We start from the raw sequence: 225,301 nt of genomic DNA, 5'->3' as shown, positions 1-225,301 counted from the left end.
CCGCCACCGGGTGTTCGCGGCCGGTGGCCAGGTCGAGGACGTACAGGCGCCAGGGTGCGCGCGGGCCGGGGGAGACCCGCTTCTTGAACGCGATCCGGGTGCCGTCGGGGGAGAGGGACGGGCACTCCACGTTCTCGCGGAGCGCGCGGGCGGACCAGGCCGCCACGTCGCCCTCGACGAGGTGGGTGCGCCCGCCGGTCGACACGGTGGCGTAGAAGCGGTTGTCGTCGGCGGCGAAGGTGACGCCCCAGTAGTTGACGTCGGGGGCGTGGTGGCGCCGGCCGCCGAGGGTCAGCGGGATCTGCTCGATGTTCTTCACCAGGTAGCCGGTGCGCAGGTCGAGGAGTGAGGTGCGGGTGGAGAAGGCCGAGCGGGCGTACGAGTCGCCGGTGGTGAACATCGTCCAGGCGAGCATCGAGCCGGAGGCGGAGACCCGGGCCCGGCTGGGGATGCCCGGCAGGCCGATCCGGCGCACCTCGCGCAGCTCCCGGTCGAGCACGAGCGCGTACGAGCGGGCCGGGACGCCCGGCCTGCGCTGGAGGCAGAGGGCGGTGTTCCCGGCCGCGTGGAAGCGGTCGCAGGCAGGGCCGCGGGCCGCCCGGCCGCCGGGCGCGGCCGGGTCGACGCGGGCGACCCGGCCGGTGGCGGAGTCCCGGGCGTAGAGCGCGCCGGCCCCGCCGTCCAGGACGAAGCCGGGTTCGGCGGCCCGGTCGACGGCCGCCGCGCGGCCCGAGGCCGCCCGCAGCGTGTAGGCGGTGGCCCCGCCGCCGAGCAGCAGCAGCGCGAGCACGATGATCCACACGCGGGTGCGGGTCGTGGCGTCGGTCAGGGCGGACATGGGTCAGTCGGTCCTCTCACGGAGGTCGCGGGGCTCGGGGACGGGGCCGGGGTCGCGGGGGAGGAGGCGGGCGGCGCAGCAGACGGCGGCGGCGAGTGCGACGAGGGCGCAGACGAGCGCGGTCCCCGGGCCGCTCGCGGTCCACAGGGCGCCGAAGGCGACGGCGGCGCCGACGCGGGCCAGCGCCTGGGCGGTCTGGACGAGGGCGAGCCCGCTCGCCCGCCGCCCCTCGGTGAGGAAGGGGCCGGCCAGCGCCATCAGGACGCCGTCGGTCGCGGCGTAGAAGCCCCCGAGCAGGACGAGGACGCCGGGCAGGACGACCGCGTCGGGCAGCGGGACGAGGAGGAGGCCGTACGCGAGGAACAGCGCCCCGTGCCCGTACAGGAGGGGGCCGCGCCGGCCGAGGCGGTCGGCGAGCCGGCCGGCCGGGACGGCGAGCAGCAGGAAGACGGCGGCGGCGCCGAGCGGCAGGAAGGGGAACCAGGTCGGGTCGAGGGCGAGCCGGCGCTGCAGCAGGAGGTAGAGGAACGAGTCGCCGACGGTGGCCGCCCCGAGGAGCGCGGCACAGAGCACGATCCGGCGGAGGCCGGGGGAGCGGAGCGCGGCGAGCGGCACGGCACGCGCGCGTGCCGCCGGCCGCGGGGCGGGGGCGGTGCGGCGCGCGCGGCCGGGGACGAGCAGGAGCCACAGCAGCACGCCGAAGGCCCCGGCGCAGAAGCTGACGGCGAAGACGGCGTCGTACGCGTCGGCCGTCGCCCACAGCAGGGCGAAGGCGGCGAGCGGGCCGAGGAGGGCGCCGGTGGTGTCCATGGCGCGGTGGACGCCGAAGGCACGGCCGAGGTCCTCGGGCGGACTGTGCAGGGTGATCAGGGCGTCGCGCGGGGCGGTGCGGACGCCCTTGCCGAGCCGGTCGGCGGCGAGGGCCCCGGCGATGCCGCCGGTGGCGCCGCCGGCGAGGAGCAGGCCCAGCCGGGAGAGGGCGGAGAGGGCGTAGCCGAGGCCGCCGACCGTCTTGTGCCGCCCGCCGCGGTCGGCGGTGGCGCCGCCGAGGAGCCGTACGAGGGCGGTGGCGCCGGTCGACAGCCCGTCGAGCAGCCCGAACTGGAGGGGGGAGAGGCCGAGTCCGAGGACCAGGTACAGCGGCAGGACGGCGGTCACCATCTCGGAGGAGACGTCGGTGACCAGGCTGACCGTGCCGAGCGCGAGGACGGTGCCGGGGACGCGCCGCCGGACCCCCTGGGGGGCGGGCGGCGCGTCCGGGCGACCGGTGGTCGCGAGGTACATCAGTGGCAGGTGTAGGTCGGGGCGGAGTCCTTGACCCGGTCGTCGACGCCGACGTACTGCCAGGTGTAGGTGGTGTCGGTGAGGTCCAGCCTCAGCACCCCGTAGGTGCCGCTGATCCGCTTCTGGCTGTTCGGCTGGACGGTCTCGATGTCGTAGGGCTCGGCGCCGCCCATGCCGCCGACGATTTCGACGATGCCGCCGGCGGTGGCCCGCCCGTCGGGGTCCTGCGGGGCGAAGCGCTCGTAGTGGTGGTCGTGGCCGTTCAGGACGAGGTCGGCCCCGGCGGCGTACAGGATCTTCCACACCGGCTTGGAGACGGGGTCGTTGCCGTGGCCGCCGGAGGAGTACAGCGGGTGGTGGAAGTAGGCGGCGACGCAGCCCTTGGTGTTCCGGGCGAGGTCGTCCTTGAGCCACTGGATCTGCGCGGGGTCGTCGAAGGAGTTGGAGTCGAGGGCGACGAAGTGCCAGTTGCCCTGGTCGTAGCTGTAGTACGGCTCGCCCTGCGGGTAGGCGATCGAGCCGAAGTACGCCTTGTAGCCGGCGAGCGGGCCGGCCGGGTCGTACGTCTCGTGGTTGCCGGGGACGGGACGGGTCTTCGCCTTGAAGGCGCCCCAGCTCTTGTCGTAGTAGTTCCGGAAGTCCGACAGCAGGGCGTCGTCGTACTGGTTGTCACCCATCGTCAGGTAGAAGGCGGGCGCGAGCCGCTGGGCCAGGGCCGCCGTCTTCGGGTGGGCGCAGGAGCTGCTGGAGGCCGTGCACTGTGCGGCGATGTCACCGGCGGCGACCACCGTGAAGGAGCCGGTGGGCGGGGGCGTCGTGCCGCTGGTGCCGTACACCTCCACCGTGTAGAGCGAGTAGCCGTACGGGGTGCCGCGCGCCGTCCCGTAGACGCGCAGGTGGCGGCCCTGTCCGGTCAGCCCGGTCCAGTCGTCGGTGCCGCCGTTCCCCGCGGTCTCGGTGGCGAGGCGGGTCCAGGCGACGCCGTCGGCGGAGATCTCCACGCGGTACGCCGTGGCGTAGGCGGTCTCCCAGACGAGCTTGACGCGGGAGACGGTGGCGGACGGCCCGAGGTCGACGCGGAGCCACTGCGGGTCGACGCCCTCGGCGCTGGCCCAGCGGGTGGCGGAGTCGCCGTCGAAGGCCTTCTCCGGTCCGAAGGTGCCGTCCTCGACCGACGACGACGTGGCCGGACGGCCCTGGGAGATCAGGGTGTCGGCGGCGGCCCCGGCCCGGTCGGGCAGGGCGAGCAGGAGTCCGCCGACGAGCAGCAGCACGGCGGCGAGCACGAGGGAGAAGGGGGTGGTGGTGCGGCGGGGTGGGGCGGAGGCGGACAGGCGCATACCTGGGCTCCCTGGCCTGAGGGGGAGAGCTGGACACCGTGCCGGGGCACCACGGCGTGGGCCGTCCGCGCCCAAGGGCGAACACCCTGGGACATGGGCGCGGACGACCGACCGCGTGGCGCTCGGGGCGCCACACGACGGGGTGGTGCTCGGCGGCCGGGTCAGAGCTCTCGCTGAGCGCGTCACGTCCCTCGGGGAGGGCCGCCGCGCCGGGCCGCTGCCGGGATGCTAGCCGATAGTAAGGTTTCCTACCAGACTCCGCGTCACCCCATGGCCTCCTCGGGAGCCTCCGCGGTCCGCAGCGTGCCGTCCTCGATCCGCAGCCGGCGGTCCACCCCGATCTCGGCGAGGAACCGCTCGTCGTGGCTGACCACGAGGAACGCGCCCCGGTACGACTGGAGCGCGCCCTCCAGCTGGCCCACGCCGACGAGGTCGAGGTTGTTCGTCGGCTCGTCAAGCAGCAGCAGTTGCGGGGCCGGTTCGGCGTACAGCACACAGGCGAGGGTGGCCCGCAACAGCTCACCGCCGGACAGGACCCCGACCGGCAGATGCGCCCCGGCGCCCCGGAAGAGGAAGCGGGCGAGCAGGTTCATCCGCTCCGCCTCGGGCCGCTCGGGCGCGAACGCGGCGAAGTTCTCCGCCACCGTCCGCCCGGCGTCGAGCAGGTCGAGCCGCTGCGAGAGGACGGCGACGCGTCCGCCGCCCCGCTTGATCCGCCCCGCGTCCGGGGCGAGTTCACCGGCGACGATCCTCATCAGGGTGGTCTTCCCCGAGCCGTTGGCGCCGGTGAGCGCGATCCGCTCGGGACCGCGCACGGACAGGTCGACACCGCCCGCGCCGAACAGCTCGCGGCCGTCGTGCCGGACCCGCAGCCCCTCGCCGAGGAACAGGTCGCGCCCGGCGGGCACCTGCGTGTCCGGCAGGTCGAGGACCAGCCGCTGCTCGTCCCTGAGCGCCCGCCCGGCCTCGTCGAGCCGGGCCTGCGCCTCGCCGACGCGGGAGGCGTGGGTCTGCCCGGCCCGGCCGGCGGACTCCTGGGCGCCGCGCTTCATGGTGCCGGCGAAGATCTTGGGGAGGCCGGCGTTCTTGAGGTTGCGGGCGGCGTTGCTCGCCCGCCGCTCGGCCCGCTCGCGGGCCTGCTGCAACTCCCGCTTCTCGCGCTTCAGTTCCTGTTCGGCGTGGCGCACGTTCTTCTCCGCGACGTCCTGTTCGGCGCGCACCGCCTCCTCGTAGGAGGTGAAGTCGCCGCCGTACAGGCGCAGCCGGGAGGAGCCGAGCTCGGCGATGGAGTCCATGCGGTCGAGCAGCGCCCGGTCGTGGGCGACGACCAGGAGGAGGCCGTCGAAGTCGGACAGCGCGTCGTACAGCTTGTGCCGGGCCTCCAGGTCGAGGTTGTTGGTCGGCTCGTCGAGCAGCAGCACGTCGGGCCGCCTCAGGAGCTGCGCGGCGAGCCCGAGGGAGACGATCTGGCCGCCGCTGAGGGTGCCGAGGGCGCGGTCGAGGGCGAGCGCGCCGAGCCCGAGCCGGTCGAGCTGGGCGCGGGTGCGCTCCTCGATGTCCCAGTCGTCGCCGATGGTGGCGAAGTGCTCCTCGGCGACGTCGCCGGACTCGACGGCGTCCAGGGCGCGGATGACGTGGGCGACGCCGAGGACGTCGGCGACGGTGAGGCCGGCGGTCAGCGGGAGGCTCTGCGGCAGGTGGCCGAGGGTCCCGTCGACCGTGACGGAGCCCCCGGTGGGCCGCAGCTCGCCGGCGATGAGCTTCAGGAGGGTGCTCTTCCCGGAGCCGTTCGGCGCGACCAGGCCCGTACGGCCGGCGGTCAGGCTGAAGGACAGCTCGTCGAAGACGGGGGTGTCGTCGGGCCAGGAGAAGGAGAGGCCGGAGCAGACGACGGTGGCGTGGGACATGAAGGTGACCTCGCGGGGAGGGAGGGGGCGGCGGCGGGCGCGCGGACACGGCTCCGCCCCGGGCAGACGGGGGACTGAGTGCTGGGGTACGACGAACGGGCCACCCCGGTGTGCGCTCCTCGGCGCGTCCGGTGGCCGTCAGATCCGGATCTCACCCGGAGATGTCGTCGTCACCCGCCACGTCTGCTGCTCTCCTCGATACACGATCAACGTCCCCACCAGCGTAACAGCCGGACCCCGCGGACCGGCGGGAATTCACGCCCGGGGCGAGGGCGCGGCGGGGTGCGGGTGGGCCTTGGCGAGGGTGCAGACGCCGTCGGCGCACCGCCGCTCCAGACGGCCCCGGGAGATCGTCTGCGCCAGGCCGACCGCCCAGCAGGTGGGGCAGCCGCGGAAGGCGATCAGGGCCAGCGGGGCGGCGAGCAGGCTGACGGGCCCGGCCACCGGCACCAGCGCGACCGCCCCGATGACCAGTCCGAATCCGAGCGCGCCGCGCGCGAGGTGGCGGGGGACGGAGCTGCTCGCGTAGTCGGGGCCCTGGGGAGTGGTGGTGGTCATGGGTGCGGGTCTCCTTCGGAGGGGCGGGCCCCGGGGGCCGGGTCCGGGGCCGTCAGGGAGTGGCGGAGGGCGGTGCGGGCGCGGTGGAGGCGCGACTTCATCGCCGCGTCGCTCAGGCCGAGGGCGCGGGCCACGGCCCTGCCGGGCAGGCCCTGGACGTCCCGCATGATCAGGACCTGCCGCTGGTCGCGGGGGAGGGCGGCGACGGCGGCGGCGATCCGCCGCGCCTCCAGGCGGTGCAGGACGGCCTCCTCGGCGGAGGGTTCCGAGGCCGCCTCGGGCCCGGCCTCCGGCTCCTCGCCCCACCGGACGAGCCGGCGCACGTGCCGGAGGCATTCGTTGCGCACGATGCGGAACATCCACGAGGCGAGCGCCCCGGACGCCCGCAGGGTGCCGATCTTCCGGTACAGGGTGATCAGCGCCTCCTGCGCCGCGTCCTCCGCGTCCTGCGGCGAGGCGCACAGGGAGAGGGCGAACTTCCGCACGTGCGGCTGGGATTCCAGGACGACGGTGGTCAGCGAGGCGACGTCGCCGTCCTGCGCCGCCTTGACCAGCCGCTCGTCGGGCCAGGAGAAGGGTCGGTTCATGTGCTCATCCTCGTCGTGTTCCGCGGACTCCGGGGCCGGGACCGGGCGGGGTCAGGCCCGGCTCCGGTACCGCCGCAGCAGGTGCCAGGAGCAGGCTCCGACGAGGACCGCTCCGACGACGACGAGGGTGGTGACCAGCATGGTGTCTCCTTCCGGCGACCGGCCCGTGCGGCCGGTACGGGGATAGGAGACGGCGGGACCCGAAAAGGATTCGCCCCCGCCGCGGAAATCTTCCGTGGCGGGGGCGCGTCCCCCTCGGGGGAGCCGGGCCGGTCCGGCCGGTCAGACCGGCAGGCGCGTCAGGAGGCCCGCGAAGTCCGTGCCCGGCGGGAGGGTGCCGAAGGCGAGGCCCTGGTCGCCGGAGAGGCGCGACGCGCAGAAGGCGTCGGCCACCGCCGCCGGGGCGTGCCGGACGAGCAGCGAGCCCTGGAGGACCAGCGCGGCCCGCTCGGCGACCCGGCGGGCGCGCACCGGGGCGTCCTCGGTGAGGCGCAGCTCGCCCTGGAGGGCGGTCCAGGCCGCGTCGAGCCGCCGGTCGGCGCCGGACGCGGCCTCCACCTCCGTACGGAAGGCGTCCAGGGCCTCCGGTTCGCGGGCCAGGGCGCGCAGCAGGTCGAGGGCGCTGACGTTGCCGGAGCCCTCCCAGATGCTGTTGAGCGGGGCCTCGCGGTACATGCGCGGCATGCCTGACGCCTCGTCGTAGCCGTTGCCGCCGAGGCACTCCAGGGCCTCGGCGACCGCGGCCGGCTGCCGCTTGCAGACCCAGTACTTGCCGACGGCGGTGGCCAGCCGGAGGAAGGCGCGCTCGCGCTCGTCGCCGAGGCGGGCGCGGTCGGCGGCGCCGGCCAGGCGCAGGCCGAGGGTGGTGGCCGCCTCCGATTCGAGGGCCAGGTCGCCGAGGACGTTGCGCATCAGCGGCTGGTCGATCAGCGTGGCGCCGAACGCCGAGCGGTGGCGGGCGTGGTGGGCGGCCTGCGCGAGCGCGCCGCGGATGCCGGCGGCGGAGCCGAGCACACAGTCCAGGCGGGTCATCGTCACCATGTCGATGATGGTCCGCACGCCCTTGCCCTCGGTGCCGACGAGCCATGCGACCGTGTCGTCGAACTCCGGCTCGCTGGAGGCGTTGGAGCGGTTGCCGAGCTTGTCCTTGAGCCGCTGGATGCGGAAGGTGTTGCGGCTGCCGTCGGGCAGGACGCGCGGGACGAGGAAGCAGGAGAGCCCACCGGGCGCCTGCGCGAGGACGAGGAAGAGGTCGTTCATCGGCGCGCTGGTGAACCACTTGTGGCCGCGCAACCGCCAGGTGCCGTCCGGGAGTTCGGTGGCGGTGGTGGTGTTGGCGCGGACGTCGCTGCCGCCCTGCTTCTCGGTCATGCCCATCCCGGCGAGCAGCCCGCGCTTCTCCGTCGGGGTGCGCAGGCCGGGCTCGTACGACCGGCTGGTGAGCAGCGGCACGTACGTCTTCGCGAGCTCGGGGGAGTGGCGCAGCGCGGGGACGACGGCGTACGTCATCGAGACCGGGCACAGGTGGCCCGGTTCCAGCATGGTGGCGAGCATGAAGCTGCCGGCGCGCGCCACATGGGCGCCGGGCCGCTCGTCGGCCCAGGCGGCGCCGGCGATGCCCTCGCCCACGGAGAGGTCCATCAGCCGGTGGTACGCCGGGTGGAACTCGACCTCGTCGATCCGGTTGCCGTACCGGTCGTGGGTGCGCAGCTCGGGCTCGTTGCGGTTGGCCTGGTCGGCCCAGTGCTGGGCCTCCTCGCCGGTGACGACCCGGCCGAAGCGGTGCAGGTCCTCCAGGTGCCAGCCGGCGCCCTCCCGGACGACGCCTTCGAGCAGCACCGGGTCGTCGGCGGCGTCGTGGCCGGTGAGCGGCGGGGTCTGGTTGGTGACGGTGTGCGTCACGGCGGTGGGGCGGCTCTGGGGAGTGCTCGGGGCGGGGCCGGAGCCGGGAGTCGTGGTCACGGTGTGCGCTCCTCAGGAAGGCGGGTGTCGGGCGGACGGGGAAGGGCGACGTGTGCGTGTGCGTCTGCGTCTGCGGGGGTGAATGCCGGTGCCGGTGCCGGTGCCGGTGCCGGTGTCGGTGTCGGATGGCGAAGGTGGCGGTGGTCAGGGCGCGGGGGCGCCCGCGCAGCGCAGCGCCATCGCGGTGAGTTCGGCGAGGAGGGCGTCGGTGGTGGAAGTGCCCGGGGCGCCGAGCGGGTCGACGAGGACCTCGCCGACCGCGCCGGTGAGCGCGGCGGCGGTGATCTCCCCGTTCTGCTCCGGCAGTACGCCCTGCGCGATGCCCTCGCGCACCACCTCGGCGAAGAGCGCGCGGTAGCGGCGCCGGTAGTCGAGCCGCTCGGCGCCGACGGCGGGCTCGGCCGGGGCGGCGAGCAGGGCGTAGGCGAGCCCGCGGTTCTCCAGGGCGCGGCGGGCGAAGACCCGGACGCCGCGGCTGAGCCGCTCGACGGGGTCGCCGGGCTCGGCCAGGACCTCGCCGAGGACCTCGACCTCGCGCCCGGCGGCGCGCCGGAAGACCTCCACGGCGAGCGCCGCCTTGGAGGGGAAGTGCTGGTAGACGGAGCCGGCCGCGATGCCGGCGGCGTCGGCGACGGCCGTCACGGACGCCTGGGCCCAGCCCACTTCGGCGACGACGGAGGTGGCGCAGGCGACCAGGTGCTCCCGGGCGGTTTCGAGCCGGCGGAGCTCGGCGGGGGTCTTGCGGTAGGCCATGGAAGAAGTGAACCACCATTCAGAATTTCCCGCCAGGGTGCGGAGGCCCGGTGGCGCCGGCTGTCGGTGGCGTCTGGTTGCATGCCCGGCGTGAACCTGCCACGCCATGACGACGAAGCCCCCGACGGCACGCCCGCCGAAACCCTCGCCGAAACCTCCGCCGACACCCCCTCCGAAGCGCTCGAATCGCTCCTCGGCTGGCTGCGGCGCCGCGTCTGGACCGACTCCGACGAGCTCTGCTGTGCCGAGCCCGGCCACCCCGACGGGCACGTCTGCGGGACGGCGCCGGAGGGCGAGGCCGCGTTCGACGCCCTCCGGCGGGCGCTCGTCGAGCGGTACGGGCGGGCGCGGGACCTCGCGCGGGACGGGGCCGTCGACCCGTCCGTCACCGACCTCACCGGGCTGCCGCTGCTCGCGCCCTTCGGGGACGGGGTGGTCGGCATGCGGGGCTGGTCGCACGGCGGACGGTGGATCGGCCTCGGAGCCGTACGGGGTCCGCTCGGCGTCCGGCCCGTGCTGGTCGTCGCGGAGGGCCGGAGCGCGGCCTCCGGGATCCCCGAGGGGTCCACCTGGCTGGGCGGGGTCCTCGCCGCGACCGGCCGGAGCCTGGGCGGGCCCCGCCACGCGGTCGACTGGGCGGCGGTGGAGGACCGGCTCGGCACGGCGCTTCCCGTCGACTACAAACAGCTCGCCGAGGTCTTCGGCGAGGGCGCCTTCGACGGCTACCTCCGGCTGTACGTGCCCGGCTCGGACGGGAGCGGTCCGGGTGGGCGCGGCTCGGGCGGGAGCGGCTCGGACCTGGCCGGGAACGCGTTCCGGCTGGCCGACCACGCGCGCGTGCACGGCGGCACGCTCTGGGAGCCGTACGAGGTGTACCCGGCGCCCGGCGGCCTGCTCCCGTGGGGGGACACGGAGCAGGCCGACACGTTCTACTGGCTCACCGAGGGCCGCGATCCCGACCGCTGGCCGATCGTCGCCGTCGAGGACGACTACGACTCCTGGGTCAGGTTCGACGGCACGATCACCGAGTTCCTGTACCGCCTGCTCACCGACCGGCACCACCCCTTCTCCACCGCCCGGTACTTCGACCGGCACTGGTTCGAGTCGTACGGGGAGGAGGACGTGGAGCCGGACCCTACGGGGTGACCGCGATGTTGGTCAGGCCGCTCGTGGCGCCGCGCACGGTGTTCGAGGCGTGGACGACGTTGAGCCGGCCCGGGCACTTCGACGTCGACGTGACCTTGACGGCGTACGCCCCCGCCCCGCCCAGGTCCGAGTCGTTGCCGCGCCAGACGTTGCCGCAGCCGTTCGGGAAGGCGGGCGTGGTGGCCGGGTTGTGGGTCTCGTATCCGTTGGCGAAGGTGCCCGGCGGGGTGAACGTGCCGGTGTTGTCCTCGATGAGGTAGTCGACGCCCTTCACGTCGATCCACGAGTCCGCCGAGTTCTGGCCGGTGATCCCGCGCCCGTCGAAGGTGTTGCCGCGGATGACGCCGCCGAAGGTGCCCTCCTTGACGTCGATCGCCTCGGCGGCGACGTTCGGGCCGATGCGGTTGTTCTCCACCCGCACCCGGTCCGAGCGGTCGGCGCCGCCCTCGTTGCCGTGGCAGCCCCAGTTGGAGCCTGCCGAGCCGATGTACACGCCCTCGCCGTAGCCCGGCTGGACCAGGCCCGTCTCCTCGACCGTCGAGTCGCGGAGCACGCCGTCCGCCGAGGAGCGGCGGAAGTGCACGCCCTCCTCCTCGACGCGGTGCACGTGAAGGCCGTCCGCCGTCACGTGCGGGGAGGCGTCGACGACCAGGCCCTTCTTGGAGTCCCGGACGGTGAAGCCCTCCAGGTTCCAGTACGGCGCCCCGTACAGCCACAGGCCGTAGCCCGGGTCCCAGCCGGCGGTCGGGACGGGGCAGGAGGGGCCGCTGCCGCTGGGCCCGTCGTTGACGAGCACCGCCGTGCGCGGGCCGGTGAGCGTGATCGGCCGGTCCGCCGCGCCGGGCCGCTGCGCGACGAAGGAGCCCCGGTACTCGCCGGGGGCCATCCGGATCGTCTGCCCGGGAACGGCCGAGGCGAGCGCGGCCCGGAGCTCCGCCGCCGTGGCGACGTCGACGAGGGGACCGGTGGGCGGGGTGGTGGTGGGGGTGGGAGTCGGCGTCGGTGTCGGCGTTGGTGTCGGGGTCTGCGTGGGTGTCGGGGTCGGCGTCGCGGTCGTGGGTGTGGGTGTGGGCGTCGGGGTGCCGCCCGCGCACGGGGCGCCGTTGACCGTGCAGTTGAGCGGGAGGCCGAGGCCGCTCGCGTTGAAGCCGAAGCCCTGCGTCCCGCCCGGGGCGACCGAGCCGTTCCAGGAGACGTTGGTGAAGGTGTAGTGCCGGCCGCTCTGGGTCTTCGTCGCCGACCAGTGGCTGCTGACCGAGGTCCCCTCGGGGAGGTCGAACTCGACCGTCCAGCCGGTCGCGGGAGCGTCCCCGGAGTTCGCCACGGTCACGTCGGCGCCGTAGCCGCTGCTCCAGACGCTCGCCCGGGCGACCGAGGCCGTGAGGGCGGGGGCGGTGTCGGCGCGGGCCGACGGGGTCGGCAGCCCCGCGGCGACCAGGCCGGCGAGGGCCGTCGCGGCCGCGGCCGGAATCGCTCTGCGCATGGTGGGTCGTCTCCTCGTGCCGGATGCCTGTTGTAAGTAAAGCTTCCTTACTGTTGCGGGCACGTCAACGGAGTCGGCGGGTCGATCCTCCGCGCGCAAGGATCCGAACGCATCCCGAACGCACCCCGGACAGGGCCCACTTCGCGCCACAGCGGGGCGACGACCCGACCGGTGGCGCGCTGTCGCCCCGCGCCACCGCGCCCCTACAGTGCGAGGTGACCGCGCGCCACCCCTCCCCGCACGCGAGGGCGTGCGGACGCCGAACAGGAGCCGCTCCGTGGGCATCCCCGAACTCGACCCCGACCTCGTGGCCCGGTGGCACGCCGACGGGGGCGAGCTGGTCGACCTGCTCACCCTCGTACGCGAACGGCTCGGCGGCATCGGCGCGTTCCGCCCCGCGCCCGGTGCCCCGCCCACCGTGCTCGTCACCGACCCCGACGCCGTCCGGCACGTCCTGGCCCAGCACCCCGACCGGTACGTCAAGCGCTCGCACCGCGCCCGCGTCCTCGTCGGCGACGGCGTCCTCTCCGCCACAGGCGAGGCCTGGCAGCGCCAACGCCGCCTCCTCCAGTCCCAGTTCACCGGCCCCGGGATGCGCCGCTACGAGGAGCGGATCGCCGCCGCCGCCCGCGTGACGGCCGCGCGCTGGGAGGCGTACGCCCGCACCGGGGAGGTCTTCGACCTCGGCGACGAGATGCGGCGCTTCGCCCTCGACACCATCTGGCGCGCCCTCACCGGCCACCCGCTCGACCCGGACACCGAGGGGGAACTCGCCGCCGTCGCCGCCGTGGTGGCCGTCCTGCCGAGCCTGCCCGCCGACACGTTCGCCGCCCAGACGGCCGTCGCCTCCGACATCGCCCGGATCGACGCCGTCGCCGAACGGGCCGTCCACGCCGCCCGCGACGCCGGTGCCGGACCCGACGGCCCCGGGCTGCTGCGCGTCCTCGTCGAGGCCGCCGAGACCCGGCCCGAGTACACCGACCGGCTCATCCGCGACGAGATCGTCACCCTCCTCGTGGCCGGGCACGAGACCACCGCCACCACCCTGACCTGGCTGTACCTCCTCCTCGACCGCCACCCCGAGGCCCGGGAACAGGCCCTCGCCGCCGGCCCCGAGGGCTCGCCCGAACGGCAGCGGGCCGTACAGGCGCTCGTCCACGAGACGCTCCGGCTCTACCCCTCCGCCTGGATCCTGCCCCGGCACGCCCCCGAGGCCGACACCCTCGCCGGCCACGCCCTGCCCGCCGGAACCGACCTCCTCGTCTGCCCCTACCTCACCCACCGCGACCCCGAACTCTGGCCCGAACCAGAGGACTTCGACCCCACCCGCTTCACCACCCCCGGCCGCCGCCCCGGACACCCCGGCGCCTACCTGCCGTTCGGCATCGGCCCCCGCGCCTGCCTGGGCCTCCAGTTCGCCCTCCGGGAGTCCGTCACCCTCCTCGAACACCTGTTGCCGGGCCACGTCCCCCGTTTCCGCTCCCACCCCGCCCGCACCGCGTACGGCCTCACCGTCCGCCCCGACGGCCCCACCCCCGCCGCCCTTTCCGGCGCCCGGGAGGAACCTCACGCTCCGATGCGCTAACCTCCCGGCTTGTCCCAGGCGCGGGAACGGCCCGGAAGAGGCGGGCGGGGCGGGAGAAGACAGGTGACGCAGTTCGAGGACCAGGTGCCCTTCGTGGCGCGGCTGGAATCCGACGACAGGCAGACGCTGTTACGCAGCGGAAGCCCCCTCGTCTTCCCCGCCCGCCAGATCCTCCTACGCGAGCACGAACCCTCCACGCACGTCCTCGTCATCCTCTCCGGCTGGGCCAAGGTGACCTCCGCCGCGCCCAACGGCTACGAGGCGCTCCTCGCCCTCCGCGGCCCCGGCGACATCGTCGGCGAACAGGCCCTCCTCAGCGGCCGGCCCCGGGGCGCCACCGTCACCGCCCTCGAACAGGTCGACGCCCTCGCCTTCGACGCCGACCGCTTCGGCACCCTGCTCGACGAACGCCCCGGCATCGCCCGCAAGTTGCTCGCGCTCACCGCCGACCGCACCCGCGACAGCGACCGCCGCCGCGTCCAGTACGCCTCGCTCAACGTGCAGGAACGCCTCGCGCTGCTGCTCCTCGAACTCATCCGCACCCACGGCGAGGAGTCCGCCGACGGCGTCCAGCTCACCGCCGGACTCACCCAGAGCGAACTCGCGGGCTCCGTCGGCGCCTCCCGCGAGGCCGTCGCACGCCTCCTCAAGCAGCTGCGCGAACGCGGCATCGTACGCACCGGCCGGCGCGGCCTCGTCGTCGTACGACCTGACGTACTCCGCCGGATAGCGCGCGCCGGAACCACCTGAGCGCGCCCCCGGGGCGCCCCCGCGTCACCCCCCCCACGTGCCCCGGACGCCTCCGCGCGCCCCCCGCGACGCACCCCCGGCGTTCTGTGCACACGGTCACAGACGCGGTGTGCCCGCTGCCGTCGCCCCGATCCCCCCGCGACTGACATCGTCGCGAATGTCCCCACGGCCCCACCGAAGGCCCCGTCACCAGTGGAAGGCGTCCATGCGCGAGCCCGTCAACAGGACCATCCTGCTCCTCGACATCGAGAAGTTCAGCCGCCGCGACGACGTGGTGCAGGCCGTGCTCCGCCGCCGCCTGAACAACCTCGTCGACCAGACGCTGGAGGCGGCCGGCGTCGAGCCCACCCAGCAGTACCGCGAGGACCGGGGCGACGGCCTGATCGTGCTCCTCAGCGGGGACGTCGCCAAGACCGCCCTGCTGCGCGCCCTCCTCACCACCGCCCCCGACCTGCTCCACGAGCACAACCTGCTCGCCTCGGACAGCGCGCAGATGCGGCTGCGGATGGTCCTCGCCGCGGGCGAGGTCGCCCACGACCCCCACGCCAGGACCACCGGCGGCATCGTGGGCCACGACCTCAACCAGGCGTGCCGGCTGCTCGACGCCGACGTCCTGCGCGCGGCGCTCGCCGCCCGCCCCCACGAGCACGCCGTCCTCGCCGTCAGCGCGCCCGTCTACGAGGGCATCGTCCGGCACGGACACCGGGGCGTCCGGCCGGAGCTGTTCCGGTCCGCCGGCGTGCCGGTGAAGGACGGCGTACTCGCCGCCTGGATCCACCAGGGCGCCGGGGAGTCGGCTGACCCCGAGCCCGGGCACGCCCCGGAAGCCGGGGCCGCGCCCGGTCCCGTACCGCAGGCGTCGCCGGCCGAACCCGGCGCGCCCGCACGGGAGTCGGAGCCGGAGCGCGCGCCTGAGCCGAAGCCGGAGCCGGAGCCCGCGCGGTCCGCGCCCGTCTTCCACTTCCACGGCGCCCCCGTCGTCCACGGCTCCTTCGTCGCCGGTGACCAGCACGGCGTCAGCGGCGGCACCGTCCACGGCGACGTCGTCCTCGGCGGCACCGAAGGGAGCCAGGCGTGAGCGTCCCCCAGGAACAGCCCCCCGCCCCCGGCGAGCCGGGCGCCCCGCCGCCCGAGGGCGCACCCGCCGCCGACGCGGCCACGGAGACGCAGTACGACGGCACCGACACCGACACCGAGACCGAGTACGCCTGGCACTCCCGCCGCGACCTCTACCGGCACAGCCCCGGGTTCATGCTCGGCCACTCCGCCCGCATCGGCGGCTCCGTCGTCGCCGGCGACCAGCACGGGGTGAGCGGCGGCCACGTCACCGGCGACGTCGTCCTCGGCAGCAAGGTCGAGTACCACCTCGGCGGGGACACCGAGGAGCGCTCCGGCGAGATCCCCGCCTCCGAAGTCGAGGACCTCGCCCGGCACTTCGTGCGGCCGCGCGCCGAGGACGGGGACGGTGCCGCCGGCCAGGAGGGGCAGGAGGGCCAGGAGGAGGACGGGCCGTTCGGGCGCGCCCTCGACGTGCTGAGGACGCGCCGCGTCGTGATCCTCTCCGGACCCGCCACCACCGGACGCCGCACCGCCGCCCTGATGCTGCTGCGCGAGGCCGGCGCCCGCTCCTACCGCGCCCTCGACCCGGGGCTCGGCGCGGGCCGGCTCGCCGGAGAACTCCGCGACGGCTGCGGCCACGTCGTCGCCGACTTCGCCGCCACCCCCGAACGCCCCCTGCTCGAACACCACCTCCGCGCCCTCGGCGAACGGCTCCAGGCGACCGGCGGCCACCTCGTCCTCGTCACCGGACCGCACCCCGCCGTCCCCGCCGGCATCGGCCACGTGGCGTGGCGGCCGCCCGAGCCCGAGGCCCTGCTCGCCGGACACCTGCGCACCCGGGACCTGGCGGGCCGGGACGTCGCCGAACTCCTCGGACTCGCCGAGGTGAAGGCGGTCCTCGCCCACCACCGGCCGGTCGCCGAGACCGCCCGCTTCGCCGACCACGTCGCCGGTCACGCCCGCGGGACGGTCACGCTCGCCGCGCTCGGATCCTTCGGGCACGTCGCGGCCGAACGGCAGGTCCGCGCCTGGTTCGACAGCGGTGAACACACCCTCCACGACAAGGCGTTCCTCATCGCCCTGGCCACCTTCGACGAGGCCCCCTACCCGCTCACCGCCGAACTCGGCGACAGCCTGTACGGACTCCTCCAGCGCATCGAGAACCCCGGCGAACCGGCCCGCATCCCCGTCTTCGGTACCTCCAGCGCCCAGCGCGTCGAACAGGCCCTCGCCGAGAGGTACCAGGAGCCGGAGCAGACCGAGTGGGGACCGGTCCTCCAGACCAAGGTCCAGTTCCGCGACAAGCTCACCGCGCTCACCCTGCTCCGCGAGGTCTGGACCGGCCACCCCTCCTCCCGCCCCGCCCTCGTCACCTGGCTGCGACGGCTCGCCGACGACCCCCGGCCCGTCGTCCGCACCCGGGCCGCCGCCACCGCCGCCGTCATGCTCCAGGCCGACCTGCCGTCCGCCATGGCGCTCCTCGTACGCGGCTGGGCGGGCGACCGCAGGCTGCGGGCCCGGCTCGCCGCCGCCAACGCGCTCGCCCTCGCCCACCACCTCGGCGCCCCGCACGTCTCCCGCGTCCTCGCCGAGTGGTGCACCGCCCCCGACCACCGGCTGCGCTGGACCGCCGTCCGCGCCTACGCCCTCGTCGGCGACGCCTTCCCCCACGAGGCCCTGCTCGCCCTCACCGAGGCCGTACGGGGCATGGAGGCGCGCGGCGGGCCGGTCCGCGGCTGGGCGGAGGAGCGCGACGAACTCGCCCAGTCCGCCGCCGCCCTCCTCCTCGCGGGCGGACAGGAGGCGGCCGGCCGGGGCGACTGGAGCGCCGCCGCCGACCTGTGGGTCGACCTGCCGGGCCTCGCCCGCGGCGCCACCCGCGACTTCGTGCTGCGTGCCCTCGTGCACGCCTGCGGCCCCACCGACGGCCCCGACGGCTTCGGCCGCCCGCTGCTGCTCGACCTGTTCGGCCGGGCCGACCCCACCCCCGGAACGGACGGGGCGGCCCTGCGCCAGGCCCTCGCCGCGCTCTGGCGCAGCGTCCTCAACGACCCCGTCTGCTCGGCGTCCGGACTCCACGTGCTGCGCGTCTGGGTCCGGTCCGCGGACTCCGACCCGGACGCCGAGGCCGCGCTCGCCGGGCTGCTGCCGCTCCTCGCCGTCTCCGTCGAGGACCACCGCCGGCTCGCCTACCTCCTGGAGAACCTGCGGGCCGAACCGGTCGACCCCGCCCTCGGCCCCGTGCCGGTGGCGGTCGCCCTCCGGCTGCGCGACGCCCTCTCCGGAGCGAGGCCCTCCGCCACCGCCGGCCCTTCCGATCCCTCCGGCCCCTCGTACGAACCGTTCCAAGGAGCAGCGTCACGATGATGAACCAGCCGCCCCAGTGGCAGCAGGACGCCCACCGTCACACCGTCCTCGCCGACCCCGTGATCACGATCCAGGAGCTGTCCCGCTTCAAGCCGCTGCGGGCCACCCGGATCGACCACGCGCTCGTCTTCACCACCGCGCAGGGAGCGCTCGACGCCTTCCTGCCGCCGAGCCGCCCCAGCCGCACCGAGCTCGCCACCCGCCGCTGGACGAGCGTGTACGAGGTCGACACCGGGCGCCACGAGTCGACCGCCGTGCTCGCCCTCGCCAGCCAGAACGACGCCTTCCTCTTCGAGGTCTCGCTCGACTGCACCTGGCAGGTGACCGACCCGGCCGCGTTCGTCGCCAGCGGAGAGCGCAACGTGCCCGCCCTCGTACAGCGTTCCGTCGAGCAGATCCTCCGGCCCGTGCTCCGCGGCTACCCGATGGAGGACAGCGCCGCCGCCGAACTCCACGCCCGCAAGGCCCTCGAAGGAGCCGGACCGATCGGCGCGCCGGCCGGGCTCGCCGTCCACTGCGGCCTCCAGATCCGGCGCGACGAGGCCACCCTCGAACAGGCCCGGCGGCTGCGGGAGATCGCGTTCGCCGAGGAGCAGCTCGAACCCCGGCACGGCCTCCTCATGCGCGAGGACGAACTCGCCGCGCAGCGCGCCCTCGCGCAGGGCCGGCAGCAGCACCAGGTCGAGCTCGAACGCCAGGCCCTCGACCACGAACGCCGGGTCGCCCGAGGGAACCAGGACCTCGAACTCCAGGCGATCGAGGCGCAGAAGATCGACTTCTACGCGTACTACCTGGAGCGCGGCGGCCCCGCCGCCATGGCCTTCCAGCTCGCCCGCCACCCCGAGGACACCCGCCTCATCATGGAGAACCTCCGGGCCGACCAGCTCCGCCTGATGGACAACCAGCTCAACGTCGCCCTCCAGGCGCTCGGCGGCGGGCCCGGCGGCCTGGAGGAGCACCAGATGGACGAACCGCGGCGGCTCGCGGCGAACGTCATGAAGGAGGTCCTCAGCGCGAAGCTGTACCAGGGCGGCGACCGCCGGCTGCCCCCCGGCACGGCCGATCCGACGCCCCCGGAAGCAGCCCCGGTCCCGCCCCAGGCACCCCCGCCACCGGCAGAGGCCGACGAGGCGGGCGAGGCGGGCGAGGTCTTCGGCTACCCGACGCCCCCCGGGCCGCCGCGATGAGCACCACCCCGCAGCCGCAGCCGACGCCCGCCTCGGTACCGGGGCGGCGCACGGCCGAACGCCTCCTCGCCGAACTGCGCCTGGAGGCCGCCCGCGCCGACACCAAGGGCTCCGTCCTCGTGGCCGCGCAGGGCATGGCCGCGGCCGCGCTCGTGGGCGTGCTCGCCGTACGCGGCTGGCACCCCACGCAGCTCGCGCTCCTGGGCCAGGTGATGTGGTGGACGGGCGCCACCTGCTTCCTCGTCTCCCTGATCGCCCTGCTCATGGCCGTCGTCCCCCGCTACCGCGCGGTCGACTGGACCCCCGGCGCGCCGCTCACCCACTTCGCCGACATCAGGGGCGCCGCACGCCACGGCCGGGCGGCCCTGGAGGAAGCGCTGCGGGAGACCGACCGCTCACCGGACTCCGCCGTCCTCACCTCCCTCATCGAGAACAGCCGGATCGTCTCGATCAAGTACGGCTGGCTGCGCGCCGGCATGGCCGGCTTCACCGTGGCCCTGGTCCTCCTCCCGGGCGCCCTCCTGACCGGCTGACCACCCCGCCCACCACCCCAGGAGCCCCACCATGCCCGACCCCACACCCCCACAGCCCACCCCCGACCCACCTCAGCCCCCACCCCCATCGCAGACGGCTCCCGCCCACCCGGGGGTGCCTCCGCAGTACCCCGGGGAAGCGCCCCCGTCGTACCCCGGGGAGACGGTTCCGGCCTCGCGGAGCCGGATGGCCCCACCCCACCCGGAGGAGCTGTCCCCGGAGTCACCGGGGGATGTGCCTTCGTCGTTACCGGCCGAGGCCCCGGCCTACCCGGGGCGGATGGCCCCGTCGTACCCGGGAAAGGTGCCTCCGGGTGACTCGGGGGAGGCGCCTCCGGCTGACCCGCGGAGGCTGTTCCTGGAGTCCCTGGGAGAGACGGCTCCGGCCCACCAGGGGCGGACGTCCTCGTCGTACCCGGGGGAGGCGGCTCCGACGGACCTGCGGGAGGCACCTCCGGAGTACCCGGGAGACACGGCTCCGGCCCACCGGGGGCAGATGCCCCCGCAGTACCCGGGGGCGATGGTCCCGCCGTACCCGAAGGAGGTGGCCCCGGCTGACCCGGGGGCGGTGTCCCCCGAGTACCCGGGGGAGGTGGCTTCGGCCCACCAGGGGCAGATGCCCTCGTCGTTGTACCTGGGGGAGGTGCCCCCGCCGTACCCGGGGGAGGCGGCTCCGGCCTACCCGGGTGAGGTGTCCTCGTCGTACCCGGAGGATGTGCACCCGCCGTACCCAGGGGACCCGGCCCCGGCCTACCCGGGGCGGATCGCCCCGGCGTACCCGGGGGAGGCGCCCCCGTCCTTCCCGGGGGAGGTGCCTCCGCCGCAGTACCCCGTGGCGGGCCCGCCTGCGTATCCGGGCGACGCGCCTCCGGAGTCGGGTGTGCCGACGGATCCGGAGGAGGCGCCCCCGGCGTACCCGGAAGGGGCGCCCTCGCCGGACCCGGGCGGGGCACTCCCGCCGTCCCCGGATGACGCTCCTCTGGCGTACCCCGGTCAGCCGGTGGCCCCGCGGCTCACCGGTGAGGCAGCGGCCCCGTCGTACCCGGGCACCCCTTCCCTGGGGCCCGCCGCGCCGTGGTCCGGCTCGGTCGTAGGGGAGGCTCCGGTGGCGGGGGCGGGCGGGTCTCCGCTTCCGCCGGTTCCCCCTCTTCCGACTGTACCGCCCGCTCTTCCGGCCCCGTACGGAGGCGGGTTCGGCGGGGACCGGGACGATCTCGAACTGGACACCGGGCGACGGGTGGTGAAGGCACGTCAGCGAGGCCTCGACGGGGCCGCGTTGTCGCATCTGCTGCTGACCGTGCCGATCGGGCTCATCAGTCTGGGGGTCGTCACCTTCGCGTCGGCGATCGTCCACATCGCGCTCGGTGTCGTCGTGCCTATCGCCTGGCTGCTCTCCGGCCCGCTCGTCTTCAACCGGCGGGTGGAAACGGCCATCGCGCAGCGGATGTTCGGGATGCGGCGGCCGTCGCCGGAGGAGGCGCGGCGGCTCGACGCGGTGTGGGAGCAGGTCACCCGGCGCGCGGGGGTCGACCGGGAGAACTACGAGCTCTGGGTCCAGGAGCGGGCCGAGCTGAACGCGACCGCGGCCGCGGGCCACATCGTCGCCGTCACCCGGCACGCTCTGGACAGGCTGTCCAACACCCGGCTCGCCGCGGTGCTCGCGCACGAGCTCGGGCACCACGTGGGCGGGCACACCTGGGCCGCGATGCTGGCCGACTGGTACGCGATGCCGGCCCGCGTGGCCGGGCGGCTGATCCTGGCGCTGATCGTGTTCCTGTTCGGGGTCAGGAACAAGGCGGGCTTCGCCTGCGGAGGCTGCCTCACCCTGATGATCGGCTGGTTCCTCTTCAACCTGACCGTCGTCCAGGGCATGTGGTGGCTGGTCGTACCGGTCACGGTCGCGCCGCTGCTCATCGCGTGGCTGCACCGCCACGCCGAGTTCAAGGCGGACGCCTACGCCGTGGGCCTCGGCTTCGGCGAGGCGCTGGAGGACGTCCTCCTGCGGGAGGGGCGGGGCGAGGGGGCGGCCGCATGGCCCCCCGGGACGCCCGCACCACCGATGCCCGCACCACCGATGCCCGCACCACCGATGCCCGCACCACCGACGGCCGCCCCGCCGGACCGCACCCCGTCCGCTCCCCGGTCCGCTCACGCCAACGTCGAGGCCCGGTTGCGCAACGTGCGGCTCGTCATGAGCGGGCAGCTGCGCCGGTGAGAGCCCGGTCCGGCGGCCGTGCGCGGGGGGCATGGCCGCCGGACCGACCCTTCCCGAAGGGGTGGTCGGGTCAGCGGAGGACGGACGAGAAGGAGTCCAGCTGGATCCAGGTCACCGGGTTGGACGTCTGGGGGCCGTACACCTTGAGGGCGCGTGCCGTGTTCGCCTCCACGCGGATCGCGTTGATGCCCTGGCTGTTGTTGCGCGGCACGACGCCCCGGGTCAGCTTGGGCGGGACGATCGTGGCCGGCAGCGTGCCGAGCGTGGCGTCGGCGGTGAGGTTGCAGGTGAGGGTGCCGCGCAGCTGGAGGAACTCGGTGCCGGCGAGGCGGATGACCCGGGCCTGCAGCGGGGCGGCGGCGTCGGGGGTGATCCCGGCCGCGGGGGTGATGGTGGTCCAGTCGACGACGGTCTGGCAGCCGTCGACCACCTCCGCAGCGGCCGGCGTGGCCGTCGCGAGCGGGACGGCGACCGCCGCGACGGGCGCGGCGAGCGCGGCGGCGAGCAGGGAGCGGCGGCTGGTCGACGCCGAGGGCGACGTGGTCATGAAGTGGTCCTCTGGGTAAGGGGAGTCGTAACGGTGACGAGGGGGCGGCGCGTCAGCGCCAGGCGACGGAGACGCCGTCCAGGTCGATCCAGGTGATCGCGTTGTCGGCGTAGGCGCCGTACGCCCACAGCTCGCCCTTGACGTTCACCTCGACACGGCACACGCAGCGCCCGGTGTTGTTGTTCCGCGGCACGTTCTGCCGGGTCTGCCGGGTCGGGCGGAGCCGGTGCGGCAGGGTCGCGATCCTGCCGTCCGCGGTGAGGTCGCAGGTGAGGGTGCCGCGCAGCTGGAGGTAGGTGGTGCCGGCGAGGGCGACGAGCCGGCCGCGCGGGCGCTCGGCCCCCGCGGTGACGCCGGTGGCGAGCGTCAGGTCCTCCCAGTCGGACAGGACCTTCACGCCGTCGACGGCGGGCTTGGTCGGGTACCAGCAGACCGTGACGTCGCGCGAGCCCGTCGTGCCGGGCACGGTGTTGCTGAAGCCGAACAGCAGCCGCGTCTCCTGCGTCGCCGGGTCGACCTCGACCGCCACGCCCTCCGGCTCGCGCCGCTCCAGGCCGTCCGCGCCGGTGACGACCTGCCGGTCGAGGCGCTGCCCGGTCGTCCAGTCGTACGAGGTCATGAAGGCGATCCCGGGGAAGGCGCTCGGCACCGTGTCCGGGTAGGTCTCCGCGTCGTACGGCGCCCAGTGGTACGCGTACAGCACGTCCCCCAGCGTCTGGTAGCCCTGCGAGGTGAGGGTCTTCTCCAGCGGGTACGGCGACGGCACGGCCGGCGTGACGTCCTCGCCGGCCGGCATGACGAAGGTCGTACCGACGGGCGTCCAGTCACCGGCGGCCGCGAGGTTCGCGTCGTACCGGGTGAAATGCCGCTTTCCGTCCTTGTGGTACATGACGGTCAGCAGGCCGGTGGTCGGGTCGAGCGAGGGGCCCGTGCCCGCCGTGGAGCCCGGCGGCGTGAACTTCTGCGCCTGCGGGATCGCCGCCGCGTCGAGCACCCCGCCCACCACGAACTTGAACCGCGTCACGCTCTTCCCGAACGCGACGCCGCTGCTGGTGACGTGCACCGGACCGCACTCGGTCCAGAGGTAGCTGTCCGCGCCCACCGGCTGGCAGCCCATGGAGAGCCCGTGGCCGAAGCCCTTCAGCTGCATGGAGCCGGTGACCGCGCCCGTCGCCCGGTTGATCCGGTTCAGGTACATGTTGCCGGAGTCGCCCGGCGCGGTGGCCGACGACTCCAGCTGGAGCACGAAGACGTGTCCGTTGACGGTGTCGGTGGCTATCGCCTGCGGAGCGGGGCCCTGCACCAGGTCCACCGTCTGGATGAGCCTGCCGGTGACGCCCGACAGGTCGACGCCGTTGGCGTCCGTGAATCCCATGTTCTCTCTCCCCCGCGGGTCCCCTCCGGACCCACGTCCCGCAGATCATCACACGAGGGGTCCCGGCCCCGGACGGCGAGGCCCGGGCCGCCCCGCTCCGGCCCCCGCGCCCCCTCTGTTACGTTGACGGGCGCCCCGCCCGACGAGAGGAAGCGACCCCACCATGGCCCTCATCCACCGCACCACCATGCGGCCGACCAAGCTGGAGCTCCTCGCCGACTGGCTGCCGACCCGCGCCTGGTACGCGGCCGGTCCGCACGCCCCGGCGCCGGCGAAGGCCGGCGGGTTCCGGCTCGACGACCCCGAGGGCGAGGTCGGCGTCGAGTTCATGGTCGTCACCGACGGCGAGGGCCCGGACGCGGTCGCCTACCTGGTGCCGCTGACGTACCGGGGCAAGCCCCTCGACGGCGCCGAGCACGCCCTCATCGGCACCTCCGAGCACGGCGTCCTCGGCACCCGCTGGATCTACGACGGCGCCCACGACCCGGTCCTCGTCGGCGAGTTGTACGCCCTCCTCGCCGGCCGGGCCGTACCCCAGCAGCAGTCCGTCAGCGACGCCGTCGACCCGACCGTCGCCGCCGCCCTCGACGCCGCCGCCGTCACCACCGGGGACGCCGAGCCGCTGGAAGCCGTCGACGGCGCCGGCCACACCGACATCCGCGTCCGCGTGGGCGGCGACGGGGCCGAGCCCCTCACCCTGCGCCTCCGGCGCGTCCTGCGCCCGGCCGGCGGGGACGGGGAGCACGGAGAGGACGCCGCCCTCGGCGGCGTCACCGCCGAGTGGACCCCCGCCGGCGCCGAGGGCGGCGAAGACACCCCCGTACGCGGCGCGTTCGTGACCGTCCACCGCCCCTGAGGCGCGGGAGGCCCGGGCTCAGGGGCGCAGCGCCGTCGCCAGCTGGGCGCGGGAGCGGACGTCCAGCTTCTGGTAGATGCGGGTCAAACGGGCCTCCACCGTCTTCACGCTCAGGAAGAGCTTGGCCGCCGCCTCCTGGTTCGAGGCGCCCTGCCCCACCAGCCGGGCGAGCCGCAGCTCCGCCTCGGTCAGCGAGGCCAGCGCCGTGGCGGTCTCGTCGCCGCCCGGCGCCGCCCCGGGCAGCTCCCCGGCCGGCGCCTCCGTGGCCAGCGCCAGCCAGGGCGCGGCCCCCGCCCGCTCGAAGACGGTGGCCGCCGCGTGCAGCGCGGTCTGCGCCGCCGAGCGCCGCCGCCGCTTGCGCTCCACCCGGGCCAGCGCCATCAGCGCCCGCCCCTGCTCCAGCGGCAGGCCCGCCTCCGCGAACCGGCTCGCCGTCCCGGTCAGCAGCTCCGCCGCCTCGTCCGTCCGGCCCTCCGCCGCCAGGCACAGCGCCTGCGCCCGGTCGCAGCCCAGCAGCACCGTGGACCGGCCCAGGCGCGCGGCGACCGGACGCACCTCGGCGAGCACCGCGAGCGCGTCCTCCACGGCGTCGTGCGCGAGCAGCGCCTCCGCCAGCTCCTCGTGCCAGCGCAGCATCGACGGGTCGACAGTCGACTGCGCCCGCTCGTCGGTCTGCACCCGTCGCAGCGTCTCCAGGGCCGCCGCCACGTCGCCGTTGATCAGCTGGACGCGCCCGAGGGCGTACCGGCTGCGCGAGAGGAAGACCCGGTCGCCCTCCTCCTCCGAGGCCTGCACGCTCCGGCGCGCGTAGCTGGCCGCCCGGCCCAGGCTGCCGCCCGCGGTCTCGGCGAGCGCCAGCGCGTACCAGGCGGGGCCGGGGGAGAGACCGGCCTCCAGGGTGAGCGCCAGCGACTGGCCCGCGTGCGCGAGCGCCGCCCCGCAGGCGCCGATCCGCGACTCGATCTCGGCGAGCGTGCGGAAGAGTTCGATGGCGTCCTCGACCGAGCCGCGCCGCTGCACCAGCGGCAGCAGCGCGTTCAGCTCGTCGCGGGCGTCGACCAGCCGGTCGTCGAAAAGGGCATGACGGATCGTCAGGATCCGGGCGGCGTTGCGGATGCCCAACGGCCGCTCGGCGAGCTCCAGTTCACGGGCCCGGGCCAGGACCGGCTCGGCGTCGGGGGAACCGAGCGCCCGCTCCATGCGGGCCTGGACGGTCAGCGCCTGCGCGGCCGTCCGAGGGTCGCCGACCGAGGCGGCGAGCGCCGCCGACTCCATGGCCGCCATCCTGGAACGCTCCGGATCGCCGTCCGCGAGCACGTACTTGACGGCGAGGCGCAGCTGCACGGCGGCCCGGAGCGCGGTCTCGCCCTCCGAGTCCTCCATCGCGTGCACGTACATGTCGTCGAGGTCGGTGAGGCCCTGCCCCGCCGTGTCCAGGACCGCGAGGCGGGCCCGCACCCGGTCGGTGGGGGAGGCGTCCCGGGCGAGCAGGTCCGTGGTGGCCCGCATGGCGAGGTCGGCACGGGCGGCCCTGGCCGCCTCCTCGGCCGCGTCCACGAGGCGAGCGATCCGCCGCGCCCCGTCCCGTCCGGGCGTCGACTCGGCGGCCAGCAGGGCCAGTTCGGCGGCGAGCGCGTTGTTGCCGCGCCGCCGGGCGGTCTCCGCGGCGGCCGCCACCTCGGCCGCCAGCTCCTCGTCGGGCCGGTCGGAGGCGAGCGCCCGGTGGCGTACCGCCTCCACCGGGTCGTCCACGACCTCGGCGAGCGCCGCGTGGCCGGCGCTGCGCTCCGCCCAGCAGGCGTCGTGCACCAGCGTGGAGGGCAGCAGCCCGGCGGTGAAGACGAGCGAGCCGTCCTCGGCGAGCGACACGAGCCCGGCCCGCTCGGCCGCCGCGAGGTCCGCCTCCGCGTTGGGCCGTCCGGCGCGCCGCACCAGCGTCGCCGAGGGGCGCAGGGCCAGGGCCGCGAGCAGCAGGGTGGCCCGGACCGGCGGGGGAGCGGCGCCCAGGAGCTGGCGGGCGAGGTCGCGGGCGCGGCCCGAGAGGGTCAGCGCCTCCGCGTGGTGGACGGGCGTGCGGGCGTCGGCGAGGGAGCGGCCGACGGCGAGCGCGAGCCGCGGGTTGCCGCCGCTCGCGCGGTGGATGCGGCCGGCCATCCGGGACGGCAGCCGGTGGTGGATGAGGAGTTCGGCGATCTCGTCGGCCTGGAGCGGCGGCACGAGCAGCAGGTCGGCCTCGGACGGCACCCACAGGTGCGCGGAGTGCCCCGCGCCCGACCGGCCCGGGTGTCCGGCGGCGCCGGTGCCGGGCTCCGGGGCGTCGGCGCGGTGGGTGTCCCCGTACGGCTCCGGGGTCTCGACCGCGATCACCCGCAGCGACGGCGGCGCGAGGTGGAGGGCGAAGCGGAGCAGGTCGGTGCTGTCGGGGTCGAGGAACTCGGCGCCGTCGACGACGAGCAGCACCGGACCGCGCGAGGTCAGCGCGCGCAGGATGCGGGCGATGCCCAGGCGCAGCGCGATCGGGTCCCAGCCGCCCTGCTGGATGGGGGCCTCGCGGCAGAGCATCGCGACGGCGGTCCGCTGAGGCCCCGGCAGGTCGTCGAAGACGCCGGAGGCGAAGACCCCGGCGGGGAGCGCGTCGGCGGCGGGCACCGGGCCGCCGGGGGCGGCGGAGGTGGTGGGGGCCGGGCCGTCCTCGCCCGCGAGGCGCTCACCGGCGCGCGGGATCGTTTCGGCGGCGCGCGGGCCCGGCCAGGCGACGGTGCTGGCGACGGAGGCGACCAGGGCGGCCGCGGCGGCGCCGGGTATCGCGCGGTCGGCGGGGAGCGCGGCGAGCCACAGCACGGTCTCGCCGCGGGCCTCGGCCCGGGCGGCGGCGGCCAGCGCGACCTCGGTCTTCCCGACGCCGGCGGGGCCCGTGAGCAGGGCCCGGCCGCGCGCGTGGAGGACGGATTCGAGGCGGGCGAGCAGTTCCTCGCGGCCCACCGGGGCCGGGGGTCCGGCCGTGCCGGGGGTGCGTGCGGGCAGGGGGCCGTTCGGAACCGTCGTCACCTGGTCGCCACCTCCGCCCGTGGGCCCCGCCCATGAGCCCTGCGCAGAGGATACGGAGCCCACCGCTTCCGTCCAGGGTCCGTGTCCGGCATACGGACACCCGACACCGGGCGGATACCTTTCCGGAACCCGGCGACGCCCCCGTGGTGTAGACCACGAGGGCGTCGCTGACCAGCGATGATGCTGGTGTGGGGGGTGGTGTCAGAACGATGGAGCGGAGGCTCAGAAGGTGAGACTCCAGGAGTCGATGTAGCCGGTGTCACCCGTGGCCACATCGCGGACCCGCAGCTGCCAGGTGCCGTTGGCGACCTCGCTGGAGGCGTCGACCGTGTACGTCGTGAGGACGTTGTCGGCGCTGTCCGAGCCGGAGGAGGCCTTCAGGTTGCGCACGGTGCCGTCGGGGGCGACCAGGTCGACGACCAGGTCACCGCGCCAGGTGTGCTTGATGTCCACGCCGACCTTGAGGGCGGCGGGGGCGTTGCCGGTGCGGCCGGTGACGGCGATCGAGGACGACACGGTGGTGTTGTCCGAGATCGTCACGTTGTTCGAGTTGGTGAAGACGGTGCCCGGCTGGGTGGTGGTGCCGGTGACCGCGTCCACGGTCTTGGCCGCGTCGGCGATGCCGGTGCCGCAGCCGCCGGAGCAGGTGCCGGGCAGCGGGCGGGCGTTGCTCTTGATCGCCGTCTCGATCTCGGCCGGGGTGAGCGCGCTCTTGGCCGACTTCAGGAGGGCGGCGAGGCCGGCGATGTGCGGCGCGGCCATGGAGGTGCCCTGGTAGGGCTCGTAGTTCTCGGTCGACTGGGTCGTCGCGCCCGAGTTCAGCGTGGAGTAGATCGCGTTCTCGGGGGTGGTGACGGTGCCGGGCGTGTCGGTGGCGTTGCGGGTCTCGCCGCCGGGGGCGGACACGTCCACGAGGGTGCCGTAGTTGGAGTAGTACGACCGGGAGCCGGCGCGGTTGGTCGACGCCACGGTGATGACGTTCGAGCAGTTCGCGGGCGTGAAGCCGGAGGTGTTGGCGTTGCTGTTGCCCGCGGCGACGACGACGGTGGTACCGCGCGAGACGGCGCCGTTGATCGCGGTCTGGTAGACGCTCGGGCAGGAGGAGCTGGCGCCGCCGAGGCTCAGGTTGATGACCTTGGCCGGCGTCGGGTTGGCCGGGACGCCGGGGACGGTGCCGCCGGAGGCCCAGGTGATGGCGTCGGCGATGTCGGCGGACGAGCCGCCGCACTTGCCGAGCACCCGCACGGGCTGGATCTTCGCGTTGTACGCGATGCCCGCGATGCCCTTGGTGTTGTTCGTGACGGCGCCGATGGTGCCGGCCACGTGGGTGCCGTGCCAGGAGGAGCTCGACGCCTTGGAGCCGGTGCCGCACTCGCCGTCGGTGGCGTTCCAGTCGCCCTCGTCCTTGGCGTCCGCGTCGCGGCCGTTGCCGTCGCGGGCGTCGGCGGACGTGGAGATGAAGTCGTAGCCGGAGACGACGTTGGACGCCAGGTCCGTGTGGGCCGCGTAGCCGGTGTCGATGACGGCGACGGTCACGCCGGTGCCGGTCGTCTTGTCCCAGGCCGACGGGACGTTCATGCCGCCGGTGGCCTCGAAGAGGTCCCACTGCTTGGCGTAGTCGGTGTCGTTCGGGGCCACGGCCATGGCGTAGGCGCGGACGTCCGGCTCGACGGTCGCGACGGACGGGTCGGCGCGGAAGGCGGCCATGACCTCGTTCACGTCCTGCGGGGTGGCGGTCTCGCCCAGGTCGACCAGGGCGCCGCCGCCGGCGAGGCGACGCTCGAAGGAGAGCTCCTCGCCCGTCTTCGCGGCCTTCTCGGCGGTGTCGGTCTTCGCGGCCGCGTTGGAACCGGCCTCGGCCGCCTGGGTCTTGTAGGTCACGATGACCTTCTCGACCGGGGCGGTGGGAAGCGCCTGCATGCTCTGCGAAGCCGGAGCCGGAGCGGGCTTCGGGGAAGGAGCGGCCGGGGCGGCGGCGAACGCCCCGGTGGTGGTGACAGCGGCACCGATGATCGCGGCGGTGGCGACCACGGATATGACTCTCCGCCTGGAACCGTTCAAAGTGCTGGCCCTTTCGAGTACGACGTGGTTGCGGGCAGTGGCGGCGGCGCGGGAGGCACGGAGCGAAGTGGGGTCGCCGTCGTGTTCCCTGGGCTGGGGGGCCCGTGCGCCGCCACCGGCGCCGACGGCCCGGGTCAAGGCCGTCCCCGGCGGGGTCTCCCCGCATGCACCTGTCACATGTCAGATGCGATGCGGGGGATGATATCCGCCGGTGCGGAGGACAGTAGGGAACGCGAAGGTGAACGCGATACGGGGAAAACCCTTGTCACCCCTCACCCCCGGGGAGGGGGTCCCCCAAGGGGGTCCACCCGCGAAGCCCGAGGTCCCGGCCACGGCGCACCCCGAGCGCCCCCGATGCGCCCCTCCCGCGACCGAACTGGCCGAATCCGACCCGTTCGCGGGCACACGAAGGGGCGCGCGAGGGGAGCGTACGCCTCCTGGTGCGGGCTCGTGTACGCGGGGGTGGTGGTGAGGGGTGAGGGGTGCGGCGTCCGGGAGGCCGGATGTTGGATCCGGTATCCGAAAGGCTGGATGTCGGATCCGGTATCCGGAGGGCTGGATGTCGGATCCGATCTCCGGGAGATTGGATGTCGGATCCGATCTCCGGAGGTTGGATATGGGATCCGACATCCGGAGGACTGGACGTTGGATCCGATCTCCGGGATATCGGATCCAGTCCGGCCGGCCCTCACGCGTCGGATACCGGATCCGGCGCCCCCTCAGCCGAGTTCGAGCGTCGTCACCCCGAAGACCCGCTCCCGGGCGACCGGCCGCACCGGGCCCGTGTACATACGGGCCGTCTCGAAGGTCGGGGTGAGGCCGCGCTCTTCGGCGATGCGGGCCGCGGCCGGGTTCGTCTCGGGCATGTCGACGGCGATGGCCCGTGCCCCGAAGTCGCGGGCGGCCCCGGCGAGCGCGTCGAGGAGGGCCGCGGCGTCCGCGGGGCCGTCCGCGAACAGCGGTCCCACGCGGGCCTCGTCCTGGCAGGGGCGGACGACGCCGTAGCCGGTCACCCGCCCGTCGACGACCCGCGCGAGCGCGCGGTGCCCCGGGGTCGTCAGCCAGGCGGAGAGGAACCGGGGCCGCTCGGCGTGGTGGCAGGCGGAGTCGTACGCCGCGAGCAGGGCGGGATCGATCCGTTCGGCCGGCACCACTCCGGTCACCGGGCGCTCCGGGGGTGGGAATTCTCCGACATATCGGGCGGTCCGGTAGGCGGTGACGAAGCCGGAGCGCCGGTAGTTGTCCTGCTGCGCGGGCACCCCGTCGAGTCCCACCACCCGGCCGCCCGCGTGGGCCAGGCCCGCCCGCCAGGTGGCGATCCCGAGGCCCTGGCCGCGGAGTTCGGGGCGGACGAGGTAGAAGCCGAGGAAGGCGTACGCCTCCCCGTAGGTGACGACGGAGACGGCGGAGACCGGCTCCCCGTCGAGCCGTCCCAGGAAGAAGCCGGCCGGATCCTGCGCGAAGAAGGCGTCCGCGTCCGCGCGGCCGGGGTTCCAGCCCTCCTCCGCGCACCAGGACCGCACGAGTTCCCACTCGGCGCGGGTGGCGGGGGCGACGGCGACGGTACCGGGGGAGCGAGGGGTCATGGCCGGCCTTCCGGGGAGGGGGGCGGTGGGCGCGGCGCCCGCGCGGCCTCGGCACGCGCCGCCGCCGGACCCCCGCCCAGGGGCGCGTCGCCGCACCCCAAATCGGTCAAAGCGCCCCACCCTAGCGTTCCCTGAGGGGCTCCCCGATGGGCCGCCGATCGTTTCCGGCCGGGTCAGCCCACCAGCCGGAGGCGGGTGTCCGCGACGGTGAGCCGCACGGTCTGGCCCCAGGTCAGGTCGAGCGCGTCGGACTCGACGCCGTCGCCGAAGGCGACCAGGCGGTCGGACTCGACGGTGAGCCGCAGCCCCTGTCCGGGGCCGATGAGCCCCTCGACCCGGCTCGTGCCGGTCGTCGGCGAGGGCCACGCCTCGCGCACGAACCAGGCGAGGCGCGGTTCGCCCGGCCCGGGCAGGGCGAGTCCGCTGGAGCGCTGCTGCCAGAGCGAGCGGAGCCAGCCGGTGGCGCCGGTGCCAGTCCCGGCGAGCACCCCGGAGGACGCCTGCGCCTCAGGGGCCCCGCCCTCCGTGCCGCTCCCTCCGCCGCCGCCCCGCTCGCGGCCGCCGTCCACCGGGGCGTCGAGCGTGTACCGGGCGGTCTGATGACCCGGCGGGCCCACGTAGATCTCGTTGAGCGCGAGCAGCCGCTGCCCGTCGTCGGTGGCCGCCGCGACCATGGTCAGCTCGTCCGCGGCGGCCCCGGCCCCGGCCGCGTACGGCAGCAGCCGGCGGGCGTCGGCGGGCCGGTGCCGGACGAGGACGCCGGCGTTGCGTCCCGGGTCCGCGTCGATGCCGACGACGGGCTGCCCGGCGAGGTACTTGGCGGTGTTGGCGACGAGCCCGTCCTGGCCGACGACCACGACCACGTCCTCGGGGCCGAAGAGGAACCTGTCCAGATCCGCGCGCTCGACCCGGGTCTGCCGCCAGGCCAGCGGTACGGCTCCGGCGACGGCCGCCAGCGCCCGCCGTGTCCGCTCGTGCCGTTCGCGGACCTCGTCGGCCGAGCGTCCGCGCGCGGCGAGGAAGAACGCGGCCTGCCCGTGCGTCCCGTGCCGGGCGAGCAGCTCCTCGTACTCCGTCCTGCGGTGCACGAGGACCGCCCGGGGCGCGAGGCTCACGCGCCCGCCCCGCCGCCGTGCCCGCCGCTGCCGCCGCCGAGCTTCGCGAGGAGGCCGGTGAGGACGTCGGGGGAGAGGGTGAGGTGCTCGATCCGGGGCAGCTGCTCGGCGGCCCGGGTGAGCGCCATGGCCCGGAGGACGGCCGGCTCGGCCGCGGCGTGCGCCTGGAGCCAGGCCGTCTGCGCGGCGGCCCGCGCCTCGCCGACCTCGCGCGCCGCCTCCGCCTCGGCCCGGGCCAGCCGCACCTTCCGTACGGCCTCGGCCTCGGCCCGTACCGCGTCGGCGGCGGCCGACTCCTCGGCCTCGCGCCGGGCGTTGGTGCCGCGCTGCTCGACGAGCCGCTCCTCCTGGCGGGCCAGCTCGATCTTGCTGGCGAGTTCGTTCTCGGCGATGGTCCGCTCGCGTTCGACCGCGACGGCGCGGCGTTCGTACGTGGCCCGGTCGGCCTCCTGCTGGATCTGCTCGCGCGCGGGGGTGCGCAGGGCGCGCTCGACCTCGGGTTCCGGCCGGAGCGCGACGACGCGGACGGCGACCACCTCGATGCCGGTGGCGGGCAGCCGGGGCTCGGTGGCGAGCCCGTCCGTGATCCGCTCGCGCACCGCCGCCACGCCGTCCACGAGCGCCTGGGCGAGCGAGGTGCGGGCGAGCACGTCGAGGGCGTGCTGCTGGGCGGTCTCGGTCAGCAGGGTCGCGATCTGCTCCAGCGGGGTGCCGCGCCAGACGCCGGTGTCGGGGTCGATGGAGAAGTCGAGCCGGGCGGCGGCGGTCGCCGGGTCCCCGATCCGGTACGTGACGGTGGACTGCACGCTCACGTCCTGGAAGTCCGCGGTCCTGGCGTGGAACGCCATCGCGAGCTCCCGGTCGTCCACCGGCACCTCGGAGAGCGCCGCGCTCAGCGGCCGGAACCAGAAGCTGAGTCCGGCCCCGTCGTGCGCGAGCCTGCCGCCCCGCTGGTGCCGGATGTGCGCGGTGGGCGCGGAGCGGAGATGGCGCCAGCCGGCCCGCCGGGTGATGTCGGCCATGAGAGAACCCCCTTGTCGTCGCCATGACGATAGGCCCGGAGGCCGCTTGTCGTCAAGGTGACGTTAAGGGGGTGGGGGGTGCGTTCAGCGGGCGGGCTCCGCCTCCGGTACGGGGGCGAGCGCGCCGCCCAGCGCCCCGGCGAGGCTCGTGGACCCGCCCGGCTCCGGCGCGAGCCCGCCGGGACCGGGCGCGGCGCCGGAGCCCGCCGCCGCGAGCGGCGCGCCCGGAGCGTCCGCCGCCCCGGACCCCCGCCCCGCCTCCATCGGCCCCGCCTGCGCCGGCATCTGCGCGGCTTCCTGTGACGGTGACGGCGACGGTGACGGCGCCGGCGTGCCCGTCGTGAGCAGGACCACGCCCCGGGCCGCGACCAGCGCGCCCGCCGCGGCGGCCAGCCAGCCCCACGCGCCCGCGCGGAAGGTCTCGCCGAGCAGCGCCACGCCGAGGACGGCCGCCGCGGCCGGGTTGGAGAGGTTCACGACCGCGAGCGGGGCGGCCAGGCCGCCCTGGTAGGCGGTCTGGGAGAGGAGCAGGCCGCCCATGGCGAAAGCGGAGATCAGCAGGGCGAGCGTGGCGGTCTGCCACCAGGCCGGGGTGCCGCCGGGCAGGCCGAGGGTCAGCGCGGCCGTGAGGGTCTGGGTGAGGGCCGACGCCACGCCCGAGGCGACGCCGGAAGCCGTGGCGTGACCGAGCCCGCCGGCCCGCACCCCGCCCCGCGCCGCGCCGCCCTCCGTACGCCCGGTCCGCCGGCCGCCGGCGAGCACCGCGATCAGCAGGGCCGTCGCCGCGGCGACCACCAGGGACTCCCGCAGGCTCAGCGCCTCGCCGGGCGCGGCCGGACCGGTCACCGCGACGAGGCCGACCAGGCCCGCCAGGGTCCACAGCGCGCCCCGCCACTCGGTGCGGGTCACCCGCCGGCGGGCGGTGTACGCGCCCAGGGGCAGCGCCGCCACCAGCGTCAGCGCGCCGAGCGGCTGCACCAGCGTGAGGGGTCCGTAGTGCAGGGCGGCGACGTGGGCGAGGGCGCCCGCCGCGTTGAGGCCGACGGCCCACCACCACTGGCCGCGCGTGAGCAGCGCCCGCAGCGCCCCGCGCCCCGTGGGGGTGGAGGGGGCGGCGGCGAGCCGGGCCTGGGCGACGGCGGCGAGCGCGTAGCCGGCGGCGGAGACGAGTGAGAGGAGCACCGCGAGGACGGTGCCCGCGACGCCGTTCATCGCCGCGCCCCGGACGGTACGGCCCCGGTCCCGGTCCCGGCGGTGGACTCCCGCCGGGGGCGGGGCACCCGTGGGGCGTCGGGCGCGGCGGGCGTCGCGGCGGACTGCCCGGGCGACGGTACGACGAGCAGCGCGAAGCCGAGCAGGACGGCCGCGGCGACCGCGTCCAGCCAGTAGTGGTTGGCCGTGCCGACGATCACCAGGAGCGTGATCGCCGGGTGCAGCAGCCACCACCAGCGCAGCGGCGAGCGGGTCGCGGCGATCAGGCCGATCGCCACCATCAGCGCCCAGCCGAAGTGCAGCGACGGCATCGCGGCGAACTGGTTCGCCATGGAGTCCGTCTCGGGGACCGCGCCGTACACGGACGGGCCGTAGACCCGCGCGGTGTCCACGAGGCCGCTCTCGGCGAGCAGCCGGGGCGGCGCGAGCGGGATCAGGATGTGCAGCGCGAGCGCCGCGCCGGTGACCAGCGCCAGGACGCGCCGGGACCACACGTAGTGCGCGGGGCGGCGCCAGTAGAGCCAGGCGAGGAAGGCGATCGTGGCCGGGAAGTGCACGGCCGCGTAGTAGGTGTTCGCGGCCCGGATCAGCGGCTCGGCGTGCAGCAGGAGCTGCTGGACGGCGCCCTCGCCGGGGATGTGGAGGGCGCGCTCGGCGTCCCACACGAGGTCGGCGTTGCGGAAGGCGCGGGACTCGTGGCCGTTGGCGAGCAGCCGGCCGAACTTGTAGACGAGGAAGAGCCCGGTGACGAGCAGCAGCTCGCGCAGGAGCGGTGGTCGCCCGCCCTCCGCCGGGGAAGCGGGGCGGAGCCCGCGTGCCCCGCGTATCCGGGTAGCCATGGCGCGGCACTTCCCATCCGTCAATCGGTCAAATGTGCAACAAACGGAGGAACTCTAGATCCGATTTCATCGAGACGCAAGCGTCTCGATACGTTTGCGTCTCGATTGTGCACCCCCTACTCTCGTATGTGCAGGGAAGAGGGAGCTCGCGCCCCGCGCGCAGAGCCCCGGAGGTATCCGGGAGGGACCGATGTCCACACAGGCCGCCACCGCCGCCGCCCGCCGCAGCAAGATCACGCCGGAGCGCGAGGCGGAGCTGTACGAGGCCGTGCTCTGCCTCCTGCGCGAAGGCGGCTACGACGCGGTGACCATGGAGGGCGTCGCGGCCCGCACCAAGTGCGGCAAGGCCACCCTCTATCGGCAGTGGGGCACCAAGCCGCAGCTCGTCACCGCCGCCCTCGCCGCCCGCCGCTGCGGGGTCTTCACCGGGATCGACACCGGCAGCCTCGCCGGCGACCTCCACGAGGCCGCCCGCATCGCCTCCGCCCGCCACGAGCACGACACCGAACTCATGGAGGCCGTCGCCCAGGCGTACCTCCACCACCCCGACCTGCGCGCCGCCATCCGCGAGATCGTCATCGCCCCCGAGGTCGCCGCCATCGACGCCGTCGTGCACCGCGCCGTCGCGCGCGGCGAGGTCGCCGCCGACAACCCGGCCATCGCCTTCGTCGCCCCCAGCTTCATGGGCCTGCTCCGCATCGAACGGCTCCTGGAGGACCGCTTCCCCGACGCCTCCGCCGCCCGCGCGTTCGTCGACGCCGTCCTGCTGCCCGTCCTGCGCGTCGACGGGTGACGCGCCCCGGGCGCGCGCACCCTGGAGCCATGCCCGCCACCACCCCCGACGTCCGCGTCCGCCGCGTCTACGACGCCCCGTCCCCCGACGACGGGATCCGCGTCCTCGTCGACCGCCTCTGGCCCCGCGGCCTCGCCAAGGCCGACGCCCACATCGACGAATGGCCGAAAGCCCTCACCCCGTCCACGGAACTCCGCCGCTGGTACCACGGCCCCGGCGAGGGCGACTACGACGAGTTCCGCCGCCGCTACGAGGCCGAACTCGCCGCCCCCGAAGCGGCCGCCTCCCTCGACCGCCTCCGCACCCTCGCCGCGACCGAGACCCTCACCCTCCTCACCGCCACCAAACACCCCGAGACCAGCCACACCACGGTCCTGCGGGAGGAACTGACTGCCTAGCGCCCGGCCGCCCCGACCGTGAGCCGGGGCGCCTCCCCACGGGCGTCCACCGGCTCGCCCCGCTCCACCCGGCCGGCCAGCTCCCCGGCCCAGCGCAGCAGCCCGGTGACGTCCACCCCGTACGTGGCGCCGCCCCCGTCCGCGTACCCGCCGACCCGTCCGGCACCCCGCCGCAGCAGCCGCGCCCCGCCCGTCGCGTTCCCCCGGGCGGCGTGCGTCAGCCCCACGGCCAGCTGCGCGAGCCCCTGCCACAGCTCCCGCTCGCCGCCGGGCCCCGACTTCCAGGCGTCCTCGAACACCTCGTGCGCGTGGAACGGCATCCCGGCGTCCAGCAGCCGCTGCGCCTCCCGCACGGTCTCCTCGGGCGCCCGCACCACCCCCTCGGGCTGCCGCGCCACCCCCGCCGCCCCGTACGGCAGCGGCCGCCCCAGCCCGTCCCGGGGCCGGGCGCTGCGCGCCCGCCCCTCCGCGTCACGGTCCCGGCCGCTCGCCGGCCCTCCGGATTCCTCGCTCACCCGGCCATTCTCCGCCCCCGCCGGCCGGAGTGTGATCGCCACCCGTGGAGTGAGGTAATGTTCTCCTGCACGCCGACGCGGGGAACACCCCGCCACCGACGGGCACCGGGACGTGGCGCAGCTTGGTAGCGCACTTGACTGGGGGTCAAGGGGTCGCAGGTTCAAATCCTGTCGTCCCGACCATGCGGAAACGCAGGTCGGAGGCCGTTCTCTCATCTATGAGAGGGCGGCCTTTCGTGCGTCCGGGGGCGCGGTGGTCGCAGTGAGTCGCACGCCCGCGCCGGGGCCGGTTCACCAGGGCGCTGGAGGCGGGGCGGTTCGGGAGCGGAGTCGGCCGAGGGCGCGGAGGCGGTGGAGGTGGTCGCGCGGTGGTCGCAGCCATGCTGATCGCCCGCCTGATATCCCCGGCATGGCCTGGGCCCCGTGGACCCCGTGGGCCGTGCCCGTTCCGACTCAGCCAAGGACCGGTTCCGCCATGAGCGTTTCCCCCACCCTCAGCGTCGGCGAAGCGAAGGCCCGCCTGCCCCAGTTGACCGTCGTTGACGTCCGGACTCCCGGCGAATTCACCTCCGGTCATCTGCCGGACTCCGTCAACGTCCCCCTCGACCGGATCGAGCGGAGCCTGCCCGAGCTCCGGCAGGCCGCCGAGAGGGGCGTCCTGTTGCTGGTGTGCGCCTCCGGAGCCCGCTCCGGGAAGGCCGCGGCGGCCCTCGCCGCGCACGGGGTCCCCGCTGCCGGCCTCACCGGCGGCACCAGCGCCTGGACGGCCGCCGGCCACGGCCTCCATTCCCCGGACGGCCCGGCCCGGGCCGTGTGGGGGATGGAACGCCAGGTCCGCTGCACCGCGGGCGCCGTCGTGCTGCTCGGCCTGCTCCTCGGGCTGTTCGTGCACCCGGCCTTCCAGCTGCTGTCCGCGGCGATCGCCGCAGGCTTGGTGTTCTCCGCGCTCACCGACACCTGCGGCATGGCGGTGGTCCTCGGCCGACTGCCGTTCAACCGCCGCGGCATTGAGGCCCGCCTGTGACCGAGCCGACCGGTACCCCCAACCGCCGCGACCCCTACGAGGGGTTCCCGGGCCACGTGGGCCGCACCTTCGCCGAGTCCGAACCCACCTGGCCGCCGCGGCGCACGCCCGGCGGCGGCGCCCCGGCGCAGAACTCCACACGGCAGGTAGGCGGCGACGGCGCGGGGCCTGCTCGGCCGTGTCCCGGGTGGGGAATCCGTCGCGGCGCACCATGGTGCGGCGGCGGTCCGGGGCGGGGATATCGACGGCGAAGTCGCAGGTGCCGTGCTCGCTGACGGCCGCCTCGGCGAGAGCCTCGACGTCCTCGACGCCGGAGGGGCGGCCGGCATGGTCAGCGGAGGGAGAACACGGCGGCGATCAGCGGGCTGAGTGGTCTGCCTCGCAAGTCCTTCGGGGGTTGGCTGCGAGGTTGGCCGTCGGCACGCCTGTGGTGAGGCGGCGAGGTGGATCCGGCATGCGGTGTCGAGGGCGTTCTCGAGGGTGCCGCTTGGACTGTCAGTGGGCGGGAGGGCGGCTGGTCGGCGGCGGGGTGGTTCGCCCGGGCCTGCCTCGTCCCGGCCGCGGCTGGGACGAGGTGGCGGTGTGGCTTCGGCGGTCAGGCGTCGGGCCGTGCTTCGAGGAATGCGAGGGCCCTGGCCACGAACGCGTCGTGGTACTGGAAGATGCCTCCGTGTCCGGCGTCCGGGTAGAGGGGGACGAGTTCGCCCCGGGGCAGCCGGGCGGCGAGGTCGAGGGTGTTCTCGCTCGGCACCATCCGGTCGCTCTCGCCGTTGGCCACCAGGACTGGCTGGCGGATGCGGGACAGGTCGGCCGGCGGCTGGAGGCCCCACCGGTGGATGGCCTTCAGCTGGGCGCGGAACGACGTCGGCGAGATGGCTTTGTCGCGGTGGTCCGTGCGCTCCTTCAGCCGTTCCAGGAAGGCGCGCGCTTCGCGTCGGCCGTGGTCGGTGTCGGTGAAGAAGAGGAACTGCTTGGGGTCCTTGCGGGTGAGGACGCCCTTCAGGATGTCCCGGAGGGTGAGTGCGGTGACCTTGTCGATGCCCGGGCCTCCGGCGGGGCCGGTGCCCGCGAGGACGACTTTGCGCACCAGCCGCGGTTCCTCGGCTGCGATGACCTGGGCGATGAAGCCGCCCATCGACAGGCCGAGCAGGTCGACCTGCTCGAAGCCCAGGGCTCGGATGAACAGCACCGCGTCGCGGGCCATCGCTTCGATGGTGTCGGGGGTGGAGCCGCCCGACGCGCCGACTCCGCGGTTGTCGAAGGCGATCACCTGGCGCCGGGTGGCGAGTCCGTCGATGACGCGCGGGTCCCAGTTGTCCAGGACGGCGGTCAGGTGGTGGAGCAGGATCAGCGGTACGCCGTCTCCTTCCGGGCCGAGCCGCCGGTAGACGAAGTCGACGCCGCGCACGGACACCGAACGGGTCGGCACGTCCTTGTACGACGACGGGGCGGGCGTGGGGGTGGCGGAACTGCGCGGTGCGCTCATGATCGGTTCCTGGGGGTGTGGAAGATGGGGGCCGGGGGGAAGGTCTTCTCGCTGCCCGGGGCCTGGCGGTGGTGTGGCGGGGTCCGGTGCTCACACCGTCGCGATGACGACCTTGCCGGCCTTGGCGCGGCCCTTCTCCGCATACTCCATGGCTTCGCGGGTCTGCTCGAAGGGGAAGACACGGGCGACGACGGGGCGGATCTTCCCGGCGTCGACGAGCTGGGTGAGTTCGCGCAGCTGGTCCCCGTCGGCCTTCATGAACAGGAAGGAGTAGGTCACGCCCCGGCGCCTGGCCTGACGCCGGGTCCTGAAGCTCAGCGCGTTCATCGCCTGCCGCAGAACCGGGTTCGCGCCCAGCTCGCGGGCGAAGTCCGCGTCGGGCGGCCCGGCGATGCTGATGACCTTCCCGCCTGGCTTGAGGACCCGCAGCGACTTCTCCAGGGTCTTGCCGCCGAGGGTGTCCAGGACGACGTCGTAGCCGTCCAGGACCTCCTCGAAGTCCTGGGCGCGGTAGTCGATGACGACGTCTGCGCCGAGTTCCTCGACCAGGGCGGCGTTGGCCGCGCTCGCGGTGGTGGCCACGTGTGCGCCCAAGTGCCTGGCCAGCTGGAGGGCGATGGTGCCCACTCCGCCGGCGCCCGCGTGGATCAGTACCTTCTGGCCCGGCCGGACCTGCGCCCTCTCGACCAGCGCCTGCCACGAGGTGAGGGCTACCAGGGGAAGGGAGGCGGCCTCCGCCATGGTGAGCGTGGCCGGCTTGAGAGCCAGGTCGTTCTGGTGGACGGCGATGAGTTCGGCGAAGGTGCCGATGCGGTCCTTGTCGGGCCGGGCGTAGACCTCGTCACCCACCGCGAACCGGGTGACGGCCGAGCCGACCCGGATCACCACGCCGGCGAGGTCGTTGCCCAGCACGAGGGGGAGACGGTACGGGAGGATCAGCTTGAAGTCGCCGTCGCGGATCTTGAAGTCCAGCGGGTTGACGCTCGACGCGTGGATCTTGACCAGCACGTCGTCGGCGCCCGGCTCGGGATCGGGCATCTCGGCGGCGCGCACCGCGGACTCGTCACCGTACTTCTCGATCAGATAGGTCTTCATCGCCGTCTTCCTGTCTCGTCCGCACAGGGACGGGATCTCCGCTCGCTCGGGGCTGCCCCGCTACGAGCTGCTTTCTGGTGTTCACTGCTGGTTCATGACGCCCCGCGCCGATGCGGCGGGGCGTGCCTCACGCCGTGTTCGGCGATGCGGCAAGGCTCCGCTTCACGTGCCGGGTGGTCTCGTCGGCGAGGATCTCGGGCAGTCCCCGTTCGATGCCGGACAGGGCCTGGGCGGCGACCTCGGCGGGGTCGGTCTTCTGGTCGGCGGGAACGCCGGCGGCCATGTCGGTGTCCATGTATCCGACGTGCAGTGCCGTGACGGTGATGCCGCGAGGCGCCAGTTCCTCCCGGGTCGCGCCGCTCAGCGCCCATGCCGCGGCCTTCGCCGCGGCGTAGGCGCCGAGGCCGGCCGGGTGCAGCCAGGACAGGACCGACAGCACGTTGAGCACGGCGCCGCCACCGTTGGACTCGATGACCGGGGCGAAAGCCCGCGTCACGGCCAGCGGGCCGAAGAAGTTCACCTCCATCTCCAGACGTACCGCGCCCGGGCTGCCCGTCATGAGGGGCGTTCCGGTGGAGACGCCCGCGTTGTTGACCAGCAGCGTCGCGTCGGACGCGGTACGAGCCGCCGCACGGATCGACGCCTCGTCCGTCACGTCGAGCCGCAGTGGGACGACACCCGGAAGGTCCACCGTCTCGGGGCGGCGGGCCGCCGCGTACACCTTGGCTCCGCGCTGCGCGAGCTGGGCGGCCAGATGCCGCCCGAGCCCCCGGTTGGCGCCGGTGACCACCGCGACCGCGTCCTTCAGTTCCATGAGCACTCCCGCGATGAGGGCGGTGACGACCGCCTAATAGATTATGTTCGACATCTAAATCTCAGTCTAGAATAGATTTCACTCGACATCCAACTGGGAGGGTGACTGATGGGCCGCGTATCGCAGGCACAGGCACAGGAGAACCGCCGCCGGGTCGTGGAAACCGCTTCCCGGCTGCTCCGGGAACAGGGCACCCACCTCAGCGTCGCCGACCTCATGAAGGCGGCCGGCCTGACCCACGGCGGCTTCTACAAGCAGTTCGCCTCCAAGGAGGCGCTCATCGACGAAGCCACTGCCCGCGCGTTCGCCGAACTCGCCCAGCACCACAAGGATGGGCTCGATCAGTACGCCGGGCAGCGCGACGCCGCCCAGCGGGCGCTGATCGACACCTACCTCTCCGTCGATCACCGCGACAGTGCGGCAGACGGGTGCCCTGCCGCCGCGCTCGCCACCGACATGGCCCGCGACGGAGGGGAAAGCGAGGCCCGCCGCGTCTACACCCAGGGAGTGGGCGACTTCGCCGACTTCCTCGCCACCAAGGACCAGGACGGCATCACCCGCCTGTGCACCATGCTCGGCGCACTCGTCCTGTCCCGGGCGACCAAGGGCTCCCCGCTCTCCGAGGAGATCCTCACCGCCGCACGCGAGGCACTGACGGCCACCAACTGACCGCAGACACGGTCGCCGGCTCGACTTGCCCGGGCGGTCCGCGAGGGCGCGACGGCACGCCCCCGTTCCCGTGACGGTCAGGAGGCCCCTCGGGACGCGTAGGCGCGGATGTCGGCGTCGGGGTCGGTGCTGGCCGCGGCGAGGGCGGTGCGGGCTTCGGGGACGGCGCGGTGGGAGAGGAGGGAGAGGACGGCGGCCTTGCGGACGTCCGCGTACGGATCGGCCAAGGTCTTGGCGAGGGCGGGGACCGCCTCGGCGGACAGGGCCGAGCGCAGGGCGGTGGCGGCGCCGGCCCGGACCTGCCACGCGGGGTCGGCGAGTGCCGCCGCGGCCCGCGCGGCGTACCCGGGCGGGCATCCGGTCGCGGCCAGGGCGCCCAGGGCGGCGGCCCGGACCAGTGGGTCGGGGTCGTCCAGGAGTGGGTCGAGGGGGTCCGGCGCCGGAGCGTGCACGGCCGCGAGGCCGCGGGCCACCGCGACCCGGACCTCACGGGCCGGGTCGGTGGCGGCCACCGCCAGTTCCGGCACCGCGTCCACCGAGACCAGGGCGCGGACGGCGGTGACGCGGACGTCCATGTCGACGTCGGAGAGCGCGGCGGCGTACACCCCGGCGTCGCCCAGCCGCAGCGTCCGCAGCACGTCGAGAGCGGCGGCGCGCACGCCTGAGTCATCGACTCCCAGGGCCGCCCGCAGTCCGTCCCCCAGCTCCGGTCCGGCGGGCAGTACCTCGACGAGCTCGCGCAGCGTGGCCGCGGCAGCGGCCCGGACCCGGGGTGCGGTGTCCCGCAGGCGCGCGGCGAGCGCGGGGCCGGCGTCGGCTGGAAGCGTCTCGCCGAGGGCGGCGACGGCCGCCGCCCGCACCACGGGATCGGCGTCCGCCAGGTAGGGACGGAGCGCGTCCAGGTCGGGGGACTCCTCGGCGAGGGAGAGGAGGCGGAGCAGGGTGCCGCAGTATTGCGCCACCTGATGGACCGTGTACACCGCTCTGACCTGAGGTTTCATGGGGCGGTCGGCGAGATCCGCCACCGGGCGACCACCACGTGGACCCATCGGTGACCACGATGCGAACGGCACGCCGATGTGCGGCCCGGCGGCAACCGGCCCCCGACGGCGCCGGTGTGAAGGTCCAGCAGGATCGCGGCCGTCCCACCCCGTCGGCGGTGCCGTTCAGTACGTCGGCGCCGTCCACAGCACGGTGGAGGCATGGGCCGCCGTCCGGCTGTCACCCCCGACCAGGCCGTGCCCCCCCCGGGTCGGCGTGGCGGTCGCATTGCGGGGCCATGAAATCCGGCCACCGTTTTCGGCCGTCTCGGCGGCGTGGCGCACTGTGGTCGGAAGTGGGGAAACCCCAGTTCGCAGTGGGTGCGCAGAGGCAGTCGCGGGTCTCGGTCGAGGTCCCTCCGGGGGTCTTCGGCGGGGGTTGACCGGGGGTGGGTGCGCTGCCAGGCTCCGAGCCATGACCGCGAACGCACTCCTCGCTCCGCGGCTCGACATCTCCGGCCCGTGCACCGCGCCGGACGGGTGTCCGGGCCGCTGTCCGGCCCCGCACCGCGCCTGAGCCCGGCTGCTCCAGGCCCCACGGCACGGCGGTGCCCCGCGTCGGCGGCCTCTCTGCCCCGTGCCCCTGCTGAACGGTGCCTCCTCGGCCCCCGGTTCGCGAGGCGCGGCCCGCGCGTTTCCCCGTACCCGCATCGCGTCGATACCGCGCTGCCTCCTGCCTGCCGGGCCGCCCCGTACCCCCATTCTCCTTCCGCTGCGGAAACAACTCGTCCGCCCTGAACAGGGAGTTCTCATGGCCTCTGCCTCTGCCTCTGCCATTGCCGCGACGGCAACCGCGACCACCTCCGTCACCGTCGCGAAGATCGGTGGCCGCATCGGAGCCGAGCTCGGCGGCGTACGGCTCGCCGGAGACCTGCCCGCCGCCACCGTCGCCGAGATCCGCGCCGCGCTCCTCGCCCACAAGGTCGTCTTCTTCCGCGGTCAGGACCACCTCGACGAAGCCGGCCACGAGGCCTTCGCCCGGCTGTTCGGTGCCCCGGTCGCACACCCCACCGTCCCGTCCGCGGACGGCCGTTACGCCCTCGGCATCGACTCCCACCACGGCGCCCGCGCCAACCAGTGGCACACCGACGTCACCTTCGTCCCCGCCTACCCGGCCTTCTCCATCCTGCGGGCCGTGACCATCCCCCCGTACGGCGGCAACACCCTGTGGGCCAACACCGCCACCGCCTACTCCAACCTCCCGGAACCGCTGCGGGCCCTCGCCGACAGCCTGCGCGCCGTCCACTCCAACGAGTACGACTACGCCGCCCTCAAGCCCGACGCGCTGCCCGAGGCCCTGGCCCAGTACCGCGAGGTCTTCACCTCCACGAAGTTCCTCACCGAGCACCCGGTGGTCCGCGTCCACCCCGAGACCGGTGAACGCACCCTGCTGCTCGGCAACTTCGTCCAGCGCATCCAGGGCCTCACCGGCCGCGACTCCCGCATCCTGCAGGACCTCTTCCAGGCCCACATCGAGAGCCCCGAGAACACCGTCCGCTGGCAGTGGCAGGCAGGCGACGTGGCCATCTGGGACAACCGCGCCACCCAGCACTACGGCGTGGACGACTCCGACGACCACGAGCGCACCCTGCGGCGGGTCACCGTCGACGGCGACGTCCCGGTCGGCACCGACGGGGAGCCGTCCCGCCTGATCAGCCCTGCGAGCGTCCCGGAACCGGCCTTCGGCATCGCCTCCGGAGCCTCTGCCCTGGCCTCGGGCACCGCCGCCTGACCGTCCGTCCCCGTACGACGCCCAAGGAGCCCCCGTGCCCCAGCTGCTCGCCATCACCGGCAGCCCCTCCGCCCACTCCCGTACCGCCGTCGTCGCCGACCACGTGCTGCGCCGCCTCTCCTACGCCGGCTTCGACACCGCGCACCTCGCCGTCCGCGAACTCCCCGCCGCCGACCTGCTCTCCGCCCGCCGCGGTGAGCCGGAGATCCGCCGTGCCCTGGACGCCGTCGCCGAGGCCGACGGCATCGTCATCGCGACCCCGGTCTACAAGGCCTCGTACACCGGACTGCTCAAGGCCTTCCTCGATCTGCTCCCGCAGGACGGCCTCGCGGGCAGGACGGTCCTGCCGCTCGTCACCGGCGGCAGCCTCGCCCACGTCCTGACCATCGACTACGCCCTGCGCCCCGTGCTCGCCGCTCTCGGCGCCCGGCACGTCACCGCCGGCCGGTTCGTCCTGGACTCCTCCGTCGAGCGCGGCTCCGGCCCCGACCGGCTGCGGCCCGAGGTCGAGCTGGACCTCTCCCAGGCCGTCGACGAGTTCGCGGACGCCGTGCGCGCCGCGGACGCCACGACGCTCACCGCCACCGCGCTCACCGCCACGACGCTCACCGCCACCGCGCTCACCGCCGCCCCGTAATACAGCCCGCCCCGCGACCAGTACCCACAAGGACCCGTCATGCCCGCATCCCTCGCCTCGACCTCCACCTCCCGACGCCAGTTCCTGACCCTGCTCGGCATCTCGGCGGCCGCGGTGAGCTGCGGCACGGCCACCGCCACCGGCGGTGGATCCGGCTCGCAGGTCAAGACCCTGAAGTACCAGGGCTCGGTCGGCGCGGTCACGCTCCCCGAACTCGCCGCGGCCCTCGGTTACTTGGAGGACGTCAAGCTCGACTGGATCGGCAACACCACCAGCGGCCCGCAGGACATCCAGACCGCCGCCACCGGCCAGACCCACTTCGGCAGCGCCTTCAACGGCGCGGTCATCAAGCTCGCCGCCGGCAAGGCGCCGATCAAGGCCGTCATCTCCTCCTACGGCTCGGACCAGTACTCCTACGCCGGCTACTTCGTCCTGGAGGACAGCCCGATCCGCTCCGCCCGCGACCTGATCGGCAAGAAGGTCGGCATGAACACCCTCGGCGCCCACTACCAGGCGCTGCTCGACACCTACCTCGCCCGCAACGGCCTCTCCAAGGCGGACGCGGCCAAGGTCGAACCCCTGGTGGTGCCGCCCGTCAACACCGAACAGGCCCTGCGCGCGAAGCAGATCGAGGTCGGGGTGCTCACCGGCATCCTGCGCGACAAGGCCGTCGCCTCCGGCGGCATCCGCCCGCTGTTCACCGACGTGGAGCTGCTCGGCCCGTTCAGCGCGGGCACCTACATCATGACCGAGCGCTTCATCAAGCAGAACCCGGACACCGTACGGACCTTCGTGACGGGTGTGGCCAAGGCCATCGAGTGGTCCCGCACCACCCCGCGCGAGGAGGTCGTCGCCCGGATGACGGAGATCGTCAAGAAGCGCGGCCGCAACGAGGACACCACCGCCCTGCAGTACTGGCGCTCCTTCGGGATCGCCGAGACGGGCGGCCGGATACCCGACAAGGAGTTCCAGCTGTGGCTCGACTGGCTCGGCGAGCGCGGCGAGATCAAGAAGGGGCAGTTCACGCCGTCCGACCTCTACACCAACGAGTTCAACGGCTACGGAAGGGGCTGAGATCCGACATGGCGAAGATCGTGTTCGAGGGAGTGCGCAAGACCTTCGGGGACTTCACCGCGCTCGACGGCATCGACCTGGAGATCCGCAGCGGGGAGTTCCTCGTGGTCGTCGGCCCCAGCGGCTGCGGCAAGTCCACGCTCCTCGACCTCCTCGGCGGACTCTCGGCCCCCACGGCCGGACGGATCCTGCTCGACGGCGAGGAGGTCACCGGGCCGGGCCTGGACCGGGGCATCGTCTTCCAGCAGTACGCGCTGCTGCCGTGGCGCACCGCCCGGGGAAACGTCGAGTTCGGCCTGGAGGCCACCGGTGTGCCGCGCCGGCAACGCGCCGCCCGGGCGCGGGAGTTCCTGGACCTGGTCGGGCTGACCGGCTTCGAGGACCGGCATCCGCACCAGCTCTCCGGCGGCATGCGCCAGCGCGTCGCCATCGCCCGCTCGCTGGCGTACGACCCGGACGTGCTGCTGATGGACGAGCCGTTCGCCGCGCTCGACGCGCAGACCCGCGAGTCCCTGCAGGACGAGCTGCGCCGCATCTGGCAGAGCACCGGCAAGACCGTCGTCTTCATCACGCACGGCATCGAGGAAGCCGTCTACCTCGGGCAGCGGGTGGCCGTCATGACCTCCCGGCCCGGCCGGGTCAAGGAGGTCGTCCCGGTCTCCTTCGGCGACCGCGACGGACTGCTGGGGGAGGCCCTGCGGTCCAGCCCGGAGTTCGCCCGCTACCGGCACGAGATCTGGAACCTCCTCCACGACGAGGTGGCCCGCGCCCAGAAACTGGAGAAGGAGGCGGCAGCCGTATGACCACCGGAACCGACACCACCGCCCTGGCGGCCGCGGGCCTCACGGCCCCGGCTCCGGCGCCGGCCGAGACCGCCCCCGCCGTGGGGAACGCCGAGGGGACCGCCCGGGCCGGAGCCCCGGTCCTCAAGTCCCCGGCCCCGGCCGCCGTCGCAGGGCCCCCCGAGAAACCCGCCCCCGCCCCCACCCGTACGAAGTCCGGCGCACTGGCCGTCGTACGCGGCCTGAAGGCCGTCGCCGTCCGGACCGCCGCCCTCCTCGCCCTGACCGCCCTCTGGGAGATCGCCCCGCGCGCCGGCCTGGTCGACGCCACCTTCCTGCCCCCCATCAGCGAGGTGGCCGTCGCCTGGTGGGAGCTGGCCGGCGACGGCCAGCTCGCCGACCACACCCAGGCCAGCCTGATCCGCTCCTTCGGCGGCTTCGCCATCGCCGTGGCCGTAGCCGTCCCGCTCGGCCTGCTCATCGGCTGGTACCGGCCCCTCGCCGACTTCCTCGGGCCCCTGCTGGAGGTCTTCCGCAACACCGCGGCCCTCGCGCTGCTCCCGGTCTTCGTGCTGCTCCTCGGCATCGGCGAGACCTCGAAGGTGTCGATCGTGGTCTACGCCTGCCTCTGGCCCGTCCTGCTCAACACCATCAGCGCCGTCCGGAACGCCGACCCCACCCTGATCCGGCTCGCCCGGTCCATGGACCTCTCCACGCCGCGCCTGTTCCAGAAGGTGATCCTCCCGGCCTCCGTACCGGCGATCTTCACCGGTATCCGGCTCGCCGGCGCCGTCTCCATCCTCGTCCTCGTGGCCGCCGAGATGATCGGCGCGAAAGCGGGACTCGGCTATCTGATCAACGCCTCGCAGTTCAACTTCGCGATCCCGCAGATGTACGCGGGGATCGTCACGATCTCCGCGATCGGCGTCGCCTTCAACCAGCTCCTCGTCACCGTCGAACGCCGCCTCAGCCTCTGGCGCGTCCCCACCTCCTCCTAGGGAATCCCACATGAGCGACCAGACGCCCCGGACCCTCCACCTCAACGCCTTCCTCATGAACGCCGGGCACCACGATGCCGCCTGGCGCCACCCCGGCAGCACCCCCGAGCGGATCACCGACCTGCGGTACTTCCAGGAGCTCGCCCGCACCGCCGAGCGCGGACGGCTCGACTCGATCTTCTTCGCCGACGGTGTCGCGCTCTGGGGGAAGGCCCGCTACAACGCCGTAGGCGGGTTCGAGCCGCTCACCCTGCTCTCCGCGATCGCCGCCGTCACCGAGCACATCGGGCTGATCGCCACCGTCTCCACCACCTTCAACGAGCCCTTCAACCTCGCCCGCAAGTTCGCCTCCCTCGACCACATCAGCGGCGGCCGCGCCGGCTGGAACATCGTCACCTCGGGCAGCGTCGACGAGGCCCGGAACTTCAACCGCGACGAGCACCTGGAGCACGCCCGCCGCTACGAGCGCGCCCGCGAGTTCCTCGACGTCGCCACCAAGCTCTGGGACAGCTGGGAGGACGACGCGATCGTCCTCGACAAGGAGCGCGGGATCTACGCCGACACCGACAAGCTCCACCCGGCCGCCCACCGCGGCGAGCACTTCGGCGTCGCCGGCCCGCTGAACGTGCCACGCTCCCCGCAGGGGTACCCGCTGCTCGTGCAGGCGGGATCCTCCGAGTCCGGGAAGGAGTTCGCCGCCCAGTACGCCGAGGCCGTCTTCACCGCCCAGCAGACCCTCGCCGACGGCCGGACCTTCTACAAGGACCTCAAGTCCCGCCTGGCGAAGTACGGCCGTGCCGAGGAGGACCTGCTCGTCCTGCCCGGCATCGCCCCCGTCATCGGTTCCACCGAGGCCGAGGCCAGGGCCCTGGAGCAGGAGCTCACCGACCTCCAGATCCCGGAGTACGGCCTCGCCCAGCTCTCCGGCATGCTGGGCGTGGACCTCACCGCCCTGCCCCTTGACGGCCCGCTGCCCGAACTCCCCGACGAGCGGGACATCAACGGCAACAAGAGCCGTTTCACCCTCGTCGCCGAACTGGCCCGCCGCGACGGGCTCACGCTGCGCGAGCTGATCGCCCGCCTCGGCGCGGGCCGCGGCCACCGGGTCTTCGCCGGCACCCCCGAGCAGATCGCCGACGAACTGGAGGAGTGGTTCACCCGAGGAGCCGCCGACGGGTTCAACATCATGGCGCCCGTCCTGCCCACCGGCCTGACCGACTTCGTCGACCAGGTCGTGCCGATCCTCCAGCGGCGCGGCCTCTTCCGTACCGAGTACACCGGCCGCACCCTGCGCGAGAACTACGGCCTGCCGCGCCCCGCCAACCGCTACACGAGGGAGCCGGTGTGAGCGATCACCTCACCGAGGTGCTCGTCGTCGGCGGTGGGCCCGCCTCGGACTGAGTCGCTCACCGGCGCAGGTCGGAGGCCGTTCCCTCGTTCGTGGGAGGACGGCCTTCCGCGTGTTCGGGGCGGGTCTCGGAGCCGTCGTCGAGGCGCGGCCCGTGGCCGTCGACCGCGACCCGGCCGAGCGCGCTCGGGCGCTGCGGGCGTGCCGCGTGCCGGAGGGGCGCCCGGGGCGTCGCGGGTTAGGATCCTGCGGCCTTCGACCGTTCGTGGACCAGGAGTCAGCCCTATGCACCGCTTCGATGTCGAGACCCTGGCGGCGGGACGGTGGCGGAACGGCGGGGGTGTGACGCGGGAGATCGTCTCCTGGCCGGCGGGGGCCGCGGACTTCGCGTGGCGGGCGAGCGTCGCCGACATCGAGGCGGACGGGCCGTTCTCGGCGTTTCCCGGGGTCGACCGGACGTTCACGCTGCTCGCCGGCGGGGGCGTGCGGCTGACGGCGCCGGGGGGTTTCGACCGGACGGCGCGGCGGGAGGAGCCGCTCGCCTTTCCCGGTGACCTGGAGCTGACCGCCGAACTGGCCGCGGAACCGCCCGGTGGCGCCTGCCGCGTGCTGAACCTCATGGTGCGGCGGGGGCGCTGGACGGTCCGGGTGGAGCGCGTCACCGGTGCCGTCGCGCCGCCGGCCGGTCACGCCGGGGTGCTCCTCGTGCGGCACGGGCTCTGGCGTGCCGGCGGGGAGGAGCACCCGCTGTCCGCGGATCGGGGCGTGTGGTGGGGAGGGGACGAGGGCGCCGGGGGAGCGGGCATCGTGCCGCTGTCCTCCGGCGCCGTCGCCCTGTGGGCGGATCTCGCGCCAGGGTCCGGCTACTGACGGTACGTCGAGAGGAAGCGGCCGATGCGGTTGATGGCCGTCTCCAGGTCGTCGGCGCGCGGCAGCGTGACGAAGCGGAAGTGGTCGGGGCGCGGCCAGTTGAAGCCGGTGCCCTGCACGATGTGGATCTTCTCGCGCAGCAGCAGGTCGAGGACGAGCCGTTCGTCGTCGACGATCTTGTGCACGGCCGGGTCCAGCTTGGCGAAGGCGTAGAGGGCGCCCTTGGGCTTGACGCAGCTGACGCCCGGGATCTCGTTCAGCGCCTGCCAGGCGACGTCGCGCTGCTCGGTGAGCCTGCCGCTCGGCAGGGTCAGGTCGTGGATCGACTGGTGGCCGCCGAGCGCGGCCTGGACGGCGTACTGCGCCGGCACGTTGGGGCACAGGCGCATGCCGGCCAGCATGGTCAGCCCCTCCAGGTAGTCCGCGGCCTGGTCCTTGGGGCCGGAGACGACCAGCCAGCCGCTGCGGAAACCGGCCACCCGGTAGGACTTGGAGAGGCCGTTGAAGGTGAGCGTCAGGACGTCGTCGGCGAGCGCGGCGAGGCAGTGGTGCTCGGCGTCGTCGTAGAGGATCTTGTCGTAGATCTCGTCGGCCAGCACCATCAGGCCGTGGCGGCGGGCGAGTTCGAGGATCCCTTCCAGGAGCTCCTTCGAATAGACCGCGCCCGTGGGGTTGTTGGGGTTGATGACGACGATGGCCTTGGTGCGGTCGGTGATCTTCGACGCGATGTCGTCGAGGTCGGGGAACCAGTCCGCCTCCTCGTCGCACAGGTAGTGCACGGCCCGGCCGCCGGCGAAGCGCACGACCGCCGTCCACAGCGGGTAGTCGGGCATCGGCACGAGGACCTCGTCGCCGTCGTCCACCAGCGCCTGCACGGCCATCTGGATCAGCTCGGAGGCGCCGTTGCCGAGGTAGACGTCGTCGACGGTCACGCCCGCGACGCCGCGCTGCTGGTAGTACTGCATCACCGCGCGCCGGGCCGGGAGGATGCCCCGGGAGTCGCTGTAGCCGTGCGCGTTGGGCAGGTTGCGGATGATGTCCTGGAGGATCTCCTCCGGCACCTCGAAGCCGAACGGCGCGGGGTTGCCGGTGTTCAGCCGCAGGACGCTGTGACCCGCCTCCTCCAGGGCGTTGGCCTGGTCGACGACCGGGCCCCGGATCTCGTAGCACACGTCCTTCAACTTGCTGGACTGTCGAAACGTCATCTGCGGCCTCCCGACCGTCACTGTCACCGTCATCCGCGCCGCTGCGGCTGCTTTGTTCTACCAAGTTCCCACTTGGAAAGTCCAACCTTTTGGCTATGCTGGCCACCATGCCACGCCGAAGCTACGACCAGTACTGCGCCGTCGCCCGAGCCCTCGACGCGGTGGGGGAGCGCTGGAGTCTGCTGATCGTCCGGGAGCTGCTGCACGGCCCGCGGCGGTACACCGACCTCCACGCCGACCTCCCCGGCGTCTCCACCGACATCCTCGCCAGCCGGCTCAAGCAGCTGGAGGGCGAGGAACTGGTCGAGCGCCGCCGCCTGGAGCGGCCCGCCAACGCGACCGTCTACCAGCTCACCGCGCGCGGCGCCGAACTCCGCCCGGTCGTCGAGGCCCTGGCCGCCTGGGGCCTCGACGCGCTCGGCACCCCCCGCCCGACGGACGCCGTCCGCACCCACTGGTTCACCGGGGAATGACACGGGAGGGAACCTTTCCTCCCGCGCCGCCGTCTTCCCTTCCGAAGCGGTGATCCATCGTGTGCGAGCCGAGCGAGGTGCCATGCGGACGAACGACCCGAACACCCTGGAGACCACCCTGGCCGACGGCCGGCGGATGACCCTCTCCCTGCCCGCCACGAACGCCGGCTGGGCCGCCGACGGACTCGCCGCGCTGCGTCCCGTGCGCCCCACCCACACCGGCCGCGGCGAGGAGCCGCCCGCCCTGCCCGAGCGCCCCGCCCTCCCGATGGAGGTCGCCCTCCTGGGCTTCGCGCTCTAGCCGACCCACGGGGCGGCGGAGCGGGTGCCGTGGCCGTGCCGCCGTGGTGTCCTGGAAGGTGAGGGGGCGGACCGTCGCCTCACGAGGAGGAAGGGTCATGGCGATCCTCGTCCACGCCGTCCTCGACGGAGTCACCACGGAGCAGTACGACACGCTCAACGCCCGGCTCCAGTCGACACCCGAGATCTTCGACGGGTGCATCTCGCACGCGTGCGTGCCGACCGAGAGCGGCCTGGAGATCTTCGACCTCTGGGAGAGCGGAGAGCAGATGAAGGCCTTCGCCGAGAAGATGATGCCCATCGCGACCGGCCTCGGCTGGCCGGAAGGGCCGATGCCGCGCGTGGTGGACGTCCACCACCACTGGGTACCGGGCGCGGGCGGCTGACGGCCGCCGCCCGGCCGCGGCCCCCGGCCGTGCCCGTACGGCGCACCGCTCACGCCCGCCGCACGACAGCGCGCGCTTCAGCGCACCCGTACTCGTACACATACCCGCACTCGTACGCGTACGACAACGGTGTGGCCGGCCTGCCGTGCCGCACGTGCTGCCCGTGCTCGACGGGACGGGCGGGTTACGGTCGCCGGTATGGCCGATGATCGACGCGGATGGCTGCGGTGTCTGCTCGCCGGAGCGGTGTTCGTGGTGTGCATGGCCGGCACCACGCTCCCCACCCCGCTCTACCCCCTCTACCAGGAGGAGTTCGGCTTCTCCGAACTCACCGTCACCGTGGTGTACGCCGTGTACGCCTTCGGCGTCCTCGCCGTGCTCCTCCTCGCCGGCAACGCCTCCGACACCATCGGCAGGCGCCCCACCCTGAGCTGGGGCCTCGCCTTCGCCGCCGCGAGCGCCGTCTGCTTCCTCTGCGCCGACGCCCTCGGCTGGCTGTACGCGGGCCGGCTGCTCTCCGGCCTCTCCGCGGGCCTCTTCACCGGCGCCGCCACCGTCTACGTCATCGAGCTGGCCCCGCCCGGCGGCACCGCCCGCGCCACCCTCGTCGCGACCGCCGCGAACATGGGCGGCCTCGGCTGCGGCCCCCTCCTCGCCGGACTCCTCGCCGAGTACGCCCCCGAGCCCCTGCTGCTGCCGTTCGCCGTCCACCTGGCCCTCGTCGCGCTCTCCGCCCTGGTGCTGTGGTGGCTGCCCGAGACGGTGGCGGAACGCCGGCCGCTCAGCGCCGTACGCCCCCGCAAGCCCGCCCTGCCGGCCCGCGTCCGGGCGGTGTTCGTGCCCGCGGCCGTCGCCTCCTTCGTGGGCTTCGCCCTCTTCGGCGTCTTCACCTCCGTCAGCCCCGCCTTCCTCGCCCGCTACCTCCACGTCGACGACCACGCCGTCAGCGGCCTCGTCGTCGCCCTCGCCTTCTTCGCCTCCACCGCCGGACAGGTCGCCGCCGGCCGCGTCGGCGCCGACCGCTCACTGCCGCTGGGCTGCGCCGTCCTGCTCGCCGGACTGCTCCTGCTCGCCCTCGCCCTCGCCACCGACCACCTGCTCTTCATCGTGCTCGCCGCCCTCGTCGGCGGCACCGGTCAGGGCCTCGCCTTCCGCGCCGCGCTCTCCGCGGTCGCCGCCGCCTCGCCGCCCGACCAGCGGGCCGCCGTCATCTCCTCGCTCTTCGTCGCCGCGTACACCGGCATCTCCCTCCCGGTGATCGGCGTCGGCCTGCTGGCCGACCCCCTCGGCCTGGAGGGCGCGGGGCTCGTCTTCATCGCCTGCATGCTGGTCCTCGTCGCCACGGCCGGCGCCTACCTCCTGCGGCGCGCCCGCGCCGGGACTAGCGCCGGCCCCACACCGTGAGCATCCCGGCCGACAGCGCCGCGCACTCCTCCGACTCCAGATACCGCACCGCCTCGTCGAGGCCCGCGTCGTCCACCAGGCCCGTCGCCACCATCGCCGCCCTGCTCCGCTCCCAGGTGTCCGCCCAGAACCGGCTGATGGGGCTGCCCGGCAGCAGCGGCGGCACATGGATCTCCGCCCCCACCTCCCGCAGCCCGGCGGCCCGCAGCCACGCGGGGGAGGACGGCACCCAGGAGACGTCGGTGCCGATGGTGTCCCGCAGCCCCCGCCACATCGCCCGCATCGCCCGGGTGTACGGCGTCTCCGGCGCCCCCCCGCTCGTCAGGTCGACGGCGTCGCTCAGCACCAGCACCCCGCCGGGCTCGACCAGTTCGGCGAGCCGGGCCACCGTCCGCTCCCGCCCGGGCAGGTGCATCAGGACGAACCGCGCGTGCACCAGCCGGAACCGCCCGGGGGCGAAGTCCGGGGCCGTCACATCGGCCTCCAGCACGTCGAGCCCCGGCACGGGCCGTTCGGCGAGGAACCGCACGTCCCGGTCGACCGCGAGCACACTCGCCACGCCCGCCTCGGTGAGGAGCCGCCGGGACACCGTGCCCGTCCCGGCCCCCACGTCGAGGCAACGCCAACCGGGCCCGGCCCCGAGCGCCCTCAGCCGCGTCAGGCTGACATCGTCGTAGGCGAGCGCCCCGTAGTCGATCCGCCGCCCCTCGCCCGCCGCCTCCGGCGGGAACACGTCCTCGCCGTACCGCCCGCCCCCACCGGCTCGGGACGGCCGGCGGTCGTGGTCGCGGTCCGGGTCGTGGTCGGGGCCGCGTCCGGGGTCGTGGTCGGGGTCGGATCCACGTGATTCCATGCACCGATCGTGCGCCGCCCCGGTCACCCGGCACCCACCCGAGGCGGCCGTTCGGCTCAAGCGGCGTCCGGGGCCGTCCGGGCCTCCGGCGCCCCCGTCAGATGGACCAGCATCAGCGCGTGGTCCGCGCGCGCCAGCTCGCGGCCCTGGCCGTCGGTCAGCCGCCCGGTGACCCGGTAGAGGCCGCAGTGGGCCCGGCCGACCGGCATCCGCCGGGGCGGCAGCCGCACCTCGTACGGCCCGCCGCGGCGGAAGCCGCCGAGCTGCGTCCGGGTGGTGACCGGCGGCTGCTCGTCCCCGGTGCGCCGCTCCTCGAAGGCGAGCCCGTCGACCGCCCGGCCCACCAGGAAGGTCAGGCCGACGCTCACCACCGCGCCCTCCGGGACCTTCAGCGGACCGGCCTCCTCGGCCGGGCCGCCCAGGCCCACCACGAGCCGTCCCCGCTCCTCCGTGTGCAGGGACACGTCGAGGAGCCGGAAGCCGGGTCCGGAGCCGCTCACGGCGTCACGGGTCCGTCGTCGTGGGGCGGCGGGGCGTCACGCCGTGGCATCCCGCCCGGCGCGGCCGGGGGCATGCCGCCCGCCGGCCGGTCCTCGCCCGGCGGCATCCCGTACTCCGGCAGGTCCGCGCCCGGCTCGCCGCCGGCGCTGTCTCCGGGGCGCAGCCGCCCGCGCCAGCCGCCCGTCGCCTGCTCGCGGTCCTCGATGAACTCCTTGAACCGGTGCAGGTCACCCTCGACCCGCTGCTCCACGAACCCCATCGCCTGCGCGGCGCGGTCGGCGAGCCCGGAGGGCTCCACCTCCATCTTGAGCCGTACGAGGGTGTGCTCGTCGTCGACCCGTTCGAAGGTGACGACGCCCTTCTGCCGCACGTCCCCGCCGACCGTCCGCCACGCGATCCGCTGGTCGGGGAGCTGGTCGACGATCTCCGTGTCGAACTCGCGGCTCGCGCCCGCGACCCTGGTCCGCCAGTGGCAGAGCCGGTCGTCGAGCTGCCGGACCTCCTCGACCCCGTCCATGAAACGCGGAAACTCCTCGAACTGCGTCCACTGGTCGTAGACCTGCCGCAGCGGGGCCTCCACCTCGATCGTGTCGTACACCATGCCGGTCATCTCCCTGGTCGGGGCGCGGCTACCCGCGCCCGGATCCCGTAACCCTCGGGCCGTAGGGTGAGTGCCGTACGCGAGGAGAGGGCAGGAGGACCGGATGGCCGGGGAGACGGTGAACGAGGTGCTGGCCGAGCTGGCCGCCCTGGAGGACCCCCGGATGCGCGAGGTCAACGCGCGGCACGGCGACGACCACGGGGTGAACCTCGCCCGGCTGCGCGCGGTCGCCAAGCGGCTCGGGATCCGGCACGAGCTCGCCCGCGAGCTGTGGGCGAGCGGCGACACCGCCGCCCGGCTCCTCGCCACGCTCGTCTGCCGCCCCAAGGAGTACGAGCGCGACGAGCTCGACGCGATGCTCCGCGCGGCACGGGCCCCCAAGGTCCACGACTGGCTCGTGAACTACGTCGTGAAGAAGAGCCGCCACACCGAGGAGCTCCGCGTGGCCTGGCTCGCCGACGCCGACCCGGGCGTCGCGAGCGCCGGCTGGGCGCTCACCACCGAGCGGGTCGCGACGCGGCCCGACGGCCTCGATCTCGACGGCCTCCTCGACACGGTCGAGGCGGAGATGAAGGACGCCCCCGACCGGCTCCAGTGGGCGATGAACCACTGCCTCGCCCAGATCGGCATCGAACACCCCGCCCTGCGCGAGCGGGCCCTCGCCGTCGGGGAACGCCTGGGGGTCCTCAAGGACTACCCGACCCCCAAGGGCTGCACCTCCCCCTACGCCCCGGTCTGGATCGCCGAGATGGTCCGCCGCCGCGAGGGCTAGGCCGGAGGCGACCGGCCGCGGCGGCTGCCTGGCGCCGGGGTCTCAGCCCGGTCGGCCCGGCAGGTCGGCGTCCAGTTCGCTCAGCTCGCGCGGGTCCAGCGTGAGCTCCGCCGCCCTGGCGGAGTCGGTGATGGAGGCGGGGCGGGAGGCTCCGGGCACCGGGAGCATCGCGGGGGAGCGGGCCAGCAGCCATGCCAGGGCGACCCGCTGGGGGCTGACCTCGCGGCCGGCGGCGACGCGGTGGAAGGCCGTGCCGGCGGAGGTGGGGCCGGAGGGGCCGTCGAGGGAGCTGCGGGAGATGCCGCCGAGGGGGCTCCAGGGCAGGAAGGCGAGGCCGAGGCGTTCGCACAGCCGCAGTTCGGGCTCGCTGTCGCGGACGGCGGGCGAGTACCGGTTCTGGACGGAGACGAGTCCGTCGCCGAGGATCCGGTGCGCCTCGTGGATCTGGGCGGTGGTGACGTTGGAGACGCCGGCGGCGCGGATCGTGCCGGCGTCGAGCAGCTCGCGCAGCGCGCCGACGGAGTCCGCCCAGGGCACGGCCGGGTCCGGCTTGTGCAGCTGGTACAGGCCGATCGCGTCGGTGCCCAGGCGCCTGGCGGAGGCTTCGGCGGCCCGCTTCAGGTGGGCGGGGGTTGCGTCGACGGTCCAGCTGCCGTCGCCGGGGCGGCCGCGGCCGCCCTTGGTGGCCACCAGGACCCGCGAGGTGTCGCCGCCGTACCGGGCCAGGGCGCGGGCGACGAGCAGCTCGTTGTGGCCCGTCTCGCCGGCGTGCCAGTGGTAGCTGTCGGCGGTGTCGAGGAGGGTGACGCCGGCGTCGAGGGCGGCGTGGAGGGTGGCGAGGGCCCGGTTCTCGTCCGGGCGGTGCTCGATGGACAGTGGCATGGCGCCCAGGCCGATGACGCTGACGGTGGTGTGGGCGAGGGTGCGGTAGCGCATGGGGCCTCGTTCGTCAGGGGGCGGGAGCGGGGGACACGGCGAGGGCCTCGGCGGCGGCGCCGGGCAGCCAGTCGGCGGTGCGGGAGAAGCGGAAGCCGAGCGCCTTCGCGCGGGCGTTGTCCAGGGCGTAGTGGCGGTCGAAGGAGAACGGCGAGGCCTCGGCGCCCGCCGGGACGGTCCGGTACACGGCCTCCCGGCCGGCCGCCGTGGCCACGGTCCCGGCGAGGCCGTACACGTCGAGCAGGCCGTCGGAGCAGGCGTTGACCGGGCCGGTGAAGCCGGCCGTGGCCGCCCACTCCAGCAGCTCGGCCAGCTCCTCGTAGTGGAGGAAGACCGTCGGCAGCGCCCGGGCGTGCACGGCGATCTCCTCGCCCCGGGCGATCCGGCCGGCGTAGTGCGCCAGCCGGCCGGTGAACTCCCGCGCCCCGCCGCCGAGCACATGGGCGGCGCGCACGGTGGCGAAGGCGAAGCCGCCCGCGCGGGCGAGGACGGCCTCGGCCTGCCGCTTGCCCTCGGCGTAGTGCGCCTCCAGGTAGGCGTCGTCGTGCCAGGGGAGGTCCATGGCCACCCGCCAGGCGGCCGGGTCCACGCTCTCCTCCGGCACGGGCGTCCCCGGGGGCACGGCGGGCAGGGCGGCGGTGGCGGGGTCGTAGACCTCGATCGTGGAGGTCATCACGTAGCGCCGGGTGCGGCCGGCGAAGACGCGGGCGGCGACGGCGGCCTGGACGGGGCTGTAGCAGACCTGGTCCACCACGACGTCGAAGGCCCGGCCGGCGAGGGCGGCGGTCAGGGCGGCCTCGTCGTCGCGGTCGACGACGAGGTGCTCGACGCCGGCGGGCGGCGCGGCCGAGCCCCGGTTGATCACGGTGACCCGGTGGCCCGCCGCGCGCGCCCGCTCGACGAGGAGCTTTCCGAAGTACCGGCTTCCGCCGATGACGCAGATCCTTTGCATGCCCTCATCCTGGAGACCTATCGTCATCAGCAGAAGTACCGGCTTTCTGGCCTCGTATGAAGGAAAACTGTTGATCGACGTGCAGCGGCTCCGTGTCCTGCGTGCGGTGGCGGAGCACGGCAGCTTCAACCGGGCGGCCGCGGCCCTCCACCTGACCCCCTCGGCCGTCTCCCAGCAGGTGGCCGCCCTGGAGCGCGGCCTCGGCGCCCAGGTCGTCGCGCGCAGCACCCGCGGCGTGACGCTCACCCGGGCCGGCCGGATCATGCTGGGCGCCGCCGAGACCGTCGCCGCGGAGCTGGAGCACGCGCGGCAGCGGATCGCCGCGCTCGGCACCGGCCGCACCCAGCTGACCGTCGCCGCCTTCACCAGCGGCGGCAGGCTCCTGCTGCCCGCCGCCCTCACCCGGCTCATGGCGGACCATCCCCGCACCGTGCTCCACGTCAGGGAGGGCGAACCCGAGGACACCCTGCCGCTGGTGCGCCAGGGCGCCGTGGACCTCGCCCTCGCCTACCACTTCGACGGCCCGCTCCCGGTCGGTCCGGGCGCCTCCTCCGGCCTGGAGTGGACGCCGCTCCTGGAGGACCCGTTGCACGTCGTCCTGCCGCGGGGGCACCGGCTGGCCCGTCGCGACGCGCTCGACCTGACGGACCTGGCCGCCGAACCCTGGGTGCTCGGCTGCCTGAAGACCGAGGCGTACCTGCGGCGCTTCGCCGAGCGCGCGGGCTTCGATCCGGAGATCCGCGGGACCACCACCGACTACTTCTTCGCCCGCTCCCTCGTCGCCGCGGGCATGGGGATCTCCCTGGTCCCCTCCATCGCGCTCGTCCCCGAGGTCCCGGGGGTGCGCGCCGTCCCGATCACGCCGCCGGGCCCGGTCCGGCACATCGGCGTCGCCGCGCTCGGCGGCCGTGACCGGCCCGACGTCACCGCGCTCGTCCGGGCGCTGCGCGAGGAGGCGGCGCGGCACGGCGGGCGGTGAGCCGGCGAGGACGGACGGCGGACGGGCGGTCCCTCCGCGCCCGTTCGCGTCCGGACCGTTGACGGCCCCGCGCTCCGGACACCAGGATGGGCCCACATGTATGGGAGCGCTCCCACTCTCGGCGTCACGGCGGCGTACCGGGGGCGCGCGCTCCGTCGAATCCCCCACGAGGAGCGGACGTTGAACCGACGCAGAACCGCCCTGCTGTCCCTGACGGCCCTGCTGGCGGCAGGCCTGAGCGCCGTGCCCGCGGGCACGGCCGGGGCGGACGAGGTGGAGCAGATCGTGAACGGCGCCTTCGACGACGGCACCGCCCCCTGGTGGACGAGCGGCGTCACCGCCGGCCCGGCCGACGGCGGGCTCTGCGCCGACGTGCCCGGCGGCACCGTGAACCGCTGGGACGCCGGGGTCGGCCAGAACGACCTCACGCTCGCCGCGGGCGAGACCTACCGCATCGCCTTCCGCGCCACCGGAACCCCGGCGGGCCACTCCGTCCGCGCCGTCGTCGGCCTCCAAGTCGCCCCGTACGACGCCTATTACGAGGTCGTGCCGCAGCTCAGCGTCTCCGGCGACAGCTACGCCTACACCTTCACCTCCCCGGTCGACACCACCCAGGGGCAGGTCGCCTTCCAGCTCGGCGGCGCCGCCGACGCCTGGCGGTTCTGCCTCGACGACGTCTCCCTCCTCGGCGGGGTGCCGCCGGAGAAGTACGAGCCCGACACCGGCCCCCGCGTCCGGGTCAACCAGGTCGGCTACCTGCCCCGGGGCCCCAAGAACGCCACCCTCGTCACCGAGGCGACCACCCGGCTGCCCTGGCGCCTCGACGACGCGGACGGCACCGCCGTCGCGCGCGGCTGGACCGTCCCGCGCGGCGTCGACGCCTCCTCCGGGCAGAACGTCCACTCCCTCGACTTCGGCCGATACCGGGAGCGGGGAACGGACTTCACCCTCACCGTCGACGGCGAGACCAGCCACCCCTTCGACATCGGAACCGCCGCCTACGACCGACTGCGCCTGGACGCGGCGAAGTTCTACTACACCCAGCGCAGCGGAACCCCCATCCGCGAGGACCTGCGCCCCGGTTACGGCCGCGCGGCCGGCCACGTCGGCACCGCCCCCAACCAGGGCGACACCCGGGTCCCCTGCCAGCCGGGCGTCTGTGACCACACCCTCGACGTCAGCGGCGGCTGGTACGACGCCGGCGACCACGGCAAGTACGTCGTCAACGGCGGCATCTCCGTCTGGCAGCTCCTCTCCACCCACGAGCGCGCCCGGCACGCCCGCACCGGCGACGCCGAGGCGCTCGGCGACGGCACCCTCGCCCTCCCCGAGAGCGGCAACGGCGTCCCCGACCTCCTCGACGAGGCCCGCTGGGAGCTGGACTTCCTCCTCAAGATGCAGGTCCCCGAGGGCGAACCGCTCGCCGGCATGGCCCACCACAAGATCCACGACGAGCAGTGGACCGGGCTGCCCCTGCTGCCCTCCGACGACCCGCAGAAGCGCGAGCTCCACCCGCCGACCACCGCCGCCACCCTCAACCTCGCCGCCACCGCCGCCCAAGCGGCCCGCGTCTACGAGGAGTTCGACCCCCGCTTCGCGGCCACCGCGCTGACCGCCGCCCGCAAGGCCTGGGCCGCCGCCCTCGCCCACCCCGACGTCCTCGCCTCCGAGAGCGACGGCGTCGGCGGCGGCACCTACGCCGACGCCGACGTCTCCGACGAGTTCTACTGGGCCGCGGCCGAGCTCTACCTCACCACCGGGGAACGGCAGTTCAAGGACCACGTCCTCGCCTCGCCCGTCCACACCGCCGACATCTTCGGCGCCGTCGGCTTCGACTGGGCCAGGACGGCCGTCCCCGCCCGCCTCGACCTCGCCACCGTCCCCAGCCGCCTCCCCGGCCGCGACCGGGTCCGCGCCTCCGTCCGCGCCGGAGCCGACCGCTACCTGGCCACCCTCAAGGCCCACCCCTACGGCATGCCGTACGCCCCCGAGGGCCAGCGGTACGACTGGGGCTCCACGCACCAGATCCTCAACAACGCCGTCGTCCTCGCCACCGCCTACGACCTCACCGGTGCCGCCGCCTACCGCGACGGCGCCGTCCAGAGCATGGACTACGTCCTCGGCCGCAACGCCCTGAACCTCTCCTACGTCACCGGCTACGGCGAGGTCAGCGCCCGGAACCAGCACAGCCGCTGGTACGCCCACCAGCTCGACCCCGCGCTGCCGCACCCGCCCGCCGGCTCGCTCTCCGGCGGCCCGAACTCCAGCATCCAGGACCCGCTGGCGCAGGCGAAACTCCAGGGCTGCACCGGGCAGTTCTGCTACATCGACGACATCCAGTCCTGGTCCACCAACGAACTGACCATCAACTGGAACTCCGCCCTGACCTGGATGGCGTCCTTCGTCGCCGACCAGGGCTAGCCGGCCCCCGGCACCGCCCCCGTCCCCGCCCTCTGCGCCCGGAAGGCACGCCGGTAGGCGGCGGGGGTGGTGCGCACGGCCTCGTGGAAACGACGGCGGAGGTTCACGGCCGAGGAGAGGCCCACCCGGTGGGCGACAGTCTCCACCGGCAGGTCCGTCTCCTCCAGGAGCGCCCGGGCCGCCGCGATCCGCCGGTCGAGGAGCCAGCGCCCCGGGCTGATGCCCAGCTGCTCGCCGAAGCGCCGGGTCAGCGTCCGGGGCGAGACCCGGGCGCGGGCCGCCATGTCCGCGACGGACAGCGGCTGTTCGAGCCGCTCGCCCAGCCACTCCAGGAGCGGCGCCAGCGAGTCGGCCACCGGCCCGGCCGCCGGCGGCTCGGCGTACTGGAGCTGGCAGCCCTCCCGGTGCGGCGGCATCACCAGCCGCCGGGCGATCCGCGTCGCGTACCCGGCGCCCCGGTCCGCGCTCACCAGGTGCAGGCACAGGTCCACGCCGGCCGCGCCGCCCGCACTGGTGGCGACGTCGCCGTGGTCCACGTACAGCACCGCCGGGTCGACCCGCACCCGGGGGAACCGGGAGGCCAGTTCGGCCGCGCGGGACCAGTGGGTGGCGGCCCGCCGCCCGTCCAGGAGCCCGGCGGCGGCGAGCACGAACGCCCCCGCGCACAGGCCGACGACCCGCGCCCCGCGCGCGTGCGCCCGCCGCACCGCCGCGACCACGGCGGGCGGCACCTCGCTCCCGGCCCCGGGCCCCCACCCCGGCACCAGCACCGTGTCCGCGTCCTCCAGCGCGTCGAGCCCCGCGCCGACCAGGAGGTCGTAACCGGCCTCGGTGCGCACGGCCCCCGGCCGCTCCGCGCAGACCTCGAAGGCGTACCGCGCCGGCACCTCGGGCCCGTGGTCGCCCAGGACCGCGGACGCGCAGGCCAGCGGGAAGACCGGCTGCGGCGGCATCAGCAGCGCCACGACCCGGTGCGGGACGGGGAGTTCGGACCGGGGCGGCGGCGAGGTCATGGCGCGAAAGTACCCCATCGTGTCGTTCGGGACACTGGGGACCGTCAAAGGTCCGGACCAGCATCGTCGGGTGACCACCGAGCAGTCAGAACAGCAGACCACCCACGCCCTCCCGGCCGGCCCCCAGGACTCCCCGACTCCCTTGTGGGACCGCCGGTTCGGCCTCTACTTCACCGCCCGCGCGGTCTCCCTCCTCGGGGACGCGATGATGCCCGTGGCCGCCGCGCTCGCCGTCGGCGCGCTGTACGGCGTGACCGGCGTCGGCCTCGTCCTCGGCGCCTGGACCGGCACCTTCGTCCTCCTGGTCCTCTTCGGCGGCGTCCTCTCCGACCGCTTCGGCGCCCGCCGGATGATGGTCGGCGCCGACCTCGTACGCGTCGCCACCCAAGGAGTCCTGGCCGTCGCCTTCTTCACCGGCAGGCCGCCGTTCTGGCTGCTCGTCGCCATGGCGGCGGTGGCCGGGGCGGCCGTCGCGATGTTCCTGCCCGGGGTGAACGGCATGGTCCCGCACGTCGCCCGCGACCCGCACCGGGCCAACGCCACCCTCAAGGTCGCCGACGCGCTCGCCCACCTCCTCGGCCCGGCCCTCGCGGGCCTCCTGATCGTCGTCACCGACGCCGGCACGGTGTACGCCATCGACGCCGCCACCTTCCTCGTCAGCGCCCTCTGCCTCGCCCTGCTGCGCCTCGCCCCACAGGCCGCCGATTCCTCCCAGGCGAAGGGGAGTTCACTCCGGAGGGATCTGCGCCGAGGGTGGCGGGAGTTCCGCGCCCGCACCTGGATGTGGGCGGTCGTCCTCGTCTGGGTCGTCCACGGCGTGCTCGTCTTCGGCCCGCTGGTGCCGCTCGGCTCGGCCCTGATCGGCGACCGCCTCGGCCCGGACGCGTACGGCCTGGCCGTCTCCTTCCTCGGCGCGGGGACCGTGCTGGGCGGACTGCTGGCCCTCCGGCTGCGCCCCGGCCGCCCCCTCGCCGCCGGAGCGGGCGCGATGCTCCTCTACGGCGCGCTGCCGCTCGCGATCGCCCTGGACGCGCGGCTGCCCGTCCTCCTCGCCGCGCACGCGCTGGCCGGGGCGGCGCTCGCCTTCTGGTCGGTGATGTGGGCCACCAGCGTGCAGACCCACACCCCGCCCGAGGTCCTCAACCGCGTCAGCGCCTACGAACTCGCCGGCTCGGTCTCCGGCATCTCCGCCGGCCAGCTCCTCGCGGGCCCCGCCACCGCCCTCACCAGCCCCCACCACTTCCTGCTCCTGTCGGCGGCGACGTGCGTGGCGGCGAGCGCCGCCCTGCTGGCCGTCCCGGCGATCCGCGGGCTCCGCCGCGCGCAGGGCACCTGAGCGCGGGGAGGCTACTCCTCCGACCCGGCGGGCGGCTCGTCCCAGTCCCAGGCGCCGACGTACGCGGCCGTGCCGGTGCGCCGGGCCTCCGCGAAGGCGGTGAGGCGGGCGAAGTCGCGCGGCGGCATCAGGGGCCGCCACCGGGGGAGCGGCAGGACGCGCACCTCGTCGTGTTCCTCCGGGTCGAGCACGAGGCCCTCGATCTGCCGGTCGGTGAGGCGCCCGCCGTCGAAGACGTACCCGGCGGTCGCCAGCGGCCACGCGGCTCCCGGAAGCCCGAAGACGGCGGCCAGCAGCCGGGGCGGCCCGTGCACCACGAGCCCCGTCTCCTCCTCCGTCTCCCGCACGGCGGTCCGCCACGGCCGTTCCCCCGCCTCGGCGGTGCCGCCCGGCAACTGCCAGGGGTGGCCCGGGCTGTAGACGGCGTGGAGCTGCACGGGCCGGTCGTCCATGTCGGTGAAGTACACGGCGCCGAAGAGGGTTGCCTTGGGCAGCGTCGCGACGAACTCGTCGACCGGGAGCATCTCCCGGCACCCCGCCGGGGCGGCGGCGGGGGCGGGGGAGGGCAGGGGGTGCATGTCGGGGCCTCCGGGGTGGGGGGAGCGGAGCGGCTTCGCCGGGTTCAACGAGCCCGCCCCGCTCGGAGTGCACAGCGGTTTCGGCCGTGCGCCCGCCCGCCACCTGCGGATACCGAGGAGTAGGGTGGACGCGCGTCCGACCGCCACGACCCCGAAAGGCCGCCCATGAGCGAGCAGACCGTCGCCCCCGTCGTCCGCCGCGTCGACGAGCGCCACCGGTACGAGATCCTCGTCGACGGCGCCCGGGCCGGGCTGACCGCCTACCGGGACCGCGACGACCGCCGTGTCTTCTTCCACACCGAGGTCGACGAGGCCTACGCGGGCCAGGGCCTGGCGGCGATCCTCGTCCAGCGGGCCCTGGACGACGTACGCGCCTCCGGCATGCGGATCGTGCCGGTCTGCCCGTACGTCGCCAAGTTCCTCAAGAAGCACGAGGAGTTCGCGGACATCACCGACCCGGTCACCCCCGACGTCCTCCAGTGGCTGGACGCCCGCCTGGGCCGTTAGGGGCCGCTAGGGCCCCTGCCCCCTGGGCGAAGGGTCAGACTCCGCCCGGGCCCGGGATCAGCCGGGCGCGTTCGTTGCGGTCCCAGCCCGACCACAGTTCGTCGTCCGCGCAGTAGCCGCAGTCCGGGCCGAAGAAGAACCCGCGCGCGTTCTCGTCGTCCATCAGCCAGAACCGCAGCCACGCCGTGGTCGGCGCGCGGAAGTCGCCGCCGTCCCCGATGGACGACAGGTGTCCGGCGCCCCGTACCTCCCCGTACACGGCCGGCAGGTGGTCCGAGTCGCGGTACAGCGCCTTCACCAGCGCCGGCCACACCGTCAGGTCGCGCTCACCGGCGAGGTAGAAGACCGGTACGCCGGTGAGGTCGGGGTCCGTCAGCGGCCCCGGCTGGATCGGGACCGCCGTGTCCACGCGCGCGTCGACCGCCGCGTTCACCGCCGCCGCCCCGCCCTGCGAGTGCCCCGCCGAGCCGATGCGCGCCAGGTCGACCCGGCCGAAGTACTCGCTGCCCGGGTCGGCGTTCCGCCGCTCCAGGACGTCGATGCCGGCCCGCATGCTCAGCGCGAAGTTCGAGGTGGGCGTGTTGGCCGCGGCGACGATGAAGCCGTGGCTCGCCCAGTGCCGCAGCAGCGAGCTGTAGATCCCGGGCACGGCCCCCGTGCCGTTCCCCCAGATCACCACCGGGTGCCGCTCGCCCGACGCCCCCATCGCGCGCGGGTGGTAGAAGGTGTGCACCACCTCGATGTCGACGTCCACCTCGTAGGGGCCGGGCCGGTCCCAGTCGGTTCCGACCGGCGGGATCCCCGCGGCCGTGGCCGGCGCCGTGGCCGTCGTCGTCGTGTCAGGCTCCGCCGTCGCGGCCGGTGTCGTACCGAGCGTCAGCAGCAGGCCCAGCAGCAGGCCGCCCAGCAGGCGGCTCGTTCTCCCTGGCATGGGAACTCCTCCGTCGTTCCGTGGGGTCGCGCGTCCTCGCGACCGTGGCCAGGGACATCGTGGAGCGGCCCGCCCCGCCTGTCTGTGCGCGCGGGCCCAGTCCTGCGGGAGCGGGACTGTGCACATGCCCAGCCCGGCGGGAGCGTCAGTCGCCCGCCGCGGCGGCCGCGGCGGCGGTGGCCCTCGCCCGCAGGGTCAGCGTCGTGTACAGCCCGCCGGAGACCACCAGGCCCACGAGCCACCCGTAGTCGTCGAGCGGCGCCAGGAAGGGCAGCGGCGGATCCTCGCCCGCCCCGCCCACCGCGAGCACCCCGCCCGCCAGGAAGGCCGCGACGGCCCGCCAGTTCCAGCCGCCCGCGTACCAGTACGCGCCCCCGCGCCGGTACAGCTCGGCCGGGCGCAGCCGGGTCCTGCGGACGACCCAGTACTCGGCGACGAGGATGCCGGACACGGTGCCGAAGAAGCCCTCGACCGTGTCCGCCCACTCGACCACCGGGTAGTCGCCGGTGTCGCGCGTCTGCCACACGACCGCCGAGCCGATGAGCGCCGCCACCACGGCCGCCCCCCGGAAGCGGAGCAGCGACGGGACGGTGCTCGACAGGTCGTACGCCGCCGAGACCAGGTTCATCCCCAGGTTGGTGCAGAGCGTGGCGACGAGCAGCATGACGACGGCGAGCAGGGTGCCGCCGGGCATGTCGCCCAGGGCGTGCCGCACCAGCGGCCCGGAGCCGGCCTCGTACCCGGACCCGGAGATCAGCGCCATCGTGTACAGCAGCATGCCCGTCATCACGAGCGCGAGCAGCCCCGCGACGCCCGGGCGCGGCCCGGAGCCCGTCCCCTCCGTCCGCCGGCGGGCGCCGCCCAGGTGCACGAGGTCGGGCACGGTCAGGCCGACCGCCGCGAACAGGGCCGTCGCGGAGGCCAGGGCCGGCGCGGCCGCCCGCCAGAAGTCCGCGCCCCAGCCGATCGGCCGCTCGGGCACGGGCAGCATCGGTCCCTCCGGGTACACGTACACCCGGAGGTAGGTCACCAGGAGGCCCAGGATCAGCACCGGCGCGGCGAGGTTCGCGAAGACGCGCAGCCCGCTCGGCCCCGTGGTGATGATCCACAGCTGGACGCCGACGAAGACGAGGAACGCCGGACCCAGGAAGCCGCCGAAGTCGTAGAAGTCGTCCCCGGCCGCGAGGAGCATGAGGCCCTGCACGGCCAGGTCCGCCTGGAAGCCGAACCACACGCACGCGGAGGCGAAGCGGAGCATCGCGGGCAGCGCGGCGCCCCGGATGCCGAAGGCGCTGCGCGCGAAGACCGCGAAGGGCACCCCGTACCGGTCCCCGGCGTGCTCCACCAGGAACGACGGCAGCAGGACGAGCAGTTGGGCGATGCCGCAGATCAGCAGGGTCTGCTGCCAGGAGAACCGGTCCTGGCCGGGCATCCCCGAGAGCATCAGGTGCGCGAGGCTCCAGGACACGCAGACCCAGACGGCGGCGAAGTCCCACCAGTGCCAGCGGAACTCCCCGGACCCGGCGGGCAGCAGGTCGGCGTTGGCGTACCTCGGGTCGGGCGCTCCCGGCGCCTGAGCGGGTTCCCGCGCCCCCTGTGCGTACGGATCCGGTAACGCGCTCACACGCTCCCCCCACAACCCCCTGGTCGCACTCCCGTCATCGTCCCACGAACTCCCGCTCGGGGCACAGGAGTCCGCGTTGACGCCCGCCGTTGACTTGTGTGACGGACGGGGCGGGTTGTCAAGAGGGGGCCGGTGGGGTCGACGTGGCCGGAACGCATGCCGTCCGATCGGGGTGCCGGGGTACCCCGATGCCCCCACCGGCCCGCTTGCCGCCCCGCCGCCCCCACGCGTGGCGGAAAGTCGACCGATCGGGCGGTAAACCGGCCCGCGAACAAGATCACTGCATCGAGGTAATGCCCCTCGGCTCCCCGGGCAAAGCGTGCTGACGGACCGTTACTGTTCCCCGGGTCTGGACGGACGGCCTGACCACCTCCCCCCAGACCACCTCCCTCCGTACCTCCATTCCTCCCCTTCGACCGGCCCGGCGTGCCGCCGTGCCCGGTCACACCCTCGCTAAGGAGAGACCGGTCCGATGACCGTCGACACCAGCCCGGAAGCCCAGGCGGCACCCCCGCAGCAGTCCCTCAGCACCCACGCCGCGCGGAACCTCGCCTCCACGACCAAGTCCGCCCCGCAGATGCAGGAGATCACCTCCCGCTGGCTGCTGCGGACGCTCCCGTGGGTGGAGACCAAGGGCGGCGCCTACCGGGTCAACCGCCGCCTCAGCTACACCGTCGGCGACGGCCGGGTGGAGTTCGTCCAGGACGGCGCCACCGTCCGCGTGATCCCCCGCGAGCTCGGCGAACTCGCCCTGCTCCGCGGCTTCGACGACGTCGAGGTGCTCACCGCGCTCGCCGACCGCTGCGTCCAGCGCGACTTCTCCGCCGGCGAGATCATCGTCACCCGCGGCAACCCGGCCGGGGAGATCCACCTCCTCGCCCACGGCCGCGTCGCCCAGACCTCCGAGGGACCCTACGACGAGGACGTCGCCGTCGCCGTGCTCGGCGACGGCGACCGCTTCGGCGAGAACGCCCTGCTCGACGCCGACGCCACCTGGGACTACACGGCCACCGCCGAGACCGCGGGCACCCTCCTCACCCTCTCGCGCGCCGACTTCGCCGCCGTCATGGCGAACGCCCCGGCCCTCCAGGCCCACATCCAGGCGTTCTCCAGCCTCCCCGACCAGGCGCAGAACAAGCACGGCGAGGCCGAGATCGCGATGTCCTCCGGGCACGTCGGCGAGGCCGTCCTCCCCGGCGCCTTCGTGGACTACGAGCTCAAGCCGCGCGAGTACGAGCTCTCCGTCGCGCAGACCATCCTCAAGGTCCACACCCGCGTCGCCGACCTCTACAACGGCCCGCACAACCAGACGGAGGAGCAGCTCCGCCTGACCATCGAGGCCCTCCGCGAGCGCCAGGAGCACGAGCTCGTCAACAACCGCGAGTTCGGCCTGCTGCACAACGCCGACTTCAAGCAGCGCATCCAGACCCACTCCGGCCCGCCCACCCCGGACGACATGGACGAGCTGCTCAGCCGCCGCCGGGGCACCAAGCTCTTCCTCGCCCACCCGCGCACCATCGCCGCCATCGGCCGCGAGTTCAACGCCCGCGGGCTCTACCCGGACCACGTCGACCTCGGCGGCCAGTCCGTGCCGGCCTGGCGCGGCGTCCCGATCCTGCCCTGCAACAAGATCCCGATCACCAAGGAGCAGACCAGCTCCATCATCGCCATGCGTACCGGCGAGGAGAACCAGGGCGTCATCGGCCTGCGCCAGACCGGCATCCCGGAGGAGTTCGAGCCCGGCCTCTCCGTCCGCTTCATGGGCATCAGCGAGCAGGCGATCATGTCGTACCTCGTCACCACCTACTACTCCGCCGCCGTCCTCGTGCCGGACGCCCTCGGCGTGATGGAGAACGTGCAGATCGCCCGCCGCCGCGACTGACACCCCGTCCGTCCCGGATCCGGGACGGACCACCCCACCCAGCAAGGAGCTGACGGATGCCCGACCCCGGGCTCTCCCCCCTGCCGGCGCACCCGCCCGCGGCGGCGGCCCGCCTCGGGGCCGACGTCCTCGCCGCGGCGCTCGCCGGCCCGGCCGCCGAGGCGCCCGCGCCGGCCGCCGCGCCCCGCTGGATCCCCGGCGGACCCAGCGGACTCGGCACGACCGCCCTCTCCCTCGCCCGTCCGGCGGCGGTCCCGGAAGCGCTCCCCGTGCCCGTCCCGGCGCCGGACGCCCTTCCGGAGCCCGCCGGGCCGCCGTCCGCCGCCCCCTCGGCGGCGGAGTGCCGGCCCATCCCGGGCCTCTACTTCCACCCCGTCCCCGACCCCGACCCCGTCCGCGTGGACGAGGTCAGCCGCCGGATCAAGGACTGGGCCCTGGACGAGGTCCAGCTCTACCCGGAGGAGTGGGAGGGGCAGTTCGACGGCTTCTCCGTCGGGCGCTACATGGTGGCCTGCCACCCCGACGCCCCGACCGTCGACCACCTCATGCTCGCCACCCGGCTCATGGTCGCGGAGAACGCCGTCGACGACTGCTACTGCGAGGACCACGGCGGCTCGCCGATCGGCCTCGGCGGCCGTCTCCTCATGGCGCACACCGCGCTCGACCCCGTGCACACCACCCCGGAGTACGCGCCGGCGTGGGCGGAATCGCTCGGCTCGGACGCCCCGCGCCGCGCCTACCGCTCCGCCATGGACTACTTCGTCCGGGCGGCCTCGCCCTCCCAGTCCGACCGCTTCCGGCACGACATGGCCCGGCTCCACATGGGCTACCTCGCCGAAGCTGCCTGGGCCGAGACCGACCACGTGCCCGAGGTGTGGGAGTACCTGGCCATGCGCCAGTTCAACAACTTCCGCCCCTGTCCCACCATCACCGACACCGTCGGCGGCTACGAACTGCCGGCGGACCTGCACGCCAGGCCGGAGATGCAGCGGGTCATCGCCCTCGCGGGCAACGCGACGACCATCGTGAACGACCTGTACTCCTACACCAAGGAACTCTCCAGCCCCGGCGTCCACCTCAACCTGCCGGTGGTGCTCGCCGAGCGGGAGAAGCTCTCCGAGCGCGACGCCTACCTCAAGGCGATCGAGGTCCACAACGACCTCATGCACGCCTTCGAGGCCGCCGCCGCCGAGGTGGCCGCCGCCTTCCCCGTCCCCACCGTGCTGCGCTTCCTCAAGGGCGTCGCCGTCTGGGTCGACGGCAACCACTACTGGCACCAGACCAACACGTTCCGCTACAGCCTGCCCGACTTCTGGTAATCACCGTCCCGCAAGAAATGGATTTCTCTGTGACCACCGAGCTGACCTCCACCGACGCCTCCGCGATCATCCCCGGCCCGGCGACGCCGTACCAGGGCGACATCGCCCGCTACTGGAACGCCGAGGCGCGGCCCGTGAACCTGCGCCTCGGTGACGTGGACGGCCTCTACCACCACCACTACGGCATCGGCGCCGTCGACCACGCCTCCCTCGGCACCCCCGAGGACAGCGAGTACGAGAAGAAGCTCATCGCCGAGCTGCACCGTCTGGAGTCCGCCCAGGCCGAGGTCCTCCTCGACCACCTCGGCACCGTCACCCCCGCCGACACCCTCGTCGACGCCGGCTGCGGCCGCGGCGGCTCCAGCGTCATGGCCCACCAGCGCTTCGGCTGCAAGGTCGAGGGCGTCACCCTCTCCTCCACCCAGGCGGAGTTCGGCAACCGGCGCGCCCGCGAGCTCGGCATCGACGACCACGTCCGCGCCCAGGTCTGCAACATGCTCGACACCCCGTTCGAGAAGGGCTCCGTCACCGCCTCCTGGAACAACGAGTCCAGCATGTACGTCGACCTCGACGACCTGATGGCCGAGCACTCCCGCTTCCTCAAGGTCGGCGGCCGCTACGTCACCATCACCGGCTGCTGGAACCCGAAGTACGGCCAGCCCTCCAAGTGGGTGTCCCAGATCAACGCCCACTTCGAGTGCAACATCCACTCGCGCCGCGAGTACCTGAAGGCGATGGCCGACCACCGCCTGGTGCCCCAGGCCGTGATCGACCTGACCCCCGACACGCTGCCCTACTGGGAGCTGCGCGCCACCTCGTCGCTGGTCACCGGCATCGAGGAGGCGTTCATCGAGTCGTACAAGGACGGCTCCTTCCAGTACGTGCTGATCGCCGCCGACCGCGTCTGATCCCCTGCGCGGCCGGTCAACGGCCGGGTCCGTCCACCACGACGGGCCCGGCCCTCAGCGCTGCCCGGCGCGCGCCGCGTTCCAGCCGGCCAGCTCCGCCGGACGGTCCGTGATCACCCCGTCCACCCCCAGCTCGGCGAGCGCCCGCCAGCGCGCCGGCGCGTCGACCGTCCACACGTTCACCGCCACCCCCGCCGCACGCAGCTCCGCCACCACACCCGGCCGGGCCGACAGACCCCGGTCCGACACGTGGTACGCGGCCAGGCCGAGGTCCCGCGCCACCGCCACCGGATCCTCGTCGAGCCGGTCCCGCAGCAGCGCCCGCGGCAGCTCCGGCGCCAGCTCCCGCGCGTACCGCAGCGACACCGCGTCGAAGCTCTGCACCACCACCCGCTCCGCCATCCGCTGCTCCCGCACGTCCCGCACGATCCGCGCCACCTCCGCCCGGGTGTGCGCGCCCTTGACCTCCAGGAGCAGCCGCCCGCCCCGCTCCCGCAGGTCCGCCAGCTGCGCGGCGAGCGTCGGCACCCGGGCCCCGGCGAAGGACGGCGCGAACCAGGCACCCGCGTCCAGCGCGTCCAGCTCCGCCGAGGTCAGCTCCCGCACCGCGCCCGAACCGTCGGTCGTCCGGTCCACCGTCGCGTCGTGCACCACGTACGGCACCCCGTCCCGGCTCGGCCGGACGTCGTTCTCGATCCACTCCGCCCCGCCCCGGCGCGCCACCTCGCCCGCGACCAGCGTGTTCTCGGGCGCCGCCGAGGACGCGCCCCGGTGGGCGATCACCGTGAGGGTACGGGCCGGGGCCGCGGTCGGCGCGGGGGCGGCCACCAGGAGCGCGGCCAGCGCGGCACCGGCGAGCGCGGCGCGGCGGCGGAGGCGTACGGGAGTCACGGCCGGTGACCCTACCGGCGGCCCCGGACCGTACCGCCGCGACGCACCGGTGCCGAACCCCTCGGTGATGCGTCCGGGTCTGCGGCATCGTGGGAGGGCGCCCGGAGCCGTGCCATGGGGGACACCGGCCGGGCCGAGAGACAAGGGGACGCCACCCATGGACCACGGGACACGACCGAGACCCGTCGGCGCGGAGCGGGACGGCATGCCGGACAGGCCCGGACGCGGCCGGGGCGTGCTCGAAGGCGCCTTCGCCCTCCTCGACGCGCTGCGCCGCCGCGGCGACGAGGCGGGCGTCACCGAACTCGCCCTCGCCTGCGGGGTGCCGAAGGGCAGCGCCCACCGGCTGCTCGACCAGCTCGTCACCGTCGGCGCGGTGGAGCGGTGCGGCTCCCGCTACCGCGTCGGACCGCAGCTCTACCGCCTCGGACAGGCGTGGGAGCCGCACCCGGGGCTCCGGCTCGCGGCCCGGCTGCCGGTGCAGCGGCTGCGCGCCGCGACCGGCGCCAGCGTCGTCCTCGCCGTGCTCCGCGAGGACCAGGCCATCGTCGTCGCCTCCGCCCCGGGCGAGCTGGAACCGCTGGTGCCGGTGCGCGACGGCACCGCGTTCCGGCTCGACACCGCCGCCGGACACGCCCTGCGCGGACCGCTCAGGGGCGGGCCGGTCCTCGACCGGGAGGACGTGATGGACGGCGTGTGCTGCGCCGCCTTCCCCGTCCGGGGCCGGGACGGGCGGACCGTCGCCGCGCTCGCCGCGATGGTGCCGGCCGGGCGACGGCTCGACGCGCTCGGCGAGGCCGTCGCCGGCGCGGGGGCCGCCCTCGGCCGCGCCCTGGCCCGCGGGGTGCCGCACCGGTCCGTCCCGCCGGCCGCGCTCGCCCCCTGATCCCGGTTCCGTTGAGCGGAACGCGCGTAGAGCGAGGCCCGGGCCCGACGGCACAGTAGGGGACGTGCCGGGGGAACGGCACGGAAGAGAAGCGAACGAACACCTTCGGGGGAGACACACCATGCGCAAGAACCGGGCCGCACGCATCGCCGCCACCGCCCTCCTCGGACTCGGCAGCCTCGCCGCCTTCGCCGGCACCGCCCACGCCGAGCCGATCGACTACGTGCGGATCGAACTCGTCGAGCTGCACTGCCAGAAGAACAGCGAGGGCGACCACGACGAGGCCTACCTCAAGATCACCGACGCCAACGGCAACGCCGTCAAGGTCTGGCCGGGCAACGGCCTCAAGTACCAGACCATGGGAACCGGTTACGTCCGCTCCATGGCCGACGGCAACGGCAGCGCCGCGCTCATCCTGGGCAAGCAGCAGGCCCGCACCCTGACGCTGTGGGACTACGACTCCACCAGCGGCGACGACAAGCTGGGCGCCACCCTCGTCACCGGCAGCGAGGCCGGCGCCGAGACCCAGTGGCGCAGCGTGGAGGGCTCCGGCGGGATCTACGTCATCGGCTACCGGGTCATCGACATCTGATCATTCGCCAGAAAGGCCTGGTGGCGGTGCCGGTGACGACCGGCACGGCCACCAGGCCGTGGGCTCAGACCGCGTCGGGCGCCTGCAGCTCGCCCGAGCGGGCCACGCCCGCGTACCAGCGGGCGCTGGTCTTCGGGGTGCGCCGCAGGGTGTCGTAGTCGACGTGGACCATGCCGAACCGCTTCGCGTAGCCGTACGCCCACTCGAAGTTGTCGAGGAGCGACCACAGGTAGTAGCCGCGGACGTCGATGCCGTCGGCGATCGCCCGGTGCACCTCCGCCAGGTGCGCGTGCACGTAGGCGGTGCGCTCCGGGTCGTGCACCCCGCCGTCCTCGCCGACCACGTCCTCGTACGCGGCGCCGTTCTCGCTGATCACCAGCGGCAGCCCCGGGTACGCCTCCGAGGTTCGGCGCAGCAGGTCGTACAGGCCGCTCGGGTCCACCGGCCAGCCCATCGCCGTCCGCTCGCCGGGCGCGCGGTGGAAGGCGACCGAGTCGGCGCCCGGCCACGGCGAGTGGGCGCTGTCGCCGTGCCCGTCGTCCTGCGGCTTCTCCTCGCCCTCGGCGACGTGCGCCACGAGCGTGGGCGCGTAGTAGTTGATGGCGAGGAAGTCCAGCGGCTGGTTGGCCGTCGCCGTGTCGCCGGGCTGCACGAAGGACCAGTCGGTCAGGTGGCGGGTGTCGGCGATCAGGTCCTCGGGGTAGGCGCCCTCCAGCATCGGGCCGAGCCAGACGCGGTTGCCGACGGCGTCGATCCGGCGGGCCGCCTCCACGTCCTCGGCGGCGCCGCTGCGCGCCCGCACCTCGTGAAGGTTGAGCGAGACCGCGATCTGACGGTCCGCCGGCAGCGAGGCGCGCAGCGCCTGGACGGCGAGCCCGTGGCCGAGGTTGAGGTGGTGCGCGGCGCGCAGCGCGGCGACCGGGTCGGTGCGGCCGGGGGCGTGCACCCCGGAGCCGTACCCGAGGAAGGCGCTGCACCAGGGCTCGTTGAGCGTGGTCCACCGCTTGACGCGGTCGCCGACGGCGTCGGCGACGATCCCCGCGTACTCGGCGAACCGCTCGGCCGTCGCCCGCTCGGGCCAGCCGCCCGCGTCCTCCAGCTCCTGCGGCAGGTCCCAGTGGTAGAGGGTGAGGGCCGGCTCGATGCCGGCGGCGAGCAGCTCGTCGACGAGCGACCGGTAGAAGTCCAGGCCCTTCTGGACGGCCGGGCCCCGGCCGGTGGGCTGGACGCGGGACCAGGAGACGGAGAACCGGTAGGCGTTCAGGCCGAGTTCGGCCATGAGCCCGACGTCCTCGCGGAAGCGGTGGTAGTGGTCGACGGCCACGTCCCCGGTGTGGCCCTCGAAGACCTTGCCGGGGGTGTGGGAGAAGGTGTCCCAGATGGACGGGGTGCGGCCGTCCTCACGGGCGGCCCCCTCGATCTGGTAGGCGGCGGTCGCCGCGCCCCAGAGGAAGTCGGAGGGGAACGTGCGGGTGGCGGTGAGCGGCCGGGTCTCGGACGCGGTCATAGGAGGGCGCTCCCAACGCGGGGTACGGGTCGGCCCGTGACGGGTCCGGCGACTGCGGCGGACCCGTACGGAGCCGAGAGGGTGGCGGTACGGAGAGGAGGGCGGCCGGTCAGCTCTTGACCGCGCCGGCGGTGATGCCGCCCACGATGTGCTTGCCCAGGAAGGCGAAGACCAGCAGCAGCGGCACGGTCGATATCAGCGCGCCGGTCAGGACGATCGCGTGGTCGACGGTGTGGTTGCCCGCGCCGAGGCCGGCGAGCGCGACCTGGAGGGTCGGGTTGCCGTCCGGGGTGAGCGCGATGAAGGGCCAGAAGAAGTCGTTCCAGGCCTGCACGAAGACGAGCATGCCGAGCACCGCCATCGCCGGGCGGGCCACCGGGAAGACCACGTGCCAGATGATCCGCAGGCTGTGCGCCCCGTCCATGCGGGCCGCCTCGACCAGCTCGACGGGGAGCGCCTCGACGAGGAACTGGCGCATGAAGAAGACGCCGAAGGCCGCGACGAGCGAGGGCAGTACGACCGACTGGAGCTGGTCGAACCAGCCGAGGTCGGTGATGATCTGGTACAGCGGGATGACGCTGAGCTGCGGCGGGATGGTCATCGTGGCGACCACCAGCGAGAGCAGCATGCCACGCCCCTTGAAGGGCAGTTTGGCGAAGGCGAAGCCGGCGAGCGTGGAGAAGAGGACGGTGGAGGCGGCCACCAGGCTCGCCACGACCGTGGTGTTGATCAGCGCCTCGCCCATGTCGACCTGGTCCCAGGCGAAGGTGAGGTTGTCGAGGAGACGGGAGCCGGGCAGCAGCGGCGCGGGGGCCTGGACCACCCGGTCGCCGGTGTGCGAGGCGGCGACCACGTTCCAGTACAGCGGGAAGAGCGAGACCACCGTGGCGATGACGAGCAGCACGTAGGTGAGCGGTCCCGCGTGGTGCTGCCGGCCCGCGGTCTGGCGGAAGCGGCGGCGCGGCGGGCGCTCTCCGGCCGTCTTCGGTTCGACGGCGGGCGTGGAGTCGAGGGTGCGGGCCATGGGTCAGTCCCCCAGCTTCTTGCGGTTGCGGCGGGAGACGAGGGCCTGGATGCCGCCGATGAGCAGCAGGAGCGCCAGCATGACCCAGGCGATCGCCGAGGCGGAGCCCAGCGCGCCGGTGATCCAGCCCTTTTCGTACATCAGGAGGCTCAGGGTCTGGAACTGGTGGCCGCTGCCGCCGCTGATGCCGACGCTGCCGCCGAAGAGCATCGGCTCGCCGAAGAGCTGGGTGGCGCCGATGGTGGAGACGATGATCGTGAAGAAGATCGTCGGCCGGATGGAGGGGATGGTGACGCTGAGGAACTGGCGCCAGCGGGAGGCGCCGTCGAGCGAGGCGGCCTCGTAGAGGTCCTGCGGCACGGCCTGCATGGCGGCCAGGTAGATCAGCGCGTTGTAGCCGGTCCAGCGCCAGGTGACGATGACGGAGATCGCGATCTGCGCCGGCCACTTGGAGTTCTTCCAGTCGATCGGCCCGATCCCGAACCAGTCGAGCAGGCTGTTGATCATGCCGTAGTCGGTGTTGAAGAGCTGGGCGAAGACCAGCGTCGCCGCCGCGATCGAGGTGGCGTACGGGGCGAGGATCGCGACCCGGAAGAAGCCGCGGCCGCGGAGCTTGTAGTTCAGCAGGTGGGCGAGGCCGAGGGCCATCAGCAGCTGCGGGACGGTGGAGATGACACCGATGGTGAAGGTGTTGAGGAGCGCGTTCCAGAAGAACTCGCTGGTGGCGAGGTCGGTGTAGTTCTCCAGGCCCTTCCACTCGGGGGTGCCGCCGAGCTCGACCCGGTTGAGCGAGAGCCAGCCCGTGTAGATCAGCGGGAAGAGGCCGAAGGCGGCGAAGGTGAGGAAGAAGGGCGTGATGAAGACGTACGGGATCGCCTTGACGTCCCAGCGGTAGAGGGTGCTGCGCCAGCCGCCCGGGCCGGAGCGGCGGCGCCGGCCGCGCGGGGCGGGCGGGGAGGGCGGTGCGGGGGGCGGCGGGGTGCCGCCCCGCTCCGCCCGTACGGAGGTGGCCACGGGTGGCGTCCTTCCAGGTCGATGCGTGCGGTGGTGCGGACGGCGCCGGCCCGCCGCCGGCAGGTGGCGGCGGGCCGGCACGCGGTCCCCGCTACTGCTGGATCTTGTCGTCGACCAGCTTCTTGACGTTCTCCCAGGCCTTGGCCGGGTCGGTGCCGCGCTGCTCGATGTCGAGGATGCCGTTGTCGGTGAGGAAGGTCTTCACCTGGCCGTCGTAGCGGCTGATGACGGCGGGGGTGATGCCGGCCGCCGCCGAGGAGAAGATCTTGCCGACCGGGGTGTCGCCGAAGTACGGCAGCTTGGCGTTCTGCACCGCCGGGGAGAGGAGGGTGTCCTTGGAGGACGGGATGTTGCCGTTCACCGCGAAGACCTTGGCGTGCTGCTCGGGGGCGGTCAGCCAGGCCGCGAGCTCGGCGGCCTCCTTCGGGTGCTTGCTCGCCTTGGGAACGCCGAGGAAGGCGCCGCCCCAGTTGCCGGCGACCGGCGGCGCGGCGATGTCCCACTTGCCCTGGTTGGCGGGGCCGGCCTGGTCCTTGATGATGCCGGTCATCCAGGACGGGCAGGCGACGGTGGCGAACTTGGAGTTCTTGAAGGCGGCGTTCCAGGTGCCCGCCTCGTCGAACTGGCGCAGCTTGGCGGTGAGTCCGCCCTCGGCGGCCTTGACGCCGAGCTCCCAGGCCTTCTTCACGCCGGGGCTGTTCTCCCAGTCGAGCTTCCCGCTGGAGTCGGCGTACTGGACGGGGTCGCTGGAGAGCACCGCGTTGAACAGGCCGCTCGCGGAGTCGTGGAAGGCGGTGCCGGCGGGCGCCTTCTTCTTGTACGTCTCACCGACCGTGAGGAACTTCGCCCAGTCGCCGCTCCACAGCTTGCCGACCTCTTCGCGCTCGGTGGGCAGTCCGGCCTTGGCGAAGAGGTCCTTGTTGTAGCAGACCGCCATGGGGCCGATGTCGGTGCCGAGGCCGATGACCTTGCCGTCGGCGGTGGTGGCCTGCTTGACCTTCCAGTCGAGGAACTTGGAGGTGTCGGCGCCGCCCTCCTTGACGACGTCCAGCCACTTGGCGGCCATGGTCGGGCCGGTGGCCTCGGCGATGTAGCCGACCTCGATCGCCTGGATGTCGGCGGTGCCGCTGTTCTGGGAGAGGCGCAGCTTCAGGGTGTCCCAGTACTTCTGACCGTCGGAGACGTTCGACTCCTCGATCTTGATGTTCGGGTGGAGCCGCTCGTACTCGGCGTAGAGCTTCGCGCCGGTCTTGTTGTCGTAGCCGAACGAGCCGAAGGTGCCGACGCGCAGGGTGATCTTCCCGCCGTCCTTCCCGGCCTCGTCGTCCTTGTCGCTTCCGCAACCGGTGAGCAGGACCGTCCCGGTCACCACTGCGGCGACCGCCGCGGCGGCCGTGCGGCGTCCGCGTCTGCTGCTGGAAGTGCCCATTCCACTCTCCTCGTCCAAGGTGGTGCTCGTTGTGCGCCAAGAGGTCCGGCCGGCTGCTCGCGGCTCGGCGGGCCCTGCGCGGACCTGATGCAGGCTGTGCCGCCCCCCGATGGGAGCGCTCCCACGTCGTTGCCGGAAGGTTGCCGCCGGGTGGGTGGGGGTGTCAAGACATGAACGCGGATTCGTTACCGGAAGGTGTTCCGCGGGTTTCCGGAGCCCCCGGCGCCGGTCTTCACGTCATCTCCTGAACGCGCGCGTGGCGGATTCGCGTCGCCGTACTCTAGGGTGGGAGCGCTCCCATCCCGGTGTGCCCGGCTCTGGCGAGCGGCACGAGGTCCGACGAGGGGAGCACGGCGACGGTGAACGGACGGCAGAACAGCAGACCCACCCTGGAGCAGGTCGCGGCCCGCGCCGGAGTCGGCCGGGGCACCGTCTCGCGGGTCATCAACGGCTCCCCGCGCGTCAGCGAACAGACCCGCGCCGCCGTGGCCCGGGCCGTCGCCGAACTCGGCTACGTCCCCAACCAGGCCGCCCGCGCCCTCGCCGGCAGCCGCACGGACGCCGTCGCCCTCGTCATCCCCGAGGCCGAGGCGCGGCTCTTCGCCGAGCCCTACTTCCTTGACCTCATCCGCGGCGTCAGCGCCGAACTGGCCGAGGCCGACAAGCAGTTGCTGCTCACCCTGGTCCGCAGCGAACAGGAGCGGCAGCGCTTCGAGCAGTACCTCGCCGCCCAGCGCGTCGACGGCGTCCTGCTCGCCTCCGTGCACGGCGACGACCCGCTCCCCGACCGCGTCCGCGAACTCGGCATCCCGGTCGTCATGAACGGCCGCCGCTCCGAAGCCGAATCCGTCGCGTACGTCGACTCCGACAACATCGGCGCCGGCCGCGCCGCCGTCGCCCACCTCGTCGGCCGCGGGCGGCAGCGCATCGCCACCGTCACCGGCCCCCTGGACATGTACGTGGCCCGGGCCCGCCTCGGCGGCTACCGCGCCGGCCTGGCGGAGGCGGGCCACGCCCCCGACGAGGGCCTGGTCGCCGCCGGCGACTTCACCGAGGACGGCGGCCGCTCGGCCATGCGCGAGCTCCTGGAGCGCCGCCCCGGCCTGGACGCCGTCTTCGCCGCGTCCGACGTCATGGCCGCCGGCGCCCGGGCCGCCCTCCGCGAGGCCGGCCGGCGCGTCCCCGAGGACGTCGCCCTCGTCGGCGTCGACGACTCCCCGGTCGCCCGCCTCATGGACCCGCCGCTCACCAGCGTCCGCCAGCCCATCGAGGAGATGGGCCGCACCATGGCCCGCATGCTCCTCGACGACGCCTCGGGCACCCGGGAGGACACCCCGAAGCGCGTCCTGCCGACGGAACTGGTGGTCCGGGAGTCCTGCTGACGGGATTCCCGCCGACGGGTCTTCTGCCGGGGGGCGTCTCGCCGACGGGCCCTTTGGCGGGGGCGCCTTGCCCACGGGCCACTTGCCGAGGTGCCACCCGCCGGCGGACGGCATGCGAGAGGCCGGACGGGGTTCCCGGACCCGTCCGGCCTTGGTCGCTTCCCCACGGGGGCGCCGTCCCGGTCCCGCCGGGCCGGGACGGCGCCCCCTGTGAGGGGTTACAGCGCGGGGTGCGCGTTCTTCATGAGCTCCTGGAACTGGGCCGAGAACCACTGGCCCGAGATCGGGGCGTCGGGGAGCGCGCCGGACATGCTGTTGCCGTTACGGGCGTTGCCCGTGTAGGTCGGGTCGCACATGCGGTCGAAGCCCTTGCCCTCGGTGTTCGGGATCTCCTTCGACGCGCCGTCGGACTCGCCCGGGGGCTTCATCCAGACGTACGCGTCGATGCCCGCGGCGGGAGCCGCCTGGGGCCGCTCGCCGAGGCCGGCGCCGGACTGGTTGCACCAGTTGCCGAGGTGGATGCGACGGTCGTAACGGCCGCCGTTCACATAGGTGTCGACGCTGGTCAGGGCACCCGGGCCGGTGGGCCGGGCGGTGCCGCCCCAGCCGTTGCGGGAGGTGTCGATCAGCATGCCGAGCTTGCTGTCGAAGCCGAGCGAGACGAGCTTGTCGCGCATCGCCTGGGCGTAGGACAGCTCGTCCGTGTACTGGTTCCAGTCGATCCACTTCGACGTGCGCACGGAGGTGCCGTTGACGCTGTCGGAGATCTTGAAGTGGTCCTCCTTCAGGGCGCTGTAGTTGGCCGTGTTCACGATGAAGCCGTGGACGTTGGCGACCGTGGAGCCCTCGGCGGTCGCGGCCGTCTTGAACAGCTCGGCGGAGGGACCGAAGTTGGAGTCCCAGCCCAGCCAGCCGTGGTGGCCCGCGTCGACGTAGTTGTAGACGTTGGGGATCGCGCCGAGCTTGTTGAGCGCGTAGCCGACGCCCTTGATGTAGTTGCCGTTCGCCTTCATCACGTCGCAGTTCTCGGTCGCGGTGGGGCGGCCGGAGACGTTGGTGACGAGGTTCGGGAGCGAGTCGATCTCGACCGTGGTGACGATCCGCAGGCCCGCGTACTTCGGGTCGGCGAGGATCGCGGCGATCGGGTCGATGTACTCGCTCTTGTAGCGGTCGATCTCCGTCGGGCCCAGCTCGCCGTTGGAGGCGAGCGCGGCACAGTCGCGGCCGGGCAGGTTGTAGACGACCAGCTGGACGACCAGCTCGCCGGAGCCCTTCTGCACCAGGGCCTCGTCGAGGTGGGCGCGCAGGCCCCGGGCGCCGGGCGTGCCGTTGATGGCGGCGATGCGGTCCATCCAGACGCCGGTGGGCTGGTCGGCGATCCGGCTGCCGCCCGGCTCCGCCGCGGCCTTGGCGCGCCAGTCCGGGTTGACGTACACCTTGGCCCCGGCGTACGGGTTGTCGGCCTTCGCGCCCGGCGGGGTGGTGGGCGGCGTCGTCGGCGGGGTCGTCGGCGGCGTGGTGGGCGGCGTGGTCGGCGGGTCGGTCGGCTGGGTGGCGGTGTTGCAGGTGACGCCGTTCAGCTTGAAGGTGGCGGGCACCGCGTTGGTGCCGCTGTAGGAGCCGTTGAAGCCGAAGGACGTCGAACCGCCGGTCGCGAGCGCCCCGTTGTAGGACATGCTCTTGGCGGTGACGGCGGCGCCGGACTGGGTGATGGTGGCGTTCCAGCCCTGGGTCACCTGCTGGTTGCCGGCGTAGGACCACTCCAGGGTCCACGAGGACGTCGGGTCACCGGTGTTGGTGACGACGACGTTGGCGCCGAAGCCGGTGCTCCACTGGTTGGTGACGGAGTAGTCCACCTTGCAGCCGGGGGTGGCTGCGCCGGCGGTGGAGCCGAAGACCGTGGCGGTCGCTCCGGACGCTGCGATGAGGCCGAGGGCCGCCAGGAGGGCGGTACGGCTGGTGCGGCTCATGGGGGTGGTGATTCCTTTCTGGGGATTCTTCGGATGTACGGGACCGGCGGAGGTCACGGGGCGAGGGCGCGCAGGTGGTCGCGCAGCCCGATGCCGAATGCGGTGGGGGTGCCGTCGTACGAGGTGATCAGCGCGGGACCGGAGTTGCAGTTCCAGGTGTTCCAGGTCCAGCCCAGGTACGAGAGCCCGCGGTCGTCGAACCACTTCATGACGCGGTCGACGAACGCGTGTCCGCAGGTGTTCTCGCCGATCTCGCCCGCGAGGAGGGGCACTTGTGCGGCCACGGGGGCGAGGGTGTCGTTCCAGCACGTCTCGGTGGAACAGGTGTTGAAGTTGTAGACGTGCCAGGCGGCGGCCAGGTTGGCCGCCGGATCCGTGGGGCGGTACGTGAGCCACTGGCTCAGGTCGTTGGAGTACGCGATGCCCGGGACGAGGACGAGGTTCTTCGCCCCCGTGGCGCGGACCGCGTCCACCAGGTCCTGCATGCCGGCGACCTCGTACCCGATGCCGGGGCAGGTGCCGCCGTCGCGCCAGCAGGTCCATGCCTGGGTCGCGGTGGAGGTCGCCCGGTCCGGATAGGGCTCGTTGAAGAGGTCGAGGACGACCCGCTTGTCGTTCTTGAAGGTGTTCGCCACCGAGGTCCAGAACGCCGGGGTGTACTGGGCGTTCGGCATCGGCTTCTGGCAGCTGGCGTGCACGTCGGCGCAGCCGGAGGAGTTTCCGGTGTACTGGCCGTGGGTCCAGTGCAGTTCGACGACCGGGGTCATGCCGTGGGCGAGGACCTTGGTCACCAGGTCCTTGACGGCGTCGATGTAGTTCGTGCCCCGGTACTCGGGCTTGATGTTGTCCAGGCCCAGCCAGCACTCCTCGTTGAGGGGGATGCGGACCGTGTTGGCCTTCCAGTCGGCGATCGCCTTGACGGACGCGTCGTCGACCGGACCGTCCCAGATGCCGTAGCCCTGCACGCACATGAACTCGCCGCCGGAGCGGTTGACCCCGAGGAGCCGGCGGACCGCACCGTTCTGGTCGGTGAACTTGTTGCCGGTGACGGTGAGTTCGGGCGCGCCGGAGACCGGGGTGGGCGGCGGCGAGGTGGGCGGGGTGGTGGGTGGTGTGGTCGGGGGAGTGGTGGGCGGGGTGGTCGGAGGGTCGGTCGGGGGAGTCGTGGGCGGAGTGGTCGGAGGCGTACTGGTGGGCGGAGTGGTCGGCCCGTCCACGTTGCAGGGCACACCGCCGAGCGTGAACGCGGTCGGGGCCGTGTTGGCCCCCGTCCACGAGGCGATGAAGCCCGTCGTCACCTGCGCGCCGGAGCCGAGAGAGGCGTTCCAGCTCTCGTTGGCGACGGTCACGGCGGCGCCGGACTGGGTCCACTTGCCGCCCCAGCCCTGGCTGACCTGCTGGCCGGCCGGGAAGGAGAAGCCGAGGCTCCAGCCGTTCAGCGCCGTGCTGTTGTTCGTGACGGTGACGGCACCCTGGAAGCCTCCGGTCCACTGGTTGGTGACCGAGTACTCCACGGTGCAGACGGGTGCGGCCGCGGCTCCTGAGGCCGTACCCACGACGGCGAGCGCGGTGCTCGCCATCGTGACCGCTGCCCCTGAGAGCAGCGCGGTGAGACGTGGGGGTCGTCGCATGAGCGAGTCCTCGCAGCGAGGGCACGCTTCCTACGGCGTGCCGACTGGATGGAATCGCTCCCACTGGTCGGGCAGACCGTAGCGGCAACGGCGGCCAAGCAAAAGAGGAGTTGGGGAAATTGCTCGTCGTTTGCCTTCGACTCTTCACGCATCTTGACGTGGTTGCGTCACGCTTGCACAGTGGGAGCGCTCCCACTGGTTCATGGCTTGTTCACGCACCCCCCGTACGGCGCGTTTCCCCGCACCACGACCGCGCTCCGTACGGTCCGCTCTTCGCACCACCCCGACCTCCCGAGCCGCGAGGAGATCCACCCGCATGCAACGCCTGAGACCACGCCGCCCACGCAGGCACCTGACCGCCCTGACCGCCGCGCTCTCGCTCCCCCTCGGCCTGCTGGCCGCCGGCGCCGGAGCCGGCACCGCGCAGGCCGCCGCCATCGCGTGCAGCGTCGACTACAAGACCAACGACTGGGGTTCGGGCTTCACCGCCGAACTCACCCTGACCAACCGGGGCACCGCCGCCATCGACGGCTGGACCCTCACCTACTCCTACGCCGGTGACCAGAAGCTCACCAACGGCTGGAGCGGGGTCTGGTCACAGACCGGCAAGAACGTCACCGTCACCAACGCCGGCTGGAACGGCACGATCGCCGCCGGCGCCGCCGTCACGGCCGGCGGCCAGTTCACGTACAGCGGCGCCAACGCGGCCCCGACGGACTTCGCCGTCAACGGCACGTTCTGCGCCGGTGCCCACCAGCCGCCGGTCGCCGTCCTCACCAGCCCCGCCGCCGGCGCGGTCTACGCCCAGGGCGACGCCGTCCCGCTCGCGGCCACCGCCGCCGGGGCCGACGGCGCCACCGTCGACAAGGTCGAGTTCTACAGCGACACGACCCTGCTCGGCACCGACACCACCGCGCCCTTCACCTACAGCGCGGCGGGCCTCGCCACCGGCGCCCACTCGCTCTACGCCAAGGCGTACGACAGCCAGGGCGCCTCCGGCGAGTCCGCCCCGGTCGGCATCACCGTCGCCGCCGGCCCCGCGCTCGTCGCGACCCCCGGCCAGCTGGCCGTCCGCCAGGGCTCCACCGGCACCTTCGACCTCAGGCTGTCGAAGGCCCCGACGGCGAACGTGACCGTCACCGTGGCCCGCGCCTCGGGCAACACCGGTCTGACGGCCTCCCCGGCCACGCTCACCTTCACCCCGGCGAACTGGAACACCGCCCAGAAGGTGACCGTCACCGCCGCCGCGACCGGCACCGGCGTCGCCGTCTTCACCGCGACCGCCCCCGGCCACGCCGCCGCGGAGATCCAGGCCACCCAGCTCGCCGCGGACTCCACGTACGACGCCCGCTTCCTCGACCTGTACGGGAAGATCACCAACCCGGCCAACGGCTACTTCTCGCCCGAGGGCATCCCGTACCACTCCGTCGAGACCCTGATCGTCGAGGCCCCCGACCACGGGCACGAGACGACCTCGGAGGCGTACAGCTACCTCATCTGGCTCCAGGCCATGTACGGCAAGATCACCGGCGACTGGACCAAGTTCAACGGCGCGTGGGACGTCATGGAGAAGTTCATGATCCCGACCCACGCCGACCAGCCGACGAACTCCTCCTACAACGCCTCGAAGCCCGCCACCTACGCCCCCGAGTGGGACCTCCCCTCGCAGTACCCGGCGCGCCTCGACTCCGGCGTCACCTCCGGCTCCGACCCGATCGCGGCCGAGCTGAAGAGCGCCTACGGCACCGACGACATCTACGGCATGCACTGGATCCAGGACGTCGACAACGTCTACGGCTTCGGCAACGAGCCCGGCAAGTGCTCCGCCGGACCGACGGCGACCGGCCCCTCCTACATCAACACCTTCCAGCGCGGCCCGCAGGAGTCGGTCTGGGAGACCGTCACCCACCCGACCTGCGACAACTTCTCCTACGGCGGCAAGAACGGCTACCTCGACATCTTCACCGGGGACGCCTCCTACGCCAAGCAGTGGAAGTACACCAACGCCCCCGACGCCGACGCCCGCGCCGTCCAGGCCGCCTACTGGGCCGACCTCTGGGCCAAGGAGCAGGGCAAGGGCGCGCAGGTCTCCGCCACCGTCGGCAAGGCCGCCAAGATGGGCGACTACCTGCGGTACGCGATGTTCGACAAGTACTTCAAGAAGATCGGGAACTGCGTCGGCCCGACCGCCTGCCCGGCCGGCACCGGCAAGGACAGCGCCCACTACCTGATGTCCTGGTACTACGCCTGGGGCGGCGCCGTCGACACCTCCGCCGGCTGGTCGTGGCGCATCGGATCCAGCCACAACCACAGCGGCTACCAGAACCCGCTCGCCGCGTACGCGCTCAGCGAGTACGCCCCGCTCAAGCCCAAGTCGGCGACCGGGCAGGCGGACTGGGCGACCAGCCTCGACCGGCAGCTGGAGTTCTACCGCTGGCTCCAGTCCAGCGAGGGCGCCATCGCGGGCGGCGCCACCAACAGCTGGCAGGGCCGCTACGCCACCCCGCCGGCCGGCACCCCCACCTTCCACGGCATGTACTACGACGAGAAGCCCGTCTACCACGACCCGGCGTCGAACCAGTGGTTCGGCTTCCAGGCCTGGTCCATGGAGCGCGTCGCCGAGTACTACCAGCAGACCGGTGACACCGCCGCGAAGACCGTCCTCGACAAGTGGGTCTCCTGGGCGCTGTCCAAGACCACCGTCAACCCCGACGGCACCTTCCGCATCCCGTCCACCCTCCAGTGGTCCGGCGCGCCCGACACCTGGAACGCGGCGAACCCCGGCGCCAACAACGGCCTGCACGTCACCGTCGCCGACTACACCAACGACGTCGGCGTCGCCGCCGCCTACGCCAAGACCCTCACCTACTACGCGGCCAAGTCCGGCCACGCGGAGGCCAAGCGGGTCGCCAAGGCCCTGCTCGACGGCATGTGGGACCACCACCAGGACCCGCTCGGCATCGCCGTCGAGGAGACCCGCGCCGACTACAACCGCTTCGACGACCCGGTCTACGTCCCGAGCGGCTGGACCGGCGTGATGCCGAACGGCGACACGGTGAACAACACCTCCACCTTCGCCTCGATCCGCTCCTTCTACCAGGACGACCCGGCCTGGCCGAAGATCGAGGCCTACCTGGCGGGCGGCGCCGCCCCCGTCTTCACCTACCACCGGTTCTGGGCCCAGGCGGACATCGCCCTGGCCATGGGCTCGTACGCGGAGCTGCTCGAATAACAGCCCGCCCCGCGAGAGCGGGCTCCGCGTACGACGAGGCCGGGCGGTCCCCGAAGGGGGCCCGCCCGGCCTTCGGCTTGGGCGGGTGGGGATCCGGGATCCGGGATCCGGGAGATTGGATCCGAGATCCAGGGTTCGGGATCCCGGAGGTTGGATCCAGGATCCGAGCTCTTGGATCCAACCTCCCGGATCCAACCTCCCGGATCCAACCTCCCGGATCCAACCTCCCGGATCCAACCTCCCGGATCCAACCTCCCGGATCCGATCTCCCGGATCCGGGATCCAGTCCGCCGGTGATCCATTGACCCGGCGCCGACCCCCCTCTTACGTTCTCGTTCGGACATGCGGCCATTGGTCGAAATCTCGAACGAGAGGATTCTTCGTGTCACTTCCCGAGCGCACCGCCCGCTTCACCCTCGACCCCGACTTCACCGTCGGCCCCGTCGACCCCCGCCTCTTCGGCTCCTTCGTCGAGCACCTCGGGCGCTGTGTCTACACCGGCGTCTACGAGCCGGGGCACCCCGCCGCCGACGCCGACGGCCTGCGCACCGACGTCCTCGATCTCGTGCGCGAGCTGGGGGTGACGGCCGTCCGCTACCCCGGCGGGAACTTCGTCTCGGGGTACCGGTGGGAGGACGGTGTGGGGCCGGCCGAGGAGCGGCCGCGGCGGCTGGACGTCGCCTGGCGGTCGACCGAGTCGAACCGCTTCGGGCTGAGCGAGTTCATGGGGTTCCTGCGGAAGCTGGGGCCGCAGGCCGAGCCGATGATGGCTGTGAACCTCGGCACCCGGGGCATCGCGGAGGCGATGGATCTGGTCGAGTACGCCAACCACCCCGGCGGCACGGCCCTCTCCGATCTGCGGGTGAGTCACGGCGACAAGGACCCGTTCGGCATCCGCCTGTGGTGTCTGGGGAACGAGATGGACGGCACCTGGCAGACGGGGCAGAAGACCGCCGAGGAGTACGGCCGGCTCGCCGCCCAGACGGCCCGGGCGCTGCGCCAGATCGACCCGGACCTGGAACTCGTCGCCTGTGGCAGCTCCGCCCGTGACCTGCCGACCTTCGCGGCCTGGGAGGCGACGGTGCTGGCGGAGGCGTACGAGGTCGTCGATCACGTCTCGCTGCACGCCTACTACGAGGAGACGGACGGCGACCGGGACTCCTTCCTCGCCTCCGCCGTGCACATGGAGGCGTTCATCGAGGAGGTCGTCGCCACCTGCGACCACGTGGCCGCCCGGCTGAAGTCGGAGAAGCGGCTCACGCTCTCGTTCGACGAGTGGAACGTCTGGTACCAGCGCCGTCCCAACCCGCACCCCTTCGAGGACTGGCAGGAGGCGCCGCGGCTCCTGGAGGACGTCTACACGGTCACCGACGCGGTCGTCTTCGGCTCGCTCGTCATCACGCTGCTGCGGCACGCCGACCGGATCGCCGTGGCCTGCCTCGCCCAGCTGGTGAACGTGATCGCGCCGATCATGACCGAGCCGGGCGGGCCCGCGTGGCGGCAGACGACCTTCTTCCCGTTCGCCCAGGCGGCGCGGTACGGGCGGGGGACCGTGCTCGACGTGCGGCCGGTCTCGCCGGCGTACCGCACCGAGAAGTACGGCGAGGTGCCGCTGCTGCACGCGACCGCCGTGCGGGCGGAGGACGGGAGCGTGACGGTCTTCGCCGTCAACCGCGACCGGCACCGGGCGCTGCCGCTCGACGTGACCCTGCGCGGCTTCGGCCTGACGGAGGTGGTGGAGCACAGCGCGCTCGCCGACGCCGATCCGGAGGCCCGCAACACCCTGGCCGCGCCCGACCGGGTGGTGCCCCACGCGGTGGCCGGCACGGAGCTCGTGGGCGGGGTCCTGAGGGCCGTCCTGGAGCCGATGTCCTGGAACGTCATCCGCCTGGCCTGACCGGCCCGTTTTTGAATCCTTTCACTGTGGTGGGGTGCGCCCGGGGTTCGAAGCGCTTCGAAAGATCCTGTCCGAAGCGTTGACGTGGCTGACGGGCGACCCTACGGTGACCCAGCAAGCGCTTTCCTGAAACGTTCTAATCACGCGCGGGAGGACGAACTGTGCGTACTCATGGCACTGTCGACCGTCGGAGTCTGCTGAAGATCACGGGTGGCTCGGTGGCGGCACTCGGCCTGACCGCGGCGGGCTGCGGAGGAGGCTCCGACTCCGCCAACGGCGACGGAACCGTCACCATCCGGTACACCTGGTGGGGCTCCGACGACCGCGCCAAGCGGATCAACCAGTCGATCGCCCTCTTCGAGAAGAAGTACCCGAAAATCAAGGTGAAGACCGACTTCCAGCCGTACGCGGACTTCTGGAAGAAGTTCAACACCCAGGCGTCCGGCGGCAATGCGCCCGACGTCTTCCAGAACGCCATCGGCTTCCTGCGCAAGTACGACGCCAAGAACGTCCTCCTCGACCTGCGCGAGCAGGTCGAGGCCGGGAACCTCCGCCTGGAGGGCTTCCGGGCCGGCCTGGAGAAGTTCGGCGAGGTCGACGGCAAGCTCGTCGGCGTCCCCGTCGGCTCCAACTCGATGGCCCTCGTCATCGACGAGACCGTCTTCGCCAAGGCCAAGGTCACCCCCAAGCCCGGCTGGACCTGGGACGAGTACCACGAAGCCCTGGCCAAGATCCACGAGACGGCCGGCCGGGCCGGCGACGCCGGACCCTACGGGATCATGTACCTGTACGACCTGTACCTGCGCCAGCAGGGCAAGGCCTTCTTCACCTCCTCCGGACTCGGCTTCACCGAGGCCGATCTGACGGACTGGTGGAACAAGGCCGCCGAGCGCGTGAAGTCGGGCGTCTACGCCGACCCGAAGAAGACCATCCAGGCCAAGCCGAAGTCGGCCGTCACCGCCGAACTCGCCGGCTGCGAATTCACCTGGGACAACTTCACCGTCCGGTACACCTCCGAGGGCAAGAGCCAGTACGGCCTCGCGCCCATCCCCACCACCGACGGCAAGCGCACCGGCCAGTACCTCGGTTCGCTCATGCTCAGCGCCTCCAAGCGCACCAAGCACCCCAAGGAAGTCGCCCAGTTCATCGACTTCATGGTCCACGACCCCGAGGTCGGCAAGATCATGGGCTACGACCGCGGAGTCCCCGCCACGGAGGCGCAGAACGCGGCCTACGTCCCCACCGACGAGGTCGGCAAGCAGATCGCCGCGTACGAGAAGCAGCTCGTCGAGAGCCGCGTCCTGGAGCCGATCACCCCGCACCCGGCCGGCGCCGACGTCTGCGAGGCGGCCTTCCTGCGCCTGTCCGAGGAGATGTCCCTCGGCACCCGGACCGTCGCCGACGCGGTGAAGCAGTACTTCACCGAGGCGAAGACGGCCCTCTCGGCCTGATGGACGCCGCCGTGACCACCGTACCGAACCCCGCCGCGCCGGAGTCCCCGGCGGCCCCGCCGGGGGAGGGGGCCGCGCCCGCGGTCCCCTCCCCCCGGGGCGGGCTCCCCCGCCGTACGGCGGGCCGCGCCCCCGGGCGCCGCAACGCCCGCGAGAACCTCGCCGGCTACCTCTTCATGTCCCCCTGGATCACCGGCTTCCTGCTGCTGACCGCGGGGCCCATGGCCGTCTCGCTCTACTTCGCCTTCACCGACTACAACCTCTTCGACGCCCCCCGCTGGATCGGGCTCGACAACTTCACCGAGATGTTCGGCGACCCCCGCTGGCGCACCTCCGTCGAGGTCACCGGCTGGTACGTGGTCCTCGGCACCCCGCTGAAGCTGGCCGCCGCCCTCGGCGTCGCCGTCCTCCTCAACCAGAGCCGGCGCGGACAGGGCTTCTACCGGGCCGCGTTCTACGCCCCCTCGCTCATCGGCGCCAGCGTCTCCATCGCCATCGTCTGGCGCGCCCTCTTCGCCGACAACGCGCCCGTCGACCGTGCCCAGCAGCTGATCGGCCTCGACCCGGGCGGCTGGATCGGCGACCCCGACAAGATCATCTACGCTCTGGTGGCGCTCACCGTCTGGCAGTTCGGCGCGCCCATGGTCATCTTCCTCGCCGGGCTCAAGCAGGTGCCCCGCGAGCTGTACGAGGCCGCGCAGATGGACGGCGCGGGACCGTGGCGCAGGTTCTGGAACATCACCCTGCCGATGATCTCCCCGGTGCTCTTCTTCAACGTGCTCCTGGAGACCATCCACTCCTTCCAGATCTTCGGCTCCGCCTACATCATCGGCAGCCAGGGCAACGCCTGCGGTCCGGCCGACGGCACGCTCGTCTACACCTGCTACCTCTACGTCCAGGGCTTCGAGAACAGCCGGATGGGCCTCGCCTCCGCCATGGCCTGGATGCTGCTGCTCGCCGTCGGCCTGGTCACGGCGGTCCTGTTCTGGTCCCAGCGGCGCTGGGTGCACTACGAGGAGGGGGGCCGATGAGCCTCGTCCGTACCGGGGCCGGGGCGCGGGGCCTGCGCGCCGGGTCTCTCGCCTGGCACCTCGGCTCGCTCGCCGTCCTCGCGGTGGTGCTCTACCCGGTGATGTGGGTGATCGGCGGGTCGTTCAAGCCGAACGACGAGATCGTCGGCAGCCTGAACGTCCTCCCGACGGACCCCATCACCGACAACTACCGGCGGCTCGCCGACGGCATCGCCGACATCCCCATCTCCACCTTCTTCGGCAACTCGCTCTTCCTGGCGCTCGCTTCGGTCGTCGGCGTGCTGGTCTCCAGCTCGCTCGCCGCCTACGCCTTCGCCAAGATCGGCTTCGCCGGCCGCAATCTGCTCTTCACGCTGATGATCGGCACCCTGCTGCTGCCGTACCACGTGCTGCTCATCCCGCAGTACGTGCTGTTCCAGAAGCTCGAACTCATCAACACGTACACGCCGTTGCTGCTCGGCAAGTACCTCGCCACGGACGCCTTCTTCGTCTTCCTGATGGTGCAGTTCATGCGCGGACTGCCGAAGGAGCTGGACGAGGCGGCGCGGCTCGACGGGTGCGGGCACCTGCGGACGTACTGGTCGATCGTGCTGCCGCTGTGCCGGCCTGCGCTGATCACCAGCGCGATCTTCACCTTCATCAACGCGTGGAACGACTTCATGGGCCCGCTGATCTACCTCAACGAACCCGAGAAGTACACCGTGTCGCTGGGCCTCAAGATGTTCGTCGACCAGGACGGCGTCGCCAACTACGGCGGCATGATCGCGATGTCGCTGGTGGCGCTGCTGCCCGTGGTCGCCTTCTTCCTCGCCTTCCAGCGGTACCTGATCGACGGCATGGCCACCTCGGGGCTCAAGTGACCACCGCCGGTGCCCCGGTGCGCGGCGCGCGCTTCCTCGCCCGCTTCGCCGTCTTCGCCGAGTGCCTGCTGACGGGGGTGTGGATCGCCGTCGCCGCGCTCCCGCTCGTCACCCTGCCGGCGGCGCTCGCCGCCGGCGCGGGGCACCTGCGGCGCACCGTCGAGGACGAGGAGACCGGGCTGCGCTCCTTCGCCGCCGAGGTGCGCGGCGCCCTGCGGGGCGGCGGCTGGGCGGTCGGCCTGGCGTGGTGGGCGGCGCTCGCCCTGGTCGGGGCCGACCTCGCGCTCGTACGGGCGCTGCCGGTGCCCGGCGGGCGCGCGGCCGGGGCCCTCGCGATCCTCGCGGTGCTCTGGGCGACCGTCACCGTGCTCCGGGCGGCCACCGCCTGGCGGCCCGGCGCGGCCTGGCGGGCGCTGCTCCCGGGCGCCTGGCGCCGCTCGCTGCGGGACCCGGCCGGCTCCCTGCTCGTCGTCTGCGGCATGGCGGTCGTCGCCGCCTCCGCCTGGTTCTCCGCCCCGCTGGCGCTGCCCGCCCTGGGCCTCCTGGTCGCCGGGGCCCTCGCCGCCGAGCGCCGCACGGGCGTCCTCGCGGGCGCCTGACCCCACCTGCCCCTCCCGGGGCGGGGGGCTCCCCGGGCCGGGATCGCCCTGCCGGAGGATCGGGCCCTGGGCCCGATCGCCGCGGCCCCGTCCGCCGGGCCCGTGCGGGCACGCGGACCGCCGGACCACCGCACGCCGGACCGCGCGCCCGGCTCCGTACCCACGCGCGGACGCGTCCACGCGCACACGTACCCGTGCACCTCTCCACCCCCGTACCCCGTTACCCGTACCCCCGTATCCCCGCGCCTCCTCCCCTCCCCCCGGGCGTGCCGCAGGCGTGCCCTCGAAAGGAGTTCACGTGTCCTCGATACCTCGTCGTTCCCTCCTCAAGGCGGCGGCCGTCGCCGGTGCCGCCGCCCAGTTCAGCTGGGTGCTCGGGCGGAGCGAGGCGCAGGCCGCGCCCGCCGCCGAGCCGGCCGCCGAGGAGCGGCCCGCGAGCATCACGTGGCTGGAGCCGGGTGGGCTCGGTGCCGCCGGCGGGTCGACCTTCGGCGTCGCCTGGCCCAAGGGCGTGCACCCGGGGGACCGGGAGTTCGCGCTCACCACCGCCGACGGCGCCCCCGTGCCCGTACAGACGTGGACCACCGCCCGCTGGCCCGACGGGTCGCTGAAGTGGACCGCGCACGCGGTCGGGCCCGAGGCGGCGGGGGCCGAGCGGTACGCGCTCGCGCCCGGCGCGCCCGCGGCCGGCGCGCGGCAGGTCGCCGTCACCGAGACCGACCGCAGGATCACCGTCGACACCGGTGCCGTCAAGGCCGTGCTGTGGAAGGACGGCGGCAAGCTCGTCGAGTCCCTCACCCGCGACGGCGTGCGGATCGCCACCGACGGGCGGCTCGTGCTGCTGCGGCAGAGCGACCTCGACGACGGCGACCAGGGCAACGCCAAGTGGGAGCGGTTCGACGGGGAGATCTCCGGCGCCGTCGTCGAACAGGCGGGACCCGTGCGGGCCGTGGTCCGGATCGACGGCAAGCACCGCAAGGGGAGCCGTAGTTGGCTGCCCTTCTCCGTGCGGCTCTACTTCTACGCCGGCTCCGAGGCCCTCCGGATGATCCACACGATCACCTACGACGGCGACCAGAACAAGGACTTCATCCGCGGCCTCGGCGTCCGCTTCACCGTTCCGATGCGCGACGCCTTCTACGACCGGCACGTCCGCCTCGCCGGCGAGGGCGCGGGCTTCCTCACCGAGGCCGTCCAGGGCATCACCGGTCTGCGCCGCGATCCCGGCGCCGCCGTCCGTGCCGCGCAGGTCAAGGGGGAGAGGCTGCCCGACCCGGCCACCTGGGACCAGCGGGTCACCAGCCGGCTGCAGTACATCCCCACGTGGGGCGACTACACGCTCTCGCAGCTCACCGCCGACGGGTTCGGGATCCGCAAGCGCACCGAGGACGGTCACGGCTGGATCCCCGCCGGCGGCGGTCGGCGCGCCGCCGGCTTCGGCTACGTCGGTGGCGTGAGCGGCGGGCTCTCCTTCGGGCTGCGGGACTTCTGGCAGAAGCACCCCGCCCAGCTCGACGTCCGGGGCGCCGCGGGCGACGAGGCCGAGGTCACCCTCTGGCTCTGGTCGCCCGAGGCGCAGCCCATGGACCTGCGCTTCTACCACGACGGCATGGGCCAGGACACCTTCCCCGAGCAGCTCGAAGGCCTCAACATCACCTACGAGGACTACGAGCCCGGCTTCGGGACCCCCTACGGCATCGCCCGCACCAGCGAGCTGATGTTCTGGGCCAACGCCGCCACCCCGACCGCGACCGCCCTCGTCGCCCAGGCCGCCGCGGTCCGTGTCCCGCCGCAGCTCGCCGCGAGCCCCGAGGACCTCGTCCGCGCCCGCGTCTTCGGCGGACTGTTCTCGCCGGTCGACCGCTCCACCCCCGCGAAGGCGCGGATCGAGGACCGGCTCGACTACCTCTTCGCCTACTACAAGGACCAGGCCGAGCAGCGCCGTTGGTACGGCTTCTGGGATTACGGCGACATCATGCACACGTACGACGAGGACCGGCACCAGTGGCGGTACGACGTCGGCGGCTACGCCTGGGACAACTCCGAGCTCTCGCCCGACCTGTGGCTCTGGTACGCCTACCTGCGCTCCGGCCGCGCCGACGTCTTCCGCTTCGCCGAGGCCATGACCCGGCACACCGGCGAGGTCGACGTCTACCACCTGGGCCAGTGGGCCGGACTCGGCACCCGCCACGGCGTCCAGCACTTCGCGTGCAGCGCCAAGCAGCAGCGGATCTCGACCGCCGTCTACCGCCGGCCCTACTACTTCCTCACCGCCGACGAGCGCGTCGGCGACCTCATGCACGACTTGGTCGACTCCGACGAGACCTTCCTCGTCCTCGACCCCATCCGCAAGATCCGCACCGAGCCCTACACCCCCGACCGCCACGCGCTCTCCATCGGCTTCGGCACCGACTGGAGCGGTCTCGCCGCAGCCTGGCTCACCGAGTGGGAGCGCGGCGGGCCCAAGGCGGCGAAGGCGGAGGCCCGGCTGCGTTCCACCATGGAGACGATCGCCGCCCAGCCCAACGGCTTCGTGCAGGGCACGGGCCTCTACGACCTCGACACCGGGCGCTTCGCGGTCGCCGAGCAGCCCGTCGTCGGCGTCTCCCACCTCTCCGCCATGTTCGGGCTCGTCGAGATGTGCGCGGAGCTCATCGACCTCGTCGACATGCCGGACTTCAGGTCCGCCTGGCTCGACTACTGCCGTTACTTCAACGCCTCCAAGACCGAGCAGGCCGCCCGCTACGGCAAGAACTTCGGCACCCTCCTCCTCTTCCAGGGCCACTCCCGCCAGGACGCCTACGCCGCCGCCCAGCTGAACGACGCCCAGCTGGCCCAGCGCGCCTGGGCCAAGTTCGACAAGAGCGACGGCTACACGTCCGCGATGGTCTGGGACAAGACGCCCGTCCAGGGGCCGGCCGCCCTCGAACCCGGCTACGAGCACCTCTGGATCAGCACCAACACCACCGCCCTCTACGGCCTCGCCGCCATCCAGAACCTCGCCCTCGTCGGCGACCACCTCCCCAAGTGACCGACAGGAGAAGTCCGATGAAGAGGACCGTGGTCCTCGCGGCGAGCCTGCTCGCGCTCCTCGCCGCCACCGCGCCCGCCACCGCCCACGCCGACACCCCGTACGGCCAGGGCCTCGACCACTGCGCCCCGGTCGCCGGAAGCGCCGCCCTCGCCTGCCGCTTCGACCTGCCGCCCGGCACGTACGACGTCACCGTCACCCTCGGCGGCGACACCGCGGGTGCGACCGCGATCAGCGGCGAGACCCGGCGCGCCCTGCTCGCCGAGACCCCGACCGGGGCCGGCGAACGGGTCCGCCGCTCCTTCACCGTCGACGTCCGCGACCCCGAGGGCGAGCCCACCGGCGCCGCCGGCACCCCCGGCCTCGGCCTGCTGCTCGACGGTGCCGCCCCGAGGGTCGAGGCCCTCCGGGTCACCCCAGCCCCCACGGCCACCCGCCTCTTCCTGATCGGCGACTCCACCGTCTGCGACCAGCCGGACGACCCGTACACCGGCTGGGGCCAGCGGCTCCCCGTCCACCTGAAGCGGGGGGTGGCCGTCGCCAACCACGCCGACGGCGGCGAGAGCACCGTCACCTTCCTCGCGAACCCGGCCCTCTTCGACCGGGTGGAGGCCGCGATCCGGCCCGGCGACCCGGTCCTGATCCAGCTCGCCCACAACGACAAGCAGACCGACGCCGCCGGCTACCGGGCCAACCTCACCACCCTGGTGGAGCGGGTGCGGGCCCGGGGCGGCGAGCCCGTCCTCGTCACCCCGATCGTCCGCCGCTGGTTCAACGCGGACGGCACCCTGGACAACGGCATCGCCCTGCTCGTCAACGGCCTCGGCGTCGACCACCCGGCCGAGATCCGGGCCCTCGCCGCCTCCCTGTCCACCCCGCTGATCGACCTCACGGCCCTCACCAAGGCCCGCGTCGAACAGCTCGGCCCCGAGCCCTCCAAGGCGCTCTACCTGACGACCGAGAAGCGGGACAACACCCACACCTCGGTCCGCGGCGCCACCGAGTACGCGGCGCTCGTCGCCGCCGAGTTGAGGACCCAGGGCCTGCTGCCGGAGCGGGCGCTCCGCTAGGCCTGCCCGGCGGATCAGGACCGGACACGCCCCGGCGTCGGGGCCGGGCTCAGACGTCGCGGTGGCGGACCGCCGCCACCGCGACGGCGAGCCCGGCCACGCCCCAGACGCCGAGGACCGTCCACGCCTCCGCCGCCGTCGCCGGGTACTTCTCCACGACCGGCAGCGCCGGGTCGCGGACGAGCGTCGCCCAGGCGTCCAGGGGCAGCAGATGGCCCGTCTCCCTGACCCAGCGGTACGTGTCGCCCTGGAACAGCGCGGGCAGCAGCAGGAGCACGCCGATCACCGTGACGGCGGCCCCGGCCGCGTGGCGTACAAGGGCCCCCGCCGCCATGCCCACGAGCCCGCACACCGGCGCGAGCAGCGCGGACGCGACGACGGCCCGCGCCGCGCCGGGATCCGACAGCGAAAGCCCGCCGTGGTCCCGCAGCAGGGCCTGGGTCGCCGCGAACGACGCCAGGGCCACACCGGCGCCGAAGACCAGCAGCACCGCCGTCACCACGACCGCCTTCGCCGCGACGACCGACCGCCGGTCCGGCACGGCGGCGAACGTGGTGCGCGCCAGGCCCGTCGCGTACTCGCCGGACAGCGCGGCCGCGCCGAGGCAGGCGGCGAGCACCATCAGCAACTGCCAGGCGGGATCGACGAACGCGGTCCCGAGCGCGTCGAACGCGAAGGGAGCGGCGTCGGGCGCGCCGTCCGGTCCCGGGCGCGGGCCCCGGTCGAGCCGGTCGGCGTTCGACCGGGCCGCGTTGACGCAGATCCCGGTCACCACGAGGCCGCCCACGCCGAGGACGTACGGGGTCGAGCGCAGCGACCACAGTTTGATCCACTCCGAGCGGAGCAGGTGCCGGAAGAGCGCCGGCGCCGGCGGCGGGGCGAGGTGGCGGGCGGGTGCGGTGGCGTTCATCGGGCGGACTCCTCACGGCCGGACACGGGTACGCGCGGGGAAGCGACCGGGTGTTCCGGGTGTTCCGGCCCCGGCCCGGCGGTCTCCGGGGCGCCGAACTCGACGCGGTCGGCGGTCAGTTCCAGGAAGACCTCCTCCAGCGAGGCGGTCCGCGCGGTCAGCGCGTGCAGCCGTACCCGGTGCGCGTGCGCGAGGTCGCCGACGCGCTCGGCGCTCACGCCGGTCACCGTCAAGGCGCCGTCGTCCGTCTCCCGGAGCGCCGCCCCGGGCTCGGCGCGCAGCGCGCCGGCGAGGGCCGCCGGGTCCGGGGTGCGGACCGTGACGGCCGTGCCCCCGCCCCGCGCGGCGAAGACGGCGAGCGGCTCCGCGGCGACGATCCGGCCCCGGCCCACCACCAGCAGGTCGTCGGCGGTGTGCTCCATCTCGCCCATGAGGTGGCTGGAGACCAGGACCGCCCGGCCCTCGGCGGCCAGCGACCGGAACAGGCCGCGCACCCACCGCACGCCCTCCGGGTCGAGGCCGTTGAGCGGTTCGTCGAAGAGCAGGACGGGAGGGTCGCCGAGGAGCGCGGCGGCGATCCCGAGCCGCTGCTTCATGCCCAGGGAGAAGCCGCCGATGCGCCGGCCGGCCGCCGTGGCGAGCCCGGCCGTCCCGAGGACCTCCTCGACCCGGCGGGCCGGCAGGCCGTTGCCGTGGGCCAGCGCGGAGAGGTGGGCGCGGGCGGTACGGCCCCCGTGAACGTCGTGGGCGTCGAGGAGGGCGCCGACGTGCCGGAGGCCGCGCGGCCGGTCGCGGAACGGCCGCCCGTCGACCGTCACCGTGCCGGAGGTCGGCGCGGTCAGGCCGAGGATCATCCGCAGGGTGGTGGACTTGCCCGCCCCGTTGGGGCCGAGGAAGCCGGTCACCCGGCCCGGCCGGACGGTGAAGGACAGCCGGTCGACGGCCGTGACGGGTCCGTAGCGTCTGGTGAGTGCGTTCGCTTCGATCACGCCGTCCACGCTGCCGCCGGACCGCCCCTCCCGGCATCGGCCGGCGGGCGCGCTCCGGGGACCGCCCTGCCGCCCACGGGCGTAAGCCCCCGGGCCGATGCGCCGTTCCCGGGCCCTTCCTAGGATTCCCGCATGACCGTTCCCCCGGCCGTGACCCATGTGCTCACCTGGGCCGCCGCCCTCGCCTACCTCGCGGTGCCGACCGTCGTGGTCCTGCACACCGCGGAGCCCACCGGGACACGCCTGGTGCTCCCCGTGCTGTCGGCGGCGCTGGTCGTCCCGCTCTTCCCGCGCCGCCCCGGGATCGCGCTCGGCGCGCTGCTCGCCGGTTCGGCCTCGGCCGCGGTCGCGGCCTCCTCGCGGATCGCCGCCCTGTACCCGCCCGGCACGACCGCCGGCTGGCAGCTCGGCCAGACGCAGGCGCTCCTCGCCGCCCTCGGTGTGGCGTACGTGGCCGCCACCCGCAGGCCCCGCGCCGCCGCCGCGGCGGCCGCCGCGACCCTCGCCGTCCAGGCCCTCTCCCTGGCGTTCGCGCGCACCGGCGCGGACACGTACGTCTCGCACCTCGTCGTCCTCGGGCTCACCACGGCGCTGGCGTGGACGGCCGGCCACCTGCTGCGCGAGCGGCGCCGGCACGCCCGGGAGCTGCGGTCCAGGGAGGCGGCCGAGGCGGTCACGGCGGAACGGCTCCGCATCGCCCGCGAGCTGCACGACATGGTGGCCCACAGCATCGGCGTCATCACCATCCAGGCCGGTGTGGGCCGCCGGGTCGCCGGGGCACGGCCGGAGGAGGCGCACCGGGCGCTCGCCGCGATCGAGAGCACCGGGAAGGACACCCTGGCCGGGCTGCGCCGGATGCTCGTCGCCCTCCGCGCGGACGACCCCGAGGCCGCGCCGCGCGAAGCCGCGCCCGGCCTCGCGGACCTCGACCGGCTCGTCGAGGCCACCGCCGGCGCGGGCGTGCGCGTCGGCCTGGAGCGGCGCGGCACGCCCCGCGGGCTCCCGCCGGACGTGGAACTCGCCGCGTACCGGATCGTGCAGGAAGGAGTCACCAACGTGGTGCGGCACGCGCACACCGACGCCTGCCGGGTCGTCGTCGACCTGAGCGGCGACGCGGTCAGCGTCGAGATCACGGACGACGGCCCCGGCCTCCCGGCCCGGAGCGGCGGCCGCGGGGACGGCCGGCGGGGATCCGGCGCCGGCTACGGCATCACCGGCATGCGCGAGCGGGCCGCGCTCCTGCGCGGCGAGTTCACGGCCGGACCGCGGCCGGGCGGCGGCTTCCGCGTCGCGGCCCGCCTGCCCGTCCCGGAGGAGGCCCGGTGACGGCCGCCCCGGTCCGGGTCCTCCTCGTCGACGACCAGCCCCTCATCAGGGCGGGACTGCGCCTGCTCGCCGCCGAGACGACCGACCTGGACGTGGTCGGCGAGGCCGCCGACGGCGCCGAGGCGGTCGCCCTGGCCGAGCGGACCCGGCCCGACGTGGTGCTGATGGACGTACGGATGCCGGGCATGGACGGCATCGAGGCGACCCGGCTCATCTCCCAGGGCCCCAGCGGCGCCCGGGTGCTGGTCCTGACCACCTTCGACGACGACGAGAACGTGTACGGGGCGCTGCGCGCCGGAGCGTGCGGCTTCCTCGTCAAGGACATGGACCTCGACGACATCCTGGGCGCCGTCCGGGTGGTCGCGGGCGGGGACGCGCTGATCGCCCCGGCCGTGACCACCCGTCTCATCGCCGCCTTCGCCCGGCCGCCCGCGCCCGCCGCCCCCGCCACCCGGCCCCTCCCGGAGGCCGTCACCGACCGCGAGCGGGAGGTGCTCACCCTCGTGGGGCGCGGACTGTCCAACCACGAGATCGCCGGGGAGCTCTTCATCAGCCCGGCCACCGCCAAGGCCCATGTGGCCCGGCTGCTCGGCCGGCTCGCCGCCCGCGACCGCGTCCACCTGGTGATTCTCGCCTACGAGTTCGGCCTGGTGGCCCCCGGCCGGTGAGCCGCGGGCGGCCGTAGGATGCCGCTGATCACCGCCGCCGTGCCGGTCACGGCGGCGACACCGCATTCCCGGGGGGAACAGTCCATGGACGCCTACAACATTCCCGTCGGGCCCGCCGCCGTGCGCGGGCCCCGCTACAGATTCCGCAATCCGGCCGGGCCCGCGCTCGTCGTGCAGTCGCTGATCGCCACCCAGGCGCTCACCGACGTGTACGTGATCGCGTCCGGCGGCAAGGACTCGCCCTGGCTCTCCGAGGGGATGGTCCCCCTCCCGGCCGTGCTCCAGGTGGCGTGCTGGATCTCCTTCCTCGTCTGGTTCCACCGCGCCCGCTGCAACGCCGAGGTGCTCGCCCCCGGCAGCCACACGTACGGCCCGGGCTTCGCCCTCGGCGCCTGGATCATCCCGCTCGCCATGTGGTGGCTGCCGCGCCGCATCACCCTCGACATCCGCCGGGCCGGCGGCCCGGCGCGCGACGCCTGGCTGATCAACGCCTGGTGGTTCGTCTGGCTCTGCGACGGGCCCCTGTCGGTCGCCTTCCACTTCCTGGTCCTCGGCCACTTCGACTACCGCAACCCCGTCGACCAGAGCCTCAACATCCTGTGCGCGGTCCTCGCGATCGCGGTGATCCGGCGGGTGACGTCCGGTCAGCCCGCCGGTCCGCTGCCCTACTTCAACATGACCTGAGCGGCGCGAAGACGAGCGAGAAGGACGCCGGGGCCGCCTCCAGGCGGTGCTCCGGCAGCACGCCCGGGCCGCAGGACTGGGACCCGATGCCGTGCAGCGCGTGGTCCAGGTTCAGCCACAGCGTGCCGCCCGGCACCAGGTCCGCGCGGTGCGCGGCGGCGTCCAGCTCCGCGTGCGTCCAGCGGCGGGCGGTGAACCAGAACGACGGCTCGCCCTCGACCCGCAGTCCCGTCCCGCCGCCCGTCAGCTCCAGCCACCGGGTGTCGATCCGGGCGCCGTTCTCCTGCGGGCGCACGTACGGGGTCTGCAGTCCGGCCACCGTGGCCCCCCAGAGCCCGAGCCGGGCCGCCGCGCGGGTGTCCGGGTACGCCTCGCCGGGGCCGCCGCCGTACCAGTCGGCCCGGTCGAGCGCGGCCGGAAGGCCCAGCCGGACGCCGAGCCGGGGGAGCGGCACCGGCCAGTCGCCCTCGGGCACCACGTCCACGCCGAGCCGCACCGCCGTGCCGTCCGAGGCCCAGCGGTACGTGACGGCGAGCCCGATGTCGCGGGCCGCGGGCGCCACCCGGGTCCGTACCGTCACCCGCTCCCCGTCCACGTCCACCCCGTCCGTGCGGTGCCGCATCCGGTGCAGGCCCAGCTCCCGCCACAGCGGGCCGAAGCGGGTGTCGGGCTGCCACGGAGCGCCCTCGTCGTTGTCCGTCGGCGCCCGCCACACGTCGAGGCCGAAGCCGGTGACCGGCTGCCCCGCCAGGACCAGGGGCACGCCGGTGCGCGCGTCGAGGACCGCCGGACCGAGGGTGATCCGGCCCCCGTCCGCGACGGCGGCGACCCGCGCGCCGAGGCGCCGGGCCCGCCGCGGTGCCGCCGCCGGCAGCTGGCCCCAGGCGACCTCGTGCCCGGCCGGTGCCCAGGCCGTGGCCTTGGCGAGCAGCGCGCGTACCGTCCACACGCCCTCGGCGCCGGCCGGGTGCTCCGGCACCGGCGGCAGCTCCACCTCCGCCTGCTCGCCGGATTCCAGCGGAGGGACGTCCAGGGCGCCTTCCGCCACCACCGCGCCGTCCGCCAGGAACTCCCACGCGAAGGCGTACCCCGACAGGTCCGCCACGTCGTGGAGGTTGGTCACCCGGGCCGTGCCCGGCCGGCCGCCCGGCGCGATCCGCACCGGCTCGATCACCTTCTTGTACGCGGCCAGGCCCGGCGAGGGCGTGCGGTCGGGGAAGAGCAGGCCGTCACAGACGAAGTTCCCGTCGTGCAGCTCCTCGCCGAAGTCGCCGCCGTAGCCGTACCCGTGGACCGGGTGCGCCAGGCCGTGGTCGATCCACTCCCACACGAAGCCGCCCTGGCAGCGCTCGTACCGTTCGAAGAGCCGCTGGTACTCGTCGAGTCCGCCGGGGCCGTTGCCCATCGCGTGCGCGTACTCGCACAGGATGAAGGGGAGTTCGCGGCGGCGTTCCGGTCCTTCGTCCGCGCGCCGGCCGATCTCCTCGACCTCGGCGTGCGGCGGGTACATCCGGGAGTACACGTCCACGTCGGCGCAGGAGCGGTCGCCCTCGTAGTGCACCGGCCGCGAGGGGTCCCGGTCGTGGATCCAGCGCGCCATCGCGCCGAGGCCGGCGCCCGTGCCGCACTCGTTGCCGAGCGACCACAGCACCACCGACGGGTGGTTCTTGTCCCGCTCGACCAGCCGGGCCGCCCGGTCGAGCAGCGCGGGCGTCCACCGCTCGTCGTCCACCGGATTGCCGCGCCAGCCCAGCTCCTCGAAGCCGTGCGTCTCCAGGTCGCCCTCGTCGATCACCCAAAGCCCGTACGCGTCGCACAGGTCGAGGAAGGCCGGATGCGGCGGATAGTGCGAGGTCCGTACGGCGTTGAGATTGTGGCGCTTCATCAACTCGACGTCGGCGCGCATCGTTCCGAATTCGAGCGTGCGGCCGGTCTCGGGGTGGAACTCGTGCCGGTTCACGCCCCGGAAGAGGATCCGCCGCCCGTTCGCCTTCAGGACGCCGTCCTCCACGTACACCGAACGGAAGCCGATCCGCAGCCCGATCCGCTCCCCGCCGGCCGTCAGCTCCCCCTCGTACAGCCGGGGCACCTCGGCGCTCCACGGCTCCACCGGCACCGTGACGGACTCGCCGGCCGCCAGGTCGAGCCCCAGCTCCGGCACCCGCACCCGGGCGGGCACGTCGCAGTCGACCCGCAGCTCGCCGGTGCCCGTCGCGTGGTCGTACGAGGCGTGCACGAAGAAGTCGCCGGGCGCGCCGGCCGGCCGGTGCAGCAGCGTCACCTCCCGGAAGATGCCGGGCAGCCACCACTGGTCCTGGTCCTCCAGGTACGACCCCGAGGACCACTGGTGCACGCGGACCGCGAGCACGTTGTCCCGCTCCCGCAGCAGCTCCCCGACCGCGAACTCGTGCGCGAGCCGCGACCCCTTGAACCAGCCCAGCTCCGTGCCGTTCAGCCACACCCGGGCACAGGACTCGACGCCGTCGAAGCGGAGCACCGCCCCGCCCTCCGCCGGCCAGCCGTCCGGCAGGTCGAACCGGCGCAGATGGTCCCCGGTCGGGTTCTCGTCGGGCACGTGCGGCGGGTCGACCGGGAAGGGGTAGAGGACGTTCGTGTACGCGGGCCCGCCGAACTCCCCGCCCTCGCCCTGGAGCACCCAGTGACCCGGCACGGAGACGGTCCGCCAGCCGCCGGCGTCGAACCCCGGCGCGGCGAAGGAGGCGTCGGCCGCGTCGGCGGCGGGGGAGAGGCGGAACGCCCAGTCGCCGCCGAGCGGCAGGCGCGCGGCGTCCGAGTCCCCCGTCCAGGCGCGCGGCGGCAGCGTGCCCCGCTCGGGGGCGAAGGAGGTGTACCAGGGCAGATCGGTCATGGTGTTCCCAGGGAGAGGTGGGGTGCGGAGCAGGGGGAAGTGGGGGCGGGGAGGAGGACCACCCGCCAGAAAGCGCTTGCGCGACCGGTTCCATCCCACCGCCCCGCGCGCCCCCGCACAACCCCACCCGGGCCACCGGCCCTTGGACTCTTCGCGCCCCGCCTGGACAGTCCGTCGAGCGGCCGCTTAGGGTCGGGGGTCCCTGTCGTCGACGGGCACCCCCACCCACCCGGAGAACCCCCGGACCAGCCGAGGAGCGCGCACGTGGTCACCCTCGCCGACGTCGCCCGTCACGCCGGTGTGTCGGCCAGCACGGTCAGCTACGTCCTCAGCGGCAAGCGCTCCATCTCCGCCGCCACCCGCGAGCGCATCAAGGACGCCATCGACGAGCTCGGCTACCGCCCGCACGCCGGTGCCCGCGCCCTCGCCGGCGGCCAGACCAGCATCCTCGCCCTGATGATGCCGCTGCGCACCGGCCTCTACGTGCCGGTGATGATGGAGATCGCCATGGCCGTCACCACCACGGCCCGCGCCCACGGCTACGACGTGCTGCTGCTCACCGGCGAGGAGGGCCCCGAGGCCGTCCGCCGCGTCGAGGGCAGCGCCGTCGCCGACGGCATGATCGTCATGGACGTCGAACTCGACGACCCCCGCCTGCCGCTGCTCCGTGAGGCCGAACGGCCCTCCGTCCTCATCGGCCTGCCCGCCGACACCGCCGGACTCGACTGCGTCGACCTCGACTTCGCCGCCGCCGGCGCCCGCTGCGTCGACCACCTCGCCGGCCTCGGCCACCGCCGCCTCGCCGTCCTCGGCGAACCCCCCGCCGTCTACGCCCGCGGTACCGGCTACGCCGAGCGCACCCTCACCGGCGTCCGCGACGCCGCCGCCGGGCACGGCCTCGACCTGCTCCACCGGCCCGTCGAGGGCACCTACGCGGCCGTCTCCGCCGCCGTCACCCGCATCTTCGAGGAACGCCCCGGCACCACCGCCCTCCTCGTGCAGAACGAGGCCGCCGTCGAACCGCTCCTCGCCGTCCTGCGCCACCAGGGCAGGGCCGTCCCCGAGGACGTCTCGGTGGCCGCCGTCTGCCCCGACCAGGTCGCCGCCCACGCCTCCGTACCGCTCACCGCCGTCGCCGTGCCCGCCCAGGACATGGGACGGATCGCCGTCGAGCGGCTCGTCGCCCGGCTGCGCGGCGAGCCCGCCCGCGGCACCGAACTCCTCGCCCCCCGCCTGACCGTCCGCGCCGCCACCGGCCCGGCGCCCACCGCCCCCAGGGACGGCCGTGCCCGTCGCTGACCCCGGCGAGGAGCGCGACGGCGCCGCCGAGTTCCGCGACTTCTTCGACCGCCACTACGCCGAACTCGCCCGCCTCGCCCACCTCCTGACCGGCGAGACCGACGCCGCCGACGACCTCGCCGCCGACGCCATGCTCGCCCTCTGGCACCGCTGGGACCGGGTCCGCGCCGCCGAACACCCCGCCGCCTACGCGCGGGGCGTCGTCGCCAACCTCGTCCGCACCCGCATCCGCGGCACCGTCCGCGAGCGCCGCCGCATCGCCGCCTTCTGGGACCGCCGCCCCGAGCACACCGAGGACCCGGACGTACCCGCCGTCGTCGACGTACGGACCGCGCTGCGCGCCCTGCCCTTCCGTAAGCGCGCCTGCGTCGTCCTGCGCCACGCCTTCGACCTCTCCGAGCGCGACACCGCCCTGGCCCTCGGCGTCTCCGTCGGCACGGTCAAGAGCCAGACCGCCAAGGGGATGGCCGAACTCCAGAAGCTGCTCGACGGACGGGCCGCCACCGAACTCGCCGCGGGGAGGCGCTGATGGACGAGACACGCCTGCGCGGCGAACTGCGCGGGGCGGCGGCCGCGCACCGCCCCGACCACGCCCGGATGCTGGCCCGCGTCGAGCGCGGCATGGCCGCCCCGCCGCCCGGCCGCGCCGTGCCGCCCCGCCGCCGCTGGACGGTCGCGGTCGCCGTGGCCGCCACCGTCGCCGGGGTCCTCGGCCTCGGCGGCCTCGCCGTCACCACCCTCCAGGACCGGCCCGCGCCCCCGCCGGTCGCCACCGTGCCCGGCCCGGCGGCCCGCGCGGCCGGCACCATCGACGCCGGCAGCAACCGCTGGTGGGCGCAGAGCGACCTCGCCGTCACCACGGACGCCGAGGTCAGCGCCCTCACCGTCGAGCTGCGCGTCGCCCTCACCGGCGGCGTCGTCCGCACCGGCCACTGGCAGACCCGTCCCGCCGACGACTTCACGGTCACGGTCACGGAGGAACCCGGCGCCCTCGTCTACCGCTGGACGCTGAAGGAGGGCCGCGCGGTCCCCGCCGGCCCGCACACCTTCGCCGCCCAGTACAACCACGCCGAAGGCACCCGCGACGCCTCCGCCGACACCTACTCCGTCGTGCTCACCGCCCCCGACGGCGGCCGGACGACCCTCCGGGGAGGCTTCGGCCGACCCCCGGGAGAGCGGCCTTGAAACGTTTCGAAGCGTTTCGGCACAGGAGGCAACCCTTTCCCCACCCCGCGGCGACCTACGGCTGCCCCCCCACAGCCATCGAAGGAGCCGCACCATGCAGAACCACCCCGTCCGCCGCCGGACCGTCCTCGGCGCGGCCGTCGCCGCCGGAGCCCTCGCCGCCACCGCCGCCGGGACCGCCGGGGCGGCCGGCTTCGGCTGGAGCGACGACGGCGCGAACTACGTCCTCGACACCGGCGCCGGACTCGTCTTCAAGGTCTCCAAGACCAACGGCGACCTCACCTCCCTCGTCTACAAGGGCAAGGAGTACGAGAGCTACGGCGGCAAGCACTCCCACGTCGAGTCGGGCCTCGGCGCCTCCACCGTCACGCTCAGGCAGGTCGGCGCGACGATCCTCGTCACCGTCGTCCACGGCACCCTGCGCCACTACTACGCGGCCCGCTCCGGCCACAACAACGTCTACCTGTGGACCGACAAGGCCGACACGTCCTTCACCGCCACCCGCTTCATCGCCCGCCTCAAGCCCGGCGTCTTCCCCAACGAGGGCCCCGACTCCTGGGTCGAGGGCGCCGACACCGTCATCGAGGCCGGCGACGTCTGGCAGCGCGCCGACGGACACACCCGGTCCAAGCACTACTCCGGCGTCTGCGTCATGGACTACGACCACGTCGGCTACACCACCGGCTCCGTCGGCCTCTGGATGATCCGCTCCAACCACGAGAAGGCCTCCGGCGGCCCCTTCTACCGCTCGCTGCTGCGCCACTCCAACGAACTGGGCGTCGGACTCTACGAGATCCTCCACTACAACCAGTCGCAGACCGAGGCCATGCGCTTCGGCCTCCAGGGGCCGTACCTCCTCGCCTTCACCGACGGCGGCACCCCCGACCCCGCGCTCTTTCCCGCCGCGCACGACACCAGCTGGGCCGACGGGCTCGGCATCCCCGGCTGGGTCGGCCCCGCCGGACGCGGCCGGGTCGCCGGCGTCGGCCTGAGGAACATGGACCCGAACCACCCGTACACCATCGGCTTCGCCAACGCCGACGCCCAGTACTGGACCCGGGCGACCGCCGGCACCGGCGCGTACTCCTGCCGCGGCATGCTGCCCGGCACGTACACGCTCACCGTCTACAAGGGCGAACTCGCCGTCCACACCACGACGGTGACCGTCACCGCCGGCGCCGCCACCGCCCTGCACACGCTCACGATCACCGGCGACCCGAGCACCGCGCCCGCCGTCTGGCGGCTCGGCGACTGGGACGGCACCCCCGCCGGCTTCAAGAACGCGCAGCTCATGACCGTCGCCCACCCGGCCGACGTGCGGGCCGCCGCCTGGACGGGGAACGTCGTCGTCGACGGCGCCGACCCGGCCTCCGCCGTGCCCTGTTACCTCTGGAAGGGCGTCAACGACGGCTTCCTGGTCTACTTCCGGCTCACCGCCGCCCAGGCCGCCGCCGCGCACACCCTGCGGATCGGCGTCACCACCGCCTTCCTCAACGGCCGCCCCCAGGTCACCGTCAACGACTCCTGGGTCTCCGCGATCCCGTCACCGCCCGCCCAGCCGTCGACCCGCTCCCTCACCACCGGCTCGTACCGGGGCAACAACCACACCTTCACCTACAGCGTCCCCGCGAGCGCGTGGAGGGCGGACCCGTCCCAGTACAACGTGCTCCGGCTGAACGTCGTCAGTGGTTCGACCGGAACAGGCTTCCTGAGCCCGGGCACCGCCCTCGACTGCGTGGACCTGCTCGTCTGACGGCTAGTCCATCGTCGAACCGATCGTCGTCGACCCCGTCGTCAGGAACGTCGTCGCCGGCAGCGAACCGTCCGCCTTCCTCGCCCCGTACGCGCTCGTCGGGTCGGTGGAGAGGAACGCGGGCGTGGCGATCCCGGAGTCCCAGTTGTTGCCCTGGGAGACGACCGACGAACCGGCCGCCACCGAACCGCCGCCGTTGGAGACGGCGAGGTTCTTGCCGAGGCGGGCCGCGCCCGTCGCGAAGTAGTACCCCTTGTTCCCGTTGGCGTAGGCGGTCGTCCGGTTGATCTGGATCGCGCCCTTGTTGCTGTTCTCGGTGAAGCCGTTGCCCGCGTTGCCCCAGGCGGCCGAGTTGTTGACGACATGGGCGACGACCTCGCCGTCCCCGCCCAGCTTGTAGCCGTTGCCGTCGCCCGCGAAGGCCGAGTCGGACCAGCGGTTCTTCCCGTTCCCGTACGCCCAGGTGTGCTCGACCGTCACCGGGCTCGACCAGGACCACAGGTCGATGCCGTCGTCCGAGTTGTTGTAAAGCCGGGCCCCGGTGATCAGATTCCCGCTGCCCGAGCCGTACTTGACCGCCACACCGTCCGCGTTCTCCCCGTGGGTGGCGGCGTCGTAGTGCCCGTACGAGTCGAGGTTGCGGACCACGTTGTCGTTCGTGTCGGCGCCGGTGAGCGTGAAGCCGGAGTCGCCGCCGTCGATCGTCCTGATCCGGTTCCATTGGGTCCCCGTGCAGGAGGTGCAGACGACCGCGCTGTCGGGGGAGTTCTGGAAGGTGAGGTCGTTCACCGTCCAGTGATCGGCGGTGAGTTTGAAGATCCACGACCCGGCCGGCAGGTTCGAGCCGTCGATCCTGACCGTCTCCGTCCCGTACGGGCGCAGCGTGATCCGGCTCGACGCGGTGCCGTTCGCGGTCGACTGGAGGGTGGCCGTCGGGTAGTAGGTGCCGCCCCGGATCTGGATGACGGTGCCGGGCGTGGCGTTCTTCACCGCGTTCGCCAGGTCCGTCGACGTCGAGACGGTGACGGTCGCGGCCTGCGCCGGGGAGGCGAGGGCGGTGAGTCCGGCCGCCGCGAGGGCGGCGGCCACGAGCAGGGTGAGACCGCGGGAGGTACGAGACATGACGTGCGGGTCCTCTCGTAGGGGGGAGTGGCGGGGGAGGATCAGAGGCAGAGGGTGCCGTCCGGGGTCCAGTCGCCCAGGTACGCGGCCGGGGTCGCGGCGGCGGCCTGCGCGGCCGTCAGCAGCGGGCGGTTCTCCGGGACGGTGACCTCCGCGCCCCGGCCCGTGTTGCGGTACTCCGCGAAGCGCTGCTGCTGCCACGGGTACTCGGCCCGCATGTTCGCGTACGGCGCCGCCGCGTCGGTCCCCGCGGACAGCACGCTCTCGCGCACCACCAGCGACGGCCAGGCCGTCGTGTCCGAGCCGGGCACCCACGGGCGGGCCAGCTTGTAGTAGCCGTCCGGGGCCTCGCTGGTCACCCGGCAGCGGGTGGCGAGGAAGCCGTACGGGTTGGCGCGGGCCGTGGAGGGCGCGAAGACGAAGCCGTACGGGGCGCCGGCCAGGTCGGGGCGGACCAGCGTCCGGAAGTGGCAGTGCTCGAAGACCGCGGTGGCCCGCCCGAAGACGAAGTCGACGTCGCCCTCGACGTAGCAGTGCGCGTAGTACTGCCGGGCGAAGGCCGTCAGGGACATCGAGTCCGCGTACAGGGTGTCCTGGTGGCCCAGGAAGCGGCAGTGGAAGAACGCCGAGCGGTCGCCCTGCGCCTTCAGCGCCACCGCCTGCGTGCCCGGGTTCCCCGGCAGGTCGGTGCGGAGGAAGTCGTTGGCGAAGGTGACCGCGTGCGCGGTGAAGTCCGCCGCCTGGAGGGTGACCGTCGCCGACCCGGTGGTGCCGTACGTGCCGGAGCCGTCCGGCTTCGGGGTGCCCGCGGCGTTGTCGTAGACCACGACCACGTCCTTGGCGTCCCCGCTCGCCCCGATCCACGTCATGCCGGTCCGGGCGGCGGTCACCACGACCGTCTCCCGGTACGTGCCCGGCGCCAGGACCAGCGTCCACCCGGTCCCGGACGCGGCGCTCACCGCGGCCTGGACGGAGGTGTGGTCGCCGAGGCCGCCGGGGTGGACGTACAGCGTCCGCGCGGAGAGCCGCGCGGCGGGCGAACCGTACCGCCCGAACGGACCGGCGGCCACGGAGGCGGCGGCGGGCGCCGCCGGCAGGGCGAGGGCGGCGAGCGCCGCGCCGGCGCCGGCGAGGAAGGCACGGCGGCCCGGGGAGGACGTGCGGGGAGGGCGCGAGGGCATGCGGAAGCTCCTGCGGAGAAGGCCGGGGAAGGCCGGAGAAGGAAGACCGGAGAGGGTGCGGAAGGACCGGGCCGGGGCGGGCGCGACGGGACGGGGGTGCCGCGCTCCGCCCCGGCCCGGGGCAGGGGGCTCGCTCAGCGAAGGCGGCCGGAGCCGGCGTGGACGCCGACGAGGAACGGGACGGCCAGCGGGTGGTCCACCCGGGTGCGCAGCGTGGGCGTCCAGCCCGCGTCGCCGCGCAGCGTCTCCTCGGGGAACTGCTCGTTGTGGACGGCCAGCAGGTCGGCCGGGCGCCCGTTGACGTAGTTGCCGGTGGTGGTGACGGGCGCGTCCTTCCACTTCTTCAGGATCTGCCCGGCGGGCACCTCGGAGCCGAGCGTGAAGGCGTTCTTCTCGGCGTACAGCTGCGACTCCTGGCCGATGCCCAGGCTGTACACGTAGTTCGTGTCCGGCACCTTGTAGTGGTTGTTGTACGCGTCGACCTGGCCGAAGCGGACGCGCGGGGCACGCTCCACGACGCCGTCGAAGAGGTTGTGGTGGAGGGTGACGCGGAGCCTGCCGCGGTCGGTGGCGCCCGCGCTGTCGCTGTTGCCGATCATCAGCGTCTTGTCGTGGTCGGTGAAGACGTTCCACGAGACGGTGACGAGGTCGGCGCCGCGCACCACGTCCAGTTCGCCGTCGTGCTGCTGGTACACCTCGCCGTAGTACGCGGGCAGCGAGCTGTCCGGGTAGCGGCCGTCGGTGAAGGTGTTGTGGTCGATCCAGACGTGGGTGGAGCCGTACACGACCAGGCTGTCGTACTCCGAGTTCCAGGCGCCGGTGGCGCCGTCGGTCGGGTCCCACTGCGGGAAGCAGTCGAGCGGGCTCTCCAGCTTCAGGTTGCGGATCACCACGTTGTCGACGCCGGTGACCTGCAGGCTGCCGCCGAGGATCGTCGCGTCCCGGCCGACGCCCACGAGGGTGGTGTTGGCGGGCACCTTGACCTTGATGGCCTGGCCCTGGGCGGTGGCGGAGGCGGCGCGCGCCTGCTCCTGCGGGCCGCTGACCTCGGTCTCGTACCCCCACACGGCGGGGTCGTAGTCGGCGAGGTACCGCTGGAAGTCGTAGCCGGGGGCCTCGAAGGCGGCGCAGCCGGCCTCGACGGCGTCCAGGGTGCCGGCGACCTTGACGATCCGGGGCTCGGTGCCGGGGACGGCGAGCGCGGCCCGCAGCTCGGCCCAGGTGGTGACGGTGAAGACGCGGGAGGCGTCGGCGGCGGCGCCGCCGGTGGTGCCGGTGCCGTCGGAGGCCCAGCCGTCACCGGCGGGGAGGGCGGCGCGGGCCGGGTCGGAGCCCGTGGGGTGGCCGGAGTGGGCGCCGGCGGCGGGCGCGGTGACGGTGAGGACGAGGGCGGCGGCGGCCACCGCCCCGAGCTTCGTGGTTCTGTTCACGCGCGGTTCTCCTCAGGGTGCGGACGGGGCGGCCGGAGGCCAGGTGATCCGGTCGGTGGGGATGTCGTCGTCGAGCCGGCGGGTCTCGCGCGGGGCGAGGACCCGGGTGCGGAGCAGTTCACGGGCCACGAGCCGGGCCACCTCGATCGCGCCGGGCGGATTGAAGTGGGTGTTGTCCTGTTCGGTGGCGGTCCAGTTGAAGTACGTCTTGGTCGCCTCGGGGCCGAGCCGCTGCCACAGCGCCAGGGACAGCGCCTCGATGTCGAGGAGCGGTGCGCCGGAGGCGGCGGCCACCGCGCGGGCGGCGGCCGGGTAGTCGCCGAGCGAGCGCTGGGCGGTGCCGGCGGCGTCGAAGCGGCGCCGCTCGACGGAGGTCGCGATCACCGGGAGGGCGCCCCGGGAGCGGGCGGCCTCGACGAAGACCCGCAGGTTGTCCTGGTAGGCGCCCCAGGGGGCGGCGTACCGGGTGGGGTCGGTGGACTTGGAGTCGTTGTGGCCGAACTGGACGAGCAGCACGTCCCCCGGGCGGAGCGCGTCCGTGATCGGGTCGAGCCGTCCCTCGTCGAGGAAGCTCTTGGTGGAGCGCCCGTTGACGGCGTGGTTGGAGACGGTGGTCTCGCGGTGCAGGAAGAACGGGAGGGCCATGCCCCAGCCGGTCTCGGGGGCCGCGTCGGCGTACTTCTGCGCGGCGGTGGAGTCCCCGGCGACGAAGAGGGTGCGGGGGCGTCGGGGGGAGGACCCGGCGGAGGCGTCCTCGGTGCGGGCGGCGGCCGGCCGGGCGGCCAGGGCGAGCACCAGGCCCGCCCCGGCCGCGACCGCCTCACGGCGGCCGACCGTCACTTCTGCTGCTGCTTCCACTCGGCCTGGGCCTCGTTGAGCTGCTCGGCGAGGGTGTCGGCGAACTGCTTCGCCGTCATCGAACCCAGCAGCACCTTCTGGAAGTTGGCCTCGTTGTCGGCCTTGGAGATGGTGTTCCAGTCGGGCAGGTAGTAGGGCAGCTGGACGATGGTCGCCTTGCCGCTGAAGAGGACCTCGGCGGCGAGCTTGGTCGGCTCGGACTCCTTGAGCCACGGGTCCTGCGCGGCCTCGGTGTGGGCGGGGATGGCGCCGGCGGACTTGTTCCACTTGGAGTTGGACTCGTGGGAGGCCGCGAACTCGATGAACTTCCAGGCGGCGGCCTTGTTCTTGCTGCTGGAGAAGAGGCCGAGGCCGTCGACCGGGTTGGACACCATCACCCGGGTGCCGTCGTCGAGCGTCGGGTTCGGTATGCCGCGGAACTTCTCGGTGCCGAGGGCCTTCACGTGGTCCTGGTAGGAGCCGAGGTTGTGGTTCAGCATGCCGATCTGGCCGCTGTCCCACTGGGCGACCATCTTGGTGAAGTCGTTGTTGACGTCGGCCGCCGGGGTGGTCTTCTTGAACAGGGCCGCGTACTTCTCCAGGGCGGCCACGTTCTTCGGGTCGTTGACGGTGGTCTTGTCGCCTTCCCAGAAGCTCTGGATGCCGCTCTGGCCGTACATGGCGTCGAGGGCCTGGGCGATGGAGCCGGCGCCGCCGCGGATGGTGTAGCCGAACTGGTTCTTGTCCTTGGCGGTGAGCTTCTCGGCCGCCGCGTAGAACGCCGACCAGGTGGACGGCTCCTGGAGACCGGCCGCCTTGAAGAGGTCGGTGCGGTAGTAGAGGACGCCGTTGCTGGCGGAGGTCGGGACGGTGAAGAGCTTGTCCTGGCCGCCGGCCGCCTTCACGGACTCGACCATGCCGGGGTTCAGCTTGCCGAACAGGGAGCTCTTCTCGATCCGCTCGTCGAGCGGCTCCAGCGCGTTCTGCGCGGCGATCCCGGCGAGCATCGCCGCGCCGACGCCGCCGACGTCCGGCAGCGCGCCGCCCTGGATGGCGGTGTCGTACTTGGACTGGACTTCCTTGGAGGCGACGCCGACGTACTCGACGTCGATGTCCGGGTTGGCCTTCTCGAAGTCGGCGATGATCTCCTTCCAGACGTCGGTGCGGACACCGCCGTTGTTGTCCCAGAAGGTGATCTTGCCCTTGCCGGATCCCTCGGTGCCTCCGCCGCCGGCGGCGCCGCTGCCGTCGTCACCACAGGCGGTGGCGGTCAGCGCGAGGACGCCGGAGACGGCGAGGGCGAGGGCGGCTCTGCGCCGTCCGGGGAAGATGGTCATCGTCGGCTCTCTTCTCTCGGGGTGGTGCGGGGGGATGGGGATGGCGATGGTGGCGCGTGTGGGGGAGTACGAGGGCTCGCCGGGGTTCAGCGAGCGGCGGCGGAGGAGGGGGCGGAGGGGGTGGTGAGGACGCGGAAGTCGTCGAACACGCCCGTCCCGGCGTGCCCTTCGCCCTCCGGCGCGGCGGCGAACAGTCCGAGCAGGGCGCCCACCCACCGCCAGGGGGTGGCCGCGAACTCGGGGCCGATCCGGACGGGTCCCTCGCCGGCGTCGTAGGAGAAGCGGCAGCGGGCGTCGGCGGTGACCTCGATCCGCAGCAGCGCCTCGGCGGAGTCCAGGGGCCGGGCGCGGGCCGCGTCCCGCTCCCGGTCGGCGTTGGCCGGGGCGAAGCGGTGGACGAGCAGCGGCCCGCCGTCCGCGCCGCGCTCCAGGCCGATCCAGGCGTACGCGTCGCCGAGCACGACCAGTCCGGCGCGGGCCCCGGGCGCCCCGGAGTCCAGCCGCAGCCGGACCTCGACGGTCAGGGCCCCGGCCGGCAGCCGCTGCGTCAGCACGTGCGGTACGGACCGCAGGTCGTCGGCGGCCCGCCCGGACCGGACGCAGGCGAGGCGCAGCCCGCGTCCCCCGTGCGCACTCGTCCAGTCCGCGCCGGGGTTGGCCGTCCACTGCCACTGCGGCCCGAAGGCGCCGCCGGGGAAGGCGTCGTCGACGGCCGGCCGCGAGGGCGGCCCCTCCGGCAGGTCCGGCTTGCGGTGGACGCGTACGGGGGAGCCGTCGTCGCCCATGACCGGCCAGCCGTCCGCGTCCCAGCGCATCGGCTGGAGGTGGACGAGCCGGCCGTGCGCGCCGGTCTGCTGGAAGTGCAGGAACCAGTCCTCGCCCGCGCCGGTGCGCACCCAGCCGCCCTGGTGGGGGCCGTTGACGTCGGTGTCGCCCTGGGAGAGGACGATCCGTTCCTCGTACGGGCCGAAGAAGGAGTCCGCGCGGAAGGCGCCCTGCCAGCCGGTGGCGACACCGCCGGCCGGGGCGAGGATCCAGTAACGGCCCTCGTGGCGGTACAGCTTGGGGCCTTCGAGGGTGAACCAGCCGGGGACGAGGTCGGCGTCGACGAGGGTCCGGCCCTCGTCGAGGACCGTGGTGCCGTCCGGGCTCATCCGGTGTCCGGTGAGCCGGTTGTTGAACCCGGCCCGGGACTTCGCCCAGCCGTGCACCAGATAGGCCTCGCCGGTCTCCTCGTCCCACAGCGGGCAGGCGTCGATGAGCCCCAGGCCCTCCTTCACCAGGTGGGGAGCGCTCCAAGGCCCCGCGATCGACGGGGAGTTGACCTGGAAGATCCCGTGGTCCGGGTCGCCCCAGAAGATCCAGAAGCGGCCGTCGTGGTGGCGGAACGAGGGCGCCCACACCCCGCGGTCGTGCCGCGGGCGGGTGAACGCCTGCTCCGGCACGAGCCGTTCGAGGGCGTGCCCGACGAGGGTCCAGTTGACGAGGTCGCGGGAGTGCAGCAGCGGCAGTCCGGGGGCGCGGCCGAAGCTGGAGGCGGTGAGGTAGTAGTCCTCGCCGACCCGGACGACGTCCGGGTCCGACCAGTCGGCGGCGAGCACCGGGTTGCGGTACGTGCCGTCCCCCAGGTCGCCGGTGACCCCGGGCACCGCGGCCCCGGTCGCGATCGCCCCGGTCACGACGCCACCGCCTTGCGGACCAGGGCGGCGGCCCCGTCCCGGTCGAGCCGGCCGTCGGCGACGACGGTGACCACGCGCCGTACGAAGGTCTCGCCGGCCGGGACCGCGAGCCGTTCCCCGTAGGCGAGGGAGGAGCCGACGCCCGGGTACTCGGCGGCCCGCACGAACCACGGGTCGCGCCGGGTCGTCCCGGTCGCCCCGGCGAAGACCAGCGTCCAGCCGTCGCCGCACATCGCCACCCAGTCGGCGCGGGCGCCGTGCACGGCCTCCTCGCCGGTCGCGTCGGGGCCGAACACCCCGGGCGCGACGGCCCCCTTGGGGGCGCGCCAGAAGAAGCCGCCGTAGGCGGCGCCCGGGCGTCCGTTGGTGGCCGGGCTGCCGACGGACAGGTCGCGGCCGGAGACGTTGGCGACGGAGAAGGTGAGGTCCAGGGCCCAGGCCGTGTCGGTGAGGGGGACGGCGGCGACCGTGCGGTGCTCGGCGAGCAGCCGCTCGCCGCCGGCGGTCCAGGTCAGCTCCTCGACGAAGCCGTCCGGGTCGCACAGCTTGAAGCCGTCGTGGCGCTGGACGCCGTGGTTGTCGAGCTCGACCGAGCCGCGGCCCCGGACGAAGGTCCGCCCGCCCCAGAAGTTGTGCCCGGCCACGTCCGGGACGGCGACGGAGACGCCCAGGTGGTGCACGTGGTCCTCGGGCAGCACCTCGGTGACGGCCCGCCCGGCGAGCGTCGTCACCGGGTGCAGGTAGGGGCGGGGGGAGTGGTCGGCGGCGAGCGCCGGACGGGTCACGTACCGGGCGACGGCGCGCCCCGCGACCCGCAGTGCGGTCCCGGTCGTCATCTCGGTGCTCACCGGACCACCACCGAAGCCGGAGCCGGCGCCGTCCACGGCGCGCCCAGCTCGGAGTAGAGCCGCAGCCGCTCGGCGCTGGCGTCGACGAGCGCCTCGACGCCCGTCACGACCCGCCGTTCGACGCCGCCGGCGCCCTCGCCGGGCTCCGTACGCCAGTGGGCGGCGTCCATCGGCAGCGGGTCGGGCGCGGTGCGGACCGCCTCGACGACCCGCATGAACGCGCCGGTGGCGTCCGGCGGGACGAGCAGTCCGGTGCCGTCGGTGACGTGGGCGAGCAGGTTCTCCAGGAGGTCGGTGCGGCCGTACACGATCTCCTCCGGGCCGTGTCCGGCGCGCTGGAGGAGGATCCGGTCCTCGCGGTACCAGAAGGTGACGCGGCCGCGGGTGCCGTGCACGACCACGTACGGCTCGCCGGTCCTCTCGGCGCAGAGCGTCGCCGCCACGGTCACCGGGAGCCCCGCGGTGGTGCTGACGCGGACGGCCGAGGTGTCGTCGGACTCGATGGCGTGGGCGTGGAACAGCTCGGTCTCGATGCCGGTGACGTCCTCGGCGCGGGTGGTCCCGGCGAGCGCGAGGGCGGTGGCGACGGCGTGCGCGAGCGGGTTGGTCAGCGCCCCGTCGACGACGTCGAGGCCGTCGAGGCGGCGCCGGCCGGCCCAGGGGGCGCGCCGGAAGTACGCCTCGTCGCGGACCCAGGCGCCGGCCGCGCCGACGCCCCTGACCTCGCCGATCGCCCCGTCGGCGATGAGCGCGCGGACGGCGGGGACGGCGTGCGAGCCGAGCGACTGGAAGCCGATCTGGCAGGCGCGGCCGGCCGCGGCGACCCCGTCGGCCATCCGCCGGAACTCCGCGTAGGACGGGGCCGGGGGCTTCTCCAGGAGGATGTCGGCGCCGTGCCGGGCGGCCGCCAGCGTCATGTCGGTGTGGGTCTGGATGGGGGTGCTGAGCACCGCGATCCGCGCGCCGGTGGCGGCGAGGAGCGCCTCGAAGTCGTCGGACTGGGCGGGCTCGCCGAGCCCGTCGAGCTCGGCGGCGTCGAGCGGGCGGAGCTCGCAGACGCCGGCGAGGCGGACCAGGCCGAGGCGTTCGAGCCGGTGGATGTTGAGGAGGTGGCTGCGGCCGTGGCCGCGGGCGCCCGCGAGGACGACGGGCAGGGGTTCGCGTACGGACAGAGGTACGGACAAGGGCGCGGGCATGGGCGCGGGCATGGGGCTCATCCCTTCACCGCCCCGGCGCTGAAGCCGGTGACGAGCCACTTCTGGATGAAGGCGAAGACGATCACGACGGGGACGGCGGCGATGACACCGCCGGCGGCGAGCGCGCCGAGGTCGACGCTGTCGGCGCCCATCAGGGTGTTGAGGCCGACCGGGATGGTCTGCTTGTCCTGGCTGCTGAGGAACATCAGGGCGAAGAGGAAGTGGTTCCAGGCGTGCACGAAGGCGAAGGAGCCGACGGCGACGAGGCCGGGCCGCAGCAGCGGCAGCACCACGATGAGGAAGCCGCGGAAGCGTCCGCAGCCGTCGACCCAGGCGGCCTCCTCCAGGGAGGGCGGCACGTTCCTGATGAAGCCGCTGATGAGGATCATCGACAGCGGCAGCTGGAAGACGGTCTCGGCGAGGATGACGCTGCCGATCGAGTTGATCATCCGCAGCTCGGCGAAGATCTGGAAGAGCGGCACGAGGAGCAGGGCGCCCGGCACGAACTGGGAGCAGAGCAGGGCCAGCATGAAGCCCTTCTTGATCCGGAAGTCGAAGCGGGCCAGGGCGTATCCGCCGGCCAGCGCGACCACCGTGGTGCTGATGAGCACCGCGACGCCGATGAGCAGGCTGTTCTGGAAGAAGACCCCGAAGCTGCGCTCGGTCCACACCTTCTCGAAGTGCTCGGTCGTCATCGGCCAGGGCAGCAGCGAGGTCGAGCCGGCCGGGCGGACGGAGAAGAGGAAGATCCAGTAGAAGGGGACCAGGGTGAAGACGAGGTAGATGCCGAGCGGCAGGTAGATCTGCCAGCGGGGGACCTCGTCCCAGGCCCGGTGGCGCGTGCGGGCGGCGGCGGGCGGGGTGCCCTCCGGCGGGTCGGCGGGCGGAGCGGCCTCGCCGGCGGGGGCGGTGCGGGTGCGGGTGGCTGCGGCGGTCACTTGCTGTCGCCTCCGAACTTGCTCAGGCGCAGATAGACGATCGAGCAGAAGAGAAGGATCACGAACGCCACCGTGGTGAGGGCGGAGGCGTAACCGAAGTTGTGGGCGTCGACGCTGGTCTCGGCGACGTACAGCGGCAGGGTCGTGGTGACGCCCGCGGGCCCGCCGCCGGTCAGCGTGTAGAGCAGGTCGACGTTGTTGAACTCCCACACCGCGCGCAGCAGCGTGGAGAGGACGATCGCGTCCCGGATGTGCGGGAGCGTGATGTGGAAGAACTGCCGCAGCCGGCCCGCCCCGTCGACCTCGGCGGCCTCGTACAGGTCGCCCGGGATGGACTGGAGGTCGGCGAGGATGAGGATGGCGAAGAAGGGCACGCCGCGCCAGAGGTCGGCGACGATCGCCGCCCAGAAGACGGTGCCGGTGTCGGAGAGCAGCGAGGTGCCGTACTCGCCGATGCCGAGGTCCGCCAGATAGCGGGTGATGCCGGTCTGGGAGTTGTACAGCAGCACCCAGATCGCGGAGGTCAGCACGCCCGAGACGGCCCACGGGGAGAAGACCAGGGCCCGGCCGAGCGCCCGGCCGAAGAAGGTCTGGTTGACGATGAGGGCGAGCGCCAGGCCGAAGAGCAGCTGGAGCGTCACCTCCACCACGACCCACTTGAGGCTGAAGGTCAGCGTGCCCCAGAAGTGCGGGTCGTCCGTGAAGATCTTCGTGAAGTTGTCGAAGCCGGCGAAGCCGTTCCGCCAGGGCTTGGTCGGGTTGTAGTGCTGGAGGCTGTAGTAGAAGACGCTCAGCACGGGGTAGGCGATGAAGCCCAGCATCAGCAGGCCTGCGGGGGCTATCAGCAGATACGGCAGCCGGCGGGGGGTCGCTCCCGTGCGGCGGCGCCCCCGTGCCGTGGCGGCTCGGGGCGGTTTGGTCACAGCTGTGGCCATGACGGCGGCTCCGTTCTCGGGCGGGCGGTGCGGGGTCCGCGCGCGCTCCACCTGTGGTGAAGCGCTTCGCGAACAGCGTTCGATATACCGAACAAGAGGGTCGGTGGTGGGGTAGGGCGGGGTGCTCAGCCCGCGTACGGATCGGGAGTCGTCCCCGGCCGGGCCAGGAACTCGAAGTCGCAGCCGGTGTCGGCCTGGGAGATCTGCTCCATGTACAGCGCGCCGTAACCGCGCTCGTACCGGGCCGGCGGCGGAGTCCACTCCGCCCCGCGGCGCGCCAGCTCCTCGTCCGTGACGTGCAGGTGGAGGGAGCGGGCCGCGACGTCGAGGGTGATCGTATCGCCCGTACGGACCAGGGCAAGAGGCCCGCCGACATGCGATTCGGGCGCCACGTGCAGCACGCACGCCCCGTAGCTCGTGCCGCTCATCCGGGCGTCCGAGATGCGGACCATGTCGCGTACCCCCTGCTCCAGGAGGTACTTGGGGATCGGCAGCATCCCGTACTCCGGCATGCCGGGGCCGCCCTTGGGGCCCGCGCCGCGCAGCACGAGGACGTGGTCGGCGGTGATGCCGAGCGCCGGGTCGTCGATCGTCCGCTGCATCGTCCGGTAGTCGTCGAAGACGACCGCGGGACCGGTGTGCTTGAGGAACTTCTGCTCCATGGCGACGTGCTTGACGACCGCGCCGTCCGGGCAGAGGTTGCCGCGCAGTACCGCGAGTCCGCCCTCGGCGGCCAGCGGCCGGTGCCGCACCCGGATCACCTCGTCGTTGTGGACGAGCGCCCCGTCGAGCTGCTCGCGCAGGGTGGCGTGCGCGACCGTCGGCCGGTCCAGGTGGAGCACGTCGGCGATCCGCGACAGGAAGCCGGGCATCCCGCCGGCGAAGTGGAAGTCCTCCATGAGGTACGCCCCGCCGGGCCGCAGGTTCGCGAGCACCGGCACCGTCCGCGCGATCCGGTCGAAGTCGTCGAGGGTCAGCTTCACCCCCGAGCGCCCCGCCATGGCGATCAGGTGGATCACCGCGTTGGTGGACCCGCCGAGCGCCAGGACGGCGGCGACCGCGTCCTCGTACGCCTCCCGGGTCAGCAGCTTCGACAGCCGCAGGTCCCGGCGGACCAACTCCACGATCCGCAGCCCCGACGCGGCGGCCATCCGGTCGTGTCCCGACTCCACCGCGGGCACCGAGGAGGCGCCCGGCACGGTCACGCCCAGGGTCTCCGCCGCCGCCGTCAGCGTCGACGCCGTGCCCATCGTCATGCAGTGGCCGGGGGAGCGGGCGAGTCCGTTCTCCAGCTCGGCCATCTCGCAGTCGCCGATGGTGCCGGCCCGCCGCTCGTCCCAGTACTTCCACATGTCGGTGCCGGAGCCGAGGGTCTCCCCGCGCCAGTGCCCCGGCAGCATCGGACCGGCCGGCACGAACACCGTCGGCAGGTCCACCGAGGCCGCGCCCATGAGCAGCGCGGGCGTCGTCTTGTCGCAGCCGCCCATCAGCACCGCCCCGTCCACCGGGTACGAGCGCAGCAGCTCCTCCGTCTCCATCGCGAGGAGGTTGCGGTAGAGCATGGGCGTCGGCTTCTGGAAGGTCTCCGACAGCGTGGACACCGGGAATTCGAGCGGGAAGCCGCCCGCCTGCCACACCCCCCGCTTCACGGCCTGCGCGCGGTCGCGCAGGTGGACGTGGCAGGGGTTGATGTCCGACCAGGTGTTGAGGATCGCGATCACCGGCTTGCCGAGGTGCTCCTCGGGCAGATAGCCGAGCTGCCGGGTCCTGGCCCGGTGGCTGAACGACCGCAGTCCGTCGGTGCCGTACCACTGGTGGCTGCGCAGCTCGTGCGGCTGCTTCTCCGGGCCGCCTTCCGGCGCGCCGGGCCGCACCTCGCGGTCCTCGCTCATACCGGCCACCCGCCGGCGATCGCCGCCACCTCGGCCCGCGCGTCCTCGGGGAGTTCGCGGCTCGGCGGCCGGATGTCCCGGCGGCACAGCCCGAGCGAGGCCAGCGCCTCCTTCACCACCGTCACGTTGTCCGCGCTGCCGTTGGCGGCGCGCAGCTCCTCGAAGCGGCGGATCCGCTCCCACACCTTCATCGCGGTGCCGTAGTCGCCGGCCCGCAGCGCCGCGAGCATCTCCAGGGAGAGCGCGGGCGCCACGTTCACGAGGCCGGAGGTGAAGCCGGTGGCGCCGGCCGAGAAGTACGAGGGGGCGTACGGCTCCGCGAGCCCGGCCACCCACACGAACCGGTCGAGCCCCGCGTCCCGGGCGAAGCCCGCGAACCGCGCCGCGTCCGGCACCGCGTACTTGACGCCCACGACGTTCTGGCAGTCCGCGCCGAGTTCGGCGAGCCGCTCCCCGCTCAGCAGCGGGTTGCGGATGTAGGGGACGACGCCGAGCTCCGGCACCGCCTCGGCGATGGCCCGGTGGTAGTCGACCCAGCCGCTCTCGGCGACGTACGGGTGCACCGGCTGGTGGACCATCACCATGTGCGCCCCGGAGTCCCGGGCGTGCCGGGCCGCGTCGACGGCGGTCGGCAGGTCGTGTCCGACGCCGACCAGGATCGTGGCGCGGCCGGCGGCCTCCTCGACCGTCGCCTCGGTGAGCGAGCGGCGCTCCTCGGGCGTCAGGGCGTAGAACTCGCCGGTGTTGCCGTTGGGGGTGAGGGTGCGCACCCCGCCGTCGAGCAGCCGGCGCAGCAGCGCCCGGTGGGCGGCGGAGTCCACCCGGCCGTCCTCGGCGAACGGCGTGACCGGGATGGCCACGACGTCGGCGAGGGCGGCCCGAAGGGTCTGATGGGTCATTGTCACTCACTGTCCAGGGGGTTCAGGGGGTTCGCGGGGAAGGCCCGGTCCACGAACGAGGCGATGTGGGCGTGCACCGCCCGGCGCGCCCCGTCGGCGTCGCCGGCGGCGGCGAGCCGCAGGATCTCGTCGTGCTCGGCGGCCTCCCGCTCCCAGGAGGGGACGGCGGCCCAGGCGACCGTGGAGACCAGCGCCGCCTGGTCGCGCACCTCGTCGAGCATCCGTCCGAGCAGCGGGTTGCCGCAGGGGAGGTAGAGGGCGCGGTGGAAGGCCCGGTTGGCGAGGGACCGTTGGGCGGGGTCCTCGGCCTCGGCGGCACGGGCGAGCGCCTCGTGGGCCGCGTCGAGGGAGGCCCCGGAGGCGACCGTCCGGCGGACGGCCTCCGGCTCCAGGAGCAGCCGGACGTCGTACACGGCCCTGGCCATGTCCGCGTCCACCATCCGTACGGTGACGCCCTTGTACTGGTTCATCACCACGAGGCCGCTGCCCGCGAGGGTCTTCAGCGCCTCGCGCACCGGGGTCTTGGACACCCCGAAGCGCGCGGCGAGTTCGGCCTCGACGAGGGCCTGCCCGGGTCTGAGGCCCCCGGTGAGGATGTCGTGCTTGATCGCCTCCAGGACGTACTGGGTCCGGGAGGGGATGGGGCTGGGGGCATAGGGCATGGAGCACTCTCAGATCTCGTGTACGACGTCTCGTGTATCGCGTCTCATATATGACGTACGAAGTGCAACGGGCATGAAGCTAAGGCGGCGCCGATGTTTCGTCAATGCTTCGCGCAGGGTTGATAGAAAGCGTTTTCTGCGACCGGCCGGCCGCGGGCGCGGGAGGGACTGTTCCCCGGTTTTGTTTTCTGGGATAACTATTGGGGGCGCAGCCCTGCCCGCCCCTCCCCCTCCCCACGGACCCGCGAGGACCCGCATGAAGTTCACCGACGGCTTCTGGCTGATGCGCGAGGGCGTTCACGCCTCGTACGCCACCGAGGTCCGCGACCTGCGCGCGGCCCCCGGCCGCTTCACCGCGCACGCCTCCGTCAAGCGGGTCCACACCCGCGGCGACACCCTGAACTCGGCGCTGCTGACGGTGGAGTGCCACGCCCCCGCCGAGGGCGTCATCGCCGTCCGGATCACCCACCACGCCGGCAAGGCCCACCGGGGCCCGGACTTCGCCCTCGCCGCCCCCGACCCCGACGCCGGGACGGTCCACGACGACGGCACCGCCGTCGAACTCGCCTCCGGCCCCCTCCGCCTCCGCCTCGACCGCGCCCGCCCCTGGAGCCTCGACTTCCTCGACGCCGACGGCCGCCTCCTCACGCGGGCCGGCCGCAAGGGCACCGCCTTCGTCACCACCCCCGACGGCGCCCACCACATGGCCGTCCAGCTGGCCCTCGGCGTCGGCGAACAGGTCTACGGCCTCGGCGAGCGCTTCACGCCCTTCGTCAAGAACGGCCAGACCGTCGACATCTGGCAGGCCGACGGCGGCACCAGCAGCGAGCAGGCGTACAAGAACGTCCCCTTCTACCTCTCCTCGCGCGGCTACGGCGTCTTCGTGAACCACCCCGGCCGGGTCTCCTTCGAGGTCGGCTCCGAGGCCGTCGGCCAGGTCCAGTTCAGCGTCGAGGACCAGGCCCTGGAGTACCACGTCGTCGCCGGCCCCACCCCCAAGGACGTGCTGCGCCGCTACACCGCCCTCACCGGCCGCCCCGCCCTGCCCCCGCCGTGGTCCTTCGGCCTCTGGCTGACCACCTCCTTCACCACCCCCTACGACGAGGCGACCGTCACCTCCTTCGTCGACGGCATGGCCGACCGCGACATCCCGCTCTCCGTCTTCCACTTCGACTGCTTCTGGATGCGCGAGTACCAGTGGTCCGACTTCGCCTGGGACCCGGACACCTTCCCCGACCCGGACGGCATGCTCGCCCGCCTCAAGGCCCGCGGCCTGCGCGTCGGACTCTGGATCAACCCGTACATCGCCCAGAAGTCCGCCCTCTTCGACGAGGCCGCGGCCGCCGGCTTCCTCGTGAGGCGGCCGAACGGCGACATCTGGCAGTGGGACCTCTGGCAGCCCGGCATGGCCCTCGTCGACTTCACCAACCCCGCCGCCCGCACCTGGTTCCAGGACACCCTCCGCCCCCTGCTCGACCAGGGCGTCGACTGCTTCAAGACCGACTTCGGCGAGCGGATCCCCACCGACGTCGCCTGGCACGACGGCTCCGACCCCGAGCGCATGCACAACCACTACACGCACCTCTACAACCGCACCGTCTTCGAACTCCTGGAGAAGGAACGCGGCCCCGGCGAAGCCGTCCTCTTCGCCCGCTCCGCGACCGCCGGCGGCCAGCAGTTCCCCGTCCACTGGGGCGGCGACTGCTGGGCCTCCTTCGAGGCCATGGCCGAGTCCCTGCGCGGCGGCCTCTCCCTCTCGCTCAGCGGCTTCGGCTTCTGGAGCCACGACATCGGCGGCTTCGAGGGCACCCCCGAACCCGAGGTCTTCACCCGCTGGCTCGCCTTCGGCCTCCTCTCCTCCCACAGCCGCCTGCACGGCAGCGACTCCTACCGCGTCCCGTGGGAGTTCGGCGAGGAGGCGGTGGGGGTGGCCCGCCGCTTCACCCGCCTCAAGCACCGCCTCATGCCCTACCTGTACGCCGCCGCCGTCGAGGCCCACACGACGGGCGTCCCCGTCATGCGCCCCATGCTCCTGGAGTTCCCCGACGACCCGGCGGGCCGCACCCTGGACCGCCAGTACATGCTCGGCCCCGACCTCCTGGTCGCCCCCGTCATGACCCCCGGCGGCGAGGTCGAGGTGTACGTCCCCGAGGGCACCTGGACCCACCTCCTCACCGGCGAGCGGGTCACCGGCCCGTGCTGGCGCCGCGAGACCCACCCCCTGGACGGCCTCCCCCTGTACGTCCGCCCCGGCGCCGTCCTCCCCCTGGCCGCCCCCTCCGACCGCCCCGACGCCGACTGGCCCGACGGCCTCACCCTCCTCGTCGCCCCCGGCGCCCCCGCCGGCACGACGACCACGGTCACGGTCCCGGACCACCGGGGCGCCCCGGCGGCGGTGTACACGGTGACGCACACGGAGGCGGGCCCGGAGGCCACGGCGACGGGCACGGAACGCCCCTGCGCCGTCGCGGAACTGGGCCCGGGCGGAGCCGAGGCCACGGGCTGACCGCGGCCGCCTCCGGCAGCGGACGGACCCGACGGGGCCGCACCCGGCCGCACAGGGTCCCTGTACTCTCCGGGCGGGGCAGGGCGAACGACACGGGGGTACACATGAGACGCACGACCGCCGTCGCGGGCCTCGTGCTGGCGGCGACGCTGACCGCGACCGGCTGCGGCGCGTCGCCCGACCGCGAGGACGAGCGGCGGCTGTCCAGGGCGGACGCACGCTCGGCGAGGAGACCTGGCAGGTCATCCGGGATGACGACGAGCAGGCGGAGAGGCGCGTGGTGCAGTACTGCGCGGACGCCCACTTCGAGACGCTGGTCGGCGGATAGGGCGCCTGGGGAGTGATGCCGGCGCGCCACGACGCCCGCCCGAGGGGACGGGCGGGCGTCGTGGCGCGGGTGGTGCCGAGGGTACGGATCAGCAGTTCTTGATCTTCCAGATCGGGTCCCAGTTCCACCAGGAGGGGGCGATGTCGGGTGCGGTCGAGCTGTGGGCGACGCCGCCGGAGGAGTTGTAGAACCGGGCGACCGTGCCGTCGGTCTGGGAGTTCTTGAACCCGCCGCCGTCCCCGCCGCCGCTCCAGTAGGACAGCGAGTAGGTCTTGCAGTAGTACAGGTCGAAGACCTTGTACTTGCCCTGGGTCGGATCCCAGACGCGGGCGCACAGGCGCCCGGACGGGCAGCTGTAGGTGCCGTCGGTGACGTAGCGGACGCGCTCGGCGGCCGGGGAGATCGTCGGCGCCGACGCCCGCACGCCCACCTCGGCCGGTGCGGCGGCCGGGACGACGGTGACCGCCGACGCGGTGTCGCTCGGCGACCGGTCGGCGGGAGCGGCGGCCTGGGCCGGCACGGTGGCCAGAAGGCCACCGATGACCAGACCCACCCCCGCGACGAGCCCCACCAGCTTTCGACGTACCTGCATGCGTGGTCCTCCGTGTGATCGTCGGAACAGGATGCGCGCACGACCCAGTATCCGGCGAAGTCACCTGACCACAGGGCAAGTCGGGAGTTATGGCGAGAAGGCGCCAGACCGTCACCCAGGACGCGTCCGCGACCCCGATGACGACCCGGTCCTGACCTGGGCCGTCATCGCACCGGCCGGCGCTCCGCACTCCCGGCCTCCGGCACCGGGGCGGTGGCGGACGCGGCCGGTTCGGCGGGCCGGCGCGTGGTGCCCCAGTGCCACAGGAGGGCGAGGACGGTGACGGCGGCGGCCACCGGACCCAGCTCGGCCGGCGCGAGCCCGAACCGGTCCTGCGCCAGTCCGCCGAGCCCTCCGCCGAGCGCGATCCCCCCGTACAGCGCCGACGAGTTGAGGCCCAGCAGGACCGGCGCGGAGGCCGGGGCGAGGGCGATGAGCCGGTGCTGCTGCGGCACGACGACGATGCCGACGGTGACGCCCCAGACCGCGCCCCAGACCAGGGTGGACGGAAGGCCGCGGACCGCCAGGGGGGTCAGCGCCAGGGCGACGGCGGCGACGGCCAGCGTGCCGGTGAGGACGCGGGCGGGGGAGTGCCGGTCGACCAGACGGCCCGCGGCGATGTTCCCGGCCAGCGTGCCGCAGCCCAGGACCAGCAGGACCAGGGTCGTCAGGGACGCGCTGCCCCCGGTGGCGTCCCCCAGCGTGGGGGCGATGTACGTGTAGAGCGTGTACGTGCCCAGGAGGGCGAGCGAGGTGACCGCGAGCAGCCCGAGGACCCGGCCCTGTCCGAGCGGACGCATCCGGTCGGCCAGGGAGGCGGCGGGCAGCTCCACCCTCGGGAGGGCGGCGGCGATCCCGAGCGCCGCGAGCAGGCCGATCCCGGCGACGGCCCACAGCGCCAGATGCCAGTCGGCGCCGCCGACCAGCGTGCCGAGCGGCATCCCGAGCGCGGTCGCGAGCGTGAGACCGCCCAGGACGAACGCCAGCGCCCGCCCCCGGCGTTCCGGCGGCGCGAGGGCCGCCGCCGTGCTGGACGCGGCGGCGGTGATCGCGCTCGCGCCCACGGCCGTGACGACACGGGCGGCCATCACCACCCCGTACGTCGTCCCCAGCGCGGTCACGGCGTTCCCCACCACGAACACGCCCAGCGCGACCAGCAGCGCCGACCGCCGGTCCAGACCGCCCGTCAGCGCACCCGTGACCGGCGCCGACAGCGCCAGCGTCAGGGCGAAGACCGTCACCAGCTGACCCGCCGCCGGCGTCGACACGCCCAGGTCCGCGGCGATCGACGGGAGCAGGCCCGCGATGACGTAGCCGTCGGTGCCGACGGCGAACGTCGCCAGGGCCAGGGGCAGGAGTCTCTTCAGCACGGGCGCGTGCCGCCTTTCCGGAGCGGTACGGAGACGGGGACGACCGCACTGTAGGCAACACATGGATGCTTGTCCATGTATCCATGCGTGGCTAGTCTGGATCGCGCCACGCACGGAGGGAGAAGAGCGATGCGCGAGGTCACCCACCCGGCGACCGGGGCGATCCGGCTGGTCGAGGTGCTGCGCGCCCTCGCCGACCCGGTACGCCTGGAGATCGTCCAGCGGCTCGCCGAGACCGGCGAGGAGAGCTGCAACGCCCTCGCCGGCGACCTGGACGTCCACCAGACGACGCTCTCCCACCACTACCGCGTCCTCCGCGAGGCGGGCGTCACCTGGACCACCGTCCAGGGCCGCTCCCGCCTGGTCCGCCTGCGCCACGGCGACCTGGACGCGCGCTTCCCCGGCCTCCTCGCCGCCGTCCTGAACGGCGCCCGCCCCTCCTGATCCCCGTGCGGCGGCCGCCGCGTCAGAGCCAGGCCAGGGACTTGTCCAGAACCCCGCCCAGCGCGCCGTACGCGCAGCAGCGCACCGAGTGCCCCGCCCTGCGGCGCAGCCCGAACCCCACGAGGAGCGCCGCGGCGAAGACCCCGCCGAGGACCGCCGTCGCGACCGGGTCGTAGACGACGTACGCGGCGGCGGCGACGCCGGTCCAGACGAGGATCGGCAGGAGCGAACCGCGCAGCACCGTCCGCAGCCTGACCCGCCCCGGCCCCGACGGCAGGGCCTTGTGGTGCCACACGTCGATGTGGTTTCGCGTCACGCAATGCTCCGGGCGCATGGGCATCTCCCCATTGCCTCATCCACGGCGCGACCCGCGCCATCAGTCCGGCCCCTCGCGGGGAAGCGTCAACTTCGGTGTGGCGTGCGGGTGGTTGCGGATCTCGATCCGGAAGTCCGCGGCGGCGGAGTGGTCCTCCTGGCGGCGGTGGTGCCGCTCCCACTCGGCCGCGAGGGCGCACGGCGCGCAGCCCGGTGCGGGTACGGCGGGAGGCAGGAGTTCCACGGAGAGCACGACCGGCTCCTCCTGCCAGGTCTGCGGCGGGGGTGGCGGCTCCATCGGCGTGACGGGCCGGGTGAGGATCCGGATCAGTGCGCGTTCCCTCTCGCTCGGCCGCCGCAGGTCCGCCGGCGGGGCCGTCCACACGGTGCCGCCGCCGGGCGGCATCAGGTAGAGGAGGGACCCGTCCCAGGCGGTGACTCTGCCGAGCCGAGGGTGCCCCTCGGTGGTGTCTTCCGCCATGTAGGTGCCGAGGTCGGGGACGGGGGTCGGGGGGTCGGTTGCGGGCATGGAGTTCCTGTCTGTAGCGAATCCACTACGGGGAGCACCCAGCGTGGCGTACAGTCGAAAACTCCTCAACGGACGGACTTTTGGGGGAGAACCGTGGGCTATGGCAAGACACTTGATCCGGACAGTGGCCCCATGGCGGCCTACGGGGCACGTCTGCGCAGGCTGCGGGAGGAGCGGGGCTGGACGCAGGAGGAGCTGGCGGCGCGTACGGGGTACTCCAGCAAGCACATCTCGGGCGTCGAAATTGGTAGCCGATCCGCAACTCTCAAATTCTCGGGAGCTGTCGACGAGGCGTTCGGGCTGGCGGGGACGGGACAGTCGTTCGATCGCGAATGCCGGCAGGTGCGGCACGGCGTGCTGCTGGAGGGCTTCCCCGAGTACGTGCTCCAAGAGCGCAAGGCTGTCGAGATCCGCTTGTTCACGATCGGGATCATTCCTGGCCTGCTCCAGACGCCCGAGTACGCGAAGGCGGTGGCAGGCGGCTCCGCGGCGCGTGGAACCATCACGGTGGACCAAGCCGCGGAGCGAGTGACATTCCTGGCTGGGCGCCAGCAGATTCTGGAACAGCAGGAGCCGCCAGTGCTCTTCGTCGTGATGGACGAGAGCTGCCTCCGCCGCCAAGTCGGCGGCCCCGGAGTCATGGCGGCACAGCTCGACCGACTCGTAGAGGTCGCGGCGCGCCCGTACACAGTTCTTCAGGTGGCACCCTTCGCCATAGGCGAGCGGCGCCCGTTCGACCTACCCGTGAACCTTGTGACCCTCCCTGACAGGTCCGTGCTCTTCTATGCCGAATCGCAAGCTCGGGGCCACTTGGAGAGGGAGAGCGGAGCGGTCGCGTCCATGCTCAGGCTCTACCATCAACTGGCAGCGGAGTCACTCTCTCCAGCGGATAGCGTGGCCATGATCGAAGACCTGCGAAAGGGCATGCTGTGATGACCGAGTCCCCCAACTGGTACAAGTCCTCCTACAGCAACGGCGGCAACGACTGCGTCGAAGTCGCCCACAACCTGGCCCCCACCCTCGGCCTCGTCCCCCTCCGTGACTCCAAGGTTCCCGCCGGTCCGAGCCTCTCCGTCTCCGCCGCCGCCTTCGCCGTCTTCATCGAGGCCGTCAAGCAGTGATACGCGACCGTGCGCAGCGCATCCACGACGTACGGGAGCGGCTGGGGCGGGAGATGGACCTCTGGGTCGCCTCCGCAGGGCCCGGCGGCGTGCCCTACCTCGTGCCGTTGTCGTTCTTCTGGGACGGGACGGACGTCTGGCTCGTGACGCGGTTCGGGAACCCGACCGGACGGAACCTCGCCGCCAGCCCCCGTACGCGGCTCGCCCTCGGGGACACCCGGGACGTCGTCCTTCTCGACGGCGAGGTCACGGCGTACACGCACGACGAGGTCCCGGACGCGGCGGCCGAGGGCTTCCGCGCCAAGACCGGGTGGGACGCGCGCAAGGCGGGTCCGGCGTACCGCTGGTTCCGGGTGCGGCCCGTGGAGGTCCAGGCGTGGCATGAGGAGCCGGAGCTGGCGGGACGGCAGGTGATGACGGGCGGGGAGTGGGCGGACGGCTGACGGGCGCGACGGGTCTGGTAGAACGCGCGTATGACCTACAGATTCGTGGCGAACATCGCCTACGGCTGGCACGACGAGCTTCCGCCGGGCGCGTACTGCCCGTCGGCCGGCGTCATCGAGTCGGAGGACGAGGAGAGCTTCGCGCTCGAATTCCAGAGCCTCGTCGAGGAGCCGGACGAGCAGAGCGTCCGCCTCGGCATGGACTCGTACTGTGTCGTGACCCCCGACCAGAACGCCGCGCACGGCTGCGTACGCACGGTGGAACTGACGGGTGACCTCCTGCGGGTCACGTTCGACCCCGCGCGTCTGGACGACCTCGGGCTGGACGACCCGGTGGTCGAGGCCGTCCTGAACGCGCCGCCCGAGGACGTCGCCCGCATGCGCGAGGCCCTCGTCCGGATCCTCGCCTACGGCCGCTCCGACGCGCTGCCGACCGTGCGGGCGAGCTGAGTCCGCGGAATTCGGGTGCGGGGGAGCGGGGGGCGGGCGTAACGTGCCCGGCATGGCAAGCCCCGAGGCATCCAGAGCGGGGGGCTCGCGGTCACCCCGCCGGCCCCTGAACCTCCGCACACTCTGAGCCGGTGAACAACCGCCGACCGTCGCAGCGCTTCGCGCCGTGCGGCCGGTCGGGCGTGCCGGCGCTCTCGCGGAGCGGGCTCGGCGGTGGTGACGCGACGACATCGACGTCCTCCGTCCTTCTCGCCCCGCCTCGGAGCATCCGTGTCTCTTCCGCTTCCTCTCTATCCGCTCGCCCTGGCCGTCTTCGCCATGGGCACCTCGGAGTTCATGCTCGCCGGTCTGCTGCCGGACCTCGCCCGTGACCTGGGGGTCGGTATCGGCGCCGCCGGTTCGCTGACCTCGGCGTTCGCCGTCGGCATGGTGGTCGGCGCACCCCTCGTCGCCGTCTTCGCCCGGCGGTGGTCCGGCCGGGCCGGGCTGCTCGCGTTCGTGCTGGTCTTCCTCGCCGCGCACGTCGTCGGCGCGGTGACGAGCAGCTTCCCCGTCCTGCTCGTCAGCCGGATCGTCGCCGCACTCGCCAACGCCGGGTTCCTGGCGCTGGCGCTCGCCGCGGCCACCGCGATGGTGCCGCCGGACCGCAAGGCACGGGCGCTCGCCGTGCTTCTCGGCGGGACGACCGTCGCCACCGTCGTCGGGGTCCCCGGCGGCGCCCTCCTCGGTGAACTCGCCGGGTGGCGGGCCGCGTTCTGGGCGGTCGCCGTGCTGTGCGTGCCCGCCGCGATCGGAATCCTGTGGGGCGTGCCCGGCGACGCCGGCAAGGGGGAACTGCGCCCGCTGCGCGCCGAGTTCCGCGTCCTGCGCGCGCCCGGACTCGTGCGGGTCATGGTGCTCGCCGCGCTCGTGAACGCCGCCACCTTCGGCTCGTTCACCTACCTGGCGCCGGTCGTCACCGGGACGGCCGGACTGTCCGCGTCCTGGGTCTCCGTGGCCCTTGTCCTCTTCGGCGTGGGCTCCTTCGCGGGGGTCACCGTGGCGGGGCGGCTCGCCGACCGGCATGCGGGCCGGCTGCTGGCGCTCGGCGGACCGCTGCTGCTGTGCGGGTGGGTGGTCCTCTCGGGTCTCGCCGAGCGTCCGGCGGGGCTCCTCGGGGTCCTTCTCCTCCAGGGGGCGCTGTGCTTCGCCGTCGGCGGGACGCTCATCGCCGGGATCCTGTACGAGGCGGGCGGCGCGCCCGTACTCGCCGGGGCCTACGCCACGGCCGCGCTCAACGTCGGGGCCGTGGCGGGGCCGCTGTCGGCGGGCCTGGTGGTGGAGCGGCCCACCGGACCGTTTCTGCTGAGCGCGGGGCTCGTCGCCGTGGCGCTGGCGTTCGGAGCCGTCAGCGGTAGTCGTCCGGGTGGTCCTGCATCCAGGTGTTGATGAACTCCCGGGTGCCGATGAGCTCCTTCCGGTGCTTCTCCAGGTTCGGGAAGGAGGCGTCCCCGGCGAGCGTCTCGTTCAGCTCCGCCATCCGCGCGATCGGCTCCGGGAAGTGGCCCGGGCCCTTGGGGTCGGACTTCATCGCCGTGTCGAGCTCCTGGAGCTCCTTGTGGACGCGGCCGAGGAAGGAGGAGCAGTCCGTCGCGCAGGAGTCGTTGCGCGTGGCCTGGAGGGTCGCGAAGGCGTCGCGGACCTTCTCGCCGGACTCGGGCGCGTACGGGTCGTGGGTGGGCGCGGGGGAGCGCGTGGCGTCGTCGGGCAGGGCGCCGGGGCCGTCGGGCGCCCCCGTGGGCTCGGCGGTCTCCGTCGGCTCCGGTGCCGCCGCCGCGGTCGTCGGGGGACCGCCCGCCGGGGCGTCCGGTTCCGGTGTCGTCCCGCAGGAGACGGCCAGGGCCGCCAGGGCGGCGGCCACCAGCGCGGCCCGGCGTACGGGCCTCTCGCGGATCGTGTGGATCATGTGGGTTCCCTCCCCTGGGTCATGGACCGGGCGAGCCTATCCGGGCCACGGCGCAGGGGAGTCGAGCCGAATCCTCAGCCGGCGAAGGCGAGGTGCGCGAGGCGCAGCGGGCCGCGCAGCTCGACGCGCAGATCCGTCACGTCGCGGAGGTGGCAGGGGGCTCCGACGGTGGCGTAGGCGTACCGGCCGCCGGTCGGCGGCAGTGTCAGGCGGGCCACCTCGGCGGAACCCGTGGAGAGGACGACCTCGCCCTCCCCGGCCGCCGTCACCGCCACCTCCGTGACCCCGTCGCCGAAGTCGCACGCCCGGTAGAGGAGCGTGCCCGGCGCGCAGGCGTCGGCCGGGGTCACCGCGTCGCCGGAGGCGCGGGCGCGGTCGACGATCGCCGTGCCGGTCTGCTCGTCGTAGTCGGCGGCCTCCAGGCCCGCCTCCAGGACCGGGCGCGGGCCCGGCGCCTCGCCCGCCAGCTCCACGCGGACGGTGCGGTGGGCGTCCGCCGAGGACGGGCCTGCCAGGAACTCGTACGCGCCGGGCTCCACCGCCCACCGGCCGTGCGCCACGTCCCAGTACGCGAGCGCCGACAGCGGCACGGTGAAGGCGAGCGCGGCGGTGGCGCCGGGTGCCAGGTGGATCCGTTCGTGGGCGACGAGCGCGCGGTGCGGGCGGGGCACCGAGGGGGCGACGGGGCGGACGTACACCTGGACGACCTCGTCGGAGGCGACGGCGCCCGTGTTGGTGACGGCGCAGGAGAGCCGTACCTCCTCCGCGTCCGCGTCCACGGCCGCCGTCAGGGCCTCGTAGCCGAAGCTCGTGTACGTCAGGCCGTGGCCGAAGGGGAAGAGCGGCGTCCCGTCGAAGTAGAGGTACGTCTGCCGGCCGCCGATGACGTCGTAGTCGAGCAGGTCCGGCAGGTCGGCGTCGGAGGCGTACCAGGTCTGCGGCAGCCGCCCGGCGGGGGAGACGTCCCCGGCGAGGACACGGGCGAGCGCCGTGCCGGCGGCCTGGCCGCCGTGCGCGGTCCACAGGAGGGCGGGGAGCGCGGCGGCGGCGTCGGGGACCGCGTACGGGTAGGAGGAGACGAGGACGAGCGCGGTGCGCGGGTTGGCGGCGTGCGCGGCCCGCCACAGGCGGTCCTGGTGGGGCGGGAGCGCGAGGGTCGTGCGGTCCTCGGTCTCGCGGCCGTTGATGTGCGGGTCGTTGCCGGCGACGACGATCACCGTCCCGGCCCCGGCCGCCGCCCGGGCGACCGCGTCCTCGCCCCGCTCGACGGTTTCCACGGTGAGGGCTTCGGCGGATTCGCGGTCGGCGGCAACCTTCACGCCGTCGGCGGCGACAGAGACGTAGCCCCCCGTCCCGAGGTGCAGAAGGAGGTGACCGTCACCGTGGGCCTCGAAGCGGAACGTCTCCTGGACGACCCAGCCGCCCGGCTCGTCCGCGGAGGCGCGTACGAGGCCGTCCTCGGCCACCGACAGGTACCGGCCGTCGGGGGCGCGCAGCGTCAGCACCCCGTCGCCCCAGTCGATCAGGTCGAGGACCGAGCCCTCGGAGCCGCCCTCGGCATCGGCCTCGGCGGTCAGGGGCGGCAGGTCGGTGCGGCCGGCGAGCAGTGCCGGGTCGAGGGCGATCTCCGCGTCCCGAGCGGACTCCTCCGCCGCGGGCTCGGGGACGCGCAGCGCGCGGCCGTCGGCGGTGCGCAGCCGGATCCGGTCCACGCCCTCCGCGAAGTCCACCCGGTCCGCGCCGAAGCGCTCCCGGATGCCGTCCAGCGGGGAGGAGCGGCGCAGCAGCGCGCCGCTGTACCAGTCGAGTTTGACGGCGTCGGCGAGCAGTCCGACGACGGCGATCCGCCCGCTCTTCCTGCTCTCGTTCTGCCCGTTCTCGCTCTGCCCGTCGTCCCGCAGCGGCAGCAGCGGGGTGTCTCCGGCGGGTTCGTTGCGGAGGAGGACGAGGGCCGCCTCCGCCGCCTCGCGCGCCAGCTCGCGGTGGGCGTCCGTGTCGTACGCCGACTCCTGGGCGTACGGGTCGAGTCCGGGGTCGAACTCGCCGAGCAGCATGCGCACGGTCAGCTGCCGGCGGACCGCGCGGTCCACGTCCTCCTGGCCGATCAGGCCCCGCTCCAGGGCCCGTTCGAGGCGTCCCAGGACGATCGTGCTGTCGGTGCCGTGGTCGGTGAAGGAGTCGACGCCCGCGCGCAGGGACGCCGCGACGGCCTCCTCGTGGGTGTCGAAGTACGCCTGCGAGTCGCCGAGGTTGCTGGGCGCGCCCGCGTCGGAGCAGACGAGCAGCTCCCGCTCCGTCCACGTCCGCAGCTCCGACTCCAGGTACGGCGACAGGTGGTTGGGGCGGCCGTTGACCAGGTTGTAGGCGGGCATGACGCCGGCCACCGTGCCCGCCTCGACGGCGCCGCGGAAGGCCCGGAGGTCGTACTCGTGGAGCACGCGCGGGCGGACGGAGGCCGAGGAGGTGTCGCGGGCCGTCTCGTTGTTGTGCGCGAGCCAGTGCTTGAGGACCGGCGCCGTGCGCCAGTACGTGGGATGGTCGCCGCGCAGGCCCCGGGTGAAGGCGACGGCGATGGCGGAGGTGAGCGCCGGGTCCTCCGCGTAGCCCTCCTCGCCGCGGCCCCACAGCGGGTTGCGCAGCAGGTTCACGGTGGGCGCCCACACGTTGAGGCCGACCCGCTCGTCCTTGGCGCGCATCACCCGCGCCTCTCGGGAGACGGCCTCGCCGACCCGGCGCACCAGCTCCGGGTGCCAGCTCGCGCCGAGGCCGACGGCCTGCGGGAAGACGGTGGCCGGGCCCATCCAGGCGACGCCGTGCAGCGCCTCCTGGCCGGTGCGGAAGGCGGCGAGCCCGAGCCGCTCGACGCCGGGCGTGAACTGGTGGAGGAGGGCCAGGCGTTCGGCGGGGGTGAGGCGGCCGAGGAGGTCGGCGACGCGTGCGTCGACGGGGAGGGCAGGGTCACGGAAGGGCGGCCGGTCTGCGGTCACGTACGAGTCCCTTGGACGGCGGCCGCCGTCCGGCGGCCGGAAGTTTCGAAGCGCTTCGATGCTTCAGTCCCCCCGAGTGGGTGTCAAGGCGTACGGTCGCGACACTTTCCCTTTCGTCCCCAGGAGTTGAAGGCATCCGGCCTTCCTCCGCGCCGCTGCGAGAAACTCCTGAACGACTCTTGCCGCACCCGTGGTCGTCACTTAACCTCACAGCAACATCGAAGCGCTTCGACTGCCGTGTCCCGGATCCGTCGCTTCGACCTCCCCGCTTCTCGCTCCTGCTCCACCTCCACACACCGCAGCCGGCCGGCGACCCCTCGGACGCCGTGTGTCCTGGCGCGTGCCATGAAGGGTTGACGCAATGACGCCGAACGCCGCCTCCACGGGCTCCCCGAGAACCGAGCAGAGCCGGAGGGGCTTCCTCGCCACCGGCGCCGTCGCCGCCGTCGCGGTCGCCGGCGGGGCCCCGCTGCTCACCGCCTGCGGCGGCGGTGGCGGCACCGGGAAGAAGGACGGCACCACCAGCGGCAAGGACGCCGCCAAGCTCCTCCCGGCCCATGTCCCCAGCAGCGTCGTCACCCCCGACGTCCCCGCGAAGAACGGCTCCGCCGCCGGCTTCACCCGCGCCATCCCGAGCGCCGAGCTCAAGGCGTCCGTCGACGGGAAGAAGGGCAAGGGCGGCGCGCTCACCGTCATGGCCCCCTTCTGGGGGACCCCGCCCGCCGCCGACAACCCCTACTACAAGGCCATGAACGAGGCGATCGGCGTCCAGGCCACCTGGCAGAACCAGGACGGCAACGTCTACGACCAGAAGCTCGGCGCCGTCCTCGCCTCCAGCGACATCCCCGACCTCGTCGTCGTCCCCGGCTGGAACCTCGGCGGCAAGATCCCCAGCGCCGTCAACGCCAAGTTCGAGGACCTCGGCCCGTACCTCTCCGGCGACAAGGTCAAGGCCTACCCCAACCTCGCCGCCATCCCCACCGACGCCTGGCAGCGCTCCCTCTTCGGCGGCAGCCTCCGCGGCCTGCCCATGCCCGCCTCGTACGTCACCAACATCGCGCCCTTCTACCGCAAGGACGTCTTCGAGGCGAAGGGCTGGCAACTCCCCACGAGCGCGGACGAGTTCCTCGCCCTCGCCAAGGAGATCACCAGCGCGAGGACGAAGGTCTGGGCCTGCGCCGACATGACCTGGACCGCCTACAACATGTTCGGCGTCCTCAACGGCAGCGACAAGGCGCTCGGCTGGAACCTCGTCGACGGCAAGCTGGTCAACCGCATCGAGACCCCCGAGTACCTCGAAGCCCTCGCATGGACCCGCAAGCTCTTCGACGCCGGCGTCGTCCACCCCGACGAGAAGGCCCAGAACCAGGGCGACACCGCCGTCCGCTTCACCTCCGGCCAGTGCATGATCTACAACAACGACCTCGCCCACTGGTACGGCAAGACCGCCGAAATGGCCGCGCAGAACCCGGCGTTCGCCATGGCCGCCATGGACATCCCCGGCCACGCCGGCGGCACCCCGCAGCTGTGGGCCACCAACCCCGCCAACATCTGGGCCTTCGTCCGCAAGGGCGCCCCCAAGGCGCTGATCGAGGACGCCCTCGCCATCGCGAACTTCACCGCCGCCCCCTACGGCACCAAGGAGCGCATGCTCACCGACTACGGCGTCGAGGGCGTCCACCACACCGTCAAGGACGGCCTGCCGGTCAAGACCGACGCCGGCAACCAGGAGGTCAGCAGCTCCTGGATGTTCGTCGCCAGCCCCGCCCCCTACATCGCCCACCCCGACCTGCCGGAGATCACCAAGGCGCAGGTCGAGTGGCAGCAGCGGATGGGCGCCGTCACCCGCAAGTCCTCCTTCTACGGCCTCACCATCACCGAACCCGGCCAGTGGACCGGCCTCATGAACGACTTCGAGCAGCTGGAGAAGGACATCGTCCGCGGCCGCAAGAAGGTCTCCGACATGCAGCAGGCCGTCTCGGAGTGGAAGACCAAGGGCGGCGACCAGCTCCGCGACTGGTACAAGAAGCTCCTCGACACCACCGGATCCGCGGCGAGCTGACCGTGGCCAAGCACGACACCACCGACCGCCGGCCGAGGATCCCCCTCGGCCGGCGGCTCCGGCGCGACCGCACCCTGCTGCTGATGACGGTCCCCGCCCTCGCCCTCGTCCTCGTCTTCAACTACCTCCCCATCCTCGGGAACGTCGTCGCCTTCCAGGACTACGACCCGTACGTCTCCACCAACGGCGTCACCGCCATCCTCGAATCCCCCTGGGTCGGCCTCGCCCAGTTCGACCGGGTCCTGTCCGACCCCCTCTTCTGGGCCGCCGTCGAGAACACCCTGGTCTTCTTCCTCCTCCAGCTGGTCCTCTTCTTCCCCGTCCCCATCGCCCTCGCCCTGCTCGTGCACAGCGTGCTGCGGCCCCGCGTCCGCGCCTTCGTCCAGGCCGTGCTCTACCTGCCGCACTTCTTCTCCTGGGTCATCGTCATCACCGTCTTCCAGCAGATCTTCGGCGGCGCCGGCGTCATCGCCCAGACCCTCCGCGAACACGGCCACGAGGGCTTCGACCTCATGACCGACCCCGCCGTCTTCAAGTACCTCGTCACCGCCGAGGGCATCTGGAAGGACGCCGGCTGGGGCGTCATCGTCTTCCTCGCCGCGCTCGCCGCCGTCGACCACGCGCTGTACGAGGCCGCCGCCATGGACGGCGCGAACCGGTGGCGCCGCATGTGGCACGTCACCCTCCCCGCGCTGCGGCCCGTCGTCGCCCTCCTCCTCGTGCTCCGCGTCGGCGACGCCCTCACCGTCGGCTTCGAACAGCTGCTGCTCCAGCGCGACGCCGTCGGACCCGGCGCCGCCGAGGTCCTCGACACCTTCGTCTGGTGGACCGGACTGCGCAGCCAGGACTTCAGCTACGCGGCCGCCGCCGGACTCATCAAGGGGATCGTCGGCCTCGCCCTCGTCCTCACCGCGAACAAGGCCGCCCACCTCATGGGCGAGCAGGGGGTGTACCGGAAATGACCACGCGCGTCCTCGAACGGCCCGCGCCCCCCGCCCGCGGCGCGGCCGCCCGGCCCTCCTGGTGGGCGGCGCCCGCCCGGCCCGTCTGGGAGGAGCCGCCCACCCGCGCCGGGCTCACCGCCAAGGCCACGCTCCTCGTCCTCGCCTGCCTCGCCGTCCTCTTCCCGCTGTGGATCGTCGTCGTCACCAGCCTCTCCTCGAAGCGGACGATCACCGAGGCCGGCGGACTCGTCATCGTGCCGAGGGACTTCACCCTCATCGCCTACCGGGAACTCCTCAGCGGCGGCCAGGTCACCCGCGCCGTCGCCGTCAGCCTCGGCGTCACCCTCGCCGGCACCCTCTTCTCCATGACCGTGTCGGTGCTCTGCGCGTACGGCCTGTCCCGGCCCGGCTCCGTCGGCCACCGCGCCATCCTCTTCACGCTGATGGGCACCATGTTCTTCGGCGCCGGACTCATCCCCACCTACCTGCTGGTGCAGACCCTCGGCCTCACCGACACCTACCTGGCGCTGATCCTCCCCAGCGCCGTCAGCGTCTTCAACATCCTCGTGCTGCGCGCCTTCTTCATGGGCATCTCGCCCGAACTCGTCGACAGCGCCCGCATCGACGGCGCCGGCGACCTGCGCATCCTGTGGACGATCGTGATGCCGCTCTCCCGCGCGGTGATCGCCGTCATCACCCTCTTCTACGCGGTCGGCTACTGGAGCGCCTGGTTCAACGCCTCCATCTACCTCAACGACCAGGCGATGATGCCGCTGCAGAACGTGCTCATCCAGCTCGCCCAGAAGCAGGAGATCCCCGTCGGCCTCGGCCAGGCCGTCAAGGCCGGGAACCTCTCCGGACTCGCCGTGCAGATGGCCGTCATGGTCCTCGCCCTGCTGCCCGTCGCCGTCCTCTCGCCCTTCGTCCAGAAGCACTTCAAGAAGGGCATGCTCACCGGCGCCGTCAAGGGCTGAGCCCGCCACGGGCCGCCCCCCACCCCCACCTCACGGAAGAGCCCCGATGACCGGCCTCGACGACCTCACGCACCCGCCCGGCCGCCCGCCCCGCCTCCTCTACGGCGCCGACTGGAACCCGGAACAGTGGCCGGAGGGCACCTGGACCGAGGACCTGCGGCTGATGCGCCGGGCCGGCGTCACCACCGTCACCCTCGGCGTCTTCTCCTGGGCCCGGCTCGAACCCGAGCCGGGCGCCCGGGAGTTCGGCTGGCTCGACCGGCTCATGGACCTCGCCCACGACCACGGCGTCGGCGTCGTCCTCGCCACCCCCACCGCCTCCCCGCCGCCCTGGCTCGGCCGGCTCCACCCCGAGACCCTGCCCCGGGACGAGGACGGCCGCACCGAATGGTGGGGCTCCCGCCAGCACTTCTCCCACTCCAGCGAGGCCTACCGACGGCACGCCGCCGCCCTCACCGAGGACCTCGCCGCCCGCTACGCCCGCCACCCGGCGCTCGTCATGTGGCACATCAACAACGAGTACTGCACCTACGACTGGGGCGACGAGGCCGCCCGCACCTTCCGCACCTGGCTCCAGCACCGGTACGGCACCCTCGACGCCCTCAACACCGCCTGGGGCGGCGACTTCTGGAGCCAGCGGTACGCCGCCTGGGACGAGGTCCTGCCCCCGCGCCGCGCCCACTACCTGCGCAACCCCGCGCACGTCCTCGACTTCCGCCGCTACACCTCCGACCGGCTCCTGGACTGCTACCGGACCGAACGCGACATCGTCCGCACCCACACCCCGCACCTCCCGGTCACCACCAACCTCATGCCGTTCTGGTCCGGACAGGACGGCTGGGCCTGGGCCGCCGAACAGGACCTCGTCTCCGTCGACGTCTACCCCGACCCCGCGGCACCCGACGCCGGAGCCCACGAGAACGCCTTCGTCGCCGACCTCACCCGCTCCGAGGCCGGCGGCCGACCCTGGATGGTGATGGAACAGGCCGCCGGAGCCGTCAACTGGCGCCCCGTCAACCACCCCAAGCCCGAAGGGCTCAACCGGCTCCGGACCCTCCAGGCCGTCGCCCGCGGCGCCGACGCCGTCCACTCCTTCCAGTGGCGCGCCTCCCGGCAGGGCGCCGAGAAGTTCCACTCCGGCATGCTCGGCCACAGCGGCCCCCGGGGACGCGGCTTCCGCGAGACCGTCCGCATCGGCGCCGACCTCGCCCGCCTCGGCCCCCGCGTCGCCGGCAGCCGCCTGCCCGCCGGCGGCATCGCCCTCCTCCACGACTGGGACTCCTGGTGGGCCCAGCGCCACGAAGGCGCCCTCTCCACCCACCTCGACCAGGGCGAACTCGTCCGCACCTGGCACCGCGCCCTCTGGGAGGCAGGCCTCCCCACCACCCTCGCCCACCCCCACCACGACCTCACCGCCCACCCCCTCGTCGTCGTCCCCCACCTCTACCTCCTCGACGACACCGCCCTCGACAACCTGCGGCGGTACACGGCCGGCGGCGGCCGGCTCGTCTGCGGCTTCTTCACCGGCGTCGCCGACCCCGACGACCGCGTCCGCCCCGGCGGCATGGACGCCCGCCTCCGCGCCCTCCTCGGCATCGACCGCGTCGACGAATGGTGGCCCCTGGCCCCCGGCGACCGCGTCGACTGCGGCACCTTCCACGGCACCCTCTGGTCCGAGGAGCTGGTCCCCGCCCCCGGCACCGAGATCCTCGCCGCCTACCGGGGCGGCGAACTCGACGGCCGACCCGCCGTCCTGCGCCACGGCCCCACCCGCTACCTCTCCACCCTCCCCGAACCCGCCGCGCTGCGCGCCCTCCTCGCCGAGGCCGCCACCGAGGCCGGCGTCCGGCCGGTCCTCGCCGGACTCCCCGACGGCGTCGAGGCCGTCCGCCGCGGCGACCTGCTCTTCCTGCTCCACCACGGCCGCGAGCCCGTCACCGTCACCGTCCCGGGCCGCCACCGCGACCTGCTCACCGGCACCACCGTCGACTCCGCCCTCACCCTCGACCGCTTCGGCGCCGCCGTCCTGGAGGAGCACCCATGACCGGACCCGTGCACGGCACCTGGGAACCCGCCCCCGCCGCCCGCTGGGAGGACGCCTTCCTCACCGGGAACGGCCGGCACGGGGCGCTGGTGTACGGCGACCCCGCCGACGACCGGGTGATCGTCACCCACCACACCCTCGTACGCCCCCACCACCGGCCCGGCGACACCGACCCGCCCCGCCTCGCCGACCGGCTCCCCGCCCTCCAGGACGCCCTCCTCGCCGGGGACCCCACCGCCGCCGAGACCTTCACCGACGGCCGCCCCCTCCGCTGGATCCAGCCCTTCCACCCCGGCTTCCTCACCCGCGTCCGCGCCGCGACCGGCGGGGGGACCCGCGCCACCCGACGCGAGGTGGACTTCACCACCGGCGTCGCCACCGCCACCGCCGGCACCCGCACCAGCCGGGTGTTCGCCTCCCGCGCCGACGACGTCCTCGTCCAGTACGTGACGGAGCCCGGCCCCCGCGTCGCCGTCGCGCTCGACCACCGCCTCGACGGCGTCCCGCCCGGCCTCGCCACCGGCCGCGGCCTCGCCACCGCCCACGGCGAGAGCCTCCTCACCCTCCAGGCCCGCTACCCCGGCTCCACCCTCGGCTACACCGGCGTCACCCTCGTCGTCGCCGACACCGGCCGCACCACCCTCACCGACCGCGGCCTCCGCGTCGACGGCGCCGGCGGACTCCTGCTGCTCACCCGGGTGCACCGCCACGACGGCCCGTACGACCCCGCCGAGCAGGCCGCCGCCCTGCGCGCCCTCGCCGGGGACGACGGCCCCGCCGCCGCGTACGCCCGTCTCCTCGGCCGGCACACCGCACTCCACGGCGCCGCCTACCACCGGGTCACCCTCGACCTCGACGCCGACCCCGCCGAACGGGCCCTGCCCGGCTCCGAGTTGCTCGACAGGCCGGCCGGACCCGCCCTCCTCGAACGGCTCTTCGCCGCAGGCCGCCACCACCTGCTCTCCTCCTCCGGCCTCTACCCGCCCCGCCTCTGCGGACTGTGGACCGGGGACTGGGACACCGCCTGGTCCGGCGGCTTCACCACCGACGCCAACCTCGCCCTCCAGACCGCCTCCGCCGTCGCCGCCGACCTGCCCGAGGTCCTGGACGCCCACCGCGGCCTCATCCGGGGCCAGCTCGCCGACTGGCGGGACAACGCCCGCGCCGTCTTCGGCACCCGGGGCGTCGTCGCCCCCGCCCACACCGACGGCGAGAGCGGCCACACGTACCACTTCGACCGCGCGTACCCCCTCCACCTGTGGACCGCCGCCGCCGACTGGCTCCTCCTCCCGCTCCTCGAAGCGGACGAGGCCGACGGCCGCCACGACCCCTGGCTCACCGGGCTCCTCCTCGAACTCGCCGACTTCTACGAGGACTTCCTCACCCGCACCGGACCCGACGGGAACCTCGCCGTCGTCCCCTCCTACTCCCCGGAGAACCGCCCGCGCGGCGGCAGCTGGGGCGCGGTCAACGCCACCATGGACCTCGCCGCCGCCCGCCACGCACTCACCGCCGCCGCCGACCGCGCCCCCGAGGACCGGGCCGCCCGGCTGCGGGCCCTCGCCGACCGGCTCCCGCCCTACCGCGTCAACGGCGACGGCGCCCTCGCCGAATGGGCCTGGCCCGGGCTCGGCGACCGCTACGACCACCGGCACCTCAGCCACCTCTACCCCGTCTGGCCGCTCGACGCCATCACCCCGTACGACACCCCCGGCCTCGCCCGCGCCGCCGCGCGCGCCCTCGCCCTGCGCGGCAGCGAGAACGACTCCGCCCACGGCCACCTCCACCAGGGGCTCATCGCCGCCCGGCTCGGCGACCCCGGCCGCACCGGCGACGCCCTGCGCCGGGTCCTCGGCGGCGACTACTTCCACGCCTCCCTGATGAGCGCCCACTACCCGAAGCGGGACGTCTACAACGCCGACGCCGCCCACGCCCTGCCCGCACTGCTCATCGAGGCGTTCATCCGCTCCGCCCCCGGGCGGCTCGTCCTGCTGCCCGCGCCGCCGCCCGGGCTCTGCGCCCGCGGCCGGCTCACCGGGGTGCGCACCCGCTTCGGCGCCCGGATCGACCTGACCTGGGCGCCGGGGACGTACCGGGCCGTGATCCGCCCCGCCCGCGACGCGGCGATCGAGCTGTGCGCCCCCGAGGGGAGGCGGCGGCTCGCGCTGCGGGCGGGCGAGGAACACGTCCTCGTCAGTCCGTGAACCGGCCGGCCGGCGGCGGACCCGAACTCTCCCGCACCGTCAGCACCGGGGCGAGCAGCTCCACCCCGGCCGCCGCCGGCCCGTCCGGGTCGGTGAGGCGGGCGAACAGCCGCTCCGCCGCCCGCCGGCCCAGCTCCTGCGCGGGGATCGCCACCGAGGTGAGCGGCACCGACGCCTGCGCGGCCACCGCCTCGGGACACACCGCGACCACCGACACGTCCTCCGGCACCGCCCGGCCGGTCCGCCGCAGCAGGGCGAGCAGCGGCTCCACCGCCTTCTCGTTCTGCACCACGAAGGCGCTGACCGACGGGCGCTCGTCGAGGATCCGGGCCAGCACCCCGGCGACCGCGTCGTGAGTGCCGTCGCACGGCCGGTGCAGCAGCCCCACGCCGAGGCGCGCCGCCCGCTCGCGCAGCCCGCCGAGGGTCCGCTCGGCGAAGCCGGTGTGCCGGGCGTACACCCCGGGCGAGCCGCCGACGACGGCGATCTCCCGGTGGCCGAGCCCGGCCAGGTGCTCCACGCAGAGCGCCCCGGCGGCGGCGAAGTCCAGGTCCACGCAGTTCAGTCCGGCCGGGTCGGCGGGCAGCCCGACGAGCACGGCCGGCGGCGCCGCGCCCCGCAGCACCGGCAGCCGTCCGTCGTCGAGCTGCACGTCCATGAGGATCACGGCCTCGGCGAGCCCGCTGCCGCTGACCCGGCGCAGCGCCGAGGGGCCCTCCTCGCCGGTGAGCAGCAGCACGTCGTAGCCGCGCGCCCGGGCCGTGGTGGCGACGGCGACCGCGATCTCCAGCATCACCGGCACGTACATGTCGGTGCGCAGCGGCACCATGAGGGCGATGATCCGCGAGCGGCTGCTGGCGAGCGCCCGGGCCCCGGCGTGCGGCTGGTAGCCGAGCTGTTCGATGCTGGCCCGCACGCGCCGCCGGGTGGGTTCGGAGATGGGCCGCTTGCCGCTGAGGACATAGCTCACCGTGCTGGCCGACACCCCGGCGTGGCGGGCGACCTCGGCAAGCGTGACCATCCGATCTCCCCGCGGCCAGGACTGGTGAATCGCTTCGACGGTGCCGTCGAAAGATCGCTTCGACGCTCAGCGAGACGGTAACGCGGGGGAGTTGACGTGTCCAGACTGTCGGCGGCGAAAGATCGAAGCGCTTCGACGAAAGCCTCGGCGAGACCGGACCGAACTGTTCAGTCTTGACAGTGAACTGGTCGGTGTAGTTCCTTCGTGCGAGGCATATGACGAGGGGGTCGGCGGATGTTCGCGGTGGTCTACCGGTGGCGGGTGCGGCCCGGCCGGGAGCAGCAGCTCATGGACGGCTGGCACCGGGTCACCGTGGCGATCCACGAGGAGTGCGGGAGTTACGGCTCACGGCTCCACCGCGCCGACGACGGCACCTGGGTGGCGTACGCCCGGTGGCCCGACCGGGAGACCCGCGAGAAGTGCGGGACGCCCGACCCCGAGGGCGAGGCGATGATGCGCGAGGCCATCGCGGAGTACTACCCCGAGACCCGCCTCACCCTCGTCGACGACCTCCTCGCCGAGCCCGAGCCCGAGCCCGAGCCCGAGGCCGGCTGACGGCCGGGGCCGGGGCCGGTCAGGAAGTGCCGGAGGGCTTGCGCAGCAGCTCGGTGAGGGCGGCGACGCTGTCCTCGCCGTGACCGGCCTCGGCGGCCCGCCGCACGAGGTCGTGCAGCGGCGCGAGCCAGCCGGCGTCCACCCCGGTCTCCTGCTCCAGCGCCGCGTCGTGGGCGGTGCCGGCGAGGAAGAGGTTCACGGAGGACTCCCCGGCGCCGTAGTCGCGCCGGTCGATCTCGTCGGCGAACACCGGCAGCAGTTCCTTGGTCATGTCGAGCAGCCGGCCGGTGAACCCCACCATGCTCGCGGCCGTCAGGCCGCGCGCCTGGAGGGCGGCGGCGCCCTGGAAGAAGCCGACCAGCGCGGGCAGCAGGGCCGCCCCCACCGCCATCTCGTACAGCGCCGCCAGATCCGGCTCCTCGCCCAGGTGGACCGAGTCCCCGCCCAGCGCGCGCAGCGCCGGCGCGTGCGCGTCGAAGGCGTCCCGCTCACCCGCGTAGGTGAGGAGGGTCCCGGGCGCGCCGACCGCCGACGGGACGTCGAGGACCGCCCCCGCCAGGAACCGCGCTCCGTGCCCGGCCGCCCACCGGGCCGTGGTCCGGGCCTCGGCGGGTGCCCCGCTGTTGAGGGTCACCAGGGTCCGGCCGGCCAGTTCCGCCCCGGCGGCGTCGAGGACGTCCCGGGTGGCGTCGAAGGTGGTGAGGCAGGCGACGATCAGCGGGCTCGCCGCCAGGGCCGCCGCCGGCGTCGCGGCCACCGTCGCGCCGCGCTCCGCGAGGGACGCGGCCCGCTCCGGCGACCGGTTCCAGACCGTGGTCGGGTGCCCGGCGGCGAGGAACGCCGCCGCGAGGGCGCTGCCCATCGATCCGAGGCCGATCACGGTGACGGGTGTGCGCTGCTGCTGCTCCGGCATGTCCAACTCCCAAGTCCGCACGGTGGATCGGGGCGCGCGTCCGGCTGTGCGCGGCCCCGGCCCCATCGTGCGAGAGCCCGTACATTGGATCAAGTACCGACATTTCTGTCGGGTACGCACAGGAATGTACGCGGAGGGTGCGGGCGCGATGGGCGGCGGACGGAAGTACACCTGCGGGCTGGACGCGGCCATCGCGGTCATGGGGGGCAAGTGGAAAGGGCTCATCCTCTTCGCCCTGGGGGAACAGCCGCTGCGCTTCGGGGCGTTGCGCCGGGCCGTCCCGGGGATCAGCGAGCGGATCCTCATCCTCCAGCTGAAGGAGATGGCGGCGAGCGGCCTCGTGCACCGGGAGGCCCACGAGGAGGTGCCGCCGAAGGTGGTCTACTCCCTCACCCCGTTCGGGCGGTCGCTGAACACGGCCCTCGCCCCGCTGGGCGCCTGGGGCGAGGAACACCAGGAGCGCATCGAACGGCTCGGTCCGTGACCCGGGTCAGGGGATCAGCAGGACCTTGCCGACCGCCGGGTCACCGCCGCCGACCAGGGCCAGCGCGTCGGCGAAGCCGTCGAGCGGGAACTCGTGGGTGATCAGCGGCGCCGGGTCGAGCAGCCCGCGCGCGAAGGCCCCGACCGCGTCCGCCCACGCGGCCGAGGAGGCGCCGAAGACGCTCCGCAGCTCCAGTTGACTCACCGACAGGTGCACCGGGTCGATGCCCGTGGCGCCCTCCGCGAACATTCCGGTGAGCACCACCCGGCCGCCGCGGCGGGCCAGCAGACAGGCCGAGGCGGCCGTCGGCGGCGCCCCTGCCGTCTCCACCACCAGGTCGAACTCCCCGTGCGCGCCCGTGGCCGCCGCCGGGTCCAGGGCGCGGGTCGCGCCGAAGCCCAGGGCCCGGCCGGCACGGGCGGCGCGCGGGTCGACCACGGCCAGTTCGGCGGGGGAGTGGGCGGCCAGCCACTGCACGGCGAGCAGCCCGAGCGTCCCGGCGCCCACGACCGCGATCCGCTCCCCGGGACGCGGCCGCCCGGCCCGTACCGCCGCGGCCACCACCGCCGCCGGTTCGAGCAGCGCCGCCGCCCGCAGGTCCGCGCCCTCCGGCAGGGGGTGCAGGAGCCGGGCGGGCACGAGCAGCCGGTCGGCGAAGGCGCCCGGTTCGGTGAAGCCGGTCTCGGCGTACCCGGCCGTGCACAGGCTCGTCTCGCCGCACCGGCACCGCTCGCAGGTCCCGCAGCGGCGGAAGCCCTCGGCGACGCACGGCCGGCCGAGCAGCGCCGGGTCCACGCCGGGGCCGACCTCCTCGACGGTGCCGGACCACTCGTGCCCCGGCACCACCGGGTAGCGCACATAGCCGGGCGCCCGCCTCCCCTCGTACAGCTCCCGGTCGCTGAGGCAGATCCCGGCGGCGGCGACCCGCACCAGGACCTCGCCCGGGCCGGGTGCGGGGCGCGGGCGCGCCACCAGCCGGTGGACGCCCGGCCGTTCGACGAGGACCGCGCGGTCGGGTGCCCCGCCGCTCACTTCGGCCGCCTCTTCTCCCAGCCGTCGGCCCACAGGTCGAACCTCGCCCGCTGCTGGGGGAACGCGGCCGCCGCGTCCACGTCGAGCTCGACGCCGAGGCCGGGGGCGTACGAGAGGGGGAAGCAGCCGGTCTCCGGGTCGATCTCCGGCGCCCCGCGCACGACGTTCTTGATCTCCGCGTCGGCGAAGTCGTTGAAGTGCTCCAGGACCTTGAAGTTCGGGGTGCAGGCGGCGAGTTGGAGGGAGGCGGCGGTGAGGACCGAACCGCCGACGTTGTGCGGGGCGACGGTCACGTAGTGGGTCTCGGCGGTCGCGGCGAGCTTGCGGGCCTCCAGGATGCCGCCGATGTGCCCCACGTCCGGCTGGATGACGTCGGCGGCCTGGGACTCGAACAGCTCGCGGAACTCGATCCGGTCGTGGATCCGCTCCCCGGTGGCGATCGGCAGCTCGGTCTTCCCGGCCACCTTGGCCAGCGCCTTCAGGTTCTCCGGCGGTACCGGCTCCTCCAGCCACGCTGGGCGGAACGGGGCCAGCTCGCGGGCGAGCCGGATCGCCGTCGCGGGGGAGAAGCGGCCGTGCATCTCCACCATGAGCTCGGTGTCCGGTCCGATGGCGTCCCGCACGGCCTCGACGAGCGAGATCGCGTACCGCGAGGCGGCCGGGTCGAGTTCGAGGCGGCCCGCGCCGAACGGGTCGAGCTTCAGGGCCCGGTAGCCGCGCGCCACGACCCCGCGCGCCGCCTCGTGATAGGCCTCCGGCGTCCGCTCGGTCGTGTACCAGCCGTTCGCGTACGCGGGCACCCGCTCGGTCACCCGCCCGCCGAGCAGCTGCCAGACCGGCACGCCCAGCGCCTTGCCCTTGATGTCCCAGCAGGCCGTCTCGACGACCGCGATCCCGGACATCACGATCTCGCCGGCCCGCCCGAAGTCCCCGTACTTCATCCGCCGGACGAGGTCCTCGACGGCGAAGGGGTCCGAGCCCGCGATGTGGTTCGCCTCCGCCTCTCGCAGATAGCCGAGCAGGGCGTCGGTGTGACCGAGCATCCGCGTCTCGCCGACGCCCGTCAGACCCTCGTCCGTGTGCACCAGGACATAGGTGAGATTGCGCCAGGGAGTGCCGACGACATGAGTGGTGATGCCCGTGATGCGCACGGTGGAGGCTCCCAGGATGTTCATCGTGCCGAACGGCGTCCGGCGGATCGGCGTGACCGTAGGCAGCGGCTCTCCGGGGCGTCAAGCGTCACCGGGGCCGCTCCGGGGCCGTTGCCCGGCTTCCGGTCGGGGGCTAGTCTCTGTCCGCGATTTCGGTCGCGGTACGACATATCGAACGGTGTGAGGGTGAGGTGGGGGCCATGGGACGACTCGTGCCCGCGGTGGCCAGGGCATTCGACATTCTGGAGCTCTTCCTCCAGGGGGACGGCACGCTCTCCGCGCCCGAGATCACCCGCCGCCTCCAGCTGCCCCGCACCACCACCCACGAGCTGGTCTCCACGCTCGCGGCCCGCAACTACCTGGTCCCCGTGCCGGAACAGCCCGGCCGCTACCGGCTCGGGGTGCGCACGTACCAGCTCGGCAGCCGGTACGCCGAGCAGCTCGACCTCGCGGCGGAGGGGCGCCAGGTCGCCCACGAGATCGCCGAGACCTGCGGCGAGACCGTCCACGTGGCGCTCCTGGAGGACGCGGACGTCATCTACGTCGCCAAGGTGGACTCCACCCACGCCGTCCGCATGGTGTCGGCGGCCGGCCGGCGGCTGCCCGCCCACTGCACGGCCGTCGGCAAGATGCTCCTCGCGATGCTGCCGGCCGGGGAGCTCGACGCGCTCCTCGACGGGCGCGAGCTGGCCCGCATGACCCCGAACAGCATCACCGACCCGGACGCGCTGCGCGCCGCGCTCGCCGAGATCGCCATCCTCGGCGTCGCCGTCGAACAGCGCGAGTCCAACCCGGACGTCTCCTGCGTCGCCGCCCCCGTCCGCGACCGCACGGGCCGCGTGGTCGCCGCGCTCTCCATCTCCGTCCCGGTCATCCGCTGGGACGAGGCGCGCGAGAACGAACTCACCGCCCTCGCCGTCCACGGCGCCACCGACCTCTCCACCCGCCTCGGCCACCGCGGCGGCGTGCGCTGACGCACCGGCGCCCGCGCCCGCCGGCGCCCGCCCGCCCGTCGGCGGCGGGCCGGGCCGGGGCTCGTACCCGGACTCAGACACCGGCGGCTCCGCCGCCCTTCGCGGCCCGGCGCATGCGGCTGACCGGGCCGAAGACCTCGCGGTCGTCGAGGAAGCCCTCCAGGGCGAAGGTCGCCGCGCCCCGGGTCACGGGGTTGTGCGGGACCGCGCTGCGGCGCAGGGTGGCCGCCCGGTGCGGCAGGGCGAGGGCGTGCCGGCCCACCGCCTCGTACGCCGCCGGGAGCAGCCGCTCGCCGAGCAGGTCCACGACCTGGTTGCCGACCACGACGACCTGGGGGTTGACGAGGTTGACGAGGTTGGCGACGGCCGCGCCCAGGTAGCGGGCCGTGCGGGCCACGACGGCGGCGGCCACCGGATCGTCCGCGTCGGCCGCGCGGGCCAGCGCCGCGACCGTCGCCGCGTCGTCGGGCCCGGCCGCCCGCTCGTCGCCGGGGGCGAGCTCGCGCCAGGTCTCGGCGATCCCGCGCAGCGACACGTACGCCTCGACGCAGCCGCGGTTGCCGCAGGTGCACGGCCGGCCGTCGAGGGCGAGGCAGGTGTGCCCCCACTCGCCCGCGCTGTTGGTGAAGCCGCGGTACAGCTGCCCGCCGATCGCGATGCCCGCGCCGACACCGGCCCGCAGCGTCAGCACCACCAGGTCGTCCACCTCGCGGCCCGCGCCGAACCACATCTCCGCGACCGTGCTGGCCCGCAGGGGGTTGTCCAGCCACAGCGGCAGCCCGAGCCGCTCGTCGAGCAGCGCCCGCAGCGGCACCTCGTGCCAGGACCAGTACGGCGAGAAGGACGAGACCCCGCCCTCGCGCTCGACCATGCCCGGCACGCTCACCCCCGCGCCGAGGACCCGGGCGCGGTCGGTCCCGGAGGCGGCGAGCAGCTCCTCCACGGCGCCGGCGAGCGTGTCCACGACGTCGGCGGGCCGCACGTCCCCCGGCGGCAGCGGCCGCTCCACGGAGTGCCGGACCGTCAGGGCCAGGTCGAACAGCTCGGCGTGGACGGAGGTCTCGGCGATGTCGACGCCGATCAGCGCGCCGCGCTTGGCGTTCACGGCGAGCCGCGCGCGGGGCCGCCCGCCGCCGGACTCCTCGTGCCCGGCCTCGACGAGGACGCCGGCCTCCAGGAGTTCGGCGGTGAGGTTGGCGACCGTCGCGAAGGACAGGCCCGTGGCGGCGGCGACGTCCTGCCGGCTCATCGCCCCCGGGCCCGCGTAGACCCGGCGCAGCACCTCGAAGCGGTTGAGGCGGCGAATGTCCTGCGAGGTGCGCCTGATCATCCCTGCTGTCCTCCGTCGGTGCGCTGTCGTCACCCGATCTTATTCGAAGGGTTGGAAGAAGAGCCCCCGGGGTTATTTACAACCGTTAGACGAACCCGTAGTTTTTCTGCGGTCACCCCGTCACCCCCTCAGCACGCACCCCGGAGGAGAAGCGATGCTCCAGCTCAGCGCCGTGCCCTGCGCCCCCGCGCCCGGCCGCCTGCCCGAAGGCCCCGTCTGGGACGCCGCCCGCCGGGAACTCCTCTGGGTCGACATCACCGAGGGCCTCGTCCACCGCGCCGCCCTCACCCGGGAGGACGGCCGCACCGACGTGGTGCCGACCGCCGCCCTCCGCTTCGACCGCCCCGTGGGCGCGGCCGTCCCCTGCGCCTCCGGGGCCCTCCTCGTCGCCGCCGGCACCGCCTTCGTCCGCCTGGAGGACGGCCGGCCCCCGGCCGAGGCCGTCGCGCTCGCCGCGCCCGCCCTCCCCGACGACGGCGTCCCGCGCCGCATGAACGACGCCTCCGTCGACCCCGCCGGACGCCTCCTCGGCGGCACCATGGCCTTCGACGAGCGGCCCGGCGCCGGCGCCCTCTACCGCCTCGACGGCGACGGCCTCGCCACCCTCGTCGAGTCCGTCACCATCTCCAACGGCCTCGGCTGGAGCCCCGACGGCACCCTCCTCTACTACGCCGACAGCCCCACCCGCCGCGTCGACGTCTTCGACTACGACCCCGCCACCGGCGCCCTCTCCGGCCGCCGCCCCTTCGCCGTCCTCGACAGCGGCTACCCCGACGGCCTCACCGTCGACGCCGAGGGCCACGTGTGGGTCGCCGTCTGGGGCGGCGGCGAGGTCCTCGCCTTCACCCCCGAAGGCGCCCCGCACGCGCGCGTGGAGCTGCCCGCCTCCCACGTCACCAGCTGCGCCTTCGCCGGCCCCGACCTCGACGTCCTCGTCATCACCACCGCCACCCACAACCTCCCCGAGGAACGCCGCCGCGCCGAACCCGACGCCGGCCGCCTCTTCGTCTGCCGCCCGGGCGTCACGGGACTGCCCGCCACCCCGTACGCCGACCACCAGTGACCCACCCTCAGGAACCCACCATGACCAGCCCGTACGAGGGACTGCGCGCCGCCCTGGCCGCCGCCCCCGTCATCGCGATCCTCCGCTCCGCCTCCGCCACCCGCTTCGCCGAGGTCACCGACACCCTCCTCGCCTCCGGCGTCCGCGCCGCCGAGTTCACCCTCACCACCCCCGGGGTCCTCGACGCGCTCCGCGAGTACGCCGCCGACGCCCCGCCCGGCCTCGCCCTCGGCGCCGGCACGGTCACCACCCCCGCCGACGCGCAGGCCGCCGTCGAAGCCGGCGCCACCTACCTCATCACCCCCGCCACCTGCACCGACGTCATCGCCGAGGCCGTCCGCCTCGACGTGCCGGTGCTGCCCGGCGCGTACACCCCGACCGAGATCCTCACCGCCTGGCGGGCCGGCGCGACCATGGTCAAGCTCTTCCCCGCCTCGACCGGCGGCCTCGACCACCTCAAGGCCGTCCGCGCCCCGCTCCCCGACATCCCGCTCGTCCCCACCGGGGGCATCGGCGCCGCCGACGCCCCCGCCTACCTCGCCGCCGGCGCCACCGCCCTCGGCGTCGGTAGCCCCCTCGTCGGCGACGCCTGCGAGGGCGGCTCCCTCGCCGCCCTCACCGAGCGGGCGGCGGCCTTCCTGGACGGGATACGGCTCCGATGACGCACCCCGCACGCGCGCGTGGACCCGCCCCCGCCCTGGTGACCCTCGGGGAAGCCATGGCCGTCGTCGCCGCCACCACCCCCGGACCCCTCGCCAACGGAGCCCCGATGCGGCTCGGCTGGGCCGGCGCCGAGGCCACCGTCGCCGTCGGCGTCAGCAGGCTCGGCCACACCGCCGCCTGGACCGGCCGGGTCGGCGACGACGCCGCCGGCGCGATGATCCTCGCCGGACTCCGCGCCGAGGGCGTCGACGTCACCGGCGCCCGCACCGACCCCGACGCCCCCACCGGCCTGATGCTCCGCGAGCGCCGCACCGCCGACCGGCTCCGCGTCGGCTACTACCGGGCCGGCCTCGCCGGCTCCCGGCTCGCCCCCGGCGACCTCGACGAGTCCCTCGTCACCGGCGCCCGGATCCTCCACGTCACCGGCATCACCCCCGCGCTGAGCGCCACCGCCCGCGCCGCCGTCGAACAGGCGGTGGCCCTCGCCCGGGCCGCCGGCGTCACCGTCTCCCTCGACGTCAACCACCGCGCCCGCCTGTGGAGCCGCGCCGAGGCCGCCGAGGTGCTCGGCCGCCTCCTCCCGTACACCGACCTGGTCTTCGCCGGACCCGAGGAGGCCGCCCTCTTCGTCCCCGACGGCGAACCCGAGGAGATGGCCCGCGCCCTCACCCGGCTCGGCCCCGCCGAGGCCGTCCTCAAGCTCGGCGCCGAAGGCGCCCTCACCGTCACCGGCGGCGCGTGCCACGTCCGGGCCGCGATCCCCGTCACCGCCGTCGACCCCGTCGGCGCGGGCGACGCCTTCGTCTCCGGCTACCTCGCCGCCCTCCTCGACGGCTCACCGGTCCCCGAACGGCTCCGGCTCGCCGCCCTCTGCGGCGCCTTCGCCGTCTCCGTCCCCGGCGACTGGGAGGGCATCCCGCACCGCACCGAACTCGGCCTGCTGGCCGCCCAGGACATCACCCGCTGACCCCCTGTCGCAGAAAGCCCCTCCCATGAACCGTTTCTCCGGGCAGACCGCCGTGGTCACCGGCGCCGCCCACGGAATCGGCGCGGCCAGCGCCGCCCGGCTCGCCCGCGAAGGCGCCGCCGTCGTCGTCGCCGACATCGCCGCCACCGCCGGCGAGGCCGTCGCCGCCCGCATCCGCGAGCAAGGCGGCCGCGCCGCGTACATCCGCTGCGACGTCTCCTCCGAGGCCGACTGGACCGCGCTGCGCGAGGAGACCCACGAGCGCTTCGGCCCCGTCTCCGTCCTCCACAGCAACGCCTTCGTCCACACCCCGGCCGCCGCCCACGAACTCCCCGTCGACATCTGGGACCGCGAGCTCGCCGTCAACCTGCGCTCCCTCTACCTCGCCGCCCGCACCTTCCTCGACGACCTGCGCGCCGAGGGCGGCAGCCTCGTCGCCACCTCCAGCGTCCACGCCGACTTCGGCCTCCCCGGCTACCCCGCCTACGCGGCCTCCAAGGGCGGCATGTGCGCGCTGATCCGCCAGTTCGCCGTCGAGTACGGCCCCGACGTGCGCTTCAACTCCGTGCTGCCCGGCCCGATCCTCACCGACGTCTGGAACGACGTCGACGAGGACGGCCGCCGCCTCTCCGCCGACGCCACCGCCCTCGCCCGCCTCGGCCGCCCCGAGGAGGTCGCCGCCGCCGTCGCGTTCCTCGCCTCGGCCGACGCCGCCTACATCACCGGCACCAACCTCGTCGTCGACGGCGGCTGGACCGTCAAGAAGGACTCCAAGTGAAGATCACCTCCCTGAAGACGTACCTCGTCGCCCCCCGCTGGTGCTTCCTGCGGATCGACACCGACGAGGGGATCACCGGCTGGGGCGAACCCGTCGTCGAGGGCCGCGCCCACACCGTCGCCGCCGCCGTCGACGAACTCTCCGACTACCTCGTCGGGCAGGACCCGATGCGCATCGAGGACCACTGGCAGGTCCTCACCAAGGGCGGCTTCTACCGGGGCGGCCCGGTCCTCTCCAGCGCCGTCGCCGGCATCGACCAGGCCCTGTGGGACATCAAGGGCAAGGCCCTCGGCGTCCCCGTCTGGGAACTCCTCGGCGGCCACGTCCGCGACCGCGTCCGCGTCTACAGCTGGATCGGCGGCGACCGCCCCGACGAGGTGGCGAGCGAGGCCCTGGCCCGCAAGGACGAGGGCTTCACCGCCATCAAGATGAACGCCTCCGCGCAGCTGCGGCTCATCGACACCCCGGCCGCCACCCAGGCCATCGTCGACCGGGTCGCCTCCATCCGCGAGGCCGTCGGCGACGAGTTCGACATCGCCATCGACTTCCACGGCCGGCTCACCCTCCCCATGGCCCGCCGGGTCCTGCCGCTCCTGGAGCCCTACCTCCCCTTCTTCGTGGAGGAACCCGTCGTCCCCGAGCTGAGCGACCACATCGGCGAGATCGTCCGCTCCACGTCCCTCCCCATCGCCACCGGCGAACGCCTCTACTCCCGCTGGGACTTCAAGAAGGTCCTCGGTCAGGGCATCGCCGTCGCCCAGCCGGACCTCTCGCACGCCGGCGGCATCTCCGAGACGCGCCGGATCGCCGCGATGGCGGAGGCGTACGACGTCTCCCTCGCCCCGCACTGCCCGCTCGGCCCCATCGCGCTCGCCTCCTGCCTCCAGGTCGGCTTCGCGACCCCGAACCTGCTCATCCAGGAGCAGAGCCTCGGCATCCACTACAACACCGGCTCCGACCTCCTCGACTACCTCGTCGACCCCTCGGTCTTCCGCTACGAGGACGGACACGTGGCCCTGCCCACCGGCCCCGGCCTCGGCATCGAGGTCGACGCGAAGGCCGTGGAACGGGCCGCCGAGACCGGCCACCGCTGGCGCAACCCGGCCTGGCGCCGCGACGACGGCTCCCTCGCGGAGTGGTAGCACACGGAGTGGTAGCACACGGATGAAGGGCCGGACTCCGTCGAGGAGTCCGGCCCTTCGGCGCGGGTCGGGTCTACCGGTGGGCGAACCAGGCAGCCGCCGGAAGCAGCCTGCTGTCGTAGTCGAACAGGGCCTGGTTCTCCCAGGCGTTGCCCGACGACGGGTCCGTCGGGTCCCAGCCGTTGCCGGTCACCGCCGTCCAGGCCGGCTCCCAGTAGACGACGCCGAGACCGCGGCCGCTCGGGACGGCCTCCACCACGTTCATCACGTCACGCAGCCACGCCGACTGGCCCGCCGAGGACGCCGGGTAGCCGGAGATCAGCTCCGACGACAGGTCGATGATGTTCTCGTGCGCGTCCTTGCTGTCCAGCCGGAACGGGTACGCCGTCTCCGCGACCATCACCTTCTTGCCGTAACGGGCCGAGACGTCGTCGAGGTTGGCCTGGAGCGAGGACAGCGCCCCGTGCCAGTAGCCGTAGAAGGACAGCGCGATCACGTCGTAACTCACGCCCTGCGCCGTGGCGTTGTCGAACCACGTGCGGTACAGCGTGTTGTCGCCGCCGTTCGCCAGGTGCAGCGCGATCTGGGTCGAGGACGACACCGCCTTCGCCGCCGAGATGCCGGAGTTCAGCAGCCCCGCGAACTGCGTCCAGTTGCTCGTCGACCCCTCGGGCCACAGCATGCCGGTGTTGATCTCGTTGCCGATCTGCACCATGTCGGCCGTGGTGCCCTGCGCCTTCAGCGCGTTGAGGACGTCATAGGTGTGGTTGTACACGTCCGTCTTCAGCTGCGTGTACGAGTGCCCCGCCCACGCCGCCGGCTTGGTCTGGGCGCCCGGGTCGGCCCAGATGTCCGAGTAGTGGAAGTCCACCAGCAGCTTCATGCCCTGCGCCTTGATGCGCTGGGCGGTGGCGAGGACCTGGGCCTTGGTGTTGTAGCCGTCGGCCGGGTTCACCCACACCTTCAGCCGCCCGTAGTTGGCGCCCGCGCCCTTGAGGAGCGCGACCGGGTCGCCGGCCGTCCCCGAGGCGTTCTTGTACGTGGCGCCGAAGTCCTCGTTCTTCTTCAGGGCGGACAGGTCCACGCCCTTCACGCCGAGCCCGGTCGAGCCCGAGGTGAAGGTGAGGTCGTCCACGTTGAGCCAGTTGCCCGCGTTCGCGTCGGAGTTGATGCTGACGGTGCAGCCGCCGCCGACCACCTTGACCGAGGTCACGATCCGTATCCAGGAGCTGGTGGTCACCGGCAGGTCGGTGCGCTGCTCGGCGGACCCGCAGTTGCGCAGGGCGAGATACGCGGCGTTCTGGCCGCCGCCGGAACGCACCCAGGCGCTCAGCGTGTACGTGCCGTCGGTGAGCCCGCTGAGGTACTGGTACGTCTCGACCTTGTACGCGGACGACGACCAGTGCGAGAGGCGGTGGCCGCCGCTGCGGCCGCCGGCCTCGGTGAAGGAGGCGGCGTTCTGCCCGGCGGCGGAGTACGTCGACCAGCCGGACGGCGTCGCCGTGCCGGTGCCGTCGGCCTCGAAGCCGGTGTTGGTGAGCGTGCTCGCGGCCACGGCCTGCTGCGCGGGCAGCGGGGCGAGCAGCAGCCCCGCGCCGAGCGCGGTGGCGAGAGCGGCGGAACGAAGCCGGAAACGGCCTCTGGTGGTACGCATCGTCGAGTCCCTTCGACGGTGACGGACGGGGGAGTGGTGGTGCTCGGGGTGGCGCTGTTCCTCGGGGACGGGATCGGGGTGGTACGGCTCACCCGGGGGCGGCGCAGCGGGTGCGTGCCGCCCCCGGGGAGATCGGGGGCCGGCCCCGTGGCGGGGCCGGGAGGGGAGGGGCAGGGAGGGGAGGGGGCAGGGCCGCCGGGCGGACGGCCCTGAGCCGTCCGGCCGTCGGCCCTGCCCGTCAGCCGTCCAGCCGGACGACCCGGACGCCGCCCGCCGGGACGGTGAGCGTGCCGCGCACCGCGCCGTCGGCGAGCAGTTCCGTGCCCGGGCCGTCCAGCGGGACCTTCGCCTCCGCGTCCGTGTGGTTGAGGACGAAGACGTAGTGGCTGTGGGCGCCGGCGCGGCGGACGACCTCGACGTCGCGCGGGAGCGAGGGACGGCCCGGGAGGCCGGCGTCCTCCGCGGCCGCCGCCACGATCGCGTCCAGCGAGGCCGCGTCGAGGCGGGTGGACACGTACCAGGCGGTGCCGCGCCCGAGCCGGTGCCGGGTGACGGCGGGTCCGCCGGCGGCGGGGCCGTCCGCGTACGTCCAGACGGTCTCGGCGCCGCGCGGGCGGACGAACTCGGTCCACACGTCGCCGGTGAGCGCCGCGCCGCCGGGGCCGGAGAGGCCGACCCGCTGGTGGTCGAGGAGCGGCGACCACTCGTCGACGGTGAGCCCGAGGACGTCGCGCAGGGCGCCCGGGTAGGCGCCGGGGTGGACGGCGTCGTGCTCGTCGACGATCCCGGAGAAGTAGGAGACGACGAGCGTGCCGCCGTTCTCCACGTACTCCCGCAGGTTCTGCCCGGCGGCCTCCGTCATCAGGTACAGCGCGGGGACGACGACCAGCGGGTAGGCGGACAGGTCGGCCTCGGGGTGCGCGAAGTCCACCGTGAGGTGCCGGTCGTAGAGGGTCTCGTAGAAGCTGTCGGCGCGCTCGCGGGCGTCGTGCGCCTCGTTCGGCCGCCACTCCAGCTTCTGTGCCCACCAGGACTGCCAGTCCCACAGCACGGCCACGTCCGGGACGGTCCGGCTGCCGCGGAGCTCCTCCAGGGCGCCGAGCCCGGCGCCGAGCTCGACGACCTCGCGCCAGATCCGGGTGTCGGTGCCGCCGTGCGGGACCATCGAGGAGTGGAACTTCTCGGCGCCGCGCCGGGACTGCCGCCACTGGAAGAACATGGCGCCCTCGGAGCCGCGGGCGACGTGGGCGAGGGAGTTGCGGGCCATCTCCCCGGGCCGCTTCGCCGGGTTGCGCGGCTGCCAGTTCACGCCCGAGGTGGAGTGCTCCAGGAGCAGCCAGGGCGCGCCGCCGGCGACGGAGCGGGTGAGGTCGGCGGCCATCGCGAGGTTGACGTGGGTGCGGCGGCCGTCGGTGATCAGGTAGTGGTCGTTGGTGACGAGGTCGACCTCGCGGCCCCAGGCCCAGTAGTCGATCGAGTCGCACTGGCTGAGCGCGGTCATGAAGTTGGTGGTGACCGGGACGCCCGGGGACAGCTCGTGGAGGATGTCCCGCTCCGCGCGGAAGTTCTCGCGGATGGTGGCGTCGGCGAAGCGCCGGTAGTCCAGCTGCTGGGCCGGATTGCCGACGGTCGGGGTGGTGCGGGGCGGCAGGATCTCCTCGTACGTGCCGTACCGCTGCCCCCAGAAGGCGGTGCCCCAGGCCTCGTTCACGGCCTCGACGGAGCCGTACGCGCTGTCCAGCCACCGGCGGAAGTGCGCGGCGCAGCTGTCGCAGTAGCAGGCGCTGACGGGGACGCCGTACTCGTTGTGGACGTGCCAGAGCGCGAGCGCCGGGTGGCCGGCGTAGCGGCGGGCCAGCTCGGTGGTGATCCGGGCGGCGGCCTCCCGGTAGGCGGGGGAGCTGTGGCAGATCGCCCCGCGCGAGCCGTACGTGAGGCGGACGCCGTCGGGGGTGACCGGCAGCGCCTCGGGGTGGGCGCGGTAGAACCAGGCGGGCGGGGCGACCGTCGGGGTGCCGAGGTCGACGCGGACGCCGTGGGCGTGCAGCAGGTCGAGGACCCGGTCGAGCCAGCCGAAGTCGTACCGGCCGGGCTCGGGCTCCAGGAGCGCCCAGGAGAAGATCCCGACGCTCACCATGGTGACGCCGGCCTCCTGCATCAGCCGCACGTCCTCCTGCCAGACGCTTTCCGGCCATTGTTCGGGGTTGTAGTCCCCGCCGAACGCGAGCCGGGTCAGGCCCTTGGGGGTCGTGGCAGACATGAGTCTCTCCTGAGCACCTGTGAAACGGAAGGGGATGTTCGATCGCCGTAGCTGTGAACGTACACACATCAGATTTCGAAGTGGCAACGCAACATAACCGCACAGGAACAACCATTGACAAGTGTCCGGAACGTTTCTCTACTGTGAACGCTCACAGATGCATGGTCGGCCTCTCCGTCCGATGGAGAGGCCCCTTTCGGTCAGGGAGAATCACCCATGCCCCAGCTCACGCGCCGCAGCCTCGCCGCCGCCACCGCCGTGCTCCTCGGCGCCACCGCGCTCACCGCCTGTGGATCCGACTCCGGCGACGGGACGGGCGCCGCGTCCGGCCCCGTCAAGCTCACCTACTGGGCCTGGGCGCCCGGCATGGACAAGGTCGCCGCCCTCTGGAACGCCAAGCACCCCGACATCCAGGTCACGGTGCAGAAGCAGGCCTCCGGCGACGACCTCGTCACCAAGATCATCACCGCGGCCAAGGCCCGCAAGGGGCCGGACCTGGTCCAGGCCGAGTACCAGGCCCTCCCCACCCTCGTCACCAACGACGCCCTCGCCGACATAGGCAGCGAGGTCCAGGGCGTCGAGAAGAAGTTCGCCCCCGGCGTCTGGCAGCAGACCACCCTCGGCGGCGACGCGGTCTACGCCCTCCCGCAGGACTCCGGCCCGCTGATGTTCTTCTACCGCGAGGACCTCTTCAAGGAGTACGGCCTCACCGTCCCCACCACCTGGGACGCCTTCGCCGAGACCGCCCGCGCGCTGAAGAAGAAGGCCCCCAAGAAGTCCCTCACCACCTTCTCCGCCAACGACGCCGGCCTCTTCGCCGGCCTCTCCCAGCAGGCCGGCGCCAAGTGGTGGACCTTCGAGGGCGACACCTGGAAGGTCGGCATCGACGACGCCGCCACCAAGAAGGTCACCGACTTCTGGGGCGGCCTGGTCGCCGAGGGCGCCATCGACAACCAGCCCATGTACACCCCCGCCTGGAACAAGGCCCTCGACACCGGCGAGCAGATCGCCTGGGTCTCCGCCGTCTGGGCCCCCGGCACCCTCACCACCGCCGCCCCCGCCACCAAGGGCAAGTGGGCCATGGCCCCCCTCCCGCAGTGGAGCGAGGGCGAGAACGCCACCGGCAGCTGGGGCGGTTCCTCCACCGGCGTCACCAGCCACTCCGCGCACAAGGAGGCCGCCGCCCAGTTCGCCGTCTGGCTGAACACCGACCCCGAGGCGCTCGCCGCCCTCGTCAAGGAGAGCGGCATCTACCCGGCCGCCACCGCCGCCCAGACCAGCGGCGCCCTCGCCAAGGCCCCCGACTACTTCGCCAACCAGCCCGACTTCTACACGAAGGCCGCCGAGATCGCGAAGACCACCGCCCCCGCCGCCTGGGGCCCCAACGTGAACGTCGCCTACACCGCCTTCAAGGACGAGTTCGGCAAGGCCGCCAAGGCCAAGACGGCCGCCGCCTTCGACAAGGCCCTCACCACCGTCCGCGACACCACGGTCGACGACCTCGACAAGCAGGGCTTCGAGGTCGCCAAGTGACGCAGCCCCCCAAGGGCGCGCGCCGGTCGTACGGGGTCAAGACGGCCCCGTACGGCTTTCTCCTGCCGGCCGCCGTCCTCTTCGCCCTCTTCTTCGCGCTGCCCATCGGCTACGCGGTCTGGCTCAGCTTCCACAAGGTCGAGATCAAGGGTCTCGGCCTCGGCAAGGGCGCCAGGTCCGAGGTCTGGGCCGGCCTGGAGAACTACGCCTCCGCCCTCACCGACTCCGAGTTCCTCGCGAGCGCCCTGCGCGTCCTCGGCTACGGCGCCATCGTCGTCCCCGTCATGCTCGGCCTCGCCCTCCTCTTCGCGCTCCTGCTCGACTCCGAGCGCGTCCGGGGCCGCTCCTTCGCCCGGCTCGCGATCTTCCTCCCGTACGCCGTCCCCGGCGTCATCGCCGCCGTCCTCTGGGGCTTCCTCTACCTCCCCGCCGTCAGCCCCTTCCACTACCTCCTGGAGAAGGCCGGCCTCCCGCAGCCCGACCTCATGGACGGCGGCCCGCTCTACCTCGCGATGTCCAACATCGCCGTCTGGGGCGGCACCGGCTTCAACATGATCGTCATCTACACCGCGCTGCGCGCCCTGCCCGCCGAGGTGTACGAGGCCGCCAAGCTCGACGGCTGCTCCGAGCTCCAGATCGCGCTCCGCATCAAGATCCCGATGGTGGCGCCGTCCCTGGTCCTCACCTTCTTCTTCTCCATCATCGCCACCCTCCAGGTCTTCAACGAGCCGATGACGCTCAAGCCGCTCACCAACGGCATCCCCTCCACCTGGAGCCCCCTGATGAAGGTCTACAACGACGCGTTCACCGGCGGGAACATCCACGCGGCCTCCGCCACGGCCGTCGTCCTCGCCCTCGTCACCTTCGCGTTCTCCTTCGCCCTCCTCAGGATCTCCAACCGCCGCACCACACAAGGAGCCAGCCGATGACCGGGCTCGCCTCCCCGACGCTCCGCAAGGCGCCCCCCGCGCCCGGCACCACCCCCGGCGTCCCGCAGGGGCCCCCGCGGCCCCGCCGCACCGCCCTGCTGCCCACCGCCGCCCTCGTCCTCGGCGCCCTCTACTGCCTGCTCCCCGTCGCCTGGGTCGTCGTCGCCGCCACCAAGGCCGACGACGAACTCTTCTCCACCTTCACCTTCCTCCCCGGCAGCGGCTTCGCCGACAACCTCGGCGAACTCACCTCCTACCGCGACGGCATCTACTGGAAGTGGATGGGCAACTCCGTCCTCTACGCCGGCCTCGGCGCCCTCCTGTCGACCGTCGTCTCCGCCTTCGCCGGCTACGCCCTCGCCGTGTACCGCTTCCGCGGCCGCGAGCTCTTCTTCAACGTCATGCTCACCGGCGTCCTCATGCCCCCGGTCATCCTCGCCATCCCGCAGTACCTGCTCATGGCCGAGGCCGACCTCACCGACAGCTACGTCTCCGTGCTGCTGCCGCTGATCCTCTCCCCGTACGGCGTCTACCTCGGCCGCATCTACGCCGAGGCCGCCGTCCCGATGGAGCTCGTCGAGGCCGGCCGCGTCGACGGCGCCGGCGAATGGCGGATCTTCAGCCGGATCGCCGTACCGATGCTCGCCCCCGGCCTGGTGACGATCTTCCTCTTCCAGTTCGTCGCCATCTGGAACAACTTCCTGCTGCCGTTCATCATGCTCGGCGACGACGAGAAGTTCCCCATGACCGTCGGCCTCTTCACCCTCCTCAAGCAGGGCGCCAGCCAGCCCGCCCTCTACACCCTCGTCATCACCGGCGCGCTGCTCGCCGTCGTCCCCCTGATCGCCCTCTTCCTCGTCATCCAGCGGTTCTGGAGCCTCGACCTGCTGTCCGGCGCCGTAAAGTCCTGAGCACAGGGGATCGAGGGGAAACACACAGCATGAGCACAGCAGCGAGCAGGCGCCGTCCCGCGACCATCCACGACGTGGCCCGCGAGGCCGGAGTCTCGCGCGGCACCGTCTCCCGCGTCCTCAACGGCGGCCACTACGTCAGCCCCGCGGCCAAGGCGGCCGTCGACGCCGCGATCCGCAGAACGGGGTACGTCGTCAACCGGCACGCCCGCTCGCTGATCACCGGCAAGTCCGACTCCGTCGCCTTCCTCCTCACCGAGCCGCAGGAGCGCTTCTTCGAGGACCCCAACTTCAACGTCCTCCTGCGCGCCTGCACCCAGGCCCTCGCCGACCGCGACATCCCCCTGATCCTGATGATCGCGGGCACCGAGGACGAACGCCGCCGCAACCTCCGCTACATCGAGGCCGGCCACGTCGACGGCGTCCTCCTGGTCTCCAGCCACTCCGGCGACCCCGTCGTGGCCCGGCTCCACGAGGCCGGCGTCCCCGTCGTCGCCTGCGGCAAACCGCTCGGCCAGACCACCCGCGTCGGGTACGTCGCCGCCGACGACCGCGACGGCGCCCGCGAGATGGTCCGCCACCTGTACGCCACCGGGCGCCGCCGCATCGCCACCGTCACCGGCCCGCTCGACACCCCCGGCGGCGTCGAACGGCTCGCCGGCTACCGCGAGACCCTCGCCGACCGCGGACTCCCCGTCGACGAGGACCTGATCGTCACCGGCGACTACAGCCGCGCCAGCGGCGCCGAAGGGGCCCGCGCCCTCCTGGAGCGGGCACCCGACGTCGACGCGGTCTTCGTCGCCTCCGACCTGATGGCCCAGGGCGTCCTCGACGCCCTCGCCCGCGCCGGCAAGCGGGTCCCCGAGGACATCGCCGTCGGCGGCTTCGACGACTCCCCGGCCGCGCTGGGCTCCCAGCCGCCGCTGACCACCATCCGGCAGCCCTGGGACCGGATCAGCGCCGAGATGGTCCGCACCCTCCTCGCCCGGATAGCGGGCGAGGACCCGGCGACCGTCATCCTCCCCACGGAACTGGTGATCCGCGAGTCCGCCTGATCACCCCGCCGTGCGCCGCGCGCCCCGGACCAGGACGACCTCCAGGGTCCGGGGCCCGTGCACGCCTTCGACCCGGTCCAGCTCGATGTCGCTCGTCGCCGACGGCCCCGAGATCCAGGTCAGCGGCCGCCGCAGGTCGAGCCTGGGCAGCGCCTCCGGCACGGAGGCGACGACCTGCTCCTCACGGACCACGCACACGTGCAGGTCCGGTACGAGGGTGAGGGCCCGCCGCCCCTGCCCAAGACCGCCGTCGAGGACGATCGTCCCCGTCTCGGCGACCGCGAGCGCGCACCCCGTCACCACGGCGTCGACCGCGTCCAGGGCCGCCGGGGTCAGCCCGTCGTCCGGTACGGGCTCCGCCGTCGCGGCGGCCGCCCACTCCGCGGGCAGCCCCGGCGGCACGGCGACACTCCGTGCCCCGCGCTCCCGGAGCAGCCGCGCGATCAGCGCGGGCAGCCCGGCCTCGTCGGTGCGGTGCACGTGGGCCCGGTAGTCGGCGAGGTTCTCGTGCAGCAGGTCGAGCACCGCGTCCGGGTCGTCCGGGGTGTGGCGGGCGAGGTACGTACGGGGCACCTCCGGCGCCTCGGGGGCGTCCGCGACGGCGGACCGGATCCGGGCGAGGATCCGCTCGCGGGAGTTCTGGCTCATGGGCGGTCTCCTGTGGGCTTGTCCGCGGACTCGCCGGCGGGTTCGTCCGCGGGCACTCCCGCGCGGTTCTTCCTCCACCAGTCCCGGAAGGGTTCGGCGGGCAGCTGGGGCAGGTCCCGGTGGTCCGTCCACTGGCGGGCGCCCGGCCCGGGCAGCTTCCTGGGGTGCAGCTTCCGCGTCCGCGACGCGACGCGCTCACCGGCCGCGAGGACACCGGGATGGTCGAGGACCCACCCGGCGGCCTTCATCGCCGCCTTCTCAAGGCGGTGTCCCTTCCCGCCCCGGTCGGCGACCTTCTCCCGCAGGTGCACCAGCACCTCCGGGATGTCGATGGCGACCGGGCACACCTCGTAGCAGGCCCCGCACAGCGAGGAGGCGTACGGCAGGGAGGCGTCGACCTCGCTGCCGGTGCCGCGCAGCTGCGGGGTGAGGATCGCGCCGATCGGGCCCGGGTAGACCGAGCCGTACGCGTGCCCGCCCGCCCGCTCGTACACCGGGCACACGTTCAGGCAGGCCGAGCAGCGGATGCAGCGCAGCGCCTGCCGGCCGACCTCGTCGGCGAGGGCGTCGGTGCGGCCGTTGTCGAGCAGCACCAGATGGAAGGTCCGCGGCCCGTCGGCGTCCGCCGTCCCCGTCCACATGCTCGTGTACGGGTTCATCCGCTCGGCCGTCGAGGAGCGGGGCAGCGTCTGGAGGAAGACCTCCAGGTCCCGCCACTCCGGCACCACCTTCTCCACACCCACCACGGAGATCAGCGTCTCGGGGAGGGTCAGGCACATCCGGCCGTTGCCCTCCGACTCCACGACGACGAGCGTGCCGGTCTCGGCGACCATGAAGTTCGCCCCGGAGATCCCGACCTTCGCCCGCAGGAACTTCTCCCGCAGGTGCAGCCGGGCCGCCTCCGCCAGCTCGGCGGGGGAGTCGGACAGCCCCTCCGGCGCCGGGCGTCCCCAACGGCCCATCTCCGTACGGAAGATGTCGCGGATCTCGCCCCGGTTGCGATGGATGGCGGGGACCAGGATGTGCGAGGGCCGGTCCTCGCCGAGCTGCACGATCAGCTCGGCCAGGTCGGTCTCGTAGGCGCGGATCCCCTCCGCCTCCAGGGCCTCGTTGAGGCCGATCTCCTGCGTGGCCATCGACTTGACCTTGACGACCTCCGTCTCGCCGGTCGCCTTCACGAGGTCCGCGACGATCCGGTTCGCCTCGGCCGCGTCCGACGCCCAGTGCACCGTCCCGCCCGCCGCCGTCACCGCCTGCTCCAACTGGAGCAGATACGTGTCGAGGTGACGGAGCGTCCGGTCCTTGATCCGCTTCCCGGCCTCCCGCAGCTCGGCCCAGTCGGCCAGCTCCGCGACCGCCCGCGCCCGCTTGTCGCGGATCGTGTGCGTGGCGTGCCGCAGATTGCCCCGCAGCCGCTCGTCCCGCACCGCCTCCCGCGCGGCCTCGGGGAAGGGGGGCATCCCCATGAAGACTCCGCTCACCGCCAGGGCTCCTCTTCCGTGCTCGCCAGGATCTCCGCCAGGTGCACCGCCCGCAGCGGCGCCCCCTGCCGGCTCAGCATGCCGCCGACGTGCAGCAGGCACGAGTTGTCCGCGCCGCACAGCACTCCGGCACCGGTCGACACCGCGTTCGCCACCTTGTCCGCGCCCATCGCCGCCGACACGTCCGGGTTCTTCACCGCGAAGGTGCCGCCGAAGCCGCAGCACTCCTCCGCCCCCGGCAGCTCCACCAGCTCCAGGCCCTTCACCGCCTCCAGGAGCCGGCGCGGCCGGTCGCCCAGGCCCAGCATCCGCAGGCCGTGACACGACGGGTGGTACGTGACCTTGTGCGGGAACCACGCGCCGACGTCGGTCACGCCCAGCACGTCGACGAGGAACTCCGTCAGCTCGTACGTGCGCGGCCCGAGCGCCGCCGCCTCCGGACCGAACGCCGGGTAGTGGTGGCGGACCATCGCCGCGCACGAACCCGACGGGACGACCACGTGGTCGTACCCCTCGAAGGCGCCGACCGTGCGCCGCACCAGCGGCCCGGTCTCCCGCCGGTAGCCGGTGTTGAACTGCGGCTGCCCGCAGCAGGTCTGCGCCGCCGGGAAGTCCACGTCCACGCCCAGCCGTTCGAGCAGCCGGACCGTGGCCACGCCCGTCGACGGGAAGACGGCGTCGTTGACACAGGTGACGAAGAGGGCGACGCGCATCAGCAGTTCCTCGGGGACGGTTCGAAGCGGGCGGCGGCCCGGTCCCAGGCGGAACCGTCGCCCTGCGGCTCGTAGTGTCGCAGGGGCTGGGTCCCGGCGACCAGGCGACGCACGGACGCCAGGTCCCCGACGAGACCCGCGGCCCGCGCCTGCACCAGCACGTTCCCCAGCGCCGTGGCCTCCACCGGGCCCGCCGTCACCGGCAGCCCCGACGCGTCCGCCGTCCACTGGCACAGCAGCGGGTTCCGCGCGCCGCCGCCCACCAGATGGATCCGGCGGAGCTCCCGCCCCGACAGCCCGGCGGCCTCGCGCAGCGTGCGCCGGTGTGCCACGGCCAGCGACTCCAGGACGCACCGCAGCACCGTCGCCGGGGACTCCGGCACCGGCTGCCCGGTGCGCCGGCAGTACGCCGCGATCCGCCCCGGCATGTCCCCGGGCGCCAGGAACTCCGGCGCGTCCGGATCGACCAGCGACCGGAACGGCCGCTCCTGCGCGGCCCGTTCGAGCAGGACCGGCAGGTCCACCACGTGTCCCCGCCCCTCCCAGGTCCGGCGGCACTCCTCCCACAGCCACAGCCCCATCACGTTCCGCAGGAACCGCACGGTGCCGTCGACACCCCGCTCGTTGGTGAAGTTCGCCGCCCGTGCGTCCTCCGTCAGTACGGGGCCCGGCAGTTCGAGCCCGGCGAGCGACCACGTACCGCACGAGACGAACGCGACGGCGCCGGCACCTGCACCGGCCCCGGACTCGGTGGCGGGGACGGCCACGACCGCCGACGCCGTGTCGTGCGAGGCGACCGCCGTCACCGGCGTCCCCGCCGGAAGCCCGGTGTACTCCGTCACGTACGGCAGCAGCGTCCCCGCCGGATCGCCGGGCGCCCGCAGCGCCGGCAGCAACCCCGGATCGATCCCGAGCCGGTCGAGCAGCGCCCCGGCCCACGTGCCGGCCCCGACGTCGAACAGCCCGGTCGTCGACGCGTTCGTCTCCTCCGCCCCGACCGACCCCGTCAGCCAGTACGTGAACAGGTCCGGCATCAGCAACAGGGTCCGCGCCGCGGCGAGTTGAGCCGAACCGGCGGCAGCGGCCAGCTGGAAGACCGTGTTGAACGGCAGGTGCTGGAGGCCGGTCGTACGGTACAGCTCCGCCGCGCCCCCGACCCGCTCCCACACCCCTTCCGCCACCCCGTCCGTCCGCGCGTCCCGGTAGTGGAAGGGTGCGCCGAGCAGCGCCCCGTCGGCGTCGAGCAGCCCGTGGTCGACCGCCCAGGTGTCCACCCCGACGGAGTCCACCGGCCCCGAACGGGCCGCCGTCCGCAGCCCGTCCAGGACCCCCTGGAACAGGCCGAGCGCGTCCCAGCGCAACCCGTCCGGCAGCCGGACCGGCACATTGGGGAAACGGTGCGCCTCGGTCAGTTCCAGGACGCCGGGACCGACCCGGCCGACCATGACCCGCCCGCTGGTGGCCCCGAGATCGGCCGCAGCGAAGGACCCGGTGCGCCCGCTGGACGAAGGAAGACCGCTCATCGAACGAAGACCGCTCATCGCAGGAAGGCCGCGGCGACGCCCGCGTCGACGGGCACGTGCAGACCGGTCGTGTGGGTGAGGTCCCCGCCGGTGAGCGCGAAGACGGCGTTCGCCACGTGCTCCGGCAGCACCTCCCGCTTCAGCAGCGTCCGCTGGGCGTAGAACTCGCCGAGCTTCTCCTCCTCGATGCCGTACGTCGCCGCCCGCCGCGCCCCCCAGCCCCCGGCGAAGATCCCCGAACCGCGCACCACCCCGTCCGGGTTCACGCCGTTCACCCGGATCCCGTGCTCGCCCAGCTCGGCGGCGAGCAGCCGGACCTGATGGGCCTGGTCGGCCTTGGTCGCCGAGTAGGCGATGTTGTTCGGGCCGGCGAAGACCGCGTTCTTCGACGCGATGTAGACGATGTCACCGCCGAGCCCCTGGGCGGTCATCACCCGGGCCGCCTCGCGGGAGACCAGGAAGGAGCCACGGGCCATGATGGAGTGCTGGAGGTCCCAGTCCTCCGCCGTGGTCTCCAGGAGCGGCTTGGAGATCGAGATCCCGGCGTTGTTGACCACCAGGTCGACCCCGCCGAACGCCAGCAGCGCCTCCCGGAAGGCGGCTTCGATCGCGGTCTCGTCCGTCACGTCCACCGTCACGGCCACCGCCCGGTCGGGCCCGCCGAGTCCGGCCGCGACCTCCGCCGCGCTCCCGGCGTTCACGTCCGCCACGACCACGCACGCGCCCTCGGCCGCGAGCCGCGCCGCGATCGCCCGCCCGATGCCGCTGCCCGCGCCGGTCACCAGCGCCACCCGGGTCGCCAGCGGCTTGGGCCTCGGCATCCGCCGCAGCTTCGCCTCCTCCAGCTCCCAGTACTCGATGCGGAACTTCTCAGCCTCCTCGATCGGGGAGTAGGCCGACACCGCTTCGGCGCCGCGCATCACGTTGATCGCGTTCACGTAGAACTCGCCCGCCACGCGGGCCGTCTGCTTGTCCTTGCCGAAGGAGAACATCCCGACCCCGGGCACGAGCACGATCGCCGGGTCGGCGCCCCGCATCGGCGGCGAGTCCGGCAGCGCGTGCCGGCGGTAGTAGGCCGCGTACTCCTCGCGGTAGGCGGCGTGCAGCTCCCGCAGCCTGGCCACCGTCTCGTCGAGGGGCGCGGCGGGCGGCAGGTCGAGGACGAGCGGCCGCACCTTGGTGCGCAGGAAGTGGTCGGGGCAGGAGGTGCCCAGGGCGGCCAGGCGCGGGTGCTCGGAGCGGGACACGAAGTCGAGGACGGTCGCGGAGTCGGTGAAGTGGCCGACCTGCGGCCGGTCCTGGGAGGCGAGGGCGCGGACGTACGGGGCGAGCGCGGCGGCCCGCTCCCGGCGCAGCCGCTCCGGCAGCGGCTCGTACCCGTCGACGACCGGCCCGAAGGGCTCGGGGCGGCCCCGCTCGGCGAGGAAGGCCTCGGCGGTGCGGACGAGGTGCAGCGCGTTGCGCTCGCACTCCTCGGAGGTGGCGCCCCAGGCGGTGATGCCGTGCCCGCCGAGGACGCAGCCGATCGCCTCCGGGTGGGCGTCCCGGACGGCGGCGATGTCGAGCCCGAGCTGGAAGCCGGGCCGCCGCCACGGCACCCAGGCCACGGTGGGGCCGAAGCACTCCGCCGTCAGCTTCTCGCCGTCGGCGGCGCAGGCCAGCGCGATGCCCGCGTCGGGGTGCAGGTGGTCGACGTGCGGCGCGTCGACCAGGCCGTGCATGGCGGTGTCGATGGAGGGGGCCGCGCCGCCCTTCCCGTACAGGCAGTGGTCGAAGGCGGCGACCATCTCGTCCTCGCGCTCCACGCCCGGGTAGACGGAGGCGAGGGCGCGCAGCCGGTCGAGCCGGAGGACGGCGAGCCCGTCCTCGGTGAGGGTGCCGAGGTCGCCCCCGGAGCCCTTCACCCACATCAGCTCCACGTCCCCGCCGGTGACCGGGTCGGGGGCGGAGCCCTTCGCGGAGGCGTTGCCGCCCGCGTAGTTGGTGACGGTCGGGTCGGAGCCGAGGCGGTGGGCGCGGGCGAGGAGGGCGGCGACCTCGGGGTGGGTGCCGGAAGTCATGACGGTCTTCTTTCCTGAAGTCCTGGAAGGGGAGGTGTGGGGGAGGGGAGGAGGGGGCTAGGCGCCCCAGCCGGCCTGGGCGCCGCCGACGCGCTCGGCGGCGACGCGCTCCAGGCGTCCGGAGCGGAGGGTCGCGGCCACCGGGTCGGGGTCGAGGCCCTGCTCCTCGCGGAGTTCGCGGAGCAGCGGGCGTACGTCGGTGTTGTAGGCGTCCATCAGGACGGCGTTGGCGGCGAGCACGTCACCGGCGGCCTGGGCGGCGGAGAGCGCGTCGGCGTCGACGAGGAGGGCCTTCGCGGTGGCCTCCTGGACGTTCATCACGGAGCGGATGACGGCCGGGACCTTCGCCTCGATGTTGTGGCACTGGTCGAGCATGAAGGCGACGTTCGTGGCCGCGTCCAGTCCGCCGTTCCTGACGACCTCGTGCATGATCCGGAAGAGCTGGAAGGGGTCGGCGGAGCCGACCATGAGGTCGTCGTCGGCGTAGAAGCGGGAGTTGAAGTCGAAGCCGCCGAGCTTCCCCTCCCGCAGGAGGAACGCGACGATGAACTCGATGTTGGTGCCGGGTGCGTGGTGTCCGGTGTCCACGACGACCCGCGCCTTCGGGCCGAGCGTGAGGCAGTGGGCGTAGGCGGTGCCCCAGTCCGGGACGTCGGTGGTGTAGAAGGCCGGCTCGAAGAACTTGTACTCCAGGAGCAGCCGTTGCTCGTCGCCGAGTCGCGCGTACACCTCGGCGAGGCACTCGGCGAGCCGGTCCTGGCGGGCGGTGATGTCGTCCTGGCCGGGGTAGTTGGTGCCGTCGGCGAACCACAGCTTCAGGTCCGTCGACCCGGTGGCGTCCATGATGTCGACGCACTCCAGGAGGTGGCCGACCGCCTTGCGGCGCACCTTCGGGTCCGGGTGGCAGACGCTGCCGAGGCGGTAGTCGTCCTCCTGGAAGGTGTTGGAGTTGATGGCACCCAGCTCCAGGCCGCGCTCCTTCGCGTACGCGCCGAGGGCGGCGTAGTCGTCGACCCGGTCCCACGGGATGTGCAGGGAGACCTTCGGGGCGACGCCGGTGCGGGCGTGCACCTCGGCGGCGTCGTCGAGCTTCTCGTACGGGTCCCGGGGCACGCCGGGCTGTGCGAACACCTTGAAGCGGGTGCCGGAGTTCCCGTAGCCCCAGGAGGGGGTCTCGATCCGCTGGGCGGCGAGGGAGGCCTTCACGGCGGCGATGTCGGGCATGTCCACCTCGGTGTGTTCAGTCGAGTTCAATGAATCGATTCAGTCGCCTGGGAAACTAGCCTGCACCCAAGGTGTCGTCAAGGTTCTTGACCGCGGAGGCGACGGGGATCTAGCGTCCGGGAGCGAGGATTCTGAAACATTTCAAGCCGAGAAGCCATGGAGGCGTCGTGCAGAGGGTCTGCTTCCTGCTGAAGGTCCGCGCCGGGCGGACGGAGGAGTACCGGGCGCGCCATGCCGAGGTCTGGCAGGAGATGCGCGAGGCGCTCGCGGCCTCCGGCTGGCACAACTACTCGCTCTTCCTCCGCGAGGACGGCCTCCTCGTCGGCTACCTGGAGACCGAGGACTTCGAGCGGGCGAAGGCCGCGATGGAGGCCACCGAGGTGAACGCCCGCTGGCAGGCCGAGATGGGCGGCTTCTTCGAGGAGCTCGACGGCCGGCGCCCGGACGAGGCGATGCGCCCCCTGACCGAGGTCTTCCACCTCGCGTGAGCGGAGCCGCATAGGATGCGACAGGTGGCGGCGACCCCGCACGGACGGGGCGGAACGGGCAGGACGGACGACCAGGTGGCACGCAGGTGGAACGGGTGACGGGCCCCGCGCACGACGCCGGGAAGACCGGGGACGGCCGACCGGCCGGCAGACGGACGACGACGGCCCGGACGGCGGCCGGCGAGCCGACCACGGGGCAGCCCCCCGCAGACCGGCCGACCACCGGGATGCCCCCCGCCGGGCAGGCGCCGGTCGGGCAGGCAGCCCCCGGTCGGGCGCCCGCCGGGCAGGCGCCCATCGGCCAGGCCGCCCCCAGCCAGGCGCCCGCCGGGCAGGCGCCCGCCAGGCAGTCGGCCCCCGGGCGGAACCCCGCCGCGCACACCCCCACCACGCCCCCGGCCGCCGGTCGGATCGTCGGCATCAAGGATGTGGCGCGGGAGGCCGGGGTCTCCGTCGGGACGGTGTCCAATGTGATCAACCAGCCGGACCGGGTCTCCCCGTCCACCCTGGAGCACGTCCGCCGGGTGATCGACCGGCTCGGTTACGTCCGCAGCGAGTCGGCCCGCCAGCTCCGGGCGGGCCGCAGCAGGATCATGGCGCTGCTCGTCCTCGACATGGGCAACCCCTTCTTCGTCGACATCGCGCGCGGCGCGGAACGCACCGCCCGCGCCGCCGGGCTCGGCGTCATGGTCTGCAACAGCGACCAGAACCCGGCCGACGAGGCCGACTACCTCTCCCTCTTCGCCGAACAGCGGGTCCGCGGCGTCCTCGTCACCCCCGCCGACGCGGGCGGCGGGAACCTCCGCGACTTCGGCCGCCACGGCATCCCGTACGTCCTCGTCGACCGGGTCGGCGGGGACGCCGGCGGCTGCTCGGTCTCCGTCGACGACGTCGTCGGCGGCTCGCTCGCGATCCGCCACCTCGTCGCCACCGGTCACCGCACCTTCGCGTACGTCAGCGGCCCCGCCCACCTCCAGCAGGTGCGGGACCGCCGCGAGGGCGCGCTGCTCGCCCTGGCCGAGGCCGGTCTGCCCGCGACCGCGCTCCGGGAGCTCCCGGCGGAGCGGCTCGACGTGGCCTCGGGCCGCGACGCCGGTTCCCGGGTCCTCGGCCTCGCCGACCGCCCCACCGCCGTCTTCTGCGCCAACGACCTGCTCGCGCTCGGCGTCCTCCAGGCGCTGTACGCGGCCGGCGTGCGGGTCCCGGAGGACATGGCGATCGTCGGCTACGACGACATCGAGTTCGCGGCGGCCGCGACCGTGCCGCTCACCTCCGTGCGCCAGCCGGCCCTGACCCTGGGGGCCCGGGCCGCCGAACTGCTCCTGGAGGAGACCGGCGAGGCGGCGGCCGGCCACCGGCACCAGCAGGTGGTGCTCCAGCCGGAGCTGGTCGTCCGCCGCTCCACCCTCACCACCCGCTGACGCCGCCCCGGGGGCGCGGGCTCAGCGCCGTACGCCGAGCAGGTGCTCCAGGGCGAGCTGGTCGAGGCGCTCGAAGGCCATCGAGCGCGCGGCGGCCGCGTCGACGTCGAAGGTCTCGTAGGCGGTCGGATCGGCCAGCAGCTCCGCGAGGCCCTCGGGCGCGGTCGGCACGGCGAGCTCCGGCAGCCGGGAGGCGGCGAGCGCCTCCCGCACCTCGGCGTCGGCGCGGAAGGCGGCGGCCCGCTCCTTGAGGATCAGGTAGTTGCGCATGCAGTTCTTCGCCGATTCCCAGACGCCGTCGAAGCCGTCGGTGCGGACCGGCTTGAAGTCGAAGTGGCGCGGCCCGGTGTAACCGGCGGATTCGAGCAGGTCGACCAGCCAGAACGCCTGCCGCAGGTCGCCGGCGCCGAAGCGGAAGTCCTGGTCGTACTTGATGCCGGACTGGCCGTTGAGGTCGATGTGGAAGAGCTTGCCCGCCCACAGCGCCTGCGCGATCCCGTGCGGGAAGTTGAGCCCGGCCATCTGCTCGTGCCCCGTCTCCGGGTTCACGCCCACGAGTTCGGGCCGCTCGAGGCGCTCGATGAAGGCGAGCGCGTGCCCGATCGTGGGCAGCAGGATGTCGCCGCGCGGCTCGTTCGGCTTGGGCTCGATCGCGAACCGCAGGTCGTACCCCTGCTCGGTGACGTACTGGCCGAGCAGGTCGAAGGCCTCCTTCATCCGGTCCAGGGCCACCCGCACGTCCTTCGCCGCGCCCGACTCCGCGCCCTCGCGCCCGCCCCAGGCGACGTAGGTGGTGGCGCCGAGCTCCACGGCCAGGTCGATGTTCCGGATCGTCTTGCGGAGCGCGTAACGGCGGACGTCCCGGTCGTTGGAGGTGAAGGCGCCGTCCTTGAAGACCGGGTGGGTGAAGAGGTTGGTGGTCGCCATGGGGACCTTGAGGCCGGTGCGGTCGAGGGCGTCCCGGAACCGCTTCACGACGGCCTCGCGCTCCGCCTCGGGCGCGCCGAACGGGATCAGGTCGTCGTCGTGGAACGTGACGCCGTACGCCCCGAGTGCGGCCAGCCGCTCGACCGACTCGACCGGGTCGAGCGCGGGCCGGGTGGCGTCGCCGAAGGGATCGCGGCCCTGCCAGCCGACGGTCCACAGGCCGAAGGTGAAACGGTCCTCGGGGGTGGGGGAGAAACGCTCGGGCATGGGCGGATCCTTCTCTGGCGGGCCGCTGCCTCGCTGCTGACGAGCTGCGGGCGGATGCTGGCGGCCGGATTTGTTTTCTGAGATAACTAATATGCCACGGGCGCCTGGGAACGCCAGACCGCAGGGCCATGGAGACGAGAAGAAGAGAGAGAAGAGGTGAGGGCATGCCGCCCGTGAACCGCTCGGCCGCGAGCGCCTCGGCCGCGAGGGGCTCGGCCGCGACCGGCTCGATCGTGATCGGCGTGGACAGCTCCACACAGTCCACCAAGGCCGTCGCCGTCGACACCGCCACCGGCGAAGTGCTCGGCCTGGGCCGCGCCCCGCACACCGTCACCGGCACGAACGGCGCCCGCGAGAGCGACCCCGAGGAGTGGTGGACCGCCCTGGTCACCGCCGTCCGCGCGGCCGTACGCGAAGCGGGCGCCGCCCCCGCGCAGGTCACCGCCATCGCCGTGGCGGGACAGCAGCACGGCCTCGTCGCCCTCGGCGCGGGTCACCGCCCGCTGCGCCCCGCCCTCCTCTGGAACGACACCCGCTCCGCCCCCCAGGCGGCCGCCCTCACCGACGCCCTCGGCGGCCCGAAGCCCTGGCTGGACCGCACCGGCTCCGTCCCGGTCGCCTCCATGACCGCCGCCAAGTGGCAGTGGCTGCGTGAACACGAGCCCCACCACGCCGAGGCCACCACCGCCGTCCGCCTCCCGCACGACCTGCTCACCGAACGCCTCTCCGGCGAGGCCGTGACGGACCCCGGCGACGCCTCGGGCACCTGCTGGTACGCCCCCGCCGACGCCGCCTACGCCCCCGAACTCCTCGACCTCCTCGGCCTCACCCCCGCGCACCTGCCGACAGTGGCCCCCACCGGCGCCACCCGCGCGGGAACCCTCACGGCGGCGGCCGCCGAGGCCCTGGGCCTGCCCCGCACGGTCGCGGTCGCGGCCGGCACCGGCGACAACATGGCCGCCGCCGTCGGCCTCGGCCTCGGCGCCGCCGGCCTCCTCGACCACCCCGTCGTCAGCCTCGGCACCTCCGGCACCGTCTTCGCCGCCACCCGCGCCCGCCCCGCCGACCCCGCCCTCGCCGGCTTCGCCGCCACCGACGGCACGTACCTCCCCCTCGGCTGCACCCTCAACTGCACCCTCGCCGTCGACCGCTTCGCCACCCTCCTCGGCCTCGACCGCGAGGACGCCCTCCCCGGCGGCGAGACCGTCGTCCTCCCGTACCTCGACGGCGAACGCACCCCCGACCTCCCCGCCGCCTCCGGCCTCCTCACCGGCCTGCGCCACGCCACCGACCCCCGCGCCGTCCTCGGCGCCGCCTACGAAGGCGCCGCCTTCACCGTCCTGCGCGCCCTCGACGGCCTCCTCACCGCCTGCGGTCTCGACCCCACCGACCCCTCCGTCCGCACCCGCCCCCTCCGCCTCATCGGCGGCGGCGCCCGAGGCCGCACCTGGACCGACACCATCCGCCGCCTCTCCGGCCGCCCCCTCGTCCTCCCCACCGCCACCGAACTCGTCGCCCTGGGCGCCGCCGCCCTCGCCGCCGCCACGACCACCGGCGAGGACCCCGTGGCCATCGCCACGGCCTGGGGCACCGGCACGGGTGACACGCTGGATGCGATCCCCCGGGACACCGAGACGTGGGACCGGATCGAGGAGGTGCTGGCGGCAGCGAGGACGGGATTGCTGGCCTGACCGGATCCTGGATCCAAAATCCTGGATCCAGGCTCATGGATCCGAAATCTTGGATCCAACGTCTCGGATCCGATGTCCCGGATCCGAGATTTCGGATCCAGCATCTCGGATCCAAGGTCTTGGACCCGACCGCTCGCATCCGGGAGGTTGGATCCAGCCTCAACTGGCGCCCCTCCCCGCCCCGGCGTGACCATGGGACGGAAGGCAACGATCCGTTCGGGGGCCGCACGCCCTGGAGGCGCCGTGACAGACAGCAGGCCGTCCGTGGCGCGTTCGGGAGGGGCCGAGGTGTTGGTCGTCGGGGCGGGGCCGGTGGGGCTGACGGCTGCGCTGGAGTTGCGGCGGCAGGGGGTGGCGTGCCGGATCGTCGACCGGTTGCCGGAGCGGCTGCCGTATGCGAAGGCCGTCGGTGTCCAGCCGAGGACGCTGGAGGTCTGGGACCGGATGGGGATCGTGCGGGCCGTGCTGGAGGCGGCGGTGCCGATGCGGGGGCAGTACGTGTACGTCGACGGCGCCGAGCGCGGGCGTTTCGATCTGGTGCTGCCGCCGGAGGTGCCGTACGGCTTCGCCGCGCTGCCGCAGTACGAGACGGAGCGGCTGCTGGAGGAGGCGCTGGTCCGGCACGGCACCCGGATCGAACGCGGCACCGTCCTCGACGCGTTCGAGCAGGATCCGGACGGGGTCACCGCCCGGCTCACCGACGCGGCGGGGGTCGGGGAGGAGCTGCGGGTCGGGTACCTGGTCGGGTGCGACGGCGCGCACAGCACGGTCCGCAAGGGGCTCGGGCTCCCGTTCGAGGGCGGGGCGTTCCCGGAGGCGTACATGCTGGGCGACGTGGAGGTCGACTGGGACCTGCCCGAGGGGTACGGCCTGCGCTCGATGCTGCTCGACGACGCCGGGGCCGTCGCCGACGTCCTCGTCTGCATCCCGCTTCCCGGCCGGCGCCGCTACCGCATGTCGATGCGCGTCCCGGACGCCGCGCCCGGAGCGTCCGCCCCGCGGGGGTCCGCGGCCGACGGGATCGCGCACGGGCTCGACGGCGGCGGCACGGCGCCGGGTCTCGCCGACATCCAGGCCGTGCTCGACCGGCTCTCGCCGCGGCGCACCACCGCGTCCGCGCTCCGCTGGTCCTCGGTGTTCCGGATCAGCCACCGGATCGTGGACCGGTACGGCGAGGGCCGGGTGTTCGTCGCCGGGGACGCCGCCCACATCCATCCGCCGACCGGCGCCCAGGGCATGAACACCGGCGTCCAGGACGCGTACGACCTCGCCTGGCGGCTCGCGCTCGCCGTCGAGGGCAGCGCCGCGCCCGGCCTGCTCGCCGGATACGACGCCGAGCGCCGCCCGGTCGGGGAGGAGGTCGTCGGCCGCACCGTGCGGCACGCCACCGCCGGCGGCGTACAGGCCGCCGCGGACGACCCGGACGACCCGGACGACTCCCGGACCCTGATGCTCCGTGAGGCGCAGCTGCTCGTCGGTTACCGGGGCAGCCCGTCCGTCGACCCGTCGGACGACGGCCCGCGCCCCGGCCCGGGGGACCGCGCCCCCGACTGCGGCGGCCTCCTCGGTCCCATCGCCGCCTACCCCGTCCGGCTCTTCGACGTCCTCCGCGACCGGCGGACCGTCCTTCTCCTGTACGGGACGGGGTACGGCTCCGGGGGCGTCGCCGGGCGCGACGAACTGGCGGCGACGGCGTGGCGCGCCACCGGCGGCCGCGTGGACGTCTGCGCGCTCGTCCCGCCGGACGCGCCGAAGGCCGTCCGCGACACGGGGCCGATCCCGGTGTACCGGGACGCGGCGGGGGAGTTCGCGGTCCGCTACGCGACCGGGGGAGGGGACCGGAGCATCGCCTTCGTGGTCCGCCCCGACGGCCACCTCGGCGCCCGGCTCACCGCCCCGGACCCGGCCCGTCTGGCCGCGCACCTGGCCCGTGTCTTCGCCGCCCCCGACGGCGCGGCGGCGGCCTAGGCCTCCTTACCGCCCGTCGAGTCCGTCGAGTCCGTCGAGTTCGCAGACTCCGCAGACTCCGTCGCGGCGTCCTTCTCGGCGTCCTTCTCGTCCGTGTCGTCGGGGCGCTGTTCCGCCTTCGCCGTGGCGAACTCCGCCGCCGCCGAGTAGGTCTCCGGTACCGACAGCATCGCGGCCACACCACGCGCCGCCGCACCGGCCGCACGCACCACTGCCTCCGCCAGTTCCTCCACCATCACGGCCCCCTCGCACTTCGGCGCTTCTTGGTCGTACTCGGTAGTACGACGTGCTTCACCCCTACTGACGTGCGGAGACGTCGAAAGGTTGAGCGGGCGGCGCGGATTTCGCGGCGGCCACGAAGGCGCGGACCAGGGAGTGGTCCTTCATGCCGGGCGCGGACTCGACGCCGCTGGAGACGTCCACGCCCCAGGGGCGGGCGGCGGCGATCGCCTCGGCGACGTTCCCGGGGGCGAGGCCGCCCGCCAGGAGCCAGTGGCCCTCGGGGCGGGCGGTGTCCAGGAGCGAGAGGTCCCAGCGCGAACCCGAGCCCGCCTTGGGCGAGTCGAGCAGCAGGACCTCCTCGCCCAGCGCGCCCACGCGCGTGTCGGGACCGTCGGCGAGCGCGGTCGCCCGCCACAGGCGCGGGTGGATCGCCGCGGCGGCCTCGAACTCCGCCGGGCCGTAGGCGCGGCCGTGCAGCTGGAGCGCGTCGAAGCCCAGGTCGGCGGCGATCCGGGCGGCCTCGGCGGCGGGGGTGTCGTTGACGACGAGGACCGACACCACCCCGTCCGGGACCCGCCCGACGAGCGCCGGCACCCGGTCCCGGCCCAGGCCCCGGACACTGGTCCCGCTGATGACGAGGCCGATCGCGTCCGCGCCCGCCTCGGCGGCCACGTCGATGTCGGCGGTCGTGGCGAGCCCGCACACCTTGACGAACACTCTGTCGCTCCCTTGCTCCCGTCCCGGCGTCGTCGAGCCTACTGACCGTGCCCGGCGGCGTCGATCCGCCGCTGGTGCACCCGCAGATGGAGGGTGGCCAGGTCGAGCAGCGGGGTCGGCACGCCGAGGGCGCGGGCCCGCGCGGTCAGGTCGCCGAAGAGGTGCTCGACCTCCGTCGGCCGGCCCGCCACCAGGTCCCGGTAGAGGGACGGCACCATCGGGGAGCCGGGGGCCGACACGACGGCGAGCGTCGCCGCGCGCTCCCGTTCCGGCAGCGGGTGCCCGGCCGCCGCGGCCACCGCCGCGCCCTCGGCGAGGATCGCGGGGCCGAGGCCGGGGCCGCCGGGCGCGTCGTACACCTCGCCGACGGTGCCGCGCATCAGGCTCGTCACCGCGCCGATCGTGGTGATGAAGACCCACTTGTGCCACATCGCGGTGACGATCGACGCGGGCACGGGCGCGTCGATGCCGGCGTCCTCCAGGACCGTACGGATCTCCTTGACGCGCGGCGAGACCGCGCCGTCGCGCTCGCCGAGGGCGAGGTGAGCCAGTGGCGCGAGCCGCCGGATGGTCCCCGAGTCGTCGAGCGTCGTGACCACCTTCGCGACGCCGCCGAGGACCGCGCCGGCGCCGAAGCGGGCGTCCAGCGCGTCGAGGTGGGCCATGCCGTTGAGCAGCGGCAGCACCGCCGTGCCCGGGGAGACGAAGGGGGCCAGGTCCGTCAGGGCCGCGTCGAGGGCGGTCGACTTCACGCCGAGCAGGACGAGGTCGTACGGACCTCCCGCCGGCGTCTCGCCGGCCGTGACGAGCCGGGGCGCGTCCAGGACCCACTCCTCGTCCCGTCCCGCCACCCGCAGCCCGTCCGCGCGGAGCGCCGCCGCGCGGCCGGGCCTGACCAGGAAGGTGACGTCCTGCCCGGAGCGGGCCAGCATCGTGCCGAAGTAACCACCGGTGGCACCGGCGCCGACGACCAGGATCTTCATGGGGTTCCTCTCGTGGGGAGTCACGGGGCGGAGAGTGACGGGGTGGGGAGTGAGGGGGTGAGGGGGTCACGGGGTGAGGGATCACTGGGTGAGCAGCGGGGTGAGCAGGCGGTGCGGGCGGGCCAGGGCCGCCGTGACCGGGTCGGCGTCGTCGCCGGGCGGGGCGAGCCCGGGGCCGGGGGCGACCAGGAGGTCCCCGGGCGGGACGGAGGCCCCGCAGCCGGAGCAGCGGCCGTCGGGGCCGGCCGGCGCCCCGTCGGCGTGGTGCAGGAAGACCCGGCGGGGCCCGTCGCCGTGCGCCGGATAGTGCGCCTCGCCCCAGTCGGTGAGGGCCCGGACGGCCGGCCAGAGCCCGAGGCCCTTGTCCGTGAGGACGTACACCTCGCGCCGGCCGCCGCCCGGCTCCCGGCGGCGGTCGAGGACGCCGGCCTCGGTCAGCCCGGCCAGCCGCTCGGTGAGCACCGACCGGGGTACGGCGAGGTGCGCGGCGAACTCGCCGAACCTGCGCACCCCGTAGAAGGCGTCCCGCAGGATCAGCAGCGTCCAGCGCTCGCCGACGACCTCCATCGCACGGGCGAGGGAGCAGCTCTGGCCGCGGTAGTCGCGGGGAAGGGTCATGGGGGCAGCCTAGCCGGAAGAGTTCGGTCACCGAACTCTTTTGTGGAGGGAATCCGAGGGAAATCCGGCGGGAAGGCGAGGCGGAGGGCTCCTCCGGGAGGTGTCTCCCCCCCCACCGATCGGGGCATTTCTGTTCGAGTGAAAGGGGCGACTAGGCTCTCGCTCACCATGAACCAGCCCACGGAACCCAAGGCCGACAAGTCGGGCGTGCGCCGGCACAACCTGAGCCTCGTCCTCAGGACCGTCCACGACGCCGGCGAGACCACCCGGGCCGCCGTCGCCGCCCGTGTCGGGCTCACCCGGCCCGCCGTCTCCTCGCTCGTGGAGCAGCTCCTCGACCTCGGGTTCCTGGTCGAGTCCGGGAAGACCTTCAGCGGCCAGGCGGGCCGCCCCGGCACCGTCCTCAAGCCGGCCGGGACCGGGCCCGCGGGGCTCGGCGTCGAGATCAACGTCGCGTACGTCTCCGTCTGCCTCGTGGACCTCACCGGCACCGACCGGATCCGCCGCACCGTGCGGCTCGACAACCGCGCCGACGCGCCCGCCGTCCTCGCCCGTGCGGCCGGCGTCGCCGCCGAGGCGCTCGCCGAGGCCGACGCCCTCGGCCTCGCCCCGGCGGGCGCCGCGCTCGCCCTGCCCGGCCTGGTCTCCGACGGCACCGTCCGCCAGGCCCCCAACCTCGGCTGGCACGACACCCCCGCCGAGCGGCTCTTCGGCGAGGCGCTCGCCGCGCTGCGCCCCGCCGCCGGCCGGCTCGCCGTCGCCTCCGACAACGAGGCCAACATGGCGGCCCTCGCCGAGCTCCGCTTCGGCACCGCCGGCGCGCCCCGCACCTTCCTCCACCTCACCGGCGAGACGGGCGTCGGCGGCGCCGTCGTCGTGCACGGCGAACTCCTGCGCGGCGCCCACGGCTTCGCCGGCGAGATCGGCCACCTCGTCGTGGACGCCGAGGGCCCCCGCTGCCGCTGCGGCTCGCGCGGCTGCCTGGAGCAGTACGCCGGTCAGGCCGCGCTGCTGCGCGCCGCGGACGCCGCCGACGTCGACGAGCTCGCCGGCCGCGCCGAGCGCGGGGACCCGCGCGCGCTCGCGGCCCTCGCCGAGGCGGGCCGGATGCTCGGCCGGGCCCTCTCGGGAGCGGTCAACCTCCTCGACCCCGAGGCCGTCGTCCTCGGCGGCATCTACCCGCGCCTGATGCCGTGGCTGGCCCCCGCCGTCACCGCCGAACTCGCCGAGCGGGTCGTCTCGGGCCTCTGGCCCGCCGACGCCGGCCGGCTGCGGGCGGCTTCCCCGGCCACCGACGCGGCCCGCGGCGCCGCCGCCCTCGTCCTCCACGACATCCTGGCCGACCCCCTCGCCCACACCCCCTGAGCTCAGACCTCCTGAGCTCAGACCTCCTGAGCTCAGACCTCCTGAGCTCAGACCTCCTGAGCTCAGACCTCCTGAGCTCAGACCTCCCGAGCTCACGCCCCTGGGCCCGCCCCGCCCCCCCCGGGCGGCCGGCGCGCCCGCCCCCGGGTCCACGCGCGCGTGCCGGCGGAAATGGCCGGGCGGGTCCGGCCGGGGCGCGGCTAGGGTGCGGGGATGTCGCAGATCGTCATACCGCCCAAGCCGCGTCCCGGGGACCGGATCGCCGTGCTGTCGCCCGCCGCCGGGCTGCCCGAAGTGCTGCCGCTCCCCTTCGACCTCGGCGTGCGGCGGCTGTCCGAGGAGTACGGGCTCGTGCCCGTCGAGTACCCGACCACGCGCAAGCTCGGCGCGTCCGCCCGGGACCGGGCCGCGGACCTGCACGCGGCCTTCGCCGACCCGACGGTCGCGGCGATCGTCGCCAGCATCGGCGGCGACGACCAGATCACCGTCCTGCCGCACCTCGACGACGAGTTGATCCGGGCGCATCCCAAGCCGTTCTTCGGCTTCAGCGACAACACGAACCTCCTGATGCGGCTGTGGAACCTCGGCGTGGTCGGCTACCACGGGGCTGCGGTGATGACCCAGTTCGGCCGGCCCGGCGCCGTCCACCCCGTCACCGACGCCTCCGTCCGGGCCGCGCTCTTCGGCTCCGGACCGTACGAACTCCCCGCCCCGACGGACACCAACGACGTCGAGCGGCCCTGGGAGGACCCGCGTACGTTCGACTCCGCGCCCGTCATGGAACCGGCCGGCCCCTGGCACTGGCACCGCGCCGAGCGGGTCGTCGAGGGCCGCTCCTGGGGCGGCTGCCTGGAGATCGTCTCGCAGCTCCTCATGGCCGGCGGGGAGATCGCGGAGCCGGCGGCGTACGAGGGCGGGGTGCTGTTCCTGGAGACATCCGAGCTGCTGCCCCCCGCCGACGAGGTCTTCCGGATCCTGCGGGCCATGGGGGAGCGCGGCCTGCTCGCCCGCTTCTCCGCCCTCCTCATGGGCCGGGCCCGCGCCTGGTCCTTCGAGGCGCCGAACGACGCCGCCGCCCGGGTCGCCTACCGGGAGGCCCAGCGCGCCGCCGTGCTGCGCGCGCTCGACGCGTACGCCCCCGACACCATGGCCGTCCTCGACGTGGACCTCGGGCACACCGACCCGCAGGTGGTGATCCCGTACGGCGGCACGGTCCGCGTCGACGGCCCCGCCCGGCGGATCACCGTCACCTACTGATACTGACGACCCCCACCGGCCGCCTGTCCACCGGCCGTCTACCCCCCCGGCCGCCTACGCGCCGGCCGCCCGCTCGTGCCGGACCAGATGGTCCCGGACCAGTGCCACGTGCGGGTGGGCCGGCGGGCCCGGCCGGTGCACCAGGAAACCGGTGTTGATCGGCGGGTCCTCCGGCAGGTGGAGCGGTACGAGGGCGCCCGAGGCCAGCTCCGCCGCGCACAGGTAGCGGGGCAGCACGCTCACCCCGGCGCCGCCCGCCACCGCCGCCCGCACCGCCCGCAGGTCCGGGACGGCGACCGCGGGCACGGCGGTCAGGCGCCGGCCGAAGACGTGGCGCCAGTAGCGGCGCAGGATCGGCAGGTCCTCGGCGTACGCGACGAGCGGGACGCCGTGCAGCGCGGCGGGCCCCTCCGCGGCGATCCGGCCGCCGAGCCGCTCCGCCCACACCGGCGCGCCGACGAGGACGAACTCCTCGTCGGAGAGCGGCAGCCAGGCGAGGCTGCGGCCCCGGGGCCGTACCGTCGCCACCACCAGGTCGTGCCGCCCGGCCCGCAGCTCGTCGAGCAGCCCGTCGGTGAGGCCGAAGGCGACGCGCAGCCGCACCCCGCGCTCCACCAGCGGCGCGAGCGTCGGCAGCACGCTCTGCGCGAGGAACTCGGCCGGGCCCGCCAGGTGGACCGGCTCGGCCGGCCCCTCCTCGCCGGGCGAGCCGAGCGCCGCGCCGGCGGCGGCGCCCAGCGCGTCCAGCGGGCCCGTGATCCGGGCCGCGAGGTCGTCCGCGAACGGCGTCGCCGTCACCCCGCGCGGCCCCCGCTCGAACAGCTCCCGCCCGAGCCGCCCCTCCAGCGCCCTGATCTGCGTGGTCACCGTCGGCTGGGACAGCCCCAGGACGCGCGCCCCCGCGGTGAAGGCCCCGGCACGGTACACGGCGAGAAAGGTCCGCAGCTGGTTCAGATCCGGCAACCCGCCACTCCCCGCGCCGAGCACCACCCCGGGCCCCGTCCCGGGCGCCGGTCCGCCGTCCGGTTCCCCGGCGCCCGCCGACGCTCCACGCGAGCCATCGGAATTCCTATCGTCCACATGTCCGAGCCTATTGGATTCTCATGGGTCGGGGCGCCTACGGTCGGACCCATCGCCGGTCCGGCGGTCCCGGAAGGGGCGCGGGCCGGTTCGCTCCCACGATCGAGAGGCCCGCAGACCCATGTCGAAGATCCTTTTCGTGCTGACCGGTGCCGACCACTGGACCCTCGCCGACGGTACGAAGCACCCCACCGGCTTCTGGGCCGAGGAGGCCGCCGCGCCGTACGAGGCGTTCACCGCGGCCGGTCACGAGGTCGTCGTCGCCACCCCCGGCGGCGTCGTCCCCACCGTCGACCGGGGCAGCCTCGCCCCCGGGGCCAACGGCGGCCCCGAGGGCGCCGAACGCGTCGCCGCCGCCCTCGACGCCTTCGCGGCGCTGCGGAAGCCGCTCCGCCTGGAGGACGTCGACCCCGCCGAGTACGACGCCGTCCTCTACCCCGGCGGCCACGGCCCCATGGAGGACCTCGCCGTGGACGCCGACTCCGGCCGCCTGCTGATCGACGTCCTCGACTCCGGCAAGCCGCTGGCCGTCGTCTGCCACGGCGCGGCCGCGCTCCTCGCCGCCGTGGGCGAGGACGGCGCCAACGCCTTCGCCGGCCGCCGCGTCGCCGCGTTCACCGACGCCGAGGAGATCCAGGCCGGTCTCGCCGAGCGCGCGGAGTGGCTCCTGGAGACCCGGCTCCGCGAGGCCGGCGTCGACGTCGACGCCGGTGAGCCGTGGGCCCCGCACGTCGTCGTCGACGGCAACCTCGTCACCGGCCAGAACCCGGCCTCCTCCACCGCCCTCGCGACCGAGGTCCTGAAGAAGCTGGCCTGACGTCCACCGCTCGTCCGCCGGCTCAGGCCTCGGCCGCCTCCCGGGCGATCCGGTCGAACTGCGCGCCCATCGCGGCGGCGAGGGCCTGGGCGGCGGAGAGCGGGCGGACCATGACGGTGAAGTCGTCGATCAGCCCGTCCTCGTCGAAGTGCAGGAAGTCGCAGCCCTGGATCCGCTTGCCGTCGACGGTCGCGGTGAAGACGAAGGCGTGGTCGCGCCCGTCCGGATTCGCGATCTCCCGGACGTAGGCGAAGTCCTCGAAGACGCGCAGGACCCCGCGGAGGATCGCCGCGGTGATCGCCTTCCCGGCGTACGGCTTGAAGGCGACCGGGCTGGTGAAGACGACGTCCTCGGCGAGCAGCGCCTCGACGGCGGCCTCGTCGCGGTTCTCGACGGCGGTACGGAAGGGGTGCACGGGGCCTCCACGGCATCCACGAAGATACTCAACGAATTGAATAGGTGTACTGGAGGGTAGGTTTCGGGGCGGGGGCTTGTCCAGAGGTCTCATCCCGCTCTCACGCGGGCCTTATCCCGGCCTCACGCGGCACCCCTACTTTCGCGCCCATGTTCTTCACCTACCTCCGGCGCGAACTGCGCCGCCGCAGAAAGGCGGCGCTCGTCGTCGCCTCCGGGCTCGCGCTCGGCATCGCGCTGGTCATCGTCGTGACCTCGGTCTCCGCGGGCATGAAGCAGGCCCAGGGCAAGGTCCTCGAATCCCTCTACGGGCTCGGCACGGACCTGACGGTGACGAAGGCTCAGGAGCGGCCCGCCGAGGGCGCGCAGCCCGCCCGGCCCCGGTTCGAGTTCCAGGGCGGCGAGGACGGGGAGGAGCAGAGCAGCGACCGGCTCATGGTCCAGGGCTTCCAGACCCTCGCCGACTCCACCGTCGCCACCGTCGCGAAGCAGGCCGGAGTCGACCGCGCGGTCGGCGGCCTCAGCCTCGTCAACCTGAAGATCAACGGCGAGTTCCGGCGCGGCCAGATCCAGCGCGGCGAGGGCCAGGGCCAGGGCCAGACGCAGCCCCAGGGGCAGGGTCAGGGCGGGACCGGCGGTCCCGGCGACACCGTCACCGGTGGCGGCGCCGCCTTCGACGTCGACTCCTTCACCCTCTACGGCACCGACGTCACCACCCCCGACCTCGGCCCCCTCACCACCTCCACCGTCACCGAGGGCCGCACGTTCGAGACCACCGAGACCGACGCCGCCGTCGTCGTGGTCGACAGCGCCTACGCCCAGCAGCAGGACCTCGCCGTCGGCGGCGAACTCACCGTCAAGGGCGTGAAGTTCGAGATCATCGGCATCGCCACCGCCGACAGCGGCCAGTCCGCCGCCCAGGTCTATCTCCCGCTCAAGCGGGCGCAGACCCTCTCCGGCTCGGCCGGCAAGGTCACCACGGTCTACGTCAAGGCCACCGACTCGACGAGGATCGACGCCGTCAAGGCCGCGATCCAGAAGAACGTCTCCGGCACCACGGTCACCACCTCCGCCGACCTCGCCCAGACCGTGTCCGGCTCCCTCGACACCGCCGCCGGTCTCGCCTCCAACGTCGGCCGGTGGCTCTCGTACGCCGTCCTCCTCGCCGCCGTGCTCGTCGCGGGCCTCCTCACCTCCTCCGCCGTCAGCCGCCGCGTCCGCGAGTTCGGCACGCTCAAGGCGCTCGGCTGGAAGAGCGGCCGGGTCACCCGCCAGGTCGTCGGCGAGGCCCTCGTCCACGGCGTCATCGGCGGCGCCCTCGGCATCGCCGTCGGTCTCGCCGGCGCGTACGCCGTCACCGCCGTCAGCCCCACGCTCACCGCCGAACTCGGCGCGAGCGCGGGCGGATTCGCCGGTCGCGGCGGCGGCGGTGGCGGCGGCATGGTCTTCGGAGGCGGCGCCGGCGGACCCGGCGTGACCCGCACCGCCGCCGGCCGCAGCGTCGACATCGCGCTCACCGCCCCCGTCAGCCTCACCACCGTCGGCCTCGCCGTGCTCCTCGCCCTCGTCGGCGGCCTCGTCGCCGGAGCCTTCGGCGCCTGGCGCGCCTCCCGGCTGCGCCCCGCCGACGCGCTGCGCCGCGTCGAGTAGCCACCCCGACCCTTTCCGCACCCCAGGAGTCCCCTCCATGTACGAACTCATCGGCGTCACCAAGCAGTACCGGCGCGGCCAGGCGAGAGTCGACGCCCTCGCCGGGATCGACCTGACCATCGCCCAGGGAGACCGCCTGGTCATCCAGGGCCCCACCGGCGGCGGCAAGTCCACCCTCCTGCAGATGCTCGGCGGACTCGACCGCCCCACCGCCGGCAGCGTCCTCCTCGACGGCACCGACCTCGCCAAGCTCTCCGAGAGCCGGCTCACGGCCGTGCGCAGCCAGTACATCGGCTTCGTCTTCCAGAGCTTCAACCTCATCCCCACGCTCACCGCCCAGGAGAACGTGGAGACCGCGCTGGTCCCGCTCGGCGTCAAGGCCGCCGAGCGCCGCCGCCGGGCCGCCGAGGCGCTGGAGTCGGTCGGCCTCGGCGAGCGCCTCGCCCATCTGCCGTCCGAACTGTCCGGCGGTCAGCAGCAGCGCGTGGCCATCGCCCGCGCGCTCGTCAAGCGGCCCCAGGTGCTGCTCGCCGACGAACCCACCGGCAACCTCGACGAGTCCACCCGCGACGAGATCGCCGACCTCCTCGAAGGGCTCTGGGAGGAGCACGGGCTGACGTTCGTCATGGTCACCCATGACAGCACCCTCGCCCGCCGCGCCCCGCGCCTCGCGACCCTCCGCAAGGGCCGCGTCACGGTCACGGAGAACCCCAGGTCGGCGGCCCCGGCGCGGGCTTGAGACGCGCGGGCCTCAGATCCGGACGCCCTGCCCGCGCAGGTACGCCAGCGGGTTCACGTCCGAGCCGAAGGAGGGACCGGTCCGCACCTCGAAGTGCAGATGCGGACCGGTCACCCGGCCCGTCGCCCCCGAGCGGGCGATCCGCTGCCCGCCCGACACGCTCTGCCCGGCGGAGACGCCGACACGGGAGAGGTGGGCGTACTGCGTGTAGCGGCCGTCCGGGTGACGGATCACCACCTCGTAGCCGTACGCGCCCGCGTACCCGGCCCGCACCACCCGCCCCGGCCCGACCGCCCGCACCGGCGTCCCGCTCGGCACCGCGAAGTCCTGGCCCGTGTGGTAGCCGCGCGACCAGGCGCCGCGCTCCCCGTAGACGCCGGTGAAGACGTACGACTCCACCGGCGTCGTCCAGCCGCGCGCCGCCGTCCCGCCGCCCGGCGCGGGCCGCGCCGGGCGCGCGGGGCCCTGGTCGGTGCGGCCGGTGCGCTGCTCGTACTTCCAGCGGTGGGAGGTCCAGTACCAGTGCCCGTCCGAGCGGAACCAGTACACCCGGTCCCGCGCGTCCCAGCCCTGCCGGCCCCGGAAGACCGGCTCCCGCGCCGGGCGGGCGGTGGCGGGGGCGGCGGCCGGGGCCGCGGCCGCGCGCTGCCGGTAGACCTCCTGGTGGCTCGTCCAGCGCCACGCGCCGGCCGCGTTGCGGAACCAGTAGCGCGAGCCGTCCCAGCCGGCGTGCGCCGGCGCCGGTTCGGCGGCGGCCGTGGCCGTGCCGGAGGCCGTTAGCGCGACGAGCCCGGCCGCCGTCACCACGGCGCGGCGCACCCCGTGCAGGGACGCCACGGAGTGCGCCGCCCGCGCGGCCCGGAGCCGGGCCGCGAGCGCCTCCGCCGCGCAGCCGGCGCAGGCGCAGTCCTCGGGCGTCTCCTCGGCGAACGAGGGCGCCTCCAGGGCGTCGGGGACACCCACGGGGTCGGGGACGCCCACGGCGTCCGGGGTGCGTTCCGTGTCCATGCCGCTCACTCCTCGTGCTGCTGCCGGGGCAGGTCTCCGCGCCGGGTGTAGAAGGCGACGGTCAGGTCCTTGACCAGCGCCTGGCGTTCGAAGTCGTCGAGTTCGACCAGGCCGCGCGAGGTCAGCCGGGTCACCGTGTCGTCGACGGCGTCGATCACGCCCGTCAGGACCGACTCCCGGTGCCGGGCGTCCAGGACCGCCAGTTGCCGGCGGTGCATCGCGGCGGCCACCTCGGGGGCGTACTCGATCCGGGTCGGCTGCGCCGAGAAGACGGCGATGCCGACCGGGCGGCACTCGGCGGCGAGCAGCCGGGTCAGCGCGTCGCCGACCGCCTCCGCGTTCCGCAGCGTCGGCGCCCCGCCCTGGAAGGCGTCGGCGGGCAGCTGGGAGAGCACGCGCGCGGTGGCCGCCTCCACCTGCTCCCGCAGATAGCCGAGGTGGTCGTCGACGGCGTACAGAGCCCGGGCCGTGTCCCGCACCGACCACACCACGAGCACCACCACCCGCAGCGCGGAACCCTCCGCGTCCACGGCCGCGAGGGGCTCGCTGCGCCAGTGCCGCAGCCGCACGTCGACCCGGCGGCGCAGCACGAAGGGGCTGATCCAGGTGAGTCCGGCGCGGCGCACGCTGCCCCGGTAGCGGCCGAACAGGGAGAGCACCCAGGCGGATCCGGTGCGGCCGCGGGTGAGGCCGCCGAAGCAGACGACGGCGAGGCCGCCGAGTCCGGCCAGCGCCGCCCACTGCCAGGGGAGCAGGTGCGCGGGGGGAAGCGGCCGGGCGCGCCACAGCAGGGCGGCGGCGCTGCCCAGGGCGGCCGTCCCGGTGAGGACGGCGAGCCACCCGGGGGCGGCGGGGCCGGGGCGTTCGACCAGGCCGGCGTCGGCGGGCGGGTGGCGGCGCGGGGGCGCGTCGGCGTCGGCGAGGGGGTGGCCGGGGGCGGGTTCCGACCGGAAGAGGTCGTCCATGGCGATGCCGTCCGGGTGCCGGCGCACGCGGACGGGCAGGGCCCGTGGGGGTTGCTCGGTCATGAGGCCCTTCCGGCCGCACGGGAGGTGACGGCGCGTCGGATGATCTTCGTCCTCCATCGTCACAGCGGTGTATGTCCGAATTGCCGCGACAAAGGTCCCGAATGCCCGGGACCAAGGTCCCTTGGCCAGAGCTTCACAGACGGACGAGGGGCCGTTGTCAGTGGCAGCCCCTACCGTTCGGATCATGACGACGACGACCTATCTGGAGCTGTCGCAGGACGGCGGCGGTGCCCACAAGTTCTACGAAGTGACCGTCGACGGCCTGGAGGTGTCGGTCCGCTACGGCCGGATCGGCGCGGCCGGCCAGACCCAGCGCTCCACCTTCGCCACCGCCGACAAGGCCCGGGCCGCCGCGGCCAAGAAGATCGGCGAGAAGGTCCGCAAGGGATACGCCCCCGCCGTCCCCGGTCAGCGCGCCGCCCGCGCCGTCACCCGCCGGGAGGTCGGCTCCGCGCCCTCCACGGCCCGCGCCGTCGCGCCCGTCCTCTGGCGCTTCCGGACCGGCTCCGCCGCCTTCGGCATCCACGTCGACGAGGAGCGGATCTGGGTCGGCAATCAGGCGGGGGACGTCTTCACCCTGGACCACGGCGGCGAGGTGCTGGCCCGCTTCGGCCTGCCCGACGGCGTGAAGTGCCTGGTCGCCGACGACTTCTGGATCTACGCGGGCTGCGACGACGGCAAGGTCTACGACCTGTCCTCCAAGCTGCCCTTCGCCGCCTACGAGATCGGCGCCGACGTCGACATCTTCTGGCTCGACATCCACGAGGGCGTCCTCGACGTCGCCGACCGCTCCGGCCGGCTCACCGTCATCGACCACGAGGACGAGCACCAGTGGTCCCGCTCCGGCCGCGGCGAGTTCGCCTGGATGGTCCGGGCGGACGGCCGCGCCGTCTACTACGGCGACACCAGCGGCGTCACCGCCTACGCGGCGGACGGCACCGGCGAGCTGTGGCGGACCGCCACCGACGGCGCGGTCCTCTTCGGCTGGCAGGAGACCGGCTCCGTCTACGCGGGCACCGGCCACCGCAAGGTGCAGCGGCTGGCCAAGGCCGACGGCCGCGTCGAGGCCGTCTACGCCTGCGACGCGAGCGTGTACTCCTGCGCCACCTCGCCCGGCGGCCGGTTCGTCTTCGCCGGCGACTCGGCGTCCTCCGTCTACTGCTTCGCCGAGGACGGCACGCGGCTGTGGAAGCTCTCCACCGGCGGCGGTTCCGCGCTCTCCATGCAGTACCGCGACGAGCGGCTCTACCTGGTGACCACCGACGGCTCGCTGGTCTGCGTGGACGCGAGCGAGGCGGCGATCGCGGCCGCCCAGCAGGGCAGCGTGCCCGTCGTGCGGGACGTCAAGCTGGCCGCCGCACTGCCCACCTACACCCCGGCGACCACCGCCGCGGCCGTCGCCACCGTCGTCTCCGTGAGCGAGGCGCCCAGCGGCTCGATCGTCGTCGAGTGCGTCCGCGAGGGCGGCCGGAGCCGCGTCCGGGTGGTCAGCCACGGCTACGAGCCGTCGTGGAACGTGCAGTTCCCGCGTGCCATCCGCGAGGCCGGCGCCCGGTACGTCGTCGAGGCGCTGCATCCGGCGGCCGGCGGCTTCTACCGGGTGCGCGGCGAGATCCGGCGGCTGCTGTGAGCCCGGACCCGGGCGGCAAGGGCGCCTTCGAGGCGGCGACGGGCGACGGGCCGCCGCTCGCCGGCGACCCCGAGCAGCGCTCCCGCGAGGTCAGGTCCGCGCTCGACGGACTCCGTCAGATCCGGCGCCTGACCGCCGGCCGGGACGGCGCCGGGGGAGCCGTACCCGCCGAGTGGGAGCGGCGAAGGCCCGTACGGGCCGTGGCCCTGGCCCTGGAGGCCGGCGGCCTCGCCCCGTCGGCCGTGGACGCCGACGGGGCCAGGACGGCGACCGGTTACCGCGTGCGGGCGGGGGAGCGGCCGGCCACCGCCGTCGTCGAGTGGCTGGGGCCGCCCGGCTCCGGCGCCGCGGGGCAGGAGGCCGAAGCCCTGGCGGAGTGCGCCGCCGCCCTCGCCCGGCTCGGCTGGGAGGCCCTGCTCTACAAGGGCCCGCGCGGCCGCCGCTTCCTGGAGGTGGAGCCGGCCGCGACGGCCCCCGGCCCGGCCCCGTCCTGAACGGACGGGCACCGGGCCGGGAAGGGGGACGCGCTCGGGGCGCGGCGCGTCAGGCGATCGAGGCGGAGACGATCGCGGAGACGGCGATGTTGCAGGACGCGGTCACCCAGACCGCCGGGTGCGGCTCCGGGTCCACCAGCGTGGCGCCCAGCTTGCCGGGCGTCACCAGGTCCACCACGAGGAAGGCGACCGCCATCATCACCAGGCCGAGGAGACCGAAGGCGGCGGTGGAGACCAGGCCCTTGCCGAAGTTGTCGTAGGTGGTCCAGATGGAGGTGAAGACGATCCCGCCGATGCCGAGCAGGGCGGAGCTGAGCAGGATGGCCGCGTTGCGGTTGCGGTCCTCCCATATCTGCCGGCCCAGCTTGCCGGGGGTCAGGATGTCCACCAGGACGATGCCGAGGATCAGCAGGACCACGCCGAGGGCGCCGTAGGCGGTGGCGCGGCCGAGGCCGTTGACGATGTCGGTCATGGGAAGCCGGCTCCGGAGAGTGGTGATCGCGAGCGATCGACGGTCGAGGACCGGCAAAATCTAGCGCACGGAACGCGCCGGTCCGCCGCCCGCCCGGAGATCGGGCCGGCGGCGGACCGGAAGGGCCACCGGAGAACGGACCGGACGAGCCGGACCAGCCGGGACGGATCAGGCGCCCGGCGGCAGGCGCTTGGCCCGCGAACGGATCTGGAACGCGGTGACGATCTCCGCCGCGCCGACCGCGATCAGCCAGATCCCGCCCAGCAGGGTCAGCACCGCGACCGACTCCAGCGGCGACACGATCAGCACCACCCCGGCGACGGCGCTCACGATCCCGAGGAAGACCTGCCAGCCGCGGGCCGGCATCGCCGGGTCGGAGGCCGCCGCCACCGTCTGCGTGATGCCGCGGAAGAGCCAGCCGATGCCGATCCACAGCGCGAGCAGCAGGATCGACTGCGTCGCGCCCCGGAAACAGAACAGGCCGAGCAGGATCGACAGGGCGCCGCTGATGAAGGCCAGTACGCGCAGCGAGGTCGTGGCGTGCGTGCCGAAGGCGGCGATCAGCTGCATCACACCGCTGAAGAGCAGATAGAGGCCGAAGAGGACCCCGGCCGCCAGCAGCGAGGCACCCGGCCACACCAGCACGAGCACCCCGAGGACGAGCGCCACCACACCGGCGAGCAGCAGGGCCTGCCAGGCCGCGCCGGCGAGCATCGCCAGCGGCCCCTGCGGCAGATCGGTCCGGGCGTTCCCGCCGTGGACCCCGCCGTGTCCCGCGCCGCCCGGTCCGTCCTGCGGCCTGTCCTGTGTCTGCGTCATGGCAACCCCTCTCTCACTTGCCGGCCGAGCGCGCGAACGCCTCGGCGTAGGAGCGGAGGAAGAGCGCCTCCGCCAGCGCCATCCGCTCGATCTCCGTCGGGTCGACGCTCTCGTTCGGGGCGTGGATGAGACAGCGCGGCTCCTCCACGCCGATCAGCGCGATCTCCGCCGACGGGAAGTGGTCCGCGAGCACGTTGCACAGCGGGATCGAGCCGCCCTGCCCCGACTGCACCATGTCCTTCCCGTACGCCTCGCGCAGCGCCGCGCCGAGCGCCGTGTACGCGGGTCCGTCGGTGCGGGCCCGGAACGGCTGTCCGGTGCCCTCCGCCTCGACCTCGACCCGCGCGCCCCAGGGCGCCGCCGCCACCAGGTGGTCCGTGAGCGCCTTGCGGGCCTCCTCGGCGTCGGTCCCCGGCGGGACCCGCAGGCTGACCCGGGCCCGCACCTTCGCCTGCACGGCGGCGGAGGAGCCGACCACCGGCGGGCAGTCGATGCCGAGGACGGTGACCGCGGGCCGCGCCCACAGCTCGTCGGCGACCGCCCCGGTGCCCACCAGCTGCACCCCGTCCAGGACCCCGGCGTCGGCGCGGAACTGCTCGGCCGGATAGGACACCCCGTCCCACAGTCCGTCGCCCGCCAGCCCGCGGACCGCCGTGTTGCCGTGCTCGTCGCGCAGGCTGTCCAGGATCCGCACGAGCGCGGCCAGCGCGTCCGGCGCCGGCCCGCCGAACATGCCCGAGTGCATCTCGCCCTTGAGCGTGGAGACCGTCACCACCACGTTGGCCAGGCCGCGCAGCGAGGTCGTCGTGGTGGGCAGCCCGAGCGCGAAGTTGCCGGTGTCGCAGATCAGCAGGGCGTCCGCGTCGAAGAGTTCGGGCCGCAGCGGCACCAGCTCCTCCAGACCCGCGGTGCCCTGCTCCTCCGAACCCTCCGCCACGAACTTGAGGTTGACCGGGAAGCCCGCGCCGTCCGGGCCGCCGAGCGCCCGCAGCGCGGTGAGGTGCATGGCGATGTTGCCCTTGCAGTCGGCGGCGCCGCGCCCGTACCAGCGGCCGTCACGGGCCGTCAGTTCGAACGGCGGGGTCTCCCAGGCGGCCTCGTCGAGGGGCGGCTGCACGTCGTAGTGGCAGTAGAGGAGGACGGTCGGCGCGCCCTCCGGGCCCCGCCCGTGCCCCACCACCGCGTCCGTGCCGTCCGGGGTGGTGACCCGCCGCATGTCGCTCAACCCCGCCTCGGTGAAGGCCCGCACCAGGAAGTCCGCGGCCTTGGCGCACTCCTCGGGCGGGAACTGCCGGGGGTCGGCCACGGAGCGCATCGCGACCAGCGCGGTCAGATCCTCCTCGGCGCGCGGCATCAGGGCCCGTACGCGCTCCCGCAGCGCGGCGGTGTCGGTGGACTCGGCGGTCATGCGTACCCACTTCCCTCGGGCCGCTCCCGGACGGCCGGGACGGCGACGGCCACCCCAGTCAAGCAACACGGGGCAAACGCCGCAAAACATGACTCATGTGGAGTATCCGGCGGGCTTCCGGGCGGCGGCGGGCGGCGGGCGCGCCGACAGTGGAGGCGTACGCGCCCCCTCCCGCACCTGGAGAACCCCATGAACCGACGTGACCTCGGGCTGCTCGTGCTGAGGGCCGGCACCGGCGCCGTGCTCGCCGCGCACGGCACCCAGAAGCTCTTCGGCTGGTTCGGCGGCGGCGGGATCGAGGGCACCGCCCAGGGGATGGCCGCCATGGGCTTCCACCCGGCCCGCGAATCCGCCATCGCCGCCGGCCTCGGCGAGGCCGGCGGCGGCGTCCTGCTCGCCCTCGGCCTGGCGACCCCCGCCGCCGGCGCGGCCGCCGCCGGAGCGATGGCGGGCGCCGTCGCCGTGCACGCCCCGGCCGGCTTCTTCGCCCAGGCGGGCGGATACGAGTACCCCGCCTTCCTCGGCTTCACCGCCGCCGCCATCGGCATCACCGGCGCCGGCCGCTACTCCCTGGACCACGCCACCTGTCACGTCCTCGACCGCCCCTGGGTGGTGGCCACCGCCTTCCTCGGCTCCGCGCTCGCCGCCGCGGCCGTCGTCGGCCGACGCGCCCAGGCCAGGGCGGCCGCCGAGGCCGGCGGCGGCGAGGAGCCGGGCGACGACCACTGAACCCCGCGCGGGGCGTTAGGCTCGCCGCAGAGGAAGGGACGGACTCCGGGCAATGAAGATCGATCTCACGGACACCAACTCCAGCGCGATCAACAAGGCGATCCTGGAAGGCCGGAGGGCCGTCGGCACCCCGGCCGTCGGCGTCGTCCTCACCCTGGTGATCGTCACCGACGAGGAGCACGCCTACGACGCGGTGAAGGCGGCCAACGACGCGTCGAAGGAACACCCTTCGCGGACCCTCGTCGTCATCCGCCGCCGGGCGCTCTCCCCGCGCGAGCGGAACGTGACCCGGCTCGACGCCGAGGTCCGGCTCGGCACCGACGCCGGCTCCGGCGAGACGGTGCTGCTCCGCCTCCACGGCGAACTCGGCGCCCGCGCCGACTCGGTGGTGCTGCCGCTGCTGCTGCCCGACGCGCCCGTCGTCGTCTGGTGGCCGGTCGACGCCCCGGCGGTCCCCTCCAAGGACCCGCTCGGCGCCCTCGCCCAGCGCCGGATCACCGACGCGTACGCGGTCGAGGACCCGCTCGGCGCGCTGGCCGCCCGGGCCGCCTCCTACGCCCCCGGCGACACCGACCTGGCCTGGACCCGGCTCACCCCCTGGCGCTCCATGCTGGCCGCCGCCCTCGACCAGGCCGGCACGGACGTCGTCTCGGCGGCCGTGGAGGCCGAGGAGGCCAACCCCAGCGCGGAGCTGCTGGCCCGCTGGTTCGAGGTCCGGCTCGGCGTCCCGGTCGACCGGATCGTCTCCGAGGGCCCGGTCGTCACCGCCGTCCGGATGGGCACCCCGAACGGCGAGGTCCGGATCGACCGCCCCGAGGGCCCGGTCGCCCGGCTCGCCATCCCCGGCCAGCCCAGCCGCGTCATGGCGCTCAAGGTCCGCTCCACCGCGGAGCTGATCGCCGAGGAGCTGCGCCACCTCGACCCCGACGACGCCTACGCGGCGGCCCTGGAGGGGCGTTCCTCCTGAGCCGCCGCGCCCGGTCGCGGCCCGCCGGACGCCGGAGCGCCACCCGCCCGGCGGAGGCGGGTGGCGCCGTCATGGAGGGCCGTCGCCGTCAGACCCGCTGCCAGAGCGCCGGGACGTTCGGCGGCTCCCAGCCGGTCTGCGCCTGGTGGCCCTGGAGGCAGCGGTAGGTGGAACCGCCGTACGTGACCGTGGCGCCGGCCGCGTACACCGTGCCCGCCTTCCACGTGCCGCCCGGCTCCGGCTCGCCGGGGCCGGGGCCCGGGTCGGTGCCGGTGGTCTTCAGGGTCAGGCCGTAGTTCGACAGGATCGGGTTCAGCGGCTGGAAGTACGTGGTGCCGCCGCTGGAGCAGTTGCCGGAACCGCCCGAGGTGACGCCCTGCGCCTGGCTGCCGGAGATGTACGAGCCGCCCGAGTCGCCGGGCTCGGCGCAGACCGTCGTCCGGGTCACGCCGGAGATCGTGCCCTCCGGGTACGTCACGCTCGTGTTGTGCTGCTGGATGGTGCCGCAGTGCCAGCCGGTGGTCGAGCCCGAGCGGCAGACGGAGGCGCCCACGGGCTGCAGCACGGAGCCGGTGACCTGGACGTTCGCGCCGCCCGCGCCCTTCACGTACGGGGTCGCGGTCCAGCTGCTGTTGGCCGCGACCCACGCCATGTCGTTGCCGGGGAAGACGGAGGCCTGGAAGCTGCCCTGGGCGACCTGGTTGTAGCCGCTGGTGGTCTGGCCGGCCCGGCCGCAGTGCCCGGCCGTCGCGAAGCCCTGGGTGGTGCCCCGGGTCACCGGGAAGCCGACCGAGCAGCGCCCGCCGCCGCCCATGTAGTACGCGTCGCCGCCCCGCAGGTCGTACAGCGGGCGCGGCGCCTCGGCGCTCCGCTCCACCCGCACCAGCTCCCGCGGCACCCCGGTGGCCGCGGCGAGGCGCGCCCCGGCGCCGGCCCGGACCTCCTCGACGACCAGCGCGTTGGCGCGCACGTCCACGTACCGCACCGGCGCGTCGGCGTCCGCGGCCCGGTCGAGGGCGGCCTTCGCCCGCTCCAGCGAGGCCAGGTCGTGCCGGACGAGCCGGGCCGTCGCCCCGGCCGCCCGGATCGCGTCGAGGTCGGCGGCGCGGGTGGTGGCCACGGTCAGGGAGCCGGACTCGGCCCCCTCGACCCAGGCCCCGGCGAAGGAGCCGCCGATCCGGTCGCGGAGCCGGGCGGCGGCGGCGCCCGCCTCGGCCTCGTTGACGAGCCGGCGCTCGGCCTCGGCCCGGGTCAGGCCCAGGTCGCGGCCCATCGCGGCGAGCAGCTCGGGCGACGCCTCGGCGGCGCCGAGCGCCCGCGCGGCGCTCTGCGCGCCGGGCGCGGTCCCGGGGGAGGGCTGCGCGGCGGTGGCGGACCCGGCCTGAAGCCCGGCCAGCACCATCCCGGCGGCGACCAGCGCGGTACACGCCGCACGGGCGTGTCGTCGGAGCATGGGGAGTCTCCTCGGTTCTCGGTGGGGGATCTGCCGAGAACCGTAGGAAGGCCCCCGGGGGAGCGGGAGCCTCCGCCCGGCCCCTTCCTCCGCGTTATGGCCCCCGGGGGCCGCTGTCGGTGGTGGCGGCTACGGTGCGCCCATGAGCGTTCCCGAGGTCATCCCGATCGCGTACGAGCCCGACCACCGCACGTCCACCATCGGCCGGTGGGACGGCGGCCAGTTCTTCGCCTCGGTCACCATCGCCTTCCCGGAGGGCTGGACGGCCGTCGGCGACTGGCGGAAGCACCAGCGCTGGTACGCGGTCCTGCACCGGTTCGACGCGGCGGGCCGGTATCTGGAGTCGAGGATCGCCTTCACCGGCACCACGGCCCAGCGGGAGGGGGAGGCGGGCGAAGCCGCCGCGGCGCTCCTGGACGAGTGGCTGGACGCCCTGCCCGGGCGGCGGTACGAGTCGATCGCGATCGCCCCCTTCACCGTACGGTTCGAGGGCGTCCTGTTCGGCCTGGTCGTGGAGGAGGGGCACGGGGAGGGCGGGAGGGACTGGGCCGAGCTCTACCCCGACGGCCTGGGGTTCTCCGCCCCCTGGGACGGCCTGTACGACACCTGACGGCTCCTCAGGACGCGGCGGCCGTCCGGCCCGCGCTGCGGGCCAGGGCCTCCGCGTGGGCCTCGCGGGTGTGGGCGAGGACGGTGGCGGCGCGGGCGGCGGCGCGGCCCTCGGGGTGCCAGCCGAGGAGGTGGCGCCAGACCAGGGGGGTGCCGGTGAGGGGGCGGGTGACGAGGCCGGGGGTGGCGGGGAAGGTCGCCCGGCAGAGGCCCACGGCGCGGCCCACCTGGACCAGGTGGACGCAGGAGGCGGTGTCCGTCTCGTACACCCGGGCCGGTGTGAAGCCGGCCCGCACGCACGCGGCGGCGAAGCAGTCGCCGAAGCAGCCGTCGCCGGGCACGTCCGTCCAGTCCGCGGCGGCCAGTTCGGCGAGGGCGAGCTGGGGGCGGCCGGCCAGCGGATGGCCGGTCGCCAGCATCACGTACACGGGATCGCGGGCCACCTCCGTCCACGCCAGCCGTCCCGCCTCAGGCGGGGAGCTCTCCCCGCAGACCCCGACGAGCGCGAAGTCGAGCCGCCCGGCGGCCACTGCGCGCGCGACCTCCCGCTCCGACCAGGAGGTGTACGTGGTCACCTGTGCGTCCGGCTCGGCCCGCGCGAGCCGGTCCACCAGGCCGCCGAGCAGCGGGCCGTGGGTGCCGCCGAGCCGGTGCCCGGCGGCGCCGTCGCGGGCGAACCGCACGGCCTCCTCCTGGAGTCCGCAGACGGCCGGCAGCACCACCCGCGCCCGGTCGAGGACCAGATCGCCGAGCGCGGTGGCCCGCACGCCGTCCCGGCCGCGCACGAACAGGGCGCCGCCCAGGGCCCGTTCGATCCGTTTGAGCTGGGCGCTCAGCGCGGGCTGCGCCAGTCCGAGGGCGGTCGCCGCGCGCGTGAGGCTGCCGGCCTCGGCGATCGCCCGGACCGTCTTCAGGTGACGCAACTCCAAGTCCATGCGGTCAGCTTGACGCCCCTCGCATGACAGGTCCAGACCAAGGGGGCGGGTATTCGGCTACCGGGCGCGGAGGCGCTCCGGCAGCCAGGACAGCTGCGCCGCCTGCTGGAACGCGCCGCCGCCCTCGTGGTCGTTGAAGTCGTAGACCTCGATCGCCTTGTCCTCGTGCCCGTACGCGTTGAACGCCGCGAACACCGTCGACGGCGGGCACGTCAGGTCCTCCAGGGCGGTGGAGAACAGCGCCGGAGCCGTCGCGCGGGCCGCGAAGTGTACCCCGTCGAAGTAGGCGAGGGTCTCCCGCACCCGCTCCGTCCGACCCCGGTGCGTCTTCAGGTAGTTGCCGATCTCCCGGTACGGCGTCCGGTCCGTGACCGTCGTCGCGCGCGGGAAGTCGCACAGGAACGGCACGTCGGGGGCCACCGCCGCCAGGTCCGGCACGAGCCCCGACACGGCGACGGTGATGCCGCCGCCCTGGCTGATCCCGGTCACCGCGGTGCGCGCCGCGTCCACCAGCGGATGCGACCTGGCCGCCTCCACCGCGCGCACCGCGTCCGTGTACACCCGCCGGTAGTAGTACGTCTCCGGGTCCTCGACGCCCCGCGTCATGAACCCGGGGAAGGCCGGCGCGCTGCCCACCGGGTCCGCGGTGTCGCCCGGCGCCCACCCGCTGCCCTGGCCGCGGGTGTCCATCACGAAATGCGCGAACCCGGCCGAGGCCCACAGCAGATGGCTGTGCGCGAGCCCCCGCCCGCCGCCGTAGCCGATGAACTCCACGACGACCGGCAGCGGTTCCGTCGTCCCGGCGGGGATCACGAACCAGCCCTTGACCGGCTGCCCGTCGAAGCCGGAGTACGTCACGTCGTACGTCTCCACCGTCGCGAGACCGGTCGCCACCCGCTCGAACCGGGCGTCGAGCCCGTGCTTCCGCGCCTCGCCGAGCGTCTCGGCCCAGAACGCGTCGAAGTCCGCCGGCTCCACGGACGCGCTGCGGTACTCGCGGAGCTGGTCGAGGGGCAGGTCGAAGAGGGTCATGAACACCACCTGGTCGGTCGTCACGTTCGAAATGTCGACCGGTCGGACCCGGCCCGACCCACCCTAACGTGCACATACGTCAGACCGATCCTCGATCTTCTGTCCAGACCCGAGCGAGCCTGGTTCCCCCCGGACGCCTCCGGGAGTCAAGGTGGGGGCCGACAGCGACGAACGGAGGGGTGTGGTGATTGTCGGAGTCCTCAAGGAGGCCCGGGACGGCGAGCGGCGGGTGGCCGCGACGCCTGTCACCGTCGAGAAGATCCGCGGGTTGGGATACGAGGTCGTCGTCGACCCGGGCGCGGGCGCCGCGGCCGGCTTCGCCGACGCCGCGTACGAGGAGGCCGGCGCGAGCGTCGGCAAGGCGATCGAGGCGGACATCGTCCTGGGGGTGAACGCCCCGCCGCCCGACCGGCTGGACCAGGCGCGCCCCGGGACCACCGCCATCGCCCTGTTCGCCCCCGCGGTCGACCCGACGACGGTCGAGGACCTGGCCCGGCGCCCCCTCACCGTCCTGTCCATGGACGCCGTGCCCCGCATCAGCCGGGCCCAGTCCCTGGACGTCCTGTCGTCGATGGCGAACATCGCCGGCTACCGTGCCGTCGTCGAGGCGGCCCACGAGTTCGGCCGCTTCTTCACCGGCCAGGTGACCGCCGCGGGCAAGGTGCCGCCGGCCCGGGTCCTCGTCGCCGGCGCGGGCGTCGCCGGTCTGGCCGCCATCGGCACCGCGGGCTCGCTCGGCGCGATCGTCCGCGCCACCGACCCGCGCCCCGAAGTCGCCGACCAGGTCCGCTCGATGGGCGGCGAGTACCTGTCCATCGAGTCGGCCGAGACGGAGGTCTCGGCGACCGGCTACGCCAAGGAGATGGGCGACGACTACAAGGCCCGCGAGGCGGCCCTGTACGCCGCCCAGAGCCGTGAGGCCGACATCGTCATCACCACCGCGCTGATCCCGGGCCGCCCCGCGCCCCGGCTCATCACCGCGGAGATGGTCGCCACGATGAAGCCCGGCTCGGTCATCGTCGACATGGCCGCCTCCAACGGCGGCAACGTCGAGGGCTCCGTCGCGGGCAAGCGCGTCGTCACCGAGAACGGCGTCACCATCCTCGGCTACACCGACCTCGCCGGCCGGCTGCCCGCCCAGGCGTCCCAGCTCTACGGCACCAACCTGCTCAACCTCCTGAAGCTGATGACCCCCGGCAAGGACGGCGAACTCGTCCTCGACTGGGACGACCAGGTGCAGCGCTCCGTCACCATCGTGCGCGACGGCGAGAAGACCTGGCCGCCGCCGCCGGTCCAGGTCTCGGCGGCCCCCGCGGCCGCCGCGAGCGAGCCGGTCCCCGTCTCGCCGGTGAAGACCCCGATGAGCCCGGGTCGCCGCTTCACGGCCGTCGCCGTCTCGGCCCTCGCGCTCTTCCTCGTGGTCGGCTTCGCCCCCGCCGCTCTCCTGTCGCACGTCACCGTCTTCGTGCTGGCGATCGTGATCGGCTACTACGTGATCGGGCACGTCCACCACGCCCTGCACACCCCGCTGATGTCCGTCACGAACGCGATCTCCGGGATCATCGTCGTCGGCGCGCTGCTCCAGATCGGACACGGCGGCACCGTCGTCACCGTGCTTTCCGCCGCAGCCATCCTGCTGGCGAGCATCAACGTCTTCGGCGGCTTCGCGGTGACGCGTCGCATGCTCGGAATGTTCAACAGGAGCTGACCATGTCCGCCACACACGCCGCGCAGGCGGCCTACCTCATCGCCGCCGTCCTCTTCATCCTGGCCCTCGCCGGACTCTCCAAGCACGAGTCCGCGCGGCTCGGCAACGCCTTCGGCATGCTCGGCATGGGCGTCGCCCTCGTCGCCACCGTCGTCCTCGCCGCCGACCGGGGCATCGCCGCCGGCGCCGCCGGACTCCTCGCCGCCGCCATGGTCGCCGGCGCGCTGATCGGCATCTGGCGCGCCCGGGGCGTCGAGATGACCGGCATGCCCGAACTCATCGCCCTGCTGCACTCCTTCGTCGGCCTCGCCGCCGTCCTCGTCGGCTGGAACGGCTACCTGGAGGTGGAGCACCACCCGGGCGGCTCCGAGGCCGCCGCCCTCGACGCGCTCGGCACCCTCGGCATCCACCACGCCGAGGTCCTCATCGGCGTCTTCATCGGTGCCGTCACCTTCACCGGCTCCGTCGTCGCCTACCTGAAGCTCGCGGCCCGCATCAACTCCAAGCCGCTCGTGCTCCCCGGCAAGAACGCCCTCAACCTCGGCGCGCTCGCCGTCTTCCTCGTCCTCACCGTCCTCTTCACCATCGAGCCCAACCTCTGGCTGCTCGTCGCCGCCACCGCCGTGGCCCTGGCCCTCGGCTGGCACCTCGTCGCCTCCATCGGCGGCGGCGACATGCCCGTCGTCGTCTCGATGCTCAACAGCTACTCCGGCTGGGCCGCCGCGGCCTCCGGCTTCCTCCTCGGCAACGACCTGCTGATCGTCACCGGCGCCCTCGTCGGCTCCTCCGGTGCCTACCTCAGCTACATCATGTGCAAGGCGATGAACCGGTCGTTCCTGTCCGTGATCGCCGGCGGCTTCGGCATCGAGGCCCCGTCGAGCTCGGACGTCGACTACGGCGAGCACCAGGAGATCACCGCCCAGGGCGCCGCCGAGGCCCTCGCCGCCGCCCGCTCCGTCGTCATCACCCCCGGCTACGGCATGGCCGTCGCCCAGGCCCAGTACCCGGTCGCGGAACTCGCGTCCAAGCTGCGCGCCCGGGGCGTCGAGGTCCGCTTCGGCATCCACCCCGTCGCCGGCCGGCTCCCCGGCCACATGAACGTCCTGCTGGCCGAGGCCAAGGTCCCGTACGACGTCGTCCTGGAGATGGACGAGATCAACGACGACTTCTCCGACACCGACGTCGTCCTCGTCATCGGCGCCAACGACACGGTCAACCCGGCGGGCGCGGAGGACCCCTCCAGCCCCATCGCCGGCATGCCCGTCCTCACCGTCTGGGAGGCCGGCCAGGTCATCGTCTTCAAGCGCTCGATGGCCTCCGGCTACGCGGGCGTCCAGAACCCGCTGTTCTTCCGGGAGAACACCGCCATGCTCTTCGGCGACGCCAAGGACCGGGTGGAGGCCATCGTCAGCGCGCTCTGACAACGGCCTTACCCTCTGCCGCCGCCCGCTCGTCAGCGGGCGGCGGTATCGTCGTCGGCGGCGAGGGGGAGGGCGACCGCATGGGTGGCGGAACGGGCGACGGACCGGGCGTGCGGAAAGGCGTGCGGACGGCGGGCCCGGCGTGGGCCGAGGAAGGACTCGGGCACGGAAGCCCCAAGTTCCCGCTGTCCGTCGAAGGACCCGTCTGGCGGCTGGTCGACCGGCTCGTGCCCGGCGTCTCCAGCGTCACCAAGTACGCCCGCTACTACACCCTCTACGCCGCCGTCGCCGCCGAGGCAGAGCGGCGCGGCCTCGGCGCCGACGAGTGCCGCACCCTGCTGCGCCGCGCGGAGGCGCTCCTCGCCGCCGCCCAGATCGCCCGCACGCCCGGAGCCGTCCCCGCCGGGCTCTTCCCCCACGGCCACGACCGCGTCCAGCCGGCCCTCGCCGACGACGGCCTCGACCTGGACCGGGCGGCGCGGGACTACTCTCCCCGCGCCTGGGGCTTCTGGTCCCAGTACACCGCACCGGCCCAGATCCTCGGCGTCGTCACGGCCGGCCGGGACGGGCTCCGGCCCGGACGGCACGCCTGCCCCGCCGAGGTCCGCGCGCTCTTCGCGCCCCTGCTCGCCGTCGCCGGCTCGGGGCGGCCCGAGGCCCGGCCCGTCGAACTCGCCGAAGCCGGGGCCGCCGCGCTCGGCGAACCCTGCGAGGCCGAACGGGAGTGGCTCGCCGGCCTGCTGACCGCCACCGCCGGAGGGACGCACCGGCCGGACGCCTGGCGGGCCACCGACCGGACCCGACGGGCCACGCTGCGGGTCCTCGCCCGGTCCGTCGCCCTGCACGGCGGGGACTCGTACACCGGCGCCCTGCGGGAGACCGTCGCCTTCGGCCCGCTCCTCGCCGAGGACCCCGTCCTCTCCGCCATACCCGAGGCCGCCCGCTGGCGGGGCCTGCTGCTGCGCCACTACTCCGTCTCCGCCTGGCGCCGCCTCTGGGCCGGCCTCGTGGCCGAAGTCGGCGCCGAGGACGGGCCGGACGGCGGACGGGACCGCTCCGCCGCCGACCTCCGCGCCTGGCTCTGCGACCACCTGCCCGACGGCACCGCCGACCGGGAACTCGACGCCCTCGGCCCCGTCCACGACGGCTCGGGACACCCCCTCCCCGTGGAGCGGCGGCTCATGGCCGACCGGGACCGGCCGGAGCCGTGGCGGGACGTCCTCGTCCTCCTCGCCGGCGGCCTCCGCGCCCACCGCGCCGAGGACGGCACGCACCCCGCCGACCCGCTCGCCGCCCACGCCCGGCGGGCCTTCCTCGGCGACCGCCAGGAGTTCCTCGACCCCCGGTGGATGGCCGGCCTGCTGCGCGAGTACGGCCACCGGCCCGTGCGCGACCTGGGCTCCCGCCTCGTCGACGACATGCTGGCCCAGTCCCGGCGGGTCGCGCTCCGCAAGCTCCGCTACGACCCACGGACCGGCCGCCACCGGGTCTTCTCGCGCCTGCACATGCGCAACGACCGCTACTTCAGGCTCGGCGAGGAGTCGAGCGCGGAGATCGGCATCCGCGTCCACCAGCTCGCCTCGGTCGCCCGGCAGCTGGGCCTCTTCGCCGCCGACTCCACCCGGGGCGGCGCACCGACCCTGACGGACCACGCACGCACGAGCCTGGACGTGATGCCATGACCACAGCGGTGCACACCGGATTCTCCTCACCCGTCTCCCTCCTGTGGGACTGGGAGCAGCAGGGCAAGGGGCCCCTGCGGGAGTTCCTCGTCCTCGGCTACACCACCGACCTCCCCTTCCTCGAAGCCGTCGCCGTGCCGAGGGCCCGGGCCCTCGGCGCCCGCGTCGCGGTCCTCGGCGACGCCGGACACGCCCTGCACGACGCCGTCGACGTCCGCCTCGCCGGACGCGGCTACCTCCACGGCGTCGCCGCCTGCGACGGCGCCTTCCACCCCAAACTCGCCCTGCTCCTCGGCGACGACGCCTGCCGCGTCGCCATCGGCTCCGGCAACCCCACCCAGTCCGGCTGGGGCACCAACGACGAACTGTGGACCGTCGTCTCCACCGACGACGGCGCCTCCCACCCCCTCCTCGCCGATCTCGCCGACTGGCTGCAGGAGTTGCCGGACGCGGTCGCCATGGCCCCGTGGTGGGCGGAGCACCTGCGCCACCTCGCCGAGCTGCTGACCGTCCTGCACTGCGAGGCCCCGCCCGCCGACACCGAAGGGCCGGAGGTGGAGCTGGCGCACAACCTGCGCACGCCCCTGATCGCCAGGCTTCCCGGCACGCCGGTGGACGAACTCCGGCTGTACGCACCCTTCGTGGACCCCTCGGGAAAGCTGCTGCGCCTCCTGCGCGAGCGGATGACACCGGGGGAGATCACCCTCGGCATCCAGCCCCGCTGGACCAGCTACGACTCCGCCGGCGTGCGCAAGGCCTTCGACGGGCACCCCGCCGCCCGGGTGCGCGAACTCGCCGAGACCCGGACGCGCCACGGCAAGCTCGTCGAATGGCGCGTCGGCGACACCTGGCACGCCCTCACCGGCAGCCCCAACCTGACCCGGGCGGCCCTCGCCCGTGCCGTGGTCGTCGCCCCCGGCGACCCGGCGGAGGCCCGCCCCCGCAACTGCGAACTCGCCGTCATCGCCCACGACACCGCCCCGCTGCTGCCCGACGAGGGCACCGTCCGGCCCGTCCCGGAACTCACCGGCTCCACCGTGACGCCCCGGGACGCGACCGACGCGCCCCCGGCGCTCGTCCTCCTCGGCGTCCGCGAGCACGGCCTCCTCCTGGAGGCCGTCCTCGGCCGCCGCCCCGCCGGCGTCGAGGTCACCGTCGAGATCTCCACGGACGGCGGCGCGCCCGGCTCGTGGCAGCAGGTCGGCACGATCCCGGCCGACCGGAACACCGGCGCCTTCCCGTGGACCGCCGCCCCCGGAGCGGCCGTACGGGCGAGCTGCCGACTGGCCGACGGGACGTACGTCGAATCCGCCGCGGCCTTCCTCTACGACGCCGAAGGCTGCGCACCGCGCGGCGCGGCCGACACCGTGCCACGTCTCTCCGGCGGCTACGCCGTCGACGACCTGTTCCAGGACCCGGCCGCCGCGCGCCGCTTCGAGCAGGACGTCGCCAGGCTCCGCGAACTCGTCGTCGCGGACGCGGCGACGGGCACGGGCACGCCGGGGACCGGTACGGCGTCCCCGACGGTGGCCGAGTGCGCCCGGACGCTGGGACCGGAGCTCACCGAGGTGGCCTACGGGCCGCTCGCGGCGGACCTCCCCGAGCTGCCGCGGATCCCGGCACCGCGCCGCTGGCAGCTCTCGGAGTACGTCACGACGGACGAGGACGAGGAGTTCGAGGGGGACGAGGAGTACGAGGAGGAGGCCGCGACCGAGGAGGCCGCCCCCGAGGCGGCGCGGGGCCCGCTGCCCGACAGCGCCCGCGAGCAGGCCCGCGCCTGGATGGCCCGACTGGCCCGGCGACTCGCGTCCGAGGCGTCCGAGGCGTCCGAGGCGTCGGCGGGTGCGAAGGAGACGGAGCCCGCGGCCGCGCACCCCTGGTCACCGCCGACGACCCTGCTGGTCACCGCCCTGCACCTCCAGCTGCTCGCCGCCGGCGCCTGGGACGAGGACGACTACGGCTGGCGCGCCGTCACCGCCGACCTCCTCCGCGCCCTCGGCGCGGCGGAGCCGCGGACGGACCGCCCGGCGGACGAGAACCCGCCCGGGCCCCAGCGGCAGCGGCTCGACGCGCTGATCGCCGTATGCGTGTCCCTCCTCGGGCTGCACGGCGAGTTCGAGGGCCCGGATGCCGAGCCGGTCGCGGCGGCGGCCTGGCGCACCGGCCGGGGCGCGGTCGCCCGCGCCGAGCCGGAGCACGCGGCGGACCTCTACCTCCCGGCGGGCCGCCGGGGCGCCCCGGTGGCGACCGAGACCGACGTGGAGGCCCTCGGCAAGCGGGCCCGTGCCGTGCCGGACCCGATGACCGAGGCGCTGCGCGCGCTCGCCGCCGCCCACCTGGGCGCGCGCCACGAGTCCGGGGTCTGGGAGCTCACGGGCGAGTTCAGCAACCCGCAGGCGGCGTGCGCGAAGGCGGTCACGGTCCTGGCCGGACTGCCCGGTGACCCGTGGCCGGGGCCCGTACTCGTCCGCGCCCATGGCCGGGGCACCGGCGTCCCCTGCTTCATGGCCTGGAGCCGGCCGCTGCTCGTGCGCCGCCGGGGCAGGGTGTGGAGCAGTTTCCGCATCCTCGCCCCGGCGACCCCGCACGCCACCTTCCAGAACGGCGCGCCCCGCCCCACGGCCCAGGGCGCCCAGGCCGAGCGCGACCTCGGCGACCTCCTGGCGGCGGCCGGCCTGGACCCCGTCTCCGTCTTCGTCCACCTCCAGAGCTGACCGGGCGGCCTCAGGACGCGCGGCCGGCGGTCCCCTCCGCTTCGTGGAGGGTGATCGCCCCGGAGGGGCAGACGCCGACGGCCATGCGGGCGGCGGCGCGGTGGGCGGCGGGCGGCTCGGTGTGCAGGAGGAGGACGAGGCCTTCTTCGGGGTCCTGGTCGAAGACGTCGGGGGCGGTCATGGCGCACATGCCGGCGCCGATGCAGCGTTCCCGGTCGGCGGTCAGCCGGGGCGCGGGCGCGGTCACTTCGCGTCCCAGGCGACCGGGAGGCTCTTCACCCCGAAGATGTCCGCGCTCTCCGGGCGCAGCACGACCTCGTCGGCCGGCACGGCGAGGCGCAGGGTGGGGAAGCGGTCGATGAGCGCGCGGAACGCCACCCGCATCTCGACGCGGGCGAGTTGCTGGCCGAGGCACTGGTGGATGCCGTGGCTGAAGGCCAGGTGTCCGGCGGCCTGCCGGCCCACGTCGAGGGCGTGGGGGTCGGCGAAGCGCTCGGGGTCGCGGTTGGCGGTGTGGAACGAGAGGACGATCGTGGTGCCGGCCTCGATGGTCTGCCCGGCCAGCTCGACGTCCTCCAGCGCCGTCCGGTGGAAGGTCTTCGCGACGCTCAGGTACCGCAGCAGCTCCTCCACGGCCCCGTCGGTGAGCGCGGGGTCGTCGCGCAGCGCCGCGAACTGCTCCGGGTTGCGCAGCAGGGCGTAGGTGCCGAGGGAGAGCATGTTCGCGGTGGTGTCGAAGCCGGCCGCCAGGAGGATGAGGCTGATGCCCTTGAGCTCCTCGTCGGTCAGGTCGCTTTCGGTGAGTTCGCTGAGGACGTCGTCGGTGGGGTGCGCGCGCTTGGCGGCGACCAGCCGGGCGAGGTACTCCTGCGTCGCGGTGTACGCGGCGATGAGCTCCTCGTCGCTCACCTCGCCGCCCATGAAGGCGTCGATCTGCTCCTGGAACGACGCGCGGTCCTCGTACGGGACGCCCAGGATCTCGCAGATGACGATGGTGGGGATGGGCTTGGCGAAGGCGGTCACCAGGTCCGCCGACGTACCGCCCGCCTCCATGGCGTCGAGGCACTCGGCGGTGATCTGCTCGATCCGCTCGGTGAGCATCCGCATCCGCCGCACGGTGAACTTGCCCACCAGGGGCTTGCGGTAGCGGCTGTGCTCGGGCTCGTCCATGAGGAGGAACTCGCCGGGCGGCGCGGGCGGGAGCTCGAAGTCGACCACGTTCAGGAGGTCCTTGCGCGAGCTGAACCGGGGGTCGGCCAGGACCGAACGCGCCAGGTCGTACCCGGTGACCAGCCAGCCGGGCTTCCCGCCGGGGTGGGTGTAGCGGCTGAGGGGGCCGTGCCGGCGGGCGTCGAGCAGCTCGGCGGGCGGGTCGAAGGGGCAGCCGGTCCGGCGCTCCGTGGGCAGTGCCGTGACGGTGTGGACGGACTCGCTCATGATCACTCCGCATCTCGCGATATGGCGCGTTTGACGATGATCGAACGCTACGTTGCGTTCATGAAATCGTCAATCATAGATACGGATACATGCAGGTGGGAGTGGGGAAATTGATGCAATGGTGCGGGTTCGAACGCAACGGAACGTTGCAATGGTGGAAGGTGAAGGCGCGGTCGGTCGCCGAGGCCGGGGACACGTGCGCGCGTCCCCGGCGTCGGCGGGCCCCTCGGGACCGACACGCGTCCTACACGTGCGGCAGGGCGAAGTTGAAGCCCTGGGCGCTGTGCGCCCCGCCGTTCGGGCAGACCTGGGCCTCGCGGGGCGACACCGGCTCGTCTGCGTGTTCGGCGCGTCGGGAAGCGGCACGTCCTCGCTCCTGCGCGCCGGGCTGATCCCGCGCCTGCGCGACCCCGGGTACGCCGGGGAGCGCCCGGCCGCCGTGCGCATCCTCACTCCGGGGCGGCGCCCCTTCACCGCGCACGCCCCGGCGCTCGTCGCGTCCGCCGACCCGGCCCGCCGGCTCCGTGTCGTCCTGGGCATCCGCGCGGACTTCCGCCCGCGCTGCCTGGAACACCCCGGCCTCGCGGCCGCGGTCCGGGACGCGAGCCTTCCCCTGGGCAGGATGACCCAGGCGGGGCTGCGCGAGGCGATCGGCAGACCGGCCGCCGCGCGACGGCTCGTCGTCGAACGGGCCCTGACGGAGGCGCTCGTCGAGGAGGTCGCCGGCCGGGCCGGCGGGCTGCCGATGCTGTCGCACGCCCTCCGGGAGACCTGGCGCCGCCGCACCGGGCGTACGCTCACCCTGGAGGCGTACGAGCGGATGGGCGGCATGCGCGGCGCCCTCGCGCGGAGCGCCGAGGCCGCGTACGCCCGGCTGGACCCCGCCGAGGTCGCCGCGATCGGCGCCGGCGCCGACCGCGGCGGTGCGGCGCACGCGGTCCTCGAAGCGCTCGTCCGGGCCCGGCTGATCACCGTCGACGGGGACCGGGTCGAACTCGCCCACGAAAGCCTCGTCACGGCGTGGCCCCGGCTCCGGGACTGGATCGAACAGGACCGGGAGACGCTCCGCGTGCACCGCTGGCTGACCGAGGCCGCCGACGCGTGGGAGGCCGTCGGCCGGGACCGGGGCGTGCGGATCCCTCCCGTACGCCTCGCCCAGCTCGGCGACTTTGGGCCGGAGGCGGGCCGGGGCCGGCTCACCGCGCTGGAGGCGGACTTCATCGCCGCCGGCACCACCTCCCCGCCCGGCGGTCGCGCGGGGGCTGACGCGGCCCTACCCCAGGAACTCCCGCACGCCCCGCAGCCGCGTCCTCAGCCGCCGCCGCGAGGCCGCCCCGTCGAGGCGCACGTCGAGCGCGCCGGGCAGGCCGCTGTCGGCCCGGAGGCCGGCGGGCAGCAGGGCGGGATCGAGCCCGTCCCGGCGCGCGACCAGCACGCCGAGCGCGTATCGGCTGACGCAGTCGGGCCCGGCCAGGTGGAAGACGCCGGAGACGTCGGAGTCGGCGAGCTCCCAGAGGGCCGCCGCCAGATCCGTGACGTGGACGGGGCAGCGGACGTCGTCCGTGAACAGCGCCCCGTCGCGCGTCCCGGCGGCGAGCTCATGGACGACGCGCTCGTGCGCGGAGCCGCCGTCGCCGATGATCAGCGAGGTGCGGGCGACGACGGCGGCGGGATGCAGGAGCCGTACGGCGCTCTCCGCGGCCGCCTTCGCGGCTCCGTACGGGGTGATCGGATCGGGCGGCGCCGTCTCGTCGTAGTGCACGGCCGCCCCGGAGAAGACGGCGTCGGTGGACACGTGCACCAGCCGGACACCGCGCCGCGCCGTCGCCACGGCGAGCCGGAAGGCGCCGTCGGCGGTCACGGCCCAGTCGGCGCCGCCGCTGCCGGCGTGGACGACCACACGCGGAGCCACGCTGTCGAGCACCGCGTCGACGCGGCGGGCGTCACGCAGGTCCAGCCGGTGCCACCCGCCCCCAGGATCCCCGGGCGCGCGCGAGTGGTACGTCGCGACCGCGCCGCGCCCCGAGGAACGCGCCTGCCGCACCAGCTCGGACCCGAGGAAACCACTGCCGCCGATGACCAACGCCGTCATGCGACCACGGTAGGGCCCTCGGGATCCGACGCATGCATGCGGGAACGGTGGGAAGTTGCCCGGTGGACGACCGGCATCGCGCCACAACGGCCCGGGCCGGAGTCCGAGGAGGTGACGTCATGATCCCGATTCTGCTCGTACTGCTCCTGATCCTCGTGCTCTTCGGAGCCGGATTCGCCGTCGAAGTCCTGTGGTACATCGCCCTGGCCGTACTGGTCCTCTGGGTGATCGGCTTCTTCGTCCGCGGCCCGCAGGGACGCTGGTACCGCTGGTGACGAGGAACCGTCCTCAGCCCTCCACACCGGTCGCGGAGTGGGCCGATCCGACCGGCTTGGACTCCGGGGACCCGCGCTGGCGGAGGTAGACGGACAGGATGGCCATCGCGGCGACGGCGAGGAGTTCCGACTGCCAGTTCTCCAGCGAGCGGCTCCAGAAGTCGGAGGACGCGAGGTACGCGCCCCAGTCGAGCGGCGCCTGGAGCCCGCGCAGGCGCTGCCCGTTGTACGCCGCCAGGCCGGCGACGGACTGGGCGAACCAGGACAGGAGGAAGAACGTCGCCATGGCCAGGCCCAGGGACCGGGAGTAGAGGCTTTGACGCCAGTCCTTGGTGCCGGCCCAGCGCGGCGAGTCGGGGCGGGCGTGGTCGCCCATGTGCTGCTCGCGGTCGCTCTCGGTGCCCGCCCGTTCCAGGGGCTTCGACTCCGGTGAGCCGCGCTGGACGAGGTGGACGGTCCCGAAGACGTACAGGAAGAACTGCAGGAACTCCGACTGCCAGTTCTCGGTGACGTCGACGGCGAAGTCCGAGGACGTCAGGTAGGCGCCGAAGCCGACCCGCTGGAGTCCGTCGACGGACAACTGCTCGTTGAACTCGGCCCGTCCGGCGACGGCCTGGGCGGCGAGCACCACCAGGAAGGCTCCGGCGAAGACCAGGGTCAGGCTGTTGGAACGCCAGAAGCCCGCTCGGCCGGTGCGGCGGCCCGCCCCGCTTCCGCCGCTCACCGGTGCATCGCCCCGATCGCCGTGAAGTAGGCGAGTCCGCCCAGGACGATGACGACGATGCCGAGGAACACGGCCCTCATGCCGTCATCCTCCCTTCAGCGAGCAGCGGTAGGGCTCGTCCGTCGATCGCGGGACGCAGCCCGCCGCGGTGACCTTCCACCCGTCGTCGAACTGCGACAGGAACAGGGTGTCGCCCGCCGTGCGCAGCAGCGCGTCGCGCCCGTACACGTCGACGCCGAGCGCGGGGCCGGCCGGCGGCAGGCCGAGCTCGCGCAGGGCCGGGCCGCAGGGGCCCTTGGCGTCCTCCTCGACCTCGTCGCGGGTCTCGGGGGCGAGCAGCCCGTAGGCGGCGCGGTACTCCCCGGCGGCCAGCGCCGCGGCGAAGCGGCGACCGGCGGAGGAGGCGCCGTCCTCGCGCGCCGCGGACGCCCCGCAGCCGGACAGCAGGGCCGTGGTCAGCACCGCTCCGGCCGCGCGCAGAGGTAGCGACATGGCCTCACTCTGCCCGCGCGGGCCCGCTGGGGCCGCGCCGCGCCGCCGTCGGCGCCGCGGCCTTCACCCGTTCGCGCCCTCCGGCCCCCCGGCGTCGCCCGCGCCGAACCCCGCCGTGACGCGGAGCAGTCCTCCGGGGTCGTGGAGCGGGCGCAGGTCGGCGGACTGGAAGACGTTGGTCAGGGCGGCCTCGAGAGCGGTGCGCAGACCGGGGATCCCGGCCGCGGTCCCCACGTCGGGATCGCCGGCGTGGGCGGTGATGATGGGCCGGATGAGCCGGTCGGCGTGCCAGGAGACGACGACGGCCTGGCCGTCGCGGGTGGTGCTCAGGCCGCTGTCCGGCCCGAACCCGGCCTCGGCGAGCAGGGTCTGGACCTGGTGGAGGAGGTCACGGGGCATGATCGTCTCCGTCGGGAGCGGCCTCGGCGGCCGGGAACTCCAGGAGGTCGCCGGTGCGCGTGAGGGCGAACAGCCGGGCGACCTGGGCGCTCGCCGCGACGACCGACAGACGGCGCTGCCGGGCCGCGGCCAGCAGGCGGAAGCGCAGCAGGGTGTTGAGCCCGGTGGAGTCGCAGAAGGAGACGTCGGACATGTCGAGCGTGAGCGGGGTGCCGGCCCCTCCGAGGGGCAGGGCGGCGGTGAGCACGGCCTTCAGCTCGTCGGCGTTGTCCAGGTCGATCTCGCCGCCCAGCCGCACGGCCGTACCGGATCCGGTGGGCTCCGTCCGGTGCCGCAGCCGTCCGTCGGCGCCGCCCGTGGGGGGCGGGGGAGGCGGTGGGGTGGGAGAACGGGTCATGCCTCCTCCTGGGAGGGAGGGTCTGTTCTCCGAGTCTGCGCCTATGCCACATACCGGTCAATAGTTGCATGAAAATTTCTTCGCATGATCGGTCGGGGAAGGGGGAAGAATCCTGTTATGGAGGGCAACGGCGCACACCCGGGGTGGACGTTCCTCACCAGCCACGCGCGCGTACTGCTGGCGATCGCCCGGGACCCAGGGATCCGGCTGCGGGACGTCGCCGCGCACTGCGGCATCACCGAACGCACCGTGCAGAGCATCGTCGCCGACCTCGAAGCGGGCGGCTACCTCACCCGGACCCGGGCCGCCGACGGCCGCCGCAACGTGTACCACATCGACCCCGCCGCGCCGTTCCGGCACCCGGCCGAGGCCGGCCACGAGATCGCCGGGCTGCTCGAACTCCTCGTTCCCCGGCCGGATGACCCGGCGCGCGACGACGACGAGGACGCACACGCCCCGTGGAGCCGGTGACGCGCGGCGGGCGTCAGGCGAGGCCGACGACCGCGGCGGCGCGGTCGGGCGCGAGGGCGAAGACCCCGTCGGTGCCGGTCAGTTCGAGGAGCCGCCGGATCTGGCCGGTGAAGGGTCCCGCGAGCACGAGCCGTCCCGGCCGGCCACGCGCCTCCAGGAGCTCGTCGAGGAAGGAGGAGTCGCCGAACGTCACGCCGGACAGGTCGAGCGCGATCCGCTCGGCCTCCGCCGCGTACGCGTCGTCGAGCGCCGCGCGCAGACACGGCAGCGTGTCCCGGTCGAACTCCCCGCGGACGACCAGCAGCCACGTGTCCGGGGGAGCGGAGAGATCACGGGTGACCGTCGCGATGCCCCGGGACTTGTACGTGTGCGGGCCCGACGCCACGAAGCCCTGCGGAATTCCGTCCTCGGCAAACTCTGGGCTCTTCGTCACGCGGATCGCCTGGTTCCCGCAGAGACCGTGCCGGTGCACGCTGCCCCGTCCAGTATGCGCCTGCCGACGGCGCCCCCCGGCCGACCGGCCGGCGCGGTCTCAGCCGGACGGGCGCTCGGTGTCGACGCGGGCCAGGACGACGGCGCCCGAGGAGGGCGTGCGGTGCCGGACGGTGATGTCCCGGGCGAGTAGCGTCACCAGATCCCACCAGTACACGTACGGCCCGCGCCCGTTCGCGCCCGGAAGCGGCGGTCGGGCACCCGTCACCAGGATGTCGAGACCGTCGGACACGAGCCGCAGCTCCAGCACGCACGCGCCGTCGGCGTGGGCGACGAGCTCACTGGCGATCAGCGCGGCGTCGTCCTCCGACGCCTGGCTGACGGCATGGCCGTCGAACAGGGCCTCGTCGGCCAGCCGGTGCACCTCCCGCCGGGCACGCGCCGCGGCCCCGGGCCCGCCCGCGGCCCGGCATCGCCGCCGCAACCAGACCTCCACCCGTAGCACCTCCTCGAACGGCGGTCCTTCCTGCGCTCCCGCCCTGCGCCTGCCCCGCCCGGCGCCGCCGACGCATCAGACCCCCGGGGAATTCCGCCGCGCGCGGCCACCTCACGCCGCGGAACGGTCCGCGCGCAGGTCCCGGACGTACCGGTCGAAACGCGCGGCGGCCGTGTCGCCGGGCGGTCGGAACCGGGAAACGAACCCCGCGCGCCGCGCGACCGCCGCGGACGCGGGATTCTCCGGATCGACCTGGATCACCGCCTCCCGCGCCCCCTCGGCGGCCGCGTACCGGGACGCCAGGACGACCGCGCGGGTCGCCAGACCACGGCCCCGCCACGAGGGATAGAGGCCGTACGCGACGTTCACCTGGCCCGGGGCCAGACCCTCGCCGGCGAACCGCAGGTCGACCGTGCCCGCGAGCACCCCGCCGGCGCCCGCCCGGATGCCGAAGGCCCGGAGCGGCCCGGCGGATTCCACGGCCGGGCCGCGCGCCGCTACAGGCCGCGCAGGGCGGGCAGCAGGGTCGTCCGGGCCCAGCGGAGGAAGGGGAGTTGGTGGTCGCCGCCGATCTGGACGAGCGCCAGGTCGGTGAAGCCGGCCTCGGCGAACGGGCGGGCCGCCGCGAGGACGGCGTCCACGTCGTCTCCGCAGGGGACGCTCTCCGCCACGTCCTCCGGCCGGACGTGCGCGGTGGCCTGCGCGAAGCCGGCCGGCAGCGGAAGTTCGGCGTTGAGGCGCCAGCCGCCGAGCGCCCAGCGGAACTGCTCGTGCGCGCGGGCCCTGGCCGCGCCCGCGTCGGGGTCGTAGCAGACCGGGAGCTGGCCCACCCGGGGCTTGCCCGCGCCGCCGGCGGCGTCGAAGGCGTCGAGCAGTTCCCGTTTCGGCTCCGTGGCGATCACCAGGTCGGCCCGGCGTCCGGCGAGCGCGCAGGAACGCGGGCCGGAGACGGCGATGCCGATCGGCGGCGGGGGGTCGGGGACGTCCCAGAGCCTGGCGTCGTCGACCTGGAAGTGGCGTCCGTGCAGGGTCACGTACCCGCCCGCGAACAGGGCGCCGATGATCTCGGCGGCCTCGCCGAGCATGTCGAGCCGTACCCGTGCCGAGGGCCAGCCCCGGCCGACGACGTGTTCGTTGAGGTTCTCGCCCGAGCCGAGGCCGAGCCGGAACCGGCCCGCGGAGAGGAGCTGGAGGGTCGCGGCCTTCTGGGCGACCACCACGGGGTGGTAGCGGAAGGTCGGGCAGGTCACGTACGTCATGAGCGGGATGCGGGAGGTGGCCTGCGCGGCCGCGCCCAGGACGCTCCACGCGTAGGGGGCGTGCCCCTGGGAGGGCAGCCAGGGGAAGGAGTGGTCCGAGATCACGGAGAAGTCGAACCCGGCCCGTTCCGCCTCGACCACGTGCCCGACGAGCTCACGGGGGCCCGCCTGCTCGGTCATCATCGTGTAGCCGATGTGCATCATGTCCGGCGACTTGCCGGGACCCGGGGGTCCGAAACGGGCGTCATGGACATCCGGGCCGCCGGGCGCGTGCCGGCGTGAGCGGGCCCCCGGCGGAAGGGGATCGCCGGGGGCCCTGCCGTGGCCGCGGAGGGCCGTGGCCGCCGCGACGACCAGGACCCCGTCGCGTCACGGGCTGTGCGGTCCGTCAGCCGTGGCTGCCGCCGCCTTCGAGGGCGCTGACGAGCGCCGCCGAGAAGGCGTCGAGGTCGCGCGGCCTCCGGGAGGTGATCAGGGGGTGCGGCCCCGAGGTGTCGACGACGACCTCCCGGTCCGTCCACGTGCCCCCGGCGTTCTCCAGATCGGGACGGAGCGAGGGGTACGAGGTCACCTCCCGGCCCTCGGCGAGCCCGCTGTCGACGAGCAGCCACGGCCCGTGACAGACGGCGGCCACCGGTTTCCCGGCGTCGGCGAAGGCCGAGACCAGACGGCGTGCGTCCGGGTCCGTCCGCAGCCGGTCGGCGTTCAGCGTGCCGCCGGGCACGACGACGGCGTCGTAACCCTCCGCCGTCTCCCGCGCGAGGGTCGTGTCCGGCCGGACGACGGCACCGGGATCGCGGTCGTGGACGAGCGTCCGCACGGGCGCGTCCTTCTGCGCGGCGATCAGGACGCGGGCCCCGTTCTCCCGGAGGACGGACACCGGCTTCGTCAACTCATCCTGTTCGGTCCCGTAGTTGGTCGTGAGGACCAGTACGCTCCGTCCATCGATCGACACGGTTCGTCTCCTCTCCGGTGTGGCTTCCCGCTCCGGCGCCTCACCGCCGGGGCGGGGCCTCAAACGTCCCGTCGTTACCCCGCCCCGCGCCGCCGGTGGCGTCGAGGACCGCGCGGATCACCACCAGCACCTCCGTGGAGGACACCGGCGGGATCAGCCCCCGCTCCCTCAGCCACCCCGCCCGCGCCGTCATGACCGGGCCGAACGGCAGGCTCCGGCGCGCCGCCACGCACGCCCGCAGGCCCCTGCGTTCCAGAACCGCGAGGCTGGCCGCCACGCCGCTCATCGACGACTGGACGAGCAGCAGCACGCCGTGCTCCGCGAGGAGGGCGGGGGCGCCGCGGCAGATCCGGTCGAGGAGGAGCCGTCCGTCGGGGCCCGCGTCCCAGGCCAGGCCCGGATTCTGGGGCCGCCCGGGCGAGGGGCGGGCCGGTACGTACGGCGGGTTCACGGTCACGAGGTCGAACCGTTCGCCGGTCACCGGCGCCGCGAGGTCCCCGCGCAGGACACGGATCCGGCACCGGTGGAGCGTGGCGTTGAGCCGTGCCGTCGCCGCCGAGACGGCCGAGACGTCGATCGCCGTCGCCTCCGCGCCCCTGCGGGCCGCGGCGATGGCGAGGACGCCCGTCCCGGTGCACAGATCCAGCGTGCGCGCGCTCGGCCGCAGCTCCTCACGGGCGAGGCTCTCCATCAGCAGGGCCGTGTCGCCCTGCGGGGCGTACACGCCGGGTGGCGTGACCACGCGCATGCCGGCCGTCCTTCCGTTCAGGCCGTGACGGTCGTCTCCGCGAGGGAGTCGACCACGTCGGTGAGGCTCCGGTGCCGGCGGTAGACGGCCCGCTGCCGTGCGGCGCCCGCGCCCCGGACGCGGAGGCGCTGCCACTGGCGCAGGGCGCGTTCGGTGTCGCCGACGGCGTCGAGCCCCGGCCGCGCCCGGTCCACCAGCCGGTCGCCGAGCTCGACGGCGGGCGTCTCCCGCCCCGTGCAGGGGTCGAGGCCGAAGCCGGACAGGCCGTAGCGGGCGGCCAGCTCGTGGGCGAGCAGCAGCCGTCGGAGGGGCACCCGCGGCGCCGGCCGGCCTTCGAGGACCTCCGCCAGCAGCGCCATGGCCAACCCCCGTACCAGACAGGCCAGCAGGACGACGGTGTCCACGTCGGCGTTGGCGTCGGCGACCCGGATCTCCAGCGTCGGGACGTGCTCGGAGGGACGGGCGTACCAGTAGACCATCCGCCGGTCGAGCAGGGTTCCGGTCCGCACCAGCTCGTCCACGCGGGAGAGGTAGTGCGGCTCGTCGAGGTCCGGGGGCGGGCCGGCGGTCGGCCACCGGGCGAACTCGACCGAGCGCCAGCTGTCGAAGCCGGTGTCGCGGCTGTGCGCGTACGGCGAGTTGGCGGTGATCGCCTGGAGCACCGGCAGCCAGGGGGCCATGCGCCGGGAGAGCCCGAGCGCCACGTCCCGGCCCAGGGTCCCCACGTGGATGTGACAGCCGCAGACCGGACCGTCGACCACGCCGAAGCGGGAGGCGTACCGGCGCGCCATGCGCCGGTACCGCTCCGTGTCGGTGACGGTCGGCGGACGGGCGGGCGGCAGCACCGGAGTGCCGGTGGCCACCGGCCGGCACCGCGCCGCACGGGCCGCCTCGCCCAGGACCGCGCGCATCCGGGCGAGCTCGTCGCGCAGGTCGCGGCACGATGCCGTGGGCCGGGTTGCGGTTTCCACCTGGGCGTTGAACAACTCCCGCTGGACCTGATCCCCGAGCACATGCCGCGCGGAGGCGAGCACCTCGGGAGCCCGGTCCACGGGGGTCCGGCTGACGTGGTCGACGAGGACGAACTCCTCCTCGACCCCGATCGTCAGGATCTCCATGGTCGGCTCCTCGCGTCGGCAGGCCCCTACCCGACGCGCGCCCCGGCACTCGCCCGGTCGCGGCCGGCGCCGCGTCGGCGGAAGGTGGGCCAGAGGCGGGGGTGCGAGGCGGCCGTCGGCCGTCGTGACGGGCGAGGAGGCGTCGTGGCAGGGTTCCCGGGCTTCACCGAGGCGCTGGACGGACCGATGTACGTGGTCACCGCCGCGTCCGGGGCCCGGCGGGCCGGCTGCCTCGTGGGCTTCGCGTCGCAGTGCTCCATCGAACCGCCCAGGTTCGTCGTGTGGCTGTCCACCGCCAATCGCACCTACCGCGTCGCCCGTACGGCCGACCACCTCACCGTGCACCTGCTCCACCAGGACGACCGGGCGACCGCCGACCTCTTCGGCGGGGAGACGGGGGACGACGTGGACAAGTTCGCCCAGGTCGGCTGGCACGCGGGGGAAGCGGGCAGCCCCGTCCTCGACGGGATCCCCACATGGTTCACCGGACGGATCGAAGGCCGGATCGAGGGCGGCGACCACGTGGGCTTCCTCCTGGCCCCCGTGGCGGAGGCCCCGCCGCCGACGCGTCCGCCCCCTCCCCTCCTCCGCTACCGGGACCTGCGGGACCTCGACCCCGGGCACCCGGCCTGAGGCCGTCGGCGCCGCAGGCGGTTCGGGCCCGGCGGGGCGGGCAGTCGCGGCGTATCGAGCAGTCGACGCGACGGAGGGCGTGTGATGCCGGCTTCCCCGAACGACAAGGTTCCGCCGGCGCCGTGCCGGGAGGACGGCGGAGCGGTACGCCGTGCTTCCGGACGGGCCCGCCCGGACCCGCCCCGCCTTCGGCTGCTGCCGGAAGGACCGCTGCTCGTCGAGGGGCCCGCCGAGATCGTCATGCCGGACGGGACGGTGATCCGCTGCGACCGGCCCGTGATGGCCCTCTGCATGTGTCGCCGTAGCCTGCGGGCCCCGTTCTGCGACACCAGTCACCGACGCCGCGCCCGGCGCCGGGCGCGAGGTCCGGCCGGGAAGCCGGAGCGGGCGGAGCGGGCGGAGCAGGCGGAGGAGGCGGGGACGTCATGACCACGCCTCCGACCGCTTCCGCCACCGGGACCGAAGCCGCCCGGGCCCCGGAACCTCCCGAGGCACGCGGCGAGGTGTCGCGCGCGATACGGAGCCGGATGCTCGGCGGCGGCGGCGAGCTGCCCGCGCCGGCGGAGATCGCACGCTGCTCCCCGTACGGCGAGGATCTCCACCTCGCACTGCACCTCTGCTACGAGCTCCACTACCGGGGCTTCGCCGGCGTCCCCGACACCCTGGAATGGGACCCCGGCCTGCTGGAGGCGCGGGCCCTCCTGGAGCACCGCTTCGAGAGCGCGCTGCGCCACGACTGCAGCCCCCTCCCGGACGTCGGCGAGGCCCTCGACGCGCTGCTCGTCGAACCGGCCGACGGCACCGGCGTGCCGGACTTCCTGATGTCCCGTGGCGAGTCGTGGCACCTGCGCGAGTACGCCGCCCTGCGCTCCGTGCACCAGCTGCGCGAGGCCGATCCGCACCTGTGGGTCGTGCCCCGGCTCCTCGGGCGCGCCAAGGCGGCGATGATGGCCGTCCAGTACGACGAGTACGGCTGCGGGCGGGCGGAACGGATGCACTCCCGGCTCTACGCGGACCTGATGGCCGCGCTGGATCTCGACCCCTCGTACGGTCGGTACACCGACGCCGCCGGCGCCGAACTCCTCGCGGCCTCGAACCTGATGTCGCTCTTCGGCCTGCACAGGAGACTGCGCGGGGCGCTCGTGGGCCACTTCGCCGTCCTGGAGACGACCTCGCCGCCCGCCGCCTCCCGCATCGCCGCGGCGACGCGCAGGACCGGGGCGGGAGCGGCCGCCGGGCGGTACTTCGACGAGCACGTGGAGGCCGACGCCGTGCACGAGCAGCTGGTGCGCCGGGAGGTCGTGGGCGGCCTCCTGGACGACGATCCCGCGCAGGCCCCCGAGGTCGCCTTCGGCGTCGCCGCCACCTGCTTCCTGGAGGGCCGGCTGGGCAGCCGTGTCGTCGACGCCTGGGCGCGCGGCGAGAGCGCCCTGCGGACGCCGCTCGGGGAGAACGGTCGGTGACGGGGCACGGGCGTAACCGGTGGGGTGTCCGGTCCCGCCCGCGGAGGGCCGGGGCGGCAGATGGCGCACGTGCAGGTGGCCCGTGACGGGGGCGCACCCGCGGGACCTCGACCGACCCGGATCGCCCGGCATGCCCGGTTTGCCTTTCCGGGTGAGGGGCACGCGGACCTCCATGAGTTCCGGCCCCGAAGGGACGGGACGGAAGAGCGCGACTCCGAGAGAGAACGCGGAAGGGTGAGAGCCGATGTCGATCGGAATCGTCCTGGTCGTCGTCGCGGCTGTCGTCGTGGTCGGGTTCGCCGCCGGTGCGGCGGCGGACCGCCGGCGGCGATCGCGACTGCGCGACCGCTTCGGGCCCGAGTACGAACGGGCCGTCGAGGCGACCGGCAGCAGACGGGCCGCCGAGCGGGATCTGGACGCCCGCGAACGCCGCCTCGCCGGCCTGGAGATCAAGCCGGTGCCCGGTGAGGCGCGCGAGGAGTACGCCCGGCGGTGGATGCGCGTCCAGGAGGGCTTCGTGGACCGGCCCGGGGCCGCCGTCCACGAAGCCGACGACCTGGTGGCGGCCCTGATGCGCGACCGGGGCTACCCCGACGAGGGCCACGAGCAGCGGCTGCGTGACCTGTCGGTGCGGCACGGCCGGGCCCTGGAGCACTATCGGGCGGCCCTGGAGGTCCGCGCGCTGAGCACCCACGACGCCGCCACCACCGAACAGCTGAGGGGCGCGATGACGCACTACCGCACCCTCTTCGACGACCTGCTCGCCGACGGCGAGCCGACCGGCACCCGCCGGTCCTGACGCGGAGGCAGGAGAGATGCGACACCACGAGACGTCCGAGCGCACGTCCCGGGCGCCGGGTCGACGACACCGGGCGGACCCGACGGGGGAGCACCCCGAGCGGGCGGAGGGCCCTCCGCCGGCGCAGCGCCCCGACCCGCGGAGCGGCCCGGACCGGTCCGGGCCCGGGGCCACCGGTGGCGACGCGGCGCGCCCGCCGGAGCACAGCCCGACGGTCGCCCCGACCCCGTCGCGGCGGCCCGGTAAGGAGGAGGCGGACGGGCGCCGGCAGGAGGGCCCCCGGGCGCCCTCCTCCGCCCCGCCCGCGCCGCGGGGCCCCGCGCCCGGTCCGGCGGACCCGGGCAGCCCGACGGTCGCGCCGACCCCGCCCCAGGCCGACCGGCCGCGGCCGGGAGGGCCACGGCACGAGCAGCCGCCGCAGCCGCCTTCGCCGCCTCGGCCGCAGCCGCCTTCGCCGCCTCGGCCGCAGCCGCCTTCGCCGCCTCGGCCGCAGCCCCATGCTCCGCCTCGGACGCAGCCGCCAACGCCGCCACGGCCGCAGCCGCAATC

200 protein-coding genes, 1 tRNA gene and 3 pseudogenes (1 of these 204 cut by a window edge) are annotated in these 225,301 nt (G+C 74.1%); 100 read left to right on the top strand and 104 right to left on the bottom strand.

Features of this window, described 5'->3' with window-relative positions; genetic code table 11:
* The 8 genes from ABZ621_RS23035 to ABZ621_RS23000 form a co-directional block, all read right to left on the bottom strand.
* Positions 1–838 carry the 5' portion of a hypothetical protein gene (locus ABZ621_RS23035; protein ID WP_360607395.1) on the bottom strand. The gene continues 167 nt to the left of window position 1, outside the view, so the window shows 838 of its 1,005 coding nt (coding positions 1–838); the start codon lies at positions 836–838; the stop codon falls past the left edge of the window.
* Between the two features lie 3 nt (positions 839–841).
* Positions 842–2,122: an MFS transporter gene (locus ABZ621_RS23030; RefSeq protein ID WP_360607393.1), complete on the bottom strand. Its 1,281-nt coding sequence runs from the start codon at positions 2,120–2,122 to the stop codon at positions 842–844.
* Positions 2,122–3,462 carry a discoidin domain-containing protein gene (locus ABZ621_RS23025; protein WP_360607391.1) on the bottom strand — a complete coding sequence of 447 codons (1,341 nt, stop codon included), beginning with the start codon at positions 3,460–3,462 and terminating at the stop codon, positions 2,122–2,124. Before ABZ621_RS23025 ends, ABZ621_RS23030 begins: the two co-directional genes overlap by 1 nt.
* Positions 3,463–3,725: 263 nt before the next feature.
* A complete protein-coding gene (locus ABZ621_RS23020; RefSeq protein WP_360607389.1) occupies positions 3,726–5,369 on the bottom strand; it encodes an ABC-F family ATP-binding cassette domain-containing protein in 1,644 nt (547 codons plus the stop codon).
* 255 nt (positions 5,370–5,624) lie between these two features.
* On the bottom strand, positions 5,625–5,927 hold the full coding sequence (locus ABZ621_RS23015; RefSeq protein ID WP_360607387.1) for a hypothetical protein: 303 nt from the start codon (positions 5,925–5,927) through the stop codon (positions 5,625–5,627).
* Positions 5,924–6,514: an RNA polymerase sigma factor gene (locus ABZ621_RS23010; RefSeq protein WP_360607385.1), complete on the bottom strand. Its 591-nt coding sequence runs from the start codon at positions 6,512–6,514 to the stop codon at positions 5,924–5,926. The genes ABZ621_RS23015 and ABZ621_RS23010 overlap by 4 nt, the downstream gene beginning before the upstream one ends.
* A gap of 282 nt (positions 6,515–6,796) precedes the next feature.
* Entirely contained in the window at positions 6,797–8,476 is a 1,680-nt protein-coding gene (locus tag ABZ621_RS23005; RefSeq protein WP_360607383.1) for an acyl-CoA dehydrogenase family protein, read from the bottom strand.
* A 144-nt stretch (positions 8,477–8,620) separates the two neighbouring features.
* Positions 8,621–9,229 carry a TetR/AcrR family transcriptional regulator gene (locus tag ABZ621_RS23000; RefSeq protein ID WP_360607381.1) on the bottom strand — a complete coding sequence of 203 codons (609 nt, stop codon included), beginning with the start codon at positions 9,227–9,229 and terminating at the stop codon, positions 8,621–8,623.
* Positions 9,230–9,319: 90 nt separating this feature from the next.
* On the opposite strand from ABZ621_RS23000, the gene ABZ621_RS22995 reads away from it, so the two are divergent.
* A complete protein-coding gene (locus ABZ621_RS22995; protein WP_360607379.1) occupies positions 9,320–10,375 on the top strand; it encodes a hypothetical protein in 1,056 nt (351 codons plus the stop codon).
* Here the strand turns inward: ABZ621_RS22995 and ABZ621_RS22990 are convergent.
* Complete coding sequence (locus tag ABZ621_RS22990) at positions 10,365–11,858, bottom strand: cellulose binding domain-containing protein (RefSeq protein WP_360607377.1); 1,494 nt, start codon at positions 11,856–11,858, stop codon at positions 10,365–10,367. The genes ABZ621_RS22995 and ABZ621_RS22990 overlap by 11 nt on opposite strands.
* A gap of 277 nt (positions 11,859–12,135) precedes the next feature.
* On the opposite strand from ABZ621_RS22990, the gene ABZ621_RS22985 reads away from it, so the two are divergent.
* From ABZ621_RS22985 to ABZ621_RS22955, 7 genes are all read left to right on the top strand, one after another.
* Positions 12,136–13,443, top strand: coding sequence for a cytochrome P450 (locus ABZ621_RS22985; protein WP_360607375.1), 1,308 nt, complete (start codon positions 12,136–12,138; stop codon positions 13,441–13,443).
* A 63-nt stretch (positions 13,444–13,506) separates the two neighbouring features.
* A complete protein-coding gene (locus tag ABZ621_RS22980) occupies positions 13,507–14,193 on the top strand; it encodes a Crp/Fnr family transcriptional regulator (RefSeq protein WP_360607373.1) in 687 nt (228 codons plus the stop codon).
* A 205-nt stretch (positions 14,194–14,398) separates the two neighbouring features.
* A complete protein-coding gene (locus ABZ621_RS22975) occupies positions 14,399–15,271 on the top strand; it encodes a hypothetical protein (protein WP_360607371.1) in 873 nt (290 codons plus the stop codon).
* Complete coding sequence (locus tag ABZ621_RS22970) at positions 15,268–17,619, top strand: hypothetical protein (protein WP_360607369.1); 2,352 nt, start codon at positions 15,268–15,270, stop codon at positions 17,617–17,619. Before ABZ621_RS22975 ends, ABZ621_RS22970 begins: the two co-directional genes overlap by 4 nt.
* Entirely contained in the window at positions 17,616–18,806 is a 1,191-nt protein-coding gene (locus ABZ621_RS22965; RefSeq protein WP_360607367.1) for a PE-PGRS family protein, read from the top strand. The genes ABZ621_RS22970 and ABZ621_RS22965 overlap by 4 nt, the downstream gene beginning before the upstream one ends.
* Positions 18,803–19,339, top strand: a complete 537-nt coding sequence (locus tag ABZ621_RS22960) for a Pycsar system effector family protein (RefSeq protein WP_360607365.1) — start codon at positions 18,803–18,805, stop codon at positions 19,337–19,339. The genes ABZ621_RS22965 and ABZ621_RS22960 overlap by 4 nt, the downstream gene beginning before the upstream one ends.
* A 1,276-nt stretch (positions 19,340–20,615) precedes the next feature.
* A complete protein-coding gene (locus tag ABZ621_RS22955) occupies positions 20,616–21,554 on the top strand; it encodes a M48 family metalloprotease (RefSeq protein ID WP_360607363.1) in 939 nt (312 codons plus the stop codon).
* Positions 21,555–21,624: 70 nt separating this feature from the next.
* Here the strand turns inward: ABZ621_RS22955 and ABZ621_RS22950 are convergent, their stop codons facing one another.
* Positions 21,625–22,101 (bottom strand): hypothetical protein, encoded by a 477-nt coding sequence (locus ABZ621_RS22950; protein ID WP_360607361.1) that lies wholly within the window; start codon positions 22,099–22,101, stop codon positions 21,625–21,627.
* Between the two features lie 52 nt (positions 22,102–22,153).
* Positions 22,154–23,476: a hypothetical protein gene (locus ABZ621_RS22945; protein WP_360607359.1), complete on the bottom strand. Its 1,323-nt coding sequence runs from the start codon at positions 23,474–23,476 to the stop codon at positions 22,154–22,156.
* A 163-nt stretch (positions 23,477–23,639) separates the two neighbouring features.
* Between ABZ621_RS22945 and ABZ621_RS22940 the strand changes: the two genes are divergently transcribed.
* Complete coding sequence (locus tag ABZ621_RS22940) at positions 23,640–24,332, top strand: 1,4-alpha-glucan branching protein (RefSeq protein ID WP_360607357.1); 693 nt, start codon at positions 23,640–23,642, stop codon at positions 24,330–24,332.
* Between the two features lie 18 nt (positions 24,333–24,350).
* Here ABZ621_RS22940 and ABZ621_RS22935 read toward each other — a convergent pair whose 3' ends face one another.
* The 7 genes from ABZ621_RS22935 to ABZ621_RS22905 form a co-directional block, all read right to left on the bottom strand.
* On the bottom strand, positions 24,351–27,380 hold the full coding sequence (locus tag ABZ621_RS22935; protein WP_360607355.1) for an AAA family ATPase: 3,030 nt from the start codon (positions 27,378–27,380) through the stop codon (positions 24,351–24,353).
* 222 nt (positions 27,381–27,602) lie between these two features.
* Positions 27,603–29,300 (bottom strand): S8 family serine peptidase, encoded by a 1,698-nt coding sequence (locus ABZ621_RS22930; protein ID WP_360607440.1) that lies wholly within the window; start codon positions 29,298–29,300, stop codon positions 27,603–27,605.
* Between the two features lie 860 nt (positions 29,301–30,160).
* Positions 30,161–31,027 (bottom strand): GNAT family N-acetyltransferase, encoded by an 867-nt coding sequence (locus ABZ621_RS22925; RefSeq protein ID WP_360607353.1) that lies wholly within the window; start codon positions 31,025–31,027, stop codon positions 30,161–30,163.
* A gap of 173 nt (positions 31,028–31,200) precedes the next feature.
* A complete protein-coding gene (locus ABZ621_RS22920; RefSeq protein WP_360607351.1) occupies positions 31,201–32,142 on the bottom strand; it encodes a hypothetical protein in 942 nt (313 codons plus the stop codon).
* Positions 32,139–33,164: an SPFH domain-containing protein gene (locus ABZ621_RS22915; protein WP_360607349.1), complete on the bottom strand. Its 1,026-nt coding sequence runs from the start codon at positions 33,162–33,164 to the stop codon at positions 32,139–32,141. Before ABZ621_RS22915 ends, ABZ621_RS22920 begins: the two co-directional genes overlap by 4 nt.
* Positions 33,165–33,248: 84 nt before the next feature.
* Positions 33,249–34,376, bottom strand: coding sequence for a DMT family transporter (locus tag ABZ621_RS22910; protein ID WP_360607347.1), 1,128 nt, complete (start codon positions 34,374–34,376; stop codon positions 33,249–33,251).
* On the bottom strand, positions 34,373–35,215 hold the full coding sequence (locus ABZ621_RS22905) for a phosphatase PAP2 family protein (protein ID WP_360607345.1): 843 nt from the start codon (positions 35,213–35,215) through the stop codon (positions 34,373–34,375). The genes ABZ621_RS22910 and ABZ621_RS22905 overlap by 4 nt, the downstream gene beginning before the upstream one ends.
* Positions 35,216–35,405: 190 nt before the next feature.
* Between ABZ621_RS22905 and ABZ621_RS22900 the strand changes: the two genes are divergently transcribed.
* On the top strand, positions 35,406–36,008 hold the full coding sequence (locus ABZ621_RS22900; RefSeq protein ID WP_360607343.1) for a TetR/AcrR family transcriptional regulator: 603 nt from the start codon (positions 35,406–35,408) through the stop codon (positions 36,006–36,008).
* A 29-nt stretch (positions 36,009–36,037) separates the two neighbouring features.
* A complete protein-coding gene (locus tag ABZ621_RS22895) occupies positions 36,038–36,406 on the top strand; it encodes a DUF488 family protein (protein ID WP_360607341.1) in 369 nt (122 codons plus the stop codon).
* Here ABZ621_RS22895 and ABZ621_RS22890 read toward each other — a convergent pair.
* Positions 36,403–36,921: a DUF309 domain-containing protein gene (locus tag ABZ621_RS22890; RefSeq protein WP_360607339.1), complete on the bottom strand. Its 519-nt coding sequence runs from the start codon at positions 36,919–36,921 to the stop codon at positions 36,403–36,405. The genes ABZ621_RS22895 and ABZ621_RS22890 overlap by 4 nt on opposite strands.
* A gap of 106 nt (positions 36,922–37,027) precedes the next feature.
* Here ABZ621_RS22890 and ABZ621_RS22885 point away from each other — a divergent pair.
* Positions 37,028–37,104, top strand: a tRNA-Pro gene (locus ABZ621_RS22885).
* Between the two features lie 292 nt (positions 37,105–37,396).
* On the top strand, positions 37,397–37,945 hold the full coding sequence (locus tag ABZ621_RS22880) for a rhodanese-like domain-containing protein (protein ID WP_360607337.1): 549 nt from the start codon (positions 37,397–37,399) through the stop codon (positions 37,943–37,945).
* Positions 37,946–38,540: 595 nt separating this feature from the next.
* Here the strand turns inward: ABZ621_RS22880 and ABZ621_RS22875 are convergent.
* The 3 genes from ABZ621_RS22875 to ABZ621_RS22865 all read right to left on the bottom strand — a co-directional run bounded on the left by ABZ621_RS22875 (position 38,541) and on the right by ABZ621_RS22865 (position 41,340).
* Positions 38,541–39,431: an alpha/beta hydrolase gene (locus ABZ621_RS22875; protein ID WP_360607335.1), complete on the bottom strand. Its 891-nt coding sequence runs from the start codon at positions 39,429–39,431 to the stop codon at positions 38,541–38,543.
* A gap of 90 nt (positions 39,432–39,521) precedes the next feature.
* Entirely contained in the window at positions 39,522–40,526 is a 1,005-nt protein-coding gene (locus ABZ621_RS22870; protein ID WP_360607333.1) for an NADP-dependent oxidoreductase, read from the bottom strand.
* Positions 40,527–40,653: 127 nt separating this feature from the next.
* Positions 40,654–41,340, bottom strand: a complete 687-nt coding sequence (locus ABZ621_RS22865) for an SDR family oxidoreductase (protein WP_360607331.1) — start codon at positions 41,338–41,340, stop codon at positions 40,654–40,656.
* Between the two features lie 108 nt (positions 41,341–41,448).
* On the opposite strand from ABZ621_RS22865, the gene ABZ621_RS22860 reads away from it, so the two are divergent.
* Positions 41,449–42,009, top strand: coding sequence for a TetR/AcrR family transcriptional regulator (locus ABZ621_RS22860; protein WP_360607329.1), 561 nt, complete (start codon positions 41,449–41,451; stop codon positions 42,007–42,009).
* Positions 42,010–42,086: 77 nt separating this feature from the next.
* Here the strand turns inward: ABZ621_RS22860 and ABZ621_RS22855 are convergent.
* Positions 42,087–42,950 (bottom strand): annotated as a pseudogene (locus tag ABZ621_RS22855) (HEAT repeat domain-containing protein); the annotation flags it as partial.
* A gap of 850 nt (positions 42,951–43,800) precedes the next feature.
* On the opposite strand from ABZ621_RS22855, the gene ABZ621_RS22850 reads away from it, so the two are divergent.
* The 7 genes from ABZ621_RS22850 (at position 43,801) to ABZ621_RS22820 (ending at position 50,490) form a co-directional block, all read left to right on the top strand.
* Positions 43,801–44,781 carry a TauD/TfdA family dioxygenase gene (locus tag ABZ621_RS22850; RefSeq protein WP_360607327.1) on the top strand — a complete coding sequence of 327 codons (981 nt, stop codon included), beginning with the start codon at positions 43,801–43,803 and terminating at the stop codon, positions 44,779–44,781.
* Between the two features lie 34 nt (positions 44,782–44,815).
* Positions 44,816–45,418, top strand: coding sequence for an NADPH-dependent FMN reductase (gene ssuE, locus ABZ621_RS22845; protein ID WP_360607325.1), 603 nt, complete (start codon positions 44,816–44,818; stop codon positions 45,416–45,418).
* A 39-nt stretch (positions 45,419–45,457) separates the two neighbouring features.
* Positions 45,458–46,492: an ABC transporter substrate-binding protein gene (locus tag ABZ621_RS22840; protein WP_360607323.1), complete on the top strand. Its 1,035-nt coding sequence runs from the start codon at positions 45,458–45,460 to the stop codon at positions 46,490–46,492.
* Between the two features lie 8 nt (positions 46,493–46,500).
* Positions 46,501–47,295 carry an ABC transporter ATP-binding protein gene (locus tag ABZ621_RS22835; protein ID WP_360607321.1) on the top strand — a complete coding sequence of 265 codons (795 nt, stop codon included), beginning with the start codon at positions 46,501–46,503 and terminating at the stop codon, positions 47,293–47,295.
* Entirely contained in the window at positions 47,292–48,272 is a 981-nt protein-coding gene (locus tag ABZ621_RS22830) for an ABC transporter permease (RefSeq protein ID WP_360607319.1), read from the top strand. The genes ABZ621_RS22835 and ABZ621_RS22830 overlap by 4 nt, the downstream gene beginning before the upstream one ends.
* A 10-nt stretch (positions 48,273–48,282) precedes the next feature.
* Positions 48,283–49,620, top strand: a complete 1,338-nt coding sequence (locus tag ABZ621_RS22825) for an LLM class flavin-dependent oxidoreductase (RefSeq protein ID WP_360607317.1) — start codon at positions 48,283–48,285, stop codon at positions 49,618–49,620.
* 285 nt (positions 49,621–49,905) lie between these two features.
* Complete coding sequence (locus ABZ621_RS22820; RefSeq protein ID WP_360607315.1) at positions 49,906–50,490, top strand: HutD family protein; 585 nt, start codon at positions 49,906–49,908, stop codon at positions 50,488–50,490.
* On the opposite strand, the gene ABZ621_RS22815 is transcribed toward ABZ621_RS22820, so the two are convergent.
* Positions 50,484–51,695 (bottom strand): pyridoxal phosphate-dependent aminotransferase, encoded by a 1,212-nt coding sequence (locus ABZ621_RS22815; RefSeq protein ID WP_360607313.1) that lies wholly within the window; start codon positions 51,693–51,695, stop codon positions 50,484–50,486. The two genes, ABZ621_RS22820 and ABZ621_RS22815, sit on opposite strands and share 7 nt — an antisense overlap.
* Before the next feature lie 107 nt (positions 51,696–51,802).
* On the opposite strand from ABZ621_RS22815, the pseudogene ABZ621_RS22810 reads away from it, so the two are divergent.
* The 4 genes and pseudogenes from ABZ621_RS22810 to ABZ621_RS22795 form a co-directional block, all read left to right on the top strand.
* Positions 51,803–52,156: pseudogene (locus ABZ621_RS22810) on the top strand (helix-turn-helix domain-containing protein); the annotation flags it as partial.
* Between the two features lie 94 nt (positions 52,157–52,250).
* Positions 52,251–52,469: a hypothetical protein gene (locus ABZ621_RS22805; protein ID WP_360607311.1), complete on the top strand. Its 219-nt coding sequence runs from the start codon at positions 52,251–52,253 to the stop codon at positions 52,467–52,469.
* Positions 52,470–52,566: 97 nt separating this feature from the next.
* The gene (locus tag ABZ621_RS22800; protein WP_360607309.1) at positions 52,567–52,854 is read left to right on the top strand and encodes a hypothetical protein; all 288 of its coding nucleotides are present in this window, start codon (positions 52,567–52,569) and stop codon (positions 52,852–52,854) included.
* Between the two features lie 198 nt (positions 52,855–53,052).
* Positions 53,053–54,258, top strand: a complete 1,206-nt coding sequence (locus ABZ621_RS22795) for an MFS transporter (protein ID WP_360607307.1) — start codon at positions 53,053–53,055, stop codon at positions 54,256–54,258.
* Here ABZ621_RS22795 and ABZ621_RS22790 read toward each other — a convergent pair.
* From ABZ621_RS22790 to ABZ621_RS22780, 3 genes are read right to left on the bottom strand one after another with little or no spacing between them, the layout of a single operon-like run.
* Positions 54,236–55,111, bottom strand: coding sequence for a class I SAM-dependent methyltransferase (locus ABZ621_RS22790; RefSeq protein WP_360607305.1), 876 nt, complete (start codon positions 55,109–55,111; stop codon positions 54,236–54,238). The two genes, ABZ621_RS22795 and ABZ621_RS22790, sit on opposite strands and share 23 nt — an antisense overlap.
* Before the next feature lie 56 nt (positions 55,112–55,167).
* Positions 55,168–55,611, bottom strand: a complete 444-nt coding sequence (locus ABZ621_RS22785) for a hypothetical protein (protein ID WP_360607303.1) — start codon at positions 55,609–55,611, stop codon at positions 55,168–55,170.
* Positions 55,608–56,213: an SRPBCC family protein gene (locus ABZ621_RS22780; protein ID WP_360607301.1), complete on the bottom strand. Its 606-nt coding sequence runs from the start codon at positions 56,211–56,213 to the stop codon at positions 55,608–55,610. The genes ABZ621_RS22785 and ABZ621_RS22780 overlap by 4 nt, the downstream gene beginning before the upstream one ends.
* A 103-nt stretch (positions 56,214–56,316) precedes the next feature.
* On the opposite strand from ABZ621_RS22780, the gene ABZ621_RS22775 reads away from it, so the two are divergent.
* Positions 56,317–56,985: a DNA alkylation repair protein gene (locus tag ABZ621_RS22775; RefSeq protein ID WP_360607299.1), complete on the top strand. Its 669-nt coding sequence runs from the start codon at positions 56,317–56,319 to the stop codon at positions 56,983–56,985.
* Positions 56,986–57,027: 42 nt separating this feature from the next.
* Here the strand turns inward: ABZ621_RS22775 and ABZ621_RS22770 are convergent, their stop codons facing one another.
* Both ABZ621_RS22770 and ABZ621_RS22765 read right to left on the bottom strand, forming a co-directional pair.
* Complete coding sequence (locus ABZ621_RS22770) at positions 57,028–57,921, bottom strand: aldo/keto reductase (protein WP_360607297.1); 894 nt, start codon at positions 57,919–57,921, stop codon at positions 57,028–57,030.
* Positions 57,922–57,934: 13 nt separating this feature from the next.
* Positions 57,935–58,873: an NAD-dependent epimerase/dehydratase family protein gene (locus ABZ621_RS22765; RefSeq protein WP_360607295.1), complete on the bottom strand. Its 939-nt coding sequence runs from the start codon at positions 58,871–58,873 to the stop codon at positions 57,935–57,937.
* 70 nt (positions 58,874–58,943) lie between these two features.
* On the opposite strand from ABZ621_RS22765, the gene ABZ621_RS22760 reads away from it, so the two are divergent.
* On the top strand, positions 58,944–59,852 hold the full coding sequence (locus ABZ621_RS22760; RefSeq protein ID WP_360607293.1) for a LysR family transcriptional regulator: 909 nt from the start codon (positions 58,944–58,946) through the stop codon (positions 59,850–59,852).
* Positions 59,853–60,032: 180 nt separating this feature from the next.
* Positions 60,033–62,273 carry a glycoside hydrolase family 9 protein gene (locus ABZ621_RS22755; protein ID WP_360607291.1) on the top strand — a complete coding sequence of 747 codons (2,241 nt, stop codon included), beginning with the start codon at positions 60,033–60,035 and terminating at the stop codon, positions 62,271–62,273.
* On the opposite strand, the gene ABZ621_RS22750 is transcribed toward ABZ621_RS22755, so the two are convergent.
* The gene (locus tag ABZ621_RS22750; RefSeq protein WP_360607289.1) at positions 62,270–63,286 is read right to left on the bottom strand and encodes a helix-turn-helix domain-containing protein; all 1,017 of its coding nucleotides are present in this window, start codon (positions 63,284–63,286) and stop codon (positions 62,270–62,272) included. The genes ABZ621_RS22755 and ABZ621_RS22750 overlap by 4 nt on opposite strands.
* A 70-nt stretch (positions 63,287–63,356) precedes the next feature.
* On the opposite strand from ABZ621_RS22750, the gene ABZ621_RS22745 reads away from it, so the two are divergent.
* Complete coding sequence (locus tag ABZ621_RS22745; RefSeq protein WP_360607287.1) at positions 63,357–64,622, top strand: MFS transporter; 1,266 nt, start codon at positions 63,357–63,359, stop codon at positions 64,620–64,622.
* An 11-nt stretch (positions 64,623–64,633) separates the two neighbouring features.
* On the opposite strand, the gene ABZ621_RS22740 is transcribed toward ABZ621_RS22745, so the two are convergent.
* The gene (locus ABZ621_RS22740; RefSeq protein ID WP_360607285.1) at positions 64,634–65,200 is read right to left on the bottom strand and encodes an NUDIX hydrolase; all 567 of its coding nucleotides are present in this window, start codon (positions 65,198–65,200) and stop codon (positions 64,634–64,636) included.
* 165 nt (positions 65,201–65,365) lie between these two features.
* On the opposite strand from ABZ621_RS22740, the gene ABZ621_RS22735 reads away from it, so the two are divergent.
* Complete coding sequence (locus ABZ621_RS22735) at positions 65,366–65,707, top strand: GNAT family N-acetyltransferase (protein WP_360607283.1); 342 nt, start codon at positions 65,366–65,368, stop codon at positions 65,705–65,707.
* A gap of 34 nt (positions 65,708–65,741) precedes the next feature.
* Here ABZ621_RS22735 and ABZ621_RS22730 read toward each other — a convergent pair whose 3' ends face one another.
* Positions 65,742–66,638, bottom strand: coding sequence for an acetylxylan esterase (locus tag ABZ621_RS22730; RefSeq protein WP_360607281.1), 897 nt, complete (start codon positions 66,636–66,638; stop codon positions 65,742–65,744).
* A gap of 145 nt (positions 66,639–66,783) precedes the next feature.
* Entirely contained in the window at positions 66,784–68,262 is a 1,479-nt protein-coding gene (locus ABZ621_RS22725; protein ID WP_360607279.1) for a cytosine permease, read from the bottom strand.
* 472 nt (positions 68,263–68,734) lie between these two features.
* Between ABZ621_RS22725 and ABZ621_RS22720 the strand changes: the two genes are divergently transcribed.
* Genes ABZ621_RS22720 through ABZ621_RS22710 form a run of 3 tightly spaced genes read left to right on the top strand, consistent with a single transcriptional unit; the run spans position 68,735 to position 72,371 of the window.
* On the top strand, positions 68,735–70,144 hold the full coding sequence (locus ABZ621_RS22720) for a family 2B encapsulin nanocompartment shell protein (RefSeq protein WP_360607277.1): 1,410 nt from the start codon (positions 68,735–68,737) through the stop codon (positions 70,142–70,144).
* A 56-nt stretch (positions 70,145–70,200) separates the two neighbouring features.
* Positions 70,201–71,463 (top strand): family 2 encapsulin nanocompartment cargo protein terpene cyclase, encoded by a 1,263-nt coding sequence (locus ABZ621_RS22715; RefSeq protein ID WP_360607275.1) that lies wholly within the window; start codon positions 70,201–70,203, stop codon positions 71,461–71,463.
* Between the two features lie 29 nt (positions 71,464–71,492).
* Positions 71,493–72,371, top strand: coding sequence for a geranyl diphosphate 2-C-methyltransferase (locus ABZ621_RS22710; protein ID WP_360607273.1), 879 nt, complete (start codon positions 71,493–71,495; stop codon positions 72,369–72,371).
* A gap of 54 nt (positions 72,372–72,425) precedes the next feature.
* Here ABZ621_RS22710 and ABZ621_RS22705 read toward each other — a convergent pair whose 3' ends face one another.
* Positions 72,426–73,262, bottom strand: coding sequence for a glycerophosphodiester phosphodiesterase family protein (locus ABZ621_RS22705; RefSeq protein ID WP_360607271.1), 837 nt, complete (start codon positions 73,260–73,262; stop codon positions 72,426–72,428).
* Between the two features lie 205 nt (positions 73,263–73,467).
* Between ABZ621_RS22705 and ABZ621_RS22700 the strand changes: the two genes are divergently transcribed.
* Together ABZ621_RS22700 and ABZ621_RS22695 are read left to right on the top strand one after the other, a co-directional pair.
* The gene (locus tag ABZ621_RS22700; protein ID WP_360607269.1) at positions 73,468–74,148 is read left to right on the top strand and encodes a helix-turn-helix domain-containing protein; all 681 of its coding nucleotides are present in this window, start codon (positions 73,468–73,470) and stop codon (positions 74,146–74,148) included.
* A 121-nt stretch (positions 74,149–74,269) separates the two neighbouring features.
* Positions 74,270–74,740, top strand: a complete 471-nt coding sequence (locus ABZ621_RS22695; RefSeq protein WP_360607267.1) for a hypothetical protein — start codon at positions 74,270–74,272, stop codon at positions 74,738–74,740.
* 64 nt (positions 74,741–74,804) lie between these two features.
* Here ABZ621_RS22695 and ABZ621_RS22690 read toward each other — a convergent pair whose 3' ends face one another.
* The 4 genes from ABZ621_RS22690 to ABZ621_RS22675 form a co-directional block, all read right to left on the bottom strand.
* Complete coding sequence (locus ABZ621_RS22690) at positions 74,805–76,247, bottom strand: GH1 family beta-glucosidase (RefSeq protein ID WP_360607265.1); 1,443 nt, start codon at positions 76,245–76,247, stop codon at positions 74,805–74,807.
* A 109-nt stretch (positions 76,248–76,356) separates the two neighbouring features.
* The gene (locus tag ABZ621_RS22685) at positions 76,357–77,271 is read right to left on the bottom strand and encodes a carbohydrate ABC transporter permease (protein ID WP_360607263.1); all 915 of its coding nucleotides are present in this window, start codon (positions 77,269–77,271) and stop codon (positions 76,357–76,359) included.
* Between the two features lie 3 nt (positions 77,272–77,274).
* The gene (locus tag ABZ621_RS22680; RefSeq protein ID WP_360607261.1) at positions 77,275–78,285 is read right to left on the bottom strand and encodes a sugar ABC transporter permease; all 1,011 of its coding nucleotides are present in this window, start codon (positions 78,283–78,285) and stop codon (positions 77,275–77,277) included.
* A gap of 91 nt (positions 78,286–78,376) precedes the next feature.
* On the bottom strand, positions 78,377–79,714 hold the full coding sequence (locus ABZ621_RS22675) for an ABC transporter substrate-binding protein (RefSeq protein ID WP_360607259.1): 1,338 nt from the start codon (positions 79,712–79,714) through the stop codon (positions 78,377–78,379).
* Between the two features lie 359 nt (positions 79,715–80,073).
* Here ABZ621_RS22675 and ABZ621_RS22670 point away from each other — a divergent pair, with 359 nt between their 5' ends.
* Positions 80,074–81,096: a LacI family DNA-binding transcriptional regulator gene (locus ABZ621_RS22670; protein ID WP_360607257.1), complete on the top strand. Its 1,023-nt coding sequence runs from the start codon at positions 80,074–80,076 to the stop codon at positions 81,094–81,096.
* Positions 81,097–81,314: 218 nt separating this feature from the next.
* On the opposite strand, the gene ABZ621_RS22665 is transcribed toward ABZ621_RS22670, so the two are convergent.
* A complete protein-coding gene (locus tag ABZ621_RS22665) occupies positions 81,315–83,066 on the bottom strand; it encodes a glycoside hydrolase family 6 protein (protein ID WP_360607255.1) in 1,752 nt (583 codons plus the stop codon).
* A 53-nt stretch (positions 83,067–83,119) separates the two neighbouring features.
* A complete protein-coding gene (locus ABZ621_RS22660) occupies positions 83,120–84,697 on the bottom strand; it encodes a cellulase family glycosylhydrolase (protein ID WP_360607253.1) in 1,578 nt (525 codons plus the stop codon).
* A gap of 316 nt (positions 84,698–85,013) precedes the next feature.
* Here ABZ621_RS22660 and ABZ621_RS22655 point away from each other — a divergent pair, with 316 nt between their 5' ends.
* From ABZ621_RS22655 to ABZ621_RS22620, 8 genes are all read left to right on the top strand, one after another.
* Positions 85,014–87,929: a glycoside hydrolase family 48 protein gene (locus ABZ621_RS22655; RefSeq protein ID WP_360607251.1), complete on the top strand. Its 2,916-nt coding sequence runs from the start codon at positions 85,014–85,016 to the stop codon at positions 87,927–87,929.
* Positions 87,930–88,311: 382 nt separating this feature from the next.
* Positions 88,312–89,826: an alpha-N-arabinofuranosidase gene (locus ABZ621_RS22650; RefSeq protein WP_360607249.1), complete on the top strand. Its 1,515-nt coding sequence runs from the start codon at positions 88,312–88,314 to the stop codon at positions 89,824–89,826.
* Between the two features lie 161 nt (positions 89,827–89,987).
* A complete protein-coding gene (locus ABZ621_RS22645) occupies positions 89,988–91,277 on the top strand; it encodes an extracellular solute-binding protein (protein WP_360607247.1) in 1,290 nt (429 codons plus the stop codon).
* A gap of 11 nt (positions 91,278–91,288) precedes the next feature.
* On the top strand, positions 91,289–92,308 hold the full coding sequence (locus ABZ621_RS22640; protein WP_360607245.1) for a sugar ABC transporter permease: 1,020 nt from the start codon (positions 91,289–91,291) through the stop codon (positions 92,306–92,308).
* Positions 92,305–93,168, top strand: a complete 864-nt coding sequence (locus ABZ621_RS22635; protein WP_360607243.1) for a carbohydrate ABC transporter permease — start codon at positions 92,305–92,307, stop codon at positions 93,166–93,168. The genes ABZ621_RS22640 and ABZ621_RS22635 overlap by 4 nt, the downstream gene beginning before the upstream one ends.
* Positions 93,165–93,767 carry a hypothetical protein gene (locus ABZ621_RS22630; RefSeq protein ID WP_360607241.1) on the top strand — a complete coding sequence of 201 codons (603 nt, stop codon included), beginning with the start codon at positions 93,165–93,167 and terminating at the stop codon, positions 93,765–93,767. The genes ABZ621_RS22635 and ABZ621_RS22630 overlap by 4 nt, the downstream gene beginning before the upstream one ends.
* Before the next feature lie 298 nt (positions 93,768–94,065).
* Positions 94,066–96,798 carry a Tat pathway signal sequence domain protein gene (locus tag ABZ621_RS22625; RefSeq protein WP_360607239.1) on the top strand — a complete coding sequence of 911 codons (2,733 nt, stop codon included), beginning with the start codon at positions 94,066–94,068 and terminating at the stop codon, positions 96,796–96,798.
* A gap of 17 nt (positions 96,799–96,815) precedes the next feature.
* Positions 96,816–97,868: a rhamnogalacturonan acetylesterase gene (locus tag ABZ621_RS22620; protein ID WP_360607237.1), complete on the top strand. Its 1,053-nt coding sequence runs from the start codon at positions 96,816–96,818 to the stop codon at positions 97,866–97,868.
* 49 nt (positions 97,869–97,917) lie between these two features.
* Here ABZ621_RS22620 and ABZ621_RS22615 read toward each other — a convergent pair whose 3' ends face one another.
* Positions 97,918–98,778: an ABC transporter permease subunit gene (locus ABZ621_RS22615; RefSeq protein ID WP_360607235.1), complete on the bottom strand. Its 861-nt coding sequence runs from the start codon at positions 98,776–98,778 to the stop codon at positions 97,918–97,920.
* Positions 98,775–99,767 carry an ATP-binding cassette domain-containing protein gene (locus tag ABZ621_RS22610; RefSeq protein WP_360607233.1) on the bottom strand — a complete coding sequence of 331 codons (993 nt, stop codon included), beginning with the start codon at positions 99,765–99,767 and terminating at the stop codon, positions 98,775–98,777. Before ABZ621_RS22610 ends, ABZ621_RS22615 begins: the two co-directional genes overlap by 4 nt.
* Positions 99,768–99,899: 132 nt before the next feature.
* On the opposite strand from ABZ621_RS22610, the gene ABZ621_RS22605 reads away from it, so the two are divergent.
* The 3 genes from ABZ621_RS22605 to ABZ621_RS22595 all read left to right on the top strand — a co-directional run bounded on the left by ABZ621_RS22605 (position 99,900) and on the right by ABZ621_RS22595 (position 102,445).
* Complete coding sequence (locus tag ABZ621_RS22605; RefSeq protein WP_360607231.1) at positions 99,900–101,093, top strand: sensor histidine kinase; 1,194 nt, start codon at positions 99,900–99,902, stop codon at positions 101,091–101,093.
* Entirely contained in the window at positions 101,090–101,761 is a 672-nt protein-coding gene (locus ABZ621_RS22600; RefSeq protein WP_360607229.1) for a response regulator transcription factor, read from the top strand. Before ABZ621_RS22605 ends, ABZ621_RS22600 begins: the two co-directional genes overlap by 4 nt.
* An 84-nt stretch (positions 101,762–101,845) precedes the next feature.
* On the top strand, positions 101,846–102,445 hold the full coding sequence (locus ABZ621_RS22595; protein ID WP_360607227.1) for a DUF4328 domain-containing protein: 600 nt from the start codon (positions 101,846–101,848) through the stop codon (positions 102,443–102,445).
* On the opposite strand, the gene ABZ621_RS22590 is transcribed toward ABZ621_RS22595, so the two are convergent.
* The gene (locus ABZ621_RS22590; RefSeq protein ID WP_360607225.1) at positions 102,432–105,314 is read right to left on the bottom strand and encodes a glycoside hydrolase family 2 TIM barrel-domain containing protein; all 2,883 of its coding nucleotides are present in this window, start codon (positions 105,312–105,314) and stop codon (positions 102,432–102,434) included. The genes ABZ621_RS22595 and ABZ621_RS22590 overlap by 14 nt on opposite strands.
* Positions 105,315–105,578: 264 nt before the next feature.
* On the opposite strand from ABZ621_RS22590, the gene ABZ621_RS22585 reads away from it, so the two are divergent.
* The 4 genes from ABZ621_RS22585 to ABZ621_RS22570 all read left to right on the top strand — a co-directional run bounded on the left by ABZ621_RS22585 (position 105,579) and on the right by ABZ621_RS22570 (position 109,551).
* Positions 105,579–106,613 carry a LacI family DNA-binding transcriptional regulator gene (locus ABZ621_RS22585; RefSeq protein ID WP_360607223.1) on the top strand — a complete coding sequence of 345 codons (1,035 nt, stop codon included), beginning with the start codon at positions 105,579–105,581 and terminating at the stop codon, positions 106,611–106,613.
* Positions 106,600–107,142: a SigE family RNA polymerase sigma factor gene (locus tag ABZ621_RS22580; protein ID WP_360607221.1), complete on the top strand. Its 543-nt coding sequence runs from the start codon at positions 106,600–106,602 to the stop codon at positions 107,140–107,142. The genes ABZ621_RS22585 and ABZ621_RS22580 overlap by 14 nt, the downstream gene beginning before the upstream one ends.
* Complete coding sequence (locus tag ABZ621_RS22575; protein ID WP_360607219.1) at positions 107,142–107,798, top strand: hypothetical protein; 657 nt, start codon at positions 107,142–107,144, stop codon at positions 107,796–107,798. Before ABZ621_RS22580 ends, ABZ621_RS22575 begins: the two co-directional genes overlap by 1 nt.
* A 94-nt stretch (positions 107,799–107,892) precedes the next feature.
* On the top strand, positions 107,893–109,551 hold the full coding sequence (locus tag ABZ621_RS22570) for a rhamnogalacturonan lyase B N-terminal domain-containing protein (RefSeq protein ID WP_360607217.1): 1,659 nt from the start codon (positions 107,893–107,895) through the stop codon (positions 109,549–109,551).
* Positions 109,552–109,554: 3 nt separating this feature from the next.
* On the opposite strand, the gene ABZ621_RS22565 is transcribed toward ABZ621_RS22570, so the two are convergent.
* The 13 genes from ABZ621_RS22565 to ABZ621_RS22505 form a co-directional block, all read right to left on the bottom strand.
* Complete coding sequence (locus ABZ621_RS22565) at positions 109,555–110,673, bottom strand: pectate lyase (RefSeq protein WP_360607215.1); 1,119 nt, start codon at positions 110,671–110,673, stop codon at positions 109,555–109,557.
* A 41-nt stretch (positions 110,674–110,714) separates the two neighbouring features.
* Positions 110,715–111,854 carry a pectinesterase family protein gene (locus tag ABZ621_RS22560; RefSeq protein ID WP_360607213.1) on the bottom strand — a complete coding sequence of 380 codons (1,140 nt, stop codon included), beginning with the start codon at positions 111,852–111,854 and terminating at the stop codon, positions 110,715–110,717.
* A gap of 134 nt (positions 111,855–111,988) precedes the next feature.
* Positions 111,989–113,284 (bottom strand): polysaccharide lyase family 1 protein, encoded by a 1,296-nt coding sequence (locus ABZ621_RS22555; RefSeq protein ID WP_360607211.1) that lies wholly within the window; start codon positions 113,282–113,284, stop codon positions 111,989–111,991.
* 12 nt (positions 113,285–113,296) lie between these two features.
* Entirely contained in the window at positions 113,297–114,079 is a 783-nt protein-coding gene (locus tag ABZ621_RS22550) for a rhamnogalacturonan acetylesterase (protein ID WP_360607438.1), read from the bottom strand.
* Between the two features lie 41 nt (positions 114,080–114,120).
* Positions 114,121–115,458 (bottom strand): sugar ABC transporter substrate-binding protein, encoded by a 1,338-nt coding sequence (locus ABZ621_RS22545; protein ID WP_360607209.1) that lies wholly within the window; start codon positions 115,456–115,458, stop codon positions 114,121–114,123.
* Between the two features lie 86 nt (positions 115,459–115,544).
* The gene (locus tag ABZ621_RS22540; protein WP_360607436.1) at positions 115,545–117,107 is read right to left on the bottom strand and encodes a family 43 glycosylhydrolase; all 1,563 of its coding nucleotides are present in this window, start codon (positions 117,105–117,107) and stop codon (positions 115,545–115,547) included.
* A 26-nt stretch (positions 117,108–117,133) separates the two neighbouring features.
* Positions 117,134–117,973 (bottom strand): PmoA family protein, encoded by an 840-nt coding sequence (locus tag ABZ621_RS22535; RefSeq protein ID WP_360607434.1) that lies wholly within the window; start codon positions 117,971–117,973, stop codon positions 117,134–117,136.
* A gap of 8 nt (positions 117,974–117,981) precedes the next feature.
* Complete coding sequence (locus ABZ621_RS22530; protein WP_360607207.1) at positions 117,982–119,202, bottom strand: Gfo/Idh/MocA family oxidoreductase; 1,221 nt, start codon at positions 119,200–119,202, stop codon at positions 117,982–117,984.
* Positions 119,199–120,119: a carbohydrate ABC transporter permease gene (locus ABZ621_RS22525; protein ID WP_360607205.1), complete on the bottom strand. Its 921-nt coding sequence runs from the start codon at positions 120,117–120,119 to the stop codon at positions 119,199–119,201. Before ABZ621_RS22525 ends, ABZ621_RS22530 begins: the two co-directional genes overlap by 4 nt.
* The gene (locus tag ABZ621_RS22520; RefSeq protein ID WP_360607203.1) at positions 120,116–121,054 is read right to left on the bottom strand and encodes a sugar ABC transporter permease; all 939 of its coding nucleotides are present in this window, start codon (positions 121,052–121,054) and stop codon (positions 120,116–120,118) included. The genes ABZ621_RS22525 and ABZ621_RS22520 overlap by 4 nt, the downstream gene beginning before the upstream one ends.
* A gap of 125 nt (positions 121,055–121,179) precedes the next feature.
* Positions 121,180–122,946, bottom strand: a complete 1,767-nt coding sequence (gene araD, locus ABZ621_RS22515; RefSeq protein ID WP_360607201.1) for an L-arabinonate dehydratase — start codon at positions 122,944–122,946, stop codon at positions 121,180–121,182.
* Positions 122,943–123,845: a dihydrodipicolinate synthase family protein gene (locus ABZ621_RS22510; protein ID WP_360607199.1), complete on the bottom strand. Its 903-nt coding sequence runs from the start codon at positions 123,843–123,845 to the stop codon at positions 122,943–122,945. The genes araD and ABZ621_RS22510 overlap by 4 nt, the downstream gene beginning before the upstream one ends.
* Before the next feature lie 2 nt (positions 123,846–123,847).
* Positions 123,848–124,507 (bottom strand): GntR family transcriptional regulator, encoded by a 660-nt coding sequence (locus ABZ621_RS22505; protein WP_360607197.1) that lies wholly within the window; start codon positions 124,505–124,507, stop codon positions 123,848–123,850.
* A 256-nt stretch (positions 124,508–124,763) separates the two neighbouring features.
* Between ABZ621_RS22505 and yicI the strand changes: the two genes are divergently transcribed.
* Positions 124,764–127,013 (top strand): alpha-xylosidase, encoded by a 2,250-nt coding sequence (yicI, locus tag ABZ621_RS22500; protein WP_360607195.1) that lies wholly within the window; start codon positions 124,764–124,766, stop codon positions 127,011–127,013.
* A 416-nt stretch (positions 127,014–127,429) separates the two neighbouring features.
* On the opposite strand, the gene ABZ621_RS22495 is transcribed toward yicI, so the two are convergent.
* Positions 127,430–127,933 (bottom strand): hypothetical protein, encoded by a 504-nt coding sequence (locus ABZ621_RS22495; protein ID WP_360607193.1) that lies wholly within the window; start codon positions 127,931–127,933, stop codon positions 127,430–127,432.
* Between the two features lie 164 nt (positions 127,934–128,097).
* Positions 128,098–129,303 (bottom strand): MFS transporter, encoded by a 1,206-nt coding sequence (locus ABZ621_RS22490; RefSeq protein WP_360607191.1) that lies wholly within the window; start codon positions 129,301–129,303, stop codon positions 128,098–128,100.
* 129 nt (positions 129,304–129,432) lie between these two features.
* Here ABZ621_RS22490 and ABZ621_RS22485 point away from each other — a divergent pair, with 129 nt between their 5' ends.
* Positions 129,433–129,747 (top strand): metalloregulator ArsR/SmtB family transcription factor, encoded by a 315-nt coding sequence (locus tag ABZ621_RS22485; protein WP_360607189.1) that lies wholly within the window; start codon positions 129,433–129,435, stop codon positions 129,745–129,747.
* A 22-nt stretch (positions 129,748–129,769) separates the two neighbouring features.
* Here the strand turns inward: ABZ621_RS22485 and ABZ621_RS22480 are convergent, their stop codons facing one another.
* Together ABZ621_RS22480 and ABZ621_RS22475 are read right to left on the bottom strand one after the other, a co-directional pair.
* On the bottom strand, positions 129,770–130,063 hold the full coding sequence (locus tag ABZ621_RS22480) for a hypothetical protein (RefSeq protein ID WP_360607187.1): 294 nt from the start codon (positions 130,061–130,063) through the stop codon (positions 129,770–129,772).
* A gap of 60 nt (positions 130,064–130,123) precedes the next feature.
* On the bottom strand, positions 130,124–130,591 hold the full coding sequence (locus ABZ621_RS22475) for a hypothetical protein (protein ID WP_360607185.1): 468 nt from the start codon (positions 130,589–130,591) through the stop codon (positions 130,124–130,126).
* A 132-nt stretch (positions 130,592–130,723) separates the two neighbouring features.
* Between ABZ621_RS22475 and ABZ621_RS22470 the strand changes: the two genes are divergently transcribed.
* The 5 genes from ABZ621_RS22470 to ABZ621_RS22450 all read left to right on the top strand — a co-directional run bounded on the left by ABZ621_RS22470 (position 130,724) and on the right by ABZ621_RS22450 (position 134,033).
* Entirely contained in the window at positions 130,724–131,524 is an 801-nt protein-coding gene (locus ABZ621_RS22470; protein WP_360607183.1) for a helix-turn-helix transcriptional regulator, read from the top strand.
* A complete protein-coding gene (locus tag ABZ621_RS22465) occupies positions 131,521–131,712 on the top strand; it encodes a DUF397 domain-containing protein (RefSeq protein ID WP_360607181.1) in 192 nt (63 codons plus the stop codon). The genes ABZ621_RS22470 and ABZ621_RS22465 overlap by 4 nt, the downstream gene beginning before the upstream one ends.
* A gap of 53 nt (positions 131,713–131,765) precedes the next feature.
* Positions 131,766–132,155 carry a pyridoxamine 5'-phosphate oxidase family protein gene (locus tag ABZ621_RS22460; RefSeq protein WP_360607432.1) on the top strand — a complete coding sequence of 130 codons (390 nt, stop codon included), beginning with the start codon at positions 131,766–131,768 and terminating at the stop codon, positions 132,153–132,155.
* Between the two features lie 30 nt (positions 132,156–132,185).
* Complete coding sequence (locus ABZ621_RS22455; protein ID WP_360607179.1) at positions 132,186–132,605, top strand: Imm10 family immunity protein; 420 nt, start codon at positions 132,186–132,188, stop codon at positions 132,603–132,605.
* A gap of 270 nt (positions 132,606–132,875) precedes the next feature.
* Entirely contained in the window at positions 132,876–134,033 is a 1,158-nt protein-coding gene (locus ABZ621_RS22450) for a Cmx/CmrA family chloramphenicol efflux MFS transporter (RefSeq protein ID WP_360607177.1), read from the top strand.
* On the opposite strand, the gene ABZ621_RS22445 is transcribed toward ABZ621_RS22450, so the two are convergent.
* Together ABZ621_RS22445 and ABZ621_RS22440 are read right to left on the bottom strand one after the other, a co-directional pair.
* On the bottom strand, positions 133,993–134,550 hold the full coding sequence (locus ABZ621_RS22445) for a hypothetical protein (RefSeq protein WP_360607175.1): 558 nt from the start codon (positions 134,548–134,550) through the stop codon (positions 133,993–133,995). The genes ABZ621_RS22450 and ABZ621_RS22445 overlap by 41 nt on opposite strands.
* A 74-nt stretch (positions 134,551–134,624) precedes the next feature.
* Complete coding sequence (locus ABZ621_RS22440) at positions 134,625–137,537, bottom strand: glycoside hydrolase family 3 C-terminal domain-containing protein (protein WP_360607173.1); 2,913 nt, start codon at positions 137,535–137,537, stop codon at positions 134,625–134,627.
* Between the two features lie 361 nt (positions 137,538–137,898).
* On the opposite strand from ABZ621_RS22440, the gene ABZ621_RS22435 reads away from it, so the two are divergent.
* The 5 genes from ABZ621_RS22435 to ABZ621_RS22415 are packed head-to-tail and all read left to right on the top strand — an operon-like array spanning position 137,899 to position 145,765.
* Positions 137,899–139,599 carry a Tat pathway signal sequence domain protein gene (locus ABZ621_RS22435; protein ID WP_360607171.1) on the top strand — a complete coding sequence of 567 codons (1,701 nt, stop codon included), beginning with the start codon at positions 137,899–137,901 and terminating at the stop codon, positions 139,597–139,599.
* A gap of 2 nt (positions 139,600–139,601) precedes the next feature.
* Positions 139,602–140,561 (top strand): ABC transporter permease subunit, encoded by a 960-nt coding sequence (locus ABZ621_RS22430; RefSeq protein ID WP_360607169.1) that lies wholly within the window; start codon positions 139,602–139,604, stop codon positions 140,559–140,561.
* A complete protein-coding gene (locus tag ABZ621_RS22425) occupies positions 140,558–141,517 on the top strand; it encodes a carbohydrate ABC transporter permease (protein WP_360607167.1) in 960 nt (319 codons plus the stop codon). The genes ABZ621_RS22430 and ABZ621_RS22425 overlap by 4 nt, the downstream gene beginning before the upstream one ends.
* Before the next feature lie 46 nt (positions 141,518–141,563).
* Positions 141,564–143,561 carry a beta-galactosidase gene (locus ABZ621_RS22420; RefSeq protein ID WP_360607165.1) on the top strand — a complete coding sequence of 666 codons (1,998 nt, stop codon included), beginning with the start codon at positions 141,564–141,566 and terminating at the stop codon, positions 143,559–143,561.
* Positions 143,558–145,765: a glycoside hydrolase N-terminal domain-containing protein gene (locus ABZ621_RS22415; protein WP_360607163.1), complete on the top strand. Its 2,208-nt coding sequence runs from the start codon at positions 143,558–143,560 to the stop codon at positions 145,763–145,765. Before ABZ621_RS22420 ends, ABZ621_RS22415 begins: the two co-directional genes overlap by 4 nt.
* Here the strand turns inward: ABZ621_RS22415 and ABZ621_RS22410 are convergent.
* Entirely contained in the window at positions 145,755–146,786 is a 1,032-nt protein-coding gene (locus ABZ621_RS22410) for a LacI family DNA-binding transcriptional regulator (RefSeq protein ID WP_360607161.1), read from the bottom strand. The genes ABZ621_RS22415 and ABZ621_RS22410 overlap by 11 nt on opposite strands.
* Before the next feature lie 234 nt (positions 146,787–147,020).
* Here ABZ621_RS22410 and ABZ621_RS22405 point away from each other — a divergent pair, with 234 nt between their 5' ends.
* Complete coding sequence (locus ABZ621_RS22405; RefSeq protein ID WP_360607159.1) at positions 147,021–147,341, top strand: antibiotic biosynthesis monooxygenase; 321 nt, start codon at positions 147,021–147,023, stop codon at positions 147,339–147,341.
* Positions 147,342–147,360: 19 nt separating this feature from the next.
* Here the strand turns inward: ABZ621_RS22405 and ABZ621_RS22400 are convergent, their stop codons facing one another.
* Positions 147,361–148,254 carry an NAD(P)-binding domain-containing protein gene (locus tag ABZ621_RS22400; protein WP_360607157.1) on the bottom strand — a complete coding sequence of 298 codons (894 nt, stop codon included), beginning with the start codon at positions 148,252–148,254 and terminating at the stop codon, positions 147,361–147,363.
* A gap of 148 nt (positions 148,255–148,402) precedes the next feature.
* Between ABZ621_RS22400 and ABZ621_RS22395 the strand changes: the two genes are divergently transcribed.
* Positions 148,403–148,738 (top strand): helix-turn-helix domain-containing protein, encoded by a 336-nt coding sequence (locus ABZ621_RS22395; RefSeq protein WP_360607155.1) that lies wholly within the window; start codon positions 148,403–148,405, stop codon positions 148,736–148,738.
* A 6-nt stretch (positions 148,739–148,744) separates the two neighbouring features.
* Here the strand turns inward: ABZ621_RS22395 and ABZ621_RS22390 are convergent, their stop codons facing one another.
* Complete coding sequence (locus ABZ621_RS22390) at positions 148,745–149,770, bottom strand: alcohol dehydrogenase catalytic domain-containing protein (protein WP_360607153.1); 1,026 nt, start codon at positions 149,768–149,770, stop codon at positions 148,745–148,747.
* On the bottom strand, positions 149,767–150,921 hold the full coding sequence (locus ABZ621_RS22385) for a mandelate racemase/muconate lactonizing enzyme family protein (RefSeq protein WP_360607430.1): 1,155 nt from the start codon (positions 150,919–150,921) through the stop codon (positions 149,767–149,769). Before ABZ621_RS22385 ends, ABZ621_RS22390 begins: the two co-directional genes overlap by 4 nt.
* A gap of 200 nt (positions 150,922–151,121) precedes the next feature.
* Between ABZ621_RS22385 and ABZ621_RS22380 the strand changes: the two genes are divergently transcribed.
* A complete protein-coding gene (locus ABZ621_RS22380) occupies positions 151,122–151,895 on the top strand; it encodes an IclR family transcriptional regulator (protein ID WP_360607151.1) in 774 nt (257 codons plus the stop codon).
* 73 nt (positions 151,896–151,968) lie between these two features.
* Here ABZ621_RS22380 and ABZ621_RS22375 read toward each other — a convergent pair whose 3' ends face one another.
* Complete coding sequence (locus ABZ621_RS22375; RefSeq protein WP_360607149.1) at positions 151,969–153,225, bottom strand: ROK family protein; 1,257 nt, start codon at positions 153,223–153,225, stop codon at positions 151,969–151,971.
* A 154-nt stretch (positions 153,226–153,379) separates the two neighbouring features.
* Here ABZ621_RS22375 and ABZ621_RS22370 point away from each other — a divergent pair, with 154 nt between their 5' ends.
* Genes ABZ621_RS22370 through dgoD form a run of 5 tightly spaced genes read left to right on the top strand, consistent with a single transcriptional unit; the run spans position 153,380 to position 157,838 of the window.
* Entirely contained in the window at positions 153,380–154,288 is a 909-nt protein-coding gene (locus ABZ621_RS22370) for an SMP-30/gluconolactonase/LRE family protein (RefSeq protein WP_360607147.1), read from the top strand.
* A 20-nt stretch (positions 154,289–154,308) separates the two neighbouring features.
* Positions 154,309–154,950 carry a bifunctional 4-hydroxy-2-oxoglutarate aldolase/2-dehydro-3-deoxy-phosphogluconate aldolase gene (locus ABZ621_RS22365; RefSeq protein ID WP_360607146.1) on the top strand — a complete coding sequence of 214 codons (642 nt, stop codon included), beginning with the start codon at positions 154,309–154,311 and terminating at the stop codon, positions 154,948–154,950.
* Positions 154,947–155,918, top strand: a complete 972-nt coding sequence (locus ABZ621_RS22360; protein WP_360607145.1) for a sugar kinase — start codon at positions 154,947–154,949, stop codon at positions 155,916–155,918. The genes ABZ621_RS22365 and ABZ621_RS22360 overlap by 4 nt, the downstream gene beginning before the upstream one ends.
* A gap of 25 nt (positions 155,919–155,943) precedes the next feature.
* Positions 155,944–156,696 (top strand): SDR family oxidoreductase, encoded by a 753-nt coding sequence (locus ABZ621_RS22355; protein ID WP_360607143.1) that lies wholly within the window; start codon positions 155,944–155,946, stop codon positions 156,694–156,696.
* The gene (gene dgoD, locus ABZ621_RS22350; protein WP_360607141.1) at positions 156,693–157,838 is read left to right on the top strand and encodes a galactonate dehydratase; all 1,146 of its coding nucleotides are present in this window, start codon (positions 156,693–156,695) and stop codon (positions 157,836–157,838) included. Before ABZ621_RS22355 ends, dgoD begins: the two co-directional genes overlap by 4 nt.
* 73 nt (positions 157,839–157,911) lie before the next feature.
* Here dgoD and ABZ621_RS22345 read toward each other — a convergent pair whose 3' ends face one another.
* Positions 157,912–159,492, bottom strand: coding sequence for an arabinogalactan endo-1,4-beta-galactosidase (locus ABZ621_RS22345; RefSeq protein WP_360607139.1), 1,581 nt, complete (start codon positions 159,490–159,492; stop codon positions 157,912–157,914).
* A gap of 238 nt (positions 159,493–159,730) precedes the next feature.
* On the bottom strand, positions 159,731–161,752 hold the full coding sequence (locus ABZ621_RS22340) for a beta-galactosidase (protein ID WP_360607137.1): 2,022 nt from the start codon (positions 161,750–161,752) through the stop codon (positions 159,731–159,733).
* A gap of 216 nt (positions 161,753–161,968) precedes the next feature.
* Between ABZ621_RS22340 and ABZ621_RS22335 the strand changes: the two genes are divergently transcribed.
* From ABZ621_RS22335 to ABZ621_RS22320, 4 genes are read left to right on the top strand one after another with little or no spacing between them, the layout of a single operon-like run.
* Positions 161,969–163,285 (top strand): extracellular solute-binding protein, encoded by a 1,317-nt coding sequence (locus tag ABZ621_RS22335; RefSeq protein ID WP_360607135.1) that lies wholly within the window; start codon positions 161,969–161,971, stop codon positions 163,283–163,285.
* Positions 163,282–164,214 carry a sugar ABC transporter permease gene (locus tag ABZ621_RS22330; RefSeq protein ID WP_360607133.1) on the top strand — a complete coding sequence of 311 codons (933 nt, stop codon included), beginning with the start codon at positions 163,282–163,284 and terminating at the stop codon, positions 164,212–164,214. Before ABZ621_RS22335 ends, ABZ621_RS22330 begins: the two co-directional genes overlap by 4 nt.
* Positions 164,211–165,125, top strand: a complete 915-nt coding sequence (locus ABZ621_RS22325; RefSeq protein WP_360607131.1) for a carbohydrate ABC transporter permease — start codon at positions 164,211–164,213, stop codon at positions 165,123–165,125. Before ABZ621_RS22330 ends, ABZ621_RS22325 begins: the two co-directional genes overlap by 4 nt.
* A 29-nt stretch (positions 165,126–165,154) precedes the next feature.
* On the top strand, positions 165,155–166,180 hold the full coding sequence (locus ABZ621_RS22320; protein ID WP_360607129.1) for a LacI family DNA-binding transcriptional regulator: 1,026 nt from the start codon (positions 165,155–165,157) through the stop codon (positions 166,178–166,180).
* Here the strand turns inward: ABZ621_RS22320 and ABZ621_RS22315 are convergent, their stop codons facing one another.
* From ABZ621_RS22315 to rhaI, 6 genes are read right to left on the bottom strand one after another with little or no spacing between them, the layout of a single operon-like run.
* Positions 166,181–166,828, bottom strand: coding sequence for a lactate utilization protein C (locus tag ABZ621_RS22315; protein ID WP_360607127.1), 648 nt, complete (start codon positions 166,826–166,828; stop codon positions 166,181–166,183).
* Positions 166,825–168,309: a LutB/LldF family L-lactate oxidation iron-sulfur protein gene (locus ABZ621_RS22310; RefSeq protein WP_360607125.1), complete on the bottom strand. Its 1,485-nt coding sequence runs from the start codon at positions 168,307–168,309 to the stop codon at positions 166,825–166,827. Before ABZ621_RS22310 ends, ABZ621_RS22315 begins: the two co-directional genes overlap by 4 nt.
* A complete protein-coding gene (locus ABZ621_RS22305) occupies positions 168,306–169,022 on the bottom strand; it encodes a (Fe-S)-binding protein (protein ID WP_360607123.1) in 717 nt (238 codons plus the stop codon). Before ABZ621_RS22305 ends, ABZ621_RS22310 begins: the two co-directional genes overlap by 4 nt.
* Entirely contained in the window at positions 169,022–170,545 is a 1,524-nt protein-coding gene (locus tag ABZ621_RS22300) for a rhamnulokinase family protein (RefSeq protein ID WP_360607121.1), read from the bottom strand. The genes ABZ621_RS22305 and ABZ621_RS22300 overlap by 1 nt, the downstream gene beginning before the upstream one ends.
* A gap of 14 nt (positions 170,546–170,559) precedes the next feature.
* Positions 170,560–172,605, bottom strand: a complete 2,046-nt coding sequence (locus ABZ621_RS22295) for a bifunctional aldolase/short-chain dehydrogenase (protein WP_360607119.1) — start codon at positions 172,603–172,605, stop codon at positions 170,560–170,562.
* A 57-nt stretch (positions 172,606–172,662) separates the two neighbouring features.
* Positions 172,663–173,829 carry an L-rhamnose isomerase gene (rhaI, locus tag ABZ621_RS22290; protein ID WP_360607428.1) on the bottom strand — a complete coding sequence of 389 codons (1,167 nt, stop codon included), beginning with the start codon at positions 173,827–173,829 and terminating at the stop codon, positions 172,663–172,665.
* Positions 173,830–173,996: 167 nt separating this feature from the next.
* Here rhaI and ABZ621_RS22285 point away from each other — a divergent pair, with 167 nt between their 5' ends.
* On the top strand, positions 173,997–174,317 hold the full coding sequence (locus tag ABZ621_RS22285) for an L-rhamnose mutarotase (protein ID WP_360607117.1): 321 nt from the start codon (positions 173,997–173,999) through the stop codon (positions 174,315–174,317).
* A 410-nt stretch (positions 174,318–174,727) separates the two neighbouring features.
* A complete protein-coding gene (locus ABZ621_RS22280) occupies positions 174,728–175,738 on the top strand; it encodes a LacI family DNA-binding transcriptional regulator (protein ID WP_360607426.1) in 1,011 nt (336 codons plus the stop codon).
* A 21-nt stretch (positions 175,739–175,759) separates the two neighbouring features.
* Here the strand turns inward: ABZ621_RS22280 and xylA are convergent, their stop codons facing one another.
* Positions 175,760–176,932, bottom strand: coding sequence for a xylose isomerase (gene xylA, locus ABZ621_RS22275; protein WP_360607115.1), 1,173 nt, complete (start codon positions 176,930–176,932; stop codon positions 175,760–175,762).
* Between the two features lie 164 nt (positions 176,933–177,096).
* Here xylA and xylB point away from each other — a divergent pair, with 164 nt between their 5' ends.
* Complete coding sequence (gene xylB, locus ABZ621_RS22270) at positions 177,097–178,623, top strand: xylulokinase (RefSeq protein ID WP_360607113.1); 1,527 nt, start codon at positions 177,097–177,099, stop codon at positions 178,621–178,623.
* 264 nt (positions 178,624–178,887) lie between these two features.
* On the top strand, positions 178,888–180,591 hold the full coding sequence (locus ABZ621_RS22265) for an FAD-dependent monooxygenase (RefSeq protein ID WP_360607424.1): 1,704 nt from the start codon (positions 178,888–178,890) through the stop codon (positions 180,589–180,591).
* On the opposite strand, the gene ABZ621_RS22260 is transcribed toward ABZ621_RS22265, so the two are convergent.
* The 4 genes from ABZ621_RS22260 to ABZ621_RS22245 form a co-directional block, all read right to left on the bottom strand.
* Entirely contained in the window at positions 180,588–180,827 is a 240-nt protein-coding gene (locus ABZ621_RS22260; RefSeq protein WP_360607111.1) for a hypothetical protein, read from the bottom strand. The two genes, ABZ621_RS22265 and ABZ621_RS22260, sit on opposite strands and share 4 nt — an antisense overlap.
* A 61-nt stretch (positions 180,828–180,888) precedes the next feature.
* Positions 180,889–181,530, bottom strand: a complete 642-nt coding sequence (locus ABZ621_RS22255; protein WP_360607109.1) for a phosphoribosylanthranilate isomerase — start codon at positions 181,528–181,530, stop codon at positions 180,889–180,891.
* 38 nt (positions 181,531–181,568) lie between these two features.
* Complete coding sequence (locus tag ABZ621_RS22250) at positions 181,569–182,537, bottom strand: ketopantoate reductase family protein (protein WP_360607107.1); 969 nt, start codon at positions 182,535–182,537, stop codon at positions 181,569–181,571.
* Positions 182,538–182,594: 57 nt separating this feature from the next.
* The gene (locus tag ABZ621_RS22245) at positions 182,595–183,131 is read right to left on the bottom strand and encodes a helix-turn-helix domain-containing protein (protein WP_360607105.1); all 537 of its coding nucleotides are present in this window, start codon (positions 183,129–183,131) and stop codon (positions 182,595–182,597) included.
* A gap of 168 nt (positions 183,132–183,299) precedes the next feature.
* On the opposite strand from ABZ621_RS22245, the gene ABZ621_RS22240 reads away from it, so the two are divergent.
* Positions 183,300–184,496 (top strand): ROK family transcriptional regulator, encoded by a 1,197-nt coding sequence (locus ABZ621_RS22240; protein ID WP_360607103.1) that lies wholly within the window; start codon positions 183,300–183,302, stop codon positions 184,494–184,496.
* A gap of 213 nt (positions 184,497–184,709) precedes the next feature.
* Complete coding sequence (locus ABZ621_RS22235; RefSeq protein WP_360607101.1) at positions 184,710–185,753, top strand: S66 peptidase family protein; 1,044 nt, start codon at positions 184,710–184,712, stop codon at positions 185,751–185,753.
* 54 nt (positions 185,754–185,807) lie between these two features.
* Here ABZ621_RS22235 and ABZ621_RS22230 read toward each other — a convergent pair whose 3' ends face one another.
* Positions 185,808–186,716: a LysR family transcriptional regulator gene (locus ABZ621_RS22230; RefSeq protein ID WP_360607099.1), complete on the bottom strand. Its 909-nt coding sequence runs from the start codon at positions 186,714–186,716 to the stop codon at positions 185,808–185,810.
* 238 nt (positions 186,717–186,954) lie between these two features.
* Between ABZ621_RS22230 and ABZ621_RS22225 the strand changes: the two genes are divergently transcribed.
* A complete protein-coding gene (locus ABZ621_RS22225) occupies positions 186,955–187,650 on the top strand; it encodes a type 1 glutamine amidotransferase domain-containing protein (protein WP_360607097.1) in 696 nt (231 codons plus the stop codon).
* A gap of 22 nt (positions 187,651–187,672) precedes the next feature.
* Here the strand turns inward: ABZ621_RS22225 and ABZ621_RS22220 are convergent, their stop codons facing one another.
* Positions 187,673–188,065, bottom strand: a complete 393-nt coding sequence (locus ABZ621_RS22220) for a nuclear transport factor 2 family protein (protein ID WP_360607095.1) — start codon at positions 188,063–188,065, stop codon at positions 187,673–187,675.
* Between the two features lie 149 nt (positions 188,066–188,214).
* Here ABZ621_RS22220 and ABZ621_RS22215 point away from each other — a divergent pair, with 149 nt between their 5' ends.
* Both ABZ621_RS22215 and ABZ621_RS22210 read left to right on the top strand, forming a co-directional pair.
* Positions 188,215–189,714 carry an ABC transporter permease gene (locus ABZ621_RS22215; RefSeq protein ID WP_360607092.1) on the top strand — a complete coding sequence of 500 codons (1,500 nt, stop codon included), beginning with the start codon at positions 188,215–188,217 and terminating at the stop codon, positions 189,712–189,714.
* 37 nt (positions 189,715–189,751) lie between these two features.
* Positions 189,752–190,453, top strand: a complete 702-nt coding sequence (locus tag ABZ621_RS22210; RefSeq protein WP_360607090.1) for an ABC transporter ATP-binding protein — start codon at positions 189,752–189,754, stop codon at positions 190,451–190,453.
* Positions 190,454–190,465: 12 nt separating this feature from the next.
* On the opposite strand, the gene ABZ621_RS22205 is transcribed toward ABZ621_RS22210, so the two are convergent.
* Together ABZ621_RS22205 and ABZ621_RS22200 are read right to left on the bottom strand one after the other, a co-directional pair.
* Positions 190,466–191,461, bottom strand: coding sequence for a M23 family metallopeptidase (locus tag ABZ621_RS22205; RefSeq protein ID WP_360607088.1), 996 nt, complete (start codon positions 191,459–191,461; stop codon positions 190,466–190,468).
* Positions 191,462–191,466: 5 nt separating this feature from the next.
* Positions 191,467–192,489, bottom strand: a complete 1,023-nt coding sequence (locus ABZ621_RS22200; protein WP_360607086.1) for an SPFH domain-containing protein — start codon at positions 192,487–192,489, stop codon at positions 191,467–191,469.
* 184 nt (positions 192,490–192,673) lie between these two features.
* On the opposite strand from ABZ621_RS22200, the gene ABZ621_RS22195 reads away from it, so the two are divergent.
* Together ABZ621_RS22195 and ABZ621_RS22190 are read left to right on the top strand one after the other, a co-directional pair.
* A complete protein-coding gene (locus ABZ621_RS22195; RefSeq protein WP_360607084.1) occupies positions 192,674–194,119 on the top strand; it encodes a WGR domain-containing protein in 1,446 nt (481 codons plus the stop codon).
* On the top strand, positions 194,116–194,613 hold the full coding sequence (locus ABZ621_RS22190; protein ID WP_360607082.1) for a hypothetical protein: 498 nt from the start codon (positions 194,116–194,118) through the stop codon (positions 194,611–194,613). The genes ABZ621_RS22195 and ABZ621_RS22190 overlap by 4 nt, the downstream gene beginning before the upstream one ends.
* Positions 194,614–194,662: 49 nt before the next feature.
* On the opposite strand, the gene ABZ621_RS22185 is transcribed toward ABZ621_RS22190, so the two are convergent.
* The 3 genes from ABZ621_RS22185 to ABZ621_RS22175 all read right to left on the bottom strand — a co-directional run bounded on the left by ABZ621_RS22185 (position 194,663) and on the right by ABZ621_RS22175 (position 197,312).
* Positions 194,663–195,085 (bottom strand): DUF350 domain-containing protein, encoded by a 423-nt coding sequence (locus tag ABZ621_RS22185; protein ID WP_360607080.1) that lies wholly within the window; start codon positions 195,083–195,085, stop codon positions 194,663–194,665.
* 168 nt (positions 195,086–195,253) lie between these two features.
* Positions 195,254–195,904, bottom strand: a complete 651-nt coding sequence (locus tag ABZ621_RS22180; protein ID WP_360607078.1) for an HdeD family acid-resistance protein — start codon at positions 195,902–195,904, stop codon at positions 195,254–195,256.
* Positions 195,905–195,917: 13 nt separating this feature from the next.
* Positions 195,918–197,312 (bottom strand): dipeptidase, encoded by a 1,395-nt coding sequence (locus ABZ621_RS22175; RefSeq protein ID WP_360607076.1) that lies wholly within the window; start codon positions 197,310–197,312, stop codon positions 195,918–195,920.
* Positions 197,313–197,501: 189 nt separating this feature from the next.
* On the opposite strand from ABZ621_RS22175, the gene ABZ621_RS22170 reads away from it, so the two are divergent.
* Positions 197,502–198,041 (top strand): DoxX family protein, encoded by a 540-nt coding sequence (locus tag ABZ621_RS22170; RefSeq protein ID WP_360607074.1) that lies wholly within the window; start codon positions 197,502–197,504, stop codon positions 198,039–198,041.
* Positions 198,042–198,093: 52 nt separating this feature from the next.
* On the top strand, positions 198,094–199,008 hold the full coding sequence (gene opcA / locus ABZ621_RS22165; RefSeq protein ID WP_360607072.1) for a glucose-6-phosphate dehydrogenase assembly protein OpcA: 915 nt from the start codon (positions 198,094–198,096) through the stop codon (positions 199,006–199,008).
* 88 nt (positions 199,009–199,096) lie between these two features.
* On the opposite strand, the gene ABZ621_RS22160 is transcribed toward opcA, so the two are convergent.
* On the bottom strand, positions 199,097–200,461 hold the full coding sequence (locus ABZ621_RS22160; protein ID WP_360607070.1) for a carbohydrate-binding protein: 1,365 nt from the start codon (positions 200,459–200,461) through the stop codon (positions 199,097–199,099).
* Positions 200,462–200,603: 142 nt separating this feature from the next.
* Between ABZ621_RS22160 and ABZ621_RS22155 the strand changes: the two genes are divergently transcribed.
* Positions 200,604–201,071 carry a hypothetical protein gene (locus tag ABZ621_RS22155; RefSeq protein ID WP_360607068.1) on the top strand — a complete coding sequence of 156 codons (468 nt, stop codon included), beginning with the start codon at positions 200,604–200,606 and terminating at the stop codon, positions 201,069–201,071.
* 7 nt (positions 201,072–201,078) lie between these two features.
* Here ABZ621_RS22155 and ABZ621_RS22150 read toward each other — a convergent pair whose 3' ends face one another.
* Positions 201,079–202,005, bottom strand: coding sequence for a LysR family transcriptional regulator (locus ABZ621_RS22150; RefSeq protein ID WP_360607066.1), 927 nt, complete (start codon positions 202,003–202,005; stop codon positions 201,079–201,081).
* A 57-nt stretch (positions 202,006–202,062) separates the two neighbouring features.
* Complete coding sequence (locus ABZ621_RS22145; RefSeq protein ID WP_360607422.1) at positions 202,063–203,037, bottom strand: acetylxylan esterase; 975 nt, start codon at positions 203,035–203,037, stop codon at positions 202,063–202,065.
* A 184-nt stretch (positions 203,038–203,221) separates the two neighbouring features.
* Between ABZ621_RS22145 and ABZ621_RS22140 the strand changes: the two genes are divergently transcribed.
* From ABZ621_RS22140 to ABZ621_RS22125, 4 genes are all read left to right on the top strand, one after another.
* Complete coding sequence (locus ABZ621_RS22140; protein ID WP_360607420.1) at positions 203,222–204,745, top strand: Re/Si-specific NAD(P)(+) transhydrogenase subunit alpha; 1,524 nt, start codon at positions 203,222–203,224, stop codon at positions 204,743–204,745.
* A gap of 2 nt (positions 204,746–204,747) precedes the next feature.
* Complete coding sequence (pntB, locus tag ABZ621_RS22135) at positions 204,748–206,166, top strand: Re/Si-specific NAD(P)(+) transhydrogenase subunit beta (protein WP_360607064.1); 1,419 nt, start codon at positions 204,748–204,750, stop codon at positions 206,164–206,166.
* A gap of 80 nt (positions 206,167–206,246) precedes the next feature.
* Complete coding sequence (locus ABZ621_RS22130) at positions 206,247–207,848, top strand: hypothetical protein (RefSeq protein WP_360607061.1); 1,602 nt, start codon at positions 206,247–206,249, stop codon at positions 207,846–207,848.
* Positions 207,845–210,562 carry a hypothetical protein gene (locus ABZ621_RS22125; RefSeq protein ID WP_360607059.1) on the top strand — a complete coding sequence of 906 codons (2,718 nt, stop codon included), beginning with the start codon at positions 207,845–207,847 and terminating at the stop codon, positions 210,560–210,562. The genes ABZ621_RS22130 and ABZ621_RS22125 overlap by 4 nt, the downstream gene beginning before the upstream one ends.
* Positions 210,563–210,572: 10 nt before the next feature.
* On the opposite strand, the gene ABZ621_RS22120 is transcribed toward ABZ621_RS22125, so the two are convergent.
* Positions 210,573–210,809 (bottom strand): ferredoxin, encoded by a 237-nt coding sequence (locus tag ABZ621_RS22120; protein ID WP_360607057.1) that lies wholly within the window; start codon positions 210,807–210,809, stop codon positions 210,573–210,575.
* Positions 210,806–211,999, bottom strand: coding sequence for a cytochrome P450 (locus ABZ621_RS22115; RefSeq protein WP_360607055.1), 1,194 nt, complete (start codon positions 211,997–211,999; stop codon positions 210,806–210,808). The genes ABZ621_RS22120 and ABZ621_RS22115 overlap by 4 nt, the downstream gene beginning before the upstream one ends.
* Before the next feature lie 118 nt (positions 212,000–212,117).
* Here ABZ621_RS22115 and ABZ621_RS22110 point away from each other — a divergent pair.
* A pseudogene (locus tag ABZ621_RS22110) lies at positions 212,118–213,065 on the top strand (hypothetical protein); the annotation flags it as partial.
* Positions 213,066–213,272: 207 nt separating this feature from the next.
* On the opposite strand, the gene ABZ621_RS22105 reads toward ABZ621_RS22110, so the two are convergent.
* Positions 213,273–214,091 carry a sugar nucleotide-binding protein gene (locus ABZ621_RS22105; protein ID WP_360607053.1) on the bottom strand — a complete coding sequence of 273 codons (819 nt, stop codon included), beginning with the start codon at positions 214,089–214,091 and terminating at the stop codon, positions 213,273–213,275.
* A gap of 119 nt (positions 214,092–214,210) precedes the next feature.
* Here ABZ621_RS22105 and ABZ621_RS22100 point away from each other — a divergent pair, with 119 nt between their 5' ends.
* Positions 214,211–214,366, top strand: coding sequence for a hydrophobic protein (locus ABZ621_RS22100; protein ID WP_360607051.1), 156 nt, complete (start codon positions 214,211–214,213; stop codon positions 214,364–214,366).
* 13 nt (positions 214,367–214,379) lie between these two features.
* On the opposite strand, the gene ABZ621_RS22095 is transcribed toward ABZ621_RS22100, so the two are convergent.
* The 4 genes from ABZ621_RS22095 to ABZ621_RS22080 form a co-directional block, all read right to left on the bottom strand.
* Positions 214,380–215,090, bottom strand: coding sequence for a DUF6766 family protein (locus ABZ621_RS22095; RefSeq protein WP_360607049.1), 711 nt, complete (start codon positions 215,088–215,090; stop codon positions 214,380–214,382).
* 84 nt (positions 215,091–215,174) lie between these two features.
* Entirely contained in the window at positions 215,175–215,582 is a 408-nt protein-coding gene (locus ABZ621_RS22090) for a hypothetical protein (RefSeq protein ID WP_360607047.1), read from the bottom strand.
* A 63-nt stretch (positions 215,583–215,645) separates the two neighbouring features.
* A complete protein-coding gene (locus tag ABZ621_RS22085; RefSeq protein ID WP_360607045.1) occupies positions 215,646–215,981 on the bottom strand; it encodes a hypothetical protein in 336 nt (111 codons plus the stop codon).
* Positions 215,971–216,378, bottom strand: coding sequence for an STAS domain-containing protein (locus ABZ621_RS22080; protein WP_360607043.1), 408 nt, complete (start codon positions 216,376–216,378; stop codon positions 215,971–215,973). The genes ABZ621_RS22085 and ABZ621_RS22080 overlap by 11 nt, the downstream gene beginning before the upstream one ends.
* A 117-nt stretch (positions 216,379–216,495) precedes the next feature.
* Between ABZ621_RS22080 and ABZ621_RS22075 the strand changes: the two genes are divergently transcribed.
* The gene (locus tag ABZ621_RS22075) at positions 216,496–216,849 is read left to right on the top strand and encodes a helix-turn-helix domain-containing protein (RefSeq protein ID WP_360607041.1); all 354 of its coding nucleotides are present in this window, start codon (positions 216,496–216,498) and stop codon (positions 216,847–216,849) included.
* A gap of 13 nt (positions 216,850–216,862) precedes the next feature.
* Here ABZ621_RS22075 and ABZ621_RS22070 read toward each other — a convergent pair whose 3' ends face one another.
* From ABZ621_RS22070 to ABZ621_RS22040, 7 genes are all read right to left on the bottom strand, one after another.
* A complete protein-coding gene (locus tag ABZ621_RS22070; RefSeq protein WP_360607039.1) occupies positions 216,863–217,282 on the bottom strand; it encodes an STAS domain-containing protein in 420 nt (139 codons plus the stop codon).
* Positions 217,283–217,381: 99 nt separating this feature from the next.
* Positions 217,382–217,777, bottom strand: a complete 396-nt coding sequence (locus ABZ621_RS22065; RefSeq protein ID WP_360607036.1) for a hypothetical protein — start codon at positions 217,775–217,777, stop codon at positions 217,382–217,384.
* A 111-nt stretch (positions 217,778–217,888) separates the two neighbouring features.
* A complete protein-coding gene (locus ABZ621_RS22060; RefSeq protein ID WP_360607034.1) occupies positions 217,889–218,257 on the bottom strand; it encodes a GNAT family protein in 369 nt (122 codons plus the stop codon).
* 17 nt (positions 218,258–218,274) lie between these two features.
* A complete protein-coding gene (locus ABZ621_RS22055; protein WP_360607032.1) occupies positions 218,275–219,240 on the bottom strand; it encodes an LLM class F420-dependent oxidoreductase in 966 nt (321 codons plus the stop codon).
* Between the two features lie 184 nt (positions 219,241–219,424).
* Positions 219,425–219,991: a type 1 glutamine amidotransferase domain-containing protein gene (locus ABZ621_RS22050; RefSeq protein ID WP_360607029.1), complete on the bottom strand. Its 567-nt coding sequence runs from the start codon at positions 219,989–219,991 to the stop codon at positions 219,425–219,427.
* 40 nt (positions 219,992–220,031) lie between these two features.
* Positions 220,032–220,739 carry a HemK2/MTQ2 family protein methyltransferase gene (locus tag ABZ621_RS22045; protein ID WP_360607027.1) on the bottom strand — a complete coding sequence of 236 codons (708 nt, stop codon included), beginning with the start codon at positions 220,737–220,739 and terminating at the stop codon, positions 220,032–220,034.
* Between the two features lie 17 nt (positions 220,740–220,756).
* Entirely contained in the window at positions 220,757–221,857 is a 1,101-nt protein-coding gene (locus ABZ621_RS22040) for a glutamate--cysteine ligase (protein WP_360607025.1), read from the bottom strand.
* 186 nt (positions 221,858–222,043) lie between these two features.
* Between ABZ621_RS22040 and ABZ621_RS22035 the strand changes: the two genes are divergently transcribed.
* From ABZ621_RS22035 to ABZ621_RS22020, 4 genes are all read left to right on the top strand, one after another.
* Positions 222,044–222,490, top strand: coding sequence for a flavin reductase family protein (locus ABZ621_RS22035; protein WP_360607418.1), 447 nt, complete (start codon positions 222,044–222,046; stop codon positions 222,488–222,490).
* Positions 222,491–222,574: 84 nt separating this feature from the next.
* Complete coding sequence (locus ABZ621_RS22030; protein ID WP_360607023.1) at positions 222,575–222,919, top strand: CDGSH iron-sulfur domain-containing protein; 345 nt, start codon at positions 222,575–222,577, stop codon at positions 222,917–222,919.
* Positions 222,916–223,953, top strand: coding sequence for an iron-containing redox enzyme family protein (locus ABZ621_RS22025; protein WP_360607021.1), 1,038 nt, complete (start codon positions 222,916–222,918; stop codon positions 223,951–223,953). Before ABZ621_RS22030 ends, ABZ621_RS22025 begins: the two co-directional genes overlap by 4 nt.
* A 244-nt stretch (positions 223,954–224,197) precedes the next feature.
* Entirely contained in the window at positions 224,198–224,752 is a 555-nt protein-coding gene (locus ABZ621_RS22020) for a hypothetical protein (protein ID WP_360607019.1), read from the top strand.
* Positions 224,753–225,301 lie beyond the last annotated feature (549 nt).

Source organism: Streptomyces sp. NPDC007863, from assembly GCF_040633895.1.
Classification (GTDB): Bacteria; Actinomycetota; Actinomycetes; order Streptomycetales; family Streptomycetaceae; genus Streptomyces.
The sequence above is the reverse complement of the archived record's forward strand: the minus strand, read 5'-3'. Positions and strand labels throughout refer to the sequence as shown.

Excerpts from the sequence above, each read along its gene's own strand:
- ABZ621_RS22835 (WP_360607321.1), top strand. The coding sequence starts at position 46,501 with ATGGCGAAGATCGTGTTCGAGGGAGTGCGCAAGACCTTCGGGGACTTC.
- ABZ621_RS22200 (WP_360607086.1), bottom strand. The coding sequence starts at position 192,489 with ATGACCGAGCAACCCCCACGGGCCCTGCCCGTCCGCGTGCGCCGGCAC.
- ABZ621_RS22170 (WP_360607074.1), top strand. The coding sequence starts at position 197,502 with ATGAACCGACGTGACCTCGGGCTGCTCGTGCTGAGGGCCGGCACCGGC.
- ABZ621_RS23010 (WP_360607385.1), bottom strand. The coding sequence starts at position 6,514 with ATGAACCGACCCTTCTCCTGGCCCGACGAGCGGCTGGTCAAGGCGGCG.
- ABZ621_RS23020 (WP_360607389.1), bottom strand. The coding sequence starts at position 5,369 with ATGTCCCACGCCACCGTCGTCTGCTCCGGCCTCTCCTTCTCCTGGCCC.
- ABZ621_RS22510 (WP_360607199.1), bottom strand. The coding sequence starts at position 123,845 with ATGACCCATCAGACCCTTCGGGCCGCCCTCGCCGACGTCGTGGCCATC.
- ABZ621_RS22565 (WP_360607215.1), bottom strand. The coding sequence starts at position 110,673 with ATGTCTCGTACCTCCCGCGGTCTCACCCTGCTCGTGGCCGCCGCCCTC.
- ABZ621_RS22950 (WP_360607361.1), bottom strand. The coding sequence starts at position 22,101 with ATGACCACGTCGCCCTCGGCGTCGACCAGCCGCCGCTCCCTGCTCGCC.
- ABZ621_RS22750 (WP_360607289.1), bottom strand. The coding sequence starts at position 63,286 with ATGACCTCGCCGCCGCCCCGGTCCGAACTCCCCGTCCCGCACCGGGTC.
- ABZ621_RS22375 (WP_360607149.1), bottom strand. The coding sequence starts at position 153,225 with ATGATCAGGCGCACCTCGCAGGACATTCGCCGCCTCAACCGCTTCGAG.
- ABZ621_RS23025 (WP_360607391.1), bottom strand. The coding sequence starts at position 3,462 with ATGCGCCTGTCCGCCTCCGCCCCACCCCGCCGCACCACCACCCCCTTC.
- ABZ621_RS22455 (WP_360607179.1), top strand. The coding sequence starts at position 132,186 with ATGACCTACAGATTCGTGGCGAACATCGCCTACGGCTGGCACGACGAG.
- ABZ621_RS22345 (WP_360607139.1), bottom strand. The coding sequence starts at position 159,492 with ATGCGTACCACCAGAGGCCGTTTCCGGCTTCGTTCCGCCGCTCTCGCC.
- ABZ621_RS22910 (WP_360607347.1), bottom strand. The coding sequence starts at position 34,376 with ATGAACGGCGTCGCGGGCACCGTCCTCGCGGTGCTCCTCTCACTCGTC.
- ABZ621_RS22720 (WP_360607277.1), top strand. The coding sequence starts at position 68,735 with ATGACCGTCGACACCAGCCCGGAAGCCCAGGCGGCACCCCCGCAGCAG.
- ABZ621_RS22605 (WP_360607231.1), top strand. The coding sequence starts at position 99,900 with ATGACCGTTCCCCCGGCCGTGACCCATGTGCTCACCTGGGCCGCCGCC.
- ABZ621_RS22780 (WP_360607301.1), bottom strand. The coding sequence starts at position 56,213 with ATGGTGTACGACACGATCGAGGTGGAGGCCCCGCTGCGGCAGGTCTAC.
- ABZ621_RS22435 (WP_360607171.1), top strand. The coding sequence starts at position 137,899 with ATGACGCCGAACGCCGCCTCCACGGGCTCCCCGAGAACCGAGCAGAGC.
- rhaI (WP_360607428.1), bottom strand. The coding sequence starts at position 173,829 with ATGCCCGACATCGCCGCCGTGAAGGCCTCCCTCGCCGCCCAGCGGATC.
- ABZ621_RS22470 (WP_360607183.1), top strand. The coding sequence starts at position 130,724 with ATGGCGGCCTACGGGGCACGTCTGCGCAGGCTGCGGGAGGAGCGGGGC.
- ABZ621_RS22620 (WP_360607237.1), top strand. The coding sequence starts at position 96,816 with ATGAAGAGGACCGTGGTCCTCGCGGCGAGCCTGCTCGCGCTCCTCGCC.
- ABZ621_RS22090 (WP_360607047.1), bottom strand. The coding sequence starts at position 215,582 with ATGTCGCTACCTCTGCGCGCGGCCGGAGCGGTGCTGACCACGGCCCTG.
- ABZ621_RS22225 (WP_360607097.1), top strand. The coding sequence starts at position 186,955 with ATGTCGAAGATCCTTTTCGTGCTGACCGGTGCCGACCACTGGACCCTC.
- ABZ621_RS22695 (WP_360607267.1), top strand. The coding sequence starts at position 74,270 with ATGCGCAAGAACCGGGCCGCACGCATCGCCGCCACCGCCCTCCTCGGA.
- ABZ621_RS22900 (WP_360607343.1), top strand. The coding sequence starts at position 35,406 with ATGTCCACACAGGCCGCCACCGCCGCCGCCCGCCGCAGCAAGATCACG.
- ABZ621_RS22260 (WP_360607111.1), bottom strand. The coding sequence starts at position 180,827 with ATGGTGGAGGAACTGGCGGAGGCAGTGGTGCGTGCGGCCGGTGCGGCG.
- ABZ621_RS22740 (WP_360607285.1), bottom strand. The coding sequence starts at position 65,200 with ATGCACCCCCTGCCCTCCCCCGCCCCCGCCGCCGCCCCGGCGGGGTGC.
- ABZ621_RS22860 (WP_360607329.1), top strand. The coding sequence starts at position 41,449 with ATGGGCCGCGTATCGCAGGCACAGGCACAGGAGAACCGCCGCCGGGTC.
- ABZ621_RS22685 (WP_360607263.1), bottom strand. The coding sequence starts at position 77,271 with ATGGCCCGCACCCTCGACTCCACGCCCGCCGTCGAACCGAAGACGGCC.
- ABZ621_RS22775 (WP_360607299.1), top strand. The coding sequence starts at position 56,317 with ATGGCCGGGGAGACGGTGAACGAGGTGCTGGCCGAGCTGGCCGCCCTG.
- ABZ621_RS22790 (WP_360607305.1), bottom strand. The coding sequence starts at position 55,111 with ATGGAATCACGTGGATCCGACCCCGACCACGACCCCGGACGCGGCCCC.
- ABZ621_RS22475 (WP_360607185.1), bottom strand. The coding sequence starts at position 130,591 with ATGCCCGCAACCGACCCCCCGACCCCCGTCCCCGACCTCGGCACCTAC.
- ABZ621_RS22150 (WP_360607066.1), bottom strand. The coding sequence starts at position 202,005 with ATGGACTTGGAGTTGCGTCACCTGAAGACGGTCCGGGCGATCGCCGAG.
- ABZ621_RS22595 (WP_360607227.1), top strand. The coding sequence starts at position 101,846 with ATGGACGCCTACAACATTCCCGTCGGGCCCGCCGCCGTGCGCGGGCCC.
- ABZ621_RS22460 (WP_360607432.1), top strand. The coding sequence starts at position 131,766 with ATGGACCTCTGGGTCGCCTCCGCAGGGCCCGGCGGCGTGCCCTACCTC.
- ABZ621_RS22815 (WP_360607313.1), bottom strand. The coding sequence starts at position 51,695 with ATGACGTTTCGACAGTCCAGCAAGTTGAAGGACGTGTGCTACGAGATC.
- ABZ621_RS22495 (WP_360607193.1), bottom strand. The coding sequence starts at position 127,933 with ATGCAGGTACGTCGAAAGCTGGTGGGGCTCGTCGCGGGGGTGGGTCTG.
- ABZ621_RS22035 (WP_360607418.1), top strand. The coding sequence starts at position 222,044 with ATGTACGTGGTCACCGCCGCGTCCGGGGCCCGGCGGGCCGGCTGCCTC.
- ABZ621_RS22805 (WP_360607311.1), top strand. The coding sequence starts at position 52,251 with ATGCGGACGAACGACCCGAACACCCTGGAGACCACCCTGGCCGACGGC.
- ABZ621_RS22880 (WP_360607337.1), top strand. The coding sequence starts at position 37,397 with ATGAGCGTTTCCCCCACCCTCAGCGTCGGCGAAGCGAAGGCCCGCCTG.
- ABZ621_RS22410 (WP_360607161.1), bottom strand. The coding sequence starts at position 146,786 with ATGGTCACGCTTGCCGAGGTCGCCCGCCACGCCGGGGTGTCGGCCAGC.
- ABZ621_RS22425 (WP_360607167.1), top strand. The coding sequence starts at position 140,558 with ATGACCACGCGCGTCCTCGAACGGCCCGCGCCCCCCGCCCGCGGCGCG.
- ABZ621_RS22830 (WP_360607319.1), top strand. The coding sequence starts at position 47,292 with ATGACCACCGGAACCGACACCACCGCCCTGGCGGCCGCGGGCCTCACG.
- ABZ621_RS22530 (WP_360607207.1), bottom strand. The coding sequence starts at position 119,202 with ATGAGCCCCATGCCCGCGCCCATGCCCGCGCCCTTGTCCGTACCTCTG.
- ABZ621_RS22210 (WP_360607090.1), top strand. The coding sequence starts at position 189,752 with ATGTACGAACTCATCGGCGTCACCAAGCAGTACCGGCGCGGCCAGGCG.
- ABZ621_RS22870 (WP_360607333.1), bottom strand. The coding sequence starts at position 40,526 with ATGAAGACCTATCTGATCGAGAAGTACGGTGACGAGTCCGCGGTGCGC.
- ABZ621_RS22965 (WP_360607367.1), top strand. The coding sequence starts at position 17,616 with ATGATGAACCAGCCGCCCCAGTGGCAGCAGGACGCCCACCGTCACACC.
- ABZ621_RS22655 (WP_360607251.1), top strand. The coding sequence starts at position 85,014 with ATGCAACGCCTGAGACCACGCCGCCCACGCAGGCACCTGACCGCCCTG.
- ABZ621_RS22370 (WP_360607147.1), top strand. The coding sequence starts at position 153,380 with ATGCTCCAGCTCAGCGCCGTGCCCTGCGCCCCCGCGCCCGGCCGCCTG.
- ABZ621_RS22945 (WP_360607359.1), bottom strand. The coding sequence starts at position 23,476 with ATGGGATTCACGGACGCCAACGGCGTCGACCTGTCGGGCGTCACCGGC.
- ABZ621_RS22575 (WP_360607219.1), top strand. The coding sequence starts at position 107,142 with ATGGACGAGACACGCCTGCGCGGCGAACTGCGCGGGGCGGCGGCCGCG.
- ABZ621_RS22960 (WP_360607365.1), top strand. The coding sequence starts at position 18,803 with ATGAGCACCACCCCGCAGCCGCAGCCGACGCCCGCCTCGGTACCGGGG.
- ABZ621_RS22320 (WP_360607129.1), top strand. The coding sequence starts at position 165,155 with ATGAGCACAGCAGCGAGCAGGCGCCGTCCCGCGACCATCCACGACGTG.
- ABZ621_RS22520 (WP_360607203.1), bottom strand. The coding sequence starts at position 121,054 with ATGGCCACAGCTGTGACCAAACCGCCCCGAGCCGCCACGGCACGGGGG.
- ABZ621_RS22415 (WP_360607163.1), top strand. The coding sequence starts at position 143,558 with ATGACCGGACCCGTGCACGGCACCTGGGAACCCGCCCCCGCCGCCCGC.
- ABZ621_RS22215 (WP_360607092.1), top strand. The coding sequence starts at position 188,215 with ATGTTCTTCACCTACCTCCGGCGCGAACTGCGCCGCCGCAGAAAGGCG.
- ABZ621_RS22635 (WP_360607243.1), top strand. The coding sequence starts at position 92,305 with ATGAGCCTCGTCCGTACCGGGGCCGGGGCGCGGGGCCTGCGCGCCGGG.
- pntB (WP_360607064.1), top strand. The coding sequence starts at position 204,748 with ATGTCCGCCACACACGCCGCGCAGGCGGCCTACCTCATCGCCGCCGTC.
- yicI (WP_360607195.1), top strand. The coding sequence starts at position 124,764 with ATGAAGTTCACCGACGGCTTCTGGCTGATGCGCGAGGGCGTTCACGCC.
- ABZ621_RS22975 (WP_360607371.1), top strand. The coding sequence starts at position 14,399 with ATGCGCGAGCCCGTCAACAGGACCATCCTGCTCCTCGACATCGAGAAG.
- ABZ621_RS22305 (WP_360607123.1), bottom strand. The coding sequence starts at position 169,022 with ATGCGCGTCGCCCTCTTCGTCACCTGTGTCAACGACGCCGTCTTCCCG.
- ABZ621_RS22335 (WP_360607135.1), top strand. The coding sequence starts at position 161,969 with ATGCCCCAGCTCACGCGCCGCAGCCTCGCCGCCGCCACCGCCGTGCTC.
- ABZ621_RS22085 (WP_360607045.1), bottom strand. The coding sequence starts at position 215,981 with ATGCCCCGTGACCTCCTCCACCAGGTCCAGACCCTGCTCGCCGAGGCC.
- ABZ621_RS22930 (WP_360607440.1), bottom strand. The coding sequence starts at position 29,300 with ATGCAGGCGCTTCCCACCGCCCCGGTCGAGAAGGTCATCGTGACCTAC.
- ABZ621_RS22125 (WP_360607059.1), top strand. The coding sequence starts at position 207,845 with ATGACCACAGCGGTGCACACCGGATTCTCCTCACCCGTCTCCCTCCTG.
- ABZ621_RS22400 (WP_360607157.1), bottom strand. The coding sequence starts at position 148,254 with ATGCCGGAGCAGCAGCAGCGCACACCCGTCACCGTGATCGGCCTCGGA.
- ABZ621_RS22205 (WP_360607088.1), bottom strand. The coding sequence starts at position 191,461 with ATGGACACGGAACGCACCCCGGACGCCGTGGGCGTCCCCGACCCCGTG.
- ABZ621_RS22340 (WP_360607137.1), bottom strand. The coding sequence starts at position 161,752 with ATGTCTGCCACGACCCCCAAGGGCCTGACCCGGCTCGCGTTCGGCGGG.
- ABZ621_RS22380 (WP_360607151.1), top strand. The coding sequence starts at position 151,122 with ATGGGACGACTCGTGCCCGCGGTGGCCAGGGCATTCGACATTCTGGAG.
- ABZ621_RS22570 (WP_360607217.1), top strand. The coding sequence starts at position 107,893 with ATGCAGAACCACCCCGTCCGCCGCCGGACCGTCCTCGGCGCGGCCGTC.
- ABZ621_RS22545 (WP_360607209.1), bottom strand. The coding sequence starts at position 115,458 with ATGACCATCTTCCCCGGACGGCGCAGAGCCGCCCTCGCCCTCGCCGTC.
- ABZ621_RS22505 (WP_360607197.1), bottom strand. The coding sequence starts at position 124,507 with ATGCCCTATGCCCCCAGCCCCATCCCCTCCCGGACCCAGTACGTCCTG.
- ABZ621_RS22700 (WP_360607269.1), top strand. The coding sequence starts at position 73,468 with ATGCCGGACAGGCCCGGACGCGGCCGGGGCGTGCTCGAAGGCGCCTTC.
- ABZ621_RS22825 (WP_360607317.1), top strand. The coding sequence starts at position 48,283 with ATGAGCGACCAGACGCCCCGGACCCTCCACCTCAACGCCTTCCTCATG.
- ABZ621_RS22240 (WP_360607103.1), top strand. The coding sequence starts at position 183,300 with ATGAACCAGCCCACGGAACCCAAGGCCGACAAGTCGGGCGTGCGCCGG.
- ABZ621_RS22940 (WP_360607357.1), top strand. The coding sequence starts at position 23,640 with ATGGCCCTCATCCACCGCACCACCATGCGGCCGACCAAGCTGGAGCTC.
- ABZ621_RS22185 (WP_360607080.1), bottom strand. The coding sequence starts at position 195,085 with ATGACCGACATCGTCAACGGCCTCGGCCGCGCCACCGCCTACGGCGCC.
- ABZ621_RS22025 (WP_360607021.1), top strand. The coding sequence starts at position 222,916 with ATGACCACGCCTCCGACCGCTTCCGCCACCGGGACCGAAGCCGCCCGG.
- ABZ621_RS22300 (WP_360607121.1), bottom strand. The coding sequence starts at position 170,545 with ATGAGCGGTCTTCCTTCGTCCAGCGGGCGCACCGGGTCCTTCGCTGCG.
- ABZ621_RS22040 (WP_360607025.1), bottom strand. The coding sequence starts at position 221,857 with ATGGAGATCCTGACGATCGGGGTCGAGGAGGAGTTCGTCCTCGTCGAC.
- ABZ621_RS22175 (WP_360607076.1), bottom strand. The coding sequence starts at position 197,312 with ATGACCGCCGAGTCCACCGACACCGCCGCGCTGCGGGAGCGCGTACGG.
- ABZ621_RS22055 (WP_360607032.1), bottom strand. The coding sequence starts at position 219,240 with ATGATGCACATCGGCTACACGATGATGACCGAGCAGGCGGGCCCCCGT.
- ABZ621_RS22715 (WP_360607275.1), top strand. The coding sequence starts at position 70,201 with ATGCCCGACCCCGGGCTCTCCCCCCTGCCGGCGCACCCGCCCGCGGCG.
- ABZ621_RS22560 (WP_360607213.1), bottom strand. The coding sequence starts at position 111,854 with ATGCCCTCGCGCCCTCCCCGCACGTCCTCCCCGGGCCGCCGTGCCTTC.
- ABZ621_RS22145 (WP_360607422.1), bottom strand. The coding sequence starts at position 203,037 with ATGACCCTCTTCGACCTGCCCCTCGACCAGCTCCGCGAGTACCGCAGC.
- ABZ621_RS22735 (WP_360607283.1), top strand. The coding sequence starts at position 65,366 with ATGAGCGAGCAGACCGTCGCCCCCGTCGTCCGCCGCGTCGACGAGCGC.
- ABZ621_RS23015 (WP_360607387.1), bottom strand. The coding sequence starts at position 5,927 with ATGACCACCACCACTCCCCAGGGCCCCGACTACGCGAGCAGCTCCGTC.
- ABZ621_RS22045 (WP_360607027.1), bottom strand. The coding sequence starts at position 220,739 with ATGCGCGTGGTCACGCCACCCGGCGTGTACGCCCCGCAGGGCGACACG.
- ABZ621_RS22395 (WP_360607155.1), top strand. The coding sequence starts at position 148,403 with ATGGGCGGCGGACGGAAGTACACCTGCGGGCTGGACGCGGCCATCGCG.
- ABZ621_RS22990 (WP_360607377.1), bottom strand. The coding sequence starts at position 11,858 with ATGCGCAGAGCGATTCCGGCCGCGGCCGCGACGGCCCTCGCCGGCCTG.
- ABZ621_RS22295 (WP_360607119.1), bottom strand. The coding sequence starts at position 172,605 with ATGACTTCCGGCACCCACCCCGAGGTCGCCGCCCTCCTCGCCCGCGCC.
- ABZ621_RS22850 (WP_360607327.1), top strand. The coding sequence starts at position 43,801 with ATGGCCTCTGCCTCTGCCTCTGCCATTGCCGCGACGGCAACCGCGACC.
- ABZ621_RS22875 (WP_360607335.1), bottom strand. The coding sequence starts at position 39,431 with ATGAGCGCACCGCGCAGTTCCGCCACCCCCACGCCCGCCCCGTCGTCG.
- ABZ621_RS22100 (WP_360607051.1), top strand. The coding sequence starts at position 214,211 with ATGATCCCGATTCTGCTCGTACTGCTCCTGATCCTCGTGCTCTTCGGA.
- ABZ621_RS22235 (WP_360607101.1), top strand. The coding sequence starts at position 184,710 with ATGTCGCAGATCGTCATACCGCCCAAGCCGCGTCCCGGGGACCGGATC.
- ABZ621_RS22820 (WP_360607315.1), top strand. The coding sequence starts at position 49,906 with ATGCACCGCTTCGATGTCGAGACCCTGGCGGCGGGACGGTGGCGGAAC.
- ABZ621_RS22925 (WP_360607353.1), bottom strand. The coding sequence starts at position 31,027 with ATGACCCCTCGCTCCCCCGGTACCGTCGCCGTCGCCCCCGCCACCCGC.
- ABZ621_RS22420 (WP_360607165.1), top strand. The coding sequence starts at position 141,564 with ATGACCGGCCTCGACGACCTCACGCACCCGCCCGGCCGCCCGCCCCGC.
- ABZ621_RS22840 (WP_360607323.1), top strand. The coding sequence starts at position 45,458 with ATGCCCGCATCCCTCGCCTCGACCTCCACCTCCCGACGCCAGTTCCTG.
- ABZ621_RS22155 (WP_360607068.1), top strand. The coding sequence starts at position 200,604 with ATGAGCGTTCCCGAGGTCATCCCGATCGCGTACGAGCCCGACCACCGC.
- ABZ621_RS22690 (WP_360607265.1), bottom strand. The coding sequence starts at position 76,247 with ATGACCGCGTCCGAGACCCGGCCGCTCACCGCCACCCGCACGTTCCCC.
- ABZ621_RS22180 (WP_360607078.1), bottom strand. The coding sequence starts at position 195,904 with ATGACGCAGACACAGGACAGGCCGCAGGACGGACCGGGCGGCGCGGGA.
- ABZ621_RS22105 (WP_360607053.1), bottom strand. The coding sequence starts at position 214,091 with ATGACGGCGTTGGTCATCGGCGGCAGTGGTTTCCTCGGGTCCGAGCTG.
- opcA (WP_360607072.1), top strand. The coding sequence starts at position 198,094 with ATGAAGATCGATCTCACGGACACCAACTCCAGCGCGATCAACAAGGCG.
- ABZ621_RS22315 (WP_360607127.1), bottom strand. The coding sequence starts at position 166,828 with ATGAGCCAGAACTCCCGCGAGCGGATCCTCGCCCGGATCCGGTCCGCC.
- xylA (WP_360607115.1), bottom strand. The coding sequence starts at position 176,932 with ATGCCCGAGCGTTTCTCCCCCACCCCCGAGGACCGTTTCACCTTCGGC.
- ABZ621_RS22365 (WP_360607146.1), top strand. The coding sequence starts at position 154,309 with ATGACCAGCCCGTACGAGGGACTGCGCGCCGCCCTGGCCGCCGCCCCC.
- xylB (WP_360607113.1), top strand. The coding sequence starts at position 177,097 with ATGCCGCCCGTGAACCGCTCGGCCGCGAGCGCCTCGGCCGCGAGGGGC.
- ABZ621_RS22865 (WP_360607331.1), bottom strand. The coding sequence starts at position 41,340 with ATGGAACTGAAGGACGCGGTCGCGGTGGTCACCGGCGCCAACCGGGGG.
- ABZ621_RS22245 (WP_360607105.1), bottom strand. The coding sequence starts at position 183,131 with ATGACCCTTCCCCGCGACTACCGCGGCCAGAGCTGCTCCCTCGCCCGT.
- ABZ621_RS22730 (WP_360607281.1), bottom strand. The coding sequence starts at position 66,638 with ATGCCAGGGAGAACGAGCCGCCTGCTGGGCGGCCTGCTGCTGGGCCTG.
- ABZ621_RS22660 (WP_360607253.1), bottom strand. The coding sequence starts at position 84,697 with ATGCGACGACCCCCACGTCTCACCGCGCTGCTCTCAGGGGCAGCGGTC.
- ABZ621_RS22615 (WP_360607235.1), bottom strand. The coding sequence starts at position 98,778 with ATGAACGCCACCGCACCCGCCCGCCACCTCGCCCCGCCGCCGGCGCCG.
- ABZ621_RS22800 (WP_360607309.1), top strand. The coding sequence starts at position 52,567 with ATGGCGATCCTCGTCCACGCCGTCCTCGACGGAGTCACCACGGAGCAG.
- ABZ621_RS22675 (WP_360607259.1), bottom strand. The coding sequence starts at position 79,714 with ATGGGCACTTCCAGCAGCAGACGCGGACGCCGCACGGCCGCCGCGGCG.
- ABZ621_RS22535 (WP_360607434.1), bottom strand. The coding sequence starts at position 117,973 with ATGACGACCGGGACCGCACTGCGGGTCGCGGGGCGCGCCGTCGCCCGG.
- ABZ621_RS22160 (WP_360607070.1), bottom strand. The coding sequence starts at position 200,461 with ATGCTCCGACGACACGCCCGTGCGGCGTGTACCGCGCTGGTCGCCGCC.
- ABZ621_RS23030 (WP_360607393.1), bottom strand. The coding sequence starts at position 2,122 with ATGTACCTCGCGACCACCGGTCGCCCGGACGCGCCGCCCGCCCCCCAG.
- ABZ621_RS22665 (WP_360607255.1), bottom strand. The coding sequence starts at position 83,066 with ATGAGCCGCACCAGCCGTACCGCCCTCCTGGCGGCCCTCGGCCTCATC.
- ABZ621_RS22325 (WP_360607131.1), top strand. The coding sequence starts at position 164,211 with ATGACCGGGCTCGCCTCCCCGACGCTCCGCAAGGCGCCCCCCGCGCCC.
- ABZ621_RS22130 (WP_360607061.1), top strand. The coding sequence starts at position 206,247 with ATGGGTGGCGGAACGGGCGACGGACCGGGCGTGCGGAAAGGCGTGCGG.
- ABZ621_RS22770 (WP_360607297.1), bottom strand. The coding sequence starts at position 57,921 with ATGCGCTACCGCACCCTCGCCCACACCACCGTCAGCGTCATCGGCCTG.
- ABZ621_RS22445 (WP_360607175.1), bottom strand. The coding sequence starts at position 134,550 with ATGATCCACACGATCCGCGAGAGGCCCGTACGCCGGGCCGCGCTGGTG.
- ABZ621_RS22590 (WP_360607225.1), bottom strand. The coding sequence starts at position 105,314 with ATGACCGATCTGCCCTGGTACACCTCCTTCGCCCCCGAGCGGGGCACG.
- ABZ621_RS22115 (WP_360607055.1), bottom strand. The coding sequence starts at position 211,999 with ATGAGCGAGTCCGTCCACACCGTCACGGCACTGCCCACGGAGCGCCGG.
- ABZ621_RS22020 (WP_360607019.1), top strand. The coding sequence starts at position 224,198 with ATGTCGATCGGAATCGTCCTGGTCGTCGTCGCGGCTGTCGTCGTGGTC.
- ABZ621_RS22355 (WP_360607143.1), top strand. The coding sequence starts at position 155,944 with ATGAACCGTTTCTCCGGGCAGACCGCCGTGGTCACCGGCGCCGCCCAC.
- ABZ621_RS22485 (WP_360607189.1), top strand. The coding sequence starts at position 129,433 with ATGCGCGAGGTCACCCACCCGGCGACCGGGGCGATCCGGCTGGTCGAG.
- araD (WP_360607201.1), bottom strand. The coding sequence starts at position 122,946 with ATGAGCGAGGACCGCGAGGTGCGGCCCGGCGCGCCGGAAGGCGGCCCG.
- ABZ621_RS22915 (WP_360607349.1), bottom strand. The coding sequence starts at position 33,164 with ATGGCCGACATCACCCGGCGGGCCGGCTGGCGCCATCTCCGCTCCGCG.
- ABZ621_RS22030 (WP_360607023.1), top strand. The coding sequence starts at position 222,575 with ATGCCGGCTTCCCCGAACGACAAGGTTCCGCCGGCGCCGTGCCGGGAG.
- ABZ621_RS22795 (WP_360607307.1), top strand. The coding sequence starts at position 53,053 with ATGGCCGATGATCGACGCGGATGGCTGCGGTGTCTGCTCGCCGGAGCG.
- ABZ621_RS22895 (WP_360607341.1), top strand. The coding sequence starts at position 36,038 with ATGCCCGCCACCACCCCCGACGTCCGCGTCCGCCGCGTCTACGACGCC.
- ABZ621_RS22405 (WP_360607159.1), top strand. The coding sequence starts at position 147,021 with ATGTTCGCGGTGGTCTACCGGTGGCGGGTGCGGCCCGGCCGGGAGCAG.
- ABZ621_RS22360 (WP_360607145.1), top strand. The coding sequence starts at position 154,947 with ATGACGCACCCCGCACGCGCGCGTGGACCCGCCCCCGCCCTGGTGACC.
- ABZ621_RS23000 (WP_360607381.1), bottom strand. The coding sequence starts at position 9,229 with ATGGCCTACCGCAAGACCCCCGCCGAGCTCCGCCGGCTCGAAACCGCC.
- ABZ621_RS22905 (WP_360607345.1), bottom strand. The coding sequence starts at position 35,215 with ATGGCTACCCGGATACGCGGGGCACGCGGGCTCCGCCCCGCTTCCCCG.
- ABZ621_RS22765 (WP_360607295.1), bottom strand. The coding sequence starts at position 58,873 with ATGCAAAGGATCTGCGTCATCGGCGGAAGCCGGTACTTCGGAAAGCTC.
- ABZ621_RS22075 (WP_360607041.1), top strand. The coding sequence starts at position 216,496 with ATGGAGGGCAACGGCGCACACCCGGGGTGGACGTTCCTCACCAGCCAC.
- ABZ621_RS22195 (WP_360607084.1), top strand. The coding sequence starts at position 192,674 with ATGACGACGACGACCTATCTGGAGCTGTCGCAGGACGGCGGCGGTGCC.
- ABZ621_RS22080 (WP_360607043.1), bottom strand. The coding sequence starts at position 216,378 with ATGACCCGTTCTCCCACCCCACCGCCTCCCCCGCCCCCCACGGGCGGC.